Source organism: Pseudoxanthomonas sp. UC19_8 (assembly GCF_042700505.1).
GTDB classification, from domain to species: Bacteria; Pseudomonadota; Gammaproteobacteria; order Xanthomonadales; family Xanthomonadaceae; genus Pseudoxanthomonas_A; species Pseudoxanthomonas_A winnipegensis.
Genome location: NZ_CP170559.1, coordinates 2,921,895 through 3,150,140, shown reverse-complemented (window position 1 = coordinate 3,150,140; position 228,246 = coordinate 2,921,895). Strand labels below are relative to the sequence as shown.

The 228,246-nt window shown below is 69.5% G+C and carries 198 protein-coding genes, 1 tRNA gene, 1 other RNA gene, 11 pseudogenes and 1 riboswitch (2 of these 212 running past the window's edge); of the genes and pseudogenes, 124 read left to right on the top strand and 87 right to left on the bottom strand.

Features of this window, described 5'->3' with window-relative positions; translation table 11 throughout:
• A protein-coding gene (locus tag ACFJIT_RS13945) for a diguanylate cyclase domain-containing protein (protein WP_379653947.1) crosses the window boundary here: on the top strand, positions 1-386 show its 3' end. 1,402 nt of this gene lie to the left of the window's left edge; 386 of the gene's 1,788 nt are visible here — the last part of the coding sequence; its start codon lies off the left edge, out of view; its stop codon occupies positions 384-386.
• A 19-nt stretch (positions 387-405) separates the two neighbouring features.
• Here the strand turns inward: ACFJIT_RS13945 and ACFJIT_RS13940 are convergent, their stop codons facing one another.
• The 5 genes from ACFJIT_RS13940 to ACFJIT_RS13920 form a co-directional block, all read right to left on the bottom strand.
• Positions 406-738 (bottom strand): DUF3325 domain-containing protein, encoded by a 333-nt coding sequence (locus tag ACFJIT_RS13940; RefSeq protein WP_379653946.1) that lies wholly within the window; start codon positions 736-738, stop codon positions 406-408.
• On the bottom strand, positions 735-2,354 hold the full coding sequence (locus tag ACFJIT_RS13935) for a PepSY-associated TM helix domain-containing protein (RefSeq protein WP_379653945.1): 1,620 nt from the start codon (positions 2,352-2,354) through the stop codon (positions 735-737). The genes ACFJIT_RS13940 and ACFJIT_RS13935 overlap by 4 nt, the downstream gene beginning before the upstream one ends.
• Before the next feature lie 67 nt (positions 2,355-2,421).
• On the bottom strand, positions 2,422-2,742 hold the full coding sequence (locus ACFJIT_RS13930) for a DUF3649 domain-containing protein (RefSeq protein ID WP_379653944.1): 321 nt from the start codon (positions 2,740-2,742) through the stop codon (positions 2,422-2,424).
• Between the two features lie 281 nt (positions 2,743-3,023).
• A complete protein-coding gene (locus ACFJIT_RS13925; RefSeq protein WP_379653943.1) occupies positions 3,024-3,146 on the bottom strand; it encodes a hypothetical protein in 123 nt (40 codons plus the stop codon).
• Positions 3,143-3,382, bottom strand: coding sequence for a DUF1653 domain-containing protein (locus tag ACFJIT_RS13920; protein WP_379653942.1), 240 nt, complete (start codon positions 3,380-3,382; stop codon positions 3,143-3,145). The genes ACFJIT_RS13925 and ACFJIT_RS13920 overlap by 4 nt, the downstream gene beginning before the upstream one ends.
• Positions 3,383-3,692: 310 nt before the next feature.
• Here ACFJIT_RS13920 and trpE point away from each other — a divergent pair, with 310 nt between their 5' ends.
• The 9 genes from trpE (at position 3,693) to ACFJIT_RS13875 (ending at position 13,623) form a co-directional block, all read left to right on the top strand.
• The gene (gene trpE, locus ACFJIT_RS13915; protein ID WP_379653941.1) at positions 3,693-5,165 is read left to right on the top strand and encodes an anthranilate synthase component I; all 1,473 of its coding nucleotides are present in this window, start codon (positions 3,693-3,695) and stop codon (positions 5,163-5,165) included.
• Positions 5,165-6,217 carry a threonine aldolase family protein gene (locus ACFJIT_RS13910; RefSeq protein ID WP_379653940.1) on the top strand — a complete coding sequence of 351 codons (1,053 nt, stop codon included), beginning with the start codon at positions 5,165-5,167 and terminating at the stop codon, positions 6,215-6,217. Before trpE ends, ACFJIT_RS13910 begins: the two co-directional genes overlap by 1 nt.
• Before the next feature lie 61 nt (positions 6,218-6,278).
• Positions 6,279-7,043 (top strand): SIMPL domain-containing protein, encoded by a 765-nt coding sequence (locus tag ACFJIT_RS13905; protein ID WP_379653939.1) that lies wholly within the window; start codon positions 6,279-6,281, stop codon positions 7,041-7,043.
• Positions 7,044-7,053: 10 nt separating this feature from the next.
• A complete protein-coding gene (locus ACFJIT_RS13900) occupies positions 7,054-7,638 on the top strand; it encodes an aminodeoxychorismate/anthranilate synthase component II (RefSeq protein WP_286576499.1) in 585 nt (194 codons plus the stop codon).
• Between the two features lie 97 nt (positions 7,639-7,735).
• A complete protein-coding gene (locus tag ACFJIT_RS13895) occupies positions 7,736-10,381 on the top strand; it encodes a hypothetical protein (RefSeq protein ID WP_379653938.1) in 2,646 nt (881 codons plus the stop codon).
• A gap of 282 nt (positions 10,382-10,663) precedes the next feature.
• Positions 10,664-11,692 carry an anthranilate phosphoribosyltransferase gene (gene trpD, locus ACFJIT_RS13890; protein WP_131658504.1) on the top strand — a complete coding sequence of 343 codons (1,029 nt, stop codon included), beginning with the start codon at positions 10,664-10,666 and terminating at the stop codon, positions 11,690-11,692.
• Entirely contained in the window at positions 11,689-12,024 is a 336-nt protein-coding gene (locus ACFJIT_RS13885; protein ID WP_379653937.1) for an antibiotic biosynthesis monooxygenase family protein, read from the top strand. Before trpD ends, ACFJIT_RS13885 begins: the two co-directional genes overlap by 4 nt.
• A 79-nt stretch (positions 12,025-12,103) precedes the next feature.
• Positions 12,104-12,898 carry an indole-3-glycerol phosphate synthase TrpC gene (gene trpC, locus ACFJIT_RS13880; RefSeq protein WP_130515216.1) on the top strand — a complete coding sequence of 265 codons (795 nt, stop codon included), beginning with the start codon at positions 12,104-12,106 and terminating at the stop codon, positions 12,896-12,898.
• Positions 12,895-13,623 (top strand): haloacid dehalogenase-like hydrolase, encoded by a 729-nt coding sequence (locus ACFJIT_RS13875; RefSeq protein ID WP_379653936.1) that lies wholly within the window; start codon positions 12,895-12,897, stop codon positions 13,621-13,623. The genes trpC and ACFJIT_RS13875 overlap by 4 nt, the downstream gene beginning before the upstream one ends.
• Positions 13,624-13,700: 77 nt before the next feature.
• Here ACFJIT_RS13875 and ACFJIT_RS13870 read toward each other — a convergent pair whose 3' ends face one another.
• Positions 13,701-14,717, bottom strand: a complete 1,017-nt coding sequence (locus ACFJIT_RS13870; RefSeq protein WP_379653935.1) for a glycoside hydrolase family 5 protein — start codon at positions 14,715-14,717, stop codon at positions 13,701-13,703.
• Between the two features lie 273 nt (positions 14,718-14,990).
• The gene (crp, locus tag ACFJIT_RS13865) at positions 14,991-15,674 is read right to left on the bottom strand and encodes a cAMP-activated global transcriptional regulator CRP (protein WP_130515220.1); all 684 of its coding nucleotides are present in this window, start codon (positions 15,672-15,674) and stop codon (positions 14,991-14,993) included.
• Between the two features lie 146 nt (positions 15,675-15,820).
• On the opposite strand from crp, the gene speD reads away from it, so the two are divergent.
• Both speD and sugE read left to right on the top strand, forming a co-directional pair.
• Positions 15,821-16,615, top strand: coding sequence for an adenosylmethionine decarboxylase (speD, locus tag ACFJIT_RS13860; protein WP_130515225.1), 795 nt, complete (start codon positions 15,821-15,823; stop codon positions 16,613-16,615).
• A 189-nt stretch (positions 16,616-16,804) separates the two neighbouring features.
• Positions 16,805-17,119 (top strand): quaternary ammonium compound efflux SMR transporter SugE, encoded by a 315-nt coding sequence (gene sugE, locus ACFJIT_RS13855; RefSeq protein ID WP_130515227.1) that lies wholly within the window; start codon positions 16,805-16,807, stop codon positions 17,117-17,119.
• Positions 17,120-17,494: 375 nt separating this feature from the next.
• Here the strand turns inward: sugE and coq7 are convergent, their stop codons facing one another.
• Entirely contained in the window at positions 17,495-18,139 is a 645-nt protein-coding gene (gene coq7 / locus ACFJIT_RS13850) for a 2-polyprenyl-3-methyl-6-methoxy-1,4-benzoquinone monooxygenase (RefSeq protein WP_130523740.1), read from the bottom strand.
• Positions 18,140-18,365: 226 nt separating this feature from the next.
• On the opposite strand from coq7, the gene rplM reads away from it, so the two are divergent.
• From rplM to ACFJIT_RS13825, 5 genes are all read left to right on the top strand, one after another.
• Positions 18,366-18,794, top strand: a complete 429-nt coding sequence (rplM, locus tag ACFJIT_RS13845; protein ID WP_130515231.1) for a 50S ribosomal protein L13 — start codon at positions 18,366-18,368, stop codon at positions 18,792-18,794.
• A 2-nt stretch (positions 18,795-18,796) separates the two neighbouring features.
• Positions 18,797-19,189 carry a 30S ribosomal protein S9 gene (gene rpsI, locus ACFJIT_RS13840; protein ID WP_130515233.1) on the top strand — a complete coding sequence of 131 codons (393 nt, stop codon included), beginning with the start codon at positions 18,797-18,799 and terminating at the stop codon, positions 19,187-19,189.
• Between the two features lie 60 nt (positions 19,190-19,249).
• Positions 19,250-19,324, top strand: a tRNA-Gln gene (locus ACFJIT_RS13835).
• Between the two features lie 191 nt (positions 19,325-19,515).
• On the top strand, positions 19,516-20,253 hold the full coding sequence (locus tag ACFJIT_RS13830; RefSeq protein ID WP_165394592.1) for a 2OG-Fe dioxygenase family protein: 738 nt from the start codon (positions 19,516-19,518) through the stop codon (positions 20,251-20,253).
• A 66-nt stretch (positions 20,254-20,319) separates the two neighbouring features.
• Positions 20,320-21,303 carry a fumarylacetoacetate hydrolase family protein gene (locus tag ACFJIT_RS13825; RefSeq protein WP_379653934.1) on the top strand — a complete coding sequence of 328 codons (984 nt, stop codon included), beginning with the start codon at positions 20,320-20,322 and terminating at the stop codon, positions 21,301-21,303.
• 13 nt (positions 21,304-21,316) lie between these two features.
• On the opposite strand, the gene ACFJIT_RS13820 is transcribed toward ACFJIT_RS13825, so the two are convergent.
• Positions 21,317-22,089, bottom strand: a protein-coding gene (locus ACFJIT_RS13820; RefSeq protein ID WP_379653933.1) for an IS5 family transposase whose coding sequence is annotated in 2 segments (ribosomal slippage) — positions 21,317-21,750 and positions 21,750-22,089 — 774 coding nt in all. Because the reading frame shifts where the segments join, the coding sequence is not laid out codon by codon here.
• Between the two features lie 137 nt (positions 22,090-22,226).
• Here ACFJIT_RS13820 and maiA point away from each other — a divergent pair.
• The gene (gene maiA, locus ACFJIT_RS13815) at positions 22,227-22,904 is read left to right on the top strand and encodes a maleylacetoacetate isomerase (protein WP_130515237.1); all 678 of its coding nucleotides are present in this window, start codon (positions 22,227-22,229) and stop codon (positions 22,902-22,904) included.
• A gap of 193 nt (positions 22,905-23,097) precedes the next feature.
• Here the strand turns inward: maiA and ACFJIT_RS13810 are convergent, their stop codons facing one another.
• On the bottom strand, positions 23,098-24,234 hold the full coding sequence (locus ACFJIT_RS13810) for a PilT/PilU family type 4a pilus ATPase (protein ID WP_379653932.1): 1,137 nt from the start codon (positions 24,232-24,234) through the stop codon (positions 23,098-23,100).
• Between the two features lie 142 nt (positions 24,235-24,376).
• On the opposite strand from ACFJIT_RS13810, the gene ACFJIT_RS13805 reads away from it, so the two are divergent.
• From ACFJIT_RS13805 to ACFJIT_RS13740, 14 genes and pseudogenes are all read left to right on the top strand, one after another.
• Positions 24,377-24,802 carry a DUF4398 domain-containing protein gene (locus tag ACFJIT_RS13805; RefSeq protein ID WP_328590467.1) on the top strand — a complete coding sequence of 142 codons (426 nt, stop codon included), beginning with the start codon at positions 24,377-24,379 and terminating at the stop codon, positions 24,800-24,802.
• A complete protein-coding gene (locus ACFJIT_RS13800; protein ID WP_379653931.1) occupies positions 24,799-25,689 on the top strand; it encodes a hypothetical protein in 891 nt (296 codons plus the stop codon). The genes ACFJIT_RS13805 and ACFJIT_RS13800 overlap by 4 nt, the downstream gene beginning before the upstream one ends.
• 334 nt (positions 25,690-26,023) lie before the next feature.
• Positions 26,024-26,242 carry a YdcH family protein gene (locus ACFJIT_RS13795; protein ID WP_130515246.1) on the top strand — a complete coding sequence of 73 codons (219 nt, stop codon included), beginning with the start codon at positions 26,024-26,026 and terminating at the stop codon, positions 26,240-26,242.
• 187 nt (positions 26,243-26,429) lie between these two features.
• Entirely contained in the window at positions 26,430-27,800 is a 1,371-nt protein-coding gene (locus tag ACFJIT_RS13790; protein ID WP_130523082.1) for a pyridoxal-phosphate dependent enzyme, read from the top strand.
• A 95-nt stretch (positions 27,801-27,895) separates the two neighbouring features.
• Complete coding sequence (locus tag ACFJIT_RS13785) at positions 27,896-29,095, top strand: cystathionine gamma-synthase (protein ID WP_379653930.1); 1,200 nt, start codon at positions 27,896-27,898, stop codon at positions 29,093-29,095.
• A gap of 26 nt (positions 29,096-29,121) precedes the next feature.
• The gene (locus tag ACFJIT_RS13780; RefSeq protein ID WP_379653929.1) at positions 29,122-29,940 is read left to right on the top strand and encodes an ABC transporter permease; all 819 of its coding nucleotides are present in this window, start codon (positions 29,122-29,124) and stop codon (positions 29,938-29,940) included.
• 42 nt (positions 29,941-29,982) lie between these two features.
• Positions 29,983-31,317: an ABC transporter ATP-binding protein gene (locus ACFJIT_RS13775; protein ID WP_379653928.1), complete on the top strand. Its 1,335-nt coding sequence runs from the start codon at positions 29,983-29,985 to the stop codon at positions 31,315-31,317.
• Positions 31,317-31,877 (top strand): CatB-related O-acetyltransferase, encoded by a 561-nt coding sequence (locus ACFJIT_RS13770; protein WP_379653927.1) that lies wholly within the window; start codon positions 31,317-31,319, stop codon positions 31,875-31,877. Before ACFJIT_RS13775 ends, ACFJIT_RS13770 begins: the two co-directional genes overlap by 1 nt.
• Positions 31,878-31,938: 61 nt before the next feature.
• A complete protein-coding gene (locus ACFJIT_RS13765) occupies positions 31,939-33,039 on the top strand; it encodes a class I SAM-dependent methyltransferase (protein WP_379653926.1) in 1,101 nt (366 codons plus the stop codon).
• 56 nt (positions 33,040-33,095) lie between these two features.
• Positions 33,096-34,028: pseudogene (locus tag ACFJIT_RS13760) on the top strand (glycosyltransferase); the annotation flags it as partial.
• Between the two features lie 970 nt (positions 34,029-34,998).
• Complete coding sequence (locus tag ACFJIT_RS13755) at positions 34,999-35,619, top strand: glycosyltransferase (RefSeq protein ID WP_379653925.1); 621 nt, start codon at positions 34,999-35,001, stop codon at positions 35,617-35,619.
• A complete protein-coding gene (locus ACFJIT_RS13750) occupies positions 35,616-36,590 on the top strand; it encodes a glycosyltransferase (RefSeq protein ID WP_379653924.1) in 975 nt (324 codons plus the stop codon). Before ACFJIT_RS13755 ends, ACFJIT_RS13750 begins: the two co-directional genes overlap by 4 nt.
• Positions 36,591-36,667: 77 nt before the next feature.
• The gene (locus tag ACFJIT_RS13745) at positions 36,668-38,269 is read left to right on the top strand and encodes a hypothetical protein (protein WP_379653923.1); all 1,602 of its coding nucleotides are present in this window, start codon (positions 36,668-36,670) and stop codon (positions 38,267-38,269) included.
• A 23-nt stretch (positions 38,270-38,292) separates the two neighbouring features.
• Positions 38,293-38,820 carry a hypothetical protein gene (locus tag ACFJIT_RS13740; RefSeq protein WP_379653922.1) on the top strand — a complete coding sequence of 176 codons (528 nt, stop codon included), beginning with the start codon at positions 38,293-38,295 and terminating at the stop codon, positions 38,818-38,820.
• Positions 38,821-39,062: 242 nt separating this feature from the next.
• Here the strand turns inward: ACFJIT_RS13740 and ACFJIT_RS13735 are convergent, their stop codons facing one another.
• From ACFJIT_RS13735 to ACFJIT_RS13690, 10 genes are all read right to left on the bottom strand, one after another.
• Positions 39,063-40,538, bottom strand: coding sequence for a hypothetical protein (locus ACFJIT_RS13735; protein WP_379653921.1), 1,476 nt, complete (start codon positions 40,536-40,538; stop codon positions 39,063-39,065).
• Between the two features lie 74 nt (positions 40,539-40,612).
• Positions 40,613-41,005 carry a GtrA family protein gene (locus ACFJIT_RS13730; protein WP_379653920.1) on the bottom strand — a complete coding sequence of 131 codons (393 nt, stop codon included), beginning with the start codon at positions 41,003-41,005 and terminating at the stop codon, positions 40,613-40,615.
• Positions 41,002-42,297: an NAD(P)/FAD-dependent oxidoreductase gene (locus ACFJIT_RS13725; protein ID WP_379653919.1), complete on the bottom strand. Its 1,296-nt coding sequence runs from the start codon at positions 42,295-42,297 to the stop codon at positions 41,002-41,004. The genes ACFJIT_RS13730 and ACFJIT_RS13725 overlap by 4 nt, the downstream gene beginning before the upstream one ends.
• Positions 42,298-42,319: 22 nt before the next feature.
• Positions 42,320-43,264, bottom strand: coding sequence for an NAD-dependent epimerase/dehydratase family protein (locus ACFJIT_RS13720; protein WP_379653918.1), 945 nt, complete (start codon positions 43,262-43,264; stop codon positions 42,320-42,322).
• A gap of 1 nt (position 43,265) precedes the next feature.
• Positions 43,266-43,994, bottom strand: a complete 729-nt coding sequence (locus tag ACFJIT_RS13715) for an SDR family oxidoreductase (protein ID WP_379653917.1) — start codon at positions 43,992-43,994, stop codon at positions 43,266-43,268.
• Positions 43,995-43,996: 2 nt separating this feature from the next.
• Positions 43,997-45,304 (bottom strand): FAD-dependent oxidoreductase, encoded by a 1,308-nt coding sequence (locus ACFJIT_RS13710; protein WP_379653916.1) that lies wholly within the window; start codon positions 45,302-45,304, stop codon positions 43,997-43,999.
• Positions 45,304-46,692 (bottom strand): UbiA family prenyltransferase, encoded by a 1,389-nt coding sequence (locus ACFJIT_RS13705; RefSeq protein WP_379655779.1) that lies wholly within the window; start codon positions 46,690-46,692, stop codon positions 45,304-45,306. Before ACFJIT_RS13705 ends, ACFJIT_RS13710 begins: the two co-directional genes overlap by 1 nt.
• Positions 46,693-46,814: 122 nt before the next feature.
• Complete coding sequence (locus ACFJIT_RS13700; protein ID WP_379653915.1) at positions 46,815-47,798, bottom strand: YbhN family protein; 984 nt, start codon at positions 47,796-47,798, stop codon at positions 46,815-46,817.
• A 19-nt stretch (positions 47,799-47,817) separates the two neighbouring features.
• Positions 47,818-48,759, bottom strand: a complete 942-nt coding sequence (locus ACFJIT_RS13695) for an electron transfer flavoprotein subunit alpha/FixB family protein (RefSeq protein ID WP_379653914.1) — start codon at positions 48,757-48,759, stop codon at positions 47,818-47,820.
• Between the two features lie 101 nt (positions 48,760-48,860).
• Positions 48,861-49,607 carry an electron transfer flavoprotein subunit beta/FixA family protein gene (locus tag ACFJIT_RS13690; protein ID WP_379653913.1) on the bottom strand — a complete coding sequence of 249 codons (747 nt, stop codon included), beginning with the start codon at positions 49,605-49,607 and terminating at the stop codon, positions 48,861-48,863.
• A gap of 229 nt (positions 49,608-49,836) precedes the next feature.
• Here ACFJIT_RS13690 and rfbB point away from each other — a divergent pair, with 229 nt between their 5' ends.
• The 5 genes from rfbB to ACFJIT_RS13665 all read left to right on the top strand — a co-directional run bounded on the left by rfbB (position 49,837) and on the right by ACFJIT_RS13665 (position 54,572).
• Positions 49,837-50,895 carry a dTDP-glucose 4,6-dehydratase gene (rfbB, locus tag ACFJIT_RS13685; RefSeq protein ID WP_379653912.1) on the top strand — a complete coding sequence of 353 codons (1,059 nt, stop codon included), beginning with the start codon at positions 49,837-49,839 and terminating at the stop codon, positions 50,893-50,895.
• A 23-nt stretch (positions 50,896-50,918) separates the two neighbouring features.
• The gene (gene rfbA / locus ACFJIT_RS13680; RefSeq protein ID WP_379653911.1) at positions 50,919-51,827 is read left to right on the top strand and encodes a glucose-1-phosphate thymidylyltransferase RfbA; all 909 of its coding nucleotides are present in this window, start codon (positions 50,919-50,921) and stop codon (positions 51,825-51,827) included.
• Positions 51,824-52,381 (top strand): dTDP-4-dehydrorhamnose 3,5-epimerase, encoded by a 558-nt coding sequence (gene rfbC, locus ACFJIT_RS13675; protein ID WP_379653910.1) that lies wholly within the window; start codon positions 51,824-51,826, stop codon positions 52,379-52,381. Before rfbA ends, rfbC begins: the two co-directional genes overlap by 4 nt.
• Positions 52,378-53,271, top strand: a complete 894-nt coding sequence (gene rfbD / locus ACFJIT_RS13670) for a dTDP-4-dehydrorhamnose reductase (protein ID WP_379653909.1) — start codon at positions 52,378-52,380, stop codon at positions 53,269-53,271. Before rfbC ends, rfbD begins: the two co-directional genes overlap by 4 nt.
• 134 nt (positions 53,272-53,405) lie before the next feature.
• Complete coding sequence (locus tag ACFJIT_RS13665) at positions 53,406-54,572, top strand: nucleotide sugar dehydrogenase (protein ID WP_379653908.1); 1,167 nt, start codon at positions 53,406-53,408, stop codon at positions 54,570-54,572.
• Positions 54,573-54,639: 67 nt separating this feature from the next.
• Here the strand turns inward: ACFJIT_RS13665 and ACFJIT_RS13660 are convergent, their stop codons facing one another.
• Positions 54,640-55,986 carry a phosphomannomutase gene (locus tag ACFJIT_RS13660; protein ID WP_379653907.1) on the bottom strand — a complete coding sequence of 449 codons (1,347 nt, stop codon included), beginning with the start codon at positions 55,984-55,986 and terminating at the stop codon, positions 54,640-54,642.
• A 145-nt stretch (positions 55,987-56,131) separates the two neighbouring features.
• Between ACFJIT_RS13660 and ACFJIT_RS13655 the strand changes: the two genes are divergently transcribed.
• Together ACFJIT_RS13655 and ACFJIT_RS13650 are read left to right on the top strand one after the other, a co-directional pair.
• A complete protein-coding gene (locus ACFJIT_RS13655; RefSeq protein ID WP_379653906.1) occupies positions 56,132-56,869 on the top strand; it encodes a CoA transferase subunit A in 738 nt (245 codons plus the stop codon).
• On the top strand, positions 56,869-57,501 hold the full coding sequence (locus ACFJIT_RS13650; protein WP_379653905.1) for a CoA transferase subunit B: 633 nt from the start codon (positions 56,869-56,871) through the stop codon (positions 57,499-57,501). The genes ACFJIT_RS13655 and ACFJIT_RS13650 overlap by 1 nt, the downstream gene beginning before the upstream one ends.
• On the opposite strand, the gene ACFJIT_RS13645 is transcribed toward ACFJIT_RS13650, so the two are convergent.
• On the bottom strand, positions 57,498-59,567 hold the full coding sequence (locus ACFJIT_RS13645; RefSeq protein ID WP_379653904.1) for a glycoside hydrolase family 99-like domain-containing protein: 2,070 nt from the start codon (positions 59,565-59,567) through the stop codon (positions 57,498-57,500). The genes ACFJIT_RS13650 and ACFJIT_RS13645 overlap by 4 nt on opposite strands.
• Before the next feature lie 42 nt (positions 59,568-59,609).
• Between ACFJIT_RS13645 and ACFJIT_RS13640 the strand changes: the two genes are divergently transcribed.
• A complete protein-coding gene (locus tag ACFJIT_RS13640; protein WP_379653903.1) occupies positions 59,610-60,191 on the top strand; it encodes an alpha-ketoglutarate-dependent dioxygenase AlkB family protein in 582 nt (193 codons plus the stop codon).
• A gap of 36 nt (positions 60,192-60,227) precedes the next feature.
• Here the strand turns inward: ACFJIT_RS13640 and ACFJIT_RS13635 are convergent.
• The 5 genes and pseudogenes from ACFJIT_RS13635 to ACFJIT_RS13615 form a co-directional block, all read right to left on the bottom strand.
• A pseudogene (locus ACFJIT_RS13635) lies at positions 60,228-60,873 on the bottom strand (ABC-type transport auxiliary lipoprotein family protein).
• Entirely contained in the window at positions 60,870-61,796 is a 927-nt protein-coding gene (locus ACFJIT_RS13630) for an MlaD family protein (RefSeq protein WP_130515304.1), read from the bottom strand. Before ACFJIT_RS13630 ends, ACFJIT_RS13635 begins: the two are co-directional and overlap by 4 nt.
• A gap of 20 nt (positions 61,797-61,816) precedes the next feature.
• The gene (locus tag ACFJIT_RS13625) at positions 61,817-62,572 is read right to left on the bottom strand and encodes an ABC transporter ATP-binding protein (protein WP_130531012.1); all 756 of its coding nucleotides are present in this window, start codon (positions 62,570-62,572) and stop codon (positions 61,817-61,819) included.
• A 65-nt stretch (positions 62,573-62,637) separates the two neighbouring features.
• Positions 62,638-63,756: an MlaE family lipid ABC transporter permease subunit gene (locus ACFJIT_RS13620; protein ID WP_379653902.1), complete on the bottom strand. Its 1,119-nt coding sequence runs from the start codon at positions 63,754-63,756 to the stop codon at positions 62,638-62,640.
• The gene (locus ACFJIT_RS13615) at positions 63,753-64,646 is read right to left on the bottom strand and encodes a DMT family transporter (RefSeq protein ID WP_379653901.1); all 894 of its coding nucleotides are present in this window, start codon (positions 64,644-64,646) and stop codon (positions 63,753-63,755) included. The genes ACFJIT_RS13620 and ACFJIT_RS13615 overlap by 4 nt, the downstream gene beginning before the upstream one ends.
• Before the next feature lie 109 nt (positions 64,647-64,755).
• Between ACFJIT_RS13615 and ACFJIT_RS13610 the strand changes: the two genes are divergently transcribed.
• The gene (locus tag ACFJIT_RS13610) at positions 64,756-65,994 is read left to right on the top strand and encodes a threonine/serine exporter ThrE family protein (RefSeq protein ID WP_130515310.1); all 1,239 of its coding nucleotides are present in this window, start codon (positions 64,756-64,758) and stop codon (positions 65,992-65,994) included.
• Between the two features lie 93 nt (positions 65,995-66,087).
• Here the strand turns inward: ACFJIT_RS13610 and ACFJIT_RS13605 are convergent.
• From ACFJIT_RS13605 to ACFJIT_RS13590, 4 genes and pseudogenes are all read right to left on the bottom strand, one after another.
• Positions 66,088-66,447: pseudogene (locus ACFJIT_RS13605) on the bottom strand (H-NS family nucleoid-associated regulatory protein); the annotation flags it as partial.
• Positions 66,448-66,615: 168 nt separating this feature from the next.
• Entirely contained in the window at positions 66,616-68,313 is a 1,698-nt protein-coding gene (locus ACFJIT_RS13600; RefSeq protein ID WP_131658493.1) for a proline--tRNA ligase, read from the bottom strand.
• 98 nt (positions 68,314-68,411) lie between these two features.
• On the bottom strand, positions 68,412-68,642 hold the full coding sequence (locus ACFJIT_RS13595) for a DUF4124 domain-containing protein (RefSeq protein ID WP_379653900.1): 231 nt from the start codon (positions 68,640-68,642) through the stop codon (positions 68,412-68,414).
• A 6-nt stretch (positions 68,643-68,648) separates the two neighbouring features.
• Positions 68,649-69,071, bottom strand: coding sequence for a DUF4124 domain-containing protein (locus ACFJIT_RS13590; protein WP_130530627.1), 423 nt, complete (start codon positions 69,069-69,071; stop codon positions 68,649-68,651).
• Positions 69,072-69,187: 116 nt separating this feature from the next.
• On the opposite strand from ACFJIT_RS13590, the gene pssA reads away from it, so the two are divergent.
• Genes pssA through rimI form a run of 3 tightly spaced genes read left to right on the top strand, consistent with a single transcriptional unit; the run spans position 69,188 to position 70,886 of the window.
• The gene (gene pssA / locus ACFJIT_RS13585) at positions 69,188-69,964 is read left to right on the top strand and encodes a CDP-diacylglycerol--serine O-phosphatidyltransferase (RefSeq protein ID WP_286576565.1); all 777 of its coding nucleotides are present in this window, start codon (positions 69,188-69,190) and stop codon (positions 69,962-69,964) included.
• The gene (locus ACFJIT_RS13580; protein ID WP_379653899.1) at positions 69,961-70,386 is read left to right on the top strand and encodes an alanine acetyltransferase; all 426 of its coding nucleotides are present in this window, start codon (positions 69,961-69,963) and stop codon (positions 70,384-70,386) included. The genes pssA and ACFJIT_RS13580 overlap by 4 nt, the downstream gene beginning before the upstream one ends.
• On the top strand, positions 70,383-70,886 hold the full coding sequence (rimI, locus tag ACFJIT_RS13575) for a ribosomal protein S18-alanine N-acetyltransferase (RefSeq protein WP_130515324.1): 504 nt from the start codon (positions 70,383-70,385) through the stop codon (positions 70,884-70,886). Before ACFJIT_RS13580 ends, rimI begins: the two co-directional genes overlap by 4 nt.
• Positions 70,887-71,178: 292 nt before the next feature.
• Here rimI and ACFJIT_RS13570 read toward each other — a convergent pair whose 3' ends face one another.
• The 4 genes from ACFJIT_RS13570 to ACFJIT_RS13555 all read right to left on the bottom strand — a co-directional run bounded on the left by ACFJIT_RS13570 (position 71,179) and on the right by ACFJIT_RS13555 (position 77,217).
• The gene (locus ACFJIT_RS13570) at positions 71,179-72,006 is read right to left on the bottom strand and encodes an EamA family transporter (RefSeq protein WP_379653898.1); all 828 of its coding nucleotides are present in this window, start codon (positions 72,004-72,006) and stop codon (positions 71,179-71,181) included.
• A gap of 234 nt (positions 72,007-72,240) precedes the next feature.
• Positions 72,241-75,069, bottom strand: a complete 2,829-nt coding sequence (locus ACFJIT_RS13565) for a valine--tRNA ligase (protein ID WP_379653897.1) — start codon at positions 75,067-75,069, stop codon at positions 72,241-72,243.
• Between the two features lie 114 nt (positions 75,070-75,183).
• On the bottom strand, positions 75,184-75,606 hold the full coding sequence (locus tag ACFJIT_RS13560; RefSeq protein ID WP_130523125.1) for a DNA polymerase III subunit chi: 423 nt from the start codon (positions 75,604-75,606) through the stop codon (positions 75,184-75,186).
• Positions 75,607-75,723: 117 nt separating this feature from the next.
• Complete coding sequence (locus ACFJIT_RS13555) at positions 75,724-77,217, bottom strand: leucyl aminopeptidase (RefSeq protein WP_379653896.1); 1,494 nt, start codon at positions 77,215-77,217, stop codon at positions 75,724-75,726.
• Between the two features lie 141 nt (positions 77,218-77,358).
• On the opposite strand from ACFJIT_RS13555, the gene lptF reads away from it, so the two are divergent.
• The 3 genes from lptF (at position 77,359) to ACFJIT_RS13540 (ending at position 80,544) form a co-directional block, all read left to right on the top strand.
• Positions 77,359-78,441, top strand: a complete 1,083-nt coding sequence (gene lptF, locus ACFJIT_RS13550) for an LPS export ABC transporter permease LptF (protein WP_379653895.1) — start codon at positions 77,359-77,361, stop codon at positions 78,439-78,441.
• Complete coding sequence (gene lptG / locus ACFJIT_RS13545) at positions 78,438-79,541, top strand: LPS export ABC transporter permease LptG (protein WP_379653894.1); 1,104 nt, start codon at positions 78,438-78,440, stop codon at positions 79,539-79,541. Before lptF ends, lptG begins: the two co-directional genes overlap by 4 nt.
• 313 nt (positions 79,542-79,854) lie before the next feature.
• Entirely contained in the window at positions 79,855-80,544 is a 690-nt protein-coding gene (locus ACFJIT_RS13540) for a methyltransferase domain-containing protein (protein WP_379653893.1), read from the top strand.
• Positions 80,545-80,697: 153 nt separating this feature from the next.
• On the opposite strand, the gene ACFJIT_RS13535 is transcribed toward ACFJIT_RS13540, so the two are convergent.
• Positions 80,698-81,189, bottom strand: a complete 492-nt coding sequence (locus ACFJIT_RS13535) for an RDD family protein (RefSeq protein ID WP_379653892.1) — start codon at positions 81,187-81,189, stop codon at positions 80,698-80,700.
• 95 nt (positions 81,190-81,284) lie between these two features.
• Here ACFJIT_RS13535 and xerD point away from each other — a divergent pair, with 95 nt between their 5' ends.
• From xerD to ACFJIT_RS13440, 19 genes are all read left to right on the top strand, one after another.
• Positions 81,285-82,307 carry a site-specific tyrosine recombinase XerD gene (xerD, locus tag ACFJIT_RS13530; RefSeq protein ID WP_379653891.1) on the top strand — a complete coding sequence of 341 codons (1,023 nt, stop codon included), beginning with the start codon at positions 81,285-81,287 and terminating at the stop codon, positions 82,305-82,307.
• Between the two features lie 356 nt (positions 82,308-82,663).
• Complete coding sequence (locus ACFJIT_RS13525; protein ID WP_379653890.1) at positions 82,664-83,491, top strand: thioredoxin fold domain-containing protein; 828 nt, start codon at positions 82,664-82,666, stop codon at positions 83,489-83,491.
• Between the two features lie 256 nt (positions 83,492-83,747).
• On the top strand, positions 83,748-87,797 hold the full coding sequence (purL, locus tag ACFJIT_RS13520; protein WP_379653889.1) for a phosphoribosylformylglycinamidine synthase: 4,050 nt from the start codon (positions 83,748-83,750) through the stop codon (positions 87,795-87,797).
• 408 nt (positions 87,798-88,205) lie between these two features.
• Positions 88,206-93,767, top strand: a complete 5,562-nt coding sequence (locus ACFJIT_RS13515; RefSeq protein ID WP_379653888.1) for an ESPR-type extended signal peptide-containing protein — start codon at positions 88,206-88,208, stop codon at positions 93,765-93,767.
• A gap of 148 nt (positions 93,768-93,915) precedes the next feature.
• Positions 93,916-95,847: a S8 family peptidase gene (locus ACFJIT_RS13510; protein ID WP_379653887.1), complete on the top strand. Its 1,932-nt coding sequence runs from the start codon at positions 93,916-93,918 to the stop codon at positions 95,845-95,847.
• Positions 95,848-95,974: 127 nt separating this feature from the next.
• Complete coding sequence (gspE, locus tag ACFJIT_RS13505; RefSeq protein ID WP_379653886.1) at positions 95,975-97,711, top strand: type II secretion system ATPase GspE; 1,737 nt, start codon at positions 95,975-95,977, stop codon at positions 97,709-97,711.
• Positions 97,712-97,807: 96 nt separating this feature from the next.
• A complete protein-coding gene (locus ACFJIT_RS13500) occupies positions 97,808-99,025 on the top strand; it encodes a type II secretion system F family protein (RefSeq protein WP_379653885.1) in 1,218 nt (405 codons plus the stop codon).
• Between the two features lie 49 nt (positions 99,026-99,074).
• Positions 99,075-99,512: a type II secretion system major pseudopilin GspG gene (gspG, locus tag ACFJIT_RS13495; protein WP_130523135.1), complete on the top strand. Its 438-nt coding sequence runs from the start codon at positions 99,075-99,077 to the stop codon at positions 99,510-99,512.
• A gap of 7 nt (positions 99,513-99,519) precedes the next feature.
• A complete protein-coding gene (locus ACFJIT_RS13490; RefSeq protein ID WP_165402926.1) occupies positions 99,520-100,011 on the top strand; it encodes a GspH/FimT family pseudopilin in 492 nt (163 codons plus the stop codon).
• Complete coding sequence (locus tag ACFJIT_RS13485; protein ID WP_379653884.1) at positions 100,008-100,421, top strand: prepilin-type N-terminal cleavage/methylation domain-containing protein; 414 nt, start codon at positions 100,008-100,010, stop codon at positions 100,419-100,421. Before ACFJIT_RS13490 ends, ACFJIT_RS13485 begins: the two co-directional genes overlap by 4 nt.
• Positions 100,418-101,083: a general secretion pathway protein GspJ gene (locus ACFJIT_RS13480; protein WP_130530661.1), complete on the top strand. Its 666-nt coding sequence runs from the start codon at positions 100,418-100,420 to the stop codon at positions 101,081-101,083. Before ACFJIT_RS13485 ends, ACFJIT_RS13480 begins: the two co-directional genes overlap by 4 nt.
• Positions 101,080-101,952, top strand: coding sequence for a general secretion pathway protein GspK (locus ACFJIT_RS13475; RefSeq protein WP_130515362.1), 873 nt, complete (start codon positions 101,080-101,082; stop codon positions 101,950-101,952). Before ACFJIT_RS13480 ends, ACFJIT_RS13475 begins: the two co-directional genes overlap by 4 nt.
• Positions 101,949-103,088 (top strand): PilN domain-containing protein, encoded by a 1,140-nt coding sequence (locus ACFJIT_RS13470; RefSeq protein WP_379653883.1) that lies wholly within the window; start codon positions 101,949-101,951, stop codon positions 103,086-103,088. The genes ACFJIT_RS13475 and ACFJIT_RS13470 overlap by 4 nt, the downstream gene beginning before the upstream one ends.
• A complete protein-coding gene (gene gspM / locus ACFJIT_RS13465; protein WP_379653882.1) occupies positions 103,072-103,707 on the top strand; it encodes a type II secretion system protein GspM in 636 nt (211 codons plus the stop codon). The genes ACFJIT_RS13470 and gspM overlap by 17 nt, the downstream gene beginning before the upstream one ends.
• On the top strand, positions 103,697-104,515 hold the full coding sequence (locus ACFJIT_RS13460) for a hypothetical protein (protein WP_379653881.1): 819 nt from the start codon (positions 103,697-103,699) through the stop codon (positions 104,513-104,515). Before gspM ends, ACFJIT_RS13460 begins: the two co-directional genes overlap by 11 nt.
• A gap of 46 nt (positions 104,516-104,561) precedes the next feature.
• Positions 104,562-106,787, top strand: a complete 2,226-nt coding sequence (gspD, locus tag ACFJIT_RS13455) for a type II secretion system secretin GspD (protein ID WP_379653880.1) — start codon at positions 104,562-104,564, stop codon at positions 106,785-106,787.
• Positions 106,784-107,629 (top strand): glycosyltransferase family 2 protein, encoded by an 846-nt coding sequence (locus ACFJIT_RS13450; protein WP_379653879.1) that lies wholly within the window; start codon positions 106,784-106,786, stop codon positions 107,627-107,629. Before gspD ends, ACFJIT_RS13450 begins: the two co-directional genes overlap by 4 nt.
• The gene (locus tag ACFJIT_RS13445) at positions 107,613-108,467 is read left to right on the top strand and encodes a glycosyltransferase family 2 protein (protein WP_379653878.1); all 855 of its coding nucleotides are present in this window, start codon (positions 107,613-107,615) and stop codon (positions 108,465-108,467) included. Before ACFJIT_RS13450 ends, ACFJIT_RS13445 begins: the two co-directional genes overlap by 17 nt.
• Before the next feature lie 132 nt (positions 108,468-108,599).
• Positions 108,600-109,208 carry an outer membrane beta-barrel protein gene (locus ACFJIT_RS13440; protein ID WP_379653877.1) on the top strand — a complete coding sequence of 203 codons (609 nt, stop codon included), beginning with the start codon at positions 108,600-108,602 and terminating at the stop codon, positions 109,206-109,208.
• A gap of 24 nt (positions 109,209-109,232) precedes the next feature.
• Here ACFJIT_RS13440 and ACFJIT_RS13435 read toward each other — a convergent pair whose 3' ends face one another.
• From ACFJIT_RS13435 to ACFJIT_RS13400, 8 genes are all read right to left on the bottom strand, one after another.
• A complete protein-coding gene (locus tag ACFJIT_RS13435) occupies positions 109,233-110,783 on the bottom strand; it encodes a flippase (RefSeq protein WP_379653876.1) in 1,551 nt (516 codons plus the stop codon).
• Positions 110,780-111,895 carry a glycosyltransferase gene (locus ACFJIT_RS13430; RefSeq protein WP_379653875.1) on the bottom strand — a complete coding sequence of 372 codons (1,116 nt, stop codon included), beginning with the start codon at positions 111,893-111,895 and terminating at the stop codon, positions 110,780-110,782. The genes ACFJIT_RS13435 and ACFJIT_RS13430 overlap by 4 nt, the downstream gene beginning before the upstream one ends.
• Complete coding sequence (locus ACFJIT_RS13425) at positions 111,892-112,716, bottom strand: glycosyltransferase family 2 protein (protein WP_379653874.1); 825 nt, start codon at positions 112,714-112,716, stop codon at positions 111,892-111,894. Before ACFJIT_RS13425 ends, ACFJIT_RS13430 begins: the two co-directional genes overlap by 4 nt.
• Entirely contained in the window at positions 112,703-113,482 is a 780-nt protein-coding gene (locus ACFJIT_RS13420; RefSeq protein ID WP_379653873.1) for an acyltransferase, read from the bottom strand. The genes ACFJIT_RS13425 and ACFJIT_RS13420 overlap by 14 nt, the downstream gene beginning before the upstream one ends.
• Positions 113,479-113,661 (bottom strand): hypothetical protein, encoded by a 183-nt coding sequence (locus ACFJIT_RS13415; RefSeq protein WP_130561237.1) that lies wholly within the window; start codon positions 113,659-113,661, stop codon positions 113,479-113,481. Before ACFJIT_RS13415 ends, ACFJIT_RS13420 begins: the two co-directional genes overlap by 4 nt.
• Positions 113,662-113,832: 171 nt before the next feature.
• Entirely contained in the window at positions 113,833-116,001 is a 2,169-nt protein-coding gene (locus ACFJIT_RS13410) for a hypothetical protein (RefSeq protein ID WP_379653872.1), read from the bottom strand.
• Positions 115,998-117,368, bottom strand: a complete 1,371-nt coding sequence (locus ACFJIT_RS13405; protein WP_379653871.1) for a hypothetical protein — start codon at positions 117,366-117,368, stop codon at positions 115,998-116,000. The genes ACFJIT_RS13410 and ACFJIT_RS13405 overlap by 4 nt, the downstream gene beginning before the upstream one ends.
• A gap of 137 nt (positions 117,369-117,505) precedes the next feature.
• Positions 117,506-118,687, bottom strand: coding sequence for a DUF1972 domain-containing protein (locus ACFJIT_RS13400; protein WP_379653870.1), 1,182 nt, complete (start codon positions 118,685-118,687; stop codon positions 117,506-117,508).
• 446 nt (positions 118,688-119,133) lie between these two features.
• Here ACFJIT_RS13400 and ACFJIT_RS13395 point away from each other — a divergent pair, with 446 nt between their 5' ends.
• The 3 genes from ACFJIT_RS13395 to ACFJIT_RS13385 are packed head-to-tail and all read left to right on the top strand — an operon-like array spanning position 119,134 to position 123,081.
• Entirely contained in the window at positions 119,134-120,342 is a 1,209-nt protein-coding gene (locus ACFJIT_RS13395) for an SLBB domain-containing protein (RefSeq protein ID WP_379653869.1), read from the top strand.
• 7 nt (positions 120,343-120,349) lie between these two features.
• Entirely contained in the window at positions 120,350-120,835 is a 486-nt protein-coding gene (locus ACFJIT_RS13390; protein ID WP_130515392.1) for a low molecular weight phosphotyrosine protein phosphatase, read from the top strand.
• The gene (locus tag ACFJIT_RS13385; RefSeq protein ID WP_379653868.1) at positions 120,832-123,081 is read left to right on the top strand and encodes a polysaccharide biosynthesis tyrosine autokinase; all 2,250 of its coding nucleotides are present in this window, start codon (positions 120,832-120,834) and stop codon (positions 123,079-123,081) included. Before ACFJIT_RS13390 ends, ACFJIT_RS13385 begins: the two co-directional genes overlap by 4 nt.
• 180 nt (positions 123,082-123,261) lie before the next feature.
• Here ACFJIT_RS13385 and ACFJIT_RS13380 read toward each other — a convergent pair whose 3' ends face one another.
• From ACFJIT_RS13380 to ACFJIT_RS13360, 5 genes are all read right to left on the bottom strand, one after another.
• Positions 123,262-123,519, bottom strand: a complete 258-nt coding sequence (locus tag ACFJIT_RS13380) for a hypothetical protein (RefSeq protein ID WP_379653867.1) — start codon at positions 123,517-123,519, stop codon at positions 123,262-123,264.
• Positions 123,520-123,594: 75 nt separating this feature from the next.
• A complete protein-coding gene (locus tag ACFJIT_RS13375) occupies positions 123,595-123,771 on the bottom strand; it encodes a hypothetical protein (protein WP_379653866.1) in 177 nt (58 codons plus the stop codon).
• 34 nt (positions 123,772-123,805) lie between these two features.
• Positions 123,806-124,894 carry an exopolysaccharide biosynthesis polyprenyl glycosylphosphotransferase gene (locus tag ACFJIT_RS13370; protein WP_379653865.1) on the bottom strand — a complete coding sequence of 363 codons (1,089 nt, stop codon included), beginning with the start codon at positions 124,892-124,894 and terminating at the stop codon, positions 123,806-123,808.
• Positions 124,891-125,865, bottom strand: a complete 975-nt coding sequence (locus ACFJIT_RS13365; RefSeq protein WP_379653864.1) for a GlxA family transcriptional regulator — start codon at positions 125,863-125,865, stop codon at positions 124,891-124,893. The genes ACFJIT_RS13370 and ACFJIT_RS13365 overlap by 4 nt, the downstream gene beginning before the upstream one ends.
• Positions 125,866-126,068: 203 nt before the next feature.
• Positions 126,069-127,253 carry an EAL domain-containing protein gene (locus ACFJIT_RS13360; RefSeq protein WP_379653863.1) on the bottom strand — a complete coding sequence of 395 codons (1,185 nt, stop codon included), beginning with the start codon at positions 127,251-127,253 and terminating at the stop codon, positions 126,069-126,071.
• Positions 127,254-128,168: 915 nt separating this feature from the next.
• Between ACFJIT_RS13360 and ACFJIT_RS13355 the strand changes: the two genes are divergently transcribed.
• The 6 genes from ACFJIT_RS13355 to ACFJIT_RS13330 all read left to right on the top strand — a co-directional run bounded on the left by ACFJIT_RS13355 (position 128,169) and on the right by ACFJIT_RS13330 (position 134,503).
• The gene (locus ACFJIT_RS13355; RefSeq protein ID WP_130523682.1) at positions 128,169-128,771 is read left to right on the top strand and encodes a recombinase family protein; all 603 of its coding nucleotides are present in this window, start codon (positions 128,169-128,171) and stop codon (positions 128,769-128,771) included.
• Positions 128,772-128,822: 51 nt separating this feature from the next.
• Positions 128,823-130,007: a nicotinate phosphoribosyltransferase gene (gene pncB, locus ACFJIT_RS13350; RefSeq protein ID WP_379653862.1), complete on the top strand. Its 1,185-nt coding sequence runs from the start codon at positions 128,823-128,825 to the stop codon at positions 130,005-130,007.
• 141 nt (positions 130,008-130,148) lie between these two features.
• Positions 130,149-131,873 carry a DUF1800 domain-containing protein gene (locus ACFJIT_RS13345; RefSeq protein ID WP_337054246.1) on the top strand — a complete coding sequence of 575 codons (1,725 nt, stop codon included), beginning with the start codon at positions 130,149-130,151 and terminating at the stop codon, positions 131,871-131,873.
• Between the two features lie 13 nt (positions 131,874-131,886).
• Positions 131,887-133,347 carry a DUF1501 domain-containing protein gene (locus tag ACFJIT_RS13340; protein ID WP_286576594.1) on the top strand — a complete coding sequence of 487 codons (1,461 nt, stop codon included), beginning with the start codon at positions 131,887-131,889 and terminating at the stop codon, positions 133,345-133,347.
• Between the two features lie 78 nt (positions 133,348-133,425).
• Positions 133,426-133,953: a peptide deformylase gene (gene def, locus ACFJIT_RS13335; RefSeq protein WP_130523163.1), complete on the top strand. Its 528-nt coding sequence runs from the start codon at positions 133,426-133,428 to the stop codon at positions 133,951-133,953.
• A gap of 88 nt (positions 133,954-134,041) precedes the next feature.
• Positions 134,042-134,503, top strand: coding sequence for a DUF2501 domain-containing protein (locus ACFJIT_RS13330; RefSeq protein ID WP_379653861.1), 462 nt, complete (start codon positions 134,042-134,044; stop codon positions 134,501-134,503).
• A gap of 281 nt (positions 134,504-134,784) precedes the next feature.
• Here ACFJIT_RS13330 and ACFJIT_RS13325 read toward each other — a convergent pair whose 3' ends face one another.
• Positions 134,785-137,202: a membrane-bound PQQ-dependent dehydrogenase, glucose/quinate/shikimate family gene (locus ACFJIT_RS13325; protein WP_379653860.1), complete on the bottom strand. Its 2,418-nt coding sequence runs from the start codon at positions 137,200-137,202 to the stop codon at positions 134,785-134,787.
• 282 nt (positions 137,203-137,484) lie between these two features.
• Between ACFJIT_RS13325 and ACFJIT_RS13320 the strand changes: the two genes are divergently transcribed.
• A complete protein-coding gene (locus ACFJIT_RS13320; RefSeq protein ID WP_379653859.1) occupies positions 137,485-137,643 on the top strand; it encodes a hypothetical protein in 159 nt (52 codons plus the stop codon).
• Here ACFJIT_RS13320 and ettA read toward each other — a convergent pair.
• The gene (gene ettA / locus ACFJIT_RS13315) at positions 137,625-139,286 is read right to left on the bottom strand and encodes an energy-dependent translational throttle protein EttA (protein WP_379653858.1); all 1,662 of its coding nucleotides are present in this window, start codon (positions 139,284-139,286) and stop codon (positions 137,625-137,627) included. The genes ACFJIT_RS13320 and ettA overlap by 19 nt on opposite strands.
• Before the next feature lie 237 nt (positions 139,287-139,523).
• On the opposite strand from ettA, the gene ACFJIT_RS13310 reads away from it, so the two are divergent.
• The 5 genes from ACFJIT_RS13310 to ribD all read left to right on the top strand — a co-directional run bounded on the left by ACFJIT_RS13310 (position 139,524) and on the right by ribD (position 143,778).
• A complete protein-coding gene (locus ACFJIT_RS13310) occupies positions 139,524-140,060 on the top strand; it encodes an RcnB family protein (protein ID WP_379653857.1) in 537 nt (178 codons plus the stop codon).
• A gap of 237 nt (positions 140,061-140,297) precedes the next feature.
• The gene (glyA, locus tag ACFJIT_RS13305; RefSeq protein WP_379653856.1) at positions 140,298-141,566 is read left to right on the top strand and encodes a serine hydroxymethyltransferase; all 1,269 of its coding nucleotides are present in this window, start codon (positions 140,298-140,300) and stop codon (positions 141,564-141,566) included.
• A gap of 103 nt (positions 141,567-141,669) precedes the next feature.
• Positions 141,670-142,203 carry a transcriptional regulator NrdR gene (nrdR, locus tag ACFJIT_RS13300; protein WP_130515424.1) on the top strand — a complete coding sequence of 178 codons (534 nt, stop codon included), beginning with the start codon at positions 141,670-141,672 and terminating at the stop codon, positions 142,201-142,203.
• 11 nt (positions 142,204-142,214) lie between these two features.
• On the top strand, positions 142,215-142,691 hold the full coding sequence (locus ACFJIT_RS13295; RefSeq protein WP_379653855.1) for a GNAT family N-acetyltransferase: 477 nt from the start codon (positions 142,215-142,217) through the stop codon (positions 142,689-142,691).
• Complete coding sequence (gene ribD, locus ACFJIT_RS13290; protein WP_379653854.1) at positions 142,684-143,778, top strand: bifunctional diaminohydroxyphosphoribosylaminopyrimidine deaminase/5-amino-6-(5-phosphoribosylamino)uracil reductase RibD; 1,095 nt, start codon at positions 142,684-142,686, stop codon at positions 143,776-143,778. Before ACFJIT_RS13295 ends, ribD begins: the two co-directional genes overlap by 8 nt.
• Positions 143,779-143,783: 5 nt before the next feature.
• Here ribD and ACFJIT_RS13285 read toward each other — a convergent pair whose 3' ends face one another.
• The gene (locus ACFJIT_RS13285) at positions 143,784-144,794 is read right to left on the bottom strand and encodes an NAD(P)-dependent alcohol dehydrogenase (RefSeq protein ID WP_379653853.1); all 1,011 of its coding nucleotides are present in this window, start codon (positions 144,792-144,794) and stop codon (positions 143,784-143,786) included.
• Between the two features lie 93 nt (positions 144,795-144,887).
• Between ACFJIT_RS13285 and ACFJIT_RS13280 the strand changes: the two genes are divergently transcribed.
• Positions 144,888-145,796 (top strand): LysR substrate-binding domain-containing protein, encoded by a 909-nt coding sequence (locus ACFJIT_RS13280; RefSeq protein WP_379653852.1) that lies wholly within the window; start codon positions 144,888-144,890, stop codon positions 145,794-145,796.
• Between the two features lie 102 nt (positions 145,797-145,898).
• Here the strand turns inward: ACFJIT_RS13280 and ACFJIT_RS13275 are convergent, their stop codons facing one another.
• A complete protein-coding gene (locus ACFJIT_RS13275) occupies positions 145,899-147,380 on the bottom strand; it encodes a S41 family peptidase (protein ID WP_379653851.1) in 1,482 nt (493 codons plus the stop codon).
• A gap of 84 nt (positions 147,381-147,464) precedes the next feature.
• Positions 147,465-148,232 (bottom strand): AraC family transcriptional regulator, encoded by a 768-nt coding sequence (locus ACFJIT_RS13270; protein WP_306993545.1) that lies wholly within the window; start codon positions 148,230-148,232, stop codon positions 147,465-147,467.
• Between the two features lie 149 nt (positions 148,233-148,381).
• Positions 148,382-148,598, top strand: a riboswitch (FMN riboswitch).
• Positions 148,599-148,731: 133 nt separating this feature from the next.
• On the opposite strand from ACFJIT_RS13270, the gene ACFJIT_RS13265 reads away from it, so the two are divergent.
• From ACFJIT_RS13265 to ACFJIT_RS13235, 7 genes are all read left to right on the top strand, one after another.
• A complete protein-coding gene (locus tag ACFJIT_RS13265; protein ID WP_130523176.1) occupies positions 148,732-149,337 on the top strand; it encodes a riboflavin synthase in 606 nt (201 codons plus the stop codon).
• Complete coding sequence (gene ribB / locus ACFJIT_RS13260; RefSeq protein WP_130515438.1) at positions 149,334-150,452, top strand: 3,4-dihydroxy-2-butanone-4-phosphate synthase; 1,119 nt, start codon at positions 149,334-149,336, stop codon at positions 150,450-150,452. Before ACFJIT_RS13265 ends, ribB begins: the two co-directional genes overlap by 4 nt.
• A 54-nt stretch (positions 150,453-150,506) precedes the next feature.
• Entirely contained in the window at positions 150,507-150,974 is a 468-nt protein-coding gene (ribH, locus tag ACFJIT_RS13255) for a 6,7-dimethyl-8-ribityllumazine synthase (protein ID WP_130515439.1), read from the top strand.
• The gene (gene nusB / locus ACFJIT_RS13250; protein WP_130530729.1) at positions 150,971-151,444 is read left to right on the top strand and encodes a transcription antitermination factor NusB; all 474 of its coding nucleotides are present in this window, start codon (positions 150,971-150,973) and stop codon (positions 151,442-151,444) included. Before ribH ends, nusB begins: the two co-directional genes overlap by 4 nt.
• Positions 151,445-151,470: 26 nt before the next feature.
• Positions 151,471-151,872 (top strand): DUF2251 domain-containing protein, encoded by a 402-nt coding sequence (locus tag ACFJIT_RS13245; protein WP_379653850.1) that lies wholly within the window; start codon positions 151,471-151,473, stop codon positions 151,870-151,872.
• On the top strand, positions 151,869-152,831 hold the full coding sequence (gene thiL, locus ACFJIT_RS13240) for a thiamine-phosphate kinase (RefSeq protein WP_379653849.1): 963 nt from the start codon (positions 151,869-151,871) through the stop codon (positions 152,829-152,831). Before ACFJIT_RS13245 ends, thiL begins: the two co-directional genes overlap by 4 nt.
• Before the next feature lie 397 nt (positions 152,832-153,228).
• The gene (locus ACFJIT_RS13235; RefSeq protein WP_379653848.1) at positions 153,229-154,809 is read left to right on the top strand and encodes a CocE/NonD family hydrolase; all 1,581 of its coding nucleotides are present in this window, start codon (positions 153,229-153,231) and stop codon (positions 154,807-154,809) included.
• Between the two features lie 4 nt (positions 154,810-154,813).
• Here the strand turns inward: ACFJIT_RS13235 and ACFJIT_RS13230 are convergent, their stop codons facing one another.
• Both ACFJIT_RS13230 and ACFJIT_RS13225 read right to left on the bottom strand, forming a co-directional pair.
• A complete protein-coding gene (locus ACFJIT_RS13230; RefSeq protein ID WP_379653847.1) occupies positions 154,814-155,200 on the bottom strand; it encodes a YraN family protein in 387 nt (128 codons plus the stop codon).
• 10 nt (positions 155,201-155,210) lie between these two features.
• Positions 155,211-156,473, bottom strand: a pseudogene (locus ACFJIT_RS13225) (penicillin-binding protein activator); the annotation flags it as partial.
• Positions 156,474-156,664: 191 nt separating this feature from the next.
• Here ACFJIT_RS13225 and rsmI point away from each other — a divergent pair.
• Together rsmI and rnpB are read left to right on the top strand one after the other, a co-directional pair.
• Positions 156,665-157,483 (top strand): 16S rRNA (cytidine(1402)-2'-O)-methyltransferase, encoded by an 819-nt coding sequence (gene rsmI, locus ACFJIT_RS13220; RefSeq protein WP_130561221.1) that lies wholly within the window; start codon positions 156,665-156,667, stop codon positions 157,481-157,483.
• A gap of 115 nt (positions 157,484-157,598) precedes the next feature.
• Positions 157,599-157,964, top strand: an RNA gene (gene rnpB / locus ACFJIT_RS13215) — RNase P RNA component class A.
• Positions 157,965-158,448: 484 nt separating this feature from the next.
• Here the strand turns inward: rnpB and ACFJIT_RS13210 are convergent.
• Positions 158,449-159,210, bottom strand: a complete 762-nt coding sequence (locus tag ACFJIT_RS13210) for an NRDE family protein (protein ID WP_379653846.1) — start codon at positions 159,208-159,210, stop codon at positions 158,449-158,451.
• Between the two features lie 328 nt (positions 159,211-159,538).
• Here ACFJIT_RS13210 and mraZ point away from each other — a divergent pair, with 328 nt between their 5' ends.
• From mraZ to lpxC, 15 genes and pseudogenes are all read left to right on the top strand, one after another.
• Entirely contained in the window at positions 159,539-159,985 is a 447-nt protein-coding gene (mraZ, locus tag ACFJIT_RS13205; RefSeq protein WP_130515456.1) for a division/cell wall cluster transcriptional repressor MraZ, read from the top strand.
• 14 nt (positions 159,986-159,999) lie between these two features.
• A complete protein-coding gene (gene rsmH, locus ACFJIT_RS13200; RefSeq protein WP_379653845.1) occupies positions 160,000-160,938 on the top strand; it encodes a 16S rRNA (cytosine(1402)-N(4))-methyltransferase RsmH in 939 nt (312 codons plus the stop codon).
• The gene (gene ftsL / locus ACFJIT_RS13195; protein ID WP_130515460.1) at positions 160,935-161,198 is read left to right on the top strand and encodes a cell division protein FtsL; all 264 of its coding nucleotides are present in this window, start codon (positions 160,935-160,937) and stop codon (positions 161,196-161,198) included. The genes rsmH and ftsL overlap by 4 nt, the downstream gene beginning before the upstream one ends.
• Entirely contained in the window at positions 161,195-163,093 is a 1,899-nt protein-coding gene (locus ACFJIT_RS13190; RefSeq protein ID WP_130530744.1) for a penicillin-binding protein 2, read from the top strand. The genes ftsL and ACFJIT_RS13190 overlap by 4 nt, the downstream gene beginning before the upstream one ends.
• Positions 163,090-164,610: a UDP-N-acetylmuramoyl-L-alanyl-D-glutamate--2,6-diaminopimelate ligase gene (locus ACFJIT_RS13185; protein WP_379653844.1), complete on the top strand. Its 1,521-nt coding sequence runs from the start codon at positions 163,090-163,092 to the stop codon at positions 164,608-164,610. Before ACFJIT_RS13190 ends, ACFJIT_RS13185 begins: the two co-directional genes overlap by 4 nt.
• A complete protein-coding gene (murF, locus tag ACFJIT_RS13180; protein ID WP_379653843.1) occupies positions 164,607-166,019 on the top strand; it encodes a UDP-N-acetylmuramoyl-tripeptide--D-alanyl-D-alanine ligase in 1,413 nt (470 codons plus the stop codon). Before ACFJIT_RS13185 ends, murF begins: the two co-directional genes overlap by 4 nt.
• A complete protein-coding gene (gene mraY, locus ACFJIT_RS13175; protein WP_130515468.1) occupies positions 166,009-167,094 on the top strand; it encodes a phospho-N-acetylmuramoyl-pentapeptide-transferase in 1,086 nt (361 codons plus the stop codon). The genes murF and mraY overlap by 11 nt, the downstream gene beginning before the upstream one ends.
• A complete protein-coding gene (gene ftsW / locus ACFJIT_RS13170; protein WP_379653842.1) occupies positions 167,094-168,416 on the top strand; it encodes a putative lipid II flippase FtsW in 1,323 nt (440 codons plus the stop codon). The genes mraY and ftsW overlap by 1 nt, the downstream gene beginning before the upstream one ends.
• A pseudogene (gene murG / locus ACFJIT_RS13165) lies at positions 168,416-169,480 on the top strand (undecaprenyldiphospho-muramoylpentapeptide beta-N-acetylglucosaminyltransferase); the annotation flags it as partial. The gene ftsW and the pseudogene murG, both read left to right, overlap by 1 nt.
• A 2-nt stretch (positions 169,481-169,482) precedes the next feature.
• Positions 169,483-170,934 carry a UDP-N-acetylmuramate--L-alanine ligase gene (murC, locus tag ACFJIT_RS13160; RefSeq protein ID WP_379653841.1) on the top strand — a complete coding sequence of 484 codons (1,452 nt, stop codon included), beginning with the start codon at positions 169,483-169,485 and terminating at the stop codon, positions 170,932-170,934.
• Positions 170,931-171,941 carry a D-alanine--D-alanine ligase gene (locus ACFJIT_RS13155; protein ID WP_379653840.1) on the top strand — a complete coding sequence of 337 codons (1,011 nt, stop codon included), beginning with the start codon at positions 170,931-170,933 and terminating at the stop codon, positions 171,939-171,941. Before murC ends, ACFJIT_RS13155 begins: the two co-directional genes overlap by 4 nt.
• Before the next feature lie 115 nt (positions 171,942-172,056).
• On the top strand, positions 172,057-172,857 hold the full coding sequence (locus ACFJIT_RS13150) for a cell division protein FtsQ/DivIB (RefSeq protein WP_130515477.1): 801 nt from the start codon (positions 172,057-172,059) through the stop codon (positions 172,855-172,857).
• A pseudogene (gene ftsA, locus ACFJIT_RS13145) lies at positions 172,854-174,088 on the top strand (cell division protein FtsA). Before ACFJIT_RS13150 ends, ftsA begins: the two are co-directional and overlap by 4 nt.
• A gap of 131 nt (positions 174,089-174,219) precedes the next feature.
• Positions 174,220-175,479, top strand: coding sequence for a cell division protein FtsZ (gene ftsZ, locus ACFJIT_RS13140; protein ID WP_130515481.1), 1,260 nt, complete (start codon positions 174,220-174,222; stop codon positions 175,477-175,479).
• 255 nt (positions 175,480-175,734) lie between these two features.
• A complete protein-coding gene (lpxC, locus tag ACFJIT_RS13135; RefSeq protein ID WP_130515483.1) occupies positions 175,735-176,658 on the top strand; it encodes a UDP-3-O-acyl-N-acetylglucosamine deacetylase in 924 nt (307 codons plus the stop codon).
• 152 nt (positions 176,659-176,810) lie between these two features.
• Here lpxC and ACFJIT_RS13130 read toward each other — a convergent pair whose 3' ends face one another.
• On the bottom strand, positions 176,811-177,281 hold the full coding sequence (locus ACFJIT_RS13130) for a DUF721 domain-containing protein (RefSeq protein WP_131660922.1): 471 nt from the start codon (positions 177,279-177,281) through the stop codon (positions 176,811-176,813).
• 9 nt (positions 177,282-177,290) lie between these two features.
• Between ACFJIT_RS13130 and ACFJIT_RS13125 the strand changes: the two genes are divergently transcribed.
• Positions 177,291-178,244, top strand: a complete 954-nt coding sequence (locus ACFJIT_RS13125) for a M23 family metallopeptidase (protein ID WP_130515487.1) — start codon at positions 177,291-177,293, stop codon at positions 178,242-178,244.
• A 168-nt stretch (positions 178,245-178,412) separates the two neighbouring features.
• Positions 178,413-181,160 (top strand): preprotein translocase subunit SecA, encoded by a 2,748-nt coding sequence (gene secA / locus ACFJIT_RS13120; protein WP_130523193.1) that lies wholly within the window; start codon positions 178,413-178,415, stop codon positions 181,158-181,160.
• Between the two features lie 319 nt (positions 181,161-181,479).
• Here secA and ACFJIT_RS13115 read toward each other — a convergent pair whose 3' ends face one another.
• Complete coding sequence (locus ACFJIT_RS13115; protein ID WP_235871535.1) at positions 181,480-182,091, bottom strand: lipocalin family protein; 612 nt, start codon at positions 182,089-182,091, stop codon at positions 181,480-181,482.
• A 115-nt stretch (positions 182,092-182,206) separates the two neighbouring features.
• Here ACFJIT_RS13115 and ACFJIT_RS13110 point away from each other — a divergent pair, with 115 nt between their 5' ends.
• From ACFJIT_RS13110 to xerC, 9 genes and pseudogenes are all read left to right on the top strand, one after another.
• Complete coding sequence (locus ACFJIT_RS13110; RefSeq protein ID WP_379653839.1) at positions 182,207-182,545, top strand: hypothetical protein; 339 nt, start codon at positions 182,207-182,209, stop codon at positions 182,543-182,545.
• A 53-nt stretch (positions 182,546-182,598) separates the two neighbouring features.
• Positions 182,599-184,768, top strand: a pseudogene (locus ACFJIT_RS13105) (prolyl oligopeptidase family protein).
• A gap of 87 nt (positions 184,769-184,855) precedes the next feature.
• A pseudogene (locus ACFJIT_RS13100) lies at positions 184,856-186,984 on the top strand (S9 family peptidase).
• A 106-nt stretch (positions 186,985-187,090) separates the two neighbouring features.
• Positions 187,091-187,549 (top strand): YbaN family protein, encoded by a 459-nt coding sequence (locus ACFJIT_RS13095; RefSeq protein WP_379653838.1) that lies wholly within the window; start codon positions 187,091-187,093, stop codon positions 187,547-187,549.
• A gap of 64 nt (positions 187,550-187,613) precedes the next feature.
• The gene (locus ACFJIT_RS13090; RefSeq protein ID WP_130515497.1) at positions 187,614-187,862 is read left to right on the top strand and encodes a lipoprotein; all 249 of its coding nucleotides are present in this window, start codon (positions 187,614-187,616) and stop codon (positions 187,860-187,862) included.
• Positions 187,849-188,701: pseudogene (dapF, locus tag ACFJIT_RS13085) on the top strand (diaminopimelate epimerase). Before ACFJIT_RS13090 ends, dapF begins: the two are co-directional and overlap by 14 nt.
• A pseudogene (locus ACFJIT_RS13080) lies at positions 188,698-189,376 on the top strand (DUF484 family protein). Before dapF ends, ACFJIT_RS13080 begins: the two co-directional pseudogenes overlap by 4 nt.
• A 10-nt stretch (positions 189,377-189,386) precedes the next feature.
• Positions 189,387-189,764: a hypothetical protein gene (locus ACFJIT_RS13075; protein WP_130533483.1), complete on the top strand. Its 378-nt coding sequence runs from the start codon at positions 189,387-189,389 to the stop codon at positions 189,762-189,764.
• A 9-nt stretch (positions 189,765-189,773) separates the two neighbouring features.
• Positions 189,774-190,655: a tyrosine recombinase XerC gene (gene xerC / locus ACFJIT_RS13070; RefSeq protein ID WP_379653837.1), complete on the top strand. Its 882-nt coding sequence runs from the start codon at positions 189,774-189,776 to the stop codon at positions 190,653-190,655.
• Positions 190,656-190,694: 39 nt separating this feature from the next.
• On the opposite strand, the gene ACFJIT_RS13065 is transcribed toward xerC, so the two are convergent.
• Positions 190,695-191,900, bottom strand: a complete 1,206-nt coding sequence (locus ACFJIT_RS13065) for a M23 family metallopeptidase (RefSeq protein ID WP_379653836.1) — start codon at positions 191,898-191,900, stop codon at positions 190,695-190,697.
• Positions 191,901-192,264: 364 nt separating this feature from the next.
• On the opposite strand from ACFJIT_RS13065, the gene ACFJIT_RS13060 reads away from it, so the two are divergent.
• The 4 genes from ACFJIT_RS13060 to ACFJIT_RS13045 all read left to right on the top strand — a co-directional run bounded on the left by ACFJIT_RS13060 (position 192,265) and on the right by ACFJIT_RS13045 (position 195,541).
• Positions 192,265-192,603 carry a hypothetical protein gene (locus tag ACFJIT_RS13060; protein ID WP_130515509.1) on the top strand — a complete coding sequence of 113 codons (339 nt, stop codon included), beginning with the start codon at positions 192,265-192,267 and terminating at the stop codon, positions 192,601-192,603.
• A gap of 100 nt (positions 192,604-192,703) precedes the next feature.
• The gene (gene hslV, locus ACFJIT_RS13055) at positions 192,704-193,255 is read left to right on the top strand and encodes an ATP-dependent protease subunit HslV (RefSeq protein WP_130515511.1); all 552 of its coding nucleotides are present in this window, start codon (positions 192,704-192,706) and stop codon (positions 193,253-193,255) included.
• A gap of 102 nt (positions 193,256-193,357) precedes the next feature.
• Complete coding sequence (hslU, locus tag ACFJIT_RS13050; RefSeq protein ID WP_130533486.1) at positions 193,358-194,725, top strand: ATP-dependent protease ATPase subunit HslU; 1,368 nt, start codon at positions 193,358-193,360, stop codon at positions 194,723-194,725.
• 390 nt (positions 194,726-195,115) lie between these two features.
• Positions 195,116-195,541, top strand: a complete 426-nt coding sequence (locus ACFJIT_RS13045) for a hypothetical protein (RefSeq protein ID WP_131660910.1) — start codon at positions 195,116-195,118, stop codon at positions 195,539-195,541.
• A 147-nt stretch (positions 195,542-195,688) separates the two neighbouring features.
• Here ACFJIT_RS13045 and ACFJIT_RS13040 read toward each other — a convergent pair whose 3' ends face one another.
• Positions 195,689-196,144: a nucleoside deaminase gene (locus ACFJIT_RS13040; protein ID WP_130515515.1), complete on the bottom strand. Its 456-nt coding sequence runs from the start codon at positions 196,142-196,144 to the stop codon at positions 195,689-195,691.
• Between the two features lie 127 nt (positions 196,145-196,271).
• On the opposite strand from ACFJIT_RS13040, the gene fucP reads away from it, so the two are divergent.
• From fucP to ACFJIT_RS13025, 3 genes are all read left to right on the top strand, one after another.
• Positions 196,272-197,579, top strand: a complete 1,308-nt coding sequence (gene fucP, locus ACFJIT_RS13035; protein ID WP_165394553.1) for an L-fucose:H+ symporter permease — start codon at positions 196,272-196,274, stop codon at positions 197,577-197,579.
• A 221-nt stretch (positions 197,580-197,800) separates the two neighbouring features.
• Positions 197,801-198,562 (top strand): bifunctional demethylmenaquinone methyltransferase/2-methoxy-6-polyprenyl-1,4-benzoquinol methylase UbiE, encoded by a 762-nt coding sequence (ubiE, locus tag ACFJIT_RS13030; RefSeq protein ID WP_130515519.1) that lies wholly within the window; start codon positions 197,801-197,803, stop codon positions 198,560-198,562.
• Positions 198,563-198,711: 149 nt separating this feature from the next.
• Positions 198,712-200,748 carry a M1 family metallopeptidase gene (locus ACFJIT_RS13025; protein ID WP_379653835.1) on the top strand — a complete coding sequence of 679 codons (2,037 nt, stop codon included), beginning with the start codon at positions 198,712-198,714 and terminating at the stop codon, positions 200,746-200,748.
• Positions 200,749-201,188: 440 nt separating this feature from the next.
• Here ACFJIT_RS13025 and ACFJIT_RS13020 read toward each other — a convergent pair whose 3' ends face one another.
• From ACFJIT_RS13020 to ACFJIT_RS12895, 26 genes and pseudogenes are all read right to left on the bottom strand, one after another.
• Positions 201,189-202,268, bottom strand: a complete 1,080-nt coding sequence (locus tag ACFJIT_RS13020; protein ID WP_379653834.1) for an HDOD domain-containing protein — start codon at positions 202,266-202,268, stop codon at positions 201,189-201,191.
• Positions 202,269-202,373: 105 nt separating this feature from the next.
• Positions 202,374-203,036, bottom strand: a complete 663-nt coding sequence (locus ACFJIT_RS13015) for a sensor histidine kinase (RefSeq protein ID WP_286576633.1) — start codon at positions 203,034-203,036, stop codon at positions 202,374-202,376.
• 162 nt (positions 203,037-203,198) lie between these two features.
• Entirely contained in the window at positions 203,199-204,635 is a 1,437-nt protein-coding gene (locus tag ACFJIT_RS13010; protein WP_337054212.1) for a bifunctional diguanylate cyclase/phosphodiesterase, read from the bottom strand.
• On the bottom strand, positions 204,632-205,411 hold the full coding sequence (locus ACFJIT_RS13005) for a ParA family protein (protein ID WP_130515529.1): 780 nt from the start codon (positions 205,409-205,411) through the stop codon (positions 204,632-204,634). Before ACFJIT_RS13005 ends, ACFJIT_RS13010 begins: the two co-directional genes overlap by 4 nt.
• Positions 205,411-206,379, bottom strand: a complete 969-nt coding sequence (motD, locus tag ACFJIT_RS13000) for a flagellar motor protein MotD (RefSeq protein ID WP_130515531.1) — start codon at positions 206,377-206,379, stop codon at positions 205,411-205,413. Before motD ends, ACFJIT_RS13005 begins: the two co-directional genes overlap by 1 nt.
• A gap of 22 nt (positions 206,380-206,401) precedes the next feature.
• Positions 206,402-207,145, bottom strand: a complete 744-nt coding sequence (locus ACFJIT_RS12995; protein ID WP_130515533.1) for a flagellar motor protein — start codon at positions 207,143-207,145, stop codon at positions 206,402-206,404.
• A gap of 723 nt (positions 207,146-207,868) precedes the next feature.
• Positions 207,869-208,618, bottom strand: a complete 750-nt coding sequence (locus ACFJIT_RS12990) for an RNA polymerase sigma factor FliA (RefSeq protein ID WP_379653833.1) — start codon at positions 208,616-208,618, stop codon at positions 207,869-207,871.
• A complete protein-coding gene (locus ACFJIT_RS12985; protein WP_379653832.1) occupies positions 208,615-209,463 on the bottom strand; it encodes a MinD/ParA family protein in 849 nt (282 codons plus the stop codon). The genes ACFJIT_RS12990 and ACFJIT_RS12985 overlap by 4 nt, the downstream gene beginning before the upstream one ends.
• Positions 209,464-209,540: 77 nt before the next feature.
• Positions 209,541-211,055 (bottom strand): annotated as a pseudogene (gene flhF, locus ACFJIT_RS12980) (flagellar biosynthesis protein FlhF); the annotation flags it as partial.
• Positions 211,056-211,331: 276 nt separating this feature from the next.
• A complete protein-coding gene (gene flhA / locus ACFJIT_RS12975; RefSeq protein ID WP_379655778.1) occupies positions 211,332-213,377 on the bottom strand; it encodes a flagellar biosynthesis protein FlhA in 2,046 nt (681 codons plus the stop codon).
• A 35-nt stretch (positions 213,378-213,412) separates the two neighbouring features.
• On the bottom strand, positions 213,413-214,585 hold the full coding sequence (gene flhB / locus ACFJIT_RS12970; protein WP_379653831.1) for a flagellar biosynthesis protein FlhB: 1,173 nt from the start codon (positions 214,583-214,585) through the stop codon (positions 213,413-213,415).
• Between the two features lie 16 nt (positions 214,586-214,601).
• Positions 214,602-215,390 (bottom strand): flagellar biosynthetic protein FliR, encoded by a 789-nt coding sequence (gene fliR / locus ACFJIT_RS12965; RefSeq protein ID WP_130523210.1) that lies wholly within the window; start codon positions 215,388-215,390, stop codon positions 214,602-214,604.
• 19 nt (positions 215,391-215,409) lie between these two features.
• On the bottom strand, positions 215,410-215,679 hold the full coding sequence (locus ACFJIT_RS12960) for a flagellar biosynthetic protein FliQ (RefSeq protein WP_130515545.1): 270 nt from the start codon (positions 215,677-215,679) through the stop codon (positions 215,410-215,412).
• Positions 215,680-215,935: 256 nt separating this feature from the next.
• On the bottom strand, positions 215,936-216,781 hold the full coding sequence (gene fliP, locus ACFJIT_RS12955) for a flagellar type III secretion system pore protein FliP (RefSeq protein WP_379653830.1): 846 nt from the start codon (positions 216,779-216,781) through the stop codon (positions 215,936-215,938).
• On the bottom strand, positions 216,778-217,173 hold the full coding sequence (gene fliO, locus ACFJIT_RS12950; RefSeq protein ID WP_379655777.1) for a flagellar biosynthetic protein FliO: 396 nt from the start codon (positions 217,171-217,173) through the stop codon (positions 216,778-216,780). The genes fliP and fliO overlap by 4 nt, the downstream gene beginning before the upstream one ends.
• Positions 217,174-217,433: 260 nt before the next feature.
• Entirely contained in the window at positions 217,434-217,763 is a 330-nt protein-coding gene (gene fliN, locus ACFJIT_RS12945; protein ID WP_130515551.1) for a flagellar motor switch protein FliN, read from the bottom strand.
• Positions 217,760-218,770, bottom strand: coding sequence for a flagellar motor switch protein FliM (gene fliM / locus ACFJIT_RS12940; RefSeq protein WP_379653829.1), 1,011 nt, complete (start codon positions 218,768-218,770; stop codon positions 217,760-217,762). Before fliM ends, fliN begins: the two co-directional genes overlap by 4 nt.
• Complete coding sequence (gene fliL / locus ACFJIT_RS12935; protein ID WP_130523213.1) at positions 218,767-219,279, bottom strand: flagellar basal body-associated protein FliL; 513 nt, start codon at positions 219,277-219,279, stop codon at positions 218,767-218,769. The genes fliM and fliL overlap by 4 nt, the downstream gene beginning before the upstream one ends.
• Positions 219,280-219,800: 521 nt before the next feature.
• Positions 219,801-221,390 (bottom strand): flagellar hook-length control protein FliK, encoded by a 1,590-nt coding sequence (locus ACFJIT_RS12930; RefSeq protein ID WP_379653828.1) that lies wholly within the window; start codon positions 221,388-221,390, stop codon positions 219,801-219,803.
• Positions 221,387-221,845 carry a flagellar export protein FliJ gene (gene fliJ, locus ACFJIT_RS12925; protein WP_130515559.1) on the bottom strand — a complete coding sequence of 153 codons (459 nt, stop codon included), beginning with the start codon at positions 221,843-221,845 and terminating at the stop codon, positions 221,387-221,389. Before fliJ ends, ACFJIT_RS12930 begins: the two co-directional genes overlap by 4 nt.
• Positions 221,846-221,886: 41 nt before the next feature.
• Positions 221,887-223,290 carry a flagellar protein export ATPase FliI gene (gene fliI, locus ACFJIT_RS12920; RefSeq protein WP_379653827.1) on the bottom strand — a complete coding sequence of 468 codons (1,404 nt, stop codon included), beginning with the start codon at positions 223,288-223,290 and terminating at the stop codon, positions 221,887-221,889.
• The gene (locus tag ACFJIT_RS12915; protein WP_379655776.1) at positions 223,287-223,898 is read right to left on the bottom strand and encodes a FliH/SctL family protein; all 612 of its coding nucleotides are present in this window, start codon (positions 223,896-223,898) and stop codon (positions 223,287-223,289) included. The genes fliI and ACFJIT_RS12915 overlap by 4 nt, the downstream gene beginning before the upstream one ends.
• The gene (gene fliG, locus ACFJIT_RS12910) at positions 223,898-224,881 is read right to left on the bottom strand and encodes a flagellar motor switch protein FliG (RefSeq protein WP_165394586.1); all 984 of its coding nucleotides are present in this window, start codon (positions 224,879-224,881) and stop codon (positions 223,898-223,900) included. Before fliG ends, ACFJIT_RS12915 begins: the two co-directional genes overlap by 1 nt.
• A 13-nt stretch (positions 224,882-224,894) precedes the next feature.
• Positions 224,895-226,610 carry a flagellar basal-body MS-ring/collar protein FliF gene (gene fliF / locus ACFJIT_RS12905; RefSeq protein ID WP_379653826.1) on the bottom strand — a complete coding sequence of 572 codons (1,716 nt, stop codon included), beginning with the start codon at positions 226,608-226,610 and terminating at the stop codon, positions 224,895-224,897.
• A 118-nt stretch (positions 226,611-226,728) separates the two neighbouring features.
• Positions 226,729-227,097 carry a flagellar hook-basal body complex protein FliE gene (fliE, locus tag ACFJIT_RS12900; protein WP_337054199.1) on the bottom strand — a complete coding sequence of 123 codons (369 nt, stop codon included), beginning with the start codon at positions 227,095-227,097 and terminating at the stop codon, positions 226,729-226,731.
• A 58-nt stretch (positions 227,098-227,155) separates the two neighbouring features.
• Positions 227,156-228,246: the 3' portion of a sigma-54 dependent transcriptional regulator gene (locus ACFJIT_RS12895; RefSeq protein ID WP_379653825.1), read on the bottom strand. Its footprint extends 424 nt past the window's final position; the window shows 1,091 of its 1,515 coding nt (coding positions 425-1,515); its start codon lies off the right edge, out of view; the stop codon is at positions 227,156-227,158.

The following is a 228,246-nucleotide window of genomic DNA, read 5'->3' as shown; positions in this document are numbered from 1 at the left end:
ACCGGTCGGTCGGCTGCGTGGCGGTCGACCTGGACCACTTCAAGCAGGTCAACGACGCGCACGGCCACCGGCGCGGCGATGCGGTGCTGGTGGCGTTCGCCGAGTTCCTGCAGCGGCACGCCGGCGCGGAGGGCGTGGTGGTGCGGCTGGGCGGCGACGAGTTCGCGGTCATTCTGCCCGACCAGGACCCGGCCAGCCTGGACGCCTGGATGGCGCAGCTGCGCGCCGCCGGCGACCAGGTGCCGATCGGTTTCTCCAAGGGCGCCGCCATCCGCGCCGCCGGCGCCACGCTCGAGCAGACCCTGGAGCTGGCCGATCAGGCCCTGTACCGCCAGCGTCGCCGGCATCGCGGCCGCTCGGCCGGCGTGGCGGCAGAGGCGCGGTAACCGCGCCGCGTTCCCGGCATCAACCGGCCAGCAAGCCCGCCAGCGCCAGCAGCGGCAGCAGCACCGCGCCCGGCTTCACCCAGCGTGGCCGGTAGGGCAGCAGGCCGAAGGTGATGGCGATGCCCGAGACCGTCATCGCCACCAGCCACAGCACCGGGCCGATGCCCCAGCCGCGCGCGGCCACCGCGCAGGCGAACGACGCCGCCACCAGCGTCCAGCCCAGCCAGGCCCAGCGCCGGCGCACGCGGTCCTGCGCACGCGCGGCGCCGTGCAGCTCCAACTGGTGCTTTTCCATGCCCAGGCACAGCGCGACGAAGCCACTGAAGGCCAGCGCGATCGACAGCAGGCTCATGCCGCGCCGCCTTCGGCCGCCGGCGCCTGCGTGGCCTGCGCCTGGCGCCGGCGCTTGTCCGCGGCCGAGACCGGCGGCGTCCAGTGCTGCATGCGCCAGCCGCAGACCGCCAGCGCCAGGCCGAGCAGGCAGGTCACGAGATCGACCCCGGCCAGCGCCCAGTCGCCCTCGCGCAGGGTCACGCCCAGATGGATGTGGGTGGTGGCCGCGTTGAGCAGCGGGATCAGCGCGAACAGGGCCGCTCCCACGTACAGCAGCCACGCCCAGGTCTGCCGCCGCGGCCAGACAAAGCCTGCCAGCAGGGCGAGCGCCCAGGCGATGAAGAACACCCGCGCCTCCATGTCCGGCCGCGCCTCCAGCTGCAGCGGCAGCAGCCGGTTGGCCCAGAAGTAGCTGGCGAACGCGATCGGCAGGCCGCCGACCGCGCCGATGTTGAGCGCATCGACCAGGCGCAGGCCGAAGCCGACCTTGCCCGACTTGGCGTGCTTGGTCCGCTCCTTGATGCCCCACAGCACCGCGCCGCTGGCCACCATCAGGCAGCCGAGCAGGCCCGAGCAGAACAGCAGCAGGCGCAGCCCGGCATCGGCGAAGCGCGCGATGTGCAGGCCGTACAGCACCCCGCGCGTCTCCGAGGCGCCACCGGCGCTGGCGCTGCGCGCCAGGACCCGGCCGCTGGCCGCATCCAGCCGCACCGACGGCGCCTCGTAGGACAGCCGCTGGCTGGTGCGCTGGTAGACGCTGAAGGTCTGCGCCGCATCGCCCGGATGATCGATGCGGAAACTGGCCACCGGTGCGCCGCCCAGCGCCAGGCGCGCATCGGCCAGTAGCTCGGCCACCGGCTTGCGCTCGCCCGGCCTGCCGGCGGCCGGCCCGACCGCCGGCAGATCGCTGAAGGACTCGGTGTAGAAGGCCTGCTCGCCTTCCGGATAGGCCACCTTGATGCCGATCGGCAGATACATCGCCATCAGCGTGACGATGCCGGTATAGGTGATTACCAGGTGGTAGGGCAGGGCCATCACCGCGCTGACGTTGTGGAAATCCAGCCACGAGCGCTGGCCCTTGCGCGGGCGGAAGGTGAAGAAGTCCTTGAAGATCTTCTTGTGCGTGATCACCCCGGTGATGATCGCCACCAGCATGAACATCGCGCAGAAGCCGACGATGTAGCGCGCCCACAGCACCGGGATCGCGTACAGGTCGAAGTGCAACCGGTAGAAGAACTCGCCGCCGCGCGTGTCGCGCACCGCCGAGGCCTCGCCGGTGGCCGCATCGACCGTGGCCTGGCCGAAGCGCGCGCGGCGTGCGGCGCGGTCGTTGCCCGCGCCTTCGACGGCCGGGTTCATCCAGTACATGTCCAGCGCCGGGTTGCGCGCATCGGGCAGGGTCACGTTCCAGTAGTCGGCGTTCGGCGCCTCGCGCTGCAGATAGTCCAGCGCGCTGGTCGCCGCCCGCTCCGGCGAGACCACCGTGCGCGCAAGCTCCGGGCGCATCCAGCGGCTGATCTCCTCGCGGTAATAGCTGGCCGTGCCGCCCATGAAGATCAGCAGCAACAGCCAGCTCACCAGCAGGCCGGTCCAGGTGTGCAGCCAGGCCATCGACTGGCGGAAGCCCTGCTTCATGGCGTGATTCCCTGCGTGCCACGCGGCCGGTGGACGCGGTCAGGGCTGCGAACCGGCGGCGCTACGTTCATGCCAGCACCTTGAGCAGCCAGGTGGTCAGGGCCAGCAGCGCGGTCGGGATCAGGATCCCGGCCCAGGCCTTCCAGGCGCTGGCCGTGGCGAAGGCCCACAGCGCCGCGCAGGCGCACACCAGGATCGCCAGCAGCATGCCGATCAGCACCGCCTGGCTGCGCGCGATCGGCAGGGCCACGGCCAGGAACGCGCCGGTGCTGGCCGCCAGCGCATAGCCGCCGAAGATCGCCGCCAGGCTGCGCGAGAGCACGCCCACCCAGGGCCGGCGGAACCAGGACGAGAAGACGGCGGCGCCGCGCATGGAGGTCGCGCTCATGGCCGCGTCGCCTCGGGCGCGCACGGGAAGATCGCACACGCAGGAGCGGGGCCGGACGGTAACGACACGCAGGCAAGGCAAGACATCAGACATCCCATCGAGAAGCAGGAACCGGCCTGCGACAGGGCGGCAGGCGGTGGGGGAGGGCTGGCCTTGGGGTTCGAGCGGACGCGTGCGAACGCACGACGGGCGTGGCTGATGAGAATTGTTCTCTTTTGGGCCGGCGCCGTCAATGCGCCCCGGTCGCCGCGCCCAGCCCGGTAGCGGCAGCACGCATTCCGTTAGCGCGTCCCGGCCACCGGGTCGAAGCGAGACGTCGCGCTGTCGACGAAGCCCGGCGCGGCGAACAGCGCGCCGTCATCGGGCCAGACCGCCTGGCGCAGCGCGATCGCCAGAGCGCTCACGCCACCCCGTCGAGGCGGCGGAAGCGAGGCTGGCGCGCGCCGTCGACCTCCACCTCGGAAAAGAACATCGCATGCGGCCGCACCCACAGGCCGCCTTCGCCGTAGCGCGCGCGGTAGAGCACCAGCGGCTCGAGCGTCTCGCTATGACGCACCGTGCCGATCACTTCGTACTGGCCGCCCTTGTAGTGGACGTAGCGCCCCGGGGGCGTGGCGGGCAGGGCAGGCAGGTCGGACATGGCGCGGTTCGCGATGGCGGAAGCGGCAGGATACGTGTCTGGCGGGCAGGCGCTCCCGTGGACCGCCAAGCCGGGGTCGGCCCGCGGCATCTGCGGATGACGCGCCTGCAGGGCCTGCCGGCCGCGCCTCGCAGCCACCGGCTGACGCCGGCCGGCCCAGTCCGCGTTGCACGCCTGCCGCAGTGCGGTAAAGTACCGCCCGTGCCCGCCGTGACGACCAAGCGTTCCTCCCTTTCCGCTCGCCGCGCGTGGCGATGGTGGCCTGTTGCCGTCGTCCGTCCCGCCCCCGCGTTCGGTAAGGAATGTCCTCTTGATCACCGCAGAGCAGTTCCAGCAGCACGCTGCTGAAGGCCACACCCGCATCCCCGTCGTCCGTGAAGTGCTGTCCGACCTGGACACGCCGCTTTCGGTCTATCTCAAGCTCGCCGACGGCCCCTATACCTATCTGTTCGAATCGGTCGAGGGCGGCGAACGCTTCGGCCGCTATTCGATCATCGGCCTGCCCGCCCGGCGCGTGTACGCCGTGCGCGGCCACACCCTGGAAACGCGCGACTACGGCGAAGTGGTCGAGTCCCGCCATGTCGCCGATCCGCTGGCCGAGGTGGAGGCGCTGCGCGCCGCGCATTCGGTGCCCAGGTTCGAGGGCCTGCCTGGCTTCACCGGCGGGCTGGTGGGCTGGTTCGGCTTCGAGTGCATCGGCTACATCGAACCGCGCCTGGCGGTGGACAAGCCCGACGAGCTGAACACCCCCGAGATCCTGCTGATGCTCTCCGAGGAGCTGGCGGTGTTCGACAACCTCAAGGGCCGGCTGTACCTGATCGTGCACGCCGACCCCGCCCAGCCGCAGGCATGGGCCAGGGCCAACCGCCGCCTGGACGAACTGGCGCACCGCCTGCGCCAGGCCGGGGCCGGCTATCCGCAGACGCAGCTGTCCGATGCGATCGACGAGGGCGATTTCCGCTCCTCGTTCACCCGCGAGGAGTACCACGCCGTGGTCCGCACCGCGCAGGAATACGTGCGCGCCGGCGACATCTTCCAGGTCGTGCCCAGCCAGCGCCTGCGCGTGCCGTTCCGCGCGCGTCCGGTCGATGTGTATCGTGCGCTGCGCGCGCTCAATCCCTCGCCGTACATGTATTTCATCGATGTCGGCGGCACCCAGGTGGTGGGCTCCTCGCCGGAGATCCTGGCGCGCCTGCAGGGCGACACCGTCACCGTGCGCCCGATCGCCGGCACGCGCCGCCGCGGCCACACGCCGGAGGAGGACGCGGCCATGGAGGCCGAGCTGCTGGCCGACCCGAAGGAGCGCGCCGAACACGTGATGCTGATCGACCTGGGCCGCAACGACGTCGGCCGCGTGGCCGAGCCCGGCACGGTGGAGGTGGGCGAGCAGTTCGTGATCGAGCGCTACAGCCACGTCATGCACATCGTCAGCGAGGTCACCGGCAAGCTGAAGCAGGGACTGAGCTACGCCGACGTGCTGCGCGCGACCTTCCCGGCCGGCACCGTCAGCGGCGCGCCGAAGATCCGCGCGCTGGAGGTCATCGCCGAACTCGAGCCGGTCAAGCGCAACGTCTACTCCGGCGCGGTCGGCTACATCGGCTGGCATGGCGATGCCGACACGGCCATCGCCATCCGCACCGCCGTCATCCAGGACGGCTACCTGTACGTGCAGGCCGGCGGCGGCGTGGTCTACGACTCCGACCCGGATCTGGAATGGAAGGAAACGATGAACAAGGGCCGCGCCCTGTTCCGCGCGGTCGCGCAGGCCGCCAAGGGACTGTGATGGACGGGAACGGCATGACCAGACTGGCCTCGTTCCGCAACGACTACAGCGAAGGCGCGCATCCGCGGCTGCTGCAGGCGCTGGCCCAGGCCAGCGCCGAGCAGAACACCGGCTACGGCCTGGATCGCCACAGCCTGCGCGCGGCCGAACTGATCCGCGCGCGCTGCGGCCAGCCGCAGGCGCAGGTGCATTTCCTGGCCGGCGGCACGCAGACCAACCTGCTGGCGATCTCCGCCTTCCTGCGCCCGCACGAGGCGGTGATCGCCGTGGACACCGGCCACGTGGCAACGCATGAGACCGGCGCGATCGAGGCCACGGGCCACAAGGTGCTGGTCGCCCCGCACGTGGAAGGCAAGCTCACCGTGGACGCCGTGCGCGGCCTGCTGGCCGCCAACACCAGCGAGCACATGGTCAAGCCGCGCCTGGTGTACGTCTCGCACACCACCGAGCTGGGCACGCTCTACACCCACGCCGAGCTGCAGGCACTGCGCAGGCTCTGCGACGAAGGCGGCCTGCTGCTGTTCCTCGACGGTGCGCGGCTGGGCTGCGCGCTGGCCGCCGCCGGCGCCGACCTGGGCCTGGCCGAGATCGCCGCGCTCACCCACGCCTTCTACATCGGCGGCACCAAGAACGGCGCCCTGCTGGGCGAGGCGCTGGTGGTGGTCGAGCCGGCGCTGCAGGCCGACCTGCGCTATCTGATCAAGCAGCGCGGCGCGATGCTGGCCAAGGGCATGGTGGTGGGCTGCCAGTTCGAGGCGCTGTTCGAGGACGCGCTGTTCGTCGAACTCGGCGCGCACGCCAACGCCATGGCCCAGCGTCTGCAGTCGGGCCTGAAGGCGGCCGGCGTCCAGATGCTGATCGACTCGCCGACCAACCAGATCTTCCCCGTGCTGCCGCATGCGCACATCGAGGCGCTGGCCCGCCTGACCGCCTTCGAGCGCTGGGCGCCGCACAGCGACAGCCATGCCGTGATCCGCTTCGTCACCTCCTGGGCCACCCGCCCGGAGGCGGTGGAGGCGCTGATCGCCGAAGTGGCGCGCCTGGTGCGATGAACACGCCTGGATCATCCGACAGGCCGTTGGCCGGCCTGTTGCCCAACGCAGGAGCGGTGCGATGAAACGTCTCTGGATACTGCTGGCCCTGTTGTGCCCCGTGGTCGCATCCGCGCAGATCAACAGCCTGCCCGCGCAGTCGCATCTGCTGGTCAAGGGCGAGGCGCACCGGGAGGTGCGGCCGGATCGCTTCGGCGTGGTGGTGACGCTCGATCGGGTCGATCCGTCGCCTGAGGTCGCGCGCAGCAAGGTGCAGGCCGATGCGACCAACGTGCTGGCGGCCTTCCATCGCCACCATGCCTTGCCCGGCTCGATCCAGGCGGCCACAATGGAAATCAAGCCAGCGCATGCGTACGAAGAGGGGCGCGAGGTGTTCAAGGGCACGGAAGTCACGCGCAGACTGGCGGTGGCCTTCGGCACGCTGGAAGATACCCGCGCCTTCCTGGGTGAATTGAAGACCAGCGAGTTCCTGCAGCTCTCGGGCGTCACGCCCGGCTACCGCGACGAGGCCGCGCTGCGCGCGACCTTGAAGGGCGAAGCGGCCGCGCAATCGCGACAGGCGGCCGAAGCGCTGGCAAAGGCCTACGGCGTCAGATTGTCCGGCCTGTACACCATCTCCGACGTGGCGCCCGCCTTCAGCTACGGCATCCAGGCCGGGACATGGCGAAGCCCGGAATCGCCCTTCCCGCCGGCACCACCGCCGCCTTCGGCCGACGTCGGCGCGCGGGTGGACCCAACGCTGCGCCCGGCCGACGGCGAATCGCTCGAAGCCGGCACCCTCACCCTTTCCGAAAACGTCTATGCGGTCTTCCTGATCGCGCAGTGAGTACACCGCCATGCTGCTGATGATCGACAACTACGACAGCTTCACCTACAACCTCGTGCAGTACCTGCAGTCGCTGGGTGCCGAGGTGGAGGTGGTGCGCAACGACGCGCTGGACGTGGACCGGATCGCGAAGATGGCGCCGCAGCGCATCGTGATCTCGCCCGGCCCGTGCACGCCTAACGAGGCGGGGGTGTCGCTGGAGGTGATCGAGCGACTGGGCGCGACCACGCCCATCCTGGGCGTGTGCCTGGGGCACCAGAGCATCGGCCAGGCCTACGGCGGGGATGTGATCCGCGCCGGCCGCATCATGCACGGCAAGGTCTCGCCGATCCGGCACGAGGGGCGCGGGGTGTTCGCCGGTCTGCCGGATCGCTACGAGGCCACGCGCTACCACTCGCTGGTGGTCGACAAGACCACGCTGCCGCCGGCGCTGGAGGTCACCGCGTGGACCGAGAACGAGGACGGCTCGATCGAGGAGATCATGGGGCTGCGCCACCGCGAGTTCCCGGTGGAAGGCGTGCAGTTCCATCCCGAGTCCATCCTGACCCAGCACGGCCATGCGCTGCTGAAGAACTTCCTGGAGCGCACGGCTTGAAGGGCGCCCCATGATGGGTCCGGCGCGTTAGCCGCAGGGCCTTCACTTCATCACGGCCGCCTGTCAACGCGGTCGCACTTGGCGCGTTGTAGGCGATATGAGATTACCTCGACCCTTACTCGCGCTCGCCCTGATCGCCGGCACGGCGCATGCCCAGCAATCCGCGCCCGCCGCGGCGTCGCCGGCGCAGGGCGAGGGCGGGGAGGTCGCCTCTCCCATCGATACGCTCGACGCGGTGAAGGTCACCGCGAGTCGCCTCCCGAGCGAACCCGGCGCGGCCCTCGGCACGCTCCGGCCGGAGCTGCAGCTGGGGCGCATGGAGGTGCAGAGCTATGGCGCCTCCACCGTGGAGGAGTTGCTCGGCCTGATCGCGCCGATGACCACCAGCGACAGTGGCGATTCGACGCCGATCGTGCTGCTCAACGGCAAGCGGATTTCCGGCATGCAGGAAATCAAGGACATTCCCACCGAAGCGATCCGCCGCGTCGACGTGCTGCCGGAAGAGGAGGCCTTGCTGTACGGCTATCCTCCCGACCAGAAGGTAGTGAATGTCGTGCTGGTGCCGCGCTTCAACCGCTATACCGCGCAGCTGGATGGCAGCGCACCGAGCGCGGGCGGCATGGAAACCGGCGTCGCCGACCTGGACCGCTTCATCCTGCACGACGACGATCGCCTCAACCTGGACCTGAAATACACGGCCAACACGATGCTGACCGAGGACGAGCGCGACATCGCGGCCGTGCCGGTGCAGCCGGGCTATGACGCGCAGGCCGAAGATCCGCTGGACCCGCGCGCCGCGCGCAGCCTCGCCAACGCCAGTCACGCGGTGGATGGCAACGCGGTCCTGAGCAGGGCACTGGGTGATCGCACCTCGTTGACCTTGAACTACACCGGCAACCTCAATACCAGCGATGGCGAGCGCGGCTATGCCGGGACCGCATTGGACGTCCCTGCGGATGATCCCTTCGCGCAGTCCGCCGACGGTCAGCGCGTGTACCGCTACGTGCCGGTGGTGCTGGGCCAGCATTCGAAAGGCTGGAGCAGCCGCTTCGGCGGCACGCTCAACCACGATTTCGACAGCGCCTGGCATCTTTCGGTGGTGGGCTACTGGAACCGTGCCGGCAGCCGCACCGTCACCGATGCCGGCGTGGACAACAGCGCGGCGCAGGCGCTGCTGGATGCGGGCGATGCGGACTTCGATCCCTACGGCCTGTTGACCGGGGCGATGTTCCCGCGCAACGCGCCCAACATCGCCACTTCGCTGGCCGACACGAAGAACCTGCAAGTGTTGGTGAACGGTACGCTGCTGAAGCTGCCGGCCGGCGATGCGATCGTGAGCCTGGGCCTGGCCGACACCGACAGCCGCATCGACAATGTGGCGCGCATGGGCGGCCGGCAGCGCATCGCCGACTTCAAGCGCAACGATGCCAGCGCGACCGCGAGCATCGAGGTGCCGTTGATCAATCGCGGCCAGGAGACGCTCGGCAGGTTCGGCGACCTGTCGATCAACGCGCATGCGCAGCTCGATCGTCTTTCCGACTACGGCCAGGACCTGCAGCGCTGGGGCTATGGCCTTCGCTGGTCGCCGCTGACACGGCTCACGGTCACCACCAACCTCGACGCCGGCAAGACCGCGCCCACCTTGACCCAGCTGGCCAACCCGGTCATCACCAGCATCGGGACGCGCGTGTTCGATTACGCCACCGGGCAAACCGTCAGCGTCACCTCGATCAGTGGCGGAAATCCCGATCTGCTGGCCAGCGACCAGCACCGTTTCCGGGCCGGCATCAGCATCAAGCCGTTCGACCAGCGGCGACTGTCCATCGTCTTCAACTACAGCGACACCGACACGCGCGATCCCGTCGGCAGCCTGCCGCCGGCCACCGCGGCCCTGCAGGCCGCGCTGAGCGACCGCTTCCTCACCGATGAGGACGGCAACCTGGTCGAAGTGGACAGCCGCCCGCTCAATTTCGCCGAGGAACGGCGCCGGCAACTGCGCTTCGGGATCAACGATGCGCATTCGGTCGCCGGCTTCTTCAGCAGTGCGTCGCCGCTGCCTGACATGACGCGTGCCAGCTTCGCCGCGCGCGGTGGCGGCAATGCGGCCGATGGCGGCACTGGAAGCCCGGGAGGCACGGGAAGCGATGCCCCGCCGCCGGATCAGGCCCGCGAGGGACGGTGGCAGGGCGGAGGCGATCGGGGCTTCGGTGGTGGCGGCGGCGGGCGTGGCTTCGGCGGGGGGATGCCTGCCTCGATGATGCAGGGGCAGATCGTGTGGTCGCTGTACGACACCGTGGTGTTTTCCGACCGCGTCCTGATTCGCAACGGCCTGCCGTGGCTGGATCTGCTCGGTGGCGATGCGATCGGCGGCAGCGGCGGCGTGGCGCGCAACCAGATCGATGGCAGCATCGCCTATACGCGCTCGGCGTATGGCGTGCGGCTCAGCTTCACTTCGCGTAGCGGCACCCGGGCGGAGGGCGGCGGCGCGGAGACGGGCAATCTGGATTTTTCGGGCCTGACGACGTTCAACCTGCGCGCCTTCGCCAACACGGGCCGCACGCCGCTGGCGCAGGATCATCCGTGGTTGCGGGGCACGCGGATGACCTTGACGGTCGCCAACCTGTTCGACAGGCGCGTGAAGGTGCTCGACGGCACTGGCGCGGTGCCCGCGAGCTACCAGCCGGAGTTGCTCGACCCGATCGGCCGGGCGGTCACGTTGAGCCTGCGCAAGCAGTTCCAGTAAGTCCAGCGGGGGGCGGGAGTTGGAGGACTGCCAGCGGCGACACCGGGCCTGCTTGTGCTTGGACGTGAGAGAATTCCAGCCCCCGGCACGGCGTCCTTCCAGTCGCGGGTCCCCGAGCCGATCGTGGTACCGATGCGGGCTCGATTGCCTCTGGAAGATGCCGGGCCTTTGGAAACGCATGGACAGGTCTTGCATGTTGCCGATGATCGACAGCCACGACAGCTTTACCCGCCTCACGCCGTGCCGCCACGGGCTGCTGAAGAACTTCCTGGAGCCCCGCGCATGACGATCACCGCGCAGGAGGCTCTGCAGCGCACCATCGAGCATCGCGAGATCTTCTTCGACGAGATGGTCGGCCTGATGCGCCAGGTCATGCGCGGCGAGATGTCGCCGCTGATGACCGCCGCCATCATCACCGGACTGCGGGTGAAGAAGGAGACCATCGGCGAGATCGCCGGCGCGGCCACGGTGATGCGCGAGTTCTCGCGCGCGGTCGAGGTGGCCGATCGCACGCACATGGTCGATATCGTCGGCACCGGCGGCGATGGCTCGCACACCTTCAACATCTCCACCTGCGCGATGTTCGTCGCCGCCGCGGCCGGGGCCAAGGTCGCCAAGCACGGCAACCGCAGCGTCTCGTCCAAGTCCGGCAGCGCCGACGCGCTCGAGGCCCTGGGCGCGCGCATCGAGCTGCAGCCCGAGCAGGTCGCCCAGGCCATCGCCGCCACCGGCATCGGCTTCATGTTCGCGCCCATCCACCACCCGGCGATGAAGGTGGTCGCGCCGGTGCGCCGCGAGATGGGTGTGCGCACCATCTTCAACATCCTGGGGCCGCTGACCAACCCGGCCGGCGCGCCGAACATCCTGATGGGCGTGTTCCATCCCGACCTGGTCGGCATCCAGGCGCGCGTGCTGCACCAGCTTGGCGCCGAGCGCGCGCTGGTGGTGTGGGGGCGCGACGGCATGGACGAACTCTCGCTCGGCGCCGGCACGCTGGTGGGCGAACTGCGCGACGGCAAGGTGCGCGAGTACGAACTGCATCCGGAGGATTTCGGCATCGCCATGTCGGCCAGCCGTAATCTCAAGGTGGACGGCCCCGAGCAGTCCATCGCGATGCTGCGCGCGGTGCTGGCCGGCGAGCCCGGCCCGGCGCTGGACATCGTCGCCTACAACGCCGGCGCGGCGCTGTACGTGGCCGGGGTGCGCGACTCGATCGCCGCCGGCATCGAGGCGGCGCGCGCGGCCATCGCCGACGGGCGCGCCGCCGACAAGCTGCGCCAGTACGTGGACTTCACCCGCGCGCTGTCGTGAGCGACGCCGCCTTCGCCACGCTGCCCAGGCCGCCGTACTGGTCGGTGGCCTTCTCCTCGCGTCGCAGCGCGGGCGATGACGCCGCCTATGGTGAGGCGGCGGCGCGCATGGTCGCGCTGGCGCGCCAGCAGCCCGGTTTCCTCGGGGTGGAATCGGCGCGCGGCGCCGATGGCTTCGGCATCACCATCTCCTACTGGGACAGCGAAGCCGCCATCGCCGCCTGGCGCGCCCATGCCGAGCACGCCGCGGTGCGCGCCACCGGCCGCCGCGACTGGTACAGCCACTTCGAGCTGCGGATCGCGCGGGTCGAGCGCGCCTACGGCAGCCCCTGACCGCCGGGTCAGGCCCGCGACGGGCGACAATGCGACAATTCCCCTCCAGCCGCGCCGCACGCGGCATGCACAAGACCCCATGAGCGACATCCTCGACACCATCCTGGCCCGCAAGCGCGAGGAAATCGCCGCGCGCAGCGCGCAGGTTCCGCTGGACGACCTGATCGCGCGCGTGGGCGACGCCTCGCCCGTGCGCGGCTTCGCCGATGCGCTGCGCCGGGCCATCGCCGCCGGCGAGCCGGGCGTGATCGCCGAGGTCAAGAAGGCCAGCCCGTCCAAGGGCGTGATCCGCGCGGACTTCAATCCGGCCGAGATCGCGGTGAGCTACGAGTTCGGCGGCGCCAGCTGCCTGTCGGTGCTGACCGATGTGGACTTCTTCCAGGGCGCCGACGCCTACCTGCAGCAGGCGCGCGAGGCCTGCACCCTGCCGGTGCTGCGCAAGGATTTCACCATCGATCCCTATCAGGTGTACGAGGCGCGCGTGCTGGGCGCCGACTGCATCCTGCTGATCGTCGCGGCCCTGGACGACGACCAGCTGGTGTCGCTGGCCGACCTGGCCATGCGGCTGGGCATGGACGTGCTGGTCGAGGTCCACGACATCGACGAGCTCGAACGCGCGCTGCAGGTGCCGGCGCCGCTGCTGGGCATCAACAACCGCAACCTGCGCACCTTCGAGGTGTCGCTGAACAACACCCTGGACATGCGCCACGCCGTGCCGCGCGACCGCATCCTGGTGACCGAGAGCGGCATCGTCACCGCCGACGATGTGGCCACGATGCGCGGGCAGGGGGTGCACGCCTTCCTGGTCGGCGAGACCTTCATGCGCACGCCCGAGCCGGGCGAGTCGCTGCGCCAGCTGTTCTTCGCCGCATGAGCGCGGCCGGGCCGCACCGGGTGCCGGCCGCCGACGCGCCGGTGGTGGTGTTCGACTTCGACCACACCCTTTACGACGGCGACTCGGGCAGCCACCTGTTCGCCTGGCTGATCCGGCGCAGCTGGCTGCGCACGGCGGCCGCGCTGGCGCTGACCCCGCTGCTGGGGCCGCTGGTGGCGATGCTGCCCACGCGCCGGCGCGGCATCTCCGGCTATGTGTGGATCGCCACCTTCGGCCTGCATCGCCGCCGCGACCTTGATGCGCTGATCGACCGCTACGTGGAGGCCAACCACGCGCAGATGCGGGCCCGGCTGCTGCCCGCCGCGCTGGAGGTCTTCGCCGCCCATCGCGCCGCCGGCGACCGGGTGGTGGTGGCCACCGGCGCCCCGCCGGAGCTGGCCCGCGCGATCCTGTCCTTCGTCGCCCACCAGGACGTGCCGGTGATCGGCACGGTGGTCGGCCCGAAGTTCGGCGCCGTGGCCGCGCGCCGCCACTGCCATCACGAAGAGAAGATGCGCATGCTGCGCGAGCAGGGCTACGGCGAGATCGCCATGGCCTATTCGGACAGCACGGCCGACCTGCCGCTGCTCAAGGCCGCGCGGCGCGCGGTGGTGGTCAATCCCAAGCACAGCGCGGTGGGGCTGTTCCGCCGCGTGCTGCCGGCCGGCACGCCCATCCTCAACTGGGGCTGCCGCGACCGCGCCGGCGACGCCACCGGCGCCTGATCCGCGCGAACGCGGCGGGTCGCCGCGCGACCGCATCGCCGCGCTTCGCGGCTTGCGAGGTCCCTTGCGGTCAGCGGTCAGCGGTCAGCGGCGGTGTAGGCGCTGTCGCTGTCCACCAGCGCATGGTGCAGCGAGGCGATCCACTCGTCGCGGTCGATGTCGTAGGTGCCGAAGCTGCCTTCGAATTGCCAGTATGCCCAGGCGAAATGGCGCTTCTCCGCGGCATTGACCACCGCCACGGTCCAGGCCAGCCGGTCGTCCGCCGGCGCCTGCTCGTAGGTGCCGAATTCGCCCAGCAGGATCGGCCGGTGATGCGCCTGCGCCCAGGCCGCGATGCGGTCGAACTCGTGGTACAGCCTGTCCCGGTCGGCCGCGCTGCCCCAGTGCACGCCGGTGTGGTCGCGGATGTCCGCTGGCGCCCACGACGCACCCTGGTGGGTGAACCGGAACGGGTTGTAGTAGTGCACGGTCACCAGCAGATGCGGGTCGTCGTCGGGCAGGCTCAGGCGGTCCAGCGCCGTGTAGGCATTGCTGCTGGCCGGGCCGATCACCACCGTGCGGGTCGGGTTGTCGCGGCGGATGATGCGCAGCGCGTCGCGCAGCAGCGCGTTCCACGCCTCGCTGGTCATCTGGCCGTTGGGCTCGTTGAGGATCTCGAACAGCACCGAGGACGGCGCCTGACGGTAGCGCGGCGCGACCTGGCTCCAGAAGGCCAGCAGTTTGGCCCGGCACACGGCCGCGTCGGCGGCGCAAGGGTGGAAGTCGTGCTCGTCCAGGATCACGTTCAGGCCCGCCGCCGTGGCCTGCGCGACCACCGCGTCCAGGGTCTGCAGCCAGACCGGGTCCAGGCGGTTGTCCGCGTCCATGTGGGCGAAGGCCTGCAGATTGACCCGCACCGTGCGGAAGCCGCCGTCGCGGATCGTGCGGTACAGCGACGGGCGGAAGCGCGCCTTGGCCGGGTCGCTCCACATCGGGTCGTAGCCGAGGATGTTGACCCCGCGCCCGAGCCGGGCGAAGGCCTCGTCCGCTTGCGCAGGCGGCGCCGACAGCGCCACGCACAGCAACGCCAGCAGGATCAAAAAGGCACGGCGCATCGCGATCTCGCGGGGCAGGGGAGTGGGACAGACCAGACGCGACGCCCTCGGCGACCGCATCCCGGCCGCGATCATCGCGCGCCCGGCCCCCAGAAAAACGAACGCCGCCTTACCGCCCGCAATCCCGCCCGCGCACCCGCCGCGGCGTAGCGAACACTGCTATCCCGAATCCCGAATCCCGAATCCCGAATCCCGAATCCCGAATCCCGAATCCCGAATCCCGAATCCCGCCCCGCGGCGCCCTACGCCGAGGGGCCCGGGCCCCTCACGCCATCAGCGCGTCCCGTACAGCACTACCGTCTTGCCACGGGCATGCAGCAGGCCGTCGGCCTGCAGCTTCTTCAGCACCCGGCCGGCCATCTCGCGCGAGCAGCCGACCAGACGGGCCAGCTCCTGGCGCGAGACGCGCAGCTGGGTCCCCTGCGGGTGGCTCATGGCCTCCGGCTCGTGGGCCAGGTCGTGCAGGGTGCGAATGATGCGGTCGGTCACATCCAGGAAGGCCAGGCGGCTGGCCTTGCGGCTGGTATCCAGCAGGCGGCGCGAGAGCTGGGTGCCGATGGCGAACAGCAGCTTGGCCGCATCCGAGGCCAGCTGGCCGCCGAAGAGCTGGTGCAGGCGCTCGTAGCTGATCTCGGCCAGTTCGCACTGGGTACGGGTGCGCAGCACCACCTCGCGCTTGTCCGACTCGATGAACAGGCCCATCTCGCCGACGAACTCGCCCGGACCGAAGTAGCCCAGCACCAGCTCGCGGTCCTCGTCTTCCTCGGCCAGGATGCTGACCGAGCCGCTGACCACGTAATACAGGGTTCCAGCCGGGTCGCCGGGGCGGAAGACATCGGCCCGGGCGGGGTAGCGGCGGCGGTGGCTGTTGGACAGAAACGACTCGATGGTCGTCAGATCCGGGATCAGCGCGCCGGCCGGCGAACGGGTCAGGCTCGGTGGAAGACCTGCTTTCATGTCGGCTCTTGAACTGAAGCGAATGTCAGCGAGCTTAGTCTGAATGTGTCGCTCACGGCAATGCGCGGTGCGGTGTCATTTCACCGTCAGGGCATTTGCCCCAGTAATTCGCCCCTTCACCCGTTTCCTTCACAGGTCCCACTGCCGTGGTCAAACCACTGCCGCGTCTGAGGCTGCAGGGCTTCAACAACCTCACCAAGGCGCTGAGCTTCAATATCTACGACGTCTGCTATGCCGTGTCCGAGGACGAGCGCCAGCGCTACATCGAGTACATCGATGAGGAGTACAACGCCGACCGCCTGACCCAGATCCTGACGGATGTGGCCGAGATCATCGGCGCCAACATCCTCAACGTCGCGCGCCAGGACTACGACCCGCAGGGGGCGTCGGTCACCATCCTCATTTCCGAGGAACCGGTGATCGACAAGAAGCAGGCCGGCAAGGAGGTGATCTCCGATGCGGTGGTCGCGCACCTGGACAAGAGCCACATCACCGTCCATACCTATCCGGAGACACATCCGCAGGCGGGCATCGCGACCTTCCGCGCGGACATCGACGTGGCCACCTGCGGGGTGATCTCGCCGCTGAAGGCGCTGAACTACCTGATCGAGTCGTTCGAGTCGGACATCGTGATCATGGACTACCGCGTCCGTGGCTTCACCCGCGACATCAAGGGCAAGAAGCACTACATCGATCACAAGATCAACTCGATCCAGGACTTCATGGCCAAGAACATCAAGTCGCGCTACGAGATGATCGACGTCAACGTCTATCAGGAAAACATCTTCCACACCAAGATGCACCTGACCGACTTCGACCTGGACCAGTACCTGTTCGAGGAGAAGGCGCGCAACCTCTCGTTCAAGGAGCGCATGAAGATCGAGAGCCTGCTCAAGCGCGAGATCGAGGAGCTCTTCCACGGCCGCAACCTGGCCGAGTGAGGACGCGGGTCAGGCGCGGTTGCACGGGCCTGACGTAAAGTCCTGATATCAAGGCGGGACGACCCGCCCGCGGCCCGTAAGGCCGCGCCGCAGGATGACCGACGACGGTCCGGGCTCGCGCCCGGGCCGTTTCGCTTTTTACGGCCCTGCGCGTTTCAAAACGTTGTTGGATGCAAAGGAGAACTCGCCATGTCTTGGCTCTATCTGCTGGCCGCCGGCCTGCTGGAAATCTGTTTCGCCATGGGCCTGAAGTACACCGAAGGCTTCACCCGGCTGTGGCCGAGCGTGGGCACGATGCTGGCCGCCGGCGCCAGCCTGTGGCTGATGACCCAGGCGATGAAGGGCATTCCGGTCGGCACGGCCTACGCGGTCTGGACCGGCATCGGCGCCACCGGCGTGGCGGTGGCCGGCATGCTGCTGTTCGCCGAATCGGCCTCGCCCGCGCGGCTGGCCTGCATCGGGCTGATCGTGGCCGGCGTCGTCGGCCTGAAGCTGGTGTCGTGATCGGGCCTGCGGAGCAGAGCTAATCGCCCTGCACCTGGATCACGCGCGCAGGGCGCTGCTGGGTGGGAGCAACTGTCTCCTCAGCAGCCGCCCGTCTGTAGAGCGGAGCTCGCTCCGCTGCTCTTCGTTCGGTTCGTGGGAAAGGCCCCAGCGGAGCAAGCTCCGCTCTACAGGGGAGAGCCGCCATGGCGGCGATGGGGCTTTACCGGGAAGGCTTCATCGCCGCCATGGCGGCTCCCACGGAATTGCTTTGCTGTCTGCGAGTGGCGACTGGATCGGCGGGCTGCCGCTCCTCCCTCGAAAAAAACACTGGGCTGCACCAGGCAGGGACCGCGTCCATGCGGCGGCGGGCGACTGGCGCCCGGCCGCGCTCGCTCAGAGCCGGTAGGCCACCGTCTTCATCACCTGCGAGGCGAACTGCATCACGCCGGGGATCGGGAAGGGCAGCGTGCGGGCGCCGGCGTCTTCGGCCTGGTCGGCGTGGCGGGCCTCGTCGGCCTTCATCACCTGCAGCACGTCGCGGCTGCGCAGGTCGGCCGGCGGCAGGATGTCCAGGTGCTCGTCCAGATGGGCCTCCACCTGGCGCTCGGTCTCGACCACGAAGCCCAGATTCCAGCCGTCGCCGCGCAGGCCGGCCAGCACGCCGATGGCGTAGCTGCCCGAGTACCACAGGGGATTGAGCAGGCTGGGCCGGCTGTCCAGTTCGCGCAGGCGCCGCGCGCACCAGGCCAGGTGATCGGTTTCCTCCTGGGCGGCGTGCAGCAGGTGGGCGCGGGTGGCCGGGTCGCGCGCCACGGCGGCCTGGCCCGAATACAAGGCCTGCGCGCAGACCTCGCCGACGTGGTTGATGCGCATCAGCCCGGCCGCGTGGCGGCGCTCGGCCGGGTCCAGGGCGATCTCGGGCGTGGCGGCGGCCGGATAGGGGCGCTGCGCCGAGGGGCTGCCCAGGGTGGTCTCCAGCGCGCGCTGGGCTTCGTCCAGCAGGCGGTCCAGCGGCGAATGCAGGCGGGTGACGGTCATGGCGGAGCGGGTCGGTCCGAGAGGCGCCGCGGCACGCGGCCATGGGACATGTTCCCCCGCACCATGGGCCTATGCCAACCGCCGCAGGCGGCCACTTGCAATGCCAGGCCGGCATCCGTACAATTCCGCGCCTTCCGTTTCACCCTTCACAACGCGTGGCAAAGTTCCGCGCCCTGGCTGTTCGCCGGACGCGCAATCCGCCCGACCAAACACAAGAGCTTCTTCCATGAGCACGTTCACCGCAAAGAACGAGACCGTCCAGCGCGACTGGTACCTCGTCGACGCCTCCGGCAAAACGCTGGGCCGTCTGTCCTCCGAGCTGGCCCGCCGCCTGCGTGGCAAGCACAAGCCGGTCTACACCCCGCACGTCGACACCGGTGACTACCTGGTGGTCATCAACGCCGAGAAGATCACGGTCACCGGCAAGAAGCTCACCGACAAGAAGTATCACCGCTTCACCGGCTACATCGGCAACCTGAAGACCGAGACCCTGCAGCAGGCGCTGGAGCGTCATCCGGAACGCGTGATCGAGACCGCCGTCAAGGGCATGCTGCCGAAGGGCCCGCTGGGCCGCGCCATGTACCGCAAGCTGAAGGTCTACGCCGGTTCCAACCATCCGCACGCCGCACAGCAGCCGCAGGTCCTGGACATCTAATCATGGCTATCACTCAGAACTACGGCACCGGCCGTCGCAAGTCCTCCACCGCCCGCGTGTTCCTGCGCAAGGGCTCGGGCAAGATCACCGTCAACGACCGTCCGCTGGACGAGTTCTTCGGCCGTGAGACCGCGCGCATGATCGTGCGCCAGCCGCTGGAGCTGACCAAGAACACCGAGAGCTTCGACATCGTCGTGACCGCCGCCGGCGGTGGCACCACCGGCCAGGCCGGCGCGATCCGCCTGGGCATCGCCCGCGCGCTGGTCGAGTACGACGAGACCCTGAAGTCCGAGCTGCGCAAGGCCGGTTTCATGACCCGCGATGCGCGCGAAGTCGAGCGCAAGAAGGTCGGCCTGCACAAGGCGCGTCGCGCCACGCAGTTCTCCAAGCGCTGATCGTTTTACGCTTTACCCTGGGCGGCGTGGTTCGTATACTTCGCCGCCCAGCTGCACCATAGCCCCGTCGCCAAGCGGTAAGGCACCTGACTCTGACTCAGGCATTCGGAGGTTCGAATCCTTCCGGGGCTGCCATCTTCAAGAAGAACCCGCCTTCATGGCGGGTTTTTTCTTGCCCGCGCTCTGGCGCCGCCATGCGCTGAACGGGGCCGCGCCCGCTGTGTCTGTTCAACGCCAAGGGCAAGGGCGCCTCTGGGGCCGCGTGTAGAATTTCCGGCTGTTCCGCGGCCGCCATCGCCGCCGCTTCCCCGATACGGCGCCTGCTCATGCGTGTTTCCCCGAATCCTCCCCTGACCCCGGCCGCCGAGGTGCTCGAGCGCATGCGCGTGGACGGCTACGCCGTGCTCGACCGTGCGGCGGTGGGCAGCATCGCCGGCTGCGACGAGGCGGCGCTGGCCGCGCTCGCGCCGGGCTGGGACGATCTGGCGGTGGACACCTACCTGCGCGACGGCGGGCGCTATCGCCGCCGCCGCCACGCCTGCTTCGTGCAGGAGGGCGACGTGCTGACGCTGGCGCCGCACCGCGCGCACTGGCAGTCGGAGGACTACAACGCCCTGCACGGCGGCATGCACCGCTGGTTCGAGCCGGTCGAGGCGCGGACGCTGGCGCTGCCGGCTTGGTCGGGCCTGATCGACGGCTTCGGCCGGCTGTTCGCCCGGCTGCGCGGGCAGCCGCGCTGGTTCATCGAGGCGCACCAGTTCCGCATCGACACCACCGACGGCATCGGCCGGCCCACGCCCGAGGGCGCGCATCGTGACGGCGTGGACTTCGTGGTGGTGCTGCTGGTGGATCGGGTGGACATCAAGGGCGGCGAGACGCGGGTGTTCGAGGCCGAAGGCACCCACGGCCAGCGCTTCACCCTGGCCCAGCCGTGGTCGGCGCTGCTGCTGGACGACGCGCGGGTAATCCACGAGTCCACCCCGATCCAGCCGGCCGGCGAGGCCGGGCACCGCGACACGCTGGTGCTGACTTACCGGGCCGGGGCGTTCCAGGGCGAGGACTGAGCGCGCCTGCCGGCGAACTGGTTACAATCGCAACAATTTCGCTGGGGCAGCCGTGGAGGGCGGGCAATGAAGCTGGGTTCGTTGAAGGAAGGCGGCCGCGACGGCACGCTGATCGTGGTCTCGCGCGACCTGTCGCGTGCGGTGCGCGCGGTCGGCATCGCGCCGACGCTGCAGCGCGCGCTGGAGGAGTGGGCCAGCCTCGCCCCGCGCCTGCAGGCCCTGGCGCAGGCGCTGGAGACGGACCAGGCCGACGGCGTGTTCGCGCTGGACATGGCGGCCCTGGCCGCGCCGCTGCCGCGGGCCTATGAGTTCCTCGATGGCAGTGCGTATCTGGCCCATGTCGAGCGCGTGCGCCAGGCGCGTGGCGCGCAGGTGCCGGAGAGCTTCTACACCGATCCGCTGATGTACCAGGCCACCAGCGCCGGCTTCCTTGGGCCGCGCGAGCCGATCCGCGTGGCCAGCGAGGACTTCGGCGTCGACCTGGAGGCCGAAGTGGTGGTGGTCACCGACGACGTGCCGATGGGCGTGGATGCGGCGCGCGCCGGCGAGCACATCCAACTGGTCGGCCTGGTCAACGACGTGTCCCTGCGCAATCTGATCCCGGCCGAGCTGGCCAAGGGCTTCGGCTTCCTGCAGTCCAAGCCGCGCTCGGCGCTCTCGCCGGTGCTGGTCACCCCGGACGAGCTGGGCGAAGCCTGGGCCGGGCACAAGCTGCACCTGGCCATGCGCACCGAGCTCAACGGCGCCTGGTTCGGCGAGCCGGAGGCCGGGGCGGACATGCAGTTCGACTTCGCCCAGCTGATCGCGCACGCCGCGCGGACCCGGCCGCTGGTGGCCGGTACCCTGGTCGGCTCGGGCACCATCGCCAACCACGACACGGGCAAGGGCGCGTCCTGCCTGGCCGAACAGCGCGTGGTGGAGACCCTGCGCGACGGGCAGGCGAGTACGCCGTTCCTGGCGTTCGGCGACACGGTGCGCATCGAGATGCTCGGACGCGACGGCGCCTCGGTGTTCGGCGCGATCGAGCAGCGCGTCGAACGCCAGGCCTAGGCTGTATCGACATTCAGTCCGTCCACATCGGTATCGAGGCGAGGTACAGGAAGGCCAGGAAGTGGCTGGGCTTGCGGTCGAATCGGGTCGCGATCCGGCGGAACTGCTTGAGCTTGGCGAAGCAACGCTCGATGCGATTGCGCAGGCGGTAGCGCGCCTTGTCGTAAGCCCGCGGCTGCTGGCAACTGCGTGGCGGGATCACAGCTTGGGCACCGTGTGATCGGATCAAAGCCACCAGCTCCCGGCTGTCATAGCCCTTGTCGGCCAGCACGAACTTGGGCTTGAAACCGGCCAGCAGTGCAGGGGCCTGCGTGATGTCGTTGCGCTCCCCGCCTGTGAGCAGAAACCGCACCGGGCGGCCCTGCCCATCCACGGCCAGGTGAATCTTCGTGCTCAGACCTCCTCGGGAACGCCCCAGAGCCGAGTCCGAAGCCCCCCTTTTCCGGTCGCCGCCTGTGCGTGCGCCCGGACGATGCTGCTGTCGATCATCAGGTATTCGTTGCCTCGATCCCGGATCAGGCTCTGGAACACCTGCTCCCAGATGCCCTTGGCGGCCCAACGGGTAAATCGCTTGTGCACGCTTTTATAGGCCCCATAGCGGGGCGGCAGGTCGCTCCAGCGCGCGCCAGAGCGCAACACCCACAGTACGCCATTGACGAAGGTGCGGTTGTCGGCTGCCGTACGGCCAGGATCACTGGCCTTGCCTGGAAGCAGCGCTTCGATCCGCTCCCACTGGGTCTGGCTCAACTCGTAGCGGCTGGGCCGCGCAGGCTTGGTCTTCAACATCCTGCGGAAGATAACCACTGAATGTCGATTCGACCTAGGGCAGGCGCCAGGCGGGCGCACGGCGCCCGCGTGCGCGACAATCGCCGGTTCCGGCCGCCATGGGGGAGGCCGGTGCGACATTCCTCGAGGTTCTGCGCGTGTCCGACCGTCTGCGGCTGTATTCCTATTGGCGTTCCAGCGCCGCTTACCGGGTCCGCATCGGACTGAACCTCAAGGGCTTGCCCTACGACCTAGAGCCGGTGCACCTGGTGCGCGACGGTGGGCAGCAGCACCATCCGGACTACGCGCGGCTCAACCCGCAGCACCTGGTGCCCACGCTGATGCATGGCAAGCGGGTGCTGCGCCAGTCGCTGGCGATCCTGGAGTATCTGGACGAGAGCTGGCCGGAGCGGCCGCTGATGCCGTCCAGCGCCCGCGACCGCGCCCGCGTGCGCGCGCTGGCGCAGCTGGTGGCCTGCGACATCCACCCGCTGGGCAATCTGCGCGTGCTGCGCTTCTTCGACGAGGAATGGCGCGTGCCGCCGGTCGAGCGCGAGGCCTGGGTGCGGCACTGGGTGGGCGAGGGGCTGCAGGCGATGGAGACCCTGCTGGCCAATGACCTGGTCACCGGCACCTATTGCCATGGCGAGGCGCCGGGCCTGGCCGATTGCTGCCTGATTCCGCAGCTGTACAACGCGCGGCGCTTCGAGGTGGACCTGTCGCCCTATCCGACCATCGCCCGGATCGAGCAGGCCTGCCTGGCGCTGCCGGCCTTCATCCACGCCAGCCCCGAGCGCCAGCCCGACGCGCCAGGGCCGGCGCCGCTGGACGCCTGAGAGGTCTCTCCTCCTGTGGGAGTCGCCATGGCTCTCCCTGTAGAGCGGAGCTTGCTCCGCTGTGGCCTTCCCCACGAACCGAACGAAGAGCAGCGGAGTCCCCAAGAGGGGATCGCCACAAGCTCCGCTCTACAGGCAGGTCGCTGCGGGATTTGAAGAGACGGGTGCTCCCACGAGCATGCAGTGGCGCGCCTCAGCCGAAGCCGTGCGTGATGGTCGAGGGGGCGCTGCTGTCGTACAGATCGGCGTAAGGGTCGTGCTCGCCCGAGGCGCCCTCGGACAGGCGGAACTTCAGCGCCAGGCCATCGCGCGAATCGGCCGCGCGCAGCGCCTCCTCCTGGCTGATCCTGCCTTCCTTGGCCATGCGGAACAGGCACTGGTCGAAGGACTCCATGCCATCCTCCAGCGACTCCTCCATGGCCTGCTTGATCTCGTGGATCTGGCCGCGGCGCAGCAGGTCGCGGATTACCGGGGTGTTGATCAGGACCTCGGCGGCCGGCAGCCGGCGCCCGTCCACGCCCTTGACCAGGCGCTGGGACACCACGGCGCGCAGGTTCAGCGCCAGGTTCATCAGCACGTTCTTGTGCGCGGTCTCGGGGAAGAAGTTGAGGATGCGCTCGATGGTCTGGTCGGCGTTGTTGGAGTGCAGCGTGGCCAGGCACAGGTGGCCGGTCTCGGCGAAGGCGATGGCCGCCTCCATGGTGGTCGCATCCAGGATCTCGCCGATCAGAATCACGTCCGGCGCCTCGCGCATGGCGTTCTTCAGCGCGTTGTGGAAGGCGTGGGTGTCCAGGCCGACCTCACGCTGGTTGACGATGGACTGCTTGTGCTTGTGCAGGTACTCGATCGGGTCCTCGATGGTGAGGATGTGCCCGGTGGTGCTGGAGTTGCGATAGTCGATCATCGAGGCCAGCGAGGTCGACTTGCCAGAGCCGGTCGAGCCGACCAGCAGCACCAGCCCACGCGGGGTCATGATGATGTCCTTGAGCACCTCCGGCAGCCGCAGCTCCTCGATCGAGGGGATCTTGCTGCGGATGGCGCGGATGACCATGCCCACCTCGCCGCGCTGCTTGAACACGTTGACGCGGAAGCGCCCGGCCTCGGCCAGGGCCACGGCCATGTTGAGCTCCAGGTCGCGCTCGAACTGCGGCACCTGGCCCTCGTCCATCAGCGAATAGGCGATTTTCTTGACCATGCCCGGCGGCAGGCCGGTGTTGCCAAGGGGGTAGAGCCTGCCTTCGATCTTGATGTAGACGGGCGCGCCGGTGGTCAGGAACATGTCCGACGCGTTCTTTTCCGTCATCAGCTTGAGGAAATAGCCGATGTCCATTAATGAGTCCCCGCTGGCTTGGCGCCTGCACGTCCATTGCAAGTGCGCTATGTGCTTGACGACAATGGCCGCGGATTCCCCCTAGAACGCCGCGGCCATCAAGATGATTCGTAGCTTCGCACAATTCTCCAGACGGCTGTGCGTGACCGGTTTGGCCTTCCTCGCACTCAGTGCCGCCGCGCAGGCGCAGGAAGTGGGCGTGGCCGAACTCGCCGCGGCCCAGGCCGCCGTGCAGCGCGCCAGCGACGCCGACGCCGACCAGTACGCCCCGGACCTGATCCAGGCCGCGCGCGACAAGGTCAGCCAGGCCCAGGCATTGGGCGAGAGCCGCAGCGGCCGCAAGCAGATCCCGCTGCTGGCCCTGCAGGCGCAGGCCGACGCCGACCTGGCCCGTGCGCGCAGCGCGCAGGCCACCGCCCAGGCCCGCCTGGCCCAGGAGCAGTCCGAGATCGATCGGCTGCAGAAGGTCCTGGCCGCCCCGCCGCCGGCGCCGCCCGCCCCGACGCCGCTGCCGCCACAGGACACGCTGCCCACGCTTCCCCTTGACGCCCCGGGAGGCACGCCATGAACCGTTCCCTGTCCCGCGGCCTGCTGCTCGCCCTGGCGCTGGGCCTGGCGCTGCCTGCGCTGGCCGCCGACGACGAGGTCGTAGCCCAGCTCAACGCCCGCCTGAGCGCGCTGGACGCCAACCCCGACCTGCGCGAGCAGGGCGCCTACGAGCGCCTGCAGGCCGTCCAGGCCATCGCCCGCTACGCCGATTCCAAGCGCAGCGAGCGCGATGCCCTGCTGTACGTCGCCCAGCGCCGGGTCGAGATCGCCGAAGTGGCCGCCCAGAACGGCGCCATCGGCCGCCAGATCGACACCCTGGACCGCACCCGCAACGACCTGCTGCTGGAGGCCAGCCGCCGCGAGACCGCGCGTGCGCGCCAGGAGGCCGAGCGCCTGCGGGTGCAGCAGCAGATCCAGGCCGAGGAAGCCGAGCGCCTGCGTCAGCAGGCCGAGGCCGAGGCGGCCGCGCAGGCCGAACAGGTGCAGGAGGTGATTTCCACCGCCACCTCCACCCAGCAGGCCAAGCTCAACGCGGCCCGGCAGAAGGACGCCGCGCTGGCCCGCCAGGAGGCCGAACTGGTCTCCGGCGCCAAGCTGCCCAAGTCCAGCTTCGGCGCCGACGGGGCCGAGACCTTCGTGCTGACGCCGGCCATGTTCCAGGACGGCAAGGCCACGCTGACCGCGGCCGGCAAGTCCGCGGTGCAGGCGCTTGCGGCCTACATGGACGCCACCAAGGGCACCAAGCTGCGGGTGGTGGGCTACGGCGACAAGCAACTCGGCGCCGGCCGCTCGGCGGCCTTGCGGACGGCACTGATTTCCGCCGGCGTGGCCAAGGCCCGGGTCACCGACGGCGGCGGCAAGGGCGCCAGCAAGACGCAGGCGGCCGCGGCCACCGTGGCACCGTGATTCTTATTAAAAATCAGTCATTTATCTGAATCTGCGGCGCCCGTCCCGGTTGCCGGGTGGACGGCCTTCGCCAAGCCAACCTGGACCTGTCTGTGTCCGCCGAACGGTGCTTGTCGCCCCCGAAGGGCAGGAGTAGGGTCGTATCCCCAGGGGGTCGCTGAAGACCTCCTGGATTGACGGAGACGCCGCGCCGATGAAGCCGATGCCCGACCCAATCCAGACCGCTGTGCACGCCCCGTCCGGGCGTTGGTTCATCGATCCGCGCTTCCCCCACGCCACGCCCTGCGCCGTTCACCGGCCGGGGCGTTCGTATTTCCGCTGAAGGAGAATGCCCATGTTTGAAGAGCAGCCGCAGTCCGAAATCGAGGCTTTGATCAAGACCGATCCCGAGTTCAAGCAGCTCTACGAGCGCCACCGCAAACTCAACAAGAAGGTGATGGATGCCGAACTGGGCGTCCTGCCCATCGACGACGCCACCCTGGGCCAGATGAAGCGCGAGAAGCTCCTGGCCAAGCAGCGCCTGCAGCGCAAGTACGAATCCACGCCCCACTGATCTGGTTCACAGTCGCGGGTGCCGGTGACTTCCTCGTCGGACGCCGGCACCCGCGCAATTTGTAGCCCTGCGGCGGCCCTGGTGGCCGCCGCTTTCGCATCCGCCCTTGGGCGCGGGTAGAACTGAACGGCTCGTTGCGGTGGCGATGCCATAATCGCCTGCCCCTCATCACGAGCGTCCCGCCCGCATGGCGATCCATTCCTCGGTCCTCGAACTGATCGGCCGCACCCCCATCGTCAAGGCCCAGCACCTGGACACCGGTGTGTGCGAGCTGTACCTGAAGCTTGAGAGCGCCAACCCCGGCGGCTCGATCAAGGACCGCATCGGCCTGTCGATGATCGGCGCCGCCGAGGCGCGTGGCGAGCTCAAGCCCGGCGCGACCCTGGTGGAGGGCACGGCCGGCAATACCGGCCTGGGACTGGCGCTGGTGGCCCAGCAGAAGGGCTACCGCCTGATCCTGGTGGTGCCGGACAAGATGAGCCGGGAGAAGATCTTCAACCTCAAGGCCATGGGCGCCGAGGTGGTGCTGACCCGCTCGGACGTGGCCAAGGGCCATCCGGAGTACTACCAGGACCTGGCCGCGCGCATCGCCAGCCAGACCCCGGGCGCCTACTTCATCAACCAGTTCGGCAACCCGGACAACCCGGCCGCGCACGAGTTCGGCACCGGCCCGGAGATCCTGGAGCAGATGGACGGCCGGCTGGATGCGATCGTATTCGGCTGCGGCAGCTCAGGCACGATGACCGGCCTGTCGCGCGCCTTCGCCAAGGCCTCGCCGGACACCGAGCTGGTGCTGGCCGACCCGGTCGGTTCGATCCTGACCCAGTACATCAACGAGGGCACGCTGAGCGAGAAGTCCGGCAGCTGGCTGGTGGAAGGCATCGGCGAGGACTTCCTGCCCGGCATCTCCGATTTCAGCCGGGTCAAGAAGGCCTATGCCATCCCGGACAAGGAGAGCTTCCTGACCGCGCGCGAGCTGCTGGCCAAGGAAGGCATCCTGGGCGGCTCCTCGACCGGCACGCTGCTGGCCGCCGCGTTGCGCTACTGCCGCGAACAGACCACGCCCAAGCGGGTGCTGGTGTTCGTCTGCGACACCGGCAACAAGTACCTGTCCAAGATGTACAACGACTACTGGATGCTGGACAACGGCTTCATCGAGCGCCCCCAGCACGGCGACCTGCGCGACCTGATCCTGCGCCCGTACAGCCAGAAGGACACGGTGGTGGTCGCTCCGACCGATCTGCTGACCACCGCCTACCAGCGCATGAAGCTCTACGACGTCTCGCAGCTGCCGGTGATGGAGGGCGAGAAGCTGGTCGGCATCATCGACGAGTCCGACGTGCTGCTGCACGTGTACGGCGACGAGGCGCGCTTCGGCGACCCGGTCGCCACCGCGATGGTCAGCAAGCTGGAGCGGCTGGATGTGGCCTCGCCGATCGAGGCGCTGCTGCCGGTGTTCGATCGCGGGCAGGTGGCCATCGTGATGCAAGGCGAGCAGTTCCTGGGGTTGATCACGCGCATCGACCTGCTCAACTATCTGCGCCGGCGCGTGCAGTGAGCCGCGCCGCATTCAGCTTGTCGTTCATGAACCCGTCGCGCCTGCGTGCGTGACGGCACTGCTAGAATTCCCCTCGATCTCTGAAGAATCCCCCCATGTCCGACCATACCCGCGGGAGCCAGGACGGCGACAGCAGCCTGGCTTTAGCGACGCTCGCCATCCACGGCGGGCAGGCGCCCGACCCCAGCACCGGGGCGGTGATGCCGCCCATCTACGCCACGTCCACCTACGCGCAGCCGAGCCCGGGCCAGCACAGCGGCTTCGAATACAGCCGCACGCAGAACCCGACCCGCTTCGCCTATGAGCGCTGTATTGCGGCGCTGGAAGGCGGCAGCCGCGGCTTCGCCCTCGCCTCGGGCATGGCCGCCACCGCGACCGTGCTGGAGCTGCTGGACAGCGGCGACCATGTCATCGCCATGGACGACCTGTACGGTGGCAGCTACCGCCTGTTCGAGCGCGTGCGCAAGCGCAGCGCCGGGCTGGATTTCAGCTTCGTCGACCTGACCGACCCGGCGGCGTTCGAAGCAGCGATCACGCCGAAGACCAAGTTGGTGTGGATCGAGACGCCCACCAACCCGATGCTCAAGATCGTGGACATCGCCGCGATCGCGCAGATCGCCCGCGCGCGCGGCCTGAAGGTGGTGGTCGACAACACCTTCGCCTCGCCGATGCTGCAGCGCCCGCTCAGCCTGGGTGCGCACCTGGTGGTGCACTCGGCCACCAAATACCTCAACGGCCACTCGGACATGGTCGGTGGCGTGGCCGTGATCGGCGACGATGCCGAGCTGGCCGAGCAGTTGGCCTTCCTGCAGAACTCCGCCGGCGCGGTGCAGGGCCCGTTCGACAGCTTTCTGGCCCTGCGTGGCCTGAAGACGCTGCACCTGCGCATGAAGGCCCATTGCGACAACGCCCTGGCGCTGGCACAGTGGCTGCAGACGCAGGACACCGTGGCGAAGGTCATCTACCCCGGCCTGACCACGCACCCCCAGCACGCCCTGGCCGCCAAGCAGATGTCTGGTTTCGGCGGCATCATCTCCTTCGAACTCAAGGGCGGCGCGGCCGCGGCCAAGTCCTTCTGCGAGCGCACCCGGCTGTTCACCCTTGCCGAATCCCTCGGCGGCGTCGAAAGCCTGGTCAACGTCCCCGCCCTGATGACCCACGCCTCCATCCCCGCCGAGCGCCGCGCGCGCCTGGGCATCACCGATGGGTTGGTGCGGTTGAGTGTGGGGGTGGAGGAGGTCGAAGATTTGCGGGCAGAACTGGGACAAGCGATTGTGTTTGCTTACCGCAGCTGACCTCACTTTACTGGGCAAAATTCTCGATGAGCAGTTCTCTTTCGCCAGTATCGGCGTTACGTAGCTTCGCGCACCATCGCAAGTTGATATATCAACTTGCACAGCGTGAGGTCCTGGGTCGCTATCGCGGATCCATTGCTGGCCTAGCCTGGTCTTTCTTTAATCCGCTGTTGATGCTAGCGGTCTATACCTTCGTTTTTTCCTACGTGTTTAATGCGCGCTGGGGCGGGTCCGTGGAGACGAATCGCGCGGAGTTCGCGATCATCCTGTTCGCCGGCATCATGGTTCACGGCTTCTTGTCCGAATGCATCAGCCGTGCGCCGATGTTGGTGCTGGCCAATGCAAGCTACGTCAAGAAGGTGGTGTTCCCGCTGGAAATCCTGACCTGGTCGGCGGTCGCGTCGTCGCTGTTCCATATGGTTATCACCCTGGCGGTTTTGCTCATCGCTCAGTTGCTGCTTCTGCATCGTTTGCCGCTAACGGTGCTCTATTTCCCGCTCGTGATCGCGCCGTTGGTGATGGTCGCCTCGGGAGTGACATGGTTCTTCGCCGCGCTGGGTGTGTACTACCGCGACATCGGCCAGATCACCGGACTGCTGGCAACGGTGCTGCTTTTCATGAGTCCGGCGCTGTACCCGATTACCTCTCTGCCGGAAGGTATGCGCAAGTGGATCTATCTCAATCCGCTGACCTTCATCATCGAGCAGTCTCGGAACGTACTGATGTGGGGGCTGCCGCCGGACTGGATGGGCTTGCTCAAGTACTCCATCGGCAGCCTCGTCGTCGCGTACGTGGGCTACTACTGGTTCCAACTGGTGCGTCGCGGTTTCGCGGACGTCGTCTAATAATCGCTCGCTGAAGCACCCGCTTCGATTTAAAGGTCCATCATGTCGGAATTGGCGATTCGCGTCTCTGGCGCCTCCAAGTGCTATCAGGTCTACGATAAGCCTCACGATCGCATCAAGCAGGCGTTGTTCCCCCGGGTCGGGCGTTCGTTGGGTCTTGCATCGCGCAAGTATTTCAATGAGTTCTGGGCGCTGCGGGACGTGTCGTTCGAAGTGCGTCGCGGCGACACGGTTGGCATAATCGGTCGTAACGGCTCTGGCAAGTCGACCCTGTTGCAGATGATCTGCGGGACGCTGACGCCGACTTCTGGGTCGATCCAAGTGAATGGACGTGTCGCCGCGCTGCTTGAACTGGGCGCCGGCTTCAACCCTGAGTTCACTGGGCGCGAAAATGTGTTCATGAGCGCGGCCATTCTAGGACTGAGCCATGCGCAGATCGAAGCGCGCATAGACCGCATTCTGGCGTTCGCCGACATCGGCGATTTCATCGATCAGCCGGTCAAAGTTTATTCCAGTGGCATGTATGTCCGATTGGCTTTCGCAGTGATAGCGCACGTGGATGCGGACATCATGGTGGTCGACGAGGCGCTGGCGGTTGGCGACGCGGTCTTCGTCCAGAAGTGCATGCGCTTTCTGCGCGCCTTCCGCGAGCGTGGCACACTGCTCTTCGTCAGTCATGACACCGGTTCAGTGCTAAGCTTTTGCCAATCGGCGCTGTGGCTAGACAAGGGTGCCATGCGGATGCACGCCTCAGCCCAGGAAACCACTCAAGCCTATATCGAATACTGCGCGCAGGAAAGCTACGGCGACGAGGTGAAGCTGCAGGCGCTTGATCAGCGTGAAGGCAAGGTCATCGGGCCGCGTCCTGTTGTCAAGCCGGTGGAAGAGATCAAGCTCGAGCTGTTCGACAACATCGCTCACTCGGATGGTTGGCAATCAGGTGCGGCCAGCATCGCGTCGGTGGCACTCACCAACCTGGATGATCCCGGGCGGCCCTATTTCTTCGGTGGCGAGCACGTCGCGCTGCGCATCGTCGCCCAGGTGCATCGCGAGATGAGAAGTCCCATTTTAGGCTTTTTCGTCAAGGACAGCCTGGGGCAATCGCTGTTCGGCGAGCACACCTTCACCCACGTGCAACCGCCGCTGGACGTGGCCGCGGGCAATCAGCTGGAAGCGGAGTTCGTCTTCCATCTGCCACTGCTGCCAAACGGGGATTACTCGATGACGGTCTCGGTCGCCGAGGGCGATCCTCTAACCAATACGCAACACCACTGGCTGCATGACGCGGTGATTCTCAAGGTCTCCTCGCCCTCCCTGCGCTACGGATTAGTTGGTATTCCGTTCGAGAGGGTGCAGATGAAGATTGCGGAATCCTGATGAACAGTACCTTCCAAAGCAGGATTGCGCTGCTCGTTAGTGATGATCCGCGCATCAGCGTCGGGCGCTTCACTTACGGAAATCCTATGCTGAAAGTTTGGGCGGAGGACGAATCCATCGCCATTGGCGCCTTTTGCTCGATCGCCGACGAGGTGATCATCTTTGGCGGTGGGGAGCACCGCAGCGATTGGGTGACCACGTTTCCCCTGCGGATCGCCTTTGGGGATCCGCTCGCCAAGCGCGACGGTCTTCCAGCTAGCAAAGGACCGACCCGGATCGGTAGCGATGTCTGGCTGGGACACGGCGCGATGGTGCTGTCCGGCGTCAGCGTCGGCGACGGCGCCATAGTCGGCGCCGGTGCCGTGGTAGCCAAGGACGTTCCGCCTTATGCGATCGTCGCCGGAAATCCAGCCAAGGTCGTCAGGAAACGCTTTTCAGAAGATCAGATCGAAGCGCTCCTCGCCATCCGCTGGTGGGATTGGCCGATCGAAAAGATCCACGCCTGCCAACATTTGCTAAGCAGAGACGATGTCGGTGCCTTCATCGCACAGTTTCAGTAGCGCGTCCGCATGACGCGCAGTGTGCATATCCCTACGGGAATGGCGTGTACGGAGCGCAATCGTGATCAACTTCCCAATTAACAATACGATGTTCCTGCACCCGCAATGCACTCCTGAGAGTGCCTGGCTGGGGCACATCCCGTTCGCCGGATGGTTGATCGAGGAAATGCGGCCGGGAATCCTAGTTGAGCTGGGAACGCATCGCGGTGCGTCCTATTTGGCGTTCTGCCAGGCCGTACAGGGCTGCGCAGTCCAAGCCAAGTGTTACGCCGTCGACACGTGGGAAGGCGATGAGCATGCGGGTATCTACGGCGACGAGGTGTTCTTCACGTTGCTGGATTATCACCAGCGCAATTACGCCGACTTTTCGCGTTTGATGCGCATGCGCTTCGAGGAAGCTGTCGAGTATTTCGAAGACGGCAGCGTGGATCTGTTGCATATCGACGGGTTGCATACTTACGACGCGGTCCGCAACGATTTCGAGACTTGGGCGAGAAAACTGTCACGGCGCGCCGTGGTGCTTTTCCACGATATCAATGTCAGGGAGCGTGATTTCGGCGTGTGGCGGTACTGGGCGGAGATCCGCCAGCGCTATCCGTCGTTCGAATTCACCCACACTCATGGTCTAGGCGTGCTACTGGTGGGCGAGGACCAGCCCGAAGCGCTGCGCCAGCTATGCGCATTCACCGCGGTTGAAGGGGCTCCGGTTTTGGTGAACCGGATGTTCGAGCATGTCGGGCAATTGATCTCAACCAAGCTGGATATCGGGACGCTCGCGCGAGAGCAGGGCAGGCTGGCGGCATTGTTGAACGAGAGCGAAGCAGCGAAGGGCGAGATATCCGCCGAGCTCGCAGGCCTGCGGGAAACCCACACCTTCCTGCAGTCCAAATTGGGAGAGCAGGAGGCTGCGTATCGCAGCGAAGTGGCGCATAGCGCCGAGCTTTCGGCAAAGGTGGCAGAGGTCCCGTTACTGATGGGGCGCTTACAGGAAGAGTTGGTGCAGCTTACCGAAATGCTCGCGGCCAAGGAGGCGGACATGCAGCGCATTCAAGCGGAGAAGCAGCAGCACGCGGTAGCGCTGGAGCGCATGCGTGCCTCGTTCAGCTGGCGTCTGATGGCGCCGTTGCGGTCAATGAAGCGAATGTTCACTGGCGTCCCTTGATGTTAATATTGCGCTAATTGATCCGCGCGCACGGATCTCATTGCCCGGAATTTTTGATGAAGCCATGGCGCGTTCTGCTCCTCGACACCAAGCGGAGTAACCCCAACCATTACATCTGCCTGGCCATCGCCAGGGCGCTCGAACAGCACGGCGGCGTCGAGTGCATGATCAAGGCCGACTACGCGTCAGCCGTGGTGCAGGCGCATCGGCATGAGTGCAATCTGCTGCTCGCCTTCGATGGGGAGGAGTTGGATCGCTCGTTGGTCGAGCGCTTGGTTGATGTTTGCGGCCGCGCCGTACTTTGGGTTACGGAGGATCCTTACGAGCGCAGCATCAACGTGAAGAATTCAGATCTGTTCGATCTCGTATTCACGAACGATGCCGGCAGCGTCGCCGGTTACGGTGCCAAGGGACGGCATCTGTCTTTCGCCGCGGACGAGCGCTTCCATTTCCATGCGTTGCCCGAGTCGGACGACGGCCACTATTTCTACGACCTGTTCTTCGCGGGCACTGCCTGGCCGAACCGGTCGGAGTTTCTCGGCGAGCTGCAGGCCGCGATTCCCAGTATTCGCCTGAAGTTGGCCTTGCCTGCCAATCCCTACATTCCTGCGCCCAAGCTCGGCATGGAGCTCAGCGAGTACGATTGGCGCACGCCGAACACCGAGTTCGCGAAGTTCGCGAATCGCAGCCGTTCGGTGCTGACCCTGCATCGTGCGTTCTCTTCTTCGGGCAACGATCCGGTCGCGCAGACCCCGGGGCCGCGCTTCTTCGAAGTGGCGTTGGCGGGTGGCTTCCAGTTGGTGGATACCTCCATCCCCGAAATTCGGGTGGACGACTTCTTCACCGAAGGCAAGGAATACGTCGGATTTTCGAGCGTGCAGGAGTGCATTCAGAAGCTGGAGCATTACCTGGCCTATCCGCAGGAACGCCTGGCCATCGCCCGCGCCGCGCAGCAACGCGCCCGGACCGAGCACTTGTACGCCAACCGGGTTCAGACCCTGTTCGTGGAGCTGGAGGCGTTGACGGTGGCGCCGGTGCCGGTGCCGGCGCCTTCGCTGCAGCCCGTGCCCAAGGCGCGCCGGCGCATCATGATGGTGTCGCACAATATTCTCGGCGTTGAGCCCTACGGTGGCGTGGAGGTCTATCAGGACTCCGTACGCCAGGCGATCAAGGACGAATTCGAACTGTTCTTCTACGTTCCCGATCGGACGGTGACGCCGGTTGGCATGCGCTACGTGGTGTACAACGAAGCGATGCAGGTGGTCCAGAGCTTCGACTGCGCTTCGACGCTCGACGACTCGCTGTTGTCCTGTCCCGAGCGCGAGCAAGTGTTCTCCCGGTTGCTGGAGAAGTTCCGGATCGATCTGGTGCATTTCCAGCACCTGATCGGCCATGTGCCATCTCTCGGCTTCATTCCGTCCGCGCTCGGAATTCCCGCGGTGTTGAGCCTGCACGACTATTACGTCGTCTGCTCGCGCTTCAACCTGCTGGACTACCGTGGGGTGTACTGCAACATTGCCGCGTTGCCGGCGGAAACCTGTGATGTTTGCTTGAACGCGGCGCATGGCTTTGGAGCGGGCAGTCAGGCCAAGCGCAGGGCTTTTTTCGGCCGCATGTTGTTGGCGATGGATGCGCTTCATGCCAATACCGAGGGCGTGGCATCATTGTTCAGGACCATGTATCCGTTGCTGGGGGGAAGTGAAAAGCTGCGGGTCATGGGCGTGCCGATGCCGCTTGGCGACGAGCGTGCAAAGGTGCCGCAGCACCCGCCGGAGATGCCGGATGCGCCGCTGCGGATTGCCATCGTCGGCAACTTCACTAAGAACAAGGGCGGCGACCAGTTGGTCCATGCCTTCAACCAGTTGCGGACGGACAATGTCGAATTCACGGTGATCGGGCGACTGTCCGAGCCGTACAGCGAGATCTTCAACGTACTGAAGATCCCGAATCTGCGGGTGCATGGGGCCTACCGCCCCAGGCAGCCTGCCGCAGATACTGGCCGGCTTCTCGATGTCGATGCATTTCTCCATCTGGCCGGAGACTTACTGCATCAGCCTGTCCGAGGCGTGGAGCGCGGGGTTGGTGCCGATCGTGTCGGACACGGGCGCTCTCGGCGAGCGTGTGGCCGATGGCATCAACGGGTTCAAGCTGCCGATGGGGGAGTCCGGCGCGATCGTCTCGTTGGTCCGGCGGCTGGTCGCTGACCGCGGAGAGGTCGAGCGCGTGCGCGCGAACGTGCATGCCGGGCTCGGTGTCGGTCACCAGGAACACGTGCAGTGGCTCAGCGGGCTCTATCATGGCCTGCTGGCACAGTTGCCGCCTTGGCGCGCGCGTGACCCCGGGGTTCCGCCGCGCGGGCAGACGCTCAAGGAGATTGGCGTGTTGTTGATGGATCGAGAGTGGACCATCCAGCCGCGCGGTGCGACCGTCGTGGTGAACGAGGTCGCGCAGTTGGTGCCGACGCCGGAACCGGGACGGTTGCGCCGGGTGTACCGGTATTTCAGGAAGAACGGCGCGGTGAACACGGCACGCAGGCTCGCCTCCGAAGCCGTGCGCCGCCTCTCTGGAGCTGCGAAATGAGCATGCTTTCCCGCGTCCTGGTCTGCGGCGCCTCGCCGGACAATCAGAATCGCAACGTGGTGCTGCGCAGCTACGTGGCCGAAGGTTTCTGGCAGTTGCGTGGGATCGAATCGGTGGTGAACGTGCCGCTCGAGCACGCGGCGACCAAGGCATGGTCGGCCAAACCGGAGTTGGTGGTGTGCTTCGGTTCGTGCATGCCCGACGATGCCGATTACAGCGGCATCAAGCGCTATTGCGCGCAGACCGGCGCAACGCTGGTGTTCTGGCTGCACGACGACCCCTACGAATTCGATTTCAGCTACAAGATCAAGGACGTCGCCGATCTTGTCTTTAGCAACGACAAATGGTGCACCGAGCATTACGACCATCCGCGCGCGTTCCACCTGCCGCTGGCAGCGAGCGAACGCGCGCACTGGCGTCCGATCTCGGCGACGAAGGACGTCAACATCTTCTTCTGCGGCGTGGCCTTCGGCAACCGGATCAAGTTGCTGCGCGATCTGGCAAAGCCGTTGCAGGAGCAAGCCGCGGTGGTGCTGGGCGATGGCTGGCCGGAATCGGAGCTGCCGTTTTGCCGCAATCAGCGCCTGCCCAACAACGAACTCTCGGATCGGTATGCGCGCGCCTGGATCACGCTCAACATGGGGCGCGACTACCATTACGCCAACGACCGCTTCAAGCTGGACCCCTCCACGCCGGGCCCGCGCACGTTTGAAGCGGCGATGGCGGGTACGACCCAGTTGTTCTTCGTCGAGAGCCTGGAGATCGTCGATTACTACGCGCCCGGCACCGAGGTCCTGCTCTACAACTCCGTACGCGAGTTCCGCGAGTGCGTAGAGGCCATGGTGGGCGATCGCAATCGCTGCCTGGCGATAGCTGCGGCAGCCCAGCAGCGCACGCTGCGCGAACATACCTATATGCACCGAGCGCAGACGATGCTACAGCATGTGCAGGAGTGGCAGGCCGGCCGTTGACGGGGAAGCCGCGGCTTGGTCGATGGCCGAGCCGCGGCAACGGGAAACGTGGTTCGCGTACGTGAGGAGTCGGTAACGTGGCAGTGGAGTTGTGGGGAAGCCTGGCGCTTTGCGTCGCGGTGGCGTTGTCGTTGCTCGGCGTGGGGGCAGGGTTGCTGTCGCTCAGCGAAGCTGGTCGACGGCTGCACGGCCTGGAACTGCTGGCGTACTCCGTCGCTGTGGGCGTGGTCGGGCATGGCGCGCTTGGCGTCTTCGTCGTCTCGCTTCCCAGCGACAACCGGCTCAATGCCTGCATCGGGTTCGCGCTGCTGTACGCGCTGTCCTGCTGGCAGTGGTATCGCCACGGCGTGCTCGGCAAGTTGCTGGCGGGGCGCTGGCGGCTGACCGTTCTTGGTTTCGCCGCATGGATCGGCATGGCGTTGTCGTGCATGGCGATCGTGTCGATGCCGATCCGCTTTCCCGGCGAGTTGCCGGACGGGCCGTATGTGATCAAGAACCATCATCTGCACGTTAAGGTGCAGGTGATGATGGGGGCATTTCCGGCGGACAACTACCTGCCGTTCCTGTCCAGCGAGTTTCTGCTGCGGGACATCCAGTTCGCGTTCGAGCGACCGCTCATGCCCGGGCAGGAGCTGTCCAACCGCCCCATTCTGATGTCGCTGGTGAACGTGCCGTTTCGAGCCGTGCTGGATCCGCCGGCCAAACAGGTCCACGCGCTGCCCAGGTTCAAGTACGTCGGCCAGGATTGGCCGGACGTCGGAAGCCTGGGCGACGACGAAGCATTCCGGCAGTTCCTGGCGGTCGGCATCGTGTTGAACAGCACGTTGCTGCTCGGCGCGGCACTGCTGCTCATGCGGGCCGGACTGCGCGGTGCGTATGTGCTGGCCGGATTGCTGGTGGTCGTCAGCAGCCCGTACTTCATCGCGCAGACCCTGTTCACCTGGCCGAAATCCCTGGGTGGCTTCTTCCTGATCCTCGGTGCCTACGCATTGCTGTCGCGCCGTTCCGCCTTCGCCGCCGGTGTGCTGGCGGGCATGGCGTACTGGTCCCATCCCTACGCGATCGTCTTTGCCGGATGCTTTGGGCTGTACATCCTGCTGCGCGACGGATTCAAGCCGCAGTGCGTGCGTAACGTGATCGCCTATGGCGTGGCCCTGGTCGCCTGCGTGTTGCCCTGGTGGCTGTGGACGCGATGGTACCTGCAGATTCCGTCGGACCTGGTAGCGCAGAACCTGTTGAGTTCGGCGAGCCTGGGCGATTTGCTGTGGGTGCGTGTCGCCAACGCCGCGCGGACGTTCCTGCCGCTGTATCTGGGCACCTATCCACTGGTGCCCAACCAGCTCTTCCAGGAGATGCTGATCTCGATCACCGGCGCCATGGGCGTGTTGCTGAGCGCACAGGCCTACGCAGGCGCATGGAGCTATGGCAGTCGCCGGCCCAAGGAACTCTTCGCTTTGGTGGTATTGCCGAGTGCGCTCTTGGTCGGCGTGTTCAGCGCGCCGGCGATTCCTGCGGTGCATGGCCTGCAGGCCATCGGCATCGTGCTGTGCGTGTTCGCGATGAAGTTCATGCAGGACCGGATGGGCAAGCGGATCGCGTTGGCATGCGTCGTCCTTCAGCTGTTGATCAATCTTGGCCTGCTGTGGGCCAGGGCCGACGCGCTGTTACCGTCGGCCTGAAGCGGAAATCGAGGAGAAACGAAATGCGCGTGCGTCCGATGCTGGCCATGGCCTCCGTCCTGTGGGTACTGGCCGGGTGCCGACAGTATCCCGCCAGCGAATGCGAGAAGTACCTGGCGGCAGGCGATGTCTCCGTTCGCGTGCCGATGGATGACTCCTCCAATGCGGCGATTCCGTTGAACGATCGGCAGGTGCTTGCCGGCACCTTCGCGCCTCCGGCGACGCTGCACATTAAACGAGCGGCTGTGCAGATCGGCAACAGCGGTGGCGCCGCCCAGGGCAAGGTCGCCCTGAAGCTCTGTCAGGACGAGCGCTGCACGATTGGAAGAGCGGAGCTCGCCGGCTCCAAGGACAACGACTACCTGCCGGTCACGTTGGAATCCGAGTTTGCGCTGCAGCAGAGTGGTGGCGTGGTGCGCTACGAACTGACGCGCGAGTCCGGCGACGACAAGCTGGTCGTCTGGGTGTACCCCGCGCAGGGCAAGGAGTCGCTGACGGTCAACGGCAACCCTGAAAGCAAGGTTCTAAATCTGATGCTGTATCAGCGTTGATCTGCTGCGCAATGCGCGCACCCGGCCGGCGTGCGGTGGCTCGGTGGTCACTGGCTTTGCTGTGATCAAGTGATAAGGCACGGCTGCAGTCAAAGCCGCGGCCTCGCTCAATGTTCGCGCTTAAAGGCGCGCAGGCGCCTCGGGTCGCTTTGCTCCGTCAGCGCCGTCGACGCGCTGATCGCTGAAGCGTCAGCAGATGCGGCATTGCGCGCCGGACGCTGCGGCAATGCCCGGCGCAGCGGTCAGGGTTTGCTCTCGACATGGATGCACTTTCTGCAGCCGAGATCACGCTCGATCAACGGCGTGAACATGTGCATCGGCGGATTGAACTCGTGGTCGAGCTCGCTCAGCGGGCGATCCGTTACATGGCCCTGCGCCTTTTGCTGCGTCGCGGCTTCCTTGACCACGTTGGCCCACAGCACATCGGAGGGCGTAAGCAGGTAAGGCCAGATCTGTGGAATGGTGATGCGAATGAAGGCGGCCGTGCCGGCCGCCGATCCAAGCGACAGGATCAGCAGCGGCACTAGCGTCGGCTTGCCGAGCTTGCGCGCGACCACGCCGACGAGCGCGCTGATCGGCAGGTAGGCGAAGAAGGTTGCGAAGATCAGATAGCGCGTGCCGAAAAGGTAGCCATCCAGGCTGTGCGGATCCAGGGTGCCCTTGGTCCGCAGCACGGGGAGCGCACTGAACAGTGCCAGCGCGAGGGCGGGGAAGCCGACCACGATGCTGGCCAGCATCAGGGACGGTCGCGATTGCGTGCGGCTACGCTGGGCCATGGCGATCGCGGCGGCGAGTAGTGCCGCGAGCAGGGCGAGACCATAGACGGCATCGACCGGGAACGCTTCCACGTCCGGCCAGCGGAAGCGCCCGCTGGCCCACAGCGACTGCAGTCCACCATGCACCAGTCCCATGTACAGCGCACCGAACCGTTTCACCAGCGTCGACGGCGGTATCGCCAGTTCCTGTGTCGGCACGCCGCGGGTCATCATGACGCCATGCAGTGCCGTCAGCACGGCGAAGATGCAGATGGTGCGCCAGTGCCGGGGCGCGAGCCATTGGCTCCACATCAGCACGCAGCAGCTGATCAGGGTGGTGATGCTGACGACGAAGCCAACGCCGAGAAAATGCATCGAGGCATAGCTCCAGGCCATCGCCCAGAACAAGGCGCGCTCGTCCTGGAAGGCACTGGCGCGGATCAGATAGCGCAGCCCTGTCGCCGCACACGCCATGCAGAGGAATTGTGCGGCCATGAACGGCCAGGTCGCCATTTCCGCGATCGCCGGCTGCAGCAGGAACACCGCGGCGAGCAGATAGCCGGCGACCTGCGCAACGCCGCGGCGATTGCCCAATGCCTCCAGCGTCGTGCGCGTGAGTGAAGCCAGCGCGGTACCCAGCAGCCCAAGCAGCAGCATCTGCCGCCAGAACCACAGATGCTCGTTCGTGCTGAACAGCCTGGCCTGCAGCAGTTCAGCGGCGAAGTACAGCGGCGTGTAATGCCCGCTGTAGGATGAATAAATGTGTGCGTCGACAAAGTGGGCCAGATCGCCACTGTACGCCCAGGCGATGAATAGGCCGGATTCTGCCCTGAATGTTTGGATGTTCAGCCCGGACCAGTGGTAGAACGCTCCCAAGAAGAGCGTCAATGCCAGCCACGGAAGAAGAAACCTTTTGACGCATTGCGTGAGGCTGGATGAGTGCGGTTGGGAGGTTGTGGGCATGTCGCCGTTGCTCGCGTCGTGGTAGCGCAGTGGTCGAAGCCATCCGCCGTGCAGCGCGCAAGGCGGGAAGCGGATCAGTTCTTGAACGACAGGTACTTGTGGCCGAGGTAGCTGGTGACCACGGGGACGGCGACGCCGATCGCATGGGCGATCGTTTCGTCCAGATAGCGGACGCCGAGCCAGGGGAACACCCATTTCGCCAGCAACAGGCTGATCGCCAGGGTCTGCAGCAGGGCGACGGCATTGACCACGACGAACCAGGCGATCTGCGTGCGCTGGGTGTTGGAAGTTTCCTTGAACGCCAGCTTGCGCATCAGGATGAAGGCCGTGGTCATGCCGACCAGATAGGCCAGGACGATCGCCGCCGCATACGGAAACCAGAGGCTGAAGAGGATGCGCGAGCCGAAGTTGGCGGCGGCGGCGATGCCGCCGGACAACAGGAAGAAGAAGAAGCGCTTGCTGATCATGCGCTCGCCGCGACCTCGGCCAGGCGCCTGCCGACGTCAATGCTCTCGTTGATCGAGCGATCTTCCGGGTAGTAGTACGCGGTATCGGCCATGTAGAAGCCCTGCAGCGGCGTCTTCATCGCCGGCAGCATGTCCTGGAACCCTGGCGGGCAGATGGTCTGCGCATACTCGTAGCGATGGCAATGGGTGGCGCGGATCCACTCCGGCTTGAAGCCCGGATTGATCATCGGCAGGTAGCTGATGACCTCGTCGATCAGTTGCTGGTTGCTCCACTGCCACTTCGGATGGGTCTTGGGCATGTAGTAGGGCGCATACACGATGTGCTCGCCGGGGCCCTTGCCGGGGTTGAGGTTGCTGTACTCGATCAGGCCGGGGATGGAGATCCGGTCGTCGCTGATGTTCATCCAGAAGTTCTCGCTGACCGGCTTAGACAGCTTCAGGATCACGCAGGCGACGGGGATGTTCTCGATCGCGGCGACCTGGTCGGCGAAGGTCTTAGGCAGGCCGGGTACCATGCCGGGTACGTACTGGATCGGGGCCGTCGACACCACGCCGTCGTAGGCATGATGGCCGTCGCGGGTGCGGATGCCGGTGACCTTGCCATCGACCGAGGCGACCTCCTCGATCGGCTGCGACAGCAGGATGCGTCCGCCCAGGCGCGTCACTTCCGCGGCCATGCGCTCCAGCAGCACGGCCGAGCCACCTTCCAGATAGCCCATGCTTTCGTTAAACAGATTGCGCCGCGACAGCGCCACGCGCTTGATGCGGGTGCCGATCCACGACGCGGACAGGTCGTTCTGGTATTCGAAGAACTTCAGCGCGAACGCCTTCTCCCACATCACCTTGTAGGCCTTGGGGCCGATCCAGCGGGTGATCCAGTCGCGCGCGTTCTCCTTGTCCAGCGCGGTCCAGTCGCTGATGCCCTTGGTGTGCATGACGTGCAGGGCGTAGCGGATCTTGTCGACCAGCCCCAGGTGCGGGAAGCCGAGCAGCGCGAACGGCGTGCCCCACTTGTGCAGCTTGCCCTGGTAGTAATACCCCATCTTGGTGTCGGTCCAGTGCAGGCGGTCGGACAGCTTCAGGTCCTCGAGCAGCTTGAACAGCGGGAAATCGGTCTTGCAGATGAAGTGGTAGTAGCGCTCGATGCGCAGGCCGTCGAAATCGAAGTCCGCGGACATGCCGCCGATGCGGTCGTCGCGTTCGTAGACGTCGACCTGGTGGCCCTTCTTCAACAGTTCCATGGCAGCCATCAGGCCCATGGGGCCGCTGCCGACGATCGCGAATGTACTCATGGTTCTGGTCTCGTATGACGGTTCAGCGCTTGAGCACGATGTGGCTGTAGCGCGGGTCGGTATAGCTTTCGCGGATCGCGTCTTCGAACGGGGTCTGGCGCACGCCGAACACCGCTTCGGTGTCCACGCCCTTGAAATCGTCGCCGGCGCTCAGCGCCTTCAACTGGTCGGCGGTGAACGGCGGCTTGGAGCTGAAGAGCGAATACAAGCGCAGCAGGAAGGCGAAGAAGCCGATCGGGATATGCGCGATCACGGTGTGCAGTTTCTTGACCCGCTTGATGGTCTTGATGATGTCGACGTAGTCCACGCGGGTGTCGCCGACGATGTCGTAAACCTCGCCATCCGGTTCGCGCTCGATGCACTTGGCGATGCAGCGGCAGAAGTCGCGCTCGTACAGCGGCTGGCGCATGAACCGGCCATCGCCCGGAATCGGGAACACCGGGGTCTTGGCCATGAAGCGCGACAGCCAGCCCAGGTGCTTGGGGTCGAACCAGCCGAACATCAGGGTCGGGCGCAGCACGCAGTGACGCAGGCCGCTGGCGACCACCATCTCTTCCTGCGCGCGCTTGGTGTTGGTGTAGTCGTCCTTGGCCACCGAGTTCACCACCGAGGAACTGATGTGCACCATGTAAGGCACGTTTGCCGCGCGGCAGGCGGCGAGCACGTGCGCGGTCGCGGTCAGGTTGTTGCGGGTGAACAGGTCGGTGGTCTTGCCGGTGATCTGGGCGTGCAGCTGGGCAACGCAGGCCGCGCCGTCGAACTCGCGCGCCCAGTCGCCAGGCTCGGCCAGATCGGCCTCCACTACGCGTACCGCTGGATGCAGCTCGCGCAGGATCTGCAGGTTATGCGCATGCTTGTCGATCGCCACCAACTGGGTGTAGCCCTGCTGCTCCAGTTCGACGATCAGATTCTGGCCGACCAGGCCCGCGGCGCCGGTGATAACGATCTTGGCGTGTTTGTCGGTCATGTCAAAGCTTGATCCTGCGGAAGACGAATTCGGGAATGGATTTGATGACGAGCATGATTGCCCACCAGAAACCGGGCAGGTAGGCGACCGCGCGGCGGCCGTCGACCGCGCGCAGGATGCCCTTGGCGATCTGGTCGGGCTTGGCCCACAGCGCACCCTTCTTGAAGGCGGCGGTCATCGGCGTATCGACGAAGCCGGGCTTGATGGTGAGCACGTTGATGCCCTCCGGGCGCAGGCGCTGGCCGAGGCCGCTCAGATAGGCGCTCACCGCTGCCTTGGCGCTGCCGTACAGGTAGTTGCTGGCGCGGCCGCGGTCGCCGGCGACCGACGAGATCACCGCCAGCGTCGCGCCCGCACGCAGACGCGGTGCCAGCGCGGCGCACAGCGCGATCGTCGAGGTGCCGTTGGTGGCGAACTCACGCATCGACAGGTCGACCGAGGCATCGCACGCGGCCTGGTCGGGCAGCGTGCCGTGGGCGATCAGCACCACGTCGACGCCGTCTAACGCGGCCCAGGCGGCATCGAAGGCCGCCGCATGGCCGGCGCTGTCGTTGACGTCGAGCACGCCGCAACTGGCCTTGCCGCCGCGTGCTGACAGGTCCGACGCGATCGCGTCCAGGCGCGCGGCCTGGCGGCCGAGCAGATGGAGGGCCGCGCCGCGCGCGGCGTAGCGCCGGGCGGTGGCCTCGGCGATGGCCGAGGTGGCGCCGATGATGAGGACGCGTTGCATGTTCACTCCGTAACCCGGCGCCAGAAGCCGGAAGAAAAGCGGGGATCGAGATAGCGGCTGAAGTCCTGCCAGCGGGCGTAGGCGCACTGGAACGAGGCGGCGGACATGCGCGCGTCCTTGGCCGGGTACAGAGCGCCACCGGCGGCGTCGACGATGCGGTCCAGTCGCTCCAGCAGGCGCAGCACGTTGGCGCCGTCGTTGGGAAAGTCCAGCGCGAGGGTGGTGCCCGGGCGTGGGAAGGACAGCATGCCGCGCGCCGGAAGGTCGCCGAATTCCTTCAGCACGGCCAGGAAGGAGCCGCTGCCGCTGCGGGCGATTTCCGCCAGCAGCGCGTCCACGCCGTCGCGCGAGCAGGCCGGCGGCAGCACGCACTGGTATTGCAGGAAACCGCGCGGGCCGTACATGCGGTTCCAGTGGCGGATGCCGTCCAGCGGATAGAAGAACGGCAGCACGTGGCTCAGCCGGCGCTTGCTGCGCGCGGGCTGGCGCCAGTAGTACAGCGCGTTGAACGGCCGCAGCGAGAGCTTGTTGACCAGCGAGACCGGCGGGGTCAGCGGCATTGCCAGGCCCTTGCCGGGCGAGGCCGGGCGTTCCTCAGGCAGACCGGCGCAGTGATCGGAGCGGGTGAAATGACCGCGGCCACGGGCGCGGCCACTGGCCAGGCAATCGATCCAGGCGACACTGTATTCGTGGCTGTCGGCCGAGGCGGCGGACAGCGCGAAGAATTCGTCGAGCGAGCCGAAACGGATGTTCTCCGTCTCCAGCGCCGGCCCCGGCACGCGGCGTAACTGGATCTCCGCCCAGGTGATCAGTCCGGTCAGGCCAAGTCCGCCGACCGTGGCCGCGAACCAGCCGTCGGCATCGTCGTCGGGCGTGCACAGGCGGCGGCTGCCGTCGCTGCGCAGCAGTTCGAAGGCGAGCACGTGGTGGCCGAAATTGCCGGTGCGGTGATGGTTCTTGCCGTGCACGTCGTTGGCGATGGCGCCGGCCACGGTCACGTAGCGGGTGCCTGGGGTCACCGGCAGGAACCAGCCCTGCGGCAGGACCAGGTCGATGATCTCGGCAAGCGTGACGCCGGCCTCGCAGCGCAGCAGGCCGGACGCCGGGTCGAAGCCGATGAAGCGGTCCAGGCCACGCGCGCAGAGCAGGGTGCCATCGGGATTGAGGCAACTGTCGCCGTAGCTGCGGCCGTTTCCACGCGGCAGCGCGTTGCCTGCGAAGGCCGGCAGGGCGGCCGCCCGGTCGGCGATCGGCAGCAGCGTCTGCGTCGCGTGCGGGTAGCGTCCCCAGGACTGCCCGGCGTCGGCCATCAGATGGCGCTCAGCGCGAATAATCCGCACAGCACCACGACCACCTGGCTGACCCGGTCGGTGGCGGCGAATACGATCGGGTCGTCGTGCATGTCGCCACGGTGAGCCACGATCCAGACCCGGCTAACCCAATACAAGAGCACCGGGCAGATTAGCCACAGCAGCTTGGGATGGCGGTACAGCTCCACGCTTTCCGGACTGTTGATGTAAAGCGCCATCACCATGACCGCGATGTAGCCGGCCGCCGCGCCCATCGACTGCAGCAGCACAAGGTCCTCCACCGAATAGGCGCGCCCGCTGGCCTTGGTCTTGCCACTGCCGAGCATCGCGTGCAGCTCGGTGTAGCGCTTGAGCAGCGCCAGCGACAGGAAGATGAACATCGAGAACGCCAGCAGCCAGAACGACAGTTCCAGGTCGATGGCCACCGCGCCGCCGATGATGCGCACGGTGTACAGCGCCGCCAGCAATACCACGTCGATCATCACGATGCGTTTGAGCCGTAGCGAATACGCCAGTGTCATCACGTAGTAGGCCAGCAGGACCAGGGTGAAGTGCAGGTTGCATGCGAGCGACAGTGCCAGCCCGGCCACGGTCAAGGCCGGGGCAGCGAACAATCCCTGTAGCAGCGGCAGCCGGCCGGCGGCGAATGGCCGCTTGCGCTTGCGCGGATGCTGGCGGTCGGGCGTGAGGTCGAGCAGGTCGTTGAGCACGTAGACGCCGGAGGCGCATAGTCCGAACGCCACCATGGCGATCACCGACTGCAATACCGATTCACCATCCAGGAAACGGTGCGCGGTCAGCAGCGGCACGAACACCAGCAGGTTCTTCAGCCATTGGTGCAGGCGCAGCGCTTTCAGCCAGGCGCGGGCGCGCGGCGGCGCCGGCCAGTGTCCATGCACGGCGGTGCGCTGTGCGGCGGCCGCACGCAAGCCATCGCCGTTGTTGACGACCCAGGCGCCGCCGGCCTTGTCCCACACGTGCAGGTCCACGCGGCCATTGCCGGCATAGTCGAAGTTGCCCGTACCGAACCGCTCCACCAGCACGTCGGCCTTGTTGCGGCCAGACAGGTTGCGCCGGCCGTCGCTAGCAATGACCTCCTCGAACAGACCAAGGTGTGCGGCGATCGGTGCGACCAGCAATTGGTCCGAGGCGGTGCAGAGCACACGTGGACGCTGCGAGGTGGTGCGAAGCAGGTCCAGGACATGCTCGTTATAAGGCAGGGTTTCGGCCGGGAGTGAGACCCTTGCCGCCAGCTCGCGCTTCAGCCCGGCCTTGCCACGCAGCAGCCATAGCGGCAGCAGGAAAACGTACAGCGGGTTTCGTGCCAGCAGGGCAAGCAGGGACTCGTAAAGGATGTCCGAGTTCAGCAGGGTGCCGTCCAGATCCACGCATAGCGCGCGCCCGGGAACAGCCGGGCGATCGGCGGGAGGGCTGGGTGGGAAGGACATTACTGCGGCCTGGCGATGCATGGCGGGGCCGCGATTATACCTAGGACACTTCGTTGTCCGGCTCAGCCTGCTTGACGCCGTTGCAGAAATTCGGCCACGCATATCGCCAGTGTGCCGACGGCAATGGCGTACCAGAGTGTTACCAGGCGCGCCGCCACCGCGACGGCGATCGCATCGGCGGTGGCGATGCCGAGTTGATGCAGCATCAGAACGATCGCCAGCTCGGTCGTGCCGACCCCGCCGGGGACGAAGGACAGCGCGCCGATCAGCATCGCCAGCGGGTAGATGCCGAACGCGACCATTATGTCCAGGTCCAAGGCAAGCCCTTTACACAGGCCGACGAATACCACTGAGGTCAAGCCCCATGCGGCGGCGCCGGCAATCAGGCTGCGCGTCAACTGCGCGGTTCCCAGGCAGGCTCGCAGCTCCCTGGCGGCGTACAGAGCAAATTGCGTCGCGCGCCGCAGCCAGGGGCCGGGCAGGCGCCGGCCCAGGCGGTCCAGCCAGGCCAGCAGGGCAGGCCAGGCGGCGGCGCCGAAAAGCAGGGCAACCAAGCCCAGCACCACTGCGGCCAGGGTGCCCAGGGTGGGAAACACCGGTGCGGCCAGCAACGAAAGCGCCAGGATCACCAATAGATCGGAGGTTCGCTCGAACACGAACACCGCCAGCGTGCGCCCCGCCGGCACGCCCATGCGGGCGAAATAGCGGATGCGCAGCAATTCCCCGGCCTTGCCGGGGGTGGCGGTCAGGGCGAATCCGGCAAGGTAAGCGGCCCATCCCAGTCCGAACGGCACGGCATGGCCCTGCCGTTGCAACAGCCAGCGCCAGCGCCAGAAGCGGAACAGGTAACTGACTGAGACCGGCAGCATCGCCAGCAACAACAACGGCCAGATCGCGCCCAGCCGGGCAAACGTGCCGTTACCGCGGTCTATCCACCAAAGAGCGGCCAGGTAGCCACCGCACAACAGCAGGACGAACAACGCCAGGTGACCCTCTCGACGGCGCGGCGCGGACAGACCCTGGGCGCCGTCGCCGTGCGGCATCATTCCAGATGTCCGTCGCGACTCAGCCCAGCGCCTTTTCCAGCTCCGGCAGCACCGTGAACAAATCCCCCGTCAATCCGATATCCGCGATCTCGAAGATCGGGGCGTCGGCGTCCTTGTTGATCGCCACGATGGTGCCGGCGTCCTTGATGCCGGTCAGGTGCTGGATGGCACCGGAGATGCCGATGGCGAGGTACAGCTCTGGAGCGATGATCTTGCCGGTCTGGCCGACCTGGAGTTCGTTGGGGACGTAGCCGGCGTCGACTGCGGCGCGCGAGGCGCCCACGGCGGCGCCGAGCTTGTCGGCCAGCTTGTAGATGATCTCGAAGTTTTCCTTCGAACCCACGCCACGACCGCCGGAGACCACCCGGCGGGCCGACTGCAGGTCGGGGCGGTCGGACTTGCCGGCCGCCAGGCCGACGAAACGGGTGTGGGTAGGCAGGCTCGCCTCGACGCTGGCGGCTTCGACAGGGGCGCTGCCGCCCTGTGCGGCTTCCGGCCAGGAGGCGGTGCGCACGGTGGCCACGACGGTCTGCCCGGGATCGGCCTCGACGGTGATGATGGCGTTGCCGGCGTAGATCGGGCGGGTGAAGGTGTGCTCGCCTTCGACGGTGATCAGGTCCGAGACCTGGGCCGCGCCCAGCAGCGCGGCCACGCACGGCATCAGGTCCTTGCCGAAGGTGGTCGAGGGGCCGAACACATGCGTGTAGCCGGCGGCGAGCGCGGCGATCTGCGGGGCGAGCACCTGGCCGATGGCATGCTCGTTGGCCGGATTGGCGACGGTCAGCACCTTGGTGACGCCGGCGATCCTGGCGGCGGCCTCGGCGACGGCGGTCGGGTCAGCGGCCAGCACGGCCACGTCGAGCGCCTCGGGCTTGAGCGCGGCGGCGGCACTGACGGTCTTGGCGGTGGAGGCGTTGAGCACGCCGTCCAGGTGTTCGGCGATGACGAGGACTTTGGACATGTGCGGATTCCTGTTTCGTCATTCCCGCCTTGGCGGGAATCCATGAGGTGGGGTGCGGCGACAGGCGCTGGGTTCCCGCGTTCGCGGGAACGACGAGCGGCCTAGAGCAGGCCCTTCTGCTTGAGTGCGGCGACCAGCTCGGCGGCGTCCTTGACCATCACGCCACGGCTGCGCTTGGGTGGGGCGGCGTAGTGGGTCACCTTCAGTTCCGCGCCGGCTTCCACGCCGAGGTCGGCGAAGGGGAGGGTCTCCAGCGGCTTGGACTTGGCCTTCATGATGTCCGGCAGCTTGATGAAGCGCGGCTCGTTGAGGCGCAGGTCGGTGGTGATCACGGCCGGCAGGTCGATTTCCAGCGTTTCCAGGCCGGCGTCGACCTCGCGCGTCACCGTGGCCTTGCCGTCGGCGATCTCGACCTTGGAGGCGAAGGTGGCCTGTGGGCGACCCCACAGCGTGGCCAGCATCTGGCCGGTCTGGCTGGCGTCGTCGTCGATGGCCTGCTTGCCCAGGATCACCACGTCCGGCTGCTCCTTCTCGATCAGCTTGAGCAGGGTGCGCGCGGCGGTCAGCGGCGAGACCGGGCCATCGGCGACCACGTGCACGGCGCGATTGGCGCCCATGGCCAGGCCGTTGCGCAGGTGCGCGGCCGCGTCGGCCGGGGCGATGGTCGCCACGACCACTTCGGTAGCCACGCCCTTGTCGCGCAGGCGCAGAGCCTCCTCCAGGGCGATCTCATCGAAGGGGTTGGGGGAGAGCTTGACGCCCTCGGTCACCACGCCGGAGTTGTCCGGCTTGACCTGGATGCGCACGTTGTAGTCCACCACGCGCTTGTAGGCGACGAGAATCTTCATCGTGAAAGCGAGTCCTCTGACACGGAATGCGGATGGCCCGGCCGCGGCGGCTGGCGCGGGGCTTGATCTGCGATTCTAGCCGGGCGGGCGTGACCGTGCGACAGCGTATGGTCGTCAGGCGCCGAGGTCAGGTCTTGGTGACAGATTGGTTCACGAAGCGGGCGCTGCACGGTTTATCCTTGCGCGCTGCCGCCAAAGGCGGCCTTCATTGCCTGATCAGGAGACATACGTGGGACAAACGTGGTTGGTCACCGGCGGAGCCGGGTTCATCGGCGGGAACTTCGTCCTCGAGGCGGTCGCCAAGGGCGTCAAGGTCGTCAACCTCGACGCGCTGACCTATGCCGGCAATCTCAGGACGCTGGCCTCGCTGGAGGGCAACCCGGGCCACGTGTTCGTCCGCGGCGACATCGGCGATGGTGCGTTGGTGTCTGCGCTGCTGGCGGAGCATCAGCCCGATGCGGTACTGAACTTCGCGGCCGAGAGCCATGTTGACCGCTCCATCGATGGGCCGGGCGCGTTCATCCAGACCAATGTGGTGGGCACGCTCGGCCTACTGGAAGCCGTGCGCGACTACTGGAAAGGCCTGCCGGCCGAGCGCGCCGAGGCGTTCCGCTTCCTGCATGTGTCCACCGACGAGGTCTACGGCACGCTGGGCGAGACCGGCAAGTTCACCGAAGAAACGCCGTATGCGCCCAACTCGCCCTATTCGGCGTCCAAGGCGGCCTCCGATCACCTGGTGCGTGCGTTCCATCACACCTACGGGCTGCCGGTGCTGACCACCAACTGTTCCAACAACTACGGCCCATATCACTTCCCCGAGAAGCTCATCCCCCTGGTGATCGCCAAGGCGCTGGCCGGCGAGCCGCTGCCGGTGTACGGCGATGGCAAGCAGGTGCGCGACTGGCTGTTCGTGTCCGATCACTGCGAGGCAATCCGGACGGTCCTGGCCAAGGGACGCGTGGGCGAGACCTATAACGTCGGCGGCAACTCGGAAAAGCAGAACATCGAGGTCGTCAAGGCGATCTGCGCGCTGCTGGATCAGCGTCGACCGCGCGAGGACGGCCAGCCGCGCAGCAGCCAGATCACCCATGTCACGGATCGACCGGGCCATGATCGCCGCTATGCGATCGACGCCTCCAAGCTGAAGAACGAGCTGGGCTGGGAGCCGCGCCACACCTTCGAGCAGGGCATCGCGCAGACGGTGGACTGGTACCTGGCCAATCAGGACTGGGTCAATGGCGTACTCGACGGCAGCTATCGGCTGGAGCGCATCGGAGGCGTGCAGTGACCGCTTCATTGAGAAGTCCGCACATGGATGCGCACGCCCCCGGGAAGAATGCGCGTCGCGGCATCATCCTCGCGGGCGGCTCGGGCACGCGGCTGTATCCGATCACCAAGGGCGTCAGCAAGCAGCTGCTGCCGGTGTACGACAAGCCGATGATCTACTACCCGCTGAGCGTGCTGATGCTGGCGGGCATCCGGGAAGTGCTGATCATCAACACCCCGCACGAGCAGGCGCTGTTCAAGCAGCTGCTGGGCGATGGCTCGCAGTGGGGCATGGAGATCCAGTACGCCGTTCAGCCCAGTCCCGATGGCCTGGCCCAGGCCTACACGATCGGCCGTGACTTTGTGGACGGCAAGCCGAGCTGCCTGGTGCTGGGCGACAACATCTTCCACGGCCACGGCCTGATCGACACGCTCCAACGCGCGGATGCGCGCCGTGAGGGCGCGACGGTATTCGGCTATTGGGTCAACGACCCGGAGCGCTACGGCGTGGCCGAATTCGATGCCAGCGGCAAGGTGATCGACATCGAGGAGAAGCCGGCCAAGCCGCGCTCCCACTACGCGGTAACGGGACTGTACTTTTACGACGGCCACGCGCCCGAGCACGCGGCGTCGCTGAAGCCCTCGCCCCGTGGCGAGCTGGAGATTACCGATCTCAACCGCCGCTATCTCGAGGCCGGGCAGTTGCATCTGGAAGCGCTGGGCCGCGGCTACGCCTGGCTGGACACCGGCACGCACAAGTCCTTGCACGAGGCTTCCAACTTCATCGAGACCATCCAGCAACGGCAGGGCCTGCAGGTCTGCTGCCCGGAGGAGATCGCGTTCGGGAACGGCTGGATCGACGCCGCGCAGCTGGAGCGCCTGGCAGCGCCGTTGCTGAAGAACGACTACGGCCGTTATCTGCATGAGCTGGCCGTTCGAGGAGAAGTGGCTTGAAACTGATCGAGACCTCCCTTCCGGGCTGCACCATCATCGAGCCGGCCGTGTTCGGCGACGAGCGCGGCTTCTTCATGGAGACCTGGAACGCGTCGCGCTACGGCGAGCTTGGTCTGCCCGACCGCTTCGTGCAGAGCAATGTCTCGTCCTCGTCCAAGGGCGTGCTGCGTGGCCTGCACTACCAGTGGCCCAATCCGCAGGGCAAGCTGGTCAGCGTGCTGGAAGGCGAGGTCTACGACGTGGCCGTGGACGTCCGCCTCGGTTCGCCCACCTTCGGTCGCTGGGCCGCCGTGCTGCTGAGCGCGCAGAACAAGCGCCAGTTCTGGATCCCGGAGGGCTTCGCGCACGGTTTTGCGGTGCTGTCCGAGCGCGCCCTCTTCAGCTACATGTGCACCAACGTCTACGACAAGGCCGCCGACGCGGGCGTGCGCTGGGACGATCCGGCCATCGGCATCGACTGGCCGATCGGCTCGCCGAACCTGTCCGACAAGGACGCGGCCGCCCCGCTGCTGGCCGACGTGCCGCAGGCGCGCCTGCCGGTCTACACGCCGTGACGCTCCTGCTGCTTGGCGCCAACGGTCAGGTCGGCCGGGAGCTGCGCCGCGCGCTGGCGCCGTTGGGCGAGGTGGTCTGCACTACGCGCAGCGGCACGCTGGAAGACGGTGCGGCATGCGAAGTCGCCGACTTCGATCGGCCCGAGAGTCTGCCGGCGCTGCTGGATCGCCTCGCGCCTACCGTCGTGGTCAATGCCGCGGCGTACACCGCGGTGGACAAGGCCGAGGAGGATCGCGATGCGGCCTTTCGCGCCAACGCGGAGTCGCCCGGCGCCTTGGCGCGCTGGTGCGCCGCGCATGGCGTGCCGCTGGTGCACTACTCGACCGACTACGTGTTCGATGGTCAGGGCACCGCGCCTTACGCCGTCGATGCGCCGACCGCGCCGCTGGGCGTGTATGGCGCCAGCAAGCTGGCGGGAGAAGAGGCGGTCCGCGCGGCCGGCGGCCAGCATCTGATCTTCCGCACGGCATGGGTCTACGCCTCGCATGGCAAGAACTTCCTGCTGACCATGCTGCGCGTCGGCGCGCAGCGCGATGAGCTGCGGGTGGTGGCCGACCAGATCGGCACGCCCACCTCGGCGGCGTTGATCGCCGACGTCACCGCGCAGGTCTTGCGACAGGGAACGGAAGCTTCCGGCACCTGGCATCTGACCGCGGCGGGCCAGACCAGCTGGCATGGGTTCGCCGAGGCCATCTTCGCCCGCGCCGTGGCGGCCGGCCTGCTGCCGCTCGCGCCGCAGGTGGTGGCGATCCCGACGTCCGAATATCCGACCCCGGCGCGGCGTCCGGCCTATTCCTGCCTGGACACGACGACGCTGCGACGCGACTTCGGCATCGACCTGCCGGCCTGGGAAACCGCGCTCGACAGCGTGGTGGCCGAACTGAAGTAAGGCTTTCGTGACGGCTGTTGCGCTTTGCGCGGCGGCCTTCGCACGCAGTTCGTGCTCGTCTGGCCAAGCCATCGGCGGTTATGGCGCCGTGCCGTATCGTAGGCTCGCTTCCATCCCCCACGAGGTTGCGATTCATGAAGATTGCGGTGGCCGGTACCGGCTATGTTGGCCTGTCCAATGGCGTGTTGCTGGCGCGGCACCATGAGGTGGTGGCGCTGGACATCGTGCCGTCCAAGGTCGAGCTGATCAATCAGGGCCGCTCGCCCATCGTCGATGCCGAACTAGAGGCCGCGCTGGCGCAGGGCGGCCTGAACTTCAAGGCGACGCTGGATCCGGTCGAGGCCTATGCCGAAGCGCAGTTCGTCATCATCGCCACGCCGACCGACTACGATCCGGACACCAATTACTTCAACACCCGCTCGATCGAGGCGGTAATCGCCCAGGTGCTGAAGATCAACCCGGCCGCGACCATGGTGATCAAGTCGACCGTGCCGGTGGGCTATACCGAGAAGGTGCGCCAGCAGTTCGGGACGGACAACATCCTGTTCTCGCCGGAGTTTCTGCGCGAGGGCAAGGCGCTGTACGACAACCTGTATCCCTCGCGCATCATCGTCGGCGAGCGTTCGCCGCGCGCGGAGGTGTTCGCCGGCCTGCTCAAGGAAGGTGCGTTGAAGCAGGACGTGCCGGTGCTGTTCACCGAGCCGACCGAGGCCGAGGCGATCAAGCTGTTCGCCAACACCTACCTGGCCATGCGCGTGTCCTACTTCAACGAGCTGGACACCTATGCGGTGACCCATGGCCTGGACAGCCGGCAGATCATCGAGGGCATCTGCCTGGACCCGCGCATCGGCTCGCACTACAACAATCCGTCCTTCGGCTACGGCGGCTACTGCCTGCCCAAGGACACCAAGCAGCTGCTGGCCAACTACCAGAGCGTGCCGCAGAACCTGATCCGCGCCATCGTCGATTCCAACACCACGCGCAAGGACTTCATCGCCGCCGACGTGCTCAAGCGCAAGCCGCGCGTGGTCGGCATCTACCGCCTGATCATGAAGGCCGGCTCGGACAACTTCCGCGCCTCCAGCATCCAGGGCGTCATGAAGCGGCTCAAGGCCAAAGGCGTGGAGGTGATCGTGTACGAGCCCACGCTGAGCGAGAGCGAGTTCTTCCGCTCGCGGGTGGTCAACGATCTGGAGGCGTTCAAGCGCGAGGCCGACGTGATCATCAGCAACCGCATGGCGCCCGCGCTGGACGATGTCGCCGACAAGGTCTATACGCGCGACCTGTTCGGCGACAACTAGGGCAACGATCGGCGCAGCAGAGTGAGAAGTGAGCAGCGCATGCCGCTCACTTCTCACTCCCGAGCTTTCACCCCTGCAGCAGCGCCGAAATCTCGTCGGTCTTCTGCTTCAGCAGCGCCGCGTCGCCGCGGGTTTCCACGTTCAGGCGCAACAGCGGCTCGGTGTTGGAGCTGCGGATGTTGACGCGCCAGTCGCCGAAGTCGGCGCTGGTGCCGTCGGTGTAGTCCAGCTGCGGCTTGAGGTCGGCGTAGTGGTCCATCACGCGCTGCACGGCGGCCTTGGCGTCGCTGACCTTGAAGTTGATCTCACCACTGCACGGGAACTTGGCCACGCGATCGGCGACCCAGTCGCCCAGCGAGCGGCCCGAGGTGGACACCAGCTCGGCGATCAGCAGCCAGGGGATCATGCCCGAGTCGGCGTAGGCGAATTCGCGGAAGTAATGGTGCGCGCTCATCTCGCCGCCGTACACGGCGTTCTCGGCGCGCATCTTCTCCTTGATGAAGGCGTGGCCGCTCTTGCACAGCACCGGCACGCCGCCTGCGGCCTCGACCATCTCGACCGTGTTCCAGGTCAGGCGCGGGTCGTGGACGATCTTGCCGCCGGGCTGCTTCTTCAGGATCGCCTGGGCCAGCAGGCCGACCAGGTAATAGCCCTCGATGAACTGGCCGTGCTCGTCGAAGAAGAAGCAGCGGTCGAAGTCGCCGTCCCAGGCGATGCCGAAGTCGGCGCCGTGCTGCTTGACCGCATCGGCGGTGGCGGCGCGGTTCTCCGGAAGCAGCGGGTTGGGGATGCCGTTGGGGAAGTGGCCGTCGGGCTCGTGATGGATGCGGATGAACTCGAGCGGCAGGTGCGGGGCGAGCAGGTCGACGATGGCGCCGGCGCCGCCGTTGCCGGCGTTCACCACCACCTTGAGCGGCTTGAGCGCGTCGGGCTTGATGTAGCTCAGCAGGTGCTGGATGTAGGCCGATTTGTCCGGGCGGTGTTCTTCCTTGGCGGTCGGCGCGGTGGCCGGCGCGGTGTCGGCCTCGGCCTTGTCGCGGATGTCGAACAGGCCGGTATCGGAGCTGATCGGGCGGGCCTGCTCGCGCACCAGCTTCATGCCGTTGTAGTCCATCGGGTTGTGGCTGGCGGTGACCATCACGCCGCCGGCGGCCTTGAGGTGGTCGGTCTGGAAATAGACCTCCTCGGTGCCGCACAGGCCGATGTCGATCACCTCGCGGCCCTTCGCGCGCAGGCCCGCGGACAGCGCGTCCTGCAGCCCGGCGCTGGTCAGGCGCACGTCATGGCCCAGCACCACCGGCCCTGCGTCCAGCATGTCGGCCAGCGCCACGCCGATGCGGCGGGCCAGGTCCTCGTCCAGCTCGTCGGGCACGCGGCCGCGGATGTCGTAGGCCTTGAATGCGGGTAGCGCCATGGGCGGGAGTCCTTGAGAAGATTTGGGGGCCGGGAGTGTAACGGGCGAGAAGGAAAGGACGCGTGGTGCCATCGGACCAAAGTGCAACGGGAACCGCCGGGGCCCGGCGCTAGAATTCCAGTCCACTTCACAGGTGGATACAATGATGATCTCGACGCCTTCAGCGCGCCCGACGCGCGGCAAGGTCCATGCAAGCGCGCAGGCGGCGCTCGATGGCGTGGTGGCGGACGGCCAGACCCTGGCGGTCGGCGGCTTCGGCCTGTGCGGTATCCCCGAGGCGCTGATCGCCGCGCTGCGCGACACCGGCGTGCGCAACCTCACCGTGATCTCCAACAACGCCGGCGTCGACGGCTTCGGCCTGGGCCAGCTGCTGGCAACGCGCCAGATCCGCAAGATGATTTCGTCCTACGTGGGCGAGAACAAGGAGTTCGAGCGGCAGTTCCTGTCCGGCGAGCTGGAGCTGGAGTTCAACCCGCAGGGCACGCTGGCCGAGCGCCTGCGCGCCGGCGGCGCGGGCATCCCGGCCTTCTTCACCACCACTGGCTACGGCACGGTGATCGCGCAGGGCAAGGAGACGCGCGAGTTCGACGGCAAGCACTACGTGCTGGAGACCGCGCTGCGCGCCGATGTGGCCCTGATCAAGGCGTGGAAGGCCGACACCGCCGGCAACCTGCTGTTCCGCAAGACCGCGCGCAACTTCAACCCGGCCTGCGCCATGGCCGGGCAGGTGTGCGTGGCCGAGGTCGAGGAGATCGTCGAGGTCGGCAGCTTCGATCCCGACCAGGTGCATCTGCCGGGCATCTATGTCGATCGCCTGGTCCTCAACGCGCATCCGGAGAAGCGCATCGAGCAACGCACCGTGCGTGCCGCAGGAGACAAGTGATGGCCTGGACCCGCGAACAGATGGCCGCGCGCGCCGCGCAGGAGCTGGCCGACGGCATGTACGTCAACCTCGGCATCGGCCTGCCGACGCTGGTGGCCAACTACATTCCCGAGGGCGTGGACGTGTGGCTGCAGTCGGAGAACGGCCTGCTGGGCATCGGCCCATTCCCGAGCGAGGACGAGGTGGACGCCGACCTGATCAACGCCGGCAAGCAGACCGTGACCGCACGGCCGGGCGCCAGCTTCTTCGGCAGCCACGACTCGTTCGCGATGATCCGCGGCGGCCATATCGATCTTGCGATCCTGGGCGCGATGCAGGTCAGCGAGCGGGGCGACCTGGCCAACTGGATGGTGCCCGGCAAGATGGTCAAGGGCATGGGCGGGGCGATGGACCTGGTCGCCGGCGTCAAGCGCGTGGTGGTGCTCATGGAGCACGTGGCCAAGGACGGCAGCCACAAGCTGCTGCCCGACTGCGACCTGCCCCTGACCGGCGTGGCCGTGGTCGACCGCATCATCACCGACCTGGGCGTGTTCGACGTCACCGCCGAGGGCCTGAAGCTGGTGGAGCTGGCCGAAGGGGTGAGCCGCGAGGAGGTCGCGGAGAAGACCGGCGCGCGTCTGGCTGCCGCCTAAGCGGATCGGGCGAACGCGTAGTCGCCGTCGCCGTTCTCGGGCAGGCCCAGCACCGCGGCCGCGGTGCGATGCACGTGTCCCGACGCATGGACGACATGCAGGAGCGCGCGCTCGATGGCGTGCGCGAGGGTGCCGTCGATCTGGCCTTGCTCGGGCTCGAAGTCCTCGGGCGACAGATGCGCGTCCAGCAGCGGGCGCAATGCCTCCAGTCGTACCCAGTACATGCTGCCGGAAGGAAAGACCGTTGCAGTCGGCGCGATGGAAGGCAGCCCGCAGCGCACTTCCAGAAAGTCCAGCGCATCCGCATTGGCGCCCATGAACCGCTCCAGCGGCAGCACGTGGCCTTCGGGTGCGATCAGGCCCAGGTCTGGCGTCTGGTGTGCGTGTTCCAGCAGCGCGACAGCGCGCTGGCCGGCCAGGCGCTCCACCAGTTCCCGCCGCCACTGCGCGCCGTTGTCGCGGTGCACGGATTGTTTGGTGTGCAGTTTCAGCACCCATGCCACGCCGGCCTCGAGCAGGCGATCGGCGACATGCAGGAAGGGCAGCACGTCGCGGCCCCGGTTCTCATAGGCGGCGACCTCCCAATCCAGGCCGCAGTCCGCGAGTAGGTCGCGCAGCGCATCGGCCTTCTCCGGCGAGGTGGTGAAGATGGCGCGCCACGCCAGGTCGGAGGCGCGCAGCGAGGCCACGAGGTCCGGCACGGCCTCCAGGTACCACGCGTGCACCACCACGTGCGGGCGTCGATCCGGCGCGGGCACCGGCAGCAGCGCGTTGCGCGTGGCATTGAGCCAGGCGTGGCCCAGGCGGATATCCGGCTCCAGCACGGCGCCCTCGGCCCATTCGTTCCACGCGTTGACGAACACCAGGCGTTCATCGCGGCGATCGGAGGGCAGGCGCTGCGCGATCGTGGCGCGCAGCCAGTCGCGATAGCCACGCGGCGAAGCATGCAGATAGCTGCGCCCATGGCCGGCGCGCCGCGGCTCGTTGTCCCAACCGGGGTTGACCGCGGGGTAACGGGGATAGCCCGGATCGGGGCGCGCCACGACCTCCTGCGCCAACGCGCGCCAGTCCAGCGCGCTGCCGCCGTACTCGGGATTGATCAGACGCTGCCGCGCCGTCAGGTCGGGCGGGGTGGCCAGATTGGGCGGAAACTCGATCGCCGCATCGAAGCCGATGCTGTTGGGCACCGGCCGCTCGAATCCCTGGACATAGGCCAGATGCAGCTCGCCGACGCCGTGCTCCTGACACCACCGGCGCCAGCGCGCGGCGGTGGCCGCGGCATCGGGCAACAGGCCAGGGCGATAGACCAGCAGCAGCGGCTTGCCGTCCACGCGCAGATAGCGCGGATCGCGCAGGTACCGGGCAATATGGGTGATGAAGGCCAAGTCGTCGGTTTCGCTGTGCTGCTGATCGATCAGCGTCACGCCGCTGCGGCCGTCCCAGTTGCGCGCCCAGCGCTCGTTGGCCCAGCACAGGCACAGGGGCAGCGCCAGGTCCGGCGTTTCCAGCCAGCGTTGCAGCGGCGTCTCGAGCAAACGCTTGCCGCCGAACCAATAGAAATAAGCGCAGAAGCCCTCGACGCCGTGCTCGCGCGCCAGCGCGGCCTGCCGGCGCAGCGTGTCGACATCGCGCAGATCGTAGAAGCCCAGATCCGAGGGAAGCCGCGGCTGCTGATGTCCCTCGAATTGCGGCAGCGCCTGGGTCACGTTGCGCCATTCGGTGAAACCCTCGCCCCACCAGGCGTCGTTCTCCGGGATCGGATGGAACTGCGGCAGATAGAAGGCGATCACGCGCGCCGGCAGCGGCGACGGCAGCGGCACGGGCGCCTGAGGCGGCTGATAGCCGATCGCCGCCCGCACCGCGCGCACCGTCGGCCGACGTGATGAAAGCCTCACATCCTGTCGCCCACGCGGCGCGGGCGGCAGCCAGCCGTGGAAGCGCTGCAACAGCCGATTGCGAACGCGATCGCGCTGCGCCTGCGACATCGGCATCAGGCGGAACACCGCACGCGCGGTCGTGAACAGCAACCTGCGCAGGCGTGGAGAATGCGGACTCGGCATGCTCAAATGATCCCAGAATCGACGCCGGCAGGCACCCGCAGGCTTGGGATGACACGCAACGACGCGCTGCTGGCACTGCACACGCACTGGCTCGCTCCCGAGGACGCGCAGGCCTTGCAGCAGCAGCTGACCGAAACTCTGCCCTGGTCCATCCACCGCATCCGTCTGTTCGGGCGCTGGGTGGATTCGCCGCGGCTGAGCTGCTGGATCGGCGATCCGCAGGCGGTGTATCGGTATTCGGGGCAGACCTTCGCGCCGCATCCGTGGACGCAGGCGCTGGCGGCGCTGCGCGATCGCCTGCGCGAGGAACTGGGGGTGCCGTTCAACAGTGTGCTGGCCAACCTGTACCGGGATGGGCGCGATGCGATGGGCTGGCACAGCGACGACGAGCCGGAGCTGGGGGCCGAGCCGGTGATCGCCTCGCTCAGCCTCGGCGCGGCGCGGCGCTTCGTGCTGCGCCGGCGCGACGACCACGCGGTCAAGCAGACGCTGGTGCTCGCGCCGGGCAGCTTGCTGGTGATGCGTGGGGTCTGCCAGCGCGACTGGCAGCATGCGCTGCCGCGCACCGCCAAGCCGGTGGGGCCGCGCCTCAACCTCACCTTCCGCCACATCGAGCCGCTACGGCGCTGAAGCCCTGGCCGGACGCGGCACGCGCGTTCAGCGGATCTACGGGGAGGCGCGCGGCGGCGTGGCCGGCTGCGCGGCGGCGGTGGTCAGCGTCCAGCCGACGATCTGACCGGTCAGCTGCACCAGCGCCTGGTCGAAGGCCGGCACCACCTGGGCGATGTCCGTGCCGGCGGCCGGCTGGGCGACGCTGAAGGTGCGCGAGGCGAGCACGCTCTGGTCGAGGTTGCGCACCAGCTTGGCATTGACCACCAGCGTGGCCGCCGGCGTGGCGCCGCCGGCGTAGTCCGATTCGAAGCGGCGCACGTCCAGCAGCAGCTTGTAGGTGCCGTGGATGCCGGATTCGGCGCTGCCGACGCCGCCGGTCTTGCCGCTGTCCTCGAACGTGCGCAGCACCGCGTCCTCCAGCATGCTGGTCGCACTCTGCGCCCAGGACGCACCCTTGTAGACCTGCAGCTCGTCGGGGCTCGGGCGCACCGCGATGCGTGCGCTGTCGAGCAGGCGCGGCGCGGTCGGCTTGGTCACCACGATCGAGGCCGCCACCTGCCGGCCAGGCCGGGTCGGGCGTCACCTGCACGGGCGGTGCGTAGATGGTGGTCGGCGTGCGCGCGCCGCCGCCCAGCAGGGACGAGCAGCCCGCCAGGGCCAGGGTCGAGGCCAGCATCAAAAACAGCAGCGGCGCCTTCATTTGGGTTCGAACTCCTTGGGTGCGTCGCGGCCAAGCAGGTAGCGCGCGGGGTTGCCTTCCAGCCGGTCGCTGACCTGGCGCAGGTCGCGGATCAGGCCGCGCAGCTCGCCCAGCGTGGGCCCGAGCTGGCCCAGGCCGTCGTTGGCGAAGCTGTTGATGGCCTGGCGGTTCTCGCCCAGGATCGCGTCGGCGTTGCCGGCGGCCGAGTCGAGCTTGGCCAGGGCGGCATCCAGCTTGGCCAGCGTGGCCGGCAGCTGCTGCACGACGTGGCGGTCTAGGTCGCTGAGGGTGCCGTTGGCGGTGGTCAGGGTGCGGTCCAGGTTCTGCGCCGCGTCGCGCGCGGACACCAGCAGCGCCTGCACGCCGGCCTCGCGGTTGGCGATGTCGCCGCTGATCGACTGCAGGTTCTGCAGCGTGGAGGAGATGGCCGCCACGTTCTTGTCGCTGAGTACCTGATCGAGTTTCTCGACGATGCGGTTGGCCGTGTCGGTGATGTTCTGCAGCGCCGAGGGGCTGGTGCGGATCACCGGCACGTCGCGCTTGTCCACCTCGGTCAGCGCGCGCGACTGCGGAGAGCCGCCGCTGAGCTGGATGATCGATGGGCCGGTCAGGCTGGTGATGGCCAGCTTGGCGGTGGTGTCGGTCTTGACCGGGGTGCTCGAATCCAGGCGCAGCTGGGCGATGACCTGGCTGGGGTCATTGGGCGCCAGCGACAGCTTGGTGATCGAACCGACCGCGATGCCGTTGTACTGCACCGGGCTGCCCACGCTCAGGCCGGTGACGGCCTCGCGGAACACCACCTGGTAGGCCTGGAAGCTGCGCTCGGACGAATACTTGGCCGCCCACAGCCCGAACAGCAGCAGGCCGATGCCGACGATGATGGTGAAGGCGCCGATCAGGACGTAATTGGCCTTGGTCTCCAAATCCGGTGCTCCGCTAGTCGTTAACGCGCATCGCGCGCGGCCCGGGCCCGTGGCCCGTGGAAATATTCCTGCACCCACGGGTGATCGAACTGCTCGACCTCGGACAGCGGTGCATTGACCACCACCTGCTTGTCCGCCAGCACCGCCACGCGGTCGCAGATAGCGTACAGGGTGTCCAGGTCGTGGGTGATGATGAAGACGGTCAGGCCCAGCGCTTCCTGCAGGGTCTTGATCAGCGTGTCGAACGCGGCCGCACCGATCGGGTCCAGCCCGGCGGTGGGCTCGTCCAGGAACAGCAGCGGCGGGTCCAGCGCCAGCGCGCGGGCGATGCCGGCGCGCTTGCGCATGCCGCCGGACAGCTGCGAGGGCAGCTTGTTGACCGTGTCGGCCGGCAGGCCGGCCAGCTTCACCTTCAGCAGGGCCAGTTCGTAGCGGAAGGTCTCGGGCAGCTCGGGGTGGTGCTCCTTCAGCGGCACCTGCACGTTCTCGCCCACGGTCAGCGAGGAGAACAGCGCGCCGTCCTGGAACAGCACCCCCGTATTGCGCTCGATGCGCTGGCGCGCGGCGCGGCCGCCATGGCGCGCGTCCTCGCCCAGCACCTCGATCTGGCCGGCCTCGGGGATCTGCAGCCCCAGGATGCTGCGCATCAGCACCGACTTGCCGGTGCCAGAGCCGCCGACGATGCCGATGATCTCGCCGCGCCGCACGGTCAGGTCCAGCCCGTCGTGCACGGTCTGCGCGCCGAAGCGGTTGACCAGCCCGCGCACGCGGATCACCGCGTCGGTCTCGTCCTGTCCGTCCTGCTGTGCATCGTCAGGCGCGGGCGTGGCGGCGAGCGCGTTCACCAGCCCACCTGCATGAACCACAGCGCGGCGAAGGCGTCGATCACGATCACCAGCGAGATCGTCTGCACCACGCTGGAGGTGGTGCGCTCGCCCACCGACTGCGCCGTGCCCTGCACCTGCAGGCCTTCCAGGCAGCCGATCAGGCCGATCACCATGGCGAACACCGGCACCTTCACCAGGCCGACCAGCATGTGCCGCAGTTCGATCGTGTCGTGCAGGCGCGCCAGATACATCTGCGGCGGGATGTTGAGGTCGAAGGCGCCGACCGTCACGCCGCCGGCCAGGCCGGCCATCATCGCCACGAAGGTCAGCAGCGGCAGGGTGAACAGCAGCGCGAGCAGGCGCGGGATCACCAGCAGGTCGATCGGGTCCAGGCCCAGCGTGCGGATCGCATCGACCTCCTCGCGGCTCTTCATCGCGCCGATCTGGGCGGTGAACGAGCTGGCGGTGCGGCCGGCCACCACGATCGCGGTCATCAGCGGCGCCAGCTCGCGCAGGGTGGCGATCGAGACCAGCTCGACCACATAGATCTGCGCGCCGAAGTCGCGCAGGATCGTCGAGCCGAGGAAGGCGATCACCGCGCCGACCAGATAGGACAGCAGCGCCACCAGCGGCACCGCGTCCAGGCCGACCTGCTCCATGTGGTGCACGGTGGAGGTCAGGCGCAGGCGGTGCGGCTCGTGCACGATGCGCATCAGCTTGACCAGGTTCTCGCCGGTGAAGCTGACCAAGGCCATGATCGCCCGGCCGTTCTGCTGGACCTGGTAGCCCAGGCGCGCCAGCGCGGCCAGGAAGCCGTAGTCGCGCTTCTTGCGGGGCCGGTCGTCGACCACGTCCTCGATGCTGGACACCAGCGCCTGGTGGTCCTGGCGGAACAGCAGGTTCTCCAGCGGCAGCTTGTTGCGGCTGGCGTAGCGCAGCAGCGCCAGCACGCCGGCCGAATCCAGCCGCGACACCCCGGTGGCGTCCAGCGTCTGCGCGTCCGCGGGGATGGCGGTGAGCTGGCGGCCCACATCCAGGGCGCAGGCCAGCGTCCAGTTGCCCAGCAACCGGGCCCGCGTGGGCTCGGCCGGGTCGATGCGGACCTCGGGCTGTGTCGGGGCGGGCGTGGTCATGGCGGTCTGGCGGCGAGCATACAGGCTATGCCGGTGAAGGTCAGGGTCACGCCGACCAGGGCCCGGCGGCCTAGCGGTTCGCGCAGCCACAGCGCGCCCAGGATGACCAGAAAGACAGAGGCCGACTCGTTGAGGATCGCCGCCACCGCCGCCGGCGCGTACTTGTAGCCGCCCAGCCACAGCACCATCGACAGGCCCTGTCCGCACAGCGCGGCCAGCACCAGCCGGCCCCACGGCACCGGTTCGGGGTCGAAGCGGAAATGCGCGCGCGTGCGCGGCCACGCCGCCAGTGCCAGCAGGCCGGCCACCGCGCCGAGCAGGCGCAGCAGGGTGATCCACAGCAGCGAGTGCGCCTCCAGCACGCGCTTGAGCATCACGATCGACACCGCCATCAGCGCGATCGAGGCCGCGCCGATCAGCACCCCGCGCAGCGCATGCGCCGGCCGGGTCTGCCAGGTGCCCGTAGGCCGCGCGATCAGCAGCACACCGCCGGCCACCAGCGCGAAGCCCAGCCACTGCCACGGGCCCAGCCGCTCGCCCAGGAAGGCATAGCCCATCAGCAGCACCAGCGGGCTGTAGAGATTGCCGACCACGCCCATGCGCCCGGCGCCGAGCTCGTTGAGCGCGCGGAAGTACAGCGTATCGGCCACGGCGATGCCCATGATCCCGCTGACCAGCGTCAGCAGCAGCGCGCCGACGCTCAGGCTGGGCAGCTGGCCATGGGTGGAGGCCAGCGCCAGCGGGGTCAGCGCCAGCAGCACCAGGCCGTTCTTGAACAGGTTCAGCGTCGGCGGCGGCAGGGTGCGGCCCAGCTGCCGGGCCAGGATCACCCCGAACGCCCAGGTCGCCGCGCTGCCCAGGGCCATGGCTTCGCCCAGGCCGATGTTCATAGGGAGCAGGGGAGCGGCATGGGCACGCGGTCGCGAAAGGAGCAGCCCATCAGTGTAGGAGAACGCGCGCCCCCGCCTACACTAGGCGTCAACTCCCGAAGCCGTGTCGATGTCCCGTCCCCCCGCGCCCGCCACCTACGCCCAGCGCATCGCCTTTGTCTGCGAGATCGCCGCGCGCCTGCATCGCTACGGCACCACGGCCCAGCGCCTGGAGGGCAGCATCCTGGCCCTGTCGGCGCAGCTGGGGCTGGACTGCGAGCCCTGGTCCAACCCGACCGGCATGATCCTGAGCTTCAGCGATCCCAAGCGCGCGCTGGGGGCCAGCGACACGACCCGCGTGATCCGCCTGGCCCCGGGCGAGAACGATCTCTACAAGCTCAGTGAAGCCGACCGCATCGCCGACGCGGTGGCCGGCGGACAGATGAGCCTGGCCGAGGGCCATGCCGCGCTGCGCGCGCTGGACCAGCTGCCCACGCGCGGTTTCCGCCTGATGCAGATCCTGGCCTACGGGCTGGCCGCCGGCGGCGTGGCCGGGCTGTGGCGGCTGCCGTGGCTGGACATCGCCACCGCCACGCTGATCGGCCTGCTGATCGGCGTGCTCTCGCAGCTGACCGACCGTCGCCCGCAGCTGCGCGAGGCCAGCGATGCCATCGCCTCGCTGGTGGCCGGCCTGGTGGCCATCCTGATCTCCAATCTGGTCGGCCCGCTCAACCTCAACTCGGTGATCATCACCGCGCTGGTCGTGCTGCTGCCCGGCATGAGCCTGACCAACGCCTTCAACGAGCTCACCAGCCAGCACTGGGTGTCGGGCACGGCGCGCTTCGCCGGCGCGGTCACCACGGTGATCAAGCTGGCCGTGGGCAGCATCATCGCCGTCACCCTGGCCCAGCTGCTTGGCCTCTATCCGGAGGTGCGCGCGCTGCGGCCGCAGCCGGACTGGGTGGAATGGGGCGCGCTGGTGATCAGCGCCTTCGCCTTCGCGGTGCTGTTCAAGGCGCATCGGCGCGATTACCCCTGGGCGATGGGGGCGGCGATCTGCGGATATCTGATTTCGCGTTACGCCGGCAAGGCCTGGGGCAGCGAGGTCGGCCTGTTCCTGTCGGCGCTGGTGATGACGGCGCTGGGCAATGCATTCGCGCGTTATTACAACCGGCCCGGTGCGCTGATCCGGCTGCCCGGCATCATCATGTTGGTGCCGGGCAGCGCCAGCCTGCGCGTGCTGATGAATCTGGCCAGCGGGGCCAACAGCCCGGATTCGACCCTGCTGGTGGTGCTGCAGATCCTGATGGCGCTGGTGGCCGGCCTGCTGTTCGGCAACCTGCTGATCTCGGCGCGCAAGGCGCTCTAGCACTTCGATTTGATTGCGCGTGAAAACAAAAACGCCGGCAATGCCGGCGTTTTTGTTTGTGCGAGGAGAGCCGGATTATTTCTTGCCGGACTTGATCAGGAAATCCTCGACCTTCTTGCCGCTGGCGACCAGCGCGGCCAGCCAGCGCGGCTGCTTGCCGCGACCGGTCCAGGTTTCCTTGCTGTTGGCCGGGTTCCGGTATTTCGGCGCGACCTTGCCCAGCTTGCGGCCGGCGGTCGGGGATTTCTTGGCGGCCTTGCCGCGGGTCGGCGCGGCGCTGCCGCCGCCGAACAGTTCCTCGATCGAGTAACCCTCGGCCTTGGCGAACTTCAGGATGCGGGCACGGACCTTGGTGATGGGCGTGCGCTTGGAGATCACGGTCTGGCGTTTCTGGGCCTGGGTAATCAGCGAGGCCAGTTCTTTGGCCGACAGGCCGGACAGATCAATCGACATCGAATAACTCCGGAAAGGGAAGGGATAACCATGCCCATCCTTGGCGAAAGCGGACCGATCCTAATCCAATCGGGTTATCGATGACAAATGTTTTTTATTATTCGCCAATATGACAAAGCCGGCATGCGCCGGCTTTGTCGATTCCATGGCGGGAGATTCCCGCGCCGATCAGCCCGCGCGCAGGCGCTCGAACAGGGCGGCCTTGTCCAGGTTCTCGGCCGCCTCGGCGCGGCGCGCGCGGTATTCGAAGGTGCCGGCGGCCACGCCGCGTTCGGACACCACCACACGATGCGGGATGCCGATCAGCTCGATGTCGGCGAACATCGCGCCCGGGCGCAGGCCGCGGTCGTCGAGCACCGCATCCAGGCCGGCCGCCTGCAGCTCGCCCAGCAGCGATTGCGCCGCCTCGGTCACCGCGGCATCGCCCTTCGGGTTGATCATGCACACGGCCACCTGCCACGGCGCCATCGCGCTCGGCCAGATGATGCCGTTGGCGTCGTGGTTCTGCTCGATCGCCGCGGCCACGATGCGCGAGACGCCGATGCCGTAGCAGCCCATCGACATCACCGCGGCCTTGCCGGTCTCGTCCAGCACGGTGGCCCCCAGGGCCTGGGCGTACTGCTTGCCGAGCTGGAAGATGTGGCCGACCTCGATGCCGCGCGCGAGCTTGATCTGCCCGCCGTCGGCGGCCAGGTCGCCTTCGACCACGTTGCGGATGTCGGCCACCGCATCGGGCTCGGGCAGGTCGCGGCCCCAGTTGACCCCGGCGATGTGGAAGCCGGCCTCGTTGGCGCCGACGACGAAGTCGGCCAGCGCGGCGACCTCGCGGTCGGCGATCACGCGGATGGCCTTGGCCGGCTTTACGGGTCCGAGGAAGCCGGGCTGGCTGCCGAGGTGCTCCAGGATCTCGGCCTCGGTGGCCATGCGGTAGCCGGCCATGCCGGCGACCTTGCCCAGCTTGATCTCGTTGACCTCGTGGTCGCCGCGCACCAGCGCCAGCACGAAGCCGTCCTCGCTCATGGTGGCGATCGACTTGACCGTGCGCTGCAGCGCGATGCCCAGCAGCGCGGCCACGTCCTCGCAGGTCTTCTGCGTGGGCGTCTCGACGCGGCGCAGGGCTTCGCCGGGCGCCGGGCGCGGCGCGGGCTCGGCCGCGATGGCGGCCTCCACGTTGGCCGCGTAATCGGAGGCGGTGGAGAAGGCCAGCGCGTCCTCGCCCGAGCCGGCCAGCACGTGGAATTCCTGCGAGGCATCGCCGCCGATGGCGCCGGAATCGGCCAGCACCGCGCGGAACTCCAGCCCCAGCCGGGTGAAGATGCGCGTATAGGCCGCATGCATGTTGCGGTACTCGCGCACCAGATCATCGGCGTGCAGATGGAAGGAGTACGCATCCTTCATCAGGAACTCGCGCGAGCGCATCACGCCGAAGCGCGGCCGGATCTCGTCGCGGAACTTGGTCTGGATCTGGTAGAAGTTCACCGGCAGCTGCTTGTAGCTGGACAGCTCGTTGCGCGCGAAGTCGGTGATCACTTCCTCGGCGGTGGGCGCGTAGCAGAACTCCTGCTCCTTGCGGTCCTTGATCTTCAGCAGCTGCGGGCCGAACTTGGCCCAGCGCCCGGACTCCTCCCACAGCTCGCGCGGCTGGATGGTCGGCATCAGCAGCTCGATCGCGCCGGCGCGGTTCATTTCCTCGCGCACGATCGCCTCGACCTTGCGCAGCACGCGCAGGCCCAGCGGCGACCAGGTGTACAGGCCCGAGGCCAGCTTGCGGATCATGCCGGCGCGCAGCATCAGCTGGTGGCTGACCAGCTCGGCGTCGTTGGGGGTTTCCTTGGTGGTGCGGAGGTGGAACTGCGACAGGCGCATCGTGGAGGTATCGCTGGCGGAAAGCCGCCATTTTGCCAGCTGCGCGCCACGCGCGCCGGTCGGCTGGGCGCGACCGGCCCGGGGATGGAGGACAGGCCCTAGCGGGCGCTATCGCGGTCCAGCGGGATGCGCTCGTAGGCGGTGCCGGCCGGGGGCGGGCGGTCGGTGATGTGCAGCACGCCGTCGGCGTCGTGCCAGCGGTACAGCGAAGGCCGCGGCTCGCCCTGCGCCTGCGCGTCCTTGGTGACGTGACGCGCCGGGTGGCCGAACCACCAGGCCAGGCCGCCGCCGAGCAGCAGCAGCGCCAGGACCGCCCAGACGACCCGCATCGTCGCTCAGGCGCCCGGCGGGCGGGTGCTGCCCTCGGCCTTGGCGGCGCTCGGCGTGCAGTAGGCCTTGACCGCCGCTTCGGCCAGCTCGCGCTGGCTGGCACGCTCGCTGTCGGTCAGCAGCGCGCCCGGCTTGCCGTCGGCGCCGGCTTGGCGCACCGGGGCGTTGTTGGACAGGATGCGCTGGTTCAGGCGCGCGGTCGTGCACTGCGCGTTCTCGGCCGGGGCCTCCTTGGCGCTGGCCGTGGCCTCGCCGCGCGCCATCGCGTCGGCCGGGTTGATCTGCCGGCCCTGCAGATTGCTCTTGGGCGGCGGCACGTCGGAGTAGTGGGTCACGCCCTGGGCGTCCTTCCACTGGTACATGCTCTGGGCGTTGGCCAGCGGCGCCGCCAGCAGGGCCGACAGGATCAGGCAGGTGGACAGGCGCATGGCAGGCTCCGGGATGGCACAGCGGGCGGAATGGCGGCGATTGCAGCACCCCGGGCCCGCACTGGCAAGCGCCGGCATGACGGCGTGAGGGCCGCTGGCAACGCTAAACTGTGGGAATGGACCCGCTTCCCCAGCCCACCCGTGCGCGCGGCATGTATCTGCTGCCGAACCTGTTCACCACCGCCGGGCTGTTTTCCGGCTTCTACGCGATCATCGCCGCGTCCAATGGCGAATTCGTGTCCGCCGCGATCGCGGTCTTCGTCGCCGCGCTGATGGACGGCGTGGACGGCCGCGTGGCCCGCCTGACCGGCACCAGCAGCGAGTTCGGCGTGCAGTACGACTCGCTGGCCGATCTGGTCAGCTTCGGCATGGCCCCGGCCCTGGTGATGTACCACTGGTCGCTGTCGGCGCTGAAGCTGGACGGGGAGATCATCGGCCGGGTCGGCTGGGCGGTGGCCTTCCTCTACGCGGCCTGCGCGGCGCTGCGCCTGGCGCGGTTCAATACCCAGGTCGGCACGGTGGACAAGCGCTGGTTCGTCGGCCTGGCCAGCCCGGCGGCGGCCGGTCTGATGATGTCCTTCGTCTGGGCCTTCGCCGACGGCAAGCTGGAATGGACCGGCGAGCAGCTGCGCTATGTCGCGCTGGGCGTGACCATCGTGGCGGCGCTGCTGATGGTCAGCCGCATCCGCTTCTGGAGCTTCAAGGGCAGCGGCAAGGGCGGCGCCAAGGCCGACCGGATCCCGTTCCTGCTGGTGGTGCTGGTGCCGGTGGTGATCGCGGTGCTGGTGATCGACCTGCCGCGCACGCTGTGCGTGATCGGCGTGCTGTACGCGCTGTCCGGCCCGGTGATGTGGGCCCTGCAGCGCCGGGGGCGCCGGGAGCCGGCGGCGTGAGCGAAGCCGGCAGCCCGCTGTGGACCGGTGAGCAGCACGCCTGGCTGCGTGCGCTCGGCCACACCGTGTGGGTGCCGGGCCAGCTGGCCGCGGCGGAAGCGCCGGCCTTGGACGCTCTGGCCGCGCCGGTGCGCCGGCCGCCCGCGCCGCCTGCGCCCTCCGCGCCGCCGCGCCGTCCGCCGCCTGCCGCAGCCACCGACAGCGCGCCGGCCGCGCCGCGCCGTGCGCCGCCGCGCGGCTCGCTGCTGCCGGACCGGCTGCGGATCGAGCTGCTGCGCGCCTCCGGCCTGAACCCCAATACGCCCGAGGCCGCGGCGATCATGGCCGCCTGGCCCGACAGCGCGAGCCTGCGCGGCAACGCGGCGGCCAAGCGCGCGCTGTGGCCGCAGCTGCGCGCGCTGCGCCGCAAGCGCCTGCCATGAGCGCGGTCCAGTCCGACGCCGGCGGTGCCGCCAGCCTGCGGCCGATGCGCGAGGCGGACCTGGACGCGGTCATGGCGATCGAGCAGCGCGCCTACCCCTTTCCGTGGACGCGCGGCATCTTCCGCGACTGTCTGCTGGCCGGCTATCCGGCCTGGCTGCTGGTCGAACACGGGCTGACGATCGGCTACGGCGTGATCAGCCTGGCCGCCGACGAGGCGCACATCCTCAATGTCTGCGTGGCGCCCGAGCGCCAGGGCCGCGGCCTGGGCCGCCAGCTGCTGCGCGCGCTGGTGCAGGGCGCGCGCGAGCGCCGTGCCGAGCGGGTGTTCCTCGAGGTGCGCCCGTCCAATCCGCATGCCATCGCGCTGTACCACAGCGAAGGCTTCAACGAGATCGGCCGCCGCCCGCGCTACTACCCGGCCAAGGACGGGCGCGAGGACGCCATCGTCATGGCGATCGAACTGATCGACGGCGAGATTGACCGCATGCCGCCGCTGTAGGGCGCTGCCTCGTGTAGCGCGGCTGATCGAAAGCAGAAATGCTTCGTGGGAGCCGCCATGGCGGCGATGAGGCTCTACCGGTAAAGCCCATCGCCGTCATTGGCCAACAAGGCCCCAAGGGCGGCCCCGCCTGTAGAGCGGAGCTTGCTCCGCTGCGTTCCGGCCGGATCGTCGGGAAGCCTCAGCGGAGCCCCCAAGAGGGGATTGCCACAAGCTCCGCTCTACAAGGCGGCTGCGACTCGATCTGAGAGACCGTTGCTCCCACAAAATCCTTGACGCCATGCCGGCTGGCTCAAGCCAGCCGCAGCACCGCCACACCCAGGGCGATCACCCCCGCAGCGAGCAAACGCGCCCGCGGCGGCCGCTCCTTGAGCAGCAGCACCGAGATGCCCAGGCCGAACACGATCGCGCTTTCGCGCAGGGCCGCCACCAGCGCGACCGGCGCGCGGGTCATCGCCCACAGCGCCAGACTGTAGGACAGCAGCGTGCCCACGCCGCCGGCCAGGCCGCGCGCGGCGTTGCCGCGCAGGTAGGCGAGAAACGCCGCGCGCCGCGCCAGCAGCGCCCACGCCAGCAGCGGCAGGGAGGTCAGCGCGAACAGCCACAGCGTATAGCTCAGGGCATGGCCGGAACGCCGCGCGCCGGCGGCATCCAGCAGCGTGTAGCCGGCGATCACCGCGGCATTGAGCAGGGGCAGAGCGGCGTGGTGCAGGCGGCCGCTGCCCAGCGCCATCGCCAGCACGCCGGCGCACACCACGGCGATGCCCAGCCAGGCGAGCGGTGCGAGCTGCTCGCCCAGCCACAGCGCGCCGACGACGGCCACCAGCAGCGGAGCGGCGCCGCGCATCAGTGGATAGGCCTGGCTCATGTCGGCCACCTGGTAGCAGCGCGCCACCAGGGCGAAGTACAGCGCCTGCAGCAGCGGCGACACCATCAGGAACGGCCAGCTCGCCGCGGCAGGTGCGGGCAGGAAGGGCAGGGCGCAGGCCGCGATCAGCGCGGCGAAGCCGGACACCAGCACCGTGGTCAGCAGCTTGTCCGGCGCGCCCTTGACGAGCGCGTTCCAGCCCGCGTGCATCAGCGCGGCGAACAGCACCAGGCAGAAGACGCTCAGCGGCATGGGCAGGCCTGAATCGGGGATGGGAGTGAGGCTGGGTGAGGTGAGGCTGGGTGGGAGCCGGCATGCCGGCGATACGGCTTTCCCGGTAGCGCCTCATCGCCGGCATGCCGGCTCCCACCAAGCTACCACCAGCCTCACCTCGAGCGATCAGCAGCCTCGCATCAAGCAATCAGCAGGCTCACCTCAAGCAGCTGGCAGGCCCGCACCAAGCTCCCGCAAGGCGCCACCGCAGGATTACAGCTTGGCGCGCTGCTCCTGCAGGGCCGTCAGCTGCGCGGTCCAGTCGGCAAGGCGCACGCGCTCCTGTTCGATCACCGCCGCCGGCACCTTGTCGCTGAACTTGGCCAGCTTGGCTTCGCTCTTCTCGCGCTCGCCGGCGACCCGGGCGATCTCCTTGTCCAGGCGCGCGCGCTCGGCGTCCAGGTCGACCAGGCCCTCCAGCGGCACCAGCAGGCGCAGCTCGCCCACCACCGCGGCGGCCGAGGCCGGCGCATCGCCGCCGTCCAGCCAGTCGATCGCCTCGAGCCTGAGCAGGAAGCGCAGCTGCGAGTCGAAGCGCGCCACGCGCGCACGGTCCTGCGCGTCGCCGGCCTGCAGCAGCAGGCGCACGCTCTTGCCCGGGGAGACCTGCAGCTCGCTGCGCACGCGGCGCAGGGCGCTGATGATGGCCTTGAGCCATTCCACGTCGGCCTCGGCACCGGCGTAGTCGGCCACGTTCAGCGCTTGCGCGGTGGGGTAGGCCTGCAGCGAGATGCTGCGGCCGGCCACGCCCACACGCGGGGCGACCTGCTGCCACAGCTCCTCGGTGACGAACGGCGCCAGCGGATGCAGCAGGCGCAGCAGCTGCTCGAGCACATAGAGCAGGGTGTGGCGGGTGCTGTCGGCGGCGGCCGCGTCGGCCGCGCCGCTCAGCGCAGGCTTGGCCAGCTCGACGAACCAGTCGCAGAACTGGTTCCAGGCGAACTCGTACAGGCACTGCGCCAGCAGGTCGAAGCGGTAGCTGGCGAAGTGCTCGGCGGCCTCGTCGGACACGCGCGCCAGGCCGGCCAGGATCCACTTTTCCGCGTCTGTGACCGGCTGCGGGGCGCCGGCGAACCGCGCGCCCTCGGTGTTCATCAGCACGAAGCGCGTGGCGTTCCACAGCTTGTTGCAGAAGTTCTTGTAGCCCTCGGCGCGGCCCAGGTCGAACTTGATGTCGCGCCCGTGCGTGGCCAGCGCGGCGATGGTGAAGCGCAGCGCGTCGGCGCCGTGGGCGGCGATGCCGTCGGGGAACTCCTTGCGCGTGGCCTTCTCGATCTTCTCGGCCAGGCGCGGCTGCATCAGCCCGCTGGTGCGCTTGGCGACCAGATCCTCCAGCGCGATGCCGTCGATGATGTCCAGCGGGTCGAGCACGTTGCCCTTGGACTTGGACATCTTCTGGCCCTGCGCGTCGCGGATCAGGCCGGTCATGTAGACATCGCGGAACGGGATCTTGCCGGTGAAGCTGTCGGTGGCCATGACCATGCGCGCCACCCAGAAGAAGATGATGTCGAAGCCCGTGACCAGCACGTCCGAGGGCAGGTAGCGATCGAAGCCGCGCTGCTCCATCGCCTGCTCTTGCGGCCAGCCCAGCGTGGAGAACGGCCACAGCTGCGAGGAGAACCAGGTCTCCAGCACGTCGCTGTCCTGGGTCAGCACCACCTCGTCGCCCAGGCCGTGCTCGGCGCGCACCTGCGCCTCGTCGCGGCCCACGTAGTACTTGCCGGCCGCGTCGAACCAGGCCGGGATGCGATGGCCCCACCACAGCTGGCGGCTGATGCACCAGTCCTGGATGTTCTCCATCCAGTGGCGATAGGTGTTGATCCAGTTCGGCGGGACGAAGCGGATCTGGCCCGATTCGACCAGTTCCAGGCCGCGCTTGGCCAGCCCGTCCATCTTCACGAACCACTGGTCGGTCAGGTAGGGCTCGATCACCTGGCCGGTGCGGTCGCCGCGCGGCACCTGCAGCTTGTGCGGCTTGGTCTCCACCAGCAGGCCGAGTGCCTCCAGGTCGGCCAGCACCGCCTTGCGCGCGGCGTAGCGGTCCAGGCCCTGGTACTTGTGCGGCGCGTTCTCGTTGAGCGCGGCGGTGGGCGTGAACAGGTTGATCATCGGCAGCTCGTGGCGCACGCCGACCTGGTAGTCGTTGAAGTCGTGCGCCGGGGTCACCTTGACCACGCCGGTGCCGAAGTCGCGATCGACGTAGTTGTCGCCGATCACCGGGATCGTGCGCTGACTCAGCGGCAACGCCACCGCCTTGCCGATCAGCCCGGCGTAGCGCGGATCCTCCGGATGGATCATCACCGCCGTGTCGCCGAGCATGGTCTCCGGGCGCGTGGTGGCCACCACCAGGTAGTCGCGGAACTCGCGCAGGGTCTCCTGGCCGTCGGCATCCACTTCGACGTGCTCGTAGGTGGCGCCATCGGCCAGCGGATAGCGGATCGACCACAGGAAGCCATCTTCCTCGACGTTCTCCACCTCCAGGTCGGAGATCGCCGTCTTCAGCACCGGGTCCCAGTTGACCAGGCGCTGGCCGCGGTAGATCAGGCCCTGCTCGTACCAGCGCACGAAGGCCTCGGTCACCGCCGCCGAGGGCTGCGGATCCATGGTGAAGGTGCTGCGCGACCAGTCGGCCGAGGTGCCGAGCCGGCGCATCTGGCGCTCGATGGTGTCGCCGGACTGCTGCTTCCATTCCCAGACCTTGGCGATGAAGCCCTCGCGGCCCAGCGAATCGCGCGTTTCGCCCTTGCCCTCCAGCGCCAGGTTGCGGCTGACCACCATCTCGGTGGCGATGCCGGCATGGTCGGTGCCCACCTGCCACAGCGCATCGAAGCCGCACATGCGGTGGTAGCGCATCAGCGCGTCCATCAGCGTCTGCTGGAACGCATGGCCCATGTGCAGCGTGCCGGTGACGTTGGGCGGCGGCAGCAGGATGGTGTACGGCGTGCCGGTGCCGGAGGGCTTGAACGCGCCGTCGGCTTCCCACTGCGCGTACAGGCGCGCTTCGAAGGCTTTCGGGTCGTAGCTGGAGGCGAGGGTGGTCATAGGCGGGACATCGGCAATCAAAAATGGGGAATCGACAAGGCGCGGGGCGGCGTCGGCCGCGATCGGTGAAGCGGGATCAGGATCCCCGATGCTCTATCCCGACTCCGGGCCTCATCACATATCGTGCTTGTTGAGCGCGAACCCGCGCGCCTGGTACTGGCGCCAGCGTTCGCGCAGCGGCTCGCGCGCGGCCGGATCGGCCGGGACGACCTCCAGCACGCGCTCGCAGGCGCCGGCATAGGCGGCGTCGCGCAGGTTGATCACCAGCGGGCGCGGCGCGGCGTCCAGCTCCGGCGCGGCGATCAGCACCGGGGTGATGTCGTCGTCCTCGTCGGTGCCGGCGATCTGGTGCGGCACGTAGGCATCGTCCTCGAACGCCCACAGCAGCTCGTCCAGTTCCTCGGCCTGGGCGGCGTCGCGCGCCAGGATCAGGGTGGGCTGGTTGGAGGCGTAGGCGCGCTTGGCCAGTTCGCAGACCAGGTTCAGCGGCGCCTCGAGGAAGCGCGGCTTGGCGATCAGGTAGAAGTCGGCGCGCATGTGGGCTGGGAATGGGGAGTGGGGAATCGGCAATCGAAGGAGCGGTGCGCGGCAAGGTGGCCGCGCATCGGCGACGGATCGGGACTCGGGCGTCTCACCGTTCCCGATTCCCGTTTCTCAATTCCCGGCCGTGCCAAAGGCGCGGTCCAGCAGCCACTGCGCCAGCAGGTTCACCGGGCGGCCGGTGGCCATGCCGCGCTTGCCCTCGTCGTTGGCCACGCCGGCGATGTCCAGGTGCGCCCAGCGCTGGCCTTCGGTGAAGCGCGCCAGGAAGCAGCCGGCGGTGATCGCGCCGCCCCAGCGGCCGCCGATGTTGTAGACGTCGGCGAAGGTGGACTCGAGTTGGGACTGGTACTCGTCCCACAGCGGCAGGCGCCAGGCGCGGTCGTAGACGTGCTCGCCGGCGCTGAGCAGTTCCTCGCTCAGGTCGTCGTGCTTGCTCATCAGGCCGGCGGCATGGCGGCCCAGCGCGACCATGCAGGCGCCGGTGAGCGTGGCCACGTCGACCAGGGCCTCGGGCTTGAAGCGCTCGGCGTAGGTCAGCGCGTCGCACAGGATCAGGCGGCCTTCGGCGTCGGTGTTGCCGACCTCGATGGTGCGCCCGGACATGGAGGTGATGACGTCCGAGGGACGATAGGCGTTGCCATCGATGGCGTTCTCCACCGCCGGCACCACCACGACCAGGTTCAGCGGCAGCTTCAGGCCGACCGCCGCCACGAACGTGCCCAGCACCGTGGCGCCGCCGCACATGTCGTACTTCATCTCCTCGATGCCGCCCTGGGTCTTCAGGTTGACGCCGCCGGTGTCGAAGGTGATGCCCTTGCCGACCAGCACGTAGGGCTTGGCCGACGCATCGTCCGCGCCGTTCCACTTGAGCACGATCAGGCGCGGGCGGTTGGCCGAGCCGCGGGCCACGGCCAGCAGCGAACCCATGCCCTGGGCCTCCATCGCCGCGTCGTCCAGGATCTCGGCCTGGGCGCCGTCATGCTGGGCGGCGAAGTCCTGCGCCTGCTGGGCCAGGTAGGCCGGGGTGCAGACGTTCGGCGGCAGGTTGCCCAGCTCGCGGGTGAACTTCACGCCGTTGGCGATGGCGATGCCCTGGGCCAGCGCGTCGTCGTCGCTGCCGAGGAAGGCGACCTGGGCCAGCGCCTGCGGGTCGGGCTTCTTCTTGCCCAGCGTGGCGGTGTAGCGGTAGGTGGCGTGCTCGGTGGCGGCCACGGCCTGGCGGATCGCCCAGGCGGCGTCGCGGCCGGGGACCTCCAGCTCGGTCAGGGTCACCAGGGCCGAGGCGGACGGGCCGTCCTTGAGCGCACGGGCGGCCTCGGTCAGCGCCTTCAGGTAGGTCGGCACGTTGAATTTGGCCGGCTCGCCCAGGCCGACCAGCAGCACGCGAGGGGCCTTCACGCCGGGCAGGTCGTAGAGAGCGGTGATCTTGCCGCTGCGGCCCGGGGCGTCGCCGCGCTGGGCCAGCGCGGCCAGGCGGCCCTGGCTGGCGGCGTCGATGGCGGCCGCCGACGGGCTCAGGGTCTTGTCCGCATAGACGCCCACGACCACGCAATCCACTGCGGCGGCGGTGGGCGTGTCGTGGTTCAGGGTGAATTCCAGGGCCATTGCGCAATTTCCGTCGAGTCGGTTTCACCAGCAGTTACGTACAATCGCCGGCCGCCGCGATGCTGGATGCCCCGGCGCCGACTCGGTCCGCGCGTGCGCGCACCGGCATTCGAACCTGCAATTGTAAGGCAACCCCATCCGATGCCGAAGCTGGACCGCTACCTGTTCTCCGAGTTCACCCAGAGCTTCCTGGCCGCGCTGATGGTGCTGCTGATCGTGAGCATGGGCGGCCTGCTGGTCGACGTGCTGGGCGATGTGGCCAACGGCAAGCTGCCGGCCGGGCTGCTGCTGTCGCAGCTGGGGCTGGCCACGGTGCAGTTCCTGCCCCTGATCCTGTCCCTGGCGCTGATGCTGGGCCTGATGCTGGCCATCGCCCGCCTGTACCGCGACTCGGAAATGGCGGTGCTGACCTCGATCGGCGTGGGCCCGCGGCGCCTGCTGCGCCCGCTGCTGCTGCTGGTGGTGCCGATCGTGGCGATCGTGGCCACGGTCTCGCTGTGGGCCGGCCCGCTGTCGCTGCGCACCAGCCAGGCGATGATCGACAACGCCAACCGCTCGCTGATCCTGGCCGGGCTGGAGCCGGGTCAGTTCACCGTGCTCAGCAACGGCGGGGTGGTCTACGTCAACGGCATGTCCGGCGACGGCACGCGCCTGTCCAAGGTGTTCATGCAGCGCCAGCAGGGCGACCGCCTGGACGTGGTCACCGCCAAGACCGGGCATATGTACTTCGAGGGCGAGACCTCGCGCTTTTTGAAGCTGGAGGACGGCTACCGCGTGGAAGGCCCGGCCGGCGACGGCAAGGACTACCGCATGATGCGCTATGCCAGCAACGAGGTCGCCCTGCCCGACGGCAGCGACAAGAAGACCCAGGACGATCCCGAGCTGCTGCCGACCAGCCAGCTGCTCGGCGATGCCCGGCCGGAGGCCAACGCCCAGCTGCAGACCCGCATCACCCCGCCGCTGCTGTGCCTGGCCTTCGCCCTGCTGACCCTGCCGCTGGCGCGCAGCGCGCCGCGCCAGTCGCGCTACGGGCGGGTGATGCTGGGCTTCCTCGGCTACCTGGTGGCCTTCCTGATGATGATCAACGGCAGCCAGTGGCTGGCCAACGGCAAGCTGCCCGGCGCGCTGGGCCTGTGGTGGCTGAGCCTGCCGCTGCTGGCGCTGGGCGTCTGGGCCTATCTGCGTGACGGCCGGCTCTCACGCCCGAAGGGAGCGCGCGCATGAGGTTCACCCCGCGCATCCACGACCTGTACGTGGGCAAGGTGGTGCTGGGCACCGTGCTGCTGGTCTGGGCGGTGCTGCTCGGCCTGGATGTGACCAACGGCATCTCCGGCCAGCTGCGCGATGTCGGGCGCGGCAACTTCACCTTTAGCCACGCGATCGTGTTCACCCTGTACACGGTGCCGCGCCGGGCCTACACGCTGTTCCCGACCGCCGCGGTGATCGGCGCGCTGATGGGCCTGGGCCAGCTGGCCGCCAGCTCCGAGCTGACCGCGCTGCGCGCGCTGGGCCTGTCGCGGCGCCGGCTGAGCCTGTCGGTGGCGGTGACCCTGGCGATCCTCACCGCCGGCATGGTGCTGTGCATGGAGACCGCCGGCGCCTGGGGCCAGACCCAGGCCGACAACCTCAAGGCGGCGGCCAAGTTCGGCAACGTGGCGCGCGGCATGTACGCCGGGCTGTGGGCGCGCGAGGGCGATACCTTCCTCAACGCCCAGTCCGGCGATCTGGTGGCCGGCGCCGACGGCAATTCGCAGCTGCAACTGCAGGACGTGCGCCTGTATCAGCTCGACGCCGACGGCCGCCTGGCCTCGATCACCCACGCGGCCAACGCGGTGCACGTCACCGACAGCTGGCTGCTGAGGAACGTCACGCGCACCACGTTCGCGCCGCGCTCGGTGCAGCAGGACAAGCTGCCGCAGGAGAACTGGCCCTCCAAGCTCGATCCGGCCGCGCTGGCGGCCACGCTTGGGCAGCCGCGCTACATGTCCGCCGCCGACCTGTCGCGCAGCATCGACTACCGCACCCGCAACAGCCTGGATGCGCGCGACTACGAAGAGGTCTACTGGGGCCGCTGGTTCTATCCGATCAACGTGCTGGCGCTGTGCCTGGCGGCGATCCCGTTCGCCTTCGGCAGCCTGCGCAGCGGCGGCATGGGCAAGCGCCTGTTCCTGGGCATCATGTTCGCGCTGGCGTTCTGGCTGCTGCAGCTGCTGTTCGGCCGCATGGGCACGGCGCTGCGCCTGGATTACCGCCTGGCGTATACCGCCACGCCGGTGCTGATGCTGGTGATCTCGTACTGGCTGTTCAGACGGCGCAGCAGCTAGGGAGTGCGAGGAGCGCGGTGTGCCTGAGCGGATTGCTTAATGAGCATGCCTGCGATCGCAGGGCGGTTTCGCTTGGCCGTGCGGGCTTAAGCCAGCCTTCGTGTCTCAGGTGCTGTCAGCAAGGGTGCGAACAGTGACGCACCTGGCAGCGTTTCGGCGGGAACTGTGCACAAGAGGGGCGCACTCGTTGGAGCCTCGCCCGGCGCCATTGCATGGATTTCCCCAGCCGCGATTTTGTCTAGAGCGCTCCAGTGCTTGCCTTTCCGATAAGATCTATTGATCGTGTTCTCCTTGAATTGAAGGCCTTTTTATTATGCACCCCACCGCAATGCAAAACGGCAGCCGTTTCTTCGACACTTATTCAGAGCCTTTCAAAAGTCGGCCGAATGCAAGAGTTGTTGAGATAGGATCGAGAAACTTTAATGGGAGTTTGCGTGATCTTGCTCCTGCACAGTTCGAATACATCGGTTTGGACTTCGCGAGTGGTGACGGCGTCGATATCGTCTTGGATTCGCCGTATTCCCTTCCTTTTGAGAATGCTTCTGTCGACGTGGTGGTTTCCAGCAGTTGCCTTGAGCATTCGGAAATGTTTTGGTTAGTTTTTCTCGAGGTGATGAGAATTCTGAAGCCGGACGGTTTATTCTATTTGAATGCGCCATCAAATGGCGATTTTCACCGATATCCTGTCGACTGCTGGAGATTTTATCCAGATAGCGGTAACGCGCTGGTTAAATGGGCAAAATGGAACAAGATCGACGCGGTACTTCTTGAATCCTATATCAGCAATCAGCACATGGATCAATGGAATGACTGCGTAGCTGTCTTTTTGAGAGATGAGCGCTACCTGGAAACTCATCAAGCAAGAATACTGGATGCGTTCCAGGACTTCAGAAATGGTCAGAAACACGGAATCGAGGGTTTCCTGAATCACAGCGACTCTCCCGAGGACAGGGTGAGGCTGGCGGTGGTCGAGCGCGTGGTGAGTGGAAAAATCAAGGTTTAGAATATGAGCCACTCGTGAAACTCGCCTAGCGGCCTCTTTCCATCCTCTCAGGGGGCTTCTGGCGCTGGGGTGGTTCGCGCGCCACGGGCTGCGATACGTTGGTTCGATTGGATCGTGTATCGGCATGTCGTCGTATCTGCTGCGCGCCTTAGATCACGTTCGCGATCTCGACAACCGTGTCAAACGCGTGCCGCTGGCGCGGTCATGCCAGGTCAGGCGCTCGCGGTCGATCCAGGCCCACCAGAAGCCCAGGCCGCCGCACAGCAGCGACAGGGTGCCCACGCCGTAGCGCAGCCACAGCGCGCCCCAGGACGGACGCGCGGTGGAGGCGCCGGCGACCGCGATCTTCCACGGGCGCATGCCCAGGGTCTGGCCGCCGCGGCGCCAGCTCAGCGTGGCGTACAGGCCGGTCACCAGCCAGCAGCACAGCCACAGCAGCCACTGCAGGGCGCTGAACGGGGCGATGTTCTGCCGTGCGGCGTGGTGGCCCAGATAGGTGTACCCGGCGGTGAAGGCCGCGGATACCGCGAACCACAGCGCCAGCGCCGGCCAGGCGTCGTAGAACAGCGCCAGCAGCCGCCGGCCGACATAGGCGCGGCGGGGCGCGGGCAGGGCGAGCGGGGCGGCGTCGGGTTCGGCGGACATGGCCGCCAGCATAGAGCGCGCCCGGGCCGGCGCGCACCGCCGTGTCCCTTGGCGGCGGGTCCGCCGCCTCGATGGCAGGCGCTACCCTTGCCGGCATGAGTACCCCCGCCGAACGCCGCCAGCGCGTGGCCGAGCTGCCGCCCTGCGGCGATGCCGACCAGCGCCAGATCGACCGTTTCCTCGACGCCATCTGGGCCGAAGGCGGCCTGGCCCGCGCCACCCTGGACAGCTACCGGCGCGATCTGCAGGGCTTCGCCCGCTGGGCGAGCTGGCGCGCTGGCGAGCCACCGGCTCGCGCGCCAGCGAGCGCCACGCTGGGGATGGCCGCCACGGACAACGTGCTGGCGAGTGCCGATCGTGCCCTGATCTTCGACTACCTGGCCTGGCGCACGCGCCAGGGCTATTCGCCGCGCAGCAACGCGCGCCTGCTCTCGTGCCTGCGGGCCTTCTACGGCCAGCTGGTGCGACGTGGCGAACGCGCGGACGACCCGACCGCGCTGCTCGATCCACCCAAGCTGCCGCGCGCCCTGCCCAAGGCGCTGTCGGAGAGCCAGATCGACGCGCTGCTGGCCGCGCCCGACGTGGACACCCCGCTGGGCCTGCGCGATCGCGCGATGCTGGAGCTGATGTACGCCTGCGGCCTGCGCGTGAGCGAGCTGGTCGGCCTGGCCGACGCCGGCGTCAACCTGCGCCAGGGCGCGCTGCGCGTGCTGGGCAAGGGCAGCAAGGAGCGGATGGTGCCGCTGGGCGAGGAATCCCAGCACTGGCTGCAGCGCTATCTCGACGGCGCGCGCGCGCAGCTGGCGGGCAAGCGCGGCGCGGCGCGGGGCGACGGCCGCACGCCGCTGTTCATCGACGCGGCCGGCCAGCCGCTGAGCCGGCAGGCGTTCTGGGGGCTGGTGAAGCGCTACGCGGTCCTGGCCGGGATAGACGCCGCCAGGGTCAGCCCGCACGGCCTGCGCCACAGCTTCGCCACCCACCTGCTCAACCGCGGCGCCGACCTGCGCTCGCTGCAGCTGATGCTGGGCCACAGCTCGCTGTCCACCACCCAGATCTACACCCTGGTCGCCCGCCAGCATCTGCAGCAGCTGCATGCGAAGCATCACCCGAGGGGGTGAGCGCCCAGCTAGGGCTTGCTCAGACGGAGCGGCCGCCCGTCTGTAGAGCGGAGCTTGCTCCGCTGGGGCCTTCCCCACGAACCGAACGAAGAGCAGCGGAGCAAGCTCCGCTCTACAGGCGGGAGCCGCCCTTCGGTCTTTTCGGCCAATGGCGGAGATGCGGCCTTCCCGGGAAAGCCCCTCGCCGGCATGCCGGCTCCCCACCGAGCACAGCGGGCATGCCGCTCCTGGGGCGGAGCGCCGCTGGCCAAGCCCTTCAGCCGGCCTGTGCGAGAATCCAGTCCGATGCCCCGCCTGGCGGGGCCCCGCGCCGAGCGCCGCCCGCGGCCGCCGGCCCCGAACCAGGAAGTCCCACGATGCGCCGTCTTGTCCCCCTCGTCCTGCTGACCGGCCTGAGCCTGACCGCCTGCGCCAAGTCGCCGCAGTCCGCCGCCGATACCGCCAAGCCCGCCGCCGCCACCGCTGCGGCCGCGCCGGCCGGCAACGACCCGGTCGAAGCCCGGGTCCGCGCCGCGCTCAAGCAGCTCAATCCCCAGGTCGACGTGGACTACATCGGCAAGGCGCCCCTGCCGGGCTTCCGCGAGGTGATCGCCGCCGGCCAGCTGGTCTACATCAGCGACGACGGCAAGTACCTGGTCCAGGGCAACGTGATCGACGTGGCCCAGCGCAAGGACCTGATGCAGGGCAGCGACGCGCTGGCCCAGTACCGCCAGAACCTGCTCAAGTCGGTCAAGCAGGCCGACCGCATCGTGTTCGCGCCGGCCAATCCCAAGTACACCGTCAGCGTGTTCACCGACATCGAGTGCGGCTACTGCCGCAAGCTGCACAGCCAGATCGCCGACTACAACAAGCAGGGCATCGCGGTGGAATACCCGGCCTGGCCGCGCATGGGTCTGGGCAGCCAGGACCACAAGGACATGATCTCGGTCTGGTGCGCGGCCGATCGCCGCAAGGCCCTGACCGAGGCCAAGGCCAGCGGCCAGGTCACCGCGCGCGACTGCAACAACCCGGTGAACATGGAATACAACGTCGGCCAGCGCCTGGGGGTCAACGGCACCCCGGCCGTGTTCGCCCCGGACGGCAACCAGATCGGCGGCTATCTGCCGCCGGCCGAGATGCGCGCGGCGCTGGACAAGCTGGCGGCCGCCGACGCCGCCAAGGCCAAGAGCGCCGGCATGCCGTAAAGGCGTGGGAGCAACGGCCTCCTCGAATCCAGCAGCGGCCTGCCTGTAGAGCGGAGCTTGTGGCAATCCCCTCTTGGGGACTCCGCTGCTTTTCGGCCGGATCATGGGAAAGCCCCAGCGGAGCAAGCTCCGCTCTACAGGCGGGGGGCGCCACGGCGGCGATGAGGTTCTGCCGGGAAAGCCCTGCGCCGCCATGACGGCGCCCGCCGCCGGTACAATGGGCGGCCCCGCTCCACGGCTCCCACGGTTCCCGGACATGATCGTCCTCGAAGGCCAGCCGGCCTTGTCGCAGTTCCGCCGCGCGCGGCTCGAATCCCGCCTGCAGTCCGTCGCCCCCCAGGTCCGCCTCCTGGGCACCTGGCAGGTCTACTTCATCGATCCGCAGCCGGGCACCGCGCCGGACCTGGAGGCGCTGCGCCGCATCCTGCAGGCCGGCGACACGCCGGCCGCGCAGGAGGACGGGGCCACCAGCCGCCTGGTCGTGCCGCGCCTGGGCACGCGCTCGCCCTGGTCGAGCAAGGCCACCGAACTGCTGCGCGGCGCCGGCATCGCCGTGCACCGGGTCGAGCGCGGCACGCGCGTGGACCTGGCCGGTTGGCCGGACGATGCGGCCGCCCGCGCGGCGCTGGACAAGCTGCTGCACGACCCGATGACCCAGTCGCTGCTGGCCGGCGTCGAGCAGGCCGGTGCGCTGTTCGAGGCGCCGCCGCGCGGCGCGCTGGCGCGGGTGCCGCTGGACGCGCTGGAAGCGGCCAACGCGCGCCTCGGCCTGGCCCTGGCCCAGGACGAGATCGACTACCTGCGCGCGCGCTACGCGGCGCTGGGGCGCGACCCGTCCGATGTCGAGCTGATGATGTTCGCGCAGGCCAATTCCGAGCACTGCCGGCACAAGATCTTCAACGCCAGCTGGACCATCGACGGCCGCGCCCAGGAGCGCTCGCTGTTCAAGATGATCAAGCACACCCACCAGCGGACCCCGCAGTACACGCTGTCGGCCTACAGCGACAACGCCGCGGTGGTCGAGGGCCTGCCGGCGGCGCGCTACCGGCCCGATCCGGCCAGCGGCCAGTACCGCAGCGAGGCGGTGCTGCCCAGCGCCTTCCAGATCAAGGTCGAGACCCACAACCACCCGACCGCGATCGCGCCGTTCCCCGGCGCCTCGACCGGTGCCGGCGGCGAGATCCGCGACGAGGGCGCCACCGGGCGCGGCGGCAAGCCCAAGGCCGGCCTGACCGGCTTCAGCGTCTCGCACCTGCGCATCCCCACGCTGCCGCAGCCGTGGGAGGCCCCGCGCGCGCTCAACCCGCGCATGGCGCCGGCGCTGGAGATCATGCTCGACGGCCCGCTGGGCGGGGCGGCGTTCAACAACGAATTCGGCCGGCCCAACCTGCTGGGCTACTTCCGCAGCTTCGAGCTGCCCGAAGGCGCGGGCCTGACCCGCGCCTACGACAAGCCGATCATGCTGGCCGGCGGCCTGGGCGCGATCGACCGCTGCCAGGTCGAGAAGAAGACCCTGCAGCCGGGCGATGCGGTGATCGTGCTGGGCGGCCCGGCGATGCTGATCGGGCTGGGCGGCGGCGCGGCCAGTTCGGTCGCCTCCGGCGACAGCGCCGAGGACCTGGATTTCGCCAGCGTGCAGCGCGACAACCCGGAGATGGAGCGCCGCTGCCAGGAAGTGATCGACCGCTGCGTGGCGCTGGGGGCGGACAATCCGATCCGCTGGTTCCACGACGTCGGCGCCGGCGGCCTGTCCAACGCCATCCCCGAACTGCTGCACGACTCGGGCGTGGGCGGCATCATCGACCTGGACAAGGTGCCCAGCGACGATCCCTCGCTCTCGCCGCTGGAGCTGTGGTGCAACGAATCGCAGGAGCGCTACGTGCTGGGCGTGCCGCAGGCCCGCCTGGCCGAGTTCGCCGCGATCTGCGAGCGCGAGCGTTGTCCGTTTGCCGCGGTTGGTGTGGCGACCGCCGAGGAGCGGCTGGTGGTGGGATATGGCGTCCTCGGCGGTGGGAATGGGGAATCGGGAATCGGGAATGGTGAAAAGCCCGCAGAGCCCGCTGTTCCCCATTCTCCATTCTCCATTCCCCATTCCCAGCACCCCATCGATCTGCCGATGGACGTGCTCTTCGGCAAGGCGCCGAAGATGCATCGCGAGACGGCGCATCCGGCGCCGGCGCGCTGGCCCGAGCTGAAGACCGAGGGGCTGGAGCTGCGCGAGGCGGGGCTGCGCGTGCTGGCGCATCCGTCGGTGGCGTCCAAGAGCTTCCTGGTAACCATCGGCGACCGCAGCGTCGGCGGGCTGACCGCGCGCGATCAGATGATCGGCCCCTGGCAGCTGCCGCTGGCCGACTGCGCGATCACGCTGGCCGGGTTCGACACCTTCGCCGGTGAGGCGATGTCCATCGGCGAACGCGCCCCTCTGGCGCTGCTGGATGCCGCCGCCTCGGCGCGCATGGCTGTGGGCGAGGCCATCACCAACCTGTGCGCCGCGCCGGTGCCGGCGCTGGAACACGTCAAGCTGTCGGCCAACTGGATGGCCGCGGCCAACCACGCCGGCGAGGACGCGCTGCTGTTCGACGCCGTGCGCGCGGTCGGCATGGAGCTGTGTCCGCAGCTGGGCCTGAGCATCCCGGTGGGCAAGGACTCGCTGTCGATGCAGGCGGTTTGGACGGCTGGGAATGGGGAATCGGGAGTCGGGAATCGGGAAGCGGCGGTCGCCGCGGTTGCCGACGCTTCTGCCTCGCCCATTCCCCATTCCCCATTCCCCATTCCCGAAACGCTAAAGAGCGTTTCGCCCGTCTCCCTGGTCATCTCCGCCTTCGCGCCGGTCGACGACGCGCGCATGCAGCTCACCCCGCTGCTGTCGCGCGAGCCGGACACCGAGCTGTGGCTGATCGGGCTGGGCGGCGGCAAGCAGCGCCTGGGCGGTTCGGTGCTGGCGCAGGTGTTCGCCGGCGACGAGGCGCTGCCGGCCTTCGGCGGCGACGTGCCGGACCTGGACAACCCCGAGCTGCTGCGCAATTTCTTCGAGATGGTGCGCGAGGCGCGCGCGGCCGGGCTGCTGCTGGCCTATCACGACCGCAGCGACGGCGGTGCCTTCGCCGCGCTGTGCGAGATGGCCTTCGCCGCGCGTCTGGGCGTGGACATCGCGCTGGATGCCTGGGGCGAGGACGCCTTTCGCGCGCTGTTCAACGAGGAACTCGGCGCCATCGTGCAGATCGCCGCCGAAGACCGCGCCGCCTTCGCCGACCTGGTCGAGCGCCATGCGCTGACCGAATGCGCGCAGCGCATCGCCAAGCCCACCACCGCGCCGAGCGTGCGCGTCACCCAGGCCGGCCAGCCGCTGGCCGAGTGGCGCTGGGAGGAGCTGTTCGACGCGTGGTGGTCGGTGACCCACGCCATGCAGCGCCTGCGCGACAACCCCGAGAGCGCCGACGAGGAGCGCCACACCGCGCGCACCTTCGCCGAGCCGGGCCTGAAGCCCAAGCTGGTGTTCGATCCGGCCGAGGACGTGGCCGCGCCGTTCATCGCCACCGGGGCGCGGCCGAAGGTCGCGATCCTGCGCGAGCAGGGCGTCAACGGCCAGATCGAGATGGCCAACGCCTTCGAACGTGCCGGCTTCGACGCCTTCGACGTGCACATGAGCGATCTGATCGAGGGCCGCGTGACGCTGGAGCGCTTCACCGGCCTGGCCGCGTGCGGCGGCTTCAGCTATGGCGATGTGCTCGGCGCGGGCCGCGGCTGGGCGACCTCGATCCTGGAACGTCCGGCATTGCGCGCGCAGTTCGCCGCGTTCTTCGCGCGCGAGGCGACCTTCTCGCTGGGCGTGTGCAACGGCTGCCAGATGCTGAGCCAGCTCAAGGACATCATTCCCGGCGCCGAGCACTGGCCGCGCTTCCTGCGCAACCGCAGCGAGCAGTTCGAGGCGCGCACCGCGCTGCTGGAGGTGGTGGAATCGCCGTCGGTGTTCTTCCGCGGCATGGCCGGCTCACGCATTCCGGTGGCCGTGGCCCATGGCGAGGGCCGCGCCGAGTTCGATTCGGCGGTGGACCTGGCCGCCGCGCGCGTGTCGCTGCGCTATGTCGATGGCGATGGCCAGGTGGCCACGCGCTACCCGACCAATCCCAACGGTTCGCCCGAGGGCATTACGGGCCTCACCACCAGCGACGGCCGCGCCACCATCCTGATGCCGCATCCGGAACGCACGCCGCGCACGGTCAACCTGAGCTGGTCGCCGGTCGGCTGGTCCGACGACTCGCCGTGGCTGCGCATGTTCCGCAATGCGCGGGTGTGGTGCGGTTAGCGCCGGGTCTTCGACCCGCGCGACATTGCGCCGCACACATCGACGCCCATCGCTTGCGATGGGCGTTGTGCGTTATGTGACCTCTGTTCCTTTACGCGATATTCGTTCTCGCAATTTGCGCAGGCCATCTCGGCATGAAGTCGTTGAAATGGCTTGTTTTGCCGCGTCTTCGCATGGCGTTGCAATGCATGAACGGCACTTGACGTCAAGAAATTGACTCGCGGACTATCGATCCAGACGCATGACGCGAGTCCATGCGTTCGGTCCGCCATTAAATCCCCCGCAAGGTGGACCGTCGCCGTTCAACGAGAGAGAGACATCCGACTGCTGTGACCGTGTGCGCGAAGCGATTCGCGCGCCGACGGGGGTCTCTTGCCCGCAACAACACAACGCCAAGGAAAGGAACGCATGAATCGCATCTTCTGCAAGCTGTGGGATGCCCGACGCGGGCAGGTCGTGGTGGCCTCGGAACTGGCCTCGCGCCACGGCAAGGGCAAGGGGGCGCGCATGGTGCGGGCCGCGCTCGCCGCGGTGGTGGTGTTCGCCGCGCACAGCGCGCTGGCGCAATCGGTGGGCGGTGGTGTTGCCTCCGGCAAGGCCAGCACCGCGATCTCGCCGCAGACGGCCGACTGCGCCGATGCGGCCACGCGCACGGCGCGCGCCGGCGGCGGGAACGGCATCGCGATCGGCTGCGGCGCCGATGCCTCGGGCGATGCGTCCACGGCGGTGGGCTTCCAGAGCGAGGCCAGTGGCGCGCAGTCCACCGCCAGCGGCGCGGCGGCGCTGGCCAGCGGCGATGGCGGCGTGGCGCACGGTGCGCTGAGCGAGGCGTCCGGCGTGGAATCCACGGCCAGCGGTTACTACAGCGCCGCCACCGCCGACGGCGCCACCGCGCATGGCGCGGAGAGTGTGGCCAGCGGCATCGAATCGACCGCTGGCGGTTTTTTGTCCACCGCCAGCGGCGCCGGGGCGACCGCGCACGGCGCCGAATCCCTGGCCAGCGGCGACTATGCCACCAGCCTGGGCCTGGCCGCGCAGGCCACCGGCACCAGCGCCACGGCGCTGGGTGAGTTCTCCATCGCCGGCGGCGAGGAAAGCACCGCGGTCGGCGGCTCGGCGCTGGGCGGCACCTACCAGACCCGGGCGCTGGGCGAGGGCGGCGCGGCCTTCGGTAACGGCGCCTGGGCCAATGGCGATTACGGCACCGCGCTGGGCTATCTGAGCTCGGCCGATGCGCAAGGCGCCAGTGCGCTGGGCGCGGGCGCGTGGGCGCAGGCCAGCGACAGCACCGCGCTGGGCTTCGGCGCGCACGGTGCCGCGGCCAACAGCGTGGCGCTGGGCGCGCGCTCGGTGGCGCAGCGCGAGAACAGCGTGTCGGTCGGCGATGCCGGCGCCGAGCGCCAGATCGTCAACGTGGCCGCCGGCACCGAAGCCACCGATGCGGTCAACAAGGCGCAGCTGGATGAAGTCGCCACGACCGCCAACACCACCAGCACGTATTTCCAGGCCAGCGGCAGCGCCGACAGCGATGCCGGTGCCTACGTGGAAGGCGACAACGCCGTGGCCGCGGGCGAGGCCGCCAACGCCATCGGCAACGGCGCCTCGGCGCTTGGCGGCGGTGCCACGGCGGCCGGCGTCAACGCCACCGCCAGCGGCTTCAATGCCACCGCCAGCGCCGACTCGGCGACCGCGGTGGGCGGCACGCTGACCTATGCCGATCCGGACACCGGCGAGGTGCTGCTGGACCAGACCACCAGCGCCAGCGCGGTGGGCGCCAGCGCGCTGGGCGCCGGTGCGCAGGCCAGCGGCGCGTTCAGCACCGCTACCGGCGCCGCCGCCACGGCGGCGGGCCTGCAGGCCACGGCGAGCGGCTTCAGCAGCAGCGCGGCCGGGCTGGCCGCCACGGCCAACGGCGGCTTCGCCAGCGCGGCCGGGGACTTCGGCTCGGCCTTCGGCTATGGCAGCGAGGCGGTGGGCGTCAACGCGACCGCGCTGGGTGCCGGCGCCGCGGCGCAGGGCGGCAGTTCCACCGCGGTGGGCGAGAGCAGCCAGGCGCTGGGCGAGGAGGCGACCGCCGTCGGCGGCAGCACCTTCTTCGGCCTGATCGGCACGCGCGCCAGCGGCACCGGCAGCGCCGCGTTCGGCAACGGCGCCTGGGCCACCGGCGAATACAGCACGGCGCTGGGGCATAACAGCTATGCCGACGGCACCAGCAGTGCGGCGATCGGTGTCAATGCCTTCGCCGAGGCGGAGAACAGCGTCGCGCTGGGCGCCGATTCGGTGGCCTCGCGCGCCAACACGGTGTCGGTCGGCGATGCCGGCGCCGAGCGCCAGCTCACCAACGTCGCCGCCGGGACCGAGGATACCGACGCGGTCAACAAGGCGCAGCTGGACGAGGTGGCCACGACCGCCAACACCACGCGCAGGTACTTCCAGGCCAGCGGCAGCGGCGACAGCGATGCCGGCGCCTATGTGGAGGGCGATGACGCGGTCGCCGCGGGCGAGGCCGCCAACGCGCTGGGCACCGGCGCATCGGCCTACGGCGCGGGCGCCGGCGCGGCGGGCAACCAGGCCACGGCCATCGGCCACAACAGCGCTGCGGTGGGCGAGGGCAGTGTCGCGGTCGGCGGCATGGGCCAGGCCTTCGATCAGTACAACAGCCCCATCGAGGATGCGGACGGCAAGCCGGTGCTGGTCGGCGCCAACGCCACCCAGGACGCCACCGCCGTCGGCGCCGGCGCGCAGGCCACCGGCACGGTGTCCTCGGCGTTCGGCTACGGCGCGCAGGCGCTGGGCGAACACAGCACGGCCGGCGGCTACAAGGCACGCGCGGTCGGCGGCTATGCGGTGGCCTTCGGCGACAGCGCCTGGGCCAGCCAGGATTACGCCACCGCGGTCGGCGCCTATGCCTGGGCCACGGCCGAAGGCGCCTCGGCCTTCGGCCAGGGCGCGTGGGCGACCGGGCTCAACACCTCGGCCTTCGGCACCGGCGCCTGGGCCAGCGGCAGCGGCGCGACCTCGATCGGTTTCAACAGCTGGGCCCCGGGCGCCAGTGCCACCGCGATCGGCCGCGGCGCGTTCGGCTATGGCGACTACAGCATCGGCCTGGGCTACCAGGCGCTGGGCAACACGATCAACAGCATCGCCATCGGCACCAATGCGCTGGCCGACAACGAGAGCGCCATCGCGCTCGGTGCCGGTAGCGAGGCCAGCGGCAACAACGCCGTGGCGCTGGGCGCCGGTGCGGTGGCCGCGCGCGACAACAGCGTCTCGGTCGGCGATGCCGGTGCCGAACGCCAGATCACCAACGTCGCCGCCGGCACCGAGGACACCGACGCGGTGAACAAGGCGCAGCTGGACCAGGTCGCCGCCACCGCGCAGACCACCAGCAAGTACTTCCAGGCCAGCGGCAGTGCCGACAGCGATGCCGGTGCGTACGTGGAAGGCGACAACGCCGTGGCCGCGGGCGAGGCGAGCAATGCGATCGGCAACGGTGCCTCGGCGTTCGGCTCGGGCGCCAACGCCAGCGCGCAGAACGCCACGGCGGTGGGCTTCAACGCCGTGGCCGCGGGTCAGAACGCGGCGGCCTTCGGCAACAACGCGCAGGCCACCGGACCTGCGAGCGTGGCCGTGGGCGGCGTGGCGGTGGACGAGAACGGCGATCCGCTGATCACCGTCGAGGGCGCGCCGGTCAGCACCGGCGCGACCAGTGCCAGCGTGGGCGGCACCGCGCTGGGCGCCAGCGCCGATGCCTCCGGCTTCGCCGCCACCGCCACCGGCGTGGGCGCCTATGCGGCCGGCGCGCAGGCCACGGCGGTGGGCGCGGTGGCCAATGCGATCGGCGACTACACCACCGCGGTGGGCACCTCGAGTGCGGCGGTGGGCACCAGTTCGACCGCGGTCGGCGGCGTGGTCGATCTGGTTCCGGGGCTGGGCGCGTTCGTTTCGACGCAGGCCAGCGGTGAATCGGCCAGCGCCTTCGGCGCCGGCGCGATCGCCGCTGGCGATTACAGCCTGGCCAGCGGCGTGCTCAGCGGGGCCGACGGGCTGGAGAGCACGGCGGTGGGTTACTTCGCCTATGCGCCCTCCGCCCTGTCCACCGCGCTGGGCGCCGAGACCTGGGCCAGCGGCGAGGCGAGCACCGCGATCGGTTACTACGCCACCGCGTTCGGCGACAACAGCGTGGCGCTGGGCGCCAATTCCAAGGCCACGCGCAACAACACGGTCTCGGTCGGCGATGCGGGTGCCGAGCGCCAGATCACCAACGTCGCCGCCGGCACGCAGGACACCGATGCGGTGAACAAGTCGCAGCTCGATGCGGTGGCGGCCTCGGCCGAAGGCACCAGCGCGGGCTTCCAGTTCTCCGGCAAGGGCCTGGCCAGCGCCGGCGGCAGCGATGCTACCGCGGCTGGTTCGGGGGCGAACGCCGCCGGCAATCGCAGCGTGGCGCTGGGCGCGGGCAGTGCGGCCAGCGGTGCCGGTGCCATCGCGGTGGGCGCGGCGAGCAAGGCCAGTGCGGTCAACGCCACTTCGGTCGGCCTGCAGTCCAGCACGCTGGGCGCCAATGGCGTGACCGTGGGCTACAACGCCTTCGTGCGGCAGAGCGCGAGCAACGGCGTGGCGCTGGGTGCCAATGCGGGTGCGACCGGCGCCAACTCGGTGGCGCTGGGCGCGGGCTCGCGCACCTACGAGGCCGACACCGTCTCGCTGGGCAGCGGCAACGGCCGCGGCGGCCCGGCCACGCGCCGCATCGTCAACCTCAGCCAGGGCCTGCTGGCCGAGGGCAGCACCGAGGCGGTCACCGGTGGTCAGCTCTACCAGTCGCTGCAGGCCTATGCACGTTACCTCGGTGGCGGCGCCTCGGTCGGCCCGCTCGGCGGGCTGACCACGCCGACCTTCATCGTCCAGGGCGATGGCTACAACAGCGTGGGCGATGCGCTGGCCGCGCTGGATTCGAAGGTGACCGAGCTCGACGCGCGCGGCGGCACCGCCAGCGCCAGCAAGGTCGCCACCTCCGCACGCAGGACGCTCAGCGCCGCCGCCCCGGCCAGCGTCGAACCGGAAGCGGAAGAAGCGTCCACCGAGACGCTGCGCACCGCCGCGAGCGAGCGCTCCACGCCCGTTACCTCCACCGCCACCGCCGCCGCCACGACCGCCACGGCGGTCACGCCGGCCTCCACCACGCTTGGCGACGCGGCCCAGGCCAACGCCGACAGCGGCACCGCGATCGGCGGCGCCGCCTATGCCGCCGGCCCCGGCGACACGGCCATCGGCAGCAACGCGCGGGTCAACGCCGACGGCAGCACCGCGGTCGGCGCCAATGCCACCATCGCCGCCGAGGCGACCAACGCGGTCGCGGTGGGCGAAGGCACCTCGGTCACCGCGGCCAGCGGCACGGCCGTGGGGCAAGGCAGCAGCGTGAGCGCGCAGAACGCCGTCGCCCTGGGCCAGGGGTCGACCAACGATCGCGCCAACACGGTCTCGGTGGGCAGTGCCGGCAACCAGCGCCAGGTCACCAACGTGGCCGCCGGCACGCAAGCCAACGATGCGGCCAACGTCGGCCAGGTGCAGGCCGGCGACGCGCAGTCGGTGGCCACCGCCAAGGCCTATACCGACAACACCGCCACGCAGACGCTGAGCAGCGCCAACAGCTACACCGACGCCAAGTTCAACGCGTGGAACCAGGACCTGGACGGCTACAAGCAGGGCGTGGACCGCCGCTTCGCCGAGCAGGACCGCCGCATCGACCGCCAGGGCGCGATGAACGCGGCGATGCTCAACATGGCCACCAGCGCCGCCGGCATCCACACCGAGAACCGCGTCGGCGTCGGCGTGGGCTTCCAGGGCGGCGAGAACGCGCTGTCGGTGGGCTACCAGCGCGCGCTCAGCGAGCGGGCCACGATCACCGTCGGCGGCGCCTTCAGCGGCGACGAACGCTCGGTGGGCGTGGGCGCCGGCTTCGGCTGGTGAGGCAACACCACGGGCCGTCGCCCTCGCGGCGGCCCGTGCAGGGATGGAACGCCGCCCGGCCCAGCCCGACGCGGCGCACATGCGTCATCGAACCCGGCCCGCCAGGCGCCGGGCTGACACTTTCACTTGCGCAAAGGGACGACCAGCAATGACCAGCACACCTCGCGGCATCCTCCTTCCGGCCCTCGTGCTCGCGCTCGCCGCCAGCACGGCCAGCCACGCGGCCACGCCGACGCAGACCACGCGCCTGCCCACGGCGGGCGCGGAGAGCGAGCAGAAGATCGGCCGCTTCATCATCACCTACCGCGACGGCAGCACCGCCACCGCGTCCAGCGCGACCGGCGCCGCCGCGCGCGCCACCACCGCGCTGTCGCGCGCCGGCCTGAGCGCGCCGGGCCGCATCGCCACTGCCAGCCATCTGCGCCGGCTCGCCACCGGTGCCGAACTGGTCAAGACCTCGCGCAAGCTCGACCGCGTCGAGGCCGAGGCCTTCATGCGCCAGCTCGCCGCGGACCCGGCCGTGCTGCGCGTGCAGCCGGACCTGCTGCGTCGCCCGGTGCGCGACATCCGCGCCCCGGCCGCGGCCGAGCCGGCCACCTTCACCCCCAGCGACACCTACTACGCCAAGTACCAGTGGCATCTGAAGGCGCCCGACGGCACCGCCACCCAGGGCGGCAACGCCAACAACGGCGGCGCCAACGTCAACAACGCCTGGGACCTGGCCGACGGCAACGGCATCGTCATCGCCGTGCTCGACACCGGCATCACCCGCCACGTCGACCTGAACACCGAACTGGCCGGCGACGGCTACGACTTCATCACCGACAAGCTGATCTCCGGCCGCGACGCCGACGGTCGCGCGCCCGGCGGCTGGGACACCGGCGACTGGACCACCGAGGAGCCATGGCTGAGCGCGTGCACCAACGCCGACAACCCGCCCGAGGACAGCACCTGGCACGGCACCCACGTGGCCGGCACCGCCGGCGCCGAGCTCACCAACAACGCCGCCGGCATGGCCGGTGTGGCCTACAACGCGAAGATCCTGCCGGTGCGCGTGCTGGGCCACTGCGGCGGTTACGACAGCGACATCGCCGACGCGATCATCTGGGCCGCCGGCGGCAGCGTGGACGGCGTGCCGGCCAACACCCATCCGGCCCAGGTCATCAATCTGAGCCTGGGCGGCAGCGGCGTGTGCACGGCCAGCGATGTCACCGGCCAGGCCGTGGCCCAGGCCAACGCGCTGGGCGCCACGGTGGTGGTCTCGGCCGGTAACAGCAACGCCGATGCGGCGGGCTATTCGCCGGCCAGCTGCCCGGGTGTGATCACCGTGGCTTCCACCGGCATCACCAGCCGCCGCGCCTACTACTCCAACTACGGCACCAGCGTGGAGATCGCCGCGCCCGGCGGCGGCGTGTATCCCAACGACGGCACCTCCGGCACGCCGACCAATGACGGCTTCGTCTGGCAGGCGCTGAACTCGGGCACCACCACGCCGGTGGGCAACGACAGCGACTACGGCGGCTACGCCGGCACCTCGCAGGCCGCCCCGCACGTCAGCGGCGTGGTGGCGCTGGTGCAGGGCGCGCGTCTGGACGCGGGCCTGCCGCTGCTCACGCCCACGGAGGTGGTCGATCTGCTGCAGCGCACCGCCCATGCGCCGGCGGTGGCCCCGGTCGCCAACCGGCCCATCGGCGCGGGCATCGTCGATGCCGCCGCCGCGGTGAAGGAAGCCATCGCCACGCCGTGCGATCCGCAGACCGAGACCTGCGGCCCGCAGGCCACGCCGCTGACCAACAAGGTCGGCGTCACCGTCTCGGGCACCGCCGGCAGCGAGACGCTGTACAGCTTCGAGGCCGTGGCCGGCAAGACGCTGTCGTTCATCACCTTGGGGGGAACTGGCAACCTGTCGCTGTACGCCAGCTTCGACAAGGCGCCGACCAGCAGCGACTTCGACGCCAAGTCCACCCGCGCCGGCAACAACGAGACCGTGCGCTTCACCGCGCCCAAGGCCGGCACGTACTACCTCAAGGTGGTGGGCACCGGCGCCTATGCGGGCGCCACGCTGTCGGCGCGGCAGTAAGGCCGGGCACCGCGCCGGGCCCGGCCCCGGCGCGGCGTCGCCTGCGCAGGCGCGGTGCGCCGCGCCCCTGCCGCCGCGTCGCGGGCCGCTGTTAGAGTTGCGCCCCTACGCTGCGCAAGGGTCGTACGTGAACGCTGTCCCCGTCACCGCTCTGGAACCCCGCCTGTCCCCCTCGGCCGACGAACGCGTGGTCGCGGCCCTGCTGTCCAAGGGCAAGCTGAAGGAGGCCGACCTGGGTCGCGCGCGGCGCCTGCAGGAGGAGACCGGCGGCCACGTGCTGGCCCTGCTGCTGCGCCTGGGCCTGGTGTCCGAGCGCGACCATGCCGAGACCAGCGCCGAGGTGCTGGGCCTGACGCTGCTGTCGGCCAAGCAGCTGCCGGACGTCCCGCCCGAACTGCCCGAGGACGTGGCGCTGTCGCTGCGCTTCCTCAAGCAGTTCCACGTCTGCCCGCTGGGCGAGGCCGACGGCGCGCTGGCGCTGTGGGTCGCCGACCCGTGCGATCCCTATGCCGTGGATGCGGTGCAGATGGCCATCGGCGGACCGGTGCGTGCGGTGGTCGGGCTGCGTTCGGAGATCGACGACACCATCGAGCGCTGGCACGGCCAGGGCCGCAGCGCGATGGGCGCCATCGTCGAGACCGCCGACGGCGAGGCCAGCGGCGAGCTGGACGATGTCGAACACCTGCGCGACCTGGCCTCCGAGGCGCCGGTGATCCGCCTGGTCAACCTGGTGATCCAGCGCGCGGTCGAACTGCGCGCCTCGGACATCCACATCGAGCCGTTCGAGAACCGCCTGAAGGTGCGCTACCGCGTCGATGGCGTGCTGGAGGAGGGCGAGAGCCCGCCGGCCAACCTCACCGCCGCGGTGATCAGCCGCATCAAGATCATGGCCCGGCTCAACATCGCCGAGCGGCGTCTGCCGCAGGACGGGCGCATCCAGCTGCGCGTGCAGGGCAAGGAGCTGGATCTGCGCGTGTCCACCGTGCCGACCGCGCACGGCGAGAGCGTGGTGATGCGCCTGCTGGACCGCGAGACGGTGGTGTTCGACTTCCAGCGGCTGGGCTTCACCGAGGACTTCCTGCCGCAGTTCCTGCGCGTGCTGCAGCAGCCGCACGGCATCCTGCTGGTGACCGGCCCGACCGGTTCGGGCAAGACCACCACGCTGTACACCGCGCTGAGCCAGCTCAACACCGAAGACGTCAAGATCATCACGGTCGAGGACCCGGTCGAGTACCAGATCGAAGGCATCAACCAGATCCAGGCCAAGCCGCAGATCGGCCTGGACTTCGCCAGCGCGCTGCGCAGCATCGTGCGCCAGGACCCGGACATCATCATGATCGGCGAAATGCGCGACCTGGAAACCGCGCGCATCGCCATCCAGTCCGCGCTCACCGGTCACCTGGTGCTGTCCACGCTGCATACCAACAACGCCGCCGGCGGCATCACCCGCATGCTCGACATGGGCGTGGAGGACTACCTGCTGACCTCCACGGTCAACGGCATCCTGGCCCAGCGCCTGGTGCGCCGGCTCGAGCCGCAGCATGCCGAAGCGTATCCGGCCACGCCCGAGGAGATCGCCCGCTTCAACCTGCGCCGCTACCAACCTGATGGCGAGATCTTGCTGTACCGCCCGCGCGCTTCGGCCATCGCCCGGACCGGCTACCTGGGCCGCACCACCATCACCGAGTTCCTGGTGATGGACGACGCCCTGCGCGCGGCGGTGATGCGCCACGCCGGCATGGGCGAACTGGAGACCCTGGCCCGCAACGCCGGCATGCGCAGCATGTACGAGGACGGCATCGCCAAGGCCCTGGCCGGCATGACCACCATCGAGGAAGTCCTGCGGGTGACCGAGGATGCGTGAGGCCGCGCGGGTGCTTCCGGACCATGGCGGCGCTTCCATCATTCCCGCGTTCGCGGGAATGACGGCTGACGATTGCGTCTTTCCGAGCTTTGCCTGATGCCCCTGTATCGCTACAAGGCGCTCAACGCGCGCGGCGAGGTGCTGGAGGCGCAGATGGAGGCGGCCAGCGAGGCCGAGGTGGTGGCGCGGCTGCAGGAGCAGGGCCATCTGCCGATGGAGGCGCGGCTGGCGTCCGAGGGCGGCGGGCTGGGGTCGTTCAAGCTGCTGCTGCAGCCCAATGCCTTCAGCGGACAGCGGCTGGTGCTGTTCACCCAGCAGCTGGCGACGTTGCTGAGCGCCGGGCAGCCGCTGGACCGGGCGCTGACGATCCTGCTGGAGCTGCCGGACGAGGACAAGGCGCGCCACACCGTGGCCGACATCCGCGAGGCGGTGCGCGGCGGTGCGCCGCTGTCCACCGCGCTGGAGCGCCAGCACGGCACGTTCTCGCGCCTGTACATCAACATGGTGCGCGCCGGCGAGGCCGGCGGCACGCTGCACGACACGCTGCAGCGCCTGGCCGATTACCTGGAGCGCAGTCGCGCGCTCAAGGGCCGGGTGATCAATGCGCTGATCTATCCGGCCATCCTGATGGTGGTGGTCGGGCTGGCGATGCTGTTCCTGCTGGGCTATGTGGTGCCGCAGTTCTCGCAGATGTACGAGAGCCTGGACGTCACCCTGCCGTGGTTCACCCGCATCGTGCTGGCGGTGGGGCAGTTCGTCGCAGGCTGGTGGCTGGCCTTCATCGTGCTGCCGGCGCTGGCGCTGCTGTGGATCGACCGCAAGCGGCGCGATACCGCCTTCCGCGATCGCTTCGATGGCTGGATCCTGCAGCGCAAGCTGATCGGCCCGCTGATCGCGCGGCTGGAAACCGCGCGCCTGGCGCGCACGCTGGGCACGCTGCTGCGCAACGGCGTGCCGCTGCTGGGCGCGCTGGGCATCGCGCGCAACGTGTTGGGCAACCGCGCGCTGGCCGCCGATGTGGAAGGCGCCGCCAATGCGGTCAAGAACGGCCGCGCGCTGTCCACCGCGCTGGGCGCGGGCAAGCGCTTCCCGCGCCTTGCGCTGCAGATGATGCAGGTGGGCGAGGAGTCCGGCGCGCTGGACGCGATGCTGCTCAAGACCGCCGATACCTTCGAGGCACAGACGGCGCAGGCGCTGGACCGCATGCTGGCCGCGCTGGTGCCGGCGGTGACCCTGGTGCTGGCCGCGGTGGTGGGCGCGGTCATCATCGCCGTGCTGGTGCCGCTGTACGATCTGGCCGGTGCGATCAACTGACCCGCACGCTGCTTTCCCCGACTTCGCAATACGGAATGGAAGACCTCTCATGCGCAACGCACGCTCCCTGACGCCTCCGCCCGCCCGCAGCGCCCAGGCCGGCTTCACCCTGATGGAAATCATCGTGGTGGTGATCCTGATCGGCGGCATCGTCGCCTTCGCCGCCAGTCGCATCCTGGGCAACGCCGACCGGGCCAAGGTCAACCTGGCCAGGGCGCAGGTGCAGACCGTGGCCGAGAAGGTGCAGCAGTTCGAGATGGACACCGGCCACCTGCCGGGCTCACTGTCGGATCTGGTGGCCGCGCCGGCCGGCACCGCCGGCTGGCTGGGGCCGTACGCCAAGGAGAGCGAGCTGAAGGATCCCTGGAACCACCCCTACCAGTATTCGGTGCCGGGCCAGCAGGGCCCGTTCGACCTGGTCAGCCTGGGCAAGGATGGCCAGCCCGGCGGCGACAGCGTCAACGCCGATATCGCCTACTCGCCCTGAGCGGTCCATGCGCGGCCGCGCCCGCCCCGGCAAGGGCCGCGTCCGGCGCCGGCCGGCGGGCTTCACGCTGATCGAAGTGCTGGTGGTGATCGCGCTGATCGCCCTGATCGGCACGCTGACCGCCGTGGCCATGAGCGGCGGCCTGCAGGGCCTGCGCCTGCGCGGGGCGACGCGTGAGGTGGCCGCGCAGCTGCGCTTCACCCGCGCCCAGGCCATCGCCACCGGCCAGCCGCAGCGCTTCACCATCGATCCGGCCGCGCATCGCTACAGCGCGCCGGGCAAGCGCGAAGGCCGCCTGCCTGAACAGCTGGGCGTGCGCTTCTACGGCGCGCGCCAGGCCGCCGCGCAGCCGGGGCAGGGCGCGATCGTGTTCTATCCCGATGGCGCCTCCACCGGCGGCCAGCTCGAACTGGTCGCAGGCCAGGCCACGCGCCGGCTCAGCGTGGCCTGGCTGACCGGCGAGGTGCGCGTGGATGGACAGGCAGGAGGCGCGCCATGAGGCGCCAGCGCGGCTTCACGCTGATCGAGGTGGTGGTCGCCTTCGGCCTGCTGGCGCTGGCCTTGACCCTGCTGCTGGGCGCACTGACCGGCGCCTCGCGGCAGATCCAGCGCGCCAACCTGGCCGGGCGCGCGGCGCTGCATGCGCAGAGCCTGCTGGCCCAGGTCGGCGCGGGCGCGCCGCTGCAGCCGGGCGAACAGGACGGCGCGCTGGACGATGGCCGCTATCACTGGCGCCTGGAGGTCGCGCCCTGGAGCGATCCGGGCCGGCCCGCCGACGGCCTGATCGACCCGGCCGCCACGCGCCTGCTCGAAGTGCGCCTGACCGTGCGCTGGGGCGAGGGCGAAAACGAGGCGCTGCAATGGCGCAGCCTGCGCCTGGCCGCGGCGCAAGGCACGCCGGGCACATGAGGCGCACGCTCCGCGCCCCGGCCGCGCCGCGCCGCGCCGCCGGCTTCACCCTGCTGGAGATCCTGCTGGCCACGCTGCTGCTGGCCGCTGGCCTGGCGGTGGGCTTCGCCACGCTGCGCGCGGCCACCGGCCTGGTCCATCGCGGCGAGGCCACCGCGGCGCGCAACGAGCGCATCCGCGCGGTGCAGGGCTTCCTGCGCAGCCACCTGGCCTCGGCCCAGGCCATCGCCTTCGCGCGCGATCCCGAGCGCGGCCTGGCCTACCGCTTCGCCGGCACCGGCACGCGCATGCGCTTCGTCGCCGACCTGCCCGACTATCTGGGGCGCGGTGGGCCATACCTGCACGACGTGTCCGCCACCGAAGACGGCAGCCGCCTGCAGGTCGACCTGAAGATGGTCCAGGCCGGCCAGACCATCGACGAGCCGGGCACGCCGCGCCCGCCGGAGCTGCTGGCCGACCGGCTCAAGTCGGTGCGCTTCCGCTACCGCGGCCTGCTGCCGGACAACGGCGGGCTGGGCCCGTGGCAGGACGGCTGGACCCAGGTCGAGGCGCTGCCGGTGCAGGTGTCCATCGAGATCGTGCCGGCCGACGGACCGCGCTGGCCGGACATGGTCGTCACCTTGGCCCAGGGCAGCGGCAGCACCCACGAGGTCACGCCGTGAGCCGCGTCCGTCCGCCGCGTTCGCCTGCCGCCCAGCGCGGCGTGGCCCTGCTGCTGGTGGTGTGGCTGATCGCGCTGCTGACCGCGCTGATCGGCGCCTTCGCCCTCGCCGCGCGGGTGGAGGCGCTGCAGGGGCGCGTCACGGCGGAGGGCAGCGTGGCCCGCGAAGTCGCCCGTGCCGGCCTGGAGTACGCCATGCAGCGCGTGGACGACCAGGACCCGCGCAGCCGCTGGATTCCGGATGGGCGGCCCTACCGCTGGCGCTACGCCGGCAGCCAGGTGCTGGTGCGCATCACCGACGAGAGCGGCAAGGTCGATCTCAACCAGGTCGACGCCCAGACCCTGGCCAGCGTGCTCGTCGCCACCGGCGTCGAGCAGGCCCGCGCCCAGCAGTTGGCCGGCGCGGTGGTGGACTGGCGCGATGCCGATTCGCTGCGCCAGCCGGTCGGCGGCGCCGAGGACGGGGACTACGCCGAGGCCGGCCTGCCCTACGGCGCCAAGGACGCGCCGTTCGAGACCGTGGCCGAGGTCGAGCAGGTGCTGGGCTGGACGCCCGAGGTCTATGCGCGGATCAAGCCCTACCTGACCCTCTACGGCCGCGCCCAGCCCGACCCGACCTATGCCCAGGGCCCGGTGCTGACCGCACTGGGGCTGGATCCGGGCCTGATCCAGCAGCAGCGCGAGGCGGCGCAGCAGGTGGGCGCGCCGCAGGTCGGGCGCGGCACCGGCACGTATAGTATCGAGAGTCGTGCACAGCTCCCCGATGGCCGCCAGGCGGTCCTGCGGGCGGTGCTGCGCACGGGCGGTGGCCCTACGCCAGGGGCCGTGTACACCACGCTGCGCTGGGAGGAAGGTTGGGAACCCCGATGACGACACCACGCGCAGCCACCCCGGTGCTGCCGGCCCTGGGTCGCTCCGTCGGCGCCGCCAGCGGCTTCCTCACCTGGTGGCGCGATGCGCTGGCCAGCTGGCTGCCGCCGCGCTGGCGTCGCCTGTTCGGCCTGGCCGCCGAGCGCCTGCTGCTGGTCCCGCGCGATGGCCAGGCGCAGCTGCTGCGCGCCGGGCTGGACGGGTCGGAGGCGCTGGCTGAGCTGCCCCTGCCGCTGTCCTCGGCCGAACTGGATGCCGTGCTCCATCCGCGCGTGGCCGGGCTGCCGCGCTGGGGCCTGCTGCCGGCCGTGCGCGTGCTGCGCCGGCCGCTGCTGCTGCCGGCCGCGGCGGCCGAGCGGCTGCGCGAGGTGGTGGGTTTCGAGATCGACCGGCAGACCCCGTTCACCGCCGAATCGGTGTACTACGACGCGCGCATCGTCGCCCGCCGCGGCGACGGCCAGATCGAGGCCGAGCTGGTGGTGGTGCGTCGCCAGGCCGTGGACCGCGCGCTGGAGGAGCTGGGCTCGGTCGCCACCGGCCTGGCCGGCCTGGACGTGGCCGACGAGGCCGGCCAGCCGCTGGGCGTGAACCTGCTGCCGCCGGCGCTGCGCGTGCGCCGGGCCAGCCCGGCGCGACGCTGGAACCTGATCGCCGCGCTGGCCGCGGTGGTGTTCGTCGTCCTGGCCGGCTGGCAGGTGCTGGCCAACCGCCAGGCCGCCGCCGACGACTTCACCGCCCAGGTCGAACGCAGCGCCGCGCAGGCGCGCGGCGTGGCCGCGCAGCGCCAGCAGCTGGTGGACCTGGTCGAAGGCGCCGGCTTCCTGCAGCGCCAGCGCGCCGCGCGCCCGACCACCATCGAGATCCTCGACGAGCTCACCCGCCGCCTGCCCGACAACACCTACCTGGAGAAGGTCTCCATCGAGGGCGACCGGCTGCTGCTGATCGGCCTGAGCTCGGAGGCGCCGGGCCTGGTCAAGCAGCTGGAAGGCTCGGCGCTGTGGACCTCGCCGGCGCTGACCGGCGCCCTGCAGCAGGACCGCCGCACGCGGCTGGACCGCTTCAGCATGACCGCCCAGCTGGCCGGCGCCACGCCGCCATCGTCCGCCGCCAGGAGGCCCAATGTGCGCCAGGAGTGAACGCCAGGACCGCTGGCTGGCCCTGGGGCTGCTGTTGGCCGCGCTGGCGCTGGCCTATCTGGTGCTGGTGCATCCGTGGTGGACCGTGCCGATGCGCGCGCTCGATGCGCGCATCGACGCGGCGCGCGAGCGCGAGCTGCGCGTGCGCACCCAGCTGGCCCAGCGCCCGCTGGTCGCCCGCCAGCTCGCCGCCGCGCAGGCCGCGCTGGGCAACCGCCCCGGCTTCCTGGCCGAACCCACCGCCGAGCTGGCCACCGCCGCGCTGACCCAGCGCCTGGAGACGGTCGTGGCCCAGGCCAGCCCGGGTAACCGCAGCTGCGCGATCACCAACCGCTCGCCGGTCCCGCAGCAGGGCACCGAGCGCTTCACCCGGGTCACCGTCCAGGTCACCCTGCGCTGCGGCGTGGACCAGACCGCCGCGGTGCTGCACGCGCTGGAATCGGGCAGCCCACGCCTGTTCGTGGACAACCTCAACATCCTGGCGCAGACCTTCAACCTGCGCGCGCCCGGCACGGAGGACCAGAACGCCGGGCTCAACGTCAGCTTCGACCTGTACGGCTACCTCAAGCCGGCCGCGCAAGCCGCGGCGCCTGTGGCGGGAGGTGTGCGTGCGCAGTGACACCCTGGGTGCGCGCACCTGGCTGCTGCTGGTGATCGCCGGCTGGGCGCTGCTGGCCTGGGTGCTGGCGCTGGCCGGAATGGGCCGGGCGATCGCGCCGCTGGCCGACGATCCGGCGCTGGTGCAGCGCCTGCCCGCGCTGCCGCCGCAGGCGCCCGAGCGCCTGGGGCCGGCCGACCAGTACGCGGCCATCGGTCAGCGCCCGGTGTTCGCGCCGGACCGGCAGACGCATCCCTTCTTCCTCGAGGGGCAGGGCGAGGCGGCCGCCAAGACCAGCTTCGACTACGTGCTGACCAGCGTGCTGATCACCCCGACGGTGCGGCTGGCGATCCTGCAGAAGCCCGGCGACGGCGGCCCGGCCTCGGCGGTGCGAGTCCGGGTGGGCGAGGCGCCGGCCGAGGCGCCGGCCTGGCACCTGACCGAGCTGGCGCCGCGGCAGGCGGTGTTCGACGGCCCCGAAGGCCAGCGCACGCTGGCCCTGCGCGTGTTCGACGGCCAGGGCGGGCAGCCGCCGACGGCGCTGTCCTCCGGCGGCCGGCCGCCGCCGGCCGGCATGCAGGCCGGGCAGGCGCCACGCAGCTCGCCGGTGCCACCGCCGCCGACAGCGCCCACGCAGGCGCAGAACCAGACCCGCAACGCCGCCCAGGCCGGCGCCAGCGCCAATGCCGCGGCCGGCAGCCCGGCCCAGCAGGCGCCGGCCGAAACGCCGGTCACCCCCGAACAGCAGATGCAGGCCATCCGCGAACGCATCGAAGCCCGCCGCCGCCAGCTGCGCGAGCAGGGCGCCGGCGCGCCGACCGGCAACTAGCGCCTTGCCCCTGTCCATCGCATCGAACGATCCATAGAGTGCAGACATGACGTCACGCTTCGTCCTCCCGCTCAGTCTCCTGCTCGGCCTGCTGGCCGGCTGCGCCACCGCGCCGGTGCCGAACGTGCAGCGCCAGGGCAACCTGGCCAACCCGGGCGCGACCGCGGGCGCGGCGCAGACCTCGCCCATGACCTCGCCCGAGGAGCCGCAGACCGGTCCGCAGGCGCAGATCCGGCGCGGCACCGGCCAGGTGATCAACCGCAGCGCCGCCGCCGCGCCGCCGCCGGCGCTGCGCGGGGCCACCGGCGGCGGGGCGATGTTCAACTTCGAGGGCGAGTCGCTGCAGGCGGTGGTCAAGGCGATCCTGGGCGACATGCTGGGGCAGAACTACGTGATCGCGCCCGGCGTGCAGGGCACGGTGACCCTGGCCACGCCGCATGCGGTGTCCCCGGCGCAGGCGCTGTCGCTGCTGGAGCAGGTGCTGGGCTGGAACAACGCGCGCATGGTCTATGCCGACGGCCGCTACAACATCGTCCCGGCCGACCAGGCGCTGGCCGGCACCGTGGCGCCACGCTCGGGCGATGCGGGCAACGCGCGCGGCTACGAGGTGCGCGTGGTGCCGCTGCGCTTCATCGCGGCCAACGAGATGAAGAAGATCCTGGAGCCGTATGCGCGGCCCAACGCGGTCATCGCCACCGACCCGACCCGCAACCTGATCACCCTGAGCGGCTCGCGCACCGAGCTGGAGAACTACCTGCGCACGGTGCAGATCTTCGACGTGGACTGGCTCTCGGGCATGTCGGTGGGCGTGTTCCCGCTGGAGACCGGCCAGGCGAGCAAGGTCGTGGCCGATCTGGAGAAGGTGTTCGGCGAGAACAGCAAGACGCCCAGCGCCGGCATGTTCCGCTTCATGCCGCTGGAGGGCGCCAATGCGGTGATGGTGATCACCCCGCAGGCGGCGTATCTGGATCAGATCCGCGACTGGCTCGAACGCATCGACAACGCCGGCGACACCCCGCGCCTGTTCTCCTACGAGCTCAAGTACATCAAGGCGCGCGACCTGGCCCAGCGCCTGTCCGAAGTCTTCGGCGGCGGAAGCGGGCGCGGCGGCGGTTCCACCAGCTCGCTGGCGCCGGGCGCGATCGGCACCTCGCTGACCTCCAGCGGCATGGACGGCAGCGGCAGCACGCTGCAGTTCGGCGGCAACCAGGACGGCAGCCGCAGCGATGATGGATCCAGCGGCCTGGGCAGCAGTTCGGGACTGGGCAGCAGCGGTGGACGCAGCGGCTCGGGTTCGGGCGATGTCTCGCTCAATGCGCGCCAGGAAGGCAACGGCAACGTCACCCTGGAAGTGGAGGGCAGCAAGGTCGGCGTGGCCGCGGTGGAAGAGACCAACTCGCTGCTGGTGCGCGCCAACGGCAACGCCTGGCGTTCGATCAAGGACGTGATCGAGAAGCTGGACGTGATGCCGATGCAGGTGCATATCGAGGCGCAGGTGGCCGAGGTGGCGCTGACCGGCAAGCTCTCCTACGGCGTCAACTGGTATTTCGAGCAGCAGGGCCTGCAGCCCGATCCGGGCAGCCTGGTGGGCGAGGGCATCTGGGGGCGCAGCATCACCAACACGACGGGCTTGACCTGGACCTTCCTCGGCAACAACGCCGCGGCGGTGCTGAGCGCGCTGGACAAGGTCACCAACCTGCGCCTGCTGCAGACCCCGTCGGTGTTCGTGCGCAACAACGCCCAGGCCGAGCTGAAGGTCGGCGAGCAGATCCCGGTCAACTCCTACTCGGTCAACACCGGGTTGAACTCTCAGACCTACAGCCAGGTGCAGTACCTGGACACCGGCGTGATCCTCAAGGTCCGTCCGCGCGTGACCAAGGACGGCACGGTGTTCATGGAGATCGCCCAGGAGGTCAGTTCGCCCGGCGCCTCGCCCACCGGCTGCGATCCCAGCGTTAGCGCCTGCAACGTGCCGATCAACACCCGCTTCGTGAAGACCGAGGCGGCGGTGCAGAGCGGGCAGACCATCATGCTGGCCGGCCTGATCACCGATTCGGTCACCAATGGTTCTTCCGGCGTGCCCTTCCTGAGCCGCCTGCCGGTGGTGGGCGCTCTGTTCGGGCAGAAGAGCCAGGACACCAACCGCAGCGAAGTCATCGTCCTGATCACCCCGACCATCGTGCGCAATCCGGCCGAAGCGCGGAACCTCACCGACGAATACAGCCAGAAGTTCCGCGCCATGGAACCGCTGCACCCGCCGAAGGGCAAGTGAGCCCGCACGACGCCGCACCCCTGCCGATCGTGCTGCTGCCGGTCGGCGTGGACGACCAGGCGCTCGACGCTTGCCTGGGCGCGCTGGAGGACGGCACGCCCGCGGGCACGCAGGTCTGGCTGGCCGACAACGCCCAGGCCGGTCCGCGTGGGCTGGCGCTGATCGAGCGCTGGCTGGCGCGCACGCGGCTGAAGGCCGACTACACCCGCCGCCCGTATCCGCTCGGCGAGGTCGCGCACCTGGACGAGATGCTGCGCGCCTGCGCCGGGCTGGACGTGGTGGTGCTCTCGCCCGACGCCCAGCCGCTGCCGGGCTGGTTGAACCAGCTGGCCGCCTGCCTGGCCGGCGATGCCTCCATCGCCACCGCCACGCCGTGGTGCAACGCCGGCGAGGCGGCCGCCTGGCCGCGCGTGGGCGAGATCGCCCCGCCGCCGACCGATCCGCAGCGCACCGCGCGCGCCTGCGCCGCCCTGCCGGCGACCTATCCGGAACTGCCGGCCGCGGTCAGCCATGCCGTGGCCCTGCGCGGCCGCGCGCGTGCGCGCGCCGGCGGGCTGGACCTGGACAGCTATCGCAGCTGGTATGCCGCCCTGATCGACTTGTCGCTGCGCCTGTCCGGGCTGGGCTGGCGCAACGTGCTGTGCGAGACGGCCTTCGTCGCGCGCGGCGGCGAGGGCGGCCCGGACGAGGGCGACATGGACGCGCTGGCCGGGCGCTGGCCCGACTGGAATCCGCGCGTGGCCCGCTTCCTGATGGACGATCCGCTGCGCGCCCTGCGCGAGCGCCTGGAGGCCTGCTACGCGCAGGCGGGATCCACGGAACAACGTGAACTCTTCGGCTGACGCCGGCGGCATCGCCGCCATCGTGGTGACCCACCGCAGCGCCTCCACCATCGAGGCCTGCCTGACGCGCCTGCGCGCGGCGCGCGATGTCGTGCAGATCCGCGTGGCCGACAACGCCTCCGACGACGGCACGCTGGAGATCGTCCAGCGCCACGCCGCGCGCGATCCGCGCGTGCACTTCATCGGCAACCCCGACAACCCCGGCTTCTCGGTCGGCTGCAATCAGGGCGCGCGCGATTCGGACGCGCCCTGGCTGGCCTTCGTCAATCCCGATCTGATGGTCGAGGCCGACACGCTAGTGCGCCTGCGCGCCCATGCGCAGGCGCTGGGCAACGCGCTGCTCGGCGCCGACCTGGTCGGCGAAGACGGCGTGCGCGACGCCGCCGCGCGCCGGCGCGACCCGGACTTCGCGCAGATGCTGCGCAGTCCCACGCGCGGCGCACAGCTGGGCGTGCCGATGGACGCCCAGCAGGCGGTGCAGCCGGTGCAGGCCATCTCCGGCGCGCTGATGCTGATGCCACGCACGCTGTTCGACGCGCTGGGCGGCCTGGACGAGGGCTATCGCCTGCATGCCGAGGACCTGGATCTATGCCGGCGCGCGCGCGAGGCCGGCGCCACGGTGGCGGTGGCCAACGATGTGCAGGTGCTGCACGTGCGCGGCGTGTCCAGCCGCTCGCGGCCGCTGTTCGTCGAGTGGCACAAGCATCGCGGGCTGTGGCGCTATTTTCGCCGCTTCGAGGCCCCGCGGCGCTCGTGGCCGGTGCGGGTGGCGGTGTGGGCCATGATCGCCGGGCACGCGCTGCTCCGCCTGGTGCTGGCGGCCCGACCCAGCCGCTAGCGCGCGCCGCGTGATGGGCCCCGCCGGCGCGTGCGTGCCGGCTTCGCGAGCCCGCCTGCGCGGTCATCGAAATGGCGGGATGCGCCCTGCAAACGGCGAGAGCTCGGCCGCGCGCCTGACTAATGTCGACGCTTGGCTCCCCACGGCCAGGCTGGCGTCGACTCGGCGCGCCTGGCGCCGGCGGGGCTCGCCGACCATCTCACTGGGGACATGATGAAGACCAAACTGCTCTGCGCCGTCGTGGCGGCGTGTGGATACGGGCTGCCGGCGACGGCGCTCAAGGCGCAAACCTCCGATCGGGACTGGTATGCCGGCGCCAAGCTGGCCTACGTGCACAACGACGCCTTTCGCACCGATCGCGCCGGTGTGGCGGGCGAGGCGCTGGTCGGCACCACCGCGGGTGCGCACTGGAACCTGGAGGCCAGCGTGCAGCTGGCCGACCTGGACGCGAAGGACGACATGGCGGTGGTGGCCGCCGACGCGCTGTACTTCTTCGATCGCGACGCGAAGATCGCGCCCTATGTGACGGCTGGCCTGGGCTATGCCTACGAGGGTGGGCTGCCGCGCGAGGCCAGCCGAGGTGGGGTGATGATGCGCGCGGGGTTGGGCATCGAGACGGCGCTCGGCCAGCGGTTCCGGTTGCGTATCGAGGCGCGCTACCAGCGCCATGAAAGCTCCGGCTCGCGTGCGAGTCTGACCGACCCGATGCTGTCGGTCGGCGTGGTGACGCCGTTTCGCTGATCCCGGCGTGCCTGGCCCAGGGCGCTAGCGGCCCTGGGCGCGCGGGCCGCGCAGCAGCCTGCGCGGCCGCGCGCAGGCCTGCTGCAGCTGGCCGAGGAGGCGGCCGCGTTCCTGCGCATCGAGCTGCCAGCGCCAGAAGGCAGCTGCGGCGATCGCGATCAGCGCGAGCACGGCGACGGCGCGAAGCAGCGGCTGGCCCGCGGGCAGCAGCAAAGGAGTCATCGCCGATGCCAGGGTGGCCAGGGCCAGGACGGCGCAGCGCCGCAGACAGGGGCCGGTGATGCCGGCCATGCGCCGGCTCATCCACCCGAGCAACGCCGCATCGAGCACCATGCGCAGGCTCCACGCCAGGGCCGCGCCGACGATGCCCCATTGCCGCGTCAGCGCGATCAGCGCCACGACGTAGAGCGGCAGTTCGATCATGTGCAGCCGGGCCGTGACATCGGCGCGGCCGTGGGCCTGGATGGCGTTGAAGGCGACCTTGGAGAAACCGTTCACCAGCAGGCCGAGCGCCAGCACCTGCATCACCACGCTGCTGCGCAGGGCGAAGTCGGGCCCGAGCCACAGGCCGAGGAAGGGTTCGGCCAGAGCCACGATCAGCACGACCGGCACGAAGAGCCCGGCCGCGATCATCCGCGCACCGAGCGAGAACAGGCGATCCGGTTCGGCCTGGCTGGCGGCGAACCGGTTGGCCATCAGCGGAAACAGCACGCCGAACAGGCCCTCAGACACCACGTTGAGCTTGAACACCACCTCGTAGGGCGAGGTGTAGTAGGCCACGGCCGAGGTCCCGAGCAGGGCGCCGATGAAGAAGCGGTCCATGTAGACCATCAGCGGCGAGATCACGTTGGACACGGTCATCCAGCCGCCGAAGTGGAGCAACTCGCGCCAGGAGGCATCGCCGTCGTGCGCGCGCGCCAGGCGGCCCACTTCGCGCGCGGTGGCGATCGCATAGGCCAGCAGGGCGATGTAGCGCCCCAGCACCAGGGTGGCCACGACCCAGTCCAGCCGATCGGTGAAGGGCAGCACGCACAGCGGACCGCCGAAGGTCCACAGCCCGACCGGGGTGCGGATCGCATTGGTCACCCCGAAGCGATGATGCGCCTCCAGCACCCCGCGCAGTCCTGTGGACAGCACGACCGCGGGCACCGATGCGGCCAGCAGCAGGAAGGCGTTGCGCGTCTCGCCGCGCAAGGCCTCCGGCACCCGCAGCAGATCGGTCATCCAGGGCGAGGCGACCGCCAGCAGCACGCCGCCCAGCACGCCGAGCAGGCTCATCAGCGACAGTCCGGAGGTCACGACCTGCGCGACCTGGTCGGCGCGGCCACGGCCGAGCCGCTCGGCCACCAGCCGCGTCATCGCCCGGCCCAGGCCCAGATCGAACAGGCTGAAATACCCCACCACCATCCAGGCGATGGTCAGCAGGCCGAAACGATCCACGCCGATGTGGTGCACCAGCATCGGCACGGCGACGGCGGCCAGCACCAGCGGGATCACCTGGCCGCCGATGTTGTAGGACAGGTGGCGCGCGAAGCGATGCCCCGATGCCTGGTCCGGCGTCGTCGAGGCGGTCATGACGCCGCCGCGGGCGCGTACGGCAGCACCGCATCGCCGATCGCCTGGCGGTAGCCTTCCACCGTGAAACGCTGCTGGTAGCCGCGACGCGCGGCGAGCGCCATGTCCTGGTAGGCCTGGGCATCCAGCGCGAGCGCGCGTTCGACCGCCGTCGCCAGCGCCTGCGCGTTGCCGGGCGCGAACAGAAAGCCGTTGACGCCGTCGGCGACGATCTCCTGCAGGCCGCCACCGGCCGAGGCGATGACCGGCCGGCCGATCGAGAACGCCTCGATGGCGACGCGTCCGAAGGGCTCGGGCAGCAGCGAGGGAATCAGGACGAAGTCGGCCCATTCGAAATGCGGGCCCGGCTGGCGCACGAAGCCGATCCGTTCGACCGGGAAGCGGCAGTCGGCGGCGGTCTGATCCAGCGCGGTGAGCAAGGGCTCGTAGCCCGGGAAGACGTCGCCGACGATGCGCAGCTCGATCTGCGGCGCCGACGCCAGTCGCGCCAGCGCCTCCAGGGCGAACTGCTGGCCCTTCCAGGTGTTGATGCGGCCGATGATGGCGATCCGCCAGCGCCGATGCGCACCCGGCACGGTGGGGGGCGCGTCGGAGATCGGCGCCACGCCGTTGTGGATGACCCGCCCGGGCAGCCCGAACGCCAGCGCGGTGGCGTAGGAGTTGTAGATCACCTGCGCGCGCGAGAGGCGCAGCAGCGTGCGGAACAGCACCAGCGCGGCTGCGCCAGGGATCTCGCGCACATGGACATAGCCGCCGGCGCAGACGCGCAGCGCCAGGATCGCGGACACGCAGACGGTGGTGTTGACGTAGCAGAGATCGTGTTCGGCCGCTAACGCCCGGTAGCGCCGCCATGCCGCCACGATGCCCGCCAGGCTCTTCAACGGATGCCGCTTGAGCTCGATCTTGCGCAGGATGCCGCGCGGTTCGAAGCGGCATGCATCGGCCCAGGGCTCCAGCAGCGACTGCAGCGGGCCCGGCTCGGGGAGCACGACCTCGATGCGCGCCTGCGGATGACGCTCGCGCAGCGCCTGGACCGCGGCGGCGAAGCTGCGGTCCGAGCCATACAGTTCGCTGCCCTGATGGATCGCCAGGATGCGAGGCGCACGGCTCATCGATAGACCTCGGCAAGGATGGAACGCGCGCCGCGGCGCCGCCCCGGTCCGCTGACCAGGCGCAGGACCGTCCAGGCGATATAGAGGTGCACGCCCAGCCGTTCCAGCCGGTTGCGGTCGAACACGTGCCGCCACGAGCGCATGAGCCAGATCTTGCGCTGCACGTAGTGCTCGGGGTCGCGCCTGTCGCGCAGCGCGGAGTCGTGGTCGAGCGTCCCACGGTGCACGTAGGCCCGGCCGCCGCGCAGGTTCAGCTCGCGGCACAGGCGGGTATCGATGCCGTAGAAGCGCAAGCGCTCGTCGAACGGGACCGGCCCCAGCGACCACAGGAACCGTTGCGAGATGCACAGCCCGCTCATCATCGCGGTGAAGCAGCGCGGCAGCAGGGTGCCCGGTGTCACCCCGGGCAGGGGCGCGCCCTTGATCCAGCGCAGCCGGCACGGGCTGATCACGCGACCCTGATGGGCGATCCGCGGCACGTACATGTCGGCCGGGACGGCGCGCATGGCGGCGCACAGCGCGTCCAGGAAGTCCGGTTCGAAGCGCGAGTCCTGGTCGAACACCAGCACATACGGCGAAGCGGCGTGCAGGAGCATCGCGTTGTAAGCCACCGAGAGCGGCGCGTTGTGACCGTTCCAGGAATAGCGCCAGTCCGGCGCCAGGATGACGGCCTGGGCATCCGCTTCGGGCGAGTTGTCCCAGAGCTGCACACGCAGCTGGAGCTGCGTGCAGGCGGTCGTCGCGCGCAACAGGCTCTGCACGGTTTCCGATTCGGCGATCTTGCGCCGGTAGAGCACCACGAATACGTCAATGCTGATCATGAGGGCCTCCCTGGCGCAGGCGCAGCACACGCGCCGGGACGCCGGCGGCGATGGCGAAGGCGGGGATGTCACGGGTCACCACACTGCCGGCGGCGATGACGCAGCCCGGTCCGATCGTGACGCCGGCCAGCACGGTCACCTTGGCCCCGATCCAGCAGCCTTCGCCGATCTGGATGGGCGCGCGGGTCGTGCCTTGCACACGGATCGGAACGGACAGGTCGGCGTGGTTGTGGTTCTCCGAATGCGCACTGAAGTACTGCCCGATGATGGTGTCCTCGCCGATGGAGACACCGCCAGACCCGCCGATGCTCGAGTACTCGCCGATCCCGCACCGCCGGCCGATCCGGATGTGGGTGCCAGGGCGCGCGATATCGGTGCCCGTGACCAGCCTGGAGTAGGCGCCGATGCTCGATCGTTCGCCGAGGACAAGACCGTCACTGCCCAGTCCGCTGAGGATGACGCCATCGCCGATGGCCGCATGGCGGCCGATGACGATCCTGCGCACGAAGCGCAGGCGCACCGAGCGCCCGACGAAGCATGGAGAGATCCGCCGGTGCGTCGCCGCCAGCAGCAGGCCACGGCAGGCATGCACCCCTTGCTCAAGACCATGCCGGAACAGGTCGCGTCCGTCGATGCCGGGGGCGATCCGCTTGCCCGGTCGTACGCGCGCCAATGCCTGCTCCAGCAGGCGGCGCATCAGCGCGGAGAGCACGTTGCCGGTCGCGGCCAGCGGCCCGCGCGATGGCGGTTGTGTCCGCGCACTCATGCGGCGACGTCGAAACGGCGCGCGTCGTGTCCGAGCTCGGCGAGGCACGCGGCGGTGACCAGGCCGGGGGAGCCCGCGCCTATGACCGTGATGTTCATGAAGGAGGCCAACTGCGACGGATGGGTGGGGCGCTGCGCCGGTGCAGGCGTCGGTATGGCGCGCAGCGGCGAGAGGAACATTGTGGCCGCCGACCCGCGCACCGAGTCCGCCGATGGCGGCAGGGGACCGGATGATTGCCGGGCCTAACCTGATGTGTGCGCAGGACAGAGGTGCTCGCAGGACGCGGCGACGCGCGTGGCGGTCTCGCTCAGGTCCATGCTTGCGACGCAAGACCTGTCGCGGCGCGCCCCTCAGGGGGCGACGATCTCGAAACTGGCGGCGAACGGCTGGCCGCTGCCGTTGACCGAAAACGTCACATGCGCGCCGTCGCTGACCTGGTCGAGCCGCGCGACGCGATGGCCGGAAACGTCCAGCGCGTAGATCGATGGGTTCGGCTGCCGCATGGCGAGCGTGACCGTGGCGGCGATCCTCTCCATCCAGATCGGTCCATCGACGACCTTGAGGCTCGAGGAATCGGTGGCGCCATCCGGCGACTGGATCGTCCACCAGTCGTTGATCATGTCCACGCGCTCCAGGCGTTGCCGGTGCTGCGCGTTCATGCCCATCGTGGAGCCGGGCAGCGTGAGCAGCAGGTGTCTCGAATCGGCCAGCGGTCTGTCGTCCAGGCTGGTGAGGAAGGCGGTGGCGAAACCGCGGGACGGGGCCAGCAGTGAGAGCTCCAGCATGCCCGATGCTGCGCTCTGGCCCGGCGGGAGGTAACCGGAGATGCCTGCGGCATGAGCGGAGCCGAACAGGATCCGTTTGCCCGCCGGATCGTGGACGAGGTACGAGGTGGAGCTCTCGCCCTGCGTGGCGGAGACGCCGGCCTGTGCGGCGTCCGCGATCTCCAGCCGCCGTCCGGCGGCCGTGTCCGTCGCCAGGTCCATGGATTGATGCAGGTAGGCCGACAGCTTGCCGGAGACGTTGGCCAGCGCCGCATCGATCCTGTCGTCGAAGCGCATGGACACGACGGTCTCGGGCAGCGCCAGTCCCGCGTGCCCCTCGAGGAAGTAACGCGCGCATTGCGAGAACTGCAGCAGTTTGGTCCAGTCGCCCTTGAGGCTGAAGCTGGAAGGCGTGGCCTGATCGAGATCCTGGTCGTAGGCGTACGTGTACAGGATCAGGCCGTCCCAGTCCTGGCCGAGCGCGAACTGCGTGACGACGGGCAGCAGGTCCGATCCCTGCTCATTGGGCCACGGCTGATTGAACTCGCTGACCACGAACGGCTTCCCCTGCTGGCGGGCATAGGCCACGTTGAGCAGCGTGTCCTCGAAGGCGTCCCCGAGCCAGCTGTTGGAGATCCTCCAGTTGGTCCAGTCCCACTGGCGCTGCGGGAACCAGTAATGGTCCACGTAGAAGTGCGCATCGAGGAAGCTCGCCGACGCATTGACGTCGAGGTTGGCGAAGCCCCCGTGCTTCCAGCGTCCGGAGTGGATCACCTGGGTGCCCGAGACCGGCATGCGTTCGCCGACGGCCGTACGCACGGCGGCGACCATCCGCGCGATGTAGTCGCGATCCAGCGCAACGAAGAACTCGGCCGCGGCGCGCGCGATCGCGGGCGACTGACCGGAGCGCAGCATGGGCAGCGGCTCGTCCCCGAGTCCATGCGTGTCCCGGTAGGCCTCCCATCTGCGCTCCAACTGGTCGCGGAAGCGGCCCTTGACCAGCGTCGGCAGGCGATCTTCCTGCCAGGTGTCGATCAGCGTGGACTCGTTGCTGATCTCGATCATCGCGATGCCCGGCATCTGTGCCGCATCCAGCGCCTGGGCCAGGTTGGCGAGATAACGCTCCTGCCACCGGATCATGTCTTCGTCGAAGATCTGCAGCGGCTTGCTCTGCGGCGGAATCTCATCGTCGGCCTGCAGCTTGGGAAACGTGTGGTTGGCGTGCAGGTTCAGATCGACGTAGATGCCGTGACGCGACAGGGTCACGATGAGCGTCTTCAGCGCCTGCGCGGCCTGCGGGTCGAGATCCGGATGCTGCGCATCGGCCAGGACGCCCACCGGGTAGCGGTCGCCCTGGCGGGCGGGCTGGTCGATGGCATGCAGGCGAACCAGATTGACGCCCAGCGTCTCCAGGCGCTGGGCCAACCGCTCGGCCGCCTCGCTCGAGGGAAAATTCGCCGACAGGGCGAGGTTGACGCCGAAGAAGCGGACACGGCGGTCATCGTCGGTGTCGGCAAGCAGATCGCTCCCCAGCGCATGGAAGTGGCCATCCCGGACGAAGATCCGGTCCGCCGGGCCCAGCGGGGCGCGCGGGGTCGAGCCGGAGGCCGGCAAGCCGACCGCGGGGGCGTCGAGCGGATCGACCGGAAGCTGCACGTACGCGATGTCATGCGGGGGAGCGCTGAAGCTCGTGCAGGCGATCCAGATGCAGAGCACCAGGGCCGCGCACGTGGTGGGCAGCAGTCGCCGCCTCATGCGGGCGATGCCATCGGGTGCTGCGCCTGCTCCGGCGCGGGCTCCGGCTTTTCGAGCATTCGGAACCACACCAGGAACATGAAGATCTGGACGACGTAGAGATGCGAAAGCCCGGTCGAATAATGGAATCCGAACACGTAGAGCTGCGCGATGCTCAGGCTGATGGTCCCCAACGCCATCGTGTAGGCAGCGCGGTCGGCGGCCAGGCCCGACTGTGGACCTGAGCCCAGCCTTCGCAGCGCCTTGGTGACCGGTGAGAACATCAGCCACACGTAGCCGACCGAGGCGACGCCGAAGACCATCAGCACCGAGATGTACCAGGAGTCCTTGTAGGTCTCGCCGTTGTTGGTGATGGCGCCAAGCCCGTAGCCCTGCGGCCTGAACTGTGCGGGGACCGAGGCGTACTGCGCGAGTCGGCCGACCGAGGACGCGTCCAGGTCCGTCTTGGCCACCACGATCATGGCGAAGGAGAACAGCAACATGGCCACCGGCATCGCGGCCAGCTTGGCGAAGGACCTGATGCGGTAGACGTGGAGCTGCAGGGCGCAGAGCAGCGCCAGGGCCAGCATGACCCAGCCGATCCGCACGCTGGCCACGACTTCTCCGGCCAGCAGCAGCGCGATGACCAGCAGCAGGCGCAGGCGGCGATCGAAGCCGCGCGTGTTGGGGATCGAGAGAACCGCGTAGGCGATGACCATCGCATTGAACAGGCTGTATTCGATGGCCGAGATGAAGAACCCTGTCGCCCGCAGTGAATCGTCCCGCATGAACTGATACTGGAGCATGCGCGACTCGGTCTCGATGCTCTCCTTCGAGCGGGCGACGAACTCGTAGTACCAGAGCTTGGTGAAGTCGCCGGTGAAGCTCAGGTACTCGTAGAGCGAAAAGACCGCCATCACGCAGGCCAGCGCGATCAGCAGGTTGATCGCCCTGCGTGCCGAGATGCGCCGCGGCAGGTCGGAAGCGGCGATGAGCAACGCCAGCAGCAGTGGGACGAAATAGCGCCGCCATTGCTGGATGCCGTCGCCCAGGCCGCTGCGCATCAGGCCGATGGCCAGGCCCAGCGCCGACAGCACGCAGATGACGGCCGCGATCCTGAAGACCCGCACCGAGATCACGCCGAAGCCCGTGCTGCGCCGCTGCATCATGTTGTACAGCAGCAGTCCGCCGATGAAGTACTCCTTCCAGGCCTTGGAGATCAGCAGCAGCGTCGGCGGCATCACCTTGTCCAGGGGGACGAAGATCAGGTCGTTGGTGGCGACCAGCAGCAGCGTGGCATAGAGGAAGTACTGGCGCTTGCTGGTGAACAGCATGCACACGCATCCGGCATAGCAGGACAGGAAGAGGATCGTCAGCAGGCTGTTCATCTCGGCTGCACCTTCGCATCGCTTGCGCCGCCGTGTGCGCGTGCGATGGACCCGTTCCGGTTCCTGTTCAATCGGATCGGCCTTGCGTGCGATCGCCGACGCCTGAGGCGAGCGACTGTCGCCTCACCGCGCATTGCTCAGACCGTCCGCGGCAGTGCATTGGCGGAGGCGGTGGCTTCACGCTTCCCGCCCGGGCGCTGTCCGGCGTGGAGCTGGTACTCGAGCAACGCCTCGTACTGGGCCAGCACGAACGGCCAACGGAACTCGCGATCGAAACGCTGGCGGCTGGCCTGGCGCAGCGCTTCGATCGCCTGCGGATCGGCCAGCAGCGCCGACAGATGCATGTCGCAGTCGATCACCGAGTGGAAGTAGCGCGCGCCGTCCTGGGCGACCCAGCGGTTGAAGGGATTGTCGTGGGCGATGACCGCGTTGCCCGCGCCCAGCGCTTCCACCAGGGAAGGATTCGTGCCGCCCACCGTGTGGCCGTGCACGTAGAACAGCGCGTGTCGCCGCAGCGCGCGCAGCATGGCGGGGTCGTAGATCGCACCGGGGAAGTCCACCTCCGGACTGGCGGCGTCCAGCACCTGGCGGTGATAGGCATTGCCCTGCGGTTCGTAGCGCCCCAGGACCACCAGGCGCGCGTCGCGGCGGCGGCGCGAGAAGGCGCTGACGATCTCCAGCAGCGAGTTCTCCGGCTCGGGCCGCGCGATGACCACGCCGTATCGGGCTCCCTTGAGTCCCAACGGCTCCAGGGCCTCGTCGCCGATGTCTTCGATCAGGTCGGCGCCGTAGGGAATCATGGCGATCTTGTCCGCCCGCACGCGGGTCGCCAGATGCTGCGCGATCTCCGGGTGGTCGGCGATCAGATGATGTCCGGCCCAGCAGCCGATGCGCTCATTGGCCCAGAGCCACAGGCGCTCGTGCGTGCGCCACTTGCGCCGCTTCCATTCCAGACCGTCCATGTTGATCACGTTGGTCACGCCGCACCAGCGCAGCCAGGTCGAGAACAGGGCCGTGTTGTAACCCAGCGTGAGCACCAGCGGCGCACGGGCCCGCGCGGCATGGCGGATGGAACGCCAGTCGAAGGCCATGGTGCCGCGCGCGCCACTGGCCTTGACGCCGATGGTGACCCGGTGCACGCCCTGCCACTGGTCCTCGATCACCGGCTGCTTCTGTTCCGGGCCCGCCTGGCAGTACACCGTGACGCGCCAGCCGCGCTGCACCAGGTGCAGGGCCAGCCGTTCGGCGAAGGTCTCGAAACCGCCATGCATGGCCGGAATGCCACGCGTCCCCAGGATCGAGATCTGACGATGGGGCATGGCTTGTTCCTTCCGTAGGCACATCGCAGCGACGGCATTCATCATGCGCAGCGCACGGCAGGCCGATTCGGCCGAATTGGGCGCCATTTCCGTCAAGCCCCGGGCGCCCGATGGCGGCCCTTGCCCAGGGAATGTCCGAAAGCGGCATCGCCACCCTTCCAGCATGTCGGCTCGTCCATGAGCGGGCCGATGCAGGGTCCGCGCATCCTGACCGGCTCCGATCGCCGTTCCTGATGTCCAGTGCCAAGCTGTGGAGAAGACCCCTTGCGCTGCGATGACCTGACCGGGGCATCGCAGCGCTTTTTTCTCGCGCAGGTGGCGACGCGTCGGTTCCCGTGCGGCGTGCCGCTCGCGCGCCACGGGGATCTTCGCGGGACTGGTCATGGCGATCATGGCTGCCGGCTGTGCTTGCCGCGCAGGGGGTTGGATCTGGTCAGGAATCGCGCATGCGTTTTGCTCTGCTGTGTCGTCGGCTGCGGCGTCGTAAGTTCAATCTCCGCCTGCTCTTGCTGCTGCTGGTCGTCGCGGGCGTGCCGCTGTCCGGCTGCGCCATGCTGCCCGCATCGCGCTTTCCGGCGCCGCTGGAGCGCGCGGATGAAGCCTCGGAGCTGGTCCAGAACGGCATCCACTTCAGCCTGCAGCGGATCGAGCCGGGCATGCCGGCACAGCCAGAATCGCCTGCGCACGCGCCGGTGTCCGAGGCGCCTGACGCCGACGGCGCGCCGCAGGACTATGTGGTGCAGGCCGGCGACACCCTGCGGGTCATCGTCTGGGACCATCCCGAACTGAACAATCCCGGCCTGGGCGCGCTGACCTCGGCGACGGGCAACGCCGGCGTACCCGGTGCGGAGACCTTGCGCATGGGCGGGGCCAGTTCGCTGGACGCGCAGGCACGCCGCGTCCAGCCCGACGGCACGCTGTATTTCCCGTACGTGGGCACGGTCAAGGTCGCAGGACTCGACGTGCCGCGCATCCGCACGCTGCTGACGCGTCGCCTGAGCGCGGTCATCCCCGCTCCGCAGCTGGACGTGGCGGTAGTGGGCTTCCGTAGCCAGCGCGTGTATGTGGCCGGCGCCGTGCGCACGCCCGGCGCGCAGCCGCTGACCGACGTGCCGATCACGGTCGCCGATGCGCTGGCGGCCGCCGGCGGCTATGTGGAAGGGGCCGACCTGCAGTCGGTCAGCCTCAATCGCGGCGGCAAGACCCGCACGCTGGATCTGTACGCCTTCTTCTTCCAGGGCGACCTGACCCAGAATCCGCGCCTGCGCAGCGGCGATGTCCTGAATCTGCCGCCGCGCCGGGACAAGAAGGTCTTCGTCCTGGGCGAGGTCGCCAAGCCGGGCTCGCAGGTCATGCCGCTGGGGCCGATGAGCCTGTCCGAAGCGCTGGCCGATGCGGGCGGACTGAATCCGGTCTCCGCCAATGCCGCGCAGATCTATGTGTTTCGCGCGGGCGACCAGCCCCAGCAGGTCAAGGTCTACCAGCTCGATGCGATGAATCCCGGGCTGCTGGTCCTGGGCGATCGTTTCGTGCTGCGTCCGCGCGACATCGTGTTCGTCGATCCCGCCAACCTGACCCGCTTCTCGCGTGTGGTCTCCCAGATCCTGCCGCTGGCCAGCTCGCTCTACATGACCAGCGCGGCGGCCAATCGCTGATCCGCGCATGGCCGACGGATCCGTGCTGAGGCTGGCGGTGTGCTGCCGCATCAACCTCGTTCGCAGCCCGATGGCCGAGGCGGTGCTGCTCGCGCGGCTGGGGGCGACGGGCGAGGTGCAGGTGCGCTCGGCCGGGCTCGAGGCGATCACCGGCCTGGAGCGTCCGCGCGGCGTGCTGGATGTGCTGGAGGCGGCCGGCTATCCGCCTCCGCCGAGCGCCTTCAGCCGCCGCCTGGACGCGCAGCTGCTGCAGTGGGCCGATCTGGTGCTGGTGATGGAAGCCAGCCAGCGCCAGACGCTGCTGCGTCTGGCCCCGGCCGCGGCGGCCAAGGTCTGGCGCCTCGGCCACTGGCAGGCCACCGAGGTGGCCGACCCTGACGGGCTGGCGCCGCAAGCACTGGCCGCCACCCTGAGAACGATCGAGACCTGCGTCGGCAGCTGGCTGCCGCACCTGCAATCCCCTCTTCACCAGAGCGACCCGATCCGCCCATGAGACCCACCACCCCACCAGTCGCCGACAGTCCTGAAGAGGACGAGGTCAATCTGCTCCTGCTGTTGCGCAATGTCTCGACGCATCGCCGGTTGTTCCTGCTGGTGGCCGGCGGCGTGTTTGCCCTGGCGCTGGTGTACCTGCTGTCCGCGCAGCCGACCTACCGGGCCCAGGCGCTGCTGCAGATCGATGAGGACCAGGGGTCCATGCTCGGTGCGTTGTCCGATGTGGCCGGCGCGCTGAATCTCAACAAGTCCATCGACGGCGAGCTGGACATCCTCACCTCGCGCACCGTGATGGGCGAGGCCATCGACCGCACCCAGGGGCAGCTGGACATCGAGCCCAGGCACCGCATTCCGGTCCTGGGGCGCCTCTATGCGCGCCTGGCCACGCCGCCCAACGGATTGGCCGATCCTCCGCTGGGCCTGTCGGAGTTGCCCTGGGGGGGCGAGCGCCTGCGTCTGGCGCATTTCGAAGTGCCGCGTGCGCTGTACGGCAAGCCTTTCGTCCTGACGGCCGGCGAGGACGATGCCTGGACCCTGAGTTCGCCCGACGGCGAAGAGGTCGCGCGCGGCAGGCTGGGACAGCGGGTGGACTTCAACGTCGATACCCGCTTCGGCCCGGGACGTGGGTCGATCCAGGTCGAGGAACTGCGCGCGCGCAGCGGCGTGAGCTTCGGCGTCACCGCCTCGTCGCTGCAGACCGCGTTCGAGGAGATGGGGCGCCGGGTCAAGGCGACGGAGACTTCCAAGGATTCTTCGATGATCGAGCTGACGGTGAGCGGCAGCGACGCCGAGCGCACCGCCGACTTCGCCAACGCCCTGGCGCGCGCCTATGTCGCGCTGAACATCCGTCATCGCGCCCAGCAGGCGCATCTGAGCCTGCAGTTCCTGGAGCACAGACTGCCGGCGCTGCGCGCGGAGCTGACCCGTGCCGAGGACGCGCTCAACGCCTACCGCATGCGCAGCGGCACCATCGACGTGGAGCAGCAGAGCGAGGCCCTGCTGACGCGCGTGGTCGAGCTGACCCGCCAGCAGACCCTGCTGGAACTCAACCGCGAGGCCAGCGCGCAGCAGTTCCGTCCCACCCATCCGGCCATGCGCATGCTCGAGGCGCAGCACGCGGCCGTGGCCGAGGCGCTGTCGCAGGCCGATGCGCAGATCCGCGCGCTGCCCGCCTCGCAGCAGGAGTACCTGCGCCTGGCGCGGGATGTGGCGGTCGATACGCAGCTCTACACCGCGCTGGCGGCCAACAAGCTGCAGCTGGAGGTCGCCGAGGCCGGCACCACCGGCACGGCGGCCATCATCGACCCCGCGCTCTCTCCGGAGCGACGCCATTGGCCCACGACGTTGCCGGTGCTCGCCGGCGGTCTGATGGGCGGCCTGCTCATGGGCTTCCTGGCCGTGCAGGTGCTGGCCGGCATGCGCCGCGCGCTGCACGACCCGCTGGAGGTAGAACGCCTGAGCGGCGCCCCGGTCTACGCCGTGGTGCCGGAGAGCAAGGTGCAATCGCGCATGACCCGCGTGCGCGGCGGCAGCGAAGACCCGCTCTACCATGCGCTGCTGTCGCGACAGTCGCCCACCGATCCAGGCGTGGAGGCCTTGCGCACCCTGCGCAGCACCTTCCGCCTTGCGCTGCGTGAGGCGGGGCGTACCGCGGTCGTGTTCACCGGGCCCACCGAGGGCGTCGGCAAGACCTTCGTCACCGCCAACTTCGCCTATCTGTTGACGCTGACCGGCGTGCGCGTGCTGTTGGTCGACGGCGACCTGCGGCGCGCCGGACTCGGGCGCTATTTCCCCGATTCGGTCGCAGCGCCAGGCCTGTCCGATGTCCTGGCCGGGCAGGACACGCTGGAGGCCGCCATCCAGCACACCGACCAGGAAGGGCTGGACCTGCTGCCTTCCGGGCGCCATCGGGTCTCCAACCCCGGCGAACTGCTGGCGCGTCCGACCCTGGACGTCGTGCTGCGCGAGGCCGAGCAGCGCTACGACTATGTGATCGTCGATTCGCCGCCGGTGCTGCCGGTCGGCGATGCCATGACCCTGGCCCGCGCCTGCGGCGCGGTCTTCATCGTCAGCCGCTACGAGCTCACCAATGGACGGCAGCTGGTCCAGACCCTCAAGCGCCTGACCCAGGTCGAGGCGAAGATCTGCGGCCATGTCTTCAACGGCCTGCGCGCCAGCCGCTATGGCGATGGATACGGCTACGGCTATGGGTACGGAACCTACGGCGCGGACCCCAAGCGCTGAGCCCGGTCATGCGCGCAACGGCATCGGCCCTGCGCGCGTGCCCGGACAGGCATCGCTGCAGGGCGGCGCCCGCAGGAAGATCTCGGATCGGTGAGGCGAACGAGCACGTCAGGGCGCTGGCTTCTCGCGCAGCGCCACTCGCCGGCCGCTGGCGCGCCCGGAGGACAAGACGATCGCGTGTCAGCGACAGCCTTCGCCGACGTTGCCCAGCGTCTCCAGCGTCGGTGCGGCCAATCCCGGAAGACGCTGCAGGTTCATCGCACCGGGCAGCAGCCCGTTGGCCAGCTCCGCGCCGAGATCGGCCGTGCGCAGCGCATTCCTTCCCTGCGTGGCACGCTTGGCCAGGCCGGTGCCGTGGCAACCGAGCGAGATCGCAGCCGGATCCTGGATCGCGGATGGATCCTGTCCCGAGCGCCGGCCAGGCGCGCGCCCGGCCATCCCGGATGGCAGCGAGGTGTCGATACCCGGGATGGCCTGCTTCTGCTGCTCGGGCGAGGTCAGCCCGATGGCCTGCTAACTGGCACGGATCAGCGCCATGTACGGGTCTGGAGACGTGCGCCGCCCGGTCCGCGGCAGCAGGGCGGGATCGCGCGCCAGACCGAGGCCGGGCGTCTGCAGCGGGGTGAGGGCAGCGGCGGCTTCCTGCGCGTGGCCGGGCGCGATGCCGGCCGCGCAGAGCGTCAACGCCAAGGCGGCCGCCGTCGCCGCGCCGATCGAGCAGGGCCTAATAGGCATTGCGATGCACCAGGCCCTTGTGCACGGTCATCGCCACGATCTTCAGGTCCAGCGCCAGCGTGCGATGCTGGATGTAGTGCAGGTCGTGGGCGACGCGCTCGCTCATCTTCTCCAGGCAGTCGATCTCGCCCCGCAGCCCGTTGACCTGGGCCCAGCCGGTGATGCCCGGCTTGATCCGGTAGCGATACATGTAGTCGCGCACCAGTTCCTTGTACTGATTGTCGTGCGGAAGGGCGTGCGGACGCGGCCCCACCACCGACATCTGTCCCTTGAGGACATTCAGAAACTGCGGCAACTCGTCCAGGCTGGTGCGGCGCAGGAGCCGGCCCAGACGCGTGACGCGCGCATCGTTGCGGCGCGCCTGGCTCAACGTGCCGGGGCCTTCGCTGTGGACGCGCATGGTGCGGAACTTGTAGATCGTGAAGCGGCGCCCGTCGGCGCCCATGCGCTGTTGCAGGAACAACGCCGGGCCGGGCGAGTCGATCCGGATCGCGAGCGCGATCAGGGCCAGCAGCGGCGCCAGCATCAGCAGCACCGTGGCGGAGAAGGCCAGATCGAAGGCGCGCTTGCCGAGCGGATGGCGCGCCTGCCAGGGCATGCCGACCAGATGGATCCCGCCGGCGCCCGTGCCGGCGCGCGTCTGGTCCAGCCGGGCGAGCGGGTAGGCGCGCAGATCCGGAATGAAGCGGATATCGACGAAATCCTGGCGGAACTCCTGCACCAGCCGCTCCAGCGAAGCGGCCTGATCCAGCGGCGCCAGCAGCCAGAGCTCGCGGATGGCGCCGCCGCGCAGCAGCGAGCGGAACGTGTCGAAGTCGCCGATCACCGGCAGCCCCTCGCGTTGCGCGCCGGTGGCCGCGCCTTCCTCGTACACCAGCGCCGGTCGATAGCCGGGCCCCGGCCTGCGCAGCAGCTGCGGCAGCAGCAGCGTCGAATCGGCGCTGACCATCAGCGCCACCCGGCGCGCGCGGGATCCGAGCTGGCGTTGCCAGGACTGCGCGGCGCTCAGCCCCAGGCGCGCCAGGGACAGCGCACCGGCGGCCTCCATCGTCGTCAACAGCAGCGCATGCGAATTCATTGGACCGGACTCCGATTGAAGCGTTGCGGTGCGACGGCCCGGGCCCTGGTGCCGGCGCGATACTCGCCCGGGCTGCGCGCGAGGTGCTTGCGGAAGATCTTGGCGAGTCTGCCGCCATCGCCGATGCCGCAACGCCGCGCGATCTTGTCGATGGGCAGGTCGGTCTCGGTCAGCAGCTTGCAGCTGCGGCGCAGGCGCACGCCCAGCAGATAGTCCGAAGGCGTCATGCCCAGTTCCAGCTTGAAGCGACGCAGGAAGTTGCGCTCGCTCATGGCCACCGCGTGCGCGGCATCGGCGATGCTGACCGGCTGCTCGTGGTGGGTTTCCAACCAGCGGGCCGACGCCAGGATCTGCTCGGTCACGCGCGTGCGCGCCACCGGACGCAGGACTTCCGGCTCGGCCGGTGCCTCGGTCTGCGCCGGCCCGTGCAGCTCCAGGCAGCGCGCGGCGACCAGCTCGCCCAGGTCCGCGGCGATCATCGTCATGGCGGCGGCGAACGCGGTGCGCTGTTCGCCGGTGCTCTTCACGAACAGACCCGCCGCTTCGATCAAGCGCCGGCCCTCGGCGATCGGCACGATCATGACGCCCAGCTCGTGCTGGTCCCGCAGCCACTGGCATAGCCGCGGGCTGGCCTCCAGCGTCGCCGTGCCCACGCCACCGGCCACGAACACGACGCGCAGGCGCTGCCCGCGCGGGGGAGGCAGGCGTTCGGTGGCCACATGCATGCCCGAGGCGCTGGCCACGGTGCCACCGGATTCGGACAGCAGCACGGGCATGTAGAGGCGTTTGAAGCCCGAGGCGCGCTGCTCGATGGCATTGGCGGTACACAGCAGGTCGATCAGGGCCACCACGTCGGCCAGCCCGAAGCCGTCGAAGACGACCAGGCCCAGACGATGTGAGAGGTTCAGTCGCTCGGCCGGGAAGGCGGGCAGGCGGCTGACGGACGACTTGATTCCGGTGATCACGCTCATGTTTTCCCCTTGAAGCTCTGGACGAGCCGCCCTCCCGCGCGGCCCGCAGTTCGCGCCCGGCCCGCCGGCTCGCGGCGTGGCCGTGGCTGATGTCCCGCCCTCCCAGCGGGTCTTTGCAAGCGCGCGGTCCCCGTTGCTCATTGCGGCCGAGCAGAAGGACCTGGCTCGCCCAAGCGCTTGTGCTGCGGCCGCTCGTCCCCCGATCAGGCCGCGCTTCTACAGACCGGCGGCAGGCAGACGCGCGACGGCGGCCAGGCCCCCGCGGGTCGCGCGATGGCCAGGCCTTGCAGGCAGTTGACGCCGCCGGCCAGGGCCACTGCGGTGTCGCTTGCGCGTTCGACGCCTTCGGCGACCACGTACGGCGCGATGCTTCCGCCTAGCGCGACCAGGTGCGAGAACTCGCGCGCCCCGGTGATGCTGCGCATCGCTTCGGCCAGGAGCGTGCCGCTGATCTTGACCACCTGAGGCAGGATCTGGCGGACGAAGTCCAGCCGCGTGTGGCCCTCGCCGAAGTCATCGATGGCGATCTGGCAGCCCAACGCGCGCAGGCGTCCGACGAAGGTCTTGGCCGACTCGAAGTCGCCCAGCGGTGCCGTCTCGGTGATCTCCAGCGTCAGCCTGGCGGCGACGGTCGGCTGCTCCTGCAGCCTTGTGAGCGGCCCATGCCACCAGGCGTCGTCGACGAGACTGTGCGAGGACAGGTTGCAACCGGCGTGCAGGGTGGGCTCGCGCTCCAGGCGCTCGATCACCGCGTCGAGCACCACACGATCCAGCAGCCTGACCAGGCCCAGACGCTCCATGGCGGCGACCAGGCCGGAAGCGCCGATGCCGGGCTGGTCCAGTCGCAGCAGGGCCTCCTGATACAGCGAGGCGTCGCGTCGATCGCCGGCGTTGCGTCGCATGATCGGCTGGAAGGACAGGCCGACCTCGCCGCTGCGCAAGGCCTCATGAAAGGCCAGGGCCAGGGCCATGTCCTTCTCGTAGCGCTCGCGCCAGATCCAGCCGCACTGGACCGGTTCCAGGATCGGCGCGCGGCCGCCCAGGCGCTCCAGCTCCTGCGGCGGATAGGGCCCGGAGGTCGAGCTCAGCCTGACTTCGCCGACCGTGACCACCGGCAGCGCGCGCTGCCCCAGGTGCTCCAGCGGCAGACCCGCGAGCTGGAGTTGCCAGTGCTCGGCGAAGGACCCGGCCTCGGCGATCCACGCGACGAAACGACGATCGCCCGCCTGCTTGATCGAATGGCCGGCCAGATGCATGCGCCACTGCAGCGCGGCCAGGGCCGCACGCGCGAAGGTCTCGCCGTAGGTCGCCGCCAGGTGGTCGCGGTTATGCAGTTCGACCAGCAGATGGCAGCCCGATGCCGGCGGCGGAAGCTCGATGCGGCTCATGCGCCGCTCCCCAGGCAGCCGCGTGCGTCCTCGGCCCGCTCACCTCCTGGATCGCGGGCAGACCACCGCGATACGCCGGCTGACGCGCGTACGAAAACGGTCCTTTCTGGAAGGATCGGGGCGCGTGAAGGAATACCGCGGATAGCTTGAACTCTTGGCGATCAATTCGACATGAAAAGTGCTGGGACAGAAAGGACCATTTCTGTCAAATGTCGATCCGCCACCGCCACCCTCCGAAGCCCGAGCGCAACCCCGGATCAAGATGCCCAAGGCGCATCGCGTACAGGCAGGCAGGGAAGAAGACGCGCTACACCCGATTTCGTGGCCGGGGGCTCGGAACGTCCTGGGAGGCCGAGCGACTCGGCGTCCGGCCGATCAGGACGCGATGGCCAAACCGCGCAGGCGCGGTGCGTGCGTTGCTTGTCAAGGCAGCTGCGTCACTGCAGGAGGGTGACTGCCTTCGCTGTATCGGCCGCGAAGTCGCCGATCGGAACGCGGAGTCCCCCATCCTATTCATACAACGCATAATCACGGTGTTCGTGGATTCCGCGGCCTGGCCCAAGCAGGGCCCAGGCGGCGGAACAGTCAATCAGGGGGGGGCAGGCGCGTGCCCCATTACGCCGTCAGGCCTGGTCCTGACGGCGTGGTCTACGCGTGCACTGCGTGCGACCGGCGGAGCCCGATGCCACCTGGTGGGCAGTGTTGGAAGACCATGCTAAGAGCAAGACAGAGCGACCAGACACGACATGCGACATTGACGGAACAAGAGTTGGGCAAGCGCAGGCCGCAGGTTCGCACAGGCGACTGCGCATGCTTGACCCATGCCATGTTCGAACGCTGTCTTCTCTGGATTTTCCGCTGGATCCGCAGATGTGGTCCCACCCGGCGCGGTTGGCAACACTGGGGGGCATCACCATGATCATCGGCTACGCGCGCGTCTCGACGGGCGACCAGAATCTCGACCTGCAGATCCTGGCGCTCAAGGCCGCCGGTTGCACCAAGATCTATACGGACCAGGGTGTCTCGGGCAGGCACGGCAGCCGCCCTGGCCTGCACAAGGCGCTGCGGCGACTCAAGCCGGGTGGGAAGCTCGTCGTCTGGAGGTTGGACCGGCTTGGCCGCTCGTTGATCAATCTGGTCCAGCTGCTGGATGTGCTGGGCGAGCGCGACATCTGCTTCCAGTCCCTGACCGAGAGCATCGACACGGCCTCATCGGGAGGCCGCCTGGTGTTCCACATCATGGCCGCGCTGGCCGAGTTCGAGCGCTCGCTGATCAGCGAGCGGACGCGAGCCGGCCTGGCCGCGGCGCGTGTGCAGGGCAGGAAGCTGGGCCGAAGGCCATCGCTGACGGTCGAACAGTGCGTGGAAGCCAGCGAACTGGCACAGCTGCGTGGCTGGGACTCGAAGCAGCTGGCCAAGCATTACGGCGTCCACCCGCGCACGCTGGCCAGACTGATGGCGCAACAGCAGGACCAGGTGGAGCCGGCGTTGATGAAGGGCGGGCGCGTGGTGGACTAGCGGCGCGGGCGTCGACGCCATCGCCGTGCCCGCGCGGTGCACAATGGCCGCATGATCATCCAATCGCTGCTCGACACCGACCTGTACAAGTTCACGATGATGCAGGCGGTGCTGCATCAGCACCCTGCCGCGCAGGTGCAATACCGCTTCAAGTGCCGCACGCCGGGCATCGACCTGGCCGCGCACCTGGACCGCATCTGGGAGGAGATCGACGCGCTGTGCGCGCTGCGCTTCACCGCGGACGAGCTGGACTACCTGCGCGGGCTGCGCTTCGTCAAGCCGGATTTCGTCGACTTCCTCGGCCTGTTCCACTTCGATCGCAAGTACATCACCCTGCGCGCCTCGGACCAGGTGCCCGGCGAGATCGCGCTGGAGATCGAGGGGCCGTGGCTGCACACGATCCTGTTCGAGGTGCCGCTGCTGGCGATCATCAACGAGGTGTACTTCGATGCGCTGGGGCAGGGCGATCTGGTCGAAGGCGAGCGCCGGCTGCAGGCCAAGCTGGCGCGCCTGCGCGCCATCCCCGACGCGGCCGGCTGCGCCATCGCCGACTACGGCACGCGCCGGCGCTATTCGCGCGCCTGGCACGCACGCCTGCTGCCGCAGCTGCGCGACGGGCTGGGCGAGCAGTTCGTCGGTACCAGCAACGTCCACTTCGCCTACCGGTACGGCATGACGCCGCTGGGCACGATGGCGCACGAGTGGCTGCAGGCCTTCCAGGCATTGGGCCCGCGCCTGCGCGATTCGCAGGCCGCCGCGCTGGAGGCCTGGGCGCGCGAGTATCGCGGCGACCTCGGCATCGCGCTGAGCGACGTGGTCGGCACCGATGCGTTCCTGCGCGACTACGACATGTACTTCTGCAAGCTCTTCGACGGCATGCGCCACGACTCGGGCGATCCGCTGCGCTGGGGCGAGCGGATGCTGGCGCACCTGGCCGCCAACCGCGCCGATCCGCGCGCCAAGACGCTGGTGTTCAGCGACGGCCTGGACGTGGACCGGGTGGCCGAGCTGTACGCGCACTTCAAGGGGCGCTGCCGCCTGGCCTTCGGCATCGGCACCAACCTGACCAACGATCTGGGCCCCAAGGCGCTGAACATTGTCATCAAGATGACGCGCTGCAACGGCCAGCCGGTGGCCAAGCTGTCCGACTCGCCCGGCAAGAGCATGTGCGACGACCCGGGCTATGTGCGCTATCTGCGGCAGGTCTTCGGGCTGCCGCCCGAGCAGGATCTGTGACCTGCGGCAAGCTTTCGATCACCAGCAACTTGGCGGACTTGACACCTATTTTGGCGTAATTTTCACTCTGTCTTGACGCCGCAGCCGACGGCGATCATCCGCCGCTTCGGGCGGATCAGGGGTGGCGCCGGGGTGCTCGACATGACGCTTGTACGTGCGGCTGCCACGCTGTGGCTGCTGCTCCTTCTGGCTGGCTGCGGCGGCGGCGGCGGCGGCGGGTCGTCTTCGGCCTCGTCCTCGCCCTCCACGCCGGTCACCACCCCGACCACGCCCAGCGACAAGCCGACCACCGATGCGGAGGCGGCGCGCTTTCTGACCCAGGCCAGCTTCGGCCCGACCAAGGCCGACATCGCCCGCGTGCGCCAGATCGGGTACGGCGCCTGGATCGACGAGCAGATCGACGCGTCCAAGACCGCGCCGACGCTGATGGAGCCGCACATCCTGTCCATCCCGGTGGCCAGCCTGAGCTACGCCGAGCGCCGCAACTACTGGCTGTGGCAGGCGGTGACCGCCAAGGACCAGCTGCGCCTGCGCATGGGCTTCGCGCTCAGCGAGATCTTCGTGGTCTCCGACCGCGACTACAACACGGCCAACTTCGGCCGCATCGCCAACTACCAGGACATGCTGGACAGCAATGCGTTCGGCACCTACCGCGACCTGCTGGAGAAGGTCACCCTGCACCCGGCGATGGGCACCTACCTCAGCCACATCCGCAACCGCAAGGCGGTCAGCTACAAGAACGGCCAGGGACTGACGGTCACCATCGTCCCCGACGAGAACTATGCGCGCGAGGTGATGCAGCTGTTCTCCATCGGCCTGGTCCAGCGCAACGCCGACTTCACCGTCAAGACCGATGCCTCGGGCAACACCATCCCCACCTACGACCAGGCGGTGGTGAGTGCGATGGCGCGGGTGTTCACCGGCTGGTCGATCAATGGCGCGACCAAGGACACCTTCTACAAGGGCCTGCCGGACAACGACGCCAAGCCGATGACCTGCGTGCCGGACTACCACGACGACCAGCCCAAGACCATCTTCAACGGCATCGTCATCGCCGAAGGCAACGACTGCACCAAGACGCTGGCCAAGGCGCTCGACGCGCTGGCCAGCCATGCCAACACCGCGCCCTTCATCAGCCGCCAGCTGATCCAGCGCTTCGTCACCAGCAATCCCAGCCCGGCCTACGTGGGCCGCGTGACCAAGGTGTGGGCCAGCTCCAACGGGGATCTGGGCAAGGTGATCAAGGCGATCCTGATGGACACCGAGGCGCGCACCGCGCCGGCCGCCACCGACACCAGCTACGGCAAGCTGCGCGAGCCGCTGATCCAGCTGACCACGCTGTGGCGCGCCTTCGACGCCAAGTACGTGCCGCGCGACGACGGCCAGTACGCGTTCTCCTTCGGCGCGTCCTACGACTTCAGCGTGTCGCTGGGCCAGGACTCGCTGCGCTCGCCGTCGGTGTTCAACTTCTTCTCGCCCGACGCGCGCCTGCAGGCCGCCGATGGCGTCGATGGCCTCTATGCGCCTGAGTTCGACCTGCTCAACGACTCCAGCTTCGTGAGCACCTTCAACGAGGTGTGCAACGCCGCCTGCGGCAATCTGAAGACCGCCGCGCCGACCGCGCGGACCAACGCGCCGGTTCTCGACGCCACCAGCCTGCAGGCGCTGGCCGATGCCGGCAACCACGCCGGCATGGTCGATGAGATCTCCGCGCTGCTGTTCGCCGGCAACCTGTCCGCCGACACCCGCGCCACGATGATCGACATGCTCAACAAGCTGCAGACCGAGAAGCGCAGCAGCGCCGAACGGGTGCAGTCCCTGGTCCAGCTGGCGCTGGCCTCCCCCGATTTCGTGATCCAGCGATAGGAGCCGCACGAACATGTCTCGACAGGTCAATCAGGACCGCCGGACCTTCCTGCGCTCGCTGCAGCTGATGTTGGCCGGCGGCGCCGTCGCCGCGACCCTGCCGCAGTTCGAACTGGTCGGCCGCGCGCTGGCGCAGAGTTCCACCGCGGTGGGCACCGGCAACTACCGCGCGCTGGTGTGCATCTTCCTGTTCGGCGGCAACGACTCGTTCAACATGCTTATCCCGCATGTGCAGACCGAGTACGACGTCTACCTCAAGAGCCGCGGCGGCGTGTACGACGCGGCCGCCAACAGCCAGGGCCTGGGTATCGCCCGCGACGCGCTGCTCAAGGTCACCGACACGGCGGGCAAGGCCTGGGGCCTGCACCCGGCCTGCGCCGGCATGAAGACCCTGTTCGACAACCGCGAGCTGGCGTTCATGGCCAACGTCGGCACGCTGGTGCAGCCGACCACCAAGGCCGAGTACACCGCCAAGGCCAAGCGCCTGCCCTACAACCTGTTCTCGCACAACGACCAGCAGGCGCTGTGGATGCGCGGCGAGTCGGAGCTGCGCAGTTCCAACGTCGGCTGGGGCGGCACCCTGGGCGAGCGCATCAAGGGCGCCAACAGCGGTGGCTTCACCGCGCTGCCGCCGACCATCTCGCTGGCCGGCAACAACCTGTTCCAGACCGGCACCTCGATCTCGCCCTATGTGATGTCCACCGGCGGTCCGGCGGCGCTGCGCAACTTCGAGAACGTCAACTCCACGCCCGACCGCATCCGCCGCGAGGCGCTGGCCGCGCTGGTCAAGCATCGCTACACGCCGCTGATGCAAGACCAGTACGCGCTGCAGGGCGAAAGCGCGATGCTGATCGGCAGCACGATGCGCACCGCGCTGGATGCGAACAACGGCGGCGACATCGCCACCGTGTTCCCGTCCGGCAACGGGCTGGCCTCGCAGCTGCGCATGATCGCCCGCTCGATCAAGGCCAGCCGGACCAGCGCGCTGGGGCAGAACCGGCAGATCTATTTCGCCAGCATGGGCGGCTTCGACACCCACGACGGGCAGATGGTCGCCAACGGCCAGCCGCGGCTGCTGGGGCAGGTCTCCGATGCGCTGTTCGCCTTCCGCAACGCGCTGGTGGAAATCGGCGCGCTCAACGACGTGGTCAGCTTCACCAACAGCGACTTCGCCCGCACGCTCAACAGCAATGGCAATGGCACCGACCACGCCTGGGGCGGCGTGCAGCTGATGATGGGCGGCCCGCAGTCCTCCGGCGGTCCGCTGGCCGGCGGCCGCGTGTTCGGCAGCTATCCGATCCTGGAGTTGAACGGCGACCAGGCGGTCGATCGCGGTCGCATGATCCCGACCACCTCCACCAACCAGTTCGGCGCCACCTTCGCCCAGTGGATGGGCGTGGGCGCCTCGGACCTGGCGGCGATCTTCCCGGGTCTGGGCAACTTCGCCAGTCCGACGCTGGGCTTCCTGGCCTGACCCGGCGCCACGCGCCAGGTGCGGGCCGGCCGGGCCGGGCTTAAGCTCGGGGCTTCCGAAGTCGCAGGAGTCGCCCCGATGATCCGCAACATCGTCCGCATGGGAGCCCCCGTGCTGCTGGCCCGGGCCGAGCCGGTCGAGCACTTCGCCACCGGCGAGCTGCGCGACCTGGTCGATGACATGTTCCAGACCATGGACGAGGCCGGCGGCGTCGGCCTGGCCGCGCCGCAGGTGGCGGTGAGCAAGCGCGTGATCGTGTACGGCTTCGAGCACAACGCGCGCTACCCCGACGCGCCCTCGGTGCCGCGCACGGCGCTGTTCAATCCGCTCATCGAACCGCTCACCGACGAGCTGGAGGACGGCTGGGAGGGTTGCCTGTCCATTCCCGGCCTGCGCGCGGTGATTCCGCGCTATCGGCGGATCCGGGTCAGCGGCTGGAACGCCGGCGGCCAGCGCGTGGAGCAGGTCGCCGAAGGCTTCCATGCGCGCGTGATCCAGCACGAGGTCGATCACCTGGACGGCATTCTGTATCCGTCGCGGATCAAGGATTTCTCCACGTTCGGGTTCACCGACGTGCTGTTCCCGGAGATCGGCGAGGGCAAGTGAGCCGACGCACGCCACATGCGGCAAGGCACGGCATTAACGCCACGCTGCTAGCCTGCCGGCCTGTCCACGGATCTTGCGAAGGTAGGCCATGAAGACCACGCCCCATTCCCTGAAGATCGCGCTGATGCTGGGCGCGCTGGCCTTGGCTGGCGCCGCGCAGGCGCAGGATTTCGAGCAGTTGCTCAAGCAGCACACCGGCCAGGCGGCGCCGGCCGGCGGCGAGGCGGCTGGTGGCCTGGGGGCGCTCGGCGGGCTGTCGCTGCCGGCGATCGGTGACAACACCGCCGGCAATGCCGCGGGCGTGCTGCAGTACTGCGTGCAGCGCAAGTACCTCAGCGCCGATGCGGTCAGTGGCGTCAAGGACAAGCTGCTGTCCAAGTACGGCCTGGGCGGCGCGCAGAAGCCGGAGCAGTCGCCGGACTATCAGCGCGGCCTGATGGGCGTGCTCAAGGGCGAGGGCGGCCAGTCGTTCAACCTGGACGCAGTCTCGGGCAAGCTCAAGGACAAGGCCTGCGACTACGTGCTGAACAACGCCACCAAGCTGATCTGAAGGTGGGAGCCGCCCTTGTGGCCTTTTCGGCCAATGGCGGCGATGGGACATTACCGGGAAGAGCCTATCGCCACCGACTCCCGTAGAGCGGAGCTTGCTCCGCTGCGTTTCGGCCGGATCACAGGGAAGCTCCAGCGGAGCAAGCTCCGCTCTACAGGAGAGCTGGTCGCTGCCATCCAAAACAAAGGCCGCCCGCGGAGCTCTGCAGGCGGCCTTTGCTTCGGTTGCAACGCTCGGTTTAGAACGCCGGCGCCCCTGAGTGAGGGCGCCGGGAATCTCCATCACGGCAGCGAGTAGGCCACCAGCGCGTCGCTGATCGGGGTCTCCATGAAGTGGTGGCCGCCGGCCATCTGCACCACATACTGCTTGCCGTTGACCGTGTACGTCATCGGGGTGGCCTGGCCGCCGCCGGGCAGCACCGAGGTCCACAGCACCTTGCCGGTCTTCAGGTCGATGGCGCGCAGCAGGTTGTCGGTGGCCGCCGCGACGAACACCAGTCCACCGGCGGTGATCGCCGGGCCGCCGTTGTTGGGCGTGCCGATCTGGATCGGCAGGCCGGTCGGCAGGCCGAGCGGGCCGTTGGCGCGGGCCGTGCCCAGCGGCTGCTGCCAGATCACCTTCTGATCGTGCAGGTTGATCGCGGTGATCATGCCGTAGGGCGGCTCGTTGCACAGCGTCTTGAGGCCCGGGACCATGAAGGCCGACACCGAAATCGCATACGGCGTGTCCTCCATCGCGCCGGGGCCTTCGGCGCCGCCCTTGCCGGGCGTGTAGCGCGGATCGTCGATCGAGTACAGGTCCTGCGCGTCGGCCTGCTTGCGCGGAATGTAGTGCTCGTACATCGGGGTGACGTTCCAGTTGGCCACCAGGATGCCGCGGGCCGGGTCGTAGGCCACGCTGCCCCAGTCGCTGCCGCCGTTGTAGCCGGGGAAGACGATCCACGGCTGCTTGAGCTGCGGCGCGGTGAACTCGCCGGTGTAATGCGCCTGGCGGAACTTGACCCGGCAATACAGCTGGTCGAAGGGCGTCATGCCCCACATGGTCGATTCCTTCAGGTCCGGCATGCCCAGACGCGGCATCCCGGTCGACCACGGCTGGGTGCTGGCGCGGCTCTCGCCGGGCACGGTCACCTTGGTGTCGGCCGGGCGTTCCTCGACCGGCAGGAGCGGCTTGCCGTTGCGGCGATCGACCACGAACAGCTGGCCACGCTTGGTCGGGATGATCATCGCCGGCACCGGCGTGCCGCTGTGGTCGGGGAAGTCCAGCAGCGTGGGCTGCGAGCCGATGTCATAGTCCCAGGTGTCCTTGTGCACGGTCTGGAACACCCACTTCTGCTCGCCGGTGGTCGCATCCAGCGCCACGATCGAGGACGCCACCGCGTTCTCGGCCGGCGTGCGCAGCTGGTCGTAGTAGTCGGCGGCCGAGTTGCCGGTGGGGATGTAGATCAGGTTGAGCGCGTTGTCGCCGGCCATCGGGCCCCAGGAGTTGGGCGTGCCGCGGCTGTATTCCTGGCCCGGGCCGGGCTCCTGATGCCACACCGTGCCGGGATGGTTGACGTCCCAGGCCCACTTGAACGCGCCGGTCTCGGCGTCATAGCCGCGGATCACGCCCGAGGGCGCCCAGCGGCGCTGGTTGTCCAGCACCTGGTGGTTGAGCGAGATGGTGCCGTTGACCACCACCGGCGGCGAGGTCACCGCCAGCTGGCCCGGCACCGACTTGCCCATCCCGGTCAGCAGGTTGACCGTGCCCTCGCTGCCGAACTGCGCGCAGGGCTGGCCGCTGGCGGCGTCCAGTTCGATCAGGCGCATGTCCAGCGTGGCCACGATGATGCGCGCATGGCAGCTCTGGCCCTCCGGCACCGCGTTGGAGACGAAGTAGGTCACGCCGCGGCAGGCGGCGGTGTAGGGCACGTTCTCGTACTTGACCCCGGAGACGAACTTCCAGATCTCCTTGCCGGTGGCCGGGTCGAGCTTGGACACGTTGTTGGTCGCCGAGCACACGTACAGCCCGTCGCCGATCATCAGCGGCGTGTTCTGCGCGCCCCACTTGTTGGTCTTGCCCGGGGGCGGCAGATCGCCGGTGTGATAGGTCCAGGCGACCTTGAGCTTGCCCACGTTCTGCGGGGTGATCTGCGCGGCCGGCGAATAGCGGGTGGCATCGGTGTCGCGGCCGTAGGCGGCCCATTCGCTGTCGGCCTGCGCGGCGCGGGCCTTGGCGTTGTCGCCGGCGGCCAGCGGGGCCTGCGGCGCGTCATCGCCGTGTTCGACGTATTGGGTGCGGAAGACCAGCGCGAAGGCGATCGCCGCGAACACGATGCAGCCCGCCGCCGCCAGATAACCGTGCTTGCGCAGCCGGCCGGCCGACAGGCGCGGCACCATCAGCGCGACGAAGAAGCCCAGCAGGGTGATGTAGCCCATGCGCGGCACCCAGCCCCACAGGCGGGTGGCCGATTCGACCAGGGTCATCACCAGCGCGAGCAGGAACACCACGCCGTAGAGCTTGGCGCCCCACAGCCGGCCGGCGAACAGCAGCACGCCGCTGATGAGCATCAGCACGCCGTTGACCAGGTAGTACCAGGTGCCGCCCAGCGACAGCAGATAGGCCCCGGCCACGGCCAGGATCAGGCCGGAGACGGCGACGATGACAGCGACGATCTTCTGCCAGAGAGGGAGCCCGGGACGGGGCGCGGCAGTGTTCATGCACAACTCCAGATCATGGCCAGGGCCATGGTGTTTCACTCGCTGACGCCTGTCCCGAAGCGGATCGAAGGGGAGTCAGGCTGCGTCGCCGGCGAGCTGCATCTGCGGTCTTCCGTCGCACGCAGCGACGCACGGAACGCAGGACCACACGCCTTGGCGTGCGGCGCGATTCTAGGAAGGGCGCATGCGAGCGGGCCGTGAATTTTTCGACAGTTGCGACGCGGAGTTCCACTTGCATGCATCACGCGCGCACGCCGAAAGCCGCATCCGGTCTGGGAATGGATGCGGTTGAGGTGGGATCAGATACGTGGCGTGCAGCAGCAGGGCGGCGTGGGCCGCGCGCTGCTCTCGGCCCCGTTGCGTGCGCAGATCCAGGGCCCCGATGCGCCCATGGCCGCATTCAGCGGCCATGGGGCGATGCCTTACTTCAGCGCCTTGTAGCGCAGGCGCTTGGGACCGGCGTCGTCGCCGAGGCGGCGCTTCTTGTCTTCCTCGTATTCGCGGTAGTTGCCCTGGAAGAACTCCACGTGCGAGTCGCCCTCGAAGGCGAGGATGTGGGTGGCGATGCGGTCCAGGAACCAGCGATCGTGGCTGATCACGAAGGTGTTGCCCGGGAACTCCAGCAGCGCGTCTTCCAGCGCGCGCAGGGTCTCGATGTCCAGGTCGTTGGACGGTTCGTCGAGCAGCAGCACGTTGCCGCCCTGCAGCAGGGTCTTGGCCATGTGCAGGCGGCCGCGCTCACCGCCGGACAGCGAGCCGACCAGCTTCTGCTGATCCTGGCCCTTGAAGTTGAAGCGGCCGATGTAGGCGCGCGACTGGATCTCCACGCCGTTGATGTTGAGGATGTCCAGGCCGCCGGAGATCTCCTGGAAGACGTTGTGGTTGCCTTCCAGCGCATCGCGGCTCTGGTCCACGTAGGACAGCTGCACGGTCGGGCCGACCACGATCTCGCCCGAGTCCGGCTTCACCTGCCCGGTGATCATCTTGAACAGCGTCGACTTGCCGGCGCCGTTGGGGCCGATGATGCCGACGATGGCGCCCGGCGGCACCAGGAAGCTGAGGTCGTCGATCAGCAGGCGGTCGCCGAACTTCTTGGAGACGTGCTTGAACTCCATCACCGCATTGCCCAGGCGCTCGCCCGGCGGGATGAAGATCTCGTTGGTCTCGTTGCGCTTCTGGTAGTCGACCGACTGCAGCTCTTCCAGTCGCGCCAGGCGCGCCTTGCCCTTGGTGCGGCCGCCCTTGGCGTTCTGCCGCGACCATTCCAGCTCCTTCTGGATCGCCTTCTGGCGGGCCTTTTCCTGGTTGTCTTCCTGCTTCAGGCGTTCTTCCTTCTGGGTCAGCCAGTCGGTGTAGTTGCCCTTCCACGGGATGCCGCGGCCGCGGTCCAGTTCGAGGATCCACTCGGCGGCGTTGTCCAGGAAGTAGCGATCGTGGGTGACGGCCACCACGGTGCCGGAGTAGCGCGCCAGGAACTGCTCCAGCCACTCCACCGACTCGGCGTCGAGGTGGTTGGTCGGTTCGTCGAGCAGCAGCATGTCCGGCTTCTGCAGCAGCAGGCGGCACAGCGCCACGCGGCGCTTCTCGCCACCGGAGAGCTTGCCGACGATGGCCTCCCACGGCGGCAGGCGCAGCGCGTCGGCGGCGATGTCCAGCTGCTGCTCCAGCGTGGCGGCGTCGCCCGCGGCCAGGATCGCCTCCAGGCGCTCCTGTTCCTTGGCCAGCGCGTCGAAGTCGGCGCCTTCCTCGGCATAGGCGGCGTACACCGCATCCAGCGCGGCCTGGGCCTGCAGCACCTCGCCCACGCCTTCTTCGACGGCCTGGCGTACGGTGTGTCCGGGGTTGAGCTCGGGCTCCTGGGCCAGATAGCCGACCTTGATGCCCGGCTGCGGGCGGGCCTCGCCCTCGAAGTCGGTGTCCACGCCGGCCATGATCTTCAGCACCGTCGACTTGCCCGCGCCGTTCAGGCCGAGCAGGCCGATCTTGGCGCCGGGGAAGAAGCTCAGCGAGATGTCCTTGATGATCTGCCGCTTGGGCGGGACCACTTTGGACACGCGGTTCATGGTGTAGATGTACTGCGACATGGGGTCTCCGACGAGGACGCAGCCGCGCCGTCACGCTTGGGACTCCAGGCGCGCGACGCTGGCGGGAAAGGGATGCGCACAGTATAGCGGGCCGGGCCACGCGGGCGCCTCGGGGCCGAAACTGAACAGGGGGTGGTGGGCGTCGTGAACGGCGATTTTTGTAGCCGTTTCCAGCCAGTTTCCGTTCACTGGCCCGGCGCATCATCGCATCGTGCCTCGAAGCACTGGAGACCCCTCATGAAGCGCACGATCCTGACCCTGCTGAGCATTCCCGTCCTTGCCATGTCGCTGGCGGCCGCGCCGGCGATGGCGGACGACTGGCGCCACGGCCCGCCGGGCCCGGGCGCTGGCCCCGGCGGCCCCGGCCCTGGCCCTGGTGGTCCGCGCGGTTGGGCCGACCGCCACGACGAGCGCCGCGATCGCCACGACCGTCGCGATGCCTACCGCGATGGCTATCGCGACGGCCGCTACAGCCGCCCGGTGGTGGTCGAGCGCAACTACTACCGCGGTGGTTACTACCGTCCGGGCCCGCCGCCGCCGGTGTACTACCGCCCGGCCCCGCCCCCGGTCGCGTACTACCGCCCATACGGCTATGAGCGAGGCTACCGCTATGTGAACTATTACAGCGGTCGGCCGATCGTGGTGAACGACTACGATTACTACGGCGTGCGTCGTCCGCCGCCGGGCTACCACTGGATCCGCGACGATCGCGGCAACCTGATCATGGTCGCCATCGCCACCGGGATCATCACCGACCTGCTGCTCAACCGCTGAGCCATCGGCCGCAGGGAAGCAACAAGAGGGCGCGCCCCACCGGCGCGCCCTTTTTGTTTCTGTGGGAGCCGGCATGCCGGGGCGATAGGGCTCGACCAGCGCTCGCAAAGGCCATGCCCGCGTGGCATCCGCCGCGCGGCCGTCCGCGCCGCAAGCCCCGGGCGACATGGCCTCGGGGGCCCCGGGGGCTTACAATCCGGGCCCCGCTTCGCCCGCCTGCCTGCCCCTGGAGACCCGATGTTCCCGCGTGACGTCCGCATCGAAAGCTACGATCCCGAGCTGGCCCAGGCCATCGCCCACGAGGTCCGCCGCCAGGAGGATCACGTCGAGCTGATCGCCAGCGAGAACTACACCAGCCCGGCGGTGATGGAGGCCCAGGGCAGCCAGCTGACCAACAAGTACGCCGAAGGCTATCCGGGCAAGCGCTACTACGGTGGCTGCGAATACGTGGACATCGCCGAGCAGCTGGCCATCGACCGGCTCAAGCAGCTCTTCGGCGCCGATTACGCCAACGTGCAGCCGCACAGCGGCTCGCAGGCCAACCAGGCGGTGTATTTCGCCCTGCTGCAGCCGGGCGACACCATCCTGGGCATGTCGCTGGCCCACGGCGGCCACCTGACCCACGGGGCCAAGGTCAACGCCTCCGGCAAGCTGTTCAACGCCGTGCAGTACGGCGTGGACGAGGCCGGCCTGATCGATTACGACGAGGTCGAGCGCCTGGCGCTGGAGCACAAGCCGAAGATGGTCGTGGCCGGCTTCTCGGCCTATTCGCAGGTGGTGGACTGGGCGCGCTTCCGCACCATCGCCGACAAGGTCGGCGCCTGGTTCTTCGTGGACATGGCGCACGTGGCCGGGCTGGTCGCCGCCGGCGTGTATCCGACCCCGCTGCCGCACGCGCACGTGGTCACCTCGACCACGCACAAGACCCTGCGCGGCCCGCGCGGCGGCATCATCCTGGCCAGCGCCGCTGGCGCGGGCGACAAGCTCGAGGACCTGTCCAAGAAGCTGCAGTCGATCGTGTTCCCGGGCATCCAGGGCGGCCCGCTGATGCATGTGATCGCGGCCAAGGCGGTGGCCTTCAAGGAGGCGCTGGAGCCGGCGTTCAAGACCTACCAGCAGCAGGTGGTGAAGAACGCCCAGGCGATGGCCAGGACGCTGATCGCGCGCGGTTACAAGATCGTCTCCGGCGGTACCGAGAACCACCTGATGCTGGTGGACATGATCGGCAAGGACGTGTCCGGCAAGGATGCGGAGGCCGCGCTGGGCAAGGCCCACATCACGGTCAACAAGAACTCGGTGCCGGGCGACCCGCGCTCGCCGTTCGTGACCTCGGGCCTGCGCCTGGGCACGCCGGCCATCACCACGCGCGGCTACCAGGAGGCCGACACGGTCGAACTGGCCAACTGGATCGCCGACGTGCTGGACGCGCCGAACGACGAGGCCGTGATCGCCCGCGTGCGCGAGGCGGTGACGGCGCAGTGCGGGAAGTTTCCGGTGTATGGCTAAGGCGGGAATGGAGAATGGGGAATCGGGAATGGGCAGAAGCGCCAGGCCGGCTCTGTTGACGTTCCCATTCCCTATTCCCGTCTCCCGATTCCCGGCCCACTAAATGCACTGCCCCTTCTGCCAGAACAGCGACACCCGCGTGATCGATTCGCGCGTGTCCGAGGATGGGGCGACCATCCGCCGGCGGCGTGAGTGCGAGGCCTGCGGCGAGCGGTTCTCCACGCTGGAAACCATCGAGCTGCGCCTGCCGGCGATCATCAAGTCCGACGGTCGGCGCGATCCATTCGACGCGCGCAAGCTGCGCCAGAGCTTCGACCGCGCGCTGCACAAGCGCGCGGTGTCCGAGGAGCAGGTCGAGGCGGCGGTGCGCGCGGTGATCCAGCAGCTGCGCCGCACCACCGAGCGCGAGCTGCCCTCGCGCCGGGTCGGCGAGTTCGTGATGGCCGAGCTGCGCAAGCTCGACCACGTGGCCTTCGTGCGCTACGCCTCGGTGTATCGCAGCTTCGAGGACGTGGCCGACTTCCGCGAGGAGCTGGACCGGCTCGAGCGCGACCTGCCCGGCGAAGGCCAGCTGCCGCTGCTGGGCGGCGAGGTGCTGCCGTTCGGCAAGGCCGGCGACAAGAACAAGAAGCGCTGAACGTCGCGGCCGTGCGGATCGCGCCGCTGTGCCACTCCCCGCAGCACCTGGACGCGCTTGCGCGCACGCACGTGCAGGCCTTCGGCGAGCTGCTGCCGGCGTGGACCGTGCAGCAGGCGCGTGACGAGCTGGCCACGCATACCGCGCCCGACGCCATTCCCACCACCTGGCTGGCCCTGGACGGCGCCGACTGGCTCGGTTCGGTAAGCCTGCTGGACGAGGACGATCCGCGCCTGGGCGCGTACACACCGTGGCTGGCCTCGCTGTACGTGCGCCCGGCCGCGCGTGCGCGGCGCGTGGGCGCGGCGCTGGTGTGGCACTGCGTGGCCGCCGCCGCGGCGCTGGGCGTCGCCCGCCTGCATCTGTACTGTGAGCCGGCGCGCGTGACGTATTACGCGCGGCTGGGCTGGACACGCCTCGACCACCTGCCGCTGGGAGCGCTGCAGGTGGTGGTGATGGCCATCGAACCGGGATCGCCCCATGTCTGAGTTCTCCGCCACCGACCACGCCCACATGGCCCGCGCCCTGCGCCTGGCCCAGCGCGGCGCGTGGACCACCAAGCCCAATCCGATGGTCGGCTGCGTGATCGCGCACGGCGGCGAGGTGGTGGGCGAGGGCTTCCATCAGCGCGCCGGCGAGCCGCATGCCGAGGTGTTCGCGCTGCGCGCGGCCGGGCAGCGCGCGCGCGGGGCCACCGCCTACGTCACCCTGGAGCCCTGCGCCCATCACGGCCGCACGCCGCCCTGCGCCGATGCGCTGATCGCCGCCGGCGTGGCGCGCGTGGTCGCCGCCATGCGCGATCCCTTCGCCCAGGTCGACGGCGCGGGCTTCGGCAGGCTGCAGGCCGCCGGCATCGCCGTGCAGGTCGGCCTGCTCGAGGCGCAGGCGCGCGAGCTCAACCGCGGCTTCCTGTCGCAGGTGGTGCGCGGCCGGCCGTGGCTGCGGGTCAAGCTGGGCGCCAGCATCGACGGCCGCACGGCGATGGCCAGCGGCGAGTCCAAGTGGATCACCGGCGCGTCCGCGCGCGCGGACGTGCAGCGCTGGCGCGCGCGTTCCGGCGCGCTGCTGACCGGCGCACGCACCGTCATCGCCGACGACCCCGCGCTGACCGCGCGACCGGAGGAAGGCCAGCCCTTCGTGGCGCCGCTGCGCGTGGTGCTCGACGCCACCCTGTCCAGCCTGGCGCACACCCGCGTGCAGGAAGGCGATGCGCCCACGCTCTACCTGCACGGCCCGCAGGCCCCGCGCGTGGCCGACCATGGCCAGGTGCACTACCAGGAAGTCCCGCTGCACGAGGGCCGGCTGGATCTGCGCGCGGTGCTGACGGTGCTGGCCCAGCACCGGATCAACGAGGTCCAGGTCGAGGCCGGCGCCACCCTGTCCGGCGCGCTGCTGGCCGCCGGCCTGGTCGACGAGCTGCTGCTCTACCAGGCGCCGACGCTGCTCGGCGACGCCGCCCGGCCGCTGCTGCACCTGGGCCTGGCCAGCCTGGCGCAGCAGCATCGCCTGCGCGTGATCGACCAGCGCCAGGTCGGCGCGGACCAGCGCCTGCTGCTGCGGCCGGATACGCCCTGAGCGCGTCAGCGGGCGAAGTCGATCGCCAGCTTGCCGAAGTGACCGCCCGAGGCCAGCGCCTGCAAGGCCTGACCCGCCTGGTCGAAGCCGTACACCGCATCGATCACCGGCTCCAGTCCGATGGCTTCGATGGCGGCGACCATGCGCTCGTGCGCTTCCAGCGATGCGACCGAAATGCCCTGCACGCGTAGCCGTTTCAGGATCACGTCGGTCAGCGCCAGACTGGCCTGGCTGCCACCCATGAAACCGATCACCCCGACGAACCCGTGCATGCGCGTGGCCTGGATCGATTGCGCCAGCGTGCTGGCGCCGACCGTCTCGACCACCGCATCGACGCCGTGTCCGCCGGTCAGCTCGCGCACGCGCGCGGCCCATTGCGGAAGCGCGGTGTAGTTGATGCCCGCGTCGGCGCCCAGGCGCGCGGCGCGGGCGAGCTTTTCGTCGCTGGAGGAGAGCACGATCACGCGCGCGCCCCTGGCCTTGGCCATCTGCAGGGCGAACAGCGACACGCCGCCGGTACCCAGCACCAGCACGGTCTGCCCGGCGGTGATGCGCGCCTGTTCGAGGGTCTGCCAGGCGGTGAGCGCGGCGATCGGCAGCGTGGCCGCCTGGACGCTGGACAGCCCCGCGGGGGCGGGCGCCAGCGAATAGGCATCGAAGCAGGCCAGCTCGCGCAGGACGCCAGGGCACGGGCCGCCAAGATCGGCGCCCTCCCATTCCGGGCGCATCTGTCCGGCCAGCCAGCGCGACTTGTAGAAGGTCGTCACCCGGTCGCCGGGCTTGAAGCGGGTGACCGCCCGGCCTACCTCCAGCACCGTCCCGGCGCCGTCGGAGATCGGCACGATCGGCAACTGCACGTTGCGATAGAGCTGGCCGGTGACCAACAGCAGGTCGCGGTAGTTGAGCGAAGCGGCTTCGAGCCGGACCAGCACCTCGTGCGGTCCGGGGCGCGGGTCGGGGGCGTGGGCGATCTGCAGCTGATCCAGGCCGAAGGCGGTGAGCAGGTACTGGCGCATGCGAGGGACTCGATGGTGGCAAGAGAGACGGCACCGTATGCCTGTGCGCCCAGGGCGTGAATCCATGTAAAAGGCATTTATCATGTTCACTCAATGAACGAATCGAGTACCCTGGCGCCGGCCCAGCTGCGCGAGCTGCGCAGCTTCGCCGCCGCTGCGCGCACGCTGAACTTCTCCCGCGCCGCGCGCGAGGTCGGTTGCACGCCATCGGTGCTCAGTCGGCGCATCGCCGCGCTGGAGGAAAGTGCCGGCATCCCGCTGTTTCTGCGCACGACCCGGCGCATGGCGTTGACCGAGCACGGCGTGCGCCTGCTGGCGCAATACCAACGCCTGGAGGCCGCACTGGCCGACATGGCGCTCGCCCTGCAGCCGCGGTCGCGGGGCGCCAGCGGGCATCTGCGCCTGCAGGTGCCTGCCAGCTATGGCCGCTACCGCCTGGCGCCGCTGCTGGCCGACTTCATGCGCGCCCATCCCGGGATCGCGCTCGACGTCGCCTACGACGACGCCTTTGTCGATCTGGTCGCCGGCAAGGTCGATCTGGCCGTGCGCGTCGGTCGCCTGGACGATGCGCGGCTGGTGGCCCGGCGCGTGAGCACGATGCACCGTTACCTGTGCGCCTCGCCGGATTACCTGGCCAACGCGCCCGCGTTGCTCGAGCCAGCCGATCTTCGGGCCCATCGCTGCATCGCGTTCGACGGCCTGCGCACCGGTACGCTGTGGCAGTTCCACCGCCAGCGCCAACGCCGCTCGGTCCGCATCACGCCGGTGATGACCTGCAACGACGCGCAGGCCGCGCGCGATGCGGCCCTGGCCGGCGTGGGCATCGCCCTGCAGGCGGACTACATGTCCGATGCGCTGGTCGCGCAGGGACGGCTGGTGCCGGTGCTGACCGACTGGCCGGTGAGCGACTCGCCAGTGCACCTGCTGTGGCTGCCGGGCGCGGACCGCCAGCCGGCGCTGCGCCTGCTGATCGATGCGCTGGTGGCCGCCATGGCCGACTGAGCGCGCGACCTGGGGTTGCGCAGGCCACGATGCGGCGGCGGCAAGTTCACCGCCAACGGCATGCGGCGCCCTCGACGATGCCGCGAAAGCGTCGCTTCGGTGTCATCCGCCGCCATGGCGCGTGAGCCAGTCCGCACCGACGGTCTGCAGCAGGCGCCAGGCGCGGGCGCGGTCGCTTTCGCCGGACTGCGGCAGCACCGGCAGGTCGGGCGCGATGCCGGCGACCTCGTCGCTGCCATCGGCACGCAGGCGCACGCAGTTAGGCATGCGCAGGCGCAGCCGTGAACGCGGAAGCGTGGTGGGCGGCGAGGCGACCATGAAGCCGCAGCCATCGCCGCCGGTGCGCACGCCGACGGTGCGGGCGATGCCGTTGTCGTGCATGCGCGCGGCGAACATTTCCGCCGACGAATAGGTCTTGGCGTCGGTCAGCACGTACACCGGGCCGGTCCATGCGCCCCAGTGGGCGCGCACGTCCTGCGCCCAGTTCAGCCGATGCGCGATGGTCATGTCGGCGATCGCATCGGCCGGCAGGTAGTCCAGCGGGCCGCCGGAGCTGCCGGCCTCGACCAGACGCCGGCACGGCATCGCGTTCCAGTCCCGTCGTTCGCTCCACGTCCACGACAGGTCGCATGGCGCGTCACCGGCGCTGCGCCTGGACTGCTGGAAGGCGGCGATGGACTGGCGCAGCAGGCGGCGCGCCGCGGGATCGGGATGATGCTCCTGCAAGGCACCGGTCAGTCGATGCAGCTGTTCGTCCAGATACGCCGTGCCCGCCGGCGATTGGCTGACCAGCAACGGCGCCGAATGGACCGGCCTGGTCGTGAACAGGCGCGTCAGGACATCGCCGCTGTCGTTGCCGCCTGGGTCGTTGCCGACATCGACCAGCACCAGGTCCGCCTTGGCGGCGGCGAAACCCTGCACGGCGGTGGCAACCGCATCGGCCAGGGCGTCCATCAGCGCGTCGCGCATGTCGTCGGCAGAGTCCTCGGACCGCAATTGCTGCCAGACCTGGCGGCACAGGCCGAGGTAGGCGGTGGGGGCAAACTCCGGCAGGCGCAGCAGGCCGACGCGCTGGCCTTGCGGCATCGTCAGCAGGCCCGTGCGCAGCGGCTGATCCATGCCGTCGGACAGCAGCTTGAACCCGGGCAGGGATTCGAAGGGCAGCGAGAACCCCGGGTGCCCAGCGGCGCCCACGCCCAGGGCCGCGCAGCCCGATGCAGCGTCGGCGGCGGTGAGGTCCACGCTGGCCGGTTCGGCCGCTGCGGCCCCGGCCTGCAACGTGGTCAGAAACGAGAAATGCCCGTCGTGGAAACCGGCGACGAAAGCGCGGATCGCCTGTTCGGCCTGGGCGTCGTTCTCCGCGCTGTCCAGCGCGCGCTGGGTCTGGCGGTCCAGTGCGGGCAGGTCGACGCCGCTTTGGGTCGAGCCGATCCAGGCCAGATTGGCGTAGTCGCGCTCCAGGGCCTGTTTCAGGGTGGCGTAGTCGGCCCGCCAGGCGTCGCGGTCGAAGTCGGGGGCGGCCAACGCACACAGCGGGGCGGCGGCGAGCAGGAGCGCAGGCAGGACGCGGCGAAAACGGAACATGGTCGGCAACTCCCGAAAGGATGCGGCGATCCTGGCGCCTGCCGACGTGCCTGTCTTGCAGCGGCGAAGCGTTTTTGTCTGCGCTTAGCGCCGCTCGCGGCGGAAGCGCGACGGTGGCACGCCATAGGCGGCACGGAAGCTGCGGCTGAAGTGCGCCTGGTCGGCGAAACCGCAGTCGGCGGCGATCGTGGCCAGCGGGCGGCTGGTCTCGCGCAGCAGCCGCGCCGCTTCGGCCACACGCAGTTGCCGCACCATGTCGCCCACGCTGCGGCCGAACGCCGCGCGGAAGCTGCGCGCGACATGCACCGGGTGGTGCTGCAGCGCCTGCGCCATGTCCTCCAGCGCGAAGCCGGAGCAGGCGTGCGCATGCACGTACTCGCGTGCGCGCTGCAGCCACGGTTCGACGCGCACGGGCGCCGCAGCGTGGCGGGCGAACTCGGCCAGCGCCTCCATCGCCAGCCCCTCGGCGGCCAGCCGCGCGGCGCTGTCTGCCGGGTCGGCGCACAGTTCCGCGCGCAGGCGGCGTGCGATCGCCGCCAGCTGGACCGAGCCGGTGAACGGTGCCTCGGTGAGCGGCAGGTGCCCGCGCAGGTAGTCCAGGGTGCCCGCACGCGGATCGAGCAGGATCTTTACGGCGCCCGTGTCGGCGAAGGTCTGCGCGTGCGGCTCGTCGGCAGGGCAGAACATCATCTCGCCGGGGCGGTGCCAGTCGGCTCGGCCGCGGATGCGCTCCTGGTAGCCGCCGTCGACGACCAGGCAGAGCGAGGGGCGATCATGATGGTGCGCCTGCATCGCGCCGTTGGCGGCGTAGCGCATCAGGCGCATCTGCGAGAACCAGGAAGAAGGCGGCATCGGCAGGCAGGCGCGGTTCGGCGGGTCGCAAGACGCCGGTCATGCGCCGGCATAGCCGCACTGTACACCGCGTGATCGGCACGCTGCGTGCCGCCGGGGTGGACGGCCGCGGCGCTATACTGCGCGCGCCGGTTCGCCGGCATCCTTAAGAACGTCTTCAGGGCGGGGTGAGATTCCCCACCGGCGGTAGATGCGCTACTGGCGCATGAGCCCGCGAGCGCTGGGGTTGGTGGGTCCCTCTTGAGAGCGCGTCTCTCCTCTTGCGGACTTCACGCCTGCCACAGGTCAGCAGATCCGGTCCGATGCCGGAGCCGACGGTTGGCGCGGCCTTGCCGCGCCGGAAAGTCCGGATGAAAGAAGACGACCCGCATCGCGGCCCTTGGGCTGCGCGCGGGTCATTGGCCTTGTGGCGTTTTTCGCTTTCGACTTTGCGAGAAACGTTGATCATGAATCAGAGTAGTGCGCGTATTGCCGCCCTCCTGCCGCAGGAGGTGCGCTGATGTTCACCGGCATCATCGAGGGCGTCGGCCGTCTGGCCGCGGCCACCCCCATCGGCGGCGATACCCGCTTCAGCTTCGAGGTCGGCACGCTGCCCTTCGACGCGGTGCAGCTGGGCGAGAGCATCGCCGTCAACGGCGTCTGCCTGACCGTGATCGCCTTCGATGCGAGCAGCTTCCAGGCCGATGCCTCGACCGAGACGCTGTCGCTGACCACGCTCGGCCAGCTGCCGGTCGGCGCGGCGCTGAACCTGGAGCGCGCGATGCGCCCGACCGATCGCCTCGGCGGCCATCTGGTCAGCGGCCATGTCGATGGTCTGGGCCGGGTGCTGTCGGTGCACGAGGACGCGCGCGCGCAGCGCTGGCGCTTTGCCGCGCCGGCCGCACTGCTCAAGTACATCGCCAGGAAGGGCTCGATCTGCGTCGATGGCGTCAGCCTGACCGTCAACGAGGTCGATCCGGAAGGCTTCGAAGTGGCGCTGATCCCGCACACCGTGGCGCACACGCGTTTCGCGCAGACCGGCGTGGGCGATGCGGTGAATCTGGAGATCGACCTGGTCGCCCGCTACGTCGAACGCCTGCTGGGCGAGCGCGGAGCCGCGCTGTGAACTTCGCGCCCATCCCCGAGATCCTGGAAGACATCCGCCAGGGCCGCATGGTCGTCATCGTCGATGACGAGGACCGCGAGAACGAAGGCGACCTGATCATGGCCGCCGAGCTGGTCAAGCCCGCGGACATCAACTTCATGGTCACCCACGGCCGCGGCCTGGTGTGCCTGCCGCTGACCCGCGAGCGCGCCGCGCAGCTGGGCCTGGCGCCGATGGTCCAGGCCAACACCGCCCAGTTCCAGACCAACTTCACCGTCAGCATCGAGGCCGCCGAGGGCGTCACCACCGGCATTTCGGCCTACGACCGCGCCCACACCATCCGCACCGCGGTCAAGCCCGACGCCAAGCCGGCCGACCTGCACCAGCCGGGCCACATCTTCCCGCTGATCGCCCAGCCCGGCGGCGTGCTCACCCGCGCCGGCCATACCGAGGCCGGCGTGGACCTGGCCATGCTGGCCGGCCTGGAGCCGGCCGGCGTGCTGGTGGAGATCCTCAATGCCGACGGCAGCATGGCGCGCCGCCCGCAGCTGGAGGTGTTCGCGCGCGAGCACGGCCTGAAGATGGGCTCGATCGCCGACCTGATCGCCTACCGCCTGGCGACCGAACACACCGTCGAGCGCGTGGACGAACGCGACATCGACACCGAGTTCGGCCCGTTCCGCCTGGTCACCTACCGCGACCGCATCGCCCGCGAGCTGCACTTCGCCCTGGTCAAGGGCGCGCCGCGGGCCGAGGTGCCGACGCTGGTGCGCGTGCAGGTGGAGAATCCGCTGGCCGACCTGCTGCACTGGCGACGCGAGGACTTCGGCGTGGCCGCCACCGATGCGCTGCGCGCCATCGCCGCCGAAGGGCAGGGCGTGATGGTGGTGCTGTCGGCCCCGCGCGATTCCGACGCCCTGCTGGCGCGCCTGCTGCAGCAGCCCGCGCCGCGCGCGCCTGGCAAGGACAAGGACGTGGGCCAGTGGCGGCGCAACGGCGCCGGCGCCCAGATCCTGGCCGATCTGGGGCTGGGCAAGCTGCGCGTGCTGGGCACCCCGCGCCGCCAGGTCGGCCTGGCGGGGTATGGGCTGGAGATCGTGGAGACGGTGGAAGTCCCGCCGCCCGCCCGCGGCTGAAGCCGGCCTGCCCGCGCCTGATAAACTGTCCGACCCTCGATCCGCACGATTCCCATGACCCACTACGAAGGCGACCTGCGCACGGTCGGCGGTGCGCGTTACGCGATCATCGCCAGCCGCTGGAATGCGCGCATCACCGATGCGCTGGTGGCCGGCGCGCGCAAGGAGCTGGCCGGCAACGGCGTGGCCGAGGACGCGATCGATGTGATCCGCGTGCCGGGCGCGTGGGAGATCCCGGTGGTGGCCGCGCGTCTGGCGGCCGGTGGCGGGCATGCGGCGATCATGGCGCTGGGCTGCGTGATCCGCGGCGACACCCGCCACTACGAACACGTGGCCGACGGCTGCGCCGAAGGCCTGATGCGCGTGCAGCTGGACTATCGTCTGCCGGTGCTCAACGGCGTGCTGGCGGTCGAGGTGGCCGAGGACGCCGAGGCGCGCGCCGGTGGCAGCCACGGCAACAAGGGCGAGGAAGTGGCCCTGGCCGCGGTGGAAATGGTCAATCTGCTGGAGAAGCTGGCATGAGCCGTCCCGGTCCGCGTCGCGGCGATGGGGTCGATCCGGTCCTGCGCGCGCGTGCGCGCCGGCGTGCGCTGCAGGCGATCTACGCTTGGCAGCTGGCCGGCGGCACCACGCAGGCGGTGATCGCCCAGTTCGCCCACGAACAGGCCCACGAAGTGGCCGACCTGGAGTACTTCGAGGACCTGGTGCGCGGCGTCATGGCCCACCATGCCGAACTCGACCAGGCCCTGCTGCCGCACCTGGACCGCAACGTGGCCGAGGTCGACCAGATCGAGCGCGCGGTGCTGCGCATCGCCGCCTACGAGTTGCGCCACCGCATCGACGTGCCGTATCGGGTGGTGATCAACGAAGCCATCGAGACGGCCAAGCGCTTCGGCTCCGAACACGGCCACACCTACGTCAACGGCGTGCTGGACCGCGCCGCGCTGGAGTGGCGCCCGGCCGAGGCCAAGCATCCGCGCGCGAGCAAGTAAGCCGGGCCCGTTCCGTGGCATTCAACGTGTTCGTGGAGGCCAGGGAAACGGTCAACGTCGGTGGCGGCGTTTTCCTGTCCGATGCGGCGGTGGAGCAGCCCTTCTCGGTGGTGTTCGAGGACGACGGCGAAACCGGGTATTTCTACGCGCACCGCTGGAACACCGCGCTGGCGTTGTGGGAGATCGTCGATGCGCTGCATGTCTACAACGTCGAGGACGTGGTGGATCGCCAGGTCCCCGCGGAAGTGACGATCGGCTGGTCGCGCGACGACGCCAAGGCGGTGCTGTTCATCAACGACCAAGCGCAGGCCGCATTCGATTTCCAGGAGAAGTGCGGCTATTGCCGTAGCGAATTCCCGGCACCTGCGCGCGAGTCCGGGTGGAGGCGCCCGGCCTGGAGCGACGAGGTCGAGGGGTTGTTCGCTTGACCGCCTCGCCGGCCGGATCCGAGTTCGACCTGATCGCGCGCATCCGTGCGCGCGCCGGCACGCGCGACGACGTGGTGCTGGGGATCGGCGACGATGCCGCGCTGCTGGCGATGCCGCCGGGCATGGCGCTGGTGGTCACGGCCGATACGCTCAATGCCGGCGTGCATTTTTTCCCCGACGTGGCGCCCGCCGACCTGGGCTGGAAGGCGCTGGCGGTGAATCTCTCCGACCTCGCCGCGATGGGCGCCAGACCCGCTTGGTGCACGCTGTCGCTGTCCCTGCCGCAGGCCGACCCGGCCTGGATCGATGGCTTCCTCGATGGTTTCTGCGACCTGGCTGCGCGCCACGGCATCGCCCTGGTCGGCGGCGACACCACGCGTGGGCCGCTGTCGGTGTCGATCACGGCGATGGGCCATGTCGAGGCCGGCCATGCGCTGCGCCGCGACGGCGCGCGGGTGGGTGACGAGATCTGGGTGACCGGCACGCCGGGCGATGCGGCGGCGGCGCTGCAGTCGCTGCTGTCCGGCGCGGCGGTCGACCGGGCCCTGCGCGCGCGCCTGGACCGGCCCACGCCGCGTGTGGAGGCCGGACGCGGGTTGCTGGGCCTGGCCAGCGCCTGCGTCGACATCTCCGACGGACTGCTGGCCGACCTGGGCCATCTGTGCCAGCGCAGCGGGGTCGGCGCGCAGGTGCAGCTGGAACAGCTGCCGGTCTCGCGCGCGCTGGCGGCCTTCCGCCCGCAGCTGCGCTGGGCCTGGCAGGCCGGCGGCGGCGACGATTACGAGCTGTGCTTCACCGCCGCGCCGACGCGCGCCGACGAGGTGCAGGCCGCCCTGGATTTCGCCGGCGTGCCCGTTGCGCGCATCGGCCGCATCGTCGCAGGGCAGGGCGTGCAGGCCCTCGACGCCGCCGGCGCGCCCTGGCAGGCCCCGCGCGTGGGATACGACCACTTCGGCTGAAGCCCGCGGGCGCGGTCGGGCACGCGCATTTTCTCGCTCGGGAGGAGCCGCCATGGCGGCCCCCGCCTGTAGAGCGGAGCTCGCTCCGCTGCTTTTCTTCGGTTCGCGGGGAAGGCCCTAGCGGAGCGAGCTCCGCTCTACAGACGAGCGGCTGCTGGAGTTGAGGAGGCAGTTGGTCCCAACAAGCCAGCTCCCCGGCCAGCTCCCCCGAGCCAACTCCCCACCGAGCCAGCTTTCACCTTGCCGGCTCCCACACGGGCCCGCCGCGTGCTGCGCTGCAGCTTGGCTGCCTCCATACGCGCAAGTACGGTGTCCTGGCCGCCCGCGGCGGGCGGCATTCGAACACTACGGCCGGCCTGCGCTCGCGGCGACCGGCCCTTGCCTGGGAGGGCGTTCCATGCACGGATTCACGCGGCGGGTTGGGCTGTTGCTGGTGCTGTGTCTTTGTTCGATGACGGCGTGGGCAGGCGGCTTCAACAAGACCTACGAACGCATCGCCAGTTTCGACGGCACCGAACTGGGCGCGATGGTGCTGGTGCCGACCGGGCAGGGCAGCGGCCCGTTCCCGCTGGTGGTGATGCCGGCCAGCTGGTCGCTGCCCAACCTGGAATACGTCGGCCGCGCCACCCAGATGGCGAGCCAGGGCTATGTGGTGGTGAGCTACACCTCGCGCGGCTTCTGGGACTCGACCGGGCAGATCGATGTGGCCGGGCCGGCCACGGTGGAGGACGTGAGTTCGGTGATCGACTGGGCGCTGGCGCATACCGCCGCCGACCCGGCGCGCATCGGCGTCTCGGGCATTTCCTACGGCGCCGGCACCAGTCTGTTGGCGGCCGCGCGCGATCCGCGCATCAAGGCGGTGGCCGCGCTCAGCGGCTGGGCCGATCTGGAGGCCTCGCTCTACGCTAACCAGACCGTGAGCCAGCAGGCGGTGCTGATGCTGGCCGCCACCGGCAGCCTGACCGGCCGGCCCGGTCCTGACCTGCAGACGATTACCGCGAAGGTGGCCCTGGGCGACTTCGACGGCGCGGTGAACGGCTTCCTGCCGCAGGCCGGCAGCCGCGGCGCGGTGCATGAGGTGGCGCAGATCAACCGCAACGGCACTGCGGTGCTGCTGGCCAATGCCTTCAACGATGGCCTGTTCCCGCCCAGCCAGTACGTGGCCTTCTACAACCAGCTGACCGGCCCGCGGCGCCTGATCTTCAGCCAGGGCGACCACGCCACGGCCGAACTGCCGGGCGCGCTGGGCCTGCCCAACGCGGTCTACGACGAGGCGGTGGCGTGGTTCGACCACTTCCTCAAAGGCCAGGTCAACGGTGTGGACGGGCGCGGCTCGGTGCGGCTGACCAGCATCGGCGGGCGCAACCTGGACTACGGCAGCTGGGCGCAGGTGCAGGCCGACCCCGTGGTCTACGGCCTGGGCCGGCCCACCGGCCTGCTGCGGCCGACCGGCACGCTGTCCAGCGGCGATGCCACCGGCTGGAGCGCCTCCATCCTGACCGGCATCCCGACCCTGGCCGATTCGGGTGTGGTCATGCTCAGCGGCCTGCTGCAGGCGTTCGGCCAGCCGATGAAGACCTCGATCCCGCTGGTCAGCCGCGTCGGCGGCGCGGTGTGGTCCGGGCCGGTGCTCGAGCGCAATCGCGTGCTGGCCGGCGCGCCGAGCCTGCGCGTGACGGTCACGCCCAGCCAGTCGCACGTGACCCTGGTGGCCTACCTCTACAGCATGGATGCCTTGGGCACCGGCACGCTGCTCAGCTACAAGCCCTACAGCCTGCGCGACGCGGTGCCGGGCCAGGCGCGCACGCTGGAGATCGGCCTGGAAGCGGCCGCCACCGAAATCCCGGCCGGCAGCCGTCTGGTCCTGGCGATCGATACGCTCGACCCGCGCTACACCGACGCCACCGATGTCGGAGGCAGCGTGGCGTTCGGGTCGCCCACCGCGGCGCCGTCGCGCCTCAGCGTGCCGCTGCGCTGAGGCCCTAGGCCTCGTCGGCGCGAAAAGCGTCGCGCAGCCAGGTCAGCTGCGGGTGGGCGGGATCGCCGTGCGCTTCGACCACGTCGAAGCGGCACGGCAGGCTGGCCCAGCGCGGATGCTGGGCCAGATAAAGCTGGGCCGCGTGGACCAGCTTGCGGCGCTTGGCCGCATCGACCGAGGCCGCGCCGCCGCCGAAGGCGCTGGCGCCGCGGTAGCGCACCTCCACGAACACCAGACAGGCGCCGCCGCGCGCGGCCGCGTCGTGCATCACCAGATCCAGTTCGCCGCCGCGGAAGCGGACATTGGCGGCGATCAGGCGCAGGCCGTCGCGTTCCAGCAGCGCGCGGGCCGCGGCTTCCGCCGCCGCACCGCGCGCCTGACGCTCGGCCACGGGCGCTGGCTCAGCCGCCGGCGATCGGCACCGGCACGCCGCCGCTGAAAGTCGCCCAGGCCGGCGCGCGCAGCACGGTGCCGAAGCCGTCCAGGGTCAGCGTGCCGGTCGCGCCGCGCACGTCGGCATTGGCGTTGCCGACCAGGCGCGGCAGGTAGGCCGCCAGCTGCCAGGCGTCGTAGCCGAAGGCGAACAGGCGCGCCGCGCCGCCGCGAGCGGTCGGCAGCGTGGCCGCCACGGTCGAGGCCGAAGGCAGGCCGGTGACGCCGTTGGCCGACCAGGTCTCGGTCGGGTAGATCACCCCATCGAGCACATTGTCTTCCTCCGGCTTGCCGGTGCCTTGCACCAGCAGCGAGGTGCCCACCCGGGTCTTGCCGCCCAGCCCGGCCAGGGCCAGCTGCGGGGTCAGCACGCGCGCGGTCGAGCCGCGCACGGCCAGGAAGATCGCGTCGATGTTCTTGCCCGCGGCCGCCGCCAGCGGCGCGGACAGGTCGGCCGGCGCATCGCCCACGGTCATCACGTCGGCGACCACGCCGCCGCCTTCGCTGAAGCGCTTGCCGAAGGCATCGGCCGCGCGCCGGCTGCTCTCGTCGCTGCCGCCGATGATCAGCACGCGCTTGCGCTCGAGCTTGAGCAGGTAATCGGCCACGCTCACGCCCTCGGCCTCCGGCGCCAGCGAGAAACTGGCCGCGCCCTGCGGCGGGTCCAGTTCGCCGCGATTGAGCGCCAGTACCGGCACGCTCAGGTTGCCCTGGCGGAACAGCGCATCGACCTGCTCGCGCCCCAGCGGGCCGACCACCAGCTCGGCGCCGTCGGCGACCGCGCGCGCATAGGCGCTGGTGGCATCGGCCGGGCTGCTGGCGGTGTCGTAGAAGCGGATCTCCGGACGGCGGCGGTGTTCGCCGTAGTAGCCGGCCAGCAGGCCGTCGCGCACCGGCGCGGCGGCGGCGCTCAGCGGGCCGGACAGCGGCAGCAGCACGGCCAGCTTCTGCGGCGGGCGGTAGCCGTCGCGCTCGGCCGGCGGGCGGCCGTTGGCGTCGAAGTTCCACTTGCTGCCGTGGTCGAACGGATGGGGCAGCGGCAGCTTGCGCTCGAGCAGCGCATTGCCGGCCAGCGGATAGAGCGGATCGCCCGGCGGTAGCGCGGTGGCCTCGCGGGTCAGCGTGGCGTTGTCCAGCTCGGCCAGCAGCGCCTGGATGCGCCGGGTGTTGTCGCTCAGGGCCTGGCCGCTGAGGCCGGGACGCTGGGCGGCCAGCTGCTGGGCCTGGATGAAGGCCGCGTTCTGTTCGGCGCGCGTGGCGATGCCCGCACTCGGGGCCACCTGCGTGGTGGCGCAGCCGACCAGGAGCAGGCCGAGCAGGGCCGGGGCGAACAGCAGGGCAGTGCGCGTATGCATGGGCAGTGCGGGGCCGGATCTGGAGGAACGGGCTAGGATTCTACCCTTTGCCAGATGAGCGCCTCTCCATGGCCCAGCCCACCCTCCATGTCGTCGCCACGCCGATCGGCAACCTCGCCGATCTCTCGCCGCGCGCGCTGGAGACCCTGCGCGGCGTCGATGCCATCTGCGCCGAGGACACCCGCCGCACCGGCCAGCTGCTGGCGCATTTCGGCGTGTCCACGCCGCTGCTGGCCCTGCACGAACACAACGAGGAGGCGATCGCCGCGCGCATCGTCGCGCGCCTGCTGGAAGGCCAGTCGCTGGCGCTGGTCTCCGACGCCGGCACGCCGCTGGTGTCCGATCCCGGCTACCGGCTGGTGCGCGCCGCGCGCGCGGCCGGGGTGCGGGTCAGCCCGGTGCCGGGCGCCTGCGCGGCGATCGCCGCGCTGAGCGTGGCCGGCCTGCCGAGCGATCGCTTCGTGTTCGAAGGCTTCCTGCCGGCCAAGGCCAGCGCCCGGCGCGACGCGCTGCGCGCGCTGGCCGGCGAGCCGCGCACGCTGGTGTTCTACGAGTCCTCGCACCGCATCGCCGAATCGCTGGCCGACCTGGCGCAGGCCTTCGGCGCGGAACGTCCCGCTGCCATGGCGCGCGAGCTGACCAAGCTGTTCGAGACGGTGCTCGACGGTAGCCTCGGCACGCTGCTGGCGCAGGTGCAGGCCGACGACAACCAGCGCAAGGGCGAGTTCGTGGTGATGGTGCAGGGCGCCGGCGACGACGCCGACGCCCAGCTGGCCGAAGGCCACCGCGTCCACGCCCTGCTCAAGGCCCACCTGCCGCCTTCGACCGCCGCCAAGCTCGCCGCCGAGATCACCGGCGCGCCGCGCAAGGCGTTGTACGGGGCCTGAGGCGAGGAACGGGCGCGGCGGAACGGGAAGCGTGGAAGGCGTAGAGGCCGTTCGCGCCGACGATTTCTTGGTTTTTTCCCCTGGCTCCTGCCGGCATGCGACAATCCGCGACGGCGGAGCCGGCCGGACAGTCGCGTCGTCCGCTCCATTTCGATGGAAGCGGGCGCCGAGGAAAGTCCGGGCTCCACAGGGCACGGTGCCAGGTAACGCCTCGGGCGGCGCGAGCCGACGGCCAGTGCAACAGAAAGCAAACCGCCGATGGCCCGCAAGGGATCAGGTAAGGGTGAAATGGTGCGGTAAGAGCGCACCGCGAGTCCGGCAACGGACCGGCACGGTAAACCCCACCGGGAGCAAGACCGAATAGGGACCTCATGACGCGGCCCGCGTCGGGTCCGGGTAGGTTGCTTGAGCGTATCGGTGACGATGCGCCTAGAGGAATGACTGTCCACGACAGAACCCGGCTTACAGGCCGGCTCCGCCACCTCCATCTCGCGCAGCGAGATGGAGCCCCGAAAACCTCGCGCCGCTGCACGCGGCGCGACGTTTCGGGCCCCGGTGCTTTGCCCTCCACACCCCGCGCCTGTCGGCGCGCCCCCTGACTCAGGGGGCTTGAGTTCCCCAACAGGGCCTGGCGTCGTTTCTCGCCTTCTCGCCTTCTCGCCTTCTCGCCTTCTCGCCTTCTCGCCTTCTCGCCTTCTCGCAGGCGCAGGAACGTCGAATTTCAGACCCCCTCCCTTGCGCGTAGCGCAGGGGAGGGTCGGGGAGGGGTTAGCTGTTGCAGTTGCCGTTGCCTCTTGGCCTCTTCAAGTTCTCCGCGAAAAGCGCCCCCTCCCCCTCAATCGCTAGCCGCGATTTCGAGCTCCCCTGCGCTGCGCGCACGGGAGGGGGCCAATCAAGCGGTCTGACACGACGCTGCCAATCCCCAATCCCGAATCCCGAATCCCGAATCCCGAATCCCGAATCCCTCAAATCTCCAGCCTGGTCTCCCCCACAGAAACACCATCAGGACCAAACCGCCGCTCAGCGATCCAGCCGCGGCCGGCGTGGTCGAGGGCGATCAGGGTGCTGGCGCGGGTGCCGTAGCGTGGGTCGGCGATGAAGGCGGCGGACAGGCGGCGCTCCAGGTCCGGGTCGATGCCGGTGTCGGGTAGCTGGTCGTCCGGGGCGAGGTTGCGGTCGGCCAAGGCGGCCCACAGTGCGGCCGGGTCCTCGGCCGGGCCGTCCAGCCAGCCGGCCAGGGCCGCGCACAGGCGCCGCGTCTTGGGCCAGGGGGCGTCGAAGGGGCCGTTGGACACGCCGTGCACGCCCGGCGGCACGGTGCGTGTCTGCGGACCGGGCCAGTTGCCCACGTAGCGGCAGTCGACCGCGTCGGCCAGCAGCAGGTTGAAGGGGGCGAAGGCCGCGGCGCGGGCGTGCAGGGCGTCGGCCGCCTGCGCCGCGGACGCCGGCCCGGCCAGGAAGTCGGCCACCAGCGCGCCGCGCGACGGGGCACCGGGCGGGGCGGCCAGGCGCGGGTCGCGGACATTGGTCACCACGGCCATCCGCCCCTGCGGCCCCACGCCGGCCCAGCTGCCGCCGGACCGCAGGTCGCGCCCGGCCATCACGCCGGGCCGGTCGGCCCAGGGCGCCAGCGCGGCGGTGGGACGGGCGTGGAATTCGTCGCGGTTGCCGGCCAGGACCAGGCGCCAGCGGGGGTGGGTTTTCCAGGCGATCGCGACCAGGCACATGCGGCCATTGTCGGTCGAGTCTGCGCAGTGCGCGCGCCCGGCCGCTGCCCGGGCTTGGCCGTGACAGCGGTCACTTCACATCCCCTGCACAGCCCTGAATCTCCGTCCAATCTCAAAATTTGAGACGAAACAGCAACTTGTGGATAAGGCTTGAACAAGTCTCTGAAGTTCGTTGCAAGCCATTGATCCGGAAAGTGATTTTCCCGTGTGCGAGTTGTTGACAACCCTTTGCCCAGTGCTAAGGTGGGCACGAGCGGGAAATCCGGGGTTTCTGTGGTTTTTCGTGGTTCAATGATCGCCGCAGTGCTGAAGTCGAGGTAGAGGGGACGTGTTCCAGGGCGAAACCGCCATCACAGTGGACGACAAGGGCAGGTTGGCGGTCCCCACCGCTTACCGTGACCAGGTCGCGCGCGCGTGCGGCAACCGCCTGGTGCTGACCTACAACCCCTTCGAGGCCGGCTGCCTGTGGCTGTACGACGCCACGGCCTGGGAGCGCGTGCGCGACGAGGTGATGGCCATGCCCAACACCAAGCGCACCGTGCGCACCCTGCAGCAGAAGCTGGTGGGCTCGGCCGCGTTCCTGGAGCTGGATGGCAACGGCCGGGTGACCGTGCCGCCGAGCCATCGTGCCGCGGTCGGCATCGAGAAGAAGGCCGTGCTGTTGGGCATGGGCGACAAGTTCGAACTATGGAGCGAGCAGGCGCACCGCGCGCAGATCCAGCAGACGTTGTCTGACGAGGATCTGGGCGAGGAGCTGCTCGAGCTCAGGCTGTGACGGCAGGTGCCCGGATGCGCCCCGACGCGCAGCCCGGCCACCTTCCGGTGATGTTCGCCCAGTGCATGGACGGGCTGCAGGTGAAGGTGGACGGAACGTATCTGGACGGCACGCTCGGCCGCGGCGGCCATGCGCGCGGCGTGCTGCAACGACTCGGCCCGGGAGGCCGACTGCTGCTGATGGACAAGGATCCCGACGCGATCGCCCATGCGCACGCCGTGTTCGACGGCGATGCACGCGTGTCGGTGTATCGCGGCAGCTTCGCCGAGCTGGCGCAGTGGGACGCCACGGCCGAAGGGCTGGACGGCGTGCTGCTGGACCTGGGCGTGTCCTCGCCGCAGCTGGACGTGGCCGAGCGCGGCTTCTCCTTCGGCAAGGACGGCCCGCTGGACATGCGCATGGATCCGGACGCGGGCGAGAGCGCCGCGCAGTGGCTGGCGCGCGCCGAAGAATCCGAGATCGCCGACGTGCTGTGGCAGTACGGCGAGGAGCGCATGAGCCGGCGCATCGCCCGCGCCATCGTCGCGCGCCGCGGCGAGACTCCGCTGACCCGCACCGCGCAGCTGGCCGAGCTGATCGCCAGCGTGATGCCGCGCGGCAAGGACAAGATTCATCCGGCCACGCGCAGCTTCCAGGCCATCCGCATCCACATCAACCGCGAGCTGGCCGATCTGGAGCTGGGCCTGGACGCGGCGCTGTCGCGGCTGAAGGTCGGCGGCCGGCTGGCGGTGATCAGCTTCCATTCGCTGGAAGACCGCATCGTCAAGCGCTTCATCGCCGGCCACGCCAAGGCGCCGGCCGGCAACCGCCGCCTGCCGGTGGCGCAGGACTTCACGCCCACGCTGAAGATCATCCAGGACGCGGCCCGCGCCGACGCCGAGGAAACCGCCGCCAACCCGCGCGCCCGCAGCGCGGTGCTGCGCGTGGCCGAGAAGCTGGGGCGGGCCGCATGACCCGCCTGCTGCTCATCGTCGTAATCGTGGCCAACATCGCCACCGCCATCGCGGTGGTGTACGCACGTCACCAGCACCGCGTGCTGTTCGTCCAGCTCAACCAGCTGGACAAGGCGCGCGATGAGCTGAACATCGAATTCGGCCGGCTGCAGCTGGAGCAGGCCACCGTGGGCGAGAGCAATCGCGTCGAGCGCATCGCGCGCGAGCGTCTGGGCATGAAGTCGCCCGAATCGGCCGATGTCGTGGTGATCCGCCCATGAGCCTGCGCGATGCCATCGAGCGGGTGATCAAGCGCAACGGCGAGCGCAAGGGCGCGCTGCCGCGCAACCGCAACCGCGCGCGCTACGACCTGCGCAACCGCCTGCTGCTGGTCGGCGGCGCGCTGGTGCTGTGTTCGGTCAGCCTGGTCGGCCGCGCCGCCTATGTGCAGCTGATCAACAGCGACTTCTATCAGAAGGAAGGCGACGCGCGGTTCACCCGCGAGCTGGCCATCCCGACCTCGCGCGGCATGATCACCGACCGCAACGGCGAGCCGCTGGCCGTGTCCTCGCCGGTGGAGTCGGTGTGGTGCGATCCGCGCGAGCTGCTCAAGTCGCCCGACCGCCTGCCCGAGCTGGCCCAGGCGCTGGGCGAGCCGCTGGAGAGCCTGACCCGCCGCGTCAGCCAGAAGGCGGACAAGGAGTTCATGTATCTCAAGCGCCGCATCAATCCCGACGCGGCCAAGGCGATCCTGGCCCACGGCGTGCCCGGCGTGTATTCGCAGCGCGAGTACAAGCGTTTCTACCCGCAGGGCGAGGTGATGGCCCACATCCTTGGCTTCACCAACATCGACGACCGCGGCCAGGAAGGCCTGGAGCTGGCCTTCGACGACTGGCTGCGCGGCAAGCCGGGCCTGAAGAAGGTCATCCGCGACCAGGCCGGCCACATCGTGGAGAACATCGACCTGGTGCGCCCGGCGCAGCCGGGCAACGACCTGACCCTGAGCGTGGACCGCCGCATCCAGTACATCGCCGCGCGCGAACTGCGCCGCGCGATCGACGACAACCAGGCCGCAGGCGGCTCGGTGGTGATCCTGGACGTGGCCACCGGCGAGGTGCTGGCCATGGCCAACCTGCCCACGTTCAACCCCAATGCGCAGGACCTGGGCAAGCCGGACGTGCACCGCAACCGCGCGGTCACCGACCTGGTCGAGCCGGGCTCGACGATGAAGCCCATCACCATCTCCACCGCGCTGGCGGCGGGCGTGGTCACGCCGAGCACGCTGATCGACACCAACCCGGGCTACATGGCGCTCAAGGGCGGCTTCACCATCCGCGACGTGCCGCGCAACAACGGCGTGCTGACCGTGGGCGGGGTGATCACGCACAGCTCCAACATCGGCGCGGCCAAGATCGCCGACAAGATCCAGGACCAGACCTTCTACAACACGGTCAAGGCCTTCGGTTACGGCAGCGCGCCGCATAGCGGATTCCCGGGTGAGGCCTCGGGTCTGTTCCCTTCGCCCGCGCGCTGGAGCGGCACGTCCAAGACCACGATGTCCTACGGCTACGGCCTGGCAGTGTCGCCGCTGCAGATCGCCCGCGCCTACGCGACCATCGGCAACGGCGGCGTGCTGGTCACCCCGACCTTCATCAAGGGCATGCGCAGCGAGAACAGCGTGCAGGTCGTGCCCCGCGAAGTGACCAAGCAGGTCATCGCCATGATGGAGACCGTGGTCACCCAGGGCGGCGCCAAGGATGCGGCCGTGCCGGGCTATCACGTGGCGGGCAAGACCGGTACCGCGCGCATCGCCTCGGGCGGCAGCTACGCCTCGGGTCACTACACCGCGCTGTTCGCCGGGCTGGTGCCGGCGACCAATCCGCGCTTCGTCATGGTCACCGTCATCCGCGACCCGCAGGCCGGCAAGTACTACGGCGGCCTGGTGTCCGCGCCGGTGTTCCACAACGTAATGGAAGACGCGCTGCGCCTGATGGACGTGCCGCCGGACGACATCGACAGCTGGCTGGCCGCGCAGGCCAAGGATGAGGCCAAGCGCGCCGCGCAGGCGCCCAAGCGTCCGCCGACCGTCGCCGCGCTGCCCAAGCCGTTGCCCGCGCCACTGCCCGCGCCGATCCAGGCCAAGGCCGAGCCGGCGCTGCCCAGGAGCCTGGAATGAGCCGCGCCATGGCCCTGTCCACGCTGCTGCCCGACGTGCCCGCCGTCCCGGCGGGCCTGATCGTGCACGGGCTGACCCAGGACAGCCGCAGCGTGCGGCCGGGCGATGCCTTCGTGGCCATCGGTCCGGTCGACAACAGCCCCTCGACCTGGCACGGGCTGGGCTTCGTCGAGCAGGCGCGCGCGGCGGGCGCGGCGGCGATCCTGTTCGAACCGCCGGCGCCCGACACGCTGCCGGCCCCGGCCGATGCGATCGCCGTGCCCGGCCTGCGTCATCGGCTGGGCACGATGGCCGACACCTTCTACGGCCATCCCTCGCGGCAGATGACCGTGGTCGGGGTGACCGGCACCAACGGCAAGACCTCGTTCGTGCAGCTGCTCGGCCAGGCCTGGCATCTGCTCGGCGTGACCGGCGGCAGCATCGGCACGCTCGGCGCCGGCCTGTACGGGCAGGTGCAGCCGACCGGCTTCACCACGCCGCTGGTGCTGCAGACCCATGCGCTGCTGGCGCAGCTGCACGAGGCCGGCGCGCAGGCGGTGGCGATGGAAGTCAGCTCGCACGCGCTGGTGCAGACCCGCGTGGACGCGGTCGCCTTCGACGTGGCGGTGTTCACCAACCTCACCCGCGATCATCTGGACTACCACGGCACGATGGAAGGCTATGGCGCGGCCAAGGCGCGGCTGTTCCAGCGCGCCGGCCTGCGGGCCGCGGTGGTCAATCTGGACGATGCCTTCGGCGCGAGCCTGCCGGGCAAGCTGGCCGACGGAGTGCAGCTGGTCGGCGTCAGCGCGCTCGGCGCGGCGCAGGCCGCGGTGCAGGCGCGCGATGTCGTGCTGGATGCGTCGGGCATCGGCTTCTCGCTGGCGCTCGGCGATGCCGTGCATCCGGTGCGCTCGCCGCTGCTGGGGCGCTTCAACGTGGACAACCTGCTGGCCGTGGCCGGCGTGCTGCACGCCACCGGCATCGCGCCGCCGCGCATCGCCCAGGTGTTGGGCCAGCTGCGGCCGATCCACGGCCGCATGAACCGCCTCGGCGGCGTCGACGGCCAGCCGCTGGTGGTGATCGATTACGCGCATACCCCGGACGCGCTGCAGCAGGCCTTGACCAGCCTGCGCGGCCACCTCGAGGGGCGCCTGATCTGCGTGTTCGGCTGCGGCGGCGACCGCGATCGCGGCAAGCGCCCGCAGATGGCGCGCATCGCGCAGCAACACGCCGACGCGGTAATCGTCACCGACGACAATCCGCGCAGCGAGGACGGCGATGCCATCGTCGCCGACATCGTGGCCGGATTCGACGCCAAGGGCGCGCGCTTCGAGGTGCAGCGCGACCGCGCGCGCGCCATCGCCCACGCGGTGAGCCAGGCGCAGGCCGGCGACATCGTGCTGATCGCCGGCAAGGGGCATGAGCCCTATCAGGAAGTCCACGGCGTCAGGCATGCCTTCGACGACACCGTGCAGGCGCGGGCGGCCCTCGAGGCGCGCGCGACCCTGGACCGGGACCTGGAGGCGCGGCGATGAACCGCCTGCCCCTGTCGCTGATCGCGCACCTGGCCGGCGGCGAGCTGCATGGCGAAGACGTCACCGTGGCGGCGGTGTCCAACGACACCCGCGCGCTGCGCCCGGGCAGCCTGTACGTGGCCCTGCGCGGCGAGCGCTTCGATGGCCACGACTTCATCGCCCAGGCCGCCGCGCAGGGCGCCGGCGCGCTGCTGGTCGACCGCCTCGTGGACAGCGCGCTGCCGCAGGTGGTGGTGGCCGACACCCAGCGCGCGCTGGCGCGGCTGGCCGCCGGCCTGCAGCGCGATCGCGCGGGCAAGGTGGTGGCCATCACCGGCAGCAACGGCAAGACCAGCGTCAAGGCGCTGGTGCTGGCCATCCTCGAGCGTGCCGGCCAGACCTGGTCGACGCCGGGCAACCGCAACAACGAGATCGGCCTGCCGTTGGCGGTGATCGAGGCGCCCGACGCGGCCGAGTACGCCGTCTACGAGATGGGCGCCGGCAAGCCGGGCGACATCGCCTACCTGACCGACATCGCCCGCCCCGACGTGTCGCTGGTCAACAACATCGCGCCGGCGCATCTGGAGCGCATGGGCAGCCTGCTCGGCGTGGCCCAGACCAAGGGCGCGATCTACAGCGCGCTGCCCGACACGGGCGTGGCGGTGATCAACGCCGACGATGCCTTCGTCGAATACTTCGCCGGCCTGGCCGCGGGCCGGCGCGTGCTGCGCTTCGGCCTGGAAGGCAGCGCCGACATCCGCGCGCGCGACATCGTCACCGACGCGGAAGGCTCGCACTTCACCCTGCTCACCCCGCAAGGCCAGGCGCAGGTGCGTCTTCCGCTGCCGGGCCGCCACAACGTGCGCAACGCGCTGGCCGCCACCGGCCTGGCGCTGGGCTGCGGCGTGGCGCTGGCCACCATCGTCGAAGGCCTGCAGGCCGCGCGCCCGGTCGCCGGCCGCCAGGTCTCGCACACGCTGCCCTCCGGCGCGGTGCTCATCGACGACAGCTACAACGCCAACCCCGGTTCGCTGGCCGCCGCGATCGACACGTTGGCCGCCACCACCCGGCACGGCTGGCTGGTGCTGGGCGACATGCGCGAGCTGGGCCCCGAAGGCGCGGCGCTGCACGCCGCCTCCGGCGCCCAGGCCAGGCAGGCCGGCATCGCCCGCTTGTACGCGCTGGGCGAACTGAGCGCCCACGCGGCCGCGGCCTTCGGCGACGGCGCGCGCGTGTTCGACAGCCACGCCGCGCTGGCCCAGGCGCTGGCCACGGAGCTGGACGCGTCCGCATCCGGTTCCGCTTCGCCGACCTCGCGTCCCGTGATCCTGGTCAAGGGGTCCCGCGGCAGCGCGATGGACCGCATCGTCACCGCGCTGCTTCCCGCCGCGCCCGCGCAATCCACGGGAGGCACCGCGCATGCTGCTTGAACTGGCCCGCTGGCTGAGGCAACTGGACTCGGTCTTCGCGATCTTCAACTACCTGACCCTGCGCGCGATCCTGGCGGCGCTGACCGCGCTGTTCCTGTCGCTGTGGATGGGCCCGGCGGTGATCCGCCGGCTGGCGCAGTTCAAGGGCGGCCAGCCGATCCGCAGCGACGGCCCGCAGACGCATTTCTCCAAGGCCGGCACGCCGACCATGGGCGGCGCGCTGATCCTGATGACCGTGGCGCTGGCCACGCTGCTGTGGGGCGACCTGCGCAACCGCTACGTGTGGCTGGTGCTGGCGGTGATGGTGGCCTTCGGCGCGATCGGCTGGTACGACGACTGGATCAAGATCGTGCGCCGCGATCCCAACGGCCTGAAGTCGCGCTGGAAGTACCTGCTGCAGTCGATCTTCGGCCTGGCCGCGGGCATCTTCCTGTGGCACACCGCGGATGTGGCGGCGGCGACCACGTTCTACATCCCGCTGTTCAAGGCCGTGGCGCTGCCGCTGGCCGGGGTGGGCTTCGTCACCATCGCCTACTTCTGGATCGTGGGCTTCTCCAACGCGGTCAACCTCACCGACGGCCTGGACGGGCTGGCGATCATGCCGACCGTGCTGGTGGCCTGCGCGCTGGCGGTGTTCGCCTACGCCTCGGGCAACGTGGTGTTCTCCAACTACTTGCAGATCCCGCAGGTCCCGGGCGCGGGCGAGCTGGTGATCATCTGCGCGGCCATCGCCGGCGCGGGCCTGGGCTTTCTGTGGTTCAACACCTATCCGGCGATGGTGTTCATGGGCGACATCGGCGCGCTGGCGCTCGGTGCGGTGCTCGGCACCATCGCGGTGATCGTGCGTCAGGAACTGGTGCTGGTGGTGATGGGCGGCATCTTCGTCGTCGAGACGCTCTCGGTGATGATCCAGGTGGCCAGCTTCAAGCTCACCGGCAAGCGCGTGTTCCGCATGGCGCCCATCCATCACCACTTCGAACTCAAGGGCTGGCCAGAACCGCGCGTCATCGTCCGGTTCTGGATCATTTCGGTGATCCTGGTCCTTGTCGGTCTGGCCACGTTGAAGGTGCGCTGATGAACGACTTCCGCAAGCAGGCCATGCGCCTGGAATCGATCGGTGGGCAGTACGACTTCTGGCTGGTGGCCGCCGCCGGGGCGCTGGCGGCGATCGGCGTGGTGATGGTGGCCTCGGCCTCGATCGCCATGGCCTCCACGCCGTACTACTACCTGAGCCGCCACGTGGTGTTCCTGGCGCTGGGCGTGGGCCTGGCGATCACCGCCATGCGCATGGAGCTCAAGTCCATCGAGAAGTACAACCAGCTGCTGCTGCTGGGCTGCTTCGCGTTGCTGGTGGTGGTGTTCGTGCCGGGGCTGGGCAGCACGGTCAACGGCGCGCGGCGCTGGATCAACCTGGGTTTTACCCGCTTCCAGACCGTCGAGGCGGTCAAGGTGCTCTACATCGTCTGGCTGGCCAGCTACCTGGTGCGCTTCCGCGACGAGGTCAATGCGACCTGGGGCGCGCTGATCAAGGCCATCGGCGTGGTGCTGGTGCTGATCGCGCTGCTGCTGCTGCAGCCGGACTTCGGCTCGTCCACGCTGCTGCTGGGCATCACCGCCGGCATGCTGATCCTGGGCGGCGCCAACCTTCCGCGCATGACCATGCCGGTGCTGGCGCTGCTGCCGGCGCTGGTGGCGCTGGTGGTGTTCGAGCCCTACCGCATGCGCCGCGTCACCTCCTTCCTGGATCCGTGGAAGGACCAGCTGGGTTCGGGCTATCAGCTGTCCAACGCGCTGATGGCCATCGGCCGCGGCGAATGGACCGGCGTGGGCCTGGGCAGCTCGGTGCAGAAGCTCAACTACCTGCCCGAGGCGCATACCGACTTCATCTTCTCGGTGATCGGCGAGGAACTCGGCTTCCTCGGCGTGTGCGCCATCATCGGCCTGTATGCGCTGCTGGTGGGCCGCGCGCTGTATGTCGGCCACCGCTGCATCGGCCGCAACCGTCACTTCGCCGGCTACATCGCCTTCGGCATCGCGCTGTGGATCGGCATGCAGGCCTTCGTCTCGATCGGCGTCAACCTGGGCCTGCTGCCGACCAAGGGCCTGACCCTGCCGCTGATCTCCTCCGGCGGCTCGTCGGTGCTGATGACCTGCGCGGCGATGGGCCTGCTGCTGCGCGTGTCCTACGAGCTCAGCCGGGCCGAGAAGCACATCGCGCTGACCCGCGGCATCGAGTCGCGCGATCAGCGCGACGAGGGCTCTTCCCCGCAGGTTGCTCCAGTCACCACGCGCGCGCGCGCCGGCGAGCCTGCCCCGCAGCCGGCACCGGCCAGGGCCGCCGTGCGCGGCAACGCGCGCCCGCAGCGCATCGAACCCACTTTCGAGCGTATCGGGTGATGGCAGGCAACGCGCCCGTGATGATCCTGGCCGGCGGCACCGGCGGCCACATCTTCCCCGCGCTGGCCGTGGCCAAGGTGCTGCGCGCGCGCGGGGTGCCGGTGACCTGGCTGGGCGCCGACGGGCAGATGGAAACGCGCCTGGTGCCGCAGCACGACATCGCGCTGGACACCATCGCGGTCAAGGGCCTGCGCGGCAAGGGCGCGGCCGCGCTGCTCGGCGCGCCGCTGCGCATCGCCGCGGCGGTCATGGCCGCCGCCGGCGTGCTGCGCCGGCGTGCGCCGCGCGCGGTGATCAGCTTCGGCGGCTATGCGGCCGGCCCGGGTGGCGTGGCCGCCCGGCTGCAGGGCCGGCCGCTGCTGGTGCACGAGCAAAACCGCGCGCCGGGCATGACCAACAAGCTGCTGTCCCGTGTCGCGCGTCGCGTGCTGACCGGTTTCCCGGGCAGCTTCGCCACGCGCGAGGAAGCCGTCGGCAACCCGGTGCGCGAGGAGATCGCCGCCATCGCCCCGCCGCGCGAGCGCCTGGCCGGCCGCGAAGGCCCGCTGCGCCTGCTAGTGCTGGGCGGCAGCCAGGGCGCGCGCGCGCTCAACACCGCCGTGCCGCAGGCGCTGGCCGCGCTGAAGCTGGACGCGCAGGTGCGCCACCAGTGCGGCGAGAAGCTGCGCGCCGAGGCCGACGCGGCCTACGCCCAGGCCGGCGTGCCCGCCAGCGTGGAGAGCTTCATCGCCGACATGGCGCAGGCCTATGCCTGGGCCGACCTGGTGGTGTGCCGCGCCGGCGCCTCGACCCTGGCCGAGCTGTGCGCCGCCGGCATCGGCAGCGTGCTGGTGCCCTTCGCCGCGGCGGTGGACGACCACCAGACCCGCAACGCGCAGTACCTGGTCGAACACGGCGCCGCGGTGCTGCTCAAGCAGGACGACAGCTTGAACGTGCACCTGCAGCGCGTGCTGGCCGTGCTCTCGGCCGACCCGCAGCGCCGGCTGGACATGGCCATCGCCGCGCGCGGGCTGGCCCGCATCGATGCGGCCGAACGCATCGCAGACATCATTCTGGAGGAAGCCGCATGATTTCCGCGGCGCGTGAACGCCGGCTGCAGAACACCGGCAACCTGGCGCAGGCCTTTCGCCGTGTGCATTTCGTCGGCATCGGCGGCTCGGGCATGAGCGGCATCGCCGAGGTGCTGTGCACGCTGGGCTACGAGGTCTCCGGCTCGGACGCGTCGGAGAGCGCGGCCACCCGGCGCCTGGCCTCGCTCGGCGCGCGCGTGATGCGCGGCCACAACGCCTCCAACGTGCTGGGCACCGACTGCGTGGTCGTCTCCAGCGCGATCAAGGCCGACAACCCCGAGCTGATGGAGGCGCGCAGCCAGCGCATCCCGATCGTGCCGCGCGCGATGATGCTGGCCGAGCTGATGCGCTTCCGCCGCGGCATCGCCGTGGCCGGCACGCACGGCAAGACCACCACCACCTCGCTGACCGCCGCGGTGCTCAGCGAGGGCGGCCTGGACCCGACCTATGTCATCGGCGGCCAGCTGCTCTCGGCCGGCGCCAACGCCAAGCTCGGCGACGGCCAGTGGCTGGTGGCCGAGGCCGACGAGAGCGACGGCAGCTTCCTGCGCCTGAATCCGCTGATCGCGGTCATCACCAACATCGATGCCGATCACCTGGAGAACTACGGCAACGACTTCGCTCGCGTGCAGGCGGCCTTCGCCGAGTTCCTGCAGCGCCTGCCGTTCTATGGCCTGGCCGTGTTGTGCATCGACGATCCGGAAGTGGCCGCGCTGGCCGCCGAGACGCCGCGCCACGTGATGACCTACGGCCTGTCCGACGGCGCCGACATCCGCGCCGAGAACGTGGTGCAGGAGGCCGGGCGCATGCGCTTCACCCTGTGCCTGCCCGAGGACGTGTCGGTCGGCGTGACCCTCGCGCTGCCGGGCAAGCACAACGTGCTCAATGCGCTGGCCGCCGCCGCGGTGGGCTGGCAGCTGGGCGTGCAGCCGGGCACGATCGCGCGCGCCCTGGCCAACTTCTCCGGCATCGGCCGGCGCTTCAACGACCTGGGCGCCATCGACACCGGGCGCGGTGCGACCGTGCAGCTGATCGACGACTACGGCCACCATCCCAAGGAGCTGGCCGCGGTGTTCGCCGCCGCGCGCGGCGGCTGGCCGGACAAACGCCTGGTGGTGGCCTTCCAGCCGCATCGCTACAGCCGCACGCGCGATCAGTTCGACGCCTTCGCTGCGGTGCTGAGCGAGGTCGACGCGCTGGTGCTGAGCGAGGTCTATCCGGCCGGCGAGGCGCCGATCGCCGGAGCCGACGCCAAGTCGCTGGCGCGCGCCATCCGCGCGCGCGGCCGCAACGAGCCGGTCGTGGTCAGCAGCGTGGCCGACCTGTCCACCGTGCTGCCCGACGTGCTGGCCGACGGCGACCTGCTGCTGATGATGGGTGCCGGCGACATCGGCGCGGTCGCCCAGCAGATCGCCGCGCAGGGCTTCGCCCCGGGAGGCCAGGCATGAGCGCGCTGTCGCTTCCGTCCTCGCGCATCGCCGATGCGGCCGCGTTCGGCCGCGTCGCCGTGCTGATGGGCGGCACCTCCAGCGAGCGCGAGGTGTCGCTGAACTCCGGCGCCAACGTGCTCGAGGCGCTGACCGCGCGCGGCGTGGACGCCTTCGCGGTCGATGGCATCCCCGCGCTGGCCACGCTGCTGGCGCAGGGCGGCTGCGATCGCGTGTTCAACGTGCTGCACGGTCACAACGGTGGCGGTGAGGACGGCGTGGTCCAGGGCCTGATGACGGCCTTCGGCGTGCCTTATACCGGCTCGAACGTGCTCGGCTCGGCGCTGAGCATGGACAAGGTGCGCACCAAGCAGGTCTGGCTGTCGCTGGGTCTGCCGACCCCGCGCTACGTGCGCCTGGCGGCGACGGCCGATGCGGCCGCCGATGCGCACGATCGTGCGAATGCCGCTGAAGGCGGGATGCCGAAAGCGGCCGTGCACGCCGCGGCCGCCGAGCTGGGCCTGCCGGTGATCGTCAAGCCGGCCAACGAAGGCTCCAGCGTCGGCGTCACCCGCGTGTTCGAGGACGCGCAGCTGGACGAGGCGGTGGCGCTGGCCGCGCGCTACGACGGCGAGCTGCTGATGGAACAGCTGGTGGTCGGCGACGAGCTGACCGTCGGCATTCTCGGCCAGACCGCGCTGCCCTCGATCCGCATCGTGCCCAAGGGCGCCTGGTACGACTACAACGCCAAGTACATCGCCGAGGACACCCAGTACCTGTGCCCCGGCCTGGAGGGAGAGGCCGAGGAAGAGATCCGGCGCATCGCGCTGGCCGCCTTCAACGCCGCCGGCTGCGGCGGCTGGGGTCGCGTGGACGTGATGCGCGACGCCGCCAGCGGCGCGTTCTTCCTGCTCGAGGTCAACACCGCGCCGGGCATGACCAGCCACTCGCTGGTGCCCAAGGCCGCGCGCCAGGCCGGGCTGGGGTTCGAGGATCTGTGCTGGCGCATCCTGGAGCAGACGGTATGAAGCCGGGATTCGGGATTCGGGATTGGGGATGGGTCGACAGCGGCGCCGCATGCGTCGCCGCGGCCGTTTCCCATCCCCAATCCCGAATCCCCAAGCCCGCGCACGGAGCACGCCCATGAGCAATGCCCTGCGCGTGCTGACCTGGATCCTGGCGCTGGCGCTGGTCGCCCTGCCGGTCGTGGCCGTGTTCAACGGCTGGATCGGCGCCGAACGCTGGCCGCTGAAGCGGCTGCGCGTCGGCGGCGAGCTGCACCGCGTCGATCCGGCGCAGCTGCGCGCGGTGGTGCTGCCGTATGCGGCGCGTGGCTACTTCGCCGTACAGCTGAGCGATGCGCAGCGCGCGGTCGAACGCCTGCCGTGGGTCGAGCGCGCGCAGGTGCGCAAGCGCTGGCCCGACGTGCTGGAAGTGACCGTGATCGAGCACAAGCCCTTCGCCCGCTGGGGCAGCGACAAGCTGCTGTCGGTGGACGGCGCGCTGTTCCCGCTGCCCAAGAACGTCGACGCCAGCGCGCTGCCGCAGCTCGGCGGTCCGGAGAGCCAGGTGGCCGAGGTGGTGGCCCTGTACAACGAATCGACCCAGCTGTTCGCGCCGCTGGGGCTGAAGGTGGACGCGCTGGCGATGGATGCGCGCGGCAGCTGGTCGCTGACCCTGGGCAACGGCCTGAACGTGGTGATCGGCCGCGCCGACGCCCGTCCGCGCCTGCAGCGCTTCGTGCGCCTGCTGCCGCGCCTGCTCGGCGATCCGCGCCAACTGGCCAGTGTGGACCTTCGTTACACCAACGGCTTCGCCCTGACCTGGGGCAACGCCAGGCCGGCCGCCAACGATGGCGCCGCCACGACTCCTCCTCCCGTCAGCGCACCGGCCCCGATGGCCGCGCTGACCGCACACGCATCGCAGCAGGCATTCCACGCATGAACCGCAAGGGCGACAAATCCCTGATCGTCGGACTGGACATCGGCACCTCCAAGGTGACCGCGCTGGTCGGCGAATATTCCCCGGCAACCCGATCGAGGTGATCGGCATCGGCAGCCATGAGTCGCGTGGACTCAAGCGCGGCGTGGTGGTCGATATCGAATCGACCGTGCAGTCGATCCAGCGCGCGGTGGAGGAGGCCGAGCTGATGGCCGGCTGCGAGATCCGCAGCGTCTACGCCTCGATCTCCGGCGCCCACGTGCAGTGCAAGAACTCGCCCGGCATCGTGCCGATCCGCGACGGCGAGGTGACCTGGGCCGACCTGGACCGCGTGCTCGACGCCGCCAAGGCCGTGGCCATCCCGGCCGACCAGAAGATCCTTCATGCCATCCCGCGCGAGTACAAGCTGGACAACTCACAGGAAGGCATCCGCAACCCGGTCGGCATGACCGGCGTGCGTCTGGAAGTGGACGCGCACCTGGTGGTCTGCGCGCAGTCGGCCGCGGCCAACATCTCCAAGTGCGTGCAGCGCTGCGGCCTGCAGATCGACGATCTGATCCTGTCCTCGCTGGGCTCCTCGGTGGCGGTGCTGACCGCCGACGAGCGCGAGCTGGGCGTGGTCCTGGTCGACATGGGTGCCGGCACCACCGACCTGGCGGTGTTCGTGCACGGCGCGATCTGCCACACCGCCTCGCTGCCGATCGCCGGCGACCACGTCACCAACGACATCGCGCACATGCTGCGCACGCCCACCCCGGAGGCCGAACAGATCAAGGTGCGCTACGCCTGCGCCCTGGCCCAGCTGGCCACCGCCGAGGAATCGATCCAGGTGCCGTCGGTGGGCGATCGCCCGCCGCGGCGCATGCCGCGCCATTCGCTGGCGCAGGCCGTGCAGGGTCGCTACGAGGAGATCTTCGAGATGGTCCAGGCCGAGCTGCGCCGCTCCGGCTTCGAGGAACTGGTGCGCGCCGGCATGGTGCTCACCGGCGGCGCCTCGAAGATGGAAGGCGTGGTCGAGCTGGCCGAGGAGATGCTGCAGATGCCGGTGCGCATCGGCATCCCGCAGCACGTCACCGGCCTGGGCGAGGTGGTCGGCAACCCGGTCCACGCCACCGGCGTGGGCCTGCTGCTGATGGGCAGCCAGATCGAGCATCCGCGCCGGCCGTCGCTGCCCACGGGCAAGGCCGGCAGCTTGTTCAAGAAACTGCAGAACTGGTACCGCGGCGAATTCTGATCCGACGCGGCAAGAGGCACGACGCCGACGCGAGGGCGCGCCGGCGTGAGGCGAGGGCAGGGACAACGGGATTTGAGCGTCACCCAGCTGTATTCAAAAGACATACCCACACAAAGATGAGGACAACGGACATGGCACATTTCGAACTGGTTGAAACGATGGCTCCCAACGCGGTGATCAAGGTCATCGGCGTGGGCGGCGGCGGCGGCAACGCCGTGGCGCACATGGTGGCCAGCAGCGTGGACGGCGTGGAGTTCATCACCGCCAACACCGACTCGCAGGCGATCAAGAACTGCGGCGCCAAGCAGCAGCTGCAGCTCGGCGGCAACGTCACCAAGGGCCTGGGCGCGGGCGCCAACCCGGAAGTCGGCCGCCAGGCCGCGCTGGAAGACCGCGACCGCATCATCGAGGCGCTGACCGGCGCGGACATGGTGTTCATCACCGCCGGCATGGGCGGCGGCACCGGCACCGGCGCCGCGCCGGTCGTGGCGCAGCTGGCCAAGGAGATGGGCATCCTGACGGTGGCCGTGGTCACCAAGCCGTTCCCCTTCGAAGGCCGTCGCCGCATGCAGGTCGCGCTGAAGGGCATCGAGGAGCTGTCCACCCACTGCGACTCGCTGATCACCATCCCCAACGAGAAGCTGATCACCGTGCTGGGCCGCAACGCCACGATGATCCAGGCCTTCCGCGCAGCCAACGACGTGCTGCTGGGCGCCGTGCAGGGCATCGCCGATCTGATCGTGCGTCCGGGCCTGATCAACGTCGACTTCGCCGACGTGCGCACCGTGATGAGCGAGATGGGCCTGGCCATGATGGGCACCGGCGCCGCCCGCGGCGACGACCGTGCCCAGGCCGCCGCCGAGGCCGCGATCCAGAACCCGCTGCTGGACGACGTCAACCTGTCCGGCGCCAACGGCATCCTGGTCAACATCACCGCCGGCCCGGACTTCACCATGGCCGAGTTCGACGAGGTCGGCCGCACCGTGGAAGGCTTCGCCTCGGAGGACGCCACCGTGGTGGTGGGCACCGTGCTCGACCCGAACATGCAGGACGAAGTCCGCGTGACCGTGGTCGCCACCGGCCTGAACCGCGCCGTCGCCCGCCAGCCGGTGCGTGGCACCGACCTGGGCGGTGGCTACCAGCCGCGCGAGACGGTGCGTGCGCCGATCAAGCTGGTGCGCGATGCCACCACCGGCCTGCCGGTCGACGCCGTGCCGCTGCCCAACACCACCGCCACCGGCAAGATCGACCCGGTGATGGGCGCCACCCAGGGCCTGGGCCTGCGTCGCAACGCCGGCACCGAGCCCAGCGTCGGCGGCCCCGCCGGCGCGGCCGAACTGCCGGACAACTACCTGGACATCCCGGCGTTTCTGCGCCGCCAGGCCGACTGATCCACCGCTTCACCCGGTCACGCGCGCGAACCGGCAGCCTGCTGCCGGCCGCGCGCCGACACCGGCGCAGTACACACCGTGACGTGTCCAAGTGATTTCCCGCCGGGCCGGCGTGCCCGGTCCGGCGGGCTTTTCACCGCCAGGACGCGCGCCGCGCCCGTGGGGCAGGTGCGCGTGCCGTGACACGCTTCCATTCAGGTTCAGACCCGGGTGGTATCATCACGAATTGTTGACATTTCGCGTGCGAGCTCCCCGATGATCCCCCAGCGCACTCTCAAGAACGTGATCCGCGCCACCGGCGTGGGCCTGCACAGCGGCAACAAGGTCTTCATGACCCTGCGCCCGGCGGCCCCGAACACCGGCGTGGTGTTCCGTCGCGTCGATCTTGATCCGGTCGTGGAGATCCCCGGCGATGCCTCGCTGGTTACCGAGACCACGCTGTGCACGGGCCTGAGCTGCGGTCCGGCCAAGGTCCAGACCGTCGAACACCTGATGTCGGCCCTGGCCGGCCTGGGGATCGACAACATCTATGTCGAACTGTCCGCGGCCGAACTGCCGATCATGGACGGTTCGGCCAGCCCGTTCGTGTTCCTGCTGCAGTCCGCCGGCATCGTCGAGCAGAACGTGCCCAAACGCTTCATCCGCGTGACCAAGCCGGTGGAAGTGCGCGACGGCGACAAGATCGCGCGGTTCGAGCCCTACGACGGCTTCAAGCTCGGCTTCACGGTCAAGTTCGACCACCCGATGATCCCGGCCTCGCAGTCGCGCGCCGAGGTGGACTTTTCCACCGGCGGCTACATCCGCGAGGTCGCGCGTGCGCGCACCTTCGGCTTCATGCGCGATCTGGAGTACATGCGCGAGCGCAACCTGGGCCTGGGCGGCTCGATGGACAACGCGATCGTGCTGGACGAGTTCCGCGTGCTCAACGACGACGGCCTGCGCTACGCCGACGAGTTCGTGCGCCACAAGATCCTGGACGCCATCGGCGACCTCTACCTGGCCGGCCACGCGATCCTGGGCAAGTACGAGGGCTACAAGTCCGGTCACGCGCTCAACAACACCCTGGTGCGCTCGCTGATCGCCCAGACCGACGCCTGGGAAGAGGTGTCCTTCGGCCCGGAGGCCACCGAGCCGCCGCCGCCGATCCACTACGCGGCCATCCCCGCGCTGGCGCACTGAACGCCTGTCCGCGCCGAGGCGCGCGGGTCGAGCGCGTCGACGAAACGTGAATCCGATCGCCTGAACAGGTGTGGTTTAACCGTTTTATAACTTTGAGCTAACGACTGCCCCAGCCTGGGTCGGTACGATGCCTGCCGGCCTTCCACCCGGTCTTAACGTTTGGACCTGGGGCGCGGCCCTGCTGTTCCACCCGCGCCTGGCGCGGGAGACGCCTCCAGCATCTCCATCGCCTCGCGCAGGGCGGCACGCGCGACCGGGGAGCCCGTGCCGGAGCGCTGGCCGGCTGTCTCGGCCTGGAAGAGGGGTTGCAGCGAAGTCCGGGCGATCACGGAGTTGATCCCAAGACCGAGGGAGCGGGCGACTTCGACCAGGTGTGCGGAGGCCAGGCGGAGCTTGGCGTTCCAGACCGGCGAATCCACCACGAAGACCAGACGGTCCCCCGTCACATTGGCCAGGCGGCAGTGCGCGGCCAGCGCCGGGGGCAGACAGGGGCGCAGTTGCTGTTCCAGCGCGTCGAGCCGGATGGCATGACGCAGCGGATCGGCCGCCGCCGACGCCAGCGCGGCCTCCAGGGCCGGCACCGGCGCCGCCGGCCGACGCGACTGGGACTTGGCTTGAGACATCGATATTCCATGAGCTTCAACAACGTTCTTCACAATACGCGCTCCTGGGCACGCCATCACCTGGCCCTGCGGGCCGTGCAGGCGCGCCGCTTCAGCCACGCCCGCCCGCTGGCCAGTGCCGGCATCCTGCTCGCCGCCGGCCTGCTGGCCGGCCTGGCCACGCGCAGCGCCTTCGGCCTGGCGCAGGTGTCCTACCTGCAGGCCAAGACCGCCAGGCAGCAGGCCGAGCTCGAGCAGGTCAAGCGCGGCGCGCAGCAGGAGATCAACGCCATGTCCGCGCGCCTGGGCGAGCTGCAGGCCCAGGCCAACCGCCTCAACGCGCTGGGCGAGCGGCTGACCCAGATGGGCAAGCTGGACGACGGCGAGTTCGACTTCAACGAGCCGGTCGGCGTGGGCGGCCCGGAAGGCGCGGTCAGCGACATGCCGCCGCGCGAGCTGGCGCAGGGCCTGGACGCGCTGGGGGCCAAGTTCGACGCCTCCGGCCAGCAGCTCTCGGTGCTCGAGTCGCTGCTGTTCAACCGCCAGCTGGACCGCAACGCCACGCCCTCGCGCATGCCGCTGGCCAATACCTACATCACCTCCGGCTTCGGCGGCCGCGCCGATCCGTTCGGCGGCGGCGGCGAGCGGCACAAGGGCATCGACTTCAAGGCCAACGTCGGCGATCCGGTCATGGCCGTGGCCGACGGCGTGGTCAGCTTCGCCGGGGTCAAGAGCGGCTACGGCAACGTGGTCGACATCGATCACGGCAATGGCTATGTGACCCGCTACGCGCACAACTCGCGCGTGGTGGTGAAGCCGGGCGACCTGGTGCGCGCCGGTCAGGAAGTGGCCAAGGCCGGGTCCACCGGGCGTTCGACCGGCGCCCACGTGCATTTCGAGGTCTGGCAGGACGGCCAGGTGGTGAACCCGAGCAAGTTCCTGGGCCAGGGCCCCACCCCGGTGGGCGTGCGCGGCCGCGGCTGAGGCGCGTCCGTGGGGCGCCTTGATTCGATCAGCGGCGCCCCAAGCTACAATGTCGTGTTCTCGTGACGGGGCGCCTTGCGCCCGCGTTGCGTTTTTCGGCATCCGGCCTTGGGGAAGCAAAGAGGCCTGCGGTGATGCCGACGCTCCTTCCCATTCCGGTTCTTCTTCATGATCAACAGCTTGCTCACCCGCGTCTTCGGCAGCCGTAACGAACGTCTGCTCAAACAGCTCGACCGCCTGGTGGTGCGCATCAATGCGCTGGAACCGGAGCTGCAGAAGCTCAGCGACGAGGAACTGAAGGCCAAGACCCCCGAATTCCAGAAGCGCGTCGCCGAGGGCGAGGCGCTGGACAAGATCCTGCCCGAGGCCTTCGCCGTGTGCCGCGAGGCCTCGCGCCGCGTGCTGGGCCTGCGCCACTACGACGTGCAGCTGGTCGGCGGCATGGTGCTGCACCTGGGCAAGATCGCCGAGATGCGCACCGGCGAGGGCAAGACCCTGGTCGCGACCCTGGCCGTGTACCTCAACGCGCTGGAAGGCAAGGGCGTGCACGTGGTCACGGTCAACGACTACCTGGCCCGCCGCGACGCGGCGCAGATGGGCAAGCTGTACAACTGGCTGGGCCTGAGCGTGGGCGTGGTCTACCCGGGCATGCCGCACGGCGACAAGCGCGCGGCCTACGCCAGCGACATCACCTACGGCACCAACAACGAGTTCGGCTTCGACTACCTGCGCGACAACATGGCCATGGCGCGCGAGGACCGCTACCAGCGCCAGCTCAACTTCGCCATCGTCGACGAGGTCGACTCGATCCTGATCGACGAGGCGCGCACGCCGCTGATCATCTCCGGCCCGGCCGACGATTCGCCGGAGCTTTACGTGCGCGTCAACCGCATCGTGCCGGCGCTGATCAAGCAGGAGAGCGAGGAAGGCGAGGGCGACTACTGGGTCGATGAGAAGTCCAAGCAGGTGCACCTGTCCGAGGCCGGCCAGACCCACGCCGAGGACCTGCTGCGCCAGGCCGGCATCCTGAAGGACGACGAGGACGATGGTCTGTACTCGCCGCAGAACCTGGGCGTGGTCCATCACCTCAACGCCGCCCTGCGCGCCCATGCCATCTACCAGCGCGACGTGGACTACATCGTGCGCGACGGCGAGGTGGTGATCGTCGACGAGTTCACCGGCCGCACGCTGGTGGGCCGGCGCTGGTCCGACGGCCTGCATCAGGCGGTCGAGGCCAAGGAAGGGGTGCAGGTGCAGCGCGAGAACCAGACGCTGGCCTCGATCACCTTCCAGAACCTGTTCCGCATGTACAACAAGCTGGCCGGCATGACCGGTACGGCGGACACCGAGGCCTACGAGTTCCAGAGCATCTACGGCCTGGAAGTGATCGTGATCCCGACCCACCGGCCGACCATCCGCAAGGATTCGCCGGACCAGGTGTTCCTCAACCGCAAGGGCAAGTTCAACGCGGTGCTGGCCGACATCCAGGACTGCTACAAGCGCGGCCAGCCGGTGCTGGTGGGCACCACCTCGATCGAGACCTCGGAGATGCTCTCCGAGCACCTGCGCAAGAACAAGGTCCCGCACGAGGTGCTCAACGCCAAGCAGCACGAGCGCGAGGCCTCGATCGTCGCCAACGCCGGCCGTCCGGGCGCGGTGACCATCGCCACCAACATGGCCGGCCGCGGCACCGACATCGTGCTGGGCGGCTCGCTGGAGGCCGAACTGGCCGCGCTGGGCGAGGACGCCTCGGAGCTGGACATCGCCCGCGTGCGTTCGGAGTGGAAGACCCGCCACGAGCAGGTCAAGGAAGCCGGCGGCCTGCACATCGTGGGCACCGAGCGCCACGAGAGCCGCCGCATCGACAACCAGCTGCGCGGCCGTTCCGGCCGCCAGGGCGACCCGGGTTCCTCGCGCTTCTACCTGTCGCTCGAAGACAACCTGATGCGCATCTTCGCCAGCGACTGGGTGCAGAAGGCGATGAAGCTGATCGGCATGAAGGAGGACGATGTGATCGAGGATCGCCTCGTCAGCCGCCAGATCGAGAAGGCCCAGCGCAAGGTCGAGGCGCACAACTTCGACATCCGCAAGAACCTGCTGGACTTCGACGACGTCAACAACGATCAGCGCAAGGTCATCTACGCCCAGCGCGACGAGCTGCTGGACGCCGAGTCGGTGAAGGAGAACATCGAGGGCATCCGCGGCGACGTGGTCGCCGACCTGGTCGCGCGTCACGTGCCGGCCAATTCGGTCGACGAGCAGTGGGACCTGCCCGGCCTGCAGGCCGAGCTGGCCGCCGAGGCCGGCCTGGACCTGCCGGTGACCCAGTGGCCGACCCAGTTCGAGGAACTGGACGCCGAGCGCATCGAGGCGCTGGTGCAGGAGGCGATGGATACGCACTTCGCGCAGAAGGAAGAGCAGATCGGCGCCGAGACCATGCGCGCGCTGGAGAAGCACGTGATGCTGACCGTGCTCGACAAGGGCTGGAAGGAGCATCTGGCGCGCATGGACTATCTGCGCCAGGGCATCCATCTGCGCGGCTATGCGCAGAAGCAGCCCAAGCAGGAGTACAAGAAGGAAGCCTTCGAGCTGTTCTCCGAGATGCTGGAAGGCGTCAAGCGCGAGGTGATCACCATCCTGGCGCGCCTGCGCATCCGCAGCGAGGAGGAGGTGGCCGAACTGGAGGCGCAGGAGCGCCGCGTGGCCGAGGCCCAGCAGCGCGCCATGCAGTTCCAGCACGCGCCCACCGGTGGTTACGGTGCCGACGAGGAAGCCGCGCAGGTGCAGGCCGCGCAGGCTGCCGCGGCCGCCGCCCCGGCCACGGTGTTCCGCGACGAGCCCAAGGTGGGCCGCAACGATCCCTGCCCCTGCGGCAGCGGCAAGAAGTACAAGCACTGCCACGGCCAGCTGAGCTGATCCAGGCCCAGCACCTGGTGAAAACGAAGAAGCCCGGATGTCGCCATCCGGGCTTTTCTCGTTCCGGGCACCGCGGCACTCGCATGATCCGGACCACGCACCGTGTAGAGCGGAGCTTGCTCCGCTGCTCTTCGTTCGGATCATCGGGAGAGCGATAGCGGAGCAAGCTCCGCTCTACGGCTCTTCGGTCGGATCGTTGGGAGAGCCATAGCGGAGCAAGCTCCGCTCTACGGCTCTTCGGTCGGGTCGTTGGGGGAGCCATAGCGGAGCGAGCTCCGCTCTACGGAACAGCGGCGGCACTGCGAGACCGGAGCGCGCGCTAGCGCGCCTGCGGCTTCTTCGCCGGCGCGAAGCCCGGCTTGCCTTCCTGCTCGGCCAGCTGCGGCACGCGGATCAGCTTGCCCGTGTCCACGCCGTGGGCGCGCATCCGGGCCACCAGGTCGGCGTACTGCGCATCGGGCAGGTCGGCGGTGCGCGAGAAGATCCAGGCCAGGTCGCGGCCCGGATAGTCGACCAGCGCCCAGGAGTAGTCCGGCGCGGTCTCCAGGATGCGGTACTTGGTCGGGATCACGCCGAAGAACCAGGTCGTCCAGCGCCGGTTGCCGGTGCCGGCCTTGACCGTGGCGCGCGAGTCCAGGGTCTTGACCGGCTCGCCGAAGCCTTCCTGATAGACGTAATGCACCGCGATGCCGCCGCCGGGCTTGAGCCGGTACTCGTCGCGGCTGGCGACATGGCCGCGCTCGCCGAAGTAGGGCACATGGGCGATCACATGCCAGGCGCCCATGAAGCGCGGCAGGTCGATCGGCGGGGCGGCGTCGGTACTTGTGGTCGGCATGGGCACGGTCCCGCAGGCGGCGATCAGGGGCAGCAGCGCCAGGGCCAGCAGGTGGCGGCGCTTCCGGGGCGAGGCGATGGTCGGCAGGGCGGGCATCGGCGAGCAGGCTAGGCCGGCCGGCGTCAAGGCCGCGTTCGCCCGCGCCGCGGTCGCAACCGGTGAGAAGGGGCGCGGGCAGCCTGCGCTTCCACCTCCGACCGGACGCACCGCCATGGCCCACGTTTCGCACGCTGCCCGCACCGCCTCCCACGCCGATCCCCGCCTGGAGCTGACCCTGCGCACGATCGCGCTGACCGGCCTGGCCCTGGTGGTCCTGCTGCCGGCCGCGCGCGGATCGACCGAGGCCCTGGGCTGGACCCCGCTGTGGCTGGCCGGCCTGCCGCTGGTGGCGTGGTGGTCGCTGCACCGCTTCCGCCTGCCGTCCTGGCCCGCGTCGGCGCCTCCGGCTATCCATGCGGTGCCGCGGCGTCGGCGCGGCGGTCAGCAGGCCCGCCGCCGCCGCTCGATGACCATCGGGTCACGCAGCCGTTCGCCCGCCCGCGTGGCCTGACCTTCGGCACGGGCAGGGCACCGCGAGGGCTGTGCTAGCGTGCGGCGGCTGCAATGCCTCGTACGGAGCCCGCCTTGAACCGATTCGCCCTCGCCCTGGTCGCAGGCCTCGCCGCCGCCAGCGCCCATGCCCAGGAGACCCCCGTGGACAACGACCCCTACCAGTGGATGGAAGAGGTCGAAGGCGCCCGGCCGCTGGCCTGGGTCAAGGAGCACAACGCGGTCACCGAGGCGCAGCTTGCCGGCACGTCGCAGTTCAAGCAGCTGGAAGGGCAGATCCGCGCGATCCTGGACTCGGACGCCAAGATCCCCTACGTCAGCAAGATCGGCGACTACTACTACTACAACCTGTGGAAGGACAAGGACCACGCGCGCGGCGTCTGGCGCCGCACCACGCTGTCCGAGTACCGCAAGCCCAATCCCACCTGGGAGACCGTGCTGGACCTCGACGCGCTCAACGCCGCCGAGCACGAGACCTGGGTCTGGCACGGCGCCGAATGCCGCAAGCCCGACTACACCCGCTGCCTGATCGCGCTCTCGCGCGGCGGCTCTGATGCCGACGTGACCCGCGAGTTCGACCTGACCACCAAGACCTGGGTCAAGGATGGTTTCTACCGGCCGGCGGCCAAGGGCGGCCTGCGGCTGGATCGATGCCGACACCGTCTATGTCTACACCGATTTCGGCGACGGCAGCCTGACCACCTCGGGCTATCCGCGCATCGTCAAGGAATGGAAGCGCGGCACGCCGCTGGCCTCGGCCAAGCTCGTCTACGAGGGCAAGCCGGAGGACATGTACATCGCGGCCGCGCATGACGCCACGCCGGGCTTCGAGCGCGACTTCGTCACCCGCACCATCGCCTTCTACAACGACGAGCTCTATCTGCGCGGCGATGCACACGGATGTGCGAGTGGCGCGGGCGCAGGATGCGCAGGAGCGCCCGGCGCACTGACCAAGATCGATGCGCCCAACTCGGCGCAGAAGACCGTGCAGCGCGAATGGCTGGCGCTGGAGCTGCGCGAGCCCTGGACCGTCGGCGGCAAGACCTACAAGGCCGGCTCGCTGCTGGTGACGCGCTTCGACGACTTCATGGCCGGCAAGCGGGACTTCGACGTGCTGTTCGAGCCGACCGACACGACCTCGCTGGCCGGGGTCACCTTCACCCGGCACCACGTCGTCCTCAACGTCATGCAGGACGTCAAGAACCGCCTCAGCGTGCTGACCCACACCGAGGGCAAGTGGGTGTCCACGCCGCTGAAGGTGGGCGATTCGGCCTTCGGCGCGATCAGCGCCAGCGCCGTGGACGGCGACGACTCCGACGCGCTGTGGCTGACCGTCACCGACTACCTGACGCCGACCACGCTGATGCTGGCCGACGCCAACGCGCCGACGGCCGCGCTGGCGCCGCTGAAGACGATGCCGACCTTCTTCGACGCCTCGCGCGATGTGATCGAGCAGCACTTCGCCACCTCCAAGGACGGCACGCGCGTGCCGTACTTCCTGGTGCGGCCCAAGGACCTGAAGTACGACGGCCGCGCGCCGACCCTGCTGTACGGCTATGGCGGCTTCGAGATCTCGATGACGCCCGGCTATTCCGGCGGCATCGGCAAGGGCTGGCTGGAGAAGGGCGGCGTGTACGCGGTGGCCAACATCCGCGGCGGCGGCGAATACGGCCCGCGCTGGCACCAGGCCGCGCTCAAGGCCAACCGGCACAAGGCCTACGAGGACTTCGCCGCGGTGGCCCAGGACCTGGCCGCGCGCAAGATCACCTCGCCCGCCCACCTGGGCGCGATGGGCGGCAGCAACGGCGGCCTGCTGATGGGCAACATGCTGACCCAGTATCCGCAGCTGTTCGGCGCGATCGTGGTGCAGGTGCCGCTGCTGGACATGAAGCGCTACAGCCACCTTCTGGCCGGCGCCTCGTGGATGGCCGAGTACGGCAACCCGGACACGGCCGACTGGGACTACATCAAGACCTTCTCGCCGTATCACCTGTTCGATGCGAGCAAGGACTACCCGCCGACGCTGTTCCTGACCTCCACCCGCGACGACCGCGTCCACCCCGGTCACGCGCGCAAGATGGCGGCCAAGATGCTCGACGCCGGCAAGAACGTGCGCTACTACGAGAACATCGAGGGCGGCCACGGCGGCGCGGCCAACAACGCCCAATCCGCGCACATGAACGCGCTGGCCTACACCTTCCTGTGGGAACAGCTGAGCCAGTGACGTGAGCCGCCGACGCAGGGCGCGGGCGCCGCAGGATGCGCGGCGCCCGCGTCCGGCCCTTGCAACCCGATCCAGACGGACCTATCCATGAAGCCCCTTCCCGCCCTGCTGGCCGCGACCCTGCTGATGAGCACTTCCATTCCCTCGACCCTCGCCGCCACGCAGGCCACGCCGCCGGACGTGGCCAAGAAGCCGCACGTGGTGACCGCGCCGTTCGGCGCGCAGCGTCAGGACGAGTACTACTGGCTGCGCGACGACACGCGCACCAACCCGCAGATGCTCGACTACCTCAAGGCCGAGAACGCCTACGCCGATGCGGTGCTGGCGCCGCTCAAGCCGCTGCAGGACACGCTGTACAAGGAGATCGTCGCGCGCATCAAGCAGGACGATGCCTCGGTGCCGTACCGCGAGCGCGGCTACTGGTACTACACCCGTTTCGAGACCGGCAAGGACTATCCCGTGCACGCCCGCCGCAAGGGCAGCATGGAGGCGCCGGAAGAGGTGATGCTGGACGTCAACGCGCTGGCCGACGGCAAGGGCTATTACAGCGTTGGCACCTGGGATGTCAGCCAGGACAATCGCCTGCTGGCTTATGCCGACGATGCGGTCGGCCGGCGCCAGTACACGATCCGCTTCAAGGACCTGAGCACCGGGCAGGTGCTGCCGGACCAGATCCCGGGCGTGTCGCCCGACGTGGTCTGGGCCGACGACAACAAGACCCTGTTCTACGTCGAGAACGACCCGGAGACGCTGCTGACCGTGCGCGTGAAGAAACACGTGCTGGGCACGCCTGTGGCGCAGGACACGCTGGTCTACGAGGAGCACGACGACAGCTTCTACATGGGCCTGGGCCGCACCCGCGACGACAAGTACATCACCATTGGCGTGCACAGCACGGTCTCCAGCGAGGAGCGCTACGCGCCGGCGGCCGATCCGCAGGCCTTCACCGTGCTGGCGCCGCGCGCGCGCGATGTGGAATACGACGCCGACCATTTCGACGGCCGCTGGGTGATCCGCACCAATGCCGACGGCGCGACCAACTTCAAGATCGTGACCGCCGCCGACGGCGCCACCGCGCGCAAGGACTGGAAGGACTGGATCGCGCACAGCGACAGCGTCTACATCGACGGCTTCGAGCTGTTCGACGGCTTCACCGCGATCGGCGAGCGCTCGGAAGGGCTGGAGCGCATCCGGCTGCTGGGCAAGGACGGCAAGTCCTCCTATGTCCAGGCCGATGAGCCGGCCTATTCGATGGGCCTGGACGCCAACCCCGAGCACGACACGCCGTGGCTGCGCTACAGCTACACCTCGCTGACCACGCCGGCCACGACCTATGAGCTCAACACCGTCACCGGCGAGCGCCGCCTGCTCAAGCAGCAGCCGGTGCTGGGCTACGACCCGGCCAAGTACACCACCGAGCGGCTGTGGGTGACCGCGCGCGACGGCACCAAGGTGCCGGTGTCGCTGGTCTACAAGAAGGGCTTCAAGAAGGACGGCACCGCCGCGCTGCTGCAGTACGGCTACGGCAGCTACGGGATGTCGATGGATCCTGCTTCTCCGGCCCGGTGGTGAGCCTGCTCGATCGCGGCATGGTCTACGCCATCGCCCACATCCGCGGCGGCGAGGAGATGGGCCGGGCCTGGTACGACAACGGCAAGCTGCTCAAGAAGAAGAACACCTTCACCGACTTCATCCACGTCACCGAGGCGCTGGTCAAGCAGGGTTACGCGGCCAAGGACCGCGTCGCGGCCATGGGCGGCAGCGCCGGCGGCCTGCTGATGGGCGCGATCACCAACATGGCGCCGGACGACTACCGCGTGATCATCTCGCAGGTGCCGTTCGTGGACGTGGTCACCACCATGCTCGACCCGAGCATCCCGCTGACCACCAACGAGTACGACGAGTGGGGCAACCCGGAGAAGCGCGAGTTCTACGACTACATCGTCACCTACTCGCCCTACGACAATCTGAAGAAGCGGGCCTACCCGGCGATGTTCGTCGGCACCGGGCTGTGGGACTCGCAGGTGCAGTACTGGGAGCCGGCCAAGTACGTGGCCCGCCTGCGCGATCTGGACACCGGCAAGTTGCCGGTGGTGTTCCGCACCAACATGGAGGCTGGCCACGGTGGCAAGTCCGGCCGTTTCCGCCGCTACCAGGAAATGTCCGAGTACTACGCCTTCATGCTCGACCAGCTGGGCGTGACCCAGCAGCACTGAGCGCACCCCCGGCCCGGGGCTGACCCGCCCCGGCCGACCCGGCGCACCGATGTTCCCGTCCATGGGGACATCGGTGCGGACTGCAACGCAGCGTGCGCCTTTCGCGATGCCGCCTACACGCGCGGCGGGCGACAATACGCAGGTGGACACGCCCCTGCCGCCGGAACTGACGCCGCCCCCCAGCCGCTTTCGCTGGGCCTGGTGGCTGCTGGCCTGGACCAGCCTGCTGCTGGGCCTGATCGGGCTGTTCCTGCCGGTGATGCCGACCACGGTGTTCATCCTGATCGCGGCTTTCGCCGCCTCGCGCGGGTCCGAGCGCCTGCACCGTGCCCTGCTGTCGCATCGGCACTTCGGCCCGCTGATCCACGACTGGCAGGCGCACGGGGCGATCCCGCGCCGGGCCAAGTGGCTGGCGAGCTGGACCATGCTGGCCAGCGCCGCATTCACCGTGACCGCGATGGCCTGGCTGACGCCGGCGCACTGGTGGCTGTCGGCCATTCCGGTGGCCTGCCTGTCGGCGGTGGTGCTGTGGATGTGGCAGCGGCCCGAGCCGCCGGCGCCGTGACGCGGCGCTGATCGCGTGCGGCCCGCGCCGGCGGTTGTGCGCCTGCAATCGCTATACTCGAGCCATGAAGACCGTATCGCGAATCGCGCTCGTAAGCGCCGTGCTGCTGGCGCTGTCGGCCTGTGGCAACAAGGGTCCGCTGGTGCTGCCGGAGCGGCCCACGCCGGTGCAGCAGCCCGCCCCGGCGCCCAAGACCCAGACCGGCGCGCCGCCGGTGCAGGTCAAGCCGCAGGAACCCACCTCCGCACCGAGCCCGCAGGACGATGCCGCCACCCAGGCCATCGACCAGGGCAGTGGCAATGGCAAGCCCTGACACCGCACCGCTGCGGTTCTCCAAGATGCATGGGGCGGGCAACGACTTCGTCGTGCTCGACCTGCGCGGCGGACGCCCCGCGCCGGACGCGGCCCTGGCCGCGCACCTGGCCGACCGCCATCGCGGCGTGGGCTGCGACCAGCTGCTGACCATCGAGGCGCCGCGGGCCGAGGGCTCGGTCGCTTCGTACCGGATCTGGAACGCCGATGGCTCGCTCTCGGGCCAGTGCGGCAACGGCGCGCGCTGCATCGCCGCCTGGCTGGTGCGTGCCGGCCTGGCCCGCGGCCGAGGCGCCCTTCCAGATGGACAGCCCCGCCGGTACCCATCGCGTGCAGCGCACCGAGGCCGGCTTCGCCGTGGCCATGGGCGTGCCGCGCTGGCAGCCGGCGCAGGTGCCGCTGGCCGGGTTCGGCAGCGAGCAGCCGAGCTATTCGGTGCGGATCGACGGCGCGCCCGTGGTGTTCGGCGCGGTGTCGATGGGCAATCCGCACGCGGTGGTGCAGGTGGCCGATGTCGCCAGCGCTCCGGTGGCCGAGCTGGGCCCGGTGCTGCAGGCCAGCGCGACGTTTCCCGAATCGGTCAACGTCGGCTTCGCCCAGGTGATCAGCCGCCAGCGCATCGGACTGCGCGTGCTCGAGCGCGGCGTCGGCGAAACCCTGGCCTGCGGCAGCGGCGCCTGCGCCGCGGCGGTGGTGCTGATGCGCGCCGGCCTGGTCGAGCGCAGCGTCACCGTGTCGCTGCCCGGCGGCGACCTGCAGATCGACTGGCCCGACGATGCCGCCGAAGTGGTGATGTCCGGGCCGGCGACATTCGTGTTCGAAGGGGAATGGACGCAATGAGCGAGACCAACGAGAAACTCGGCAGCCACGAGGTGGCCGCCTGGCTGCGCCGGCATCCGGGCTTCCTGCAGCAGTTTCCGGACCTGGCCCAGACCCTGGTGGTGCCGCGCGAGAAGGGCCCGGCCGCCTCGCTGGCCAGCTACCAGCTGGAGGTGCTGCGCGACAAGAACCGCGAGCTCTCGCGCCGCCTGGGCGAACTGTCGGCCAACGCGCTGGAGAACGAGCGCCTGGCCGTGCGCGTGCACCAGCTGACCCTGGCGCTGATGCGCCAGTCCAGCGTCGCCGACACGTTGGCGGCGATGGCGGCCTCGCTGGAGGAGGATTTCCAGGGCGACCCTGGTGCGGATCGTGATCTTCGCCCCGGTGCCGGAGTCTCTGGCCGACGCGCCGTGGCTGCAGTCGATCGCCGAGGGCAGCTCGCACCTGGTCCCGTTCCGCGACTGCCTGGCCGATGGCGAGCCGCTGTGCGGGCGCCTGCAGCCGCAGAAGAACACGCTGCTCTACGCCGCCCAGGCCGAGGAGATCGGCTCCTCGGCGCTGCTGCCGCTGCCCGGCGTGGGCTTGGTGGCCGTGGGCAGCCGCGATGGCAACCGCTTCTACCCCGGCATGGGCACGCTGTTCCTGCGCATGATGGGCGAGGCGCTGACCACCGCGTTGAAGCGCTTCGACGCCTAGGGCGAGGGCGATGTTCTTCCGCGCCTGGGTCATGCTGTCCATGGCGATCTTCCGGCTATGGCCGCTGTTGGCCACCGGCGTGTACGCGCGGCGCCATCCGGTGTCGCAGGGCACCTGGGGCGTCGCGCTCGCGGCGACCTGCGTGCTGCTGGTGATCGCCCAGGTCTCGGCCATGCGCTGTTCCAGCGAACACCTCTCGCACACCCGTGGCCTGTTCGCGATCGGCGCCGCGATGAGCACCGGCTGGTTGTACGTGGATGCGCTGCTGGTGCCCGCGGTGGTCACCGCGGTGCTGCTGCTGTCGGTGGCGATGGCGCTGCTGCCGCAGGCGCCGGCGCGCTACCTGCGCCTGGTGCAGCGCATGCTGCGCCATCGGATGCAGCAGTGAGGCCGCGGCATGTCCGCCGTTGAGGCCTTCCTCGATCACCTGCGTGTCGAGCGCCAGGTCTCGGCGCATACGCTGGACGCCTATCGCCGCGACCTGACGGCGCTGACCCAGTGGGCCGCGCAGACGCAGGACGGCACGCCGGTCGAGGCGCTGCAGGCCGATCAGCTGCGGGCCTTCATCGCCGCCGGCCATCGCCAGGGGCTGGCGCCGACCAGTCTGCAGCGCCGGCTGTCGGCCTGCCGCAGCTTCTATCTGTGGCTGCTCAAGCACGGGCGCATCGCCGCCAGTCCCGTGGCCGGACTGCGCGCGCCCAAGGCGCCGCGCAAGCTGCCCAAGGTGCTCGACGCCGACGAGGCCGTGCGCCTGGTCGAGGTGCCGACCGATGCGCCGCTGGGCCTGCGCGATCGCGCGCTGCTGGAACTGTTCTATTCCTCCGGGCTGCGCCTGAGCGAACTGTGCGCGCTGCGCTGGTCCGACCTCGACCTGGCCGCCGGCGTGGTCACCGTGCTGGGCAAGGGCCGCAAGCAGCGCATCGTGCCGGTGGGCTCGCACGCGCGCAACGCGCTGGCGGCCTGGCGCGAGGAAAAGCCGGCGCAGGACGCCGCGCCGGTGTTCCCCGGGCGCGGCGGCGGCACGATCTCCCAGCGCGCCGTGCAGCTGCGCATCCAGCAGCTGGCGCAGCGCCAGGGGCTGTTCAAGCACGTGCATCCGCACATGCTGCGGCACAGCTTCGCCAGCCATATCCTCGAATCCTCCGGCGACCTGCGCGGCGTGCAGGAACTGCTCGGCCATGCCGACATCGCCACCACGCAGATCTATACGCACCTGGACTTCCAGCACCTGGCCAAGGTCTACGACGGCGCGCATCCGCGCGCCAAGCGCAAGGTCTGATCCGGCGCGCCCGGCCGATTCCGGCACGCGCTGCGCGGCCTAGAACCCGAGCACTTCGCCATCCAGTGGCATCTGTCTGGAATGGGGGATGCGATCCGGGCTGAACTTTGCCTCCGGGTCGATCGCCTGAGTGAGCGACCAGTGGCCCGGAGATCGATTGCTGTCGAACACGAACGGCAAGCCTTCCGAGCCTTCGAACGTCGCCGCGTCGGAGACGTGGAAGTGCAGGTGGGGACCGTTGGAATTACCCGACTGACCCAGGCGCCCGAGCACCTGCCCGCGATGCAGCCGCTGTCCCACGGTGACCGCCACGCTGCCGCGTTGCAGATGGGCGTAGTGGACGAACACCTTCGGCGCGATCTGAAGCACCACGTAGTTGCCGTACAGGCCCTGCGCGGTCAGCGAATCGGGCTCGGCCTGCGCTTCCAGGGGCGCGTGCTCCGGGGCGCCGTCATGGACATCGCGCACCACGCCGTCGGCCACGGCCAGGACCTGCGCGCCGTAGCCGATCCAGTCCTCGCGCCGGCTCCTGCTGAAGTCGACCGCACCATCGCGCAGGGCGCGGCCGTTCGCGTCGAGGCCGAACACATCGATGGCATAGCGTTGTGGAATGGTGAGCTGGCCATTGACCGCGACCAGGCTGCCCCAGTGATGCGATTGCGCGTTGCCCGGCCCTTCGCTGGCCAGCCACAGTCCCGGTGGCAGCGGCGGGCCCAGCACGAGCGGTGAGGTCGTGCCCACCTCTACAGACGCGCCATCGACCAGCGAGGTCCGGCCCTTGTCGTTGACGAAGACGAGCCGATGGCGCAGCACGCGTGGCGTCTGCCGGCCATCGGGCAGGGTCAGCCACAGGAACGCGACCGCGCGCATGCCCGCAGCGACGAGAACCTGGGTGGCATCCTCGTCGGCAGTCCGGGGCTGCACGGCCTGGACCAGATCCCGGCCGGTCAGGCTCGCGAGCGGCGTGGTCTCCTCGCCGGCGAAGACCTCGATGCGCTGAAGCCGCAACATGCCGGTGTCGCGGTAATAGTTGGTCGCATGCAGTTCGTACGCCAGGTGGGTGCGGCCATCGTCACCCACCACCGGTATCGGCGCGCATGGCGTACGCACCTCGACCGGCGCCAGGGCACGCTCGGCATTGACGTCGGCGGGCAGGAGCAGGTTCAGCGCCGTCAGCACGAGCCAGAAGCCGGCCTTGCCAGGGGCGCGACGCGTCGGCGAACGCAAGGGTTTGATGGCAGGCATGATCATCCAGGGCAAAGGCATGTGAGCGCTGCCATGCCACGCACCTTAGCAAGGTCTCCGCGTCCTGCGCAGGCTGACCGGGGATGAAACGGAGTCGGGCGCTGGCAAGGCCCAGCAAGGGGCCCCGCTCCTGCAAGCCGTATCGACGCACGCCGGACCAAGGCGTGTTCCATGACGCCACGAGCGGGTTTATCCGCCGCGAAGGCAAAGTCGTCCCGGGATATGGGCATGATCCGCGAAGGCGCGCATCCGCGGGCATGGCAGGAACATGACACCCGCGTATTGCGCTGGCTGACAATCTGGTCAAGGTTCAGCTTGGACCGGCAAGGATGCGGCTCCCTTCAACAGGACCAGGAGTCGTTGCATGAGGCAGTTCCTTTCTGCGTTGACGCTGTCGCTGGCCATCGCCGCGCCCGCCATGGCCCAGGACGCGGCCGCCACCCGCGACGCGATCATCAAGAACGGTGCGCAGCTCAACGGACTGGCGCAGCAGTGCGGCAACATCACCCCGGAACAGGCCAAGACGCGCAAGGAACAGTCGCGCGCGGCCATCTACGGCAAGGGCGCCGATTCGAGCGGCTTCGATGCCTTGTACGACGCCGGCTTCAACGCGGGCATCGCCAGGATCAAGTCCGCGCCCGATGGCGGCAAGCAGATGTGCGAGCGCCTGAAGGCGCTGCAGCAGGGCCCGGCGAAGAAGTAAGCACGATCCGCCGCGCCTGGGCGTTGGGCCCGGGCGCGGAGGGCGGGTTGAAGAGCCGCGCTGGGCGCCCCATCTGCTCTGGAGCATTCCGGAGCCTGCCATGGACCCCAGTCAGAACCCCAACGTCTTCCACGCCACCACCATCCTGTCGGTGCGCCGCAACGGCCACGTCGCCATCGCCGGCGACGGCCAGGTCACGCTCGGCCACACGGTGATGAAGGGCAATGCGCGCAAGGTGCGGCGGCTGGGCCGCGACGGCCACGTGCTGGCCGGCTTCGCCGGCGCCGCGGCCGATGCCTTCACCCTGTTCGAGCTGTTCGAGGCCAAGCTGGAAAAGCACGGCCAGCTGCAGCGCGCCGCGGTCGAGATGGCGCGCGACTGGCGCACCGAGCGCCGCTACGGAAAGCTCGAGGCCCTGCTGGCGGTGGCCGACAAGGACACCTCGCTGATCATCAGCGGCACCGGCGATGTGATCGAACCGGAGGACGGCATCATCGCCATCGGCTCCGGCGGCTCCTATGCCCTGTCCGCCGCGCGCGCGCTGCTGGCGCATACCGAGCTGGAGGCCAAGGCCATCGCGGTCGAGGCGCTCAACATCGCCGGCGACATCTGCATCTATACCAACCGCAACGTGGTGGTCGAAGAGCTGTGAATGGGGAGTCGGGAATGGGGAATCGCAAAGGCGGTTTCCCTTGCACCGATGGCCCCGCTCTTGATCCCTCCCATTCCCCATTTCCCATTCCCGATTCCCACCATGAGCGAAGCGAATAACTCCACCATGACCCCGCGCGAGATCGTGCAGGAGCTGGACCGGCACATCGTCGGCCAGCACGCGGCCAAGCGCGCGGTGGCCATCGCGCTGCGCAACCGCTGGCGCCGCGCGCAGCTCGAGCCGGAGCTGCGCAACGAGGTCATGCCCAAGAACATCCTGATGATCGGCCCGACCGGCGTGGGCAAGACCGAGATCGCGCGGCGCCTGGCGACGCTGGCCAACGCGCCGTTCGTCAAGGTCGAGGCCACGCGCTTCACCGAGGTCGGCTATGTGGGCAAGGACGTCGAGCAGATCATCCGCGACCTGGCCGACACCGCGGTCAAGCTGTATCGCGAGCAGGCCAAGACCCGGGTGCGCACCCAGGCCGAGGAGCGCGCCGAGGATCGCCTCCTCGACGCGCTGCTGCCCAAGCGCAGCGGCGGCATCGGCTTCGATCCGGCCGTGGTGTCCAGCGAGCCGTCCGCGCAGGACAGCGACACGCGCGCCAAGTTCCGCAGGATGCTGCGCAAGGGCGAACTGGACGACAAGGAGATCGAGCTGGAGCTGGCCGCCAGCGTCGGCGGCGTGGACATCATGACCCCGCCGGGGATGGAGGAAATGGGCCAGCAGCTCAAGCAGATGTTCTCCAGCCTGGGCGCCGCCAAGACCCACAAGCGCACCGTGACCATCAAGGCCGCGCGCCCGCAGCTGATCGAGGAAGAGGCCGCCAAGCTGGTCAACGAGGACGACGTGCGCGCGGCGGCGATCGAGGCCTGCGAGCAGCACGGCATCGTCTTCATCGACGAGATCGACAAGGTCGCCAAGCGCGGCGAGAACGTCGGCGGCGGCGATGTCAGCCGCGAGGGCGTGCAGCGCGACCTGCTGCCGCTGGTGGAAGGCTCCAACGTGTCGACCAAGTACGGCACGGTCAAGACCGACCACATCCTGTTCATCGCCTCCGGCGCGTTCCACCTGGCCAAGCCCAGCGACCTGATCCCCGAGCTGCAGGGCCGCTTCCCGATCCGCGTGGAGCTGGGCGCGCTGAGCAAGGAGGACTTCGTGCGCATCCTCACCGAGCCCAAGGCGGCCCTGACCCGACAGTACGTGCAGCTGATGCAGACCGAGGGCGTGACCCTGGCCTTCGAACCCGACGCGGTGGAACGACTGGCCGAGATCGCCTTCCAGGTCAACGAGCGCCAGGAGAACATCGGCGCGCGTCGCCTGCACACCGTGCTCGAGCGGCTGCTGGACACGCTCAGCTACGAGGCGCCGGATCGCGACGGCGAGGCGGTGACGGTCGATCGTGCCTACGTCGACAAGTACCTGGGCGAGCTGGTGCAGGATCCGGACCTGAGCCGTTACATCCTCTGACGGATGGCGGCGGAGGTCGATGCGATGAAGGCGCCCTCGGGCGCCTTCATCGTGTGGCGTGGACGTGTCGGTGGATACAACATCCATGCCTTGTGGGAGTCGCCAAGGCGCCGAGGAGGCTTTGACTGTCAAGCCCCTCGCCGCCATCGGCGGCTCCATATGTAGAGCGGAGCTTGCTCCGCTGGGGCTTTCCCACGATATGTAGAGCGGAGCTTGCTCCGCTGGGGCTTTCCCACGATCCGGCCGAAATGCAGCGGAGCAAGCTCCGCTCTACAGGGAGGCTGCGACCTGGAACAGACGACGGCTCCCAGCGTGGTCACAGCGCGTTGTCGGTCCGTTCTGGATGCGCGGCATACGCTGCGCCTGTCTTTCCCGTCATCGAGGTGCGTCATGCTGCGTCCTCTCGTGCTCGTGTCGGCGCTCGCGCTGGCCGCCATCGCCGCGCCTGCGCAGGCGCGCACCACCTGCCACCTGACCTTCCAGATGTCGGGATGGTCGGTGTTCTACAAGACCTCCCAGGGCACCGGTGAAATCACCTGCGACAACGGCCAGCGCATGGCGGTGAAGGTCAGCGCCAAGGGCGGCGGGCTGACCGTGGGCAAGTCCAGCATCCACGGGCGCGGCGAGTTCACCGAGGTGCGCGGCATCGATGAGCTGCTGGGCAGCTATGCCACCGCCGAGGCGCATGCCGGCGTGGAGAAATCCAGCAAGGCCCAGGTGATGACCAAGGGCGAGGTGTCGCTGTCGCTGGCCGGCACGGGCAAGGGCTGGGATCTGGGCGTGGCCTTCGGCGCGTTCCATATCGAGCCGCGCTGATTGCAGCGCGGCACCGGCGCGTGGCGATCGTGCGCGGTGTTGGGCGAGCAAAGTCGCTGGGTTCCCGCGTTCGCGGGAACGACGAGGTGTGGGTTGCGTGGTGGGGCCCGCGTTTGCATGAACGACGAAGAACGGCGGTGAGCCGCCTCAATCCTCGCCGATGTCCTCGTTCCACACCTCGGGGTGGGCGGCGATGAAGCCGCCGAGCAGGTCGACGCATTCCTGATCGTCCAGGTCGATGACCTGCACGCCCGATTCGCGCAGCCAGTCGATGCCGCCCTGGAAGGTGCGCGATTCGCCCACCACCACGGTGCCGATGCCGAACTGGCGCACCAGCCCCGAGCAGTACCAGCACGGCGCCAGGGTGGTGACCATGATCGTGTCGCGGTAGCTGCGCTGGCGGCCGGCCTTGCGGAAGGCGTCGGTCTCGCCGTGCACGGAGGGGTCGCCTTCCTGCACGCGGCGGTTGTGGCCGCAGCCGAGCAGGCGGCCGTCGCCGTGGTAGAGCGCCGCGCCGATGGGGATGCCGCCCTCGGCAAGGCCGGCGCGGGCTTCGTCGATGGCCGTGCGCAGCAGGGCGGCGTAGTCGGGGGTGGCGATCATGCAGGGGCTCCAGCAGGGGCGAGGACATCGCCGTTAGACCAAAGGATATTGCATCGCAACAGGAGCTGGACGGGCGACATGGAATACTCTGCGCCGTCGCCGACCACCCCAATCAGGATTGTCCATGATGCATGCCACCCCCACGCCCACCTCGACCTCGGTGGCGCGCTCCACGCCCAAGCTGGCCATGGCGGTGGTGACGATCATCTTCTTCATGTGGGGCTTCCTGACCTGCCTCAACGACATCCTGGTGCCGCATCTGAAGTCGGTGTTCACGCTGAACTTCACCCAGGCCGCGCTGGTGCAGTTCACCTTCTTCGGCGCGTACTTCCTGATGTCGCTGCCGGCCGGTCGCGTGGTCGCCGCGCTGGGCTACAAGGGCGGCATCGTCTGCGGGCTGGCGGTGGCCGGCGTCGGGGCGCTGCTGTTCTGGCCGGCGGCCGGGGCGCACAGCTATCCGCTGTTCCTGTTCGCGCTGTTCGTGCTGGCCACCGGCATCACCGTGCTGCAGGTGGCGGCCAATCCTTATGTCGCGCTGCTGGGGCCGGAAAAGACCGCCTCCAGCCGCCTGAACCTGTCGCAGGCCTTCAACTCGCTGGGCACCGCGATCGCGCCGCTGTTCGGCGGCCTGCTGATCCTGGCGGCCGATCCGAAGACCCCCGAGCAGGTGGCCGCGATGTCGCAGGCCGATGCGCTGGCCTATCGCACCGCCGAGGCCAGCTCGGTGCAGATGCCCTACCTGGGCCTGGCGATCGCGCTGTTCGCGCTGGCGGTCTTCATCTTCGCCTTCCGCCTGCCCAAGCTGTCGGAAGAGAGCGAGCAGGGCGACGGGCGCCACTACGGCATCTTCGAGCCGCTGCGCCACCGCCACGTGCTGCTGGGCGTGCTGGGCCTGTTCTTCTATGTCGGTGCCGAGGTGTCCATCGGCAGCTATCTGGTCAACTTCCTGGCCATGCCCGACATCGGCGCGATGACCGAGAAGGCGGCGACCAACTACGTCTCGGCCTACTGGACCGGCGCGATGGTCGGCCGCTTCGTCGGCTCGGCGCTGCTGGTGCGCATCGATGCGGGCAAGCTGCTGGCGGTGTTCGCCGGCGTGGCCACGGTGCTGCTGCTGGTCACGTTGGCCACGACGGGCATGACCGCGGTCTATGCGGTGGTGGCCATCGGCCTGTTCAATTCGATCATGTTCCCGACCATCTTCACGCTGGGCATGGCCAAGCTGGGGCCGCTGACCAACCGCGCCTCCTCGCTGCTGATCATGGCCATCGTCGGCGGCGCGGTGCTGCCGCTGCTGATGGGCTTCCTGGCCGACCACATCGGCCTGCACCACGCCTTCGTGCTGCCGCTGGTGTGCTATCTGTACATCGCCTACTACGGCATCAGCGGGTCGAAGGTGCGCGAGCCGGTGCCGGTGGCTGGGGTGCAGCGCTGAGGGTGGATTGACTCTCTGGCGAAGGGGAGGGGCTAGAGGTCTTTTGGCGTAGTGCGAAGAGCACCCCTCCCCAACCCTCCCCTTCGCTGCGCGAAAGGGAGGGGGCCGCAGGCAAGTTTGCTTAGGGTATGCAAGGGCGCACTTCGGTGCGCCTTTTGCGTTTGGGGTGGCGCGCGGCGTCTCGACGCCATCGCGCGCCGGTCGGTGCGATAATCGCGGGCATGAGCGAATCCCCCTATACCTCCGGCACCACCCACTTCGGCTTCCGTGATGTCGCCGCGCGCGACAAGCAGAAGCTGGTCGGCGAGGTCTTCACCTCGGTCGCCGGCAAGTACGACCTGATGAACGACCTGATGAGTCTGGGCATTCATCGGATCTGGAAGCGCTACTTCGCCGCCACCGCGCAGGTGAAGCCCGGCGACCGCGTGCTGGACCTGGCCGGCGGCACCGGCGATATCGCCGCGCTGCTGAAGGATCGCGTCGGCAAGGCCGGCAGCATCGTGCTGGGCGACATCAATGCCGGCATGCTCACCGTCGGCCGCGACCGGCTGACCAACCGCGGGCTGGTGTCGGGGCTGGAATACGTGCAGCTCAACGCCGAGGCGCTGCCCTTCCCGGACAACAGCTTCAACCTGGTGACCATCGCCTTCGGCCTGCGCAACGTGACCGACAAGGACGCGGCGCTGCGCGAGATGCATCGTGTGCTCAAGGTCGGCGGCCAGGCGCGCGTGCTGGAGTTCTCCGAGGTCAAGCCCGAGTGGTTCCGGCCGATCTACGACTTCCACTCGTTCAAGGTGCTGCCCAAGCTGGGCAAGCTGTTCGCCGGCGACGCCGACAGCTACCAGTACCTGGCCGAGTCGATCCGCAAGCATCCGCCGCAGGACCAGCTCAAGGCGATGATGACCGAGGCCGGCTTCGCCCGCACCCGCTACACCAACCTGTCGGCCGGCATCGTCGCCATCCACGACGGCTACAAGGTCTAAGGGGCACGGCGGGCGCCTGGAGGTCGCAGGCGCACCCGCAGGCACGCGACGCAACGCCCGGCCCAGGCCGGGCGTTGTGCGTTATGGGATCGGCCCGGGACGCAGGGGCTAGAATGCCGGTTCCCGTCCCAGACCGGCTGATTCCCCCGATGCGCTCTGTGTTGTTCACCCTGTCCTGCGCGGCCCTGCTGCTGTCGGCCTGCTCGAAGGAATCGGCCACGTCCGAGACCGCACCCACCGCCACGCCCAAGGCCGCCGCCGTGTCCAAGCCCGACCGTCGCCACGACGAGAGTTCCTACGCCCAGCCCGAGAAGGTCGTGATCAAGGACCTGGCGCTGGACGTCAAGCTGGACTTCGACACCAAGCAGATCGGCGGCACCGCCACCTATCGGCTGGACTGGAAAGACCCCAAGGCCACCGAGCTGGTGCTCGACACGCGCGCGCTGACCATCGAGAAGGTCGAGGGCGCCGGCGCCGACGGCAAGACCTTCGCGCCGTTGCAGTACGCACTGGCCGACGCGGACAAGACCTTCGGCAGCAAGCTGACGATCCAGGCGCCGCAGCGCAATCCGGTGGTCCGCGTGACCTACCACACCTCGCCCGACGCCTCGGGCCTGCAGTGGCTGGCGCCGTCGATGACCGAGGGCAAGCAGCTGCCCTTCATGTTCAGCCAGTCCCAGGCGATCCATGCGCGCAGCTGGGTGCCGCTGCAGGACACCCCGGGCGTGCGTTTCACCTACACCGCGCACGTGACCAGCCGGCCCGACGTGATGGTGCTGATGAGCGCCGGCAACGACCCGGCCGCGGTGCGCGACGGCGATTACTTTTTCGTGCAGAACAAGCCGATCCCGTCCTACCTGCTGGCCATCGCCGCCGGCGACCTGGTGTTCCGCAAGCTCTCCGACCGCGCCGGCATCTGGGCCGAGCCGGCCATGGCCGACAAGGCCGCGGCCGAGTTCGCCGACACCGAGAAGATGATCACCACCACCGAGGATCTGTACGGCCCGTACCGCTGGGGCCGCTACGACATCCTGGTGCTGCCGCCCTCGTTCCCGTTCGGCGGCATGGAGAACCCGACGCTGACCTTCGCCACGCCCACGGTGATCGTCGGCGACAAGTCGCTGGTCTCGCTGGTGGCCCATGAGCTGGCGCACAGCTGGTCGGGCAACCTGGTGACCAACGCCTCGTGGAAGGACATCTGGCTCAACGAGGGCTTCACCACCTACGTGCAGGGCCGCATCACCGAGGCGGTGTATGGCCAGGAAATGGCCGAGATGGAGCGCCAGATCGACCAGACCGATCTGCTCAACGAGCTCAAGGACATGACCCCGGCGCAGCAGGCGCTGGCGCTGCCGCCGCTGGGCGAGACCGATCCGGACGAGGCGCTGAGCCAGGTCGCCTACGTCAAGGGCGCCTGGTTCCTGCAGTTCCTGGAGCAGCGCTTCGGGCGGGCGGTGTTCGACCCGTTCCTGCGCGGCTGGTTCAACGACCACGCTTTCCAGAGCGCGACCACCGACCAGTTCGTCGCCTACATGAAGCAGCACCTGCTGCCGAAGAATCCCAATGCGGTCACCCAGGCCGAGCTGGATGCGTGGCTGGACCAGCCGGGCATTCCCGCCTTCGCCACGCGCGCGCAGTCGCGCGGGTTCGCGCTGGTTGACACCGCGCGCATCGCCTGGCTGGGCAGCGGCACGCTGCCCAACAAGCAGGTCACCGAGGACTGGGTGACCCAGCAGTGGGTGCACTTCATCGAAGGCCTGGGCCAGACCCTGCCGATGGACAAGCTCAAGCAGCTCGATGCGGCCTACCACTTCACCGGCACGCCGAACGGCGAGATCGCCATGCGCTGGTATCCGCTGGCCATCCGCAGCGGCGATCATGACGTGTGGCCGGCGGCGGGCGAGTTCATCGGCCGCGTCGGCCGGCGCAAGCTGATCATGCCGATCTACGCCGAACTGGTGAAGACGCCCGAGGGGCTGCAGTTCGCCCGCGAGGTGTTCGCCAAGGCCAGGCCGGGCTATCACCCGATCACCACCGGCTCGGTGGAGGCGATGCTGGACAAGGCGGGTCAGGCGGCGGCGCCGGCTGCCTCTGCGCCTGTCTCGACTCCGGCTCCGGAATCAGAGCCGGCTGCTTCGACGCCGGCCTCGAGCACACCTGCCGCGACCAAGCCGGCGGCACAGTAAGCGTTGTTTGGGTTGAGCTTCGTGTCGCGCTAGCCGGGCGCGACGGCCCTCCCAACCATTCTTCAGACGAAGCGCTCCGCTCCCTCCCTTTGGCCGAAGGCCAAGGGGAGCTCGAAGTCGCGGCTAGCGACGGAGTTCGCTGCGCGAAAGGGGAGGGGCGTGAGCTGCTTTTTGTCTGTTGAGTGGCGCGCGCTTCTGCCCCCTCCCTTTGGCCGAAGGCCAAGGGGAGCTCGAAGTCGCGGCTAGCGACTGAGGGGGAGGGGTGCTTTTCGCGATGACGGCAAAGGCAAAAGCCCCCCCCTCCCGACCTCCCCCTTCGCTGCGCGAAAGGGGAGGGGCGTTAACTGCACCTTGTCTCTTGGGTGCGGTGCTTCTGCTCCCTTCCTTTGGCCGCAAGGCCAAGGGGGAGCGCGAAGTCGGCTAGCGACTGAGGGAGGCTTTCAGGCTTGGGCGAGGGCCTGGTCGGCGTCGGCCAGGGCGCGCCAGCGCGGCAGTTCGTGCAGCTTGCGCACGCGACGCAGGTAGTCGGTGTCGACTTCGCTGCCATCGATCAGCGCGGCCGCCACGTGCACGGCGCCGGCGACCCAGAACAGCGTGCCGGCGCGCGCCGGCTGCTGGTGCCAGGCGACCGCTTCGATCATCGGCGCGGGCAGGCCCCACAGGCCGAGCAGGTAGGCGCCGGCGACGCTGTGCGGCAGCAGGGTCGGGCCGTCCGGCTCGTGCAGTTCCAGCGGCGGCAGCAACCTGCCGACCTGGGACAGCAGGCCGGCGGTGGCGGCCACGCCGGTGCCGGCCTCGGGCAGCAGCTGGTCGGCCAGGCGCGAGATGCGCAGCGCGCGCTCGCGCACCTCGTCCACGCCGGGGCCGGAGGAGAACACCTCGCTGGCCAGCACCAGCCGGCGCAGCGCGTCCTGGCCCAGGCGCACCACCGCCATGCGCAGGTCGCTGATCTCGCGCCCGCCGGAGTAGTAGGCCGAGTTGCTCAAGCGCAGCACGCGCGCGGCCAGCGCCGGGTCCTGCGTGACCACGTCCACCAGATCGGCGGCCTGGGTGCAGTCGTTGCGCAGCAGGCGGCTCAGGGTGAGGTATTGCTTGGGCGCGGCCGGCAGCGGGCCGGCCTGCTCGATGGCCTGCTTGAGCCGCGCATCGTCCAGCAGCGAGCGCAGTTCGACGATGTCGTCGATGGCATCGATCAGGGCGACCGGATCGAAGGGCTCGGGCAGCACGCGGTGGGCCACGTCCAGCGCCTGCATCATCTCCTCGCCCTGCGGATCGGGCACCAGCACCACGCGCGCGGCCAGCGGGAAGCGCTCGCGCAGCTCGTGCATCATCAGGTTGCAGCGGTTCCAGCCGGTGCCGGAGAAGCACACCAGCGCGTCGGGCGCCAGCGCGTCCAGATGCGGGGTGGGACCATCGCCCAGCTGCAGCCAGCTCACCCCCCAGTCGCGGCCACGCGCGGCCAGGTGGATCTGGAGTTGCGCTGCCTGTTCGCTGGTTTCACCAGCCACGACGATGTGCACGGAGCCCTCAGGAGGTGTTGCGATGCGATGCCCGCATGATAGCAACGCTATTTATCGCAATCGCGGCGTTAGCGCGCCTTTGGTCGGGGACGCGGGCCGGTTCGCTCAGCCTGCCCCGCCCAGCGGGAAGGTCGCGCGCACGCAGGTGCCCTCATCGTCCGAGCTCTCGTGCAGCTGGCCGGCGTGCTGTCCGGCGCGGGCATGCATGCCGCGCCGGCCGAAGCCCGCCGGGCTGCCCACGTCGTAGCCGGTGCCGTCGTCGCGCACGGTCAGCTGCAGCGTGCTGGCGCGGACCAGCAGGCTCACCTGGATCTGCGTGGCGCGGGCGTGGCGCAGGGCGTTGGTCAGCGCCTCCTGGGCGATGCGGTACACGGCCAGCTCCAGTGCGTCGGGCAGGCGTGGCAGCTCGGCCGGGGCCTGCAGGGTGCAGCGCACCGCGCCCGAGGCGTCGTGGCGCTGGCACATCGCCTCCAGCGCGGCGACCAGGCCGGCCTGCTGCAGCAGCGGCGGCTGCAGGGCGTGGGTCATGCCGCGCACGGCCTGCAGGGCCTGGGCCGAGAGCGCGTCGAGATCGCAGGCCAGATCCTGCTGCTGCGGCACGGTCAGGGTGGCGGAGAGTTCGGCCAGGCTCAGGCGCAGGGAGGTGAGCAACTGGCCGAGCTCGTCGTGCAGTTCGCGGGCGATGCGCGCGCGCTCGGCGTCCTGGGCGGCGATCAGCGCGTCGCGGAAGGCGGGGTCGTGGGCCGCGTCATGGGCAGGGTCGGGCATGGGCGCCAGCCTAAAGCGTGCGACGGGCTTCGACGTGAGGATGAGGTCGGCAGGGACGCCTCGAATCGAGCCGCGCGGTACAGCCGCACGCTGGCGCGTCGCGCGCTTGATCTCGAAGTGGATCAGCCGCGCCGGCGTCGGAGCCCACGCGGCTGCAGCTCATTATCGATCGTGCGGGAGGGCGCGGCTGCGCTGGTAGCGGTCCAGCCAGACGTCGAAGTCCACCCGCGGCAGCGCCGGCGAGTACAGATAGCCCTGCACCTCGTTGCAGCCCAGCGCACGCAGGAAGTCGGCCTGGGTGTCGGTCTCCACGCCTTCGGCGGTGACCTGCAGGTCGAAGTTGCGCGCGATCAGCAGGATCGAGCGCACGATCGCCGCATCGCCGCGGTCCTGCATCACATCGCGCACGAAGCCGCGATCGATCTTGACCCGGTCCACGGCCAGGTGATGCAGCGTGGACAGCGAGGCATAGCCGGTGCCGAAGTCGTCGTAGGCCACGCGCAGCCCGCGCCGGCGCAGCTGCTGCAGCGTGGAGGCGGCATTGCCGTCTTCCCGCAGCGCGATGATCTCGGTCAGTTCCAGCTCCAGCCGCGCCGGCGCCAGGCCGCTGCTGGCCAGGGCGTTGTCGACTTCCTTGAGCAGATCCTCGTGGGCGAACTGCACCGGGAACAGGTTCACGCTCACCGCCAGCGGGCGGCCGTCCATCAGCGGCCAGCTCACCGCGTCCTTGCAGGCCTGTTCCAGCACCCACCAGCCCACGGTGGTGGCGATGCCGCTGACCGCCAGGGCTTCGATGAACTCCGCTGGCAACAGCACCCCGCGCTCGGGGTGGCGCCAGCGCAGCAAGGCCTCGGCGCCGGACACGCGGCCGGACTTGAGCTCGATCTGCGGCTGGTAATGCAGTTCGAACTCGCCGTCGCGGTGGGCGCGGCGCAGCTCCAGGTCCAGCCGTCGCCGGTCGATGGCCTCGGTGCGCATGCTCGGTTCGAAGCGCCGCAGCGAGCGGCCGCGGCTGCGCTTGGCGTGGTGCATGGCCAGCTGCGCGCGGGTGACCAGCTCCAGCGCATCGGGCAGCTCGGGCGAATCGTCGACCGCGGCGACCTCGTCGGCCGGCACGGACGGCAGCGCCGGCTCGGCCTCGCCATCCATCGCCACGCCGATGCAGGCATCCAGGTGCACGCGATGCAGATCGACCTCGCACGGCTGGGCCAGGTCCAGCAGCAGCGCGTTGAGCATGGCCTCCATCGGCTTCTGCCGCGCGCTGGGGAAGCACAGCGCGAACTCATCGCCCTCCAGCCGCGCCAGGAAGACATCGTCGGGCAGCCGCGCGAACAGGCGCGCGGCCACCACCTGCAGCACGGTGTCGGCGGTGGCGTGGCCCAGGGTCACGATGATCGAGCGGAAGTTGTCCAGGCCCAGCACCGCCACCGCCGTGGGAATGCCTTGGTTGCGGCGTTCGTCCAGCGCGACCAGCAGGCCGTTGCGCGTGGGCAGGCCGGTGACCGGATCCTCTTCGGTGCGCGCGCGCTCGCGCGCGGGATCGTCGAGCAGGGCATCGACGTAGCCGGCGATCGGATCGTCGGAGGGCGAGCGGTTCACGCGGCCTGGCTCCGTGTGGCGGACAGCGGCGGCTGGGCCTGCAGCCAGGCCAGCGCCTGGCGGTAGGCGTCGGCGCCCGGGCCGGTCATGGGCGCGGCCGAGGCCAGCGCGCGCGCATCGCGCAGGCGCGCATCCATCGGGATGGCCTGCGGCCACACGCGGCCGGTGTGCAGGTCGTGCAGCAGCTCCAGGCTCTGCGTGCCCAGGGTGGTGCGGCTGTCGTACAGCGTGGGCAGCACGAAGCGCGGCAGCGGCCGGCGACGCGAGGTCTCGACCATCTCGGCGGTATGCAGCATGTCGGTCAGGCCGTGCAGGGCCAACGGATCGGTCTGGGTGGGAACGATCAGCGCGTCGGCGGCGGCCAGGGCGTTGACCATCAACAGGCCCAGCGTGGGCGGGCAGTCCAGCAGGACCTCATCGTAGAGGTCGGCCACGCCGGACAGGGCACGCTGCAGCGCCATGCCCAGGCCCGGCTGGCTGGCGCTGCGGCGCTCCAGCGTGGCCAGCGCCGGCTGCGCGGCGAGCAGGCGCAGACCCTCGATGGGCGTGGTGCGCGCCAGCGTATCCGCGCCGGGCGCGCCGTGGGCGAACAGCTCGTGCGTGCCGCTGGGCACCGGATGGCGCGGCACGTTGAACGCCCGCGTCATCGAGGCATGCGGGTCCATGTCCACGATCAGCACCTGGCGGCCGGCCTGCGCCAGGCAGCGCGCCAGGCACAGCGTGGTCGTGGTCTTGCCCACGCCGCCTTTCTGGTTGGCGATCGCCCAGGTCTTCATCAACCGGCGGCCTCCACGTTGGCGGGCAGCGGGGTGACGGCCACCGGCGTGGACGGCTGCGGCTGGAGCGTGTCGGGGCTGACCGAGTCCGGGCCTCGCGGGCGGCCGCCGTTGGGCGTGGCCAGGATCACCAGCACCACGCGGCGGTTGGCGTTGCGGCCCTGTGCGGTGGCGTTGTCGGCGACCGGCTGGAACTGCCCGTAGCCCACCACCGCCAGCCGCGCCGGCGACACGCCGGTCTGGGTCAGCACGTGGACCACGCTGGCCGCGCGCGCGGCCGACAGCTCCCAGTTGGAGGCGAACTGCGCCGTGGCGATGGGCTGATCGTCGGTATAGCCCTCCACGCGCACCGCGTTGGGCACGTCGCGCAGCACCTCGGCCACGCGCTGCACGGTCGAGGCGGCCACCGGGCTGGGCGTGGCCACGCCGCTGGGGAACAGGATGTCGCTCTGGATCTCCACTTCCAGATAGTTCTCGCCGCGGCGCACGGTGACCTGGTGCTTGGCCACCAGGTCGGAGAGCACGGCCTGGATGTTCTCGCCGACCGCGCCCAGTTGGCCGCCGCCGATGCCCGGGCCCTGGCTGGCGGTGGCGTCGAACGCGGTGGGCGTCATGCCGACGGTGGACTGGCCATAGCGCGGCGCGTCCAGCGCCTGACGCATCTTGGCCTGCATCAGCTGGCTGGCCGGAGCCGGGCCGATGCGCGCGGCCGAGGTCGCCAGCGAGGGACGGTCGAAGGAGGAGCCCAGCAGCTGGTGCTTGCCCAGCTGCACCGGCGAGACCGAGCGCGGCGGGCCGCCGAACTCGGCGTTGAGCGCGTCGGACACCGCGCGGAACTTGCCCTCGTTGACCGAGGAGATCGCGTACATCACCACGAAGAAGGCCAGCAGCAACGTCATGAGGTCGCCCATGGGGATCGCCCAGGCCTCATGGTTGACGTGGTCTTCGTGCTGGTGCTTGCGCGCCATGGGGGGAGGTCGTCCTTGTGTTCTAGTGCGCCACGTAGACCGACAGTCGGGATTCGATGTTGCGCGGGTTTTCGCCCTGCGCGATGGCGATCAGGCCCTCGAGGATCATCTCACGGGATTCGTTCTGTTCGGCGATCAGCGCCTTGAGCTTGGCCGCCACCGGCAAGAACATCAGATTGGCCATGCCGATGCCGTAGATGGTGGCGGTGAACGCCGCGCCGATGCCGTGGCCCAGCTTGGACGGGTCGGCCAGGTTCTTCATCACCGCGATCAGGCCCAGCACCGCGCCGATGATGCCCAGCGTGGGCGCGTAGATGCCCATGCCCTCGAACACCTTGGCCGCGGCGGTGTCGCGGGTCTGCTGGTGGTGCATGTCGGTCTCCAGCACGTTGCGGATCGACTCGGGCTCGATGCCGTCGACCACCATCTGCAGGCCCTTCTTGATGAAGGCGTCGTCCTGCTCCTTGACCTGCGCCTCCAGGCCGAGCAGGCCCTGCTTGCGCGCGGTGTTGGACCACTCGACGATCTTGGCCAGCACGCCGGCGCGGTCCTGCGCGGGCGGCATGAACACCCATTTGACCAGCTTGAAGGCCAGCAGGAAGGTGGACATATGGGTCTGCAGCATGATCGAGGCGAAGGTGCCGATGACCACGATCACGAACGCGGCCGGCGACCACAGGCTTTCGATGCCGGCGCCCTTGAGCACGCTGCCGAGCAGCAGCGCGACCAGCGCGAGAATGGCACCAACGAGGCTGAGCTTGTCCATGATCTGTATGACGGCCGCGCGCCGGATTCCTGAAGAGAGGTTTTTCGCACGCGGCGCGACAGGCCGGATGAGGCGCGCGCGATGCGCGCGCCTCATGCACCTGGGATGCGTTGCGGCTGACCCTGTGTTGCAAGATACGCGCCAGGCTCATGGCGCGGCTCCGCGATGGATCACTGTCGCGGCGTGATGCAGTGCGCGGTTTCTCGATGTGGCTGGAATCCGTGCCGTCCCTTTGCGCAGCGAGGGGAGTTGGGAGGCGGGGATCTTCAGGCTCCCCGCGAAGAGCACCCCTCCCCCTCAGTCGCTAGCCGCGACTTCGAGCTCCCCTTGGCCTGCGGCCAATGGGAGGGGGCAGACCGCGCGCGGCCTTTCAAATGGCTGAGGCTATCGCTGCCGCGAAAGGCAGGAGCCGGCTTCGGGCTTTGCTGGGAGCGCCTTGCTGTCGTGGGAGCAACTGTCTCTCAAATCTAGCGGCCGCCCGTCTGTAGAGCGGAGCTCGCTCCGCTGCTCTTGGTTCGGTTCGTGGGGAAAGCCCCAGCGGAGCAAGCTCCGCTCTACAAGTGGGAGCCGCCGTGGCGGGTCCCACCAGGCGATCGGCCCCTCCCCTTTCGCGTAGCGAAGGGGGAGGTTGGGAGGGGGTGCTCTTCAGCTCTCTAGCTCTTCAGCTTTGAGCTTTTCAGCTTCTAGCTCTTCGGCTTTCAGCTGCCCGCCAAACAGATACCCTCAGTCGATCTCCGCCGGCTCGCGCTTCCATTCGCCCAGGCGGGCGCGCAGGCGGATCACGGCCTGGCCGTGGATCTGGCAGACGCGCGATTCGCTGACCGACAGCACCGCGCCGATCTCGCGCAGGTTGAGCTCCTGCTCGTAGTACAGCGAGAGCACCATCGCCTCGCGCTCGGGCAGGCCGGCGATGGCCTCGGCCAGGGCATCGCGGAAGGCGGTCTGCTCGAACGCCCGCGCCGGGGTGGCGCTGTCGGCGCCGGCCAGGCGCGCCTCGCCGTCGTGTTCGGCGATGTGCGCGTCCAGGCTGGTGAGCTGGCCGCGGGCGGCGTCCTCGACCAGGTGGTGGTACTCGTCCAGCGGAATCTGCATGACCGCCGCCACCTGCGCGGCGGTGGCGGCGCGGCCGGTGGCCTGCTCGACCTGGCGCACGGCGGACACCATCTCGCGGTAGCTGCGGTGCACCGAGCGCGGGGTCCAGTCGCCACGGCGCATCTCGTCGATCATCGCCCCGCGGATGCGGATGGAGGCGTAGGTCTCGAAGGTGGCGCCCTGGTCGTTCTGGTAGTTCCGGGCCGCGTCGATCAGGCCCAGCATGCCGGCCTGGATCAGGTCGTCGATCTCCACGCTGGCCGGCAGGCGCGCGGCCAGGTGGTGGGCGATGCGGCGCACCAGTTCGCCGTGGCGCTCGACGATCTCGGCGGGCGAGCCCTGCTGGTGGGCGCGGTAGTGGGCGGCGGCCATGAGGTTCATGCCGGGTTCCCTTGGACGGACTGGCCGACCAGGCGTTCGAGGAAGAATTCGACATGGCCGCGCGGGGCGGTGGGCTGCTGCCACTGGCGCGCGCGGCGGGCCAAGTCGCGGAAGGCGATGGCCGAGGGCGCCGAGGGGAAGGCGTCCACGACGGCCTCCTGGCGCTGCACCGCGCGGCGCAGCCATTCATCGCGCGGCACCGCGCCGAGATAGTTCAGGGTGATGTCCAGGAAGCGGCCGACCACGCGTTCGAGCTTGGCGAACAGCGCCGGGCCCTCGGTCGCATCGCCGACCTGATTGGCCAGCACGTGCACCCGGCGCACGCCGCGGTCGCGGCCCAGCACCTTGATCAGCGCGTAGGCATCGGTCATCGAGGCCGGTTCGTCGCAAACCACCACCACCACGTCGTGCGCGGCCTGGCAGAAGGTCAGCACGCCATCGGCGATGCCGGCGGCGTTGTCGATCACCATCACGTCCAGCGGCACGTCCAGCTCGGAGAAGGCGTGGATCAGGCCGGTGTGCTCGGCCGGCGTCAGCTGGGCCATGTGCTGCTTGCCCGAGGCGGCCGGCACCACCAGCAGGCCACCCGGGCCTTCCAGCAGCGTGTCGGCCAGCGTGCACTTGCCGGCGAACACATCGGCCAGCGTGAAGCGCGGGGACAGGCCCAGCATCACATCGGCGTTGGCCAAGCCCAGGTCGGTATCCAGCAGCAGCGTGCGCTGGCCGGCGTTGACCATGGCCGCGGCCAGGTTGATCGAGGTCGTGGTCTTGCCCACGCCGCCCTTGCCGCTGGCCACGGCGATGACGCGGGGAATGCGCGGGGCGCGGGGATCAGGCGACTGCATGGCGGGTCTCGATGCCGTGGGTGGCCACATCGCTGCTGCGGCGCGCGCTTTCCATCGCCTCGGGCGATGGCCAGGGCGTCGGCGGCGTCGATGTCACTGTCGATGCGCTGGCCGTTGGTGGTGTAGGCGATGGGCATGGCGGTGCGCGCGGCCACCGACAGGGCGCTGCCCAGGTAGCCGGTCTCGTCCAGCTTGGTCAGGATCAGGCCTTCCGGCGCGGCCGGGCGGTAGCGGCGGATGACCTCGCCCATGTCCTGGGCGTGGCCGTTGGCCGGCAGCACCAGCAGGCTGCGCACCTTGGTGGTCGCGCGCAGCCACAGGATCTGGTTGAACAGCGCGCGGTCGGTCGGCGCGTAGCCGGTGGTGTCCACCAGCACCAGCGGATAGTCGGCCAGCTGCTCCAGCGCCAGCTGCAGGCCACCGATGCCGCGCGCCTCGCACACGGTGATGCCGAGCTTGCGGCCGTAGGCCTGCAGCTGTTCGTGGGCGCCGGGGCGCTCGCAGTCGGTGGTGATCAGGGCCACGTCACGGGCGCGGTGGCGGGCGGCGAAGCGCGCGGCCAGCTTGGCCGCGGTGGTGGTCTTGCCGGCGCCGGTGGGGCCGACCAGGGCGATCACGCCGCCCTCGTCGATGGTCTCGCTGGCGCAGATGCTGAGGCTGTCGGCCAGTTCGGCCAGCATCGCCGCGCTGACCTCGGCCAGCGGCAGGGACGGGTCCACGCGCAGGGCCACGGCCTGGGCCAGGGCCTGCTCGCAGCCGTAGCCGGTCAGGGCGTCGAAGGCGGCCGCGCGCGCTGGCGAGCCGCGCAGGCGTTCGAGCGAGAGCTGCTCCATCTGCGCCTCCATCAGTGCGCGCATGCGGGCCATCTCCTCGCGCATGGCGACGATGGCCGGGTCGGTCTCGATGCCGGGCACCAGCGCCAGGGCGGGGCGGGCGGTTTCGGTCGGGGCTTCGATGATCGGGGCGGCGGCCTCGGCCGCCGGCGCTGCGGTGATCGGCTGCGCGGGGCGGGTCATGTCCAGGGTGACGGTGGCCTGGGCCTCGCTTTCGGCAAGGCGCGCGCGCAGGGCGGCGGCGAAATCCTGCACGTCGACCTGGGCGGCGGCTTCGGGTGCGGCGACGTGGGCCTGGGCGGGCTCGGCGGCCGGCGCCGGTTCGGCGGGCTGGCCGAGCAGGCGCGCGCGGGCGCGTGCCAGCAGCGAGTCGGCGCCATGCGTTGCGGGGCGGGCCTTGTCCATGACCGCGGCGAAGGCGGCGGCCGGATCGGGCTGCGCGCTCGGCGGCGGCGGCGCGGCGATCGGCTGGGCGGCGGCGACCGGCTGCGCCGGGATTCCGACGGATGCCGGGATCCCGGCGGGCAGCTGCTGCTGGGCCAGCGCCGACAGCGCGGCCGGGCTGGCATCGGCCGGGTCGGCGCCCGCCGCGCGCATGGCGCGGGCCAGCGCGGCCTGGTCGTACTCGGTGGCCGAGACCACTTCGATGCCGCCGGCCACCGGCCGGCTGGACAGGATCACCGCGTCCGGCCCCTGCGCGTCGCGGATCATCCGCAGCGCGGTGCGCATGTCGCTGGCAACGAAACTCTTGATGTTCATCGGGCGGTGGTCTCCTGCGCTGCCGGCCCTCCGGCATCACGCTTGGTTGGACTCATGCAGGAGTTGTGCCGCGGGTGGGGCCGGGAATGGGGAATGGGGAATGGGGAATGGGGAATGGGGAATGGGGAATGGGGAATGGGGAATGGGGAATGGGGAATGGGGAATGGGATAAAAGCCTTGCGCTTGGCGGCGGAGGCTTTGCTCACGCCCTGCTAGGCAAGAAGCAGGTCACGAGCTCGTCAACGATTCCCGATTCCCGATTCCCCATTCCCGGCTTCAACCCACCGCCCCCACCAGCCTCAACCGCTTGTCCTCCGGCACTTCCGAATAGGCCAGCACCGACAGCGAAGGCACGCTGTGGCGGACCAGGCGGGCGATGGCGGCGCGCACGTTGCCGGGGACCAGCAGCACGGCCGGTTCGCCCTTGCTCTCCTGCTGGGTCACGCACTGGCTCAGGTTCTGGTGGATGCGCTCGGCCAGGCCGGGTTCCAGGGCGCCGCCCTGGCCGCTGACCGAGTCCTGCATCACCCGCTCCAGTTGCGGGGCCAGGGTGAACACCGGCAGTTCGTCGGCCATGCCGTTGAGTTCCTGCACGATGAAGCGGCCCAGCGCCACGCGCACTGCGGCGGTCAGCTGCGCCGGATCCTGGGTGTGGACGGCGTGCTCGAGCAGGGTCTCGACGATCTGGCGGATCTGGCGCAGCGGCACCTTGTCGGCCAGCAGGGACTGCAGCACCTTGGCCACCACCGACAGCGGCAGCAGCTTGGGCGTGAGGTCCTCGACCAGCTTGGCGTTGCCGCCGCGGCCCAGCGTGGCCAGCAGCTGCTGCACCTCTTCCAGGCCCAGCAGTTCGGCGGCGCGCTCGCGGATCAGGTGCGACAGGTGCGTGGCCACCACGGTGGCCGCGTCGACCACGGTATAGCCCAGCGATTCGGCATGCGCGCGCTGGGCGGGCAGGATCCAGGTCGAATCCAGGCCGAAGGCCGGGTCCTTGCCGGGGATGCCGTCCAGCGCGCCGAACACGCGGCCCGGGTCCAGCGCCAGCTCGCGGTCGGGATGGATGTCGCCGGTGGCCAGCGGCACGCCGTGGACCAGCACGCGGTACTGGCCCGGGGCCAGCTCCAGGTTGTCGCGCACGTGCACGGCGGGAATCAGGAAGCCCAGGTCCTGGGTCAGCTTGCGGCGCACGCCCTTCAGGCGCGCCAGCAGTTCGCCGCCCTGGTTCTTGTCCACCAGCGCGATCAGCTTGTAGCCCACTTCCAGGGCCAGCGGCTCGACCGGGCGGATCTCGTCCCAGCTCAGCTCGGCATTGCCAGCCGGCGTGCTGGCGGCGGCCGCCGCGGCCGCGGCGTCTTCATGCGGCGCGGCCAGGCGCCGCTTGTGCAGCTGCCAGGCCGCATAGCCCAGCACCGCCGCCAGGATCAGGAACGGCACGTTGGGCATGCCCGGGATGATGCCGATCAGGCCCAGCAGCAGCGCGGCGATGGTCAGCGCGCGCTGATGGCCGAAGACCTGCTTGGACACCGTCGCGCCCATGTCCTGCTCGCCGGTGGAGCGGGTCACCAGCATCGCCACGGCGGTGGCGATCAGCAGCGCCGGCAGCTGGGCGACCAGGCCGTCGCCGATGGCCAGCAGGGTGTAGGTGCGCAGCGCGTCGGCGAAGGACATGTCGTGCTGGAGCACGCCGATCAGCAGGCCGCCGACGATGTTGATCGCCAGGATCAGGATGCCGGCGATGGCGTCGCCGCGCACGAACTTGCTGGCGCCGTCCATCGAGCCGTAGAAGTCGGCCTCCTCGCGCACTTCCTGGCGGCGGGCCTTGGCCTCCTCGCGGGTCAGCAGGCCGGCGTTGAGGTCGGCGTCGATGGCCATCTGCTTGCCGGGCAGGGCGTCGAGGATGAAGCGCGCCGACACCTCGGAGATGCGCCCGGCGCCCTTGGTCACCACCACGAAGTTGACGATGGTCAGGATCGCGAACACCACGATGCCCACCGCGAAGCTGCCGCCGATCACGAACTGGCCGAAGGACTCGATCACATGGCCGGCCGCGCCCGGGCCCTTGTGGCCGTGCAGCAGCACCACGCGGGTGGAGGCGACGTTCAGCGCCAGGCGCAGCAGGGTGACCAGCAGCAGTACGCTGGGGAAGATCGAGAACTCCAGCGGGCGGCGCACGTAGACCACCGCCAGCAGCACCACCAGCGACAGGGCGATGTTGATGGTGAACAGCCCGTCCAGCACGAACGGCGCCAGCGGCACGATGACCATGGCCAGCATGGCCACCACCACCAGCGGCGCGGCCGCGCCCGAGCGCACCGCGCCCATCAGCCCATCGACGGAGAACCGACCTTGCTGCGCACTCACGGTGACGGTTCCTTGGCGATGGCCTCGGCGGCATGGGGGTCGTAATCCACCGCGCCCTCGGGGCCGGCGTCGAGCGGCGCCAGCGCCGGCATCGGGCCACGGCCCGGCGCCCAGGCGCGCAGCTGGTAGACGTAAGACAGCACTTGGGCAACGGCGGCGTAGAGCTTCACCGGGATTTCCTGATCGACCTGGGCCTGTCTGTACAAGGCGCGTGCCAGCGGCGGCGCCTCGACCACGGCGATGCGGTGGGCCTGGGCCAGTTCGCGGATGGCCAGGGCGGTCTCGTCCACGCCCTTGGCCACCACCACCGGCGCGCGCATGCCGGCGTCGGCCTTGTATTTGAGCGCCACCGCGTAGTGGGTGGGGTTCATCAGGATCACATCGGCGGTGGGCACCGCCTCCATCATCCGGCGCTTGGACATCTGCATGGCGACCTGGCGCACGCGCGCCTTGACCTCCTGGTTGCCCTCGGCCTCCTTGAACTCGTCCTTGATCTCCTGCTTGGTCATCTTCAGCCGCGCGCGGTGCTGGTAGTGCTGCCAGGGCACGTCCAGCAGGGCCAGCGCGCCCAGCGCGCCGATCATCGCCAGCAAAGTGGACATGGCCATCTGCACGCCGCCGGCCACCGACTGCTCCAGCGAGGCCTGCGGCATGCCCAGCAGCGCCTTGAAGGCGCGGTAGACCATCCAGGTGCCGATGCCGCCGATCAGGCCCACGCGCAGCAGCGAGCGCAGCAGCTCGGCCAGGCTCTCCTTGCCCCACATGCGGCCGAGGCCGGTCATCGGATTGAGCCGGCTGAAATCCGGCTTGAGCGCCTGGCTGGTGAAACGCAGGCTGCCCATGATCGCCGGTGCGATCAGGCAGGCCGCCAGCGCGGCGGCCAGCAGCGGCAGCATCGGCTTGAACAGCGCCACGGCCAGCGCGGCGGCGTGCGGCAGCAGGCGCTCGGGCGCGTCGAGCATGGCCCGGTCCAGTTGCAGCGCGCCGCGCATCCAGTCGCGGCTGACCGCGCCGATGTGGCCGGCGCTGGCTTTGAGCGCGATGACCGCACAGCCCAGCACCGCCACGTTGGCCAGCTCGCGCGAGCGTGGCACGTTGCCCTTCTCGCGGGCCTCGCGCAGGCGTTTTTCGGTGGGTAATTCGGTGCGGTCTTCCTGGTCTTCGCTCATCGTCCTGCGCTCCTGGTCAGCCCGTGATCGCGCGGGCGGCGGCGAAGGCCTGGTCGAACAGCGCCTGCACCGGGGCCTGCAGCTGGCGTGCCAGCAGCATCAGCAGCACCAGGCCGACCAGCAGCGAGACCGGCAGGCCGATCTGCATGGGGTTGAGCTGCTGGGCGGCGCGCGAGAGCACGCCGAAGGCGATGTTCACCGCCAGCAGCGCCATGATCACCGGCAGCGCCAGCAGCACCCCGGCGCGCAGCGCGGCGCCGAAGAAGTCCGGCACCGCCGACAGCACCGCATGCGGATCGGGCAGGGCCGCGCCGATGGGCAGGCTGGCATAGCTGCCGGCCAGCAGGTTGATCAGCGCCAGGTGCCCGTCGAAGCTGAAGAACAGCAGCGAGAACACCAGGAAGAACCACTGCGAGAGCACCGGCGAGGACGCGCCGGACAGCGGGTCGGCCATGGTCGCAAACGACAGGCCCATGCCCTGAGACACCAGTTCGCCGGCCAGCTGCCCGGCCTCGAAGGCCAGGCGCAGCACCAGGCCGATGGCGAGGCCCACGGTGAACTCGCGCAGCACGCCCAGCACCGTGGCCGAATCGATCGCCAGCGGCGGCGCGGCGGGGAGCACGGTGGACAGCGTGGCCGACAGCGCCACCACCAGGATCAGGCGCACCCGCGCCGGCAGCGTGCGCCCGCCGATCACCGGCAGCACCTGGAACGCCGCGCCGATGCGCAGCCCATGCCACAGCACCGTGGCCAGCAGGCCGAACAGGTCCACGCCGGTGGATGTGGTCAGGGTGACGGCATCCATCGTCGCGCGCCTTGAGGCTTCAGCCGATCAGCTGCGGGATGCGGTGGAACAGGTCGATGGTGAAGGCGGTCAGGCGCCCCAGCAGGAAGTTGCCGGCGATCGCCAGCGTGGCCACCAGCGCCAGCGCCTTGACCACGAAGGCGATGGTGGCCTCGTTGATCTGCGTGGCCGCCTGCACGATGCCCACCACCACGCCGACTACCAGCACCATCAGCAGCGGCGGCGCGCCCAGGACCAGGGCGATTTCCAGGCCGCGGGAGATTTCGGTGAGGGCGGTTTCGGGGGTCATGGCCGTATCGGGCGAAGCGCGTCGGGCGCCGGGTTTCCGGCGAATGCCGGCAAGGCTGCAAGGCGCGTGCCTGGAGGGGAGGCTTTGCCATTTTCGCAAAGCGAAGGGGAGCTCGACATCGCGGCTAGCGGGAGGGGGCGCGCTTCGCAGGGACCCGTCAGAAGAGCCGGAGCTCGAACTCCAGAACGAAGGCGAGCTGGAGACCAATGGCCCTAAACAGCCAGATGGATCGCAGCTCGCTAGCCAACCAACCCCATCAAAACGGATTGAAGCTCGACGCCAGCGATCCCACCACCAGCACCCAGCCGTCGACCAGCACGAACAGCAGGATCTTGAACGGGGCGGAGATCAGCATCGGCGAGAGCATCATCATGCCCATCGACATCAAGACGCTGGCCACCACCAGGTCGATGATCACGAACGGGATGTAGATCAGGAAGGCGATCTCGAACGCGGTTTTCAGCTCGCTGGTCAGGAACGAAGCGGCCAGCACGCCGAACGGCACGTCCTGCGGGTTGGCGTACGGCCCGGTGTGCGAGAGGTTGGCGAAGGTCATCAGGTCGTTCTGCCGCACCTGGGCCAGCATGAAGCCGCGGAACGGTTCGATCGCCGCGCTCCAGGCCGACTTGAAGTCCATCGTCTTGTCCAGGTACGGCGCGATGCCGTGGGTCCAGGACGCGTCGAACACCGGCGTCATGATCATGAAGGTCAGGAACAGCGCCAGCGCCAGCAATACCTGGTTGGACGGCGTCTGGCCAGTGCCCAGTGCCTGGCGCAGCAGGCCCAGCACGATGATCACGCGGGTGAAGGCGGTCATGCCCAGCAGCGCCGCCGGCAGCAGCGTGATGCTGGTCATCAGCAGCAGCACCTGCAGCGGCATGCTGACCTTCTCGCCGCCGACCTGGCCGACGTTGACCTGCGGCAGCGGCTGGCCGGCCAGGTCGGTGACGCTGGGCAGGTTGTTCTGCGGCGCACCGGCGGCCTGCGCCGGGGCGGCCGGGGGAGCGGCCTGCTGGGCCAGGGCGCTGCCGGCCAGGGCCAGGCCAAGGCCGAGCAGCAGCACCGCCAGCAGCGGCATCAGGCGCGAACGCGACAGGCTCATGATTTCTTACCGAAGTGCTGCGCCAGCACCTGGGCGAAGGCAGGCGGCGCTTTGTGTTGGGGAAGCGGCAGCGGGGTGTCGAGCTGGTGCAGCACGCGCGTGCCGCCGGCGCCGGTGCCCAGCACCAGCTGGGTGTCGCCAACCGCCACGACCACCACGCGCTCGCGCGGGCTCAGCGACAGCGAACCGACCACCTTCAGCGCCGGATTGCTGGCGCCGCCGATGCCGGGCATGCGCTTGGCCAGCCAGCCCAGCAGCAGGATCAGGCCGACCACCAGCACCAGGGCGAGCACCGCGCCGCCGATGCTGCCGGCTCCGGTCCCGCTGGCCGGGGCGCCGACCGGCGCGCCGAGCTGGGTGGTGGTGGCCTGCGCGGCCGGACGGCCCGGCACGGTGAACTGTTTGGCCGGCTGCGCCGTGGACGCGGCTGCGGCCTCGGCCTCGACATTGGTCGGCAGCGCGGCGGCGGACGCCTGATCGGTCGTCGCCGGCGCGGCGGAGGCCGGGACGCCGGTGGCCGCGGCCGGTGCCGTGCTCGCCGGCGCATGGCCGTCGCTCTGCGGACTGGCGGTGGCGGTGGCCGGCAGCGTGTCGGCGGGGGCGACGACCGCGTCCGGCGCCGCCCGCGACGCCGATGCGGACGCCGCCGTGTTCACTTGAGCCTCTTGATGCGTTCGGCCGGGCTGACCACGTCGGTCAGGCGCACGCCGAAGCGGTCGTTGACCACCACCACCTCGCCCTGGGCGATGAGCGTGCCGTTGACGTAGACGTCCATCGGCTCGCCGGCGGCGCGTTCGAGCTCGACCACCGAACCGGCGGTGAGCTGCAGCAGGTTGCGGATCGGGATGCGGGTGCGGCCGACTTCCAGCGACAGCTGCACCGGCACGTCCAGGATGACGTCCAGGTTCAGATCGCCCGCCACAGCGCCGGGTTCGGCGGTGAGGGAATCGAAGGCGGCGGGCGCGGCGGGATCGGTGCTCATAGGAAGTCGGACTCGGGGGAATCGTTGGAGGAGGGCACGCGCGGGAACTGCACCTGCGTGACCTTGAAGGCGTTGAAGCCGTTGTGGACGCCGAACTCGCCGGCGAACATCGGCGTGCGCTCGACTTCCAGATGCACGGGGCGTGCCAGCTCGATGGGGATGATGTCGCCCACGCGCAGGCGCGAGAGATCGCGCAGGCTGATCTGGCGGTGGGCGATGGACAGGCTCAGCTCCAGGTCGGCGTCCTGCAGGCCGGCGCGCAGCGCGCGCGACCAGCCGGCGTCGGCCTCGGCCTTGGGCCGCTTGCTCGAGACCTCCAGCTGTTCGCGCACCGGCTCGAGCATCTTGTAGGGCATGGCCAGGTGCAGATCGCCGCCGCCGCCCTCCAGCGCCACCGAGAAGCGGCTGACCGCGATGTAGTCGCGGCCGTCCATCAGGTCGGCGGTGGCCAGGTTGGGATCGGGCGGCAGCACCGACAGCGCCACCGGCGCCAGCGGCGTCCAGGCCTCGGCCAGGTCGGCCAGGGTCTGCTTGAGCATCAGCTGGATCACGCGCTGCTCGGTCGGGGTGAACTCGCGGTTGTCGATGCGCGTGGGCAGGCGCCCGGCGCCGCCGAAGAAGTTCTCCACGGTGCTGAAGACCAGGCGCGGTTCGTACACCACCAGCGCGGTGCCCTTGAGCGGGGCCATGTGCACGCGGGTGACGCTGGCCGGCATCGGCAGCGCATTGGCGTACTCATCGAAGCGCAGCACGTCGGTGCCGCGGTAGGTCAGCTCCGGCGCGCGGCGCAGCAGGTTGAACAGCCCGGTCCTGAAGTTGCGCACGAAGCGCTCGTTGAGCGCGTCCAGCCCGGGCAGGCGGTTGCGGATCGCGCGGCCGGCCTGCTTGAAGTCGTACAGGCGCACCTCGCCGGGCGCGGCGGCCTGGCCGGTGCCGACCGCGCCGCTGTCCACGCCGTACAGCAGCGCGTCGATCTCGTCCTGGGACAGCAGTTCGTTGCTCATCACTGCACGACCAGGCTGGTGAACAGGACCGCTTCGGGCTTGTTGGGACCGCCTTCGCCCGCCAGGACCTTCTTGACCTCGACCAGGGCGGCTTCCTGCAGGCGCTCCTTGCCGCTGCGCTGGGCCAGGCCGGCGGCGGTCTGCTGGCCGAACAGCAGCAGCAGGCGGTTGCGGATCGCCGGCGCCTGGTCCTGCAGCGCCTTGAGCGTTTCCGGATCGCGCGTCATCACCTGCACGTCGGCCTGCAGATAGCGCGTGGCGTCGGTATCGGCCAGATTGACCACGAAGGCCGGGTCCAGCGCGAAGTAGGTCGCGCCGGCCTTGGCCTTGGCGCTCGCGCCGTGTTCGCCCGCCGGCGCGCCTTCCGCTGCGGCGTGGCCGCCGCCGGCGCGCTGCTGGATGAACCAGCCGCCCGCCATGCCGCCGCCGAGCAGCACCACGGCGCCGAGGATCAGGGGCAGCTTGCTCTTCTTCTTGGGCGCATCGGCCGCTGCTGCGGGTTTGGAAGCCACGGGAACCACTCCGGTATCGACGAAAGGGGAGACTGCCCCGCGTGATGCAAGCGGCGTGCCGTGCGTCCGATGCCTGGGTGAGCCCGCGGGGAACGTCCGATGCGCCTTGTTGGCGGCGGAATTCCGTCGCGGCCATGGGCTTACGCTCAACGATCCACCGGCGCCGAGGCGCCTTGCGCCCCCAGGAAACGTCTACCGTCGTTCCCGCGAAGGCGGGAACCCATGGACGTTGCTCGACCTGCACGGACGTCCCTGGATCCCCGCGTTCGCGGGGATGACGGGCTTTGAGTTCATCGCGCGGAGTGGGATTGGCTTTCGGCGAGCAGGTGGCTTCAAGGCGCACGCCGCACCTAGCAGCTAGCCTCCCTATCGTCACCACTAGCAAAACCTCCCTGCCGTCGTTCCCGCGAAGGCGGGAACCCAGTGGCTTTACACGCGAAGGGTCAAGGCGCTGGCCTCCCGTCTCGACGGGAGCCGCGGCTGTCCTCTGCCGGCGTCATGGTGATGAGAGCGCGCAGCGATCAGGCGTACTCGTCGAGCAGGCCGCGGCTACGTACAGTCACAGGGGCGACCGAGGCCTGCGCGGTCGCGCGCCCATTGCCGAACGCATCGCTACCGAAGGACTGCCCCTGCGAGCGCGGTGCGGCGCCCTGATCCTGCTGCTGGCCGGACTGCTGGCGCTGGCCGATGTCGGCGTTGCCCAGCTGCAGGCCCTGCTGGCCGAGCAGGTCGCGCAGGCGCGGCAGGCTGGCTTCCAGGGCCTGGCGCACATCGGCGTTGGCGCTGTGGAAGGCGGCATTGACCTGGGTGCCGTCCAGCTGGATGCGCACGTCGATCGGGCCGCCGTGCTCCGGGTTGAGGCGGATCTCGGCGTGGCCCAGCTTCTGCTCGGCCATCCACGCGATGCGCGTACCGAAGCTGTCGTCGAAGCCCTCGTCCAGCTGCGCCGGCATGCTCATCGGCGTGGCGGTCACGGCATTGGCGGTGAGCGGGCGGTCCAGGCTCGGCGTGCCCTGGACCAGGCCGCCGAAGCTCAGCGCGTCGGACCTGTCGTCCTTGCTGTCCGGCAGCGCGAAGCCGTTGGCGCCCTCGCGCTCCAGCGCGGCGCCGACCGCCAGCTTCAGCGCGTCGGCCGGCGCGGCAGTGGCGGTGGCCTTGGGATCGAGCAGGGCCGCCAGCGCACCGGTCGAGACGCGGCCTGGCGACTGCTGCAGGGCGCCGGCGGCATTGCCGGCGATCAGCGCGGCGGTCGCGCCATTGGTGGCGCTGCTGGCACTGCGATCCGCCGTCGGCAGCGTCGCTGCGTCGGTCAGCGGCTGGGCCGGCGCGGTGAACGCGACGCCGGTGGCGAGCGATGGCTGGGCGTCGCCGGTGGGCGCGGGCGCAGGAGCGGTCGCAGCCGCAGCGGACGCAGCGTTGGCGCCGACGGCATTGCCGGCGAGCAGCGCCGGATTCACGGCCTTGGCCGCGCCGGTGACGCTGGCGTCCGCCGCCGGCAGCGTGGACGCGTTGGCCGCCGGCGTGACCGGCGCGGTGATGGCCAGGCTGCCCGCCAGCAGGGCGAGCAGCTGCTGCGGATCGCTCGACGACACGGGCGCGGCCTGGGTGTCGTCCTTGCTGGTGGTCGCGGACGTGGTCAGCGCCGCCGGGACGCTGTCTGCGATCTGGGGCGTCAGCGCGGCCTGCATAGACTGCGTGGCATCGGGGACGGCCGCTTCGGGGTCCGCGCCGCGGCGCATCTGGTGCGCCGCGGCCGCAAGCCCGGCGGTGCCGGCATTGGCGGCAGGCAGCGGAAGCGTGGCATTGGATGGGCTGGGCTGCATGGTGTCGCTCCCGCCGGCAGGCGGCGTGGCGCTGCCCGCCGCCGGCGCGGCAGCGGCGCTGGCGTTGGCGGGCTGCGAAGAGGTGGCATTGGCGGGGGCGCTCTGCGCCGCAGCGCTGGCACCGGCCGCCGGCGTGGCGCTTCCGGTCGCCGCAGTGGCCGCGCTGGCGGCGAAGTCGGCATAGCTGCGGCCGTCGCCGGCCGTCGCCGTCGAGGCGGCCGGTGCGGCCGACGCACCCGGCGAGGCCAGGCCCGGGCCGCTCAAGAACGCTGCGCCCCCGGCGATCACGCGCCTTCTCCTTCGGCCTGCAGCGCGGCGGCCCGCGCGGCGACGCCGCGGTTGCCGATCTCGTCCAGCTCGCGCTGGGCCTTGGACTGCTGCACCTGCGCCTCCTGGGCGCGGTAGCTGTCGGCGAGTTTCTCCAGCACCAGGGTCTCGCGGCTGGCCAGCAGCAGACGCGCGCGTTCGACGTCGGTGACCTGCTGGCTCTGGCTGACGATGCCGGCCTGCTGCACGACCGCGGCATTGAGCCGTTCGCGGAAGGCGACGCGGTTGACCAGCAGCGCCGGCGACATGGTGGCGTTGGCCGGCGAGGCGGCGTACTCCTCGGCGTAGCGGCGCAGCGCGTCCAGGCGCTCCTGTTGTTCGTGCACGACGCGCTCGCGCTCGGCCACCGCGCGGGCGGCGTCGTCCTGGCGCTGCTGGGTCACCTTGATCAGCGGTTCGAGGCGTTGTGAGCGCATGGGGGCGTTCTCTTACGTGGATTGCGAGGGGGGAGCAGCGGTTACTGCTTGAGCGGGAAGGGCTGGCCGGGCGTGTCGTCCAGCAGGCGATGCAGCGACTGGCGGCTGGCCTGCACGTCGGAGGCTTCGCGCACGTCCTGGCCGAGGAAGTTCTGGATCGCCGGCCAGCGCGCCATCGCCTCGTCGACGTTGGGATCGCTGCCGCGCTGGTAGGCGCCGATGGCGATCAGGTCGCGCTGCGCCGAGTAGGCGGCCATCAGGCGCTTGAGCTTGCGGATGTGCTCGCGCCACGGCGCGTCGGTGATGTCCTGCATCACGCGGCTGACCGACTGCTCGATGTCGACGGCCGGGTACTGGCCGGCGTCGGCGATGCGGCGGGTCAGCACGATGTGGCCGTCCAGGATCGCGCGCGAGGCATCGGCGATCGGCTCCTGCTGGTCGTCGCCCTCGGTCAGCACGGTGTAGAAGGCGGTGATCGAGCCGCGCCCGTCGGCGCCCATGCCGGCGCGCTCGACCAGCGCGGGCAGCTTGGCGAACACGCTGGGCGGATAGCCGCGCGTGGTCGGCGGCTCGCCCACCGACAGGCCGATCTCGCGCTGGGCCTGGGCGAAGCGGGTCAGCGAATCCATCAGCAGCAGCACGTGCAGGCCCTGGTCGCGATACCACTCGGCGATCGCCGTGGCACGCAACGCGCCGTGCAGGCGCGCCAGCGGCGGTCGGTCGGCCGGCGCGGCGACCACGACCGCGCGGCGCAGGCCTTCCTCACCGAGGGTGGCCTCGACGAAATCGCGCACTTCGCGGCCGCGTTCGCCGATCAGGCCCACGACGATGACATCGGCCGAGGTGTAGCGGGTCATCATGCCCAGCAGCGTCGACTTGCCCACGCCCGAGCCCGCGAACAGGCCCACGCGCTGGCCGCGGCCGATGGGCAGCATGGCGTTGATGGCGCGCACGCCGACATCGAGCGATTCGACGATCGGCTGGCGCGAGAGCGGATTGATCGGCACGCCGGCCAGGGCGACGTAGCCTTCGGCGCGGATCGGGCCCTTGCCGTCCAGCGGCGCGCCGTCGTTGTCGATCACCCGGCCCAGCAGGCCTTCGCCCACCGCGACCTCGCCCTTGGTGCGGGTGGCGATGACGCGCGCATTGGGCAGCAGGCCCTGCAGGTCGCCGGTCGGCATCAGGAAGGTGCGCTCGCCGGAGAAGCCGACCACCTCGGCATCGACCCAGCGCCCGCCCGAGGTGGCCACGCGGCAGCGCGAGCCCATCGGCGCGCTGCAGCCGGAGGCTTCCAGGGTCAGGCCCACCGCGCGGCGCAGCACGCCCTCGCGCACCAGGCCCATCGATTCGTTGGCCGGATCGGCCTGGCGCAGCCGCTGCGCCAGGCGCAGATTGCGGGCGCCTTGCAGGCCATCGGTCACGGCGTCGTGGGGCAGGGCGTTCATGGCGCGGGCGCATGTCCTTCGCCGGAAGCCAGGGTGGCCTCCAGCACCGATTGCAGCCGTGCATGAAGCGTGCCGTCGATGCGCACGCCCTCGCTGTTGAGGCGCAGCTCGCCGCGGCCCAGGCCGGCATCGGCGGTCAGGCGCACGCCGCTCAGGCCCGCCAGATGCGGGGCCAGCACGCCGAAGTCGTCCGGGTGCAGGCGCAGTTCCAGTTCGCGGCTGCCGCTGCCGACCGCGTCGATCGCCTCGCGCACCAGGTCGGCCAGCAGGCTGGGATCGGCGGCATAGGCGCGGCCGACCAGCACGCCGGCGATGCGCGTGGCCAGGTCGGCCAGCGCGTCGGCCACCTCGCCATCCAGGCGCGCCAGCGGCCGGGTGAAGCCGTCCAGCACGGCCTGGATCTGTTCGATGCGGCGCTGGATCTCGGCCTGGCCCGCGGCCAGCCCCGCCGCGTAGCCGGCGGCGTGGCCTTCGGCCTGGGCGTCGCTGCGGATCTGGTCGATCTGCGCGGCGGTCGGCGGCTTGGGCAGTTCGGGCGCATCGCGGCGCGGGCCCAGGCCCGGGGCCGTCCAGCGCACCGCGTCGGCGGCCGGGGCGAAGGCGTCGATCACACCAGCGCCTCGCTGCGGGTGCTGATGGAGATGTCACCGGCCTCGGCCATCTTGCGCACCTGGTCCAGGATGTCCTTCTGCGCGGCCTCCACTTCGGCCAGGCGCACCGGGCCGCGGGCCTCCATGTCGTCGAGCAGGATCTCGGCGGCGCGCTGGGACATGTTCTTGGTGATCTTCTCGCGCACGCGCACATCGGCGCCGCGCATGGCCAGGGCCAGCTTGTCGGTGGAGACCTCGCGCAGGATCGCCTGCATGGTGCGGTCGTCCAGATTGGCCAGGTTGTCGAACACGAACATCAGATCGCGGATCTCGGTGCCCAGCCCGTCGTCGACCGCGGCGATGGCCTTGAGCAGAGACTCGTCCTGGCCGGCCTCGACGAAGTTGAGGATGTTGGCGGCCACCTTGGCCCCGCCGATGGCCGAGGGCTTGCCCTGGCTGCCGCTGAACTGGCGCGCCATGACATCGTTGAGTTCGGCCAGCGCATGCGGCGGGATACCGTCCAGCGTGGCGATGCGCACCAGCAGATCGCCGTGCAGCTCGGCCGGGATGTGCTTGAGCACCTCGGCGGCCTGGTCGCCTTCCAGATGCGCCATGACGATGGCGATGATCTGCGGGTGCTCGTTGCGCACCAGCTGGGCGATGGCCTTGGGCTCCATCCACTTCAGCGCTTCCAGGCCCGGCGTGTTGCGCCCGGACAGGATGCGGTCGATCAGGCCGCTGGCGCGCTCCTCGCCCAGGGCCTGCATCAGCACCGCGCGCACGTACTCGTCGGCGCCGTCGCCGATCTTGGCCGGCTGCTCCAGGGTGTCGACGAACCGGGCGATCACCTGCTGCACCAGCGAATGCGGGATATCGCCGACGCTGGCCATGGCCACGCCGAGCTTCTGCACTTCCTTGGCCTCCATGTGCTTGAGCACCTCGGCGGCCTGGGCCTCGCCCAGCGACAGCAGCACCACGGCCGCGCGCTGGGTGCCGGTCAGCGGCGCATCCTGATCAGCCATCGGAGTTCACCATCTCGCGCACGACCTGGGCCACGCGCTTGGGATCGGTGCTGGCCACCTCGCGTGCGGTCTGCAGCTTCTGCTCGAAGCCCGGCCCCGGCGGCAGTACCGGCTTGGGCGAATAGGCCGGCGAGAGCTTCACCGGCACCTCGTCGTCGTCGACCATCTCGGCGGTGACCGTGGGCATGACCTGGCCGCCAACGCCGGCGGGCACCAGCGCATTGCCGACGGCCACACGCGGGGACAGCATCGCGCGGAAGGCCGGGCGCAGCACGAAGAAGATCAGCCCCAGCACCGCCAGCCCGCCCAGCACCATGCGCGCGATGTTGAGCGCACGCGGGTCCTGCCACAGCGGCAGCGCGTCCTGCGGCGTCTCCACCGCGGCCGGGGCGAACGGGGCGTTGACCACCGAGACCACGTCGCCGCGCTGCTGGTCGTAGCCGATGGCCTGCTGCACCAGCGTCTCGATGCGCTTGAGTTCGCCGTCGTTGAGCGCGCGGGTGGCGGCCGGCTTGCCGGCGCTGGCGCTGCCGGCCGGCACGTTGTCCACCAGCACCGCGGCGGTGACGCGGCGGATGCGCGGGGTCGCCTGGCGGGTGTGGGTCAGGGTGCGGTCGATCTCGTAGTTGCGCACCGTGCTGCGCGTGCCCTGGTTGTTGCCCGCATTGGCATTGGCCTGCTGCGGCGCGGCGCCGTTGGCCGGGTTGGCGCCGTTGGCGGGCGCGGCCGTATTGTTGGCGTTGGGCGTGTTGCTGGCGCTGCCCGGGACGCCCTGGGCATTGGCGTTGGAGGCCGACAGGTTGCCCGACTCGCTCAGCTGCTCGCTGCGCACGATCGCCGGCTGCGGGCCGTAGGTCTCGCTGGCCTGCTCGGTCTGGGCGAAGTCCATGTCCACGCTGACCTTGGCGCTGACCCGGCCCGGGCCGGTCATCGGCGCCAGCAGTTCCTCGATGCGCTGGACGTACAGGGCTTCCTGGCGACGCTGCTGTTCGAACTGCTTGGCGTTGACCGCCTCGGCGCTGTCCGGATCGTCCTGCGAGAGCAGGCGGCCGAACTGGTCGACCACGGTCACGTGCTCGGGCGACAGGTCGGGCACCGACGAGGCGACCAGGCGCTCGATCGCGTCGATCTGGTTCTGCTCCAGGGTCTGTCCGGCGCCCAGCTGCAGCACCACCGAGGCGCTGGCCGGCTCGTTCTGGCGGGTGAAGGCCGAGGGCTTGGGCATGGCCAGGTGCACGCGCGCCTCGCGCACCGGGCGCAGCTGGGCGATGGTGCGGGCCAGCTCGATCTCCATGGCGTGCTGGTAGCGCGCGTTCTCCACGAACTGGCTGGTGCCGAAGCCCTGGTCGCCCTGCAGCGACTCGAACCCGGCCGGACCGCTGCTGGTGATGCCGGCGCTGGCCATGGTCATGCGCGCCGCGCCGGCCTGGTCGGCCGGCACGGTCAGCGCGCCGGTGGCCGCGTCGAGCTTGAACGGGATCTGCGCGCCGCGCAGCGCCTCGGAGGCCTGCGCGGTGGACTTGGCGTCCAGCCCGGCCTGCACGGCCACGTAATCCGGCTTCTGCGTCCAGAAGAACAGCCACAGCCCCAGCGCGATGGCCGCCGCGGCCAGGATGAACACCGCCAGCTGGCGGACCACCGGAATGTCCTGGAAGCGACCGAGGTCGCGCAGCGCATTGGCGGCTTTGGGAAGGGCGGTGGCGCTCATGGGTGTCTGGGGCCGCAGGTCAGGAGTCGAAGGTCAGAGGATCAGGAGGCGCGGATCGCCGGTCAGGCGGGGAAAGCGAATGCGGTCTTGCACGAAACAAGCGCCGGGTGCGCAAGCGCTACACCGGCATGTTCATCACGTCCTGGTAGGCCTGCACCAGGCGGTTGCGGACTTCGACCGTGGCGCGGAAGGCGACCTGCGACTGCTGCATGGCCACCATCGTGCGGGCCAGGTCGGCGCGCGGATCGCCCAGTTCGAAGGCGGTCTGCATGGCGCTGGCGTTGGCCTGGGTCGCGCTGACGTTGTCGATGGCCTGGGACAGCAGCTGGCCGAAGCCGCCGGTGCCGGTCGGGTTGACCGCGTTGCTTCCCGCCACACCGCCGACGTTGCCCAGGCCGTTCACGTCGATGGCGTTGCCGACGCCTTCGCGCGTGCGCAGCTCGTGCGCGCGGATCTGGGACAGGATCGAGGAGATGGCGTCGGTCATGGCCGTGTTGCCGTTGGGTTCTTGACGGGATCAGGCAAGACGCGTGCCATCCCCCAAGTCAGAAACCCGCCGCCACCGCGACGCCTTCGGCTTCGCGGTCGATGCCGTACTTGCGCAGCTTCTCCACCAGCGTGGTGCGGCGCAGGCCGAGCAGCGGTGCGGCATGGGCGACCACGCCACCGGTCTGCGCCAGCGCGGCGCGGATCAGGTCCAGCTCGATGCTGGCCATGTGGTGGCGCAGGTCGATGCCCGCGGCCGGCAGCACGGCCTCGCCGGCCGGCGAGGCAGGCGCCGGCATCGCCACCGCGGCAGCGGGAGCGGCGGCCTTGGCCACCGGCGTGGCGTTGACCAGCGCCGCCACCGCGCTCTGCGGCTGGGCGATCTGCTGCAGCGCCGGCGCGTCTTCCAGGCCTTCGCCCGGCGCGGCGCTGCGATAGCGCGCCGGCAGGTCGGCCGCGCGCACGGTGCCGGCCGGATGCAGCACCGACAGGCGCTCGATCAGGTTGGACAGCTCGCGCACGTTGCCGGGCCAGCGATGCCGGGCGAGGGTGGCGATGGCCTCGTCGGACAGGGTCACATGGCCGCGGCCGTTGTCGCGCAGCTGGCGCGTGATGGCATCGACCAGCTCGGGCAGGTCCTCGATGCGCTCGCGCAGCGCCGGCATCTCGATGGGGAACACGTTGAGGCGGTAGAACAGGTCCTCGCGGAACTGGCCGGTGCCGATGCGCGCTTCCAGATCGCGATGGGTGGCGGCGATCACGCGCACATCGCACTTGATGGTGGCCGTGCCGCCGACGCGCTCGAAGCAGCGCTCCTGCAGCACGCGCAGCAGCTTGACCTGCATCGGCAGGGACATGTCGCCGATCTCGTCCAGCAGCAGCGTGCCGCCCTCGGCCATCTCGAAGCGGCCCTTGCGCTGGGTCAGCGCGCCGGTGAAGGAGCCCTTCTCGTGACCGAACAGCTCGCTCTCCAGCAGGTCGGCCGGGATCGCGCCGCAGTTGACCGCCACGAACGGCTTGTCGCGGCGCGAGGAGCGATCGTGCAGGGCGCGCGCGGCCACTTCCTTGCCGGTGCCCGATTCGCCCAGGATCAGCACGGTCGTGTCGTGCGGGGCGACCTGGTCGATCATGCGGTTGAGTTCGATCGCCG

Bases quoted from the DNA above. Each gene is read 5' to 3' on its own strand.
- ACFJIT_RS13940 (WP_379653946.1), bottom strand. From the start codon at position 738: ATGAGCCTGCTGTCGATCGCGCTGGCCTTCAGTGGCTTCGTCGCGCTG.
- ACFJIT_RS13935 (WP_379653945.1), bottom strand. From the start codon at position 2,354: ATGAAGCAGGGCTTCCGCCAGTCGATGGCCTGGCTGCACACCTGGACC.
- ACFJIT_RS13930 (WP_379653944.1), bottom strand. From the start codon at position 2,742: ATGAGCGCGACCTCCATGCGCGGCGCCGCCGTCTTCTCGTCCTGGTTC.
- ACFJIT_RS13920 (WP_379653942.1), bottom strand. From the start codon at position 3,382: ATGTCCGACCTGCCTGCCCTGCCCGCCACGCCCCCGGGGCGCTACGTC.
- ACFJIT_RS13910 (WP_379653940.1), top strand. From the start codon at position 5,165: ATGGACGGGAACGGCATGACCAGACTGGCCTCGTTCCGCAACGACTAC.
- ACFJIT_RS13905 (WP_379653939.1), top strand. From the start codon at position 6,279: ATGAAACGTCTCTGGATACTGCTGGCCCTGTTGTGCCCCGTGGTCGCA.
- ACFJIT_RS13900 (WP_286576499.1), top strand. From the start codon at position 7,054: ATGCTGCTGATGATCGACAACTACGACAGCTTCACCTACAACCTCGTG.
- ACFJIT_RS13895 (WP_379653938.1), top strand. From the start codon at position 7,736: ATGAGATTACCTCGACCCTTACTCGCGCTCGCCCTGATCGCCGGCACG.
- trpD (WP_131658504.1), top strand. From the start codon at position 10,664: ATGACGATCACCGCGCAGGAGGCTCTGCAGCGCACCATCGAGCATCGC.
- trpC (WP_130515216.1), top strand. From the start codon at position 12,104: ATGAGCGACATCCTCGACACCATCCTGGCCCGCAAGCGCGAGGAAATC.
- ACFJIT_RS13875 (WP_379653936.1), top strand. From the start codon at position 12,895: ATGAGCGCGGCCGGGCCGCACCGGGTGCCGGCCGCCGACGCGCCGGTG.
- ACFJIT_RS13870 (WP_379653935.1), bottom strand. From the start codon at position 14,717: ATGCGCCGTGCCTTTTTGATCCTGCTGGCGTTGCTGTGCGTGGCGCTG.
- crp (WP_130515220.1), bottom strand. From the start codon at position 15,674: ATGAAAGCAGGTCTTCCACCGAGCCTGACCCGTTCGCCGGCCGGCGCG.
- sugE (WP_130515227.1), top strand. From the start codon at position 16,805: ATGTCTTGGCTCTATCTGCTGGCCGCCGGCCTGCTGGAAATCTGTTTC.
- coq7 (WP_130523740.1), bottom strand. From the start codon at position 18,139: ATGACCGTCACCCGCCTGCATTCGCCGCTGGACCGCCTGCTGGACGAA.
- rplM (WP_130515231.1), top strand. From the start codon at position 18,366: ATGAGCACGTTCACCGCAAAGAACGAGACCGTCCAGCGCGACTGGTAC.
- rpsI (WP_130515233.1), top strand. From the start codon at position 18,797: ATGGCTATCACTCAGAACTACGGCACCGGCCGTCGCAAGTCCTCCACC.
- ACFJIT_RS13830 (WP_165394592.1), top strand. From the start codon at position 19,516: ATGCGTGTTTCCCCGAATCCTCCCCTGACCCCGGCCGCCGAGGTGCTC.
- ACFJIT_RS13825 (WP_379653934.1), top strand. From the start codon at position 20,320: ATGAAGCTGGGTTCGTTGAAGGAAGGCGGCCGCGACGGCACGCTGATC.
- ACFJIT_RS13810 (WP_379653932.1), bottom strand. From the start codon at position 24,234: ATGGACATCGGCTATTTCCTCAAGCTGATGACGGAAAAGAACGCGTCG.
- ACFJIT_RS13800 (WP_379653931.1), top strand. From the start codon at position 24,799: ATGAACCGTTCCCTGTCCCGCGGCCTGCTGCTCGCCCTGGCGCTGGGC.
- ACFJIT_RS13795 (WP_130515246.1), top strand. From the start codon at position 26,024: ATGTTTGAAGAGCAGCCGCAGTCCGAAATCGAGGCTTTGATCAAGACC.
- ACFJIT_RS13790 (WP_130523082.1), top strand. From the start codon at position 26,430: ATGGCGATCCATTCCTCGGTCCTCGAACTGATCGGCCGCACCCCCATC.
- ACFJIT_RS13785 (WP_379653930.1), top strand. From the start codon at position 27,896: ATGTCCGACCATACCCGCGGGAGCCAGGACGGCGACAGCAGCCTGGCT.
- ACFJIT_RS13780 (WP_379653929.1), top strand. From the start codon at position 29,122: ATGAGCAGTTCTCTTTCGCCAGTATCGGCGTTACGTAGCTTCGCGCAC.
- ACFJIT_RS13775 (WP_379653928.1), top strand. From the start codon at position 29,983: ATGTCGGAATTGGCGATTCGCGTCTCTGGCGCCTCCAAGTGCTATCAG.
- ACFJIT_RS13770 (WP_379653927.1), top strand. From the start codon at position 31,317: ATGAACAGTACCTTCCAAAGCAGGATTGCGCTGCTCGTTAGTGATGAT.
- ACFJIT_RS13755 (WP_379653925.1), top strand. From the start codon at position 34,999: ATGGGGCCTACCGCCCCAGGCAGCCTGCCGCAGATACTGGCCGGCTTC.
- ACFJIT_RS13750 (WP_379653924.1), top strand. From the start codon at position 35,616: ATGAGCATGCTTTCCCGCGTCCTGGTCTGCGGCGCCTCGCCGGACAAT.
- ACFJIT_RS13740 (WP_379653922.1), top strand. From the start codon at position 38,293: ATGCGCGTGCGTCCGATGCTGGCCATGGCCTCCGTCCTGTGGGTACTG.
- ACFJIT_RS13735 (WP_379653921.1), bottom strand. From the start codon at position 40,538: ATGCCCACAACCTCCCAACCGCACTCATCCAGCCTCACGCAATGCGTC.
- ACFJIT_RS13730 (WP_379653920.1), bottom strand. From the start codon at position 41,005: ATGATCAGCAAGCGCTTCTTCTTCTTCCTGTTGTCCGGCGGCATCGCC.
- ACFJIT_RS13725 (WP_379653919.1), bottom strand. From the start codon at position 42,297: ATGAGTACATTCGCGATCGTCGGCAGCGGCCCCATGGGCCTGATGGCT.
- ACFJIT_RS13720 (WP_379653918.1), bottom strand. From the start codon at position 43,264: ATGACCGACAAACACGCCAAGATCGTTATCACCGGCGCCGCGGGCCTG.
- ACFJIT_RS13715 (WP_379653917.1), bottom strand. From the start codon at position 43,994: ATGCAACGCGTCCTCATCATCGGCGCCACCTCGGCCATCGCCGAGGCC.
- ACFJIT_RS13710 (WP_379653916.1), bottom strand. From the start codon at position 45,304: ATGGCCGACGCCGGGCAGTCCTGGGGACGCTACCCGCACGCGACGCAG.
- ACFJIT_RS13700 (WP_379653915.1), bottom strand. From the start codon at position 47,798: ATGATGCCGCACGGCGACGGCGCCCAGGGTCTGTCCGCGCCGCGCCGT.
- ACFJIT_RS13695 (WP_379653914.1), bottom strand. From the start codon at position 48,759: ATGTCCAAAGTCCTCGTCATCGCCGAACACCTGGACGGCGTGCTCAAC.
- ACFJIT_RS13690 (WP_379653913.1), bottom strand. From the start codon at position 49,607: ATGAAGATTCTCGTCGCCTACAAGCGCGTGGTGGACTACAACGTGCGC.
- rfbA (WP_379653911.1), top strand. From the start codon at position 50,919: ATGGATGCGCACGCCCCCGGGAAGAATGCGCGTCGCGGCATCATCCTC.
- ACFJIT_RS13665 (WP_379653908.1), top strand. From the start codon at position 53,406: ATGAAGATTGCGGTGGCCGGTACCGGCTATGTTGGCCTGTCCAATGGC.
- ACFJIT_RS13660 (WP_379653907.1), bottom strand. From the start codon at position 55,986: ATGGCGCTACCCGCATTCAAGGCCTACGACATCCGCGGCCGCGTGCCC.
- ACFJIT_RS13655 (WP_379653906.1), top strand. From the start codon at position 56,132: ATGATCTCGACGCCTTCAGCGCGCCCGACGCGCGGCAAGGTCCATGCA.
- ACFJIT_RS13650 (WP_379653905.1), top strand. From the start codon at position 56,869: ATGGCCTGGACCCGCGAACAGATGGCCGCGCGCGCCGCGCAGGAGCTG.
- ACFJIT_RS13640 (WP_379653903.1), top strand. From the start codon at position 59,610: ATGACACGCAACGACGCGCTGCTGGCACTGCACACGCACTGGCTCGCT.
- ACFJIT_RS13620 (WP_379653902.1), bottom strand. From the start codon at position 63,756: ATGACCACGCCCGCCCCGACACAGCCCGAGGTCCGCATCGACCCGGCC.
- ACFJIT_RS13615 (WP_379653901.1), bottom strand. From the start codon at position 64,646: ATGAACATCGGCCTGGGCGAAGCCATGGCCCTGGGCAGCGCGGCGACC.
- ACFJIT_RS13610 (WP_130515310.1), top strand. From the start codon at position 64,756: ATGTCCCGTCCCCCCGCGCCCGCCACCTACGCCCAGCGCATCGCCTTT.
- ACFJIT_RS13600 (WP_131658493.1), bottom strand. From the start codon at position 68,313: ATGCGCCTGTCGCAGTTCCACCTCCGCACCACCAAGGAAACCCCCAAC.
- ACFJIT_RS13595 (WP_379653900.1), bottom strand. From the start codon at position 68,642: ATGCGGGTCGTCTGGGCGGTCCTGGCGCTGCTGCTGCTCGGCGGCGGC.
- ACFJIT_RS13590 (WP_130530627.1), bottom strand. From the start codon at position 69,071: ATGCGCCTGTCCACCTGCCTGATCCTGTCGGCCCTGCTGGCGGCGCCG.
- pssA (WP_286576565.1), top strand. From the start codon at position 69,188: ATGGACCCGCTTCCCCAGCCCACCCGTGCGCGCGGCATGTATCTGCTG.
- rimI (WP_130515324.1), top strand. From the start codon at position 70,383: ATGAGCGCGGTCCAGTCCGACGCCGGCGGTGCCGCCAGCCTGCGGCCG.
- ACFJIT_RS13570 (WP_379653898.1), bottom strand. From the start codon at position 72,006: ATGCCGCTGAGCGTCTTCTGCCTGGTGCTGTTCGCCGCGCTGATGCAC.
- ACFJIT_RS13565 (WP_379653897.1), bottom strand. From the start codon at position 75,069: ATGACCACCCTCGCCTCCAGCTACGACCCGAAAGCCTTCGAAGCGCGC.
- ACFJIT_RS13560 (WP_130523125.1), bottom strand. From the start codon at position 75,606: ATGCGCGCCGACTTCTACCTGATCGCCAAGCCGCGCTTCCTCGAGGCG.
- ACFJIT_RS13555 (WP_379653896.1), bottom strand. From the start codon at position 77,217: ATGGCCCTGGAATTCACCCTGAACCACGACACGCCCACCGCCGCCGCA.
- lptF (WP_379653895.1), top strand. From the start codon at position 77,359: ATGCCGAAGCTGGACCGCTACCTGTTCTCCGAGTTCACCCAGAGCTTC.
- lptG (WP_379653894.1), top strand. From the start codon at position 78,438: ATGAGGTTCACCCCGCGCATCCACGACCTGTACGTGGGCAAGGTGGTG.
- ACFJIT_RS13540 (WP_379653893.1), top strand. From the start codon at position 79,855: ATGCACCCCACCGCAATGCAAAACGGCAGCCGTTTCTTCGACACTTAT.
- ACFJIT_RS13535 (WP_379653892.1), bottom strand. From the start codon at position 81,189: ATGTCCGCCGAACCCGACGCCGCCCCGCTCGCCCTGCCCGCGCCCCGC.
- xerD (WP_379653891.1), top strand. From the start codon at position 81,285: ATGAGTACCCCCGCCGAACGCCGCCAGCGCGTGGCCGAGCTGCCGCCC.
- ACFJIT_RS13525 (WP_379653890.1), top strand. From the start codon at position 82,664: ATGCGCCGTCTTGTCCCCCTCGTCCTGCTGACCGGCCTGAGCCTGACC.
- purL (WP_379653889.1), top strand. From the start codon at position 83,748: ATGATCGTCCTCGAAGGCCAGCCGGCCTTGTCGCAGTTCCGCCGCGCG.
- ACFJIT_RS13515 (WP_379653888.1), top strand. From the start codon at position 88,206: ATGAATCGCATCTTCTGCAAGCTGTGGGATGCCCGACGCGGGCAGGTC.
- ACFJIT_RS13510 (WP_379653887.1), top strand. From the start codon at position 93,916: ATGACCAGCACACCTCGCGGCATCCTCCTTCCGGCCCTCGTGCTCGCG.
- ACFJIT_RS13500 (WP_379653885.1), top strand. From the start codon at position 97,808: ATGCCCCTGTATCGCTACAAGGCGCTCAACGCGCGCGGCGAGGTGCTG.
- gspG (WP_130523135.1), top strand. From the start codon at position 99,075: ATGCGCAACGCACGCTCCCTGACGCCTCCGCCCGCCCGCAGCGCCCAG.
- ACFJIT_RS13490 (WP_165402926.1), top strand. From the start codon at position 99,520: ATGCGCGGCCGCGCCCGCCCCGGCAAGGGCCGCGTCCGGCGCCGGCCG.
- ACFJIT_RS13485 (WP_379653884.1), top strand. From the start codon at position 100,008: ATGAGGCGCCAGCGCGGCTTCACGCTGATCGAGGTGGTGGTCGCCTTC.
- ACFJIT_RS13480 (WP_130530661.1), top strand. From the start codon at position 100,418: ATGAGGCGCACGCTCCGCGCCCCGGCCGCGCCGCGCCGCGCCGCCGGC.
- ACFJIT_RS13470 (WP_379653883.1), top strand. From the start codon at position 101,949: ATGACGACACCACGCGCAGCCACCCCGGTGCTGCCGGCCCTGGGTCGC.
- gspM (WP_379653882.1), top strand. From the start codon at position 103,072: ATGTGCGCCAGGAGTGAACGCCAGGACCGCTGGCTGGCCCTGGGGCTG.
- gspD (WP_379653880.1), top strand. From the start codon at position 104,562: ATGACGTCACGCTTCGTCCTCCCGCTCAGTCTCCTGCTCGGCCTGCTG.
- ACFJIT_RS13435 (WP_379653876.1), bottom strand. From the start codon at position 110,783: ATGACCGCCTCGACGACGCCGGACCAGGCATCGGGGCATCGCTTCGCG.
- ACFJIT_RS13430 (WP_379653875.1), bottom strand. From the start codon at position 111,895: ATGAGCCGTGCGCCTCGCATCCTGGCGATCCATCAGGGCAGCGAACTG.
- ACFJIT_RS13425 (WP_379653874.1), bottom strand. From the start codon at position 112,716: ATGATCAGCATTGACGTATTCGTGGTGCTCTACCGGCGCAAGATCGCC.
- ACFJIT_RS13420 (WP_379653873.1), bottom strand. From the start codon at position 113,482: ATGAGTGCGCGGACACAACCGCCATCGCGCGGGCCGCTGGCCGCGACC.
- ACFJIT_RS13415 (WP_130561237.1), bottom strand. From the start codon at position 113,661: ATGTTCCTCTCGCCGCTGCGCGCCATACCGACGCCTGCACCGGCGCAG.
- ACFJIT_RS13410 (WP_379653872.1), bottom strand. From the start codon at position 116,001: ATGAGGCGGCGACTGCTGCCCACCACGTGCGCGGCCCTGGTGCTCTGC.
- ACFJIT_RS13405 (WP_379653871.1), bottom strand. From the start codon at position 117,368: ATGAACAGCCTGCTGACGATCCTCTTCCTGTCCTGCTATGCCGGATGC.
- ACFJIT_RS13400 (WP_379653870.1), bottom strand. From the start codon at position 118,687: ATGCCCCATCGTCAGATCTCGATCCTGGGGACGCGTGGCATTCCGGCC.
- ACFJIT_RS13395 (WP_379653869.1), top strand. From the start codon at position 119,134: ATGCGTTTTGCTCTGCTGTGTCGTCGGCTGCGGCGTCGTAAGTTCAAT.
- ACFJIT_RS13390 (WP_130515392.1), top strand. From the start codon at position 120,350: ATGGCCGACGGATCCGTGCTGAGGCTGGCGGTGTGCTGCCGCATCAAC.
- ACFJIT_RS13385 (WP_379653868.1), top strand. From the start codon at position 120,832: ATGAGACCCACCACCCCACCAGTCGCCGACAGTCCTGAAGAGGACGAG.
- ACFJIT_RS13380 (WP_379653867.1), bottom strand. From the start codon at position 123,519: ATGGCCGGGCGCGCGCCTGGCCGGCGCTCGGGACAGGATCCATCCGCG.
- ACFJIT_RS13370 (WP_379653865.1), bottom strand. From the start codon at position 124,894: ATGAATTCGCATGCGCTGCTGTTGACGACGATGGAGGCCGCCGGTGCG.
- ACFJIT_RS13365 (WP_379653864.1), bottom strand. From the start codon at position 125,865: ATGAGCGTGATCACCGGAATCAAGTCGTCCGTCAGCCGCCTGCCCGCC.
- ACFJIT_RS13360 (WP_379653863.1), bottom strand. From the start codon at position 127,253: ATGAGCCGCATCGAGCTTCCGCCGCCGGCATCGGGCTGCCATCTGCTG.
- ACFJIT_RS13355 (WP_130523682.1), top strand. From the start codon at position 128,169: ATGATCATCGGCTACGCGCGCGTCTCGACGGGCGACCAGAATCTCGAC.
- pncB (WP_379653862.1), top strand. From the start codon at position 128,823: ATGATCATCCAATCGCTGCTCGACACCGACCTGTACAAGTTCACGATG.
- ACFJIT_RS13345 (WP_337054246.1), top strand. From the start codon at position 130,149: ATGACGCTTGTACGTGCGGCTGCCACGCTGTGGCTGCTGCTCCTTCTG.
- ACFJIT_RS13340 (WP_286576594.1), top strand. From the start codon at position 131,887: ATGTCTCGACAGGTCAATCAGGACCGCCGGACCTTCCTGCGCTCGCTG.
- def (WP_130523163.1), top strand. From the start codon at position 133,426: ATGATCCGCAACATCGTCCGCATGGGAGCCCCCGTGCTGCTGGCCCGG.
- ACFJIT_RS13330 (WP_379653861.1), top strand. From the start codon at position 134,042: ATGAAGACCACGCCCCATTCCCTGAAGATCGCGCTGATGCTGGGCGCG.
- ACFJIT_RS13325 (WP_379653860.1), bottom strand. From the start codon at position 137,202: ATGAACACTGCCGCGCCCCGTCCCGGGCTCCCTCTCTGGCAGAAGATC.
- ACFJIT_RS13320 (WP_379653859.1), top strand. From the start codon at position 137,485: ATGCGGTTGAGGTGGGATCAGATACGTGGCGTGCAGCAGCAGGGCGGC.
- ettA (WP_379653858.1), bottom strand. From the start codon at position 139,286: ATGTCGCAGTACATCTACACCATGAACCGCGTGTCCAAAGTGGTCCCG.
- ACFJIT_RS13310 (WP_379653857.1), top strand. From the start codon at position 139,524: ATGAAGCGCACGATCCTGACCCTGCTGAGCATTCCCGTCCTTGCCATG.
- glyA (WP_379653856.1), top strand. From the start codon at position 140,298: ATGTTCCCGCGTGACGTCCGCATCGAAAGCTACGATCCCGAGCTGGCC.
- nrdR (WP_130515424.1), top strand. From the start codon at position 141,670: ATGCACTGCCCCTTCTGCCAGAACAGCGACACCCGCGTGATCGATTCG.
- ribD (WP_379653854.1), top strand. From the start codon at position 142,684: ATGTCTGAGTTCTCCGCCACCGACCACGCCCACATGGCCCGCGCCCTG.
- ACFJIT_RS13285 (WP_379653853.1), bottom strand. From the start codon at position 144,794: ATGCGCCAGTACCTGCTCACCGCCTTCGGCCTGGATCAGCTGCAGATC.
- ACFJIT_RS13280 (WP_379653852.1), top strand. From the start codon at position 144,888: ATGAACGAATCGAGTACCCTGGCGCCGGCCCAGCTGCGCGAGCTGCGC.
- ACFJIT_RS13275 (WP_379653851.1), bottom strand. From the start codon at position 147,380: ATGTTCCGTTTTCGCCGCGTCCTGCCTGCGCTCCTGCTCGCCGCCGCC.
- ACFJIT_RS13270 (WP_306993545.1), bottom strand. From the start codon at position 148,232: ATGCCGCCTTCTTCCTGGTTCTCGCAGATGCGCCTGATGCGCTACGCC.
- ACFJIT_RS13265 (WP_130523176.1), top strand. From the start codon at position 148,732: ATGTTCACCGGCATCATCGAGGGCGTCGGCCGTCTGGCCGCGGCCACC.
- ribH (WP_130515439.1), top strand. From the start codon at position 150,507: ATGACCCACTACGAAGGCGACCTGCGCACGGTCGGCGGTGCGCGTTAC.
- nusB (WP_130530729.1), top strand. From the start codon at position 150,971: ATGAGCCGTCCCGGTCCGCGTCGCGGCGATGGGGTCGATCCGGTCCTG.
- ACFJIT_RS13235 (WP_379653848.1), top strand. From the start codon at position 153,229: ATGCACGGATTCACGCGGCGGGTTGGGCTGTTGCTGGTGCTGTGTCTT.
- rsmI (WP_130561221.1), top strand. From the start codon at position 156,665: ATGGCCCAGCCCACCCTCCATGTCGTCGCCACGCCGATCGGCAACCTC.
- ACFJIT_RS13210 (WP_379653846.1), bottom strand. From the start codon at position 159,210: ATGTGCCTGGTCGCGATCGCCTGGAAAACCCACCCCCGCTGGCGCCTG.
- rsmH (WP_379653845.1), top strand. From the start codon at position 160,000: ATGCGCCCCGACGCGCAGCCCGGCCACCTTCCGGTGATGTTCGCCCAG.
- ftsL (WP_130515460.1), top strand. From the start codon at position 160,935: ATGACCCGCCTGCTGCTCATCGTCGTAATCGTGGCCAACATCGCCACC.
- ACFJIT_RS13190 (WP_130530744.1), top strand. From the start codon at position 161,195: ATGAGCCTGCGCGATGCCATCGAGCGGGTGATCAAGCGCAACGGCGAG.
- ACFJIT_RS13185 (WP_379653844.1), top strand. From the start codon at position 163,090: ATGAGCCGCGCCATGGCCCTGTCCACGCTGCTGCCCGACGTGCCCGCC.
- murF (WP_379653843.1), top strand. From the start codon at position 164,607: ATGAACCGCCTGCCCCTGTCGCTGATCGCGCACCTGGCCGGCGGCGAG.
- mraY (WP_130515468.1), top strand. From the start codon at position 166,009: ATGCTGCTTGAACTGGCCCGCTGGCTGAGGCAACTGGACTCGGTCTTC.
- ftsW (WP_379653842.1), top strand. From the start codon at position 167,094: ATGAACGACTTCCGCAAGCAGGCCATGCGCCTGGAATCGATCGGTGGG.
- murC (WP_379653841.1), top strand. From the start codon at position 169,483: ATGATTTCCGCGGCGCGTGAACGCCGGCTGCAGAACACCGGCAACCTG.
- ACFJIT_RS13155 (WP_379653840.1), top strand. From the start codon at position 170,931: ATGAGCGCGCTGTCGCTTCCGTCCTCGCGCATCGCCGATGCGGCCGCG.
- ACFJIT_RS13150 (WP_130515477.1), top strand. From the start codon at position 172,057: ATGAGCAATGCCCTGCGCGTGCTGACCTGGATCCTGGCGCTGGCGCTG.
- ftsZ (WP_130515481.1), top strand. From the start codon at position 174,220: ATGGCACATTTCGAACTGGTTGAAACGATGGCTCCCAACGCGGTGATC.
- lpxC (WP_130515483.1), top strand. From the start codon at position 175,735: ATGATCCCCCAGCGCACTCTCAAGAACGTGATCCGCGCCACCGGCGTG.
- ACFJIT_RS13130 (WP_131660922.1), bottom strand. From the start codon at position 177,281: ATGTCTCAAGCCAAGTCCCAGTCGCGTCGGCCGGCGGCGCCGGTGCCG.
- ACFJIT_RS13125 (WP_130515487.1), top strand. From the start codon at position 177,291: ATGAGCTTCAACAACGTTCTTCACAATACGCGCTCCTGGGCACGCCAT.
- secA (WP_130523193.1), top strand. From the start codon at position 178,413: ATGATCAACAGCTTGCTCACCCGCGTCTTCGGCAGCCGTAACGAACGT.
- ACFJIT_RS13115 (WP_235871535.1), bottom strand. From the start codon at position 182,091: ATGCCCGCCCTGCCGACCATCGCCTCGCCCCGGAAGCGCCGCCACCTG.
- ACFJIT_RS13110 (WP_379653839.1), top strand. From the start codon at position 182,207: ATGGCCCACGTTTCGCACGCTGCCCGCACCGCCTCCCACGCCGATCCC.
- ACFJIT_RS13095 (WP_379653838.1), top strand. From the start codon at position 187,091: ATGCCGCCTACACGCGCGGCGGGCGACAATACGCAGGTGGACACGCCC.
- ACFJIT_RS13090 (WP_130515497.1), top strand. From the start codon at position 187,614: ATGAAGACCGTATCGCGAATCGCGCTCGTAAGCGCCGTGCTGCTGGCG.
- ACFJIT_RS13075 (WP_130533483.1), top strand. From the start codon at position 189,387: ATGTTCTTCCGCGCCTGGGTCATGCTGTCCATGGCGATCTTCCGGCTA.
- xerC (WP_379653837.1), top strand. From the start codon at position 189,774: ATGTCCGCCGTTGAGGCCTTCCTCGATCACCTGCGTGTCGAGCGCCAG.
- ACFJIT_RS13065 (WP_379653836.1), bottom strand. From the start codon at position 191,900: ATGCCTGCCATCAAACCCTTGCGTTCGCCGACGCGTCGCGCCCCTGGC.
- ACFJIT_RS13060 (WP_130515509.1), top strand. From the start codon at position 192,265: ATGAGGCAGTTCCTTTCTGCGTTGACGCTGTCGCTGGCCATCGCCGCG.
- hslV (WP_130515511.1), top strand. From the start codon at position 192,704: ATGGACCCCAGTCAGAACCCCAACGTCTTCCACGCCACCACCATCCTG.
- hslU (WP_130533486.1), top strand. From the start codon at position 193,358: ATGAGCGAAGCGAATAACTCCACCATGACCCCGCGCGAGATCGTGCAG.
- ACFJIT_RS13045 (WP_131660910.1), top strand. From the start codon at position 195,116: ATGCTGCGTCCTCTCGTGCTCGTGTCGGCGCTCGCGCTGGCCGCCATC.
- ACFJIT_RS13040 (WP_130515515.1), bottom strand. From the start codon at position 196,144: ATGATCGCCACCCCCGACTACGCCGCCCTGCTGCGCACGGCCATCGAC.
- fucP (WP_165394553.1), top strand. From the start codon at position 196,272: ATGCATGCCACCCCCACGCCCACCTCGACCTCGGTGGCGCGCTCCACG.
- ubiE (WP_130515519.1), top strand. From the start codon at position 197,801: ATGAGCGAATCCCCCTATACCTCCGGCACCACCCACTTCGGCTTCCGT.
- ACFJIT_RS13025 (WP_379653835.1), top strand. From the start codon at position 198,712: ATGCGCTCTGTGTTGTTCACCCTGTCCTGCGCGGCCCTGCTGCTGTCG.
- ACFJIT_RS13015 (WP_286576633.1), bottom strand. From the start codon at position 203,036: ATGCCCGACCCTGCCCATGACGCGGCCCACGACCCCGCCTTCCGCGAC.
- ACFJIT_RS13005 (WP_130515529.1), bottom strand. From the start codon at position 205,411: ATGAAGACCTGGGCGATCGCCAACCAGAAAGGCGGCGTGGGCAAGACC.
- motD (WP_130515531.1), bottom strand. From the start codon at position 206,379: ATGGCGCGCAAGCACCAGCACGAAGACCACGTCAACCATGAGGCCTGG.
- ACFJIT_RS12995 (WP_130515533.1), bottom strand. From the start codon at position 207,145: ATGGACAAGCTCAGCCTCGTTGGTGCCATTCTCGCGCTGGTCGCGCTG.
- ACFJIT_RS12990 (WP_379653833.1), bottom strand. From the start codon at position 208,618: ATGAACCTCATGGCCGCCGCCCACTACCGCGCCCACCAGCAGGGCTCG.
- ACFJIT_RS12985 (WP_379653832.1), bottom strand. From the start codon at position 209,463: ATGCAGTCGCCTGATCCCCGCGCCCCGCGCATTCCCCGCGTCATCGCC.
- flhA (WP_379655778.1), bottom strand. From the start codon at position 213,377: ATGGGCGCGGTGCGCTCGGGCGCGGCCGCGCCGCTGGTGGTGGTGGCC.
- flhB (WP_379653831.1), bottom strand. From the start codon at position 214,585: ATGAGCGAAGACCAGGAAGACCGCACCGAATTACCCACCGAAAAACGC.
- fliR (WP_130523210.1), bottom strand. From the start codon at position 215,390: ATGGATGCCGTCACCCTGACCACATCCACCGGCGTGGACCTGTTCGGC.
- ACFJIT_RS12960 (WP_130515545.1), bottom strand. From the start codon at position 215,679: ATGACCCCCGAAACCGCCCTCACCGAAATCTCCCGCGGCCTGGAAATC.
- fliP (WP_379653830.1), bottom strand. From the start codon at position 216,781: ATGAGCCTGTCGCGTTCGCGCCTGATGCCGCTGCTGGCGGTGCTGCTG.
- fliN (WP_130515551.1), bottom strand. From the start codon at position 217,763: ATGAGCACCGATCCCGCCGCGCCCGCCGCCTTCGATTCCCTCACCGCC.
- fliJ (WP_130515559.1), bottom strand. From the start codon at position 221,845: ATGCGCTCACAACGCCTCGAACCGCTGATCAAGGTGACCCAGCAGCGC.
- fliI (WP_379653827.1), bottom strand. From the start codon at position 223,290: ATGAACGCCCTGCCCCACGACGCCGTGACCGATGGCCTGCAAGGCGCC.
- fliF (WP_379653826.1), bottom strand. From the start codon at position 226,610: ATGAGCGCCACCGCCCTTCCCAAAGCCGCCAATGCGCTGCGCGACCTC.
- fliE (WP_337054199.1), bottom strand. From the start codon at position 227,097: ATGACCGACGCCATCTCCTCGATCCTGTCCCAGATCCGCGCGCACGAG.